Raw genomic sequence first — 212,477 nt, 5'->3', positions numbered from 1 at the left:
TTCCTCATCGCCCAGAGGCGACTTTCTTAATTTACCACATAACCACTTGTGAAATCAAGTGTTTTTTTAAACTTTTTTCTCGGCCGCTCTGCGTTAGCGCAGCAGCAACGTTTGTTAATATAGCATGGATCACAAATTGAAGTCAACACTAATTGAAAAATTTTTATCCCATTAAAATAAAACCTGTTTCTCTGTCGCCATTTCCCCCTTCTTTGCATACGATCTCTTGGATCAACAAGCGCTGAAGCATCTTATCTATCACGAGAGGAATCTCAATCTCTGCCTCTTGAATCATCGGGTGGTTCATCAACTCTTCCAAACGCCAAGGCCCTGATTTCGTCTCCATAAGCTCAACCAGGTATCGAACAGATTCCTTTGTTCTGGATGCGATCCAAAATTCAATTGCCAGTACAAGTAGTTCAATTCGCTTCTCCAATGCTTCTGCATTAAAAGATAGCTCCTCATACAACTTATAAATAGAAGGATCTATCTGTTTGACTTGCGTCCATAATGCTGGCTGAGGATGATCTCCCGCTTCATATACAATGAGACGAGCCAAATAGTGAATCGTTTGAATGGCAGAGTGATGCGCATCCAGCATCATGCCTTGCTGCAAAAACTCTTTTGTCTCGTGGAAAAAACGAAGGATTTGGGAATACTCCTTACAGATATGTTTTTTCTGAAGAGAAGATGACAAACTAGCCAGGCGTAGCTTCATTTGTTTCATATAATGCTCTTTGTCCCAAACGATTTCTGCCCTTCGAAGCATCTCGGCAAGTCGTTCATCCAAACCACAGATGACTCCCTTCTCCAACTGCCACGTGCTGATTTGCTGCTCGATGATTACTTGTTCCTGAAAAAGCATGCGACGGATTTTACCATCAGCTTGGGGCTCATTTACTACGACGAAATAAAAGATTCCCTCGCGAAAGGGGACTAGCATATCCGAATCATTCAAAACAAGCACCGCTTGCACATCCAAACGCTGCTGGAGATTTTTCAGATACGTCTGCCTTACAGTCATGCCTTGTTCCTCCCTGCCCCCTGGGTTGAACTTATGGATTCTACAAGTCTTGTCCGTTTCCTGCTTGTCAACAGACAAATCCTTTGTATGCTATACTATAGGGTAGGAGGAATGATCATGAAAAATACAGAACGCCTGAGCAAGATCAAACGCATGCGCACATGGGGCAACTGGAGCATGGTAATCGGCATTTTGCTGATGTATACAGGGTACGCATTTTTTGCAGGTTATTTGGACTTTATTCCTTTACTTGGAAGCCTCTTAAAAGGCTCTTACATTTTTATGACGCTGCTTTTGATCATCGGGTTCATTCTGACAATGGGCAGTACAGTCTTGTTTATGATTTCCGGGATGGTCTCCACTTCGGCTCCACAGGTGCAATGCCCTTCATGCCAAAAAGTCACGAAGATGTTGGGTAAAGAAGACGCCTGTATGTTTTGTGGACAACCTTTACGCATTGAAGACGGACATCCTCAACAAAACCAGACATAATATGATTCCTTTCATCTATACGTAAAAAGCCACCTGCTATTTCCCGAGCATTCGGGGTGCAGGTGGCTTTCTTTCGTGAAAGCTGTCTGTCTTTTATTTCAGAGTCTCGTCAATTGCTTGCCATATCTCCGGCACCTCAAAACCACGGCGCCAAGAAGCTGCACCCGCCAAGTCGTACTTATTAACGATCTCCATACGCTTCTTCATAGAAGTTACATCTTCTATCCACATTTTATAGACGTTGCCATCCTTCGGGTCTTTGTACTCCACGTAATGTTGACCGGAAGCTTCATCCATAACTGGCGTCAGCTTGCGTTCGTTGATCCATTCCTGGGCTTTCGTCATGGAATAAGCCTTGGAGCTAACCTTCACAGTGCCATCAGCCTGCTTGGCTTCTGTCCACAAGCGTGTGTAAAAAGGTACACCCAGCAGCAGTTTTTCGTTAGGGACCTCTTCCAACACTCCTTGCAAGCCTCGCTCCACCCATGGCAACGATGCGACAGAACCAGCTTTTGGACTCGCTGCCCAATGCTCATCATACGTCATCACCGCAACATAATCGACGACTTCGGCCAAAGCTTTCCGATCCAGGAACATGGACCATTGCTTAGCGTTTGACTTGATCGTCACATCTATGGAAACGGTCAGTCCTTGCTGATGGAGATACGGCGTCAGCTCCCGAACAAACTGAACGAGTTCTTCTTTCTCTTCTAAATACACGTTCTCAAAATCGATGTTGATACCATCGAGATCGTATAGATGAGCGTAGTACAAGAGTTGGGCAATTAACTTATCTCGCTTGTCATAGCTGCTGAGAACGGACTTCGTCCAATCAGGATTAAAGCCGTTTGTAACTAAACCCCAAACCTTGTAGCCCCTCTTATGGGCCCATTTGACGTACGCAGGATCGGCTCTGTTCAACAGATTTCCATCTGCATCCTTCATTTCAAACCAAGTAGGAGAAACTACATTTACCCCTGGTAGTGCACCAATTTTTGAAACATCCGGATTTTTATTGACGACGTGCTCCCATACGAGGTTGATCTTGCCCTCAGGCTTCCAAGTAGCGTGTTGTTGTCCGGTAGCAGTCGAATGCTCCAGCTGGACTTTGCGCACATCCGTCATCTCAATACTTTTCTCTGAAATGAATCCTCCTACTCCCGAGGCGTTTAAAACGCGATACCAGTTTTCCTTTTTGCCAAGAACGTCGACAACCTCACCCGCAGACAGCTCTGCTACAATCGGGGTTCGGTGAGAAGCACCAGTACGGACTGCTTGTTTTTCCTCGGCAGCGATCACTTTCGCTTGCTGGATTTCGTAGCCCTCTTTTTCGACGACCAGGACACCCGTATCTGCTTTTCGCTCAAAAGAATAAGGATACAGCTTTTCCAAAGGATCCAACGGGACATAGCGTGTGCCGTCGACCTCTTTCACCGGAACGAGTAAATCCACAGGTTTTTTGTTCAGATAGGCGACAACTTCTCCGCTCTCCATCCGAAGCACCTTATCCTTCGTCGTGACGATAACGGAACGTGTGGGCTCATCCCAAAAAATCGCTGGATCAATGTTCTCTTTAATGAAATCAAAGGGCAGCAATATTTGCTCTGATTCCAATATATACGAGGACTCTTTCCGCGAGCCTTCGTATACAATCACATTTTTATCTCCATCATACGGCTGCACATGCTCAGTTGAGGCACGGAGCACAAAAAACCAGTAAATGCTGCCGAAGATGGCCAACAAGAGAAAACTTAACAAAAACATCGTGCGAAAAACCCTTCGTTTTCTTCGTCTTGGTCGCAGAGTTCTACCCGACTCCCTGCTCATAATCTCCACCTGCTTCCCGGTACATAAGCCTGTCTTCTGACTTGGGCTGTATGATTTGACTCATTATTTCGATCATAGCGTTGGTTCAATCCATTCACAACCTTTTGTATTCTGGTAATTCACGGACAAGCTTCCTACCAAGAAGAAGACGTATGAGAAGCCAAAAGGTTACAGATATCGACAGAAAGGGTTATGTCCTCCAAAAGCAAACACCCCCTGCATCACCGGGATTATCCGATTCAAGCAGGAGGTGCTCATCCATCCAATACATTCTTAGTGGGGATTCTTTTGACAGGAATCACAAACGCCATAAACTTCCATACGATGCCCGGTTACTTTGAAGCCGATGTCTTTGGAAGCAGCTACTTCTGCATCCCGCAAATACGGAAAGTGGAAGTCTCTGATTGCACCACAGGTGGAACAGATTGCGTGATAATGATCTTCTTCCACATTGGCATCGAATCGGCTGGACGCATCCCCGTAAGTGAGCTCTGTAACCAATCCAGCATCTTTAAAGACTCGCAGATTGTTGTAAATCGTTGCAACGCTCATATTCGGGAATTTGCCTTCAAGGGCTTTATATATTTCGTCAGCCGTCGGGTGAGTCATCGTTTCCAGCAAATAGGTCAAAATTGCATGGCGCTGTGGTGTCATGCGAACCCCGGTATTCTTCAGGATTTCAACAGCTTTCTCCACACGTTGTACCATCTTGTTACACCCCACAGTCTTTCGCAAGACAAAAGAACAAGCTTCTCTAATGTCATTGATTAGAATTACTATAAATAAGTGTACGTCTAGTCGGCGAAAACTGTCAATATCCATTCATCCGATTTGAAAAGAAAGAAGTGGAAAATCAAGTTTTTCACTTTGCTTTTGCGGGCTTTTTGGTTGCAGGTTTTTTGGATTTTTTGGCTTCCGCTTGTGCAAACTTACACATGGATTGGATTGTACAGCTGCCGCACTGTGGATTGCGCGACGAACATACACGTCTGCCGTGCCAGATTAACCAATGATGCGCATCCGTCCACTTCTCTTTTGGAATGCGTTTCATGAGCTGACGCTCCACTTCGTCCACATTGTCGCTATTCGCAAGGCCTAACCGGTTTCCGACGCGGAATACATGCGTATCCACCGCAATCGCAGGAATTCCGAATGCATTAGACAAAACGACATTTGCAGTCTTTCTCCCTACCCCTGGCAATGCTTCGAGCTCTGCATGCGTTTGTGGAACTACGCTATTGTATTTTTCGTACAAGATTCTACAGGTCTCTAAAATGTTTTTACTCTTATTCTTATACAACCCGAGACCTTTTATATGCTCTTCCATTTCTTCCTGTGTCAAATGAAGGTAATGCTCCGGCTGGTTTAGCTGCTGGAACATGGGTGCCGTAATCTCATTCACCCGTTTATCTGTACATTGGGCAGAAAGAATGGTCGCAATGAGAAGTTCAAACGGGGTTGTATAATTCAATTCACAGTGCGCATCCGGATAAAGCTGCTGCAAATTATCCAAAATGTCGGCCACAGGTACTTTGCGTTGTGCCATAAATATATCCCCCTTTTCCCTACATTATACCGCCTTGGTCAACACAGCGATCGATAGCACCGCAAGCTGCACCTGTTGTACAATAAGTCTGGAAGGATTTAACGGGAGGAGGTTTTCCATGAAAGTATTCCTGACTGGTGCCACAGGGTTTGTTGGAAGGGGTATACTCGAGCGCTTGCAGGCAGAAGGATATGAGACGGTTTGCCTCACCAGAGCTGGTTCAACATCTAAGCTTCCCTACAACGGAACCGCCAATGCGCATATAACGGAAGCAACTGGCGATCTATTTAATAAAGAATCACTGATGAGAGCGATGCAAGGCTGCGATGCTGTCATTCACCTCGTCGGAATTATTCGCGAACAACCGGGGAAAGGCATTCTCTTTTCGCGTATCCATGTAGAAGGCACAAAAAATATACTGGAGGCCGCCAAGCAAGCTGGAATCAAACGTTTTGTCCATATGAGTGCTCTGGGTGCACGTGAAAACGCCACGAGTGCCTATCACCGAACCAAATACGAAGCGGAGCAGCTTGTTCAAGCAAGCGGTATTCCGTACGTCATTTTCCGTCCATCTGTCATTTTTGGTCCTGGGGATGAATTCGTGAACATGCTCGCCGACCTGGTTCGGTTACCTGTCACACCGGTCATTGGCGATGGCTCCTACCCTTTGCAACCAGTTGCTCGCAAGACGGTGGCCGATGTATTCGTCCAAGCCTTGAGCAGACCCGAATCAACCAATCAAACCTACGAAACAGGTGGGCCCGAACCACTCTCCTACGGGCAAATCCTCGATACGATTGGCGAGGCCATCGGTAAGCGGAAGGTCAATAAATTTCACATTCCCCTTGCTTTCATGAAGCCTGTGGTAAATATGATGGAGAGATTCCCCTTTTTCCCGATTACCAACACGCAGCTCACCATGCTGCTAGAAGGAAACGCATGTAAGGACGGAAAGCTTCTCTACGATACTTTTCACACAGAGAAAATCGACTTTCTCCCGGGAATCACCACTTACCTGCGGACCAAATAAAAAAGGGAAGCCCCCTGCTTGATCACAGGGGGCTTTTGCCTATTCGTGCAGCGTTTTCTCAACTGCATCTGTTTCTTTATTAATATGACGAGCCACAACGAACAGATAATCAGACAAGCGGTTGAGGTATTTGACCACGGACGGGTTTACCTGCTCCTGCTGTGCCACATGGACTGCTTTGCGCTCTGCACGTCTTACGACCGTACGCGAAACATGGAAGGCTGCCGCAGCCGGATGTCCGCCAGGCAATATAAAATTGGTGAGCGGAGGCAACTTTGCATCTAGCATGTCAATTTGCTCTTCCAGAAAAGTAACGTCCTCTTCTGCAATTGGCCAGCCTACCTTTTTGCCTTCTGGCGTCGCCAGCTCAGCCCCTACATGGAACAGCTTTGTCTGAATGACATGGAAGACATCCTGCAATTCCTTCCATTCTTCTGTCGCAGGCAACAGAGCCAGTGCCAATCCAATCTGCGAGTTGGCTTCATCGCACGTACCGTATGCCTCTACACGGTCCGCAAACTTAGGCACGCGGACACCTGCAACCAGTGACGTCTCGCCCTTATCCCCTGACTTTGTATAAATCTTCATTCCGAATCCCCTCCACAGGTTCCGTTTACAAAGCTTCTGCGACCAGAATCAACTCTGAGCTATTCGCATCAAAAGGTGTCTTTGCAAAAGAACCGTATCGTTGTGTGACCTTCAAGCCGTTTAAACGAAGCAGATGATGGAGCTCCGCGGGGAAAATATAGCGGAGAGTAAATCGGCCCCTCACCCGTTCCGTTATAACTCCCTGTGCATCCGTACGCTCGTATATGCGTGTCACTTCGGACAGTTGCTGAAAATGGTCATAACGAGTGTAATCCCACATCGCAACCTCTTCCCCCGACGGGAGTGGATACGTGCCACGCAAGGACATTTTTTCATTTTCCTCGTAAAAATGATGAATCTTGGGGACAAACACGTTCATGATGAACTTCCCACCTGGAGCCAGATGCTTGCGAATGCACGTCAATGCCTTCATTTGCTCTTGAACATGCAACAGGTGCAAAAACGATCGAAAAGGAATCATAATCAGCGAAAATGACTCCTGCAGATCAAAGGTGCGCATATCCCCCTGCAATAGCTTCAAGCCGGATGTTACACCTTGTTCCTCTGCTTTTACCTGAGCCCTTGCCAGCATATCTTGGGATAGGTCAATTCCGGTAACGTCGATGCCAGCCTGCGCCATCGGAATGCTGATTCTTCCGGTGCCGCAAGCGAGATCTAGTACGTTTCCCCCTGCCAGCTTGGCTTGTTCCAGATAGAACTCAACATCACCCGGAACACCGCGTTGAGTGAGATCATAGTAGTCAGCCCATTGATACATATTGCTCATCTGGCCCTCCTATGCTTGCATTTCTTCTGATTGAAGGTAGGCCATAACGAGCTTTGCCGTGTTATCGAGTGCTTCTTTATGTGTACGTTCATGGGAGTGGGATGCATCTACTCCCGGTCCGATCAAGCCATGGACAACGTCATATCCGGCTCTCAGTGCAGCACTCGCGTCAGAACCATAGTAAGGATAAATGTCCACTTGGTAGTTCAGACCGTTCGCTTGTGCGAGCTTGGTCAGATGGCTGCGCAATCCGTAGTGGTACGGTCCAGTGGAATCCTTCGCACAAATGGACACACAATACTCATCTGTCGTCTGTCCATCCCCAATCGCGCCCATGTCGACAGCCAGATACTCCACCACGTTGGCAGGGATGCTGGAGTTGCCGCCGTAGCCGATCTCTTCATTATTGCTGATAAAAAAGTGCGTAGTGTAAGGCAGCTTCACACCGGATTCACTCAGTTCTTTTAGAACCCCAAGCAGCACAGCTACGCTTGCTTTGTCGTCGATATGGCGGGACTTGATGAAGCCGCTATTCGTTACCGTCACGCGCGGATCAAAGGAGACGAAATCTCCGACGGAAATCCCAAGCGCAAGTACTTGCTCTTTGTTTGTGACCTTTTCATCCAGCCGAACTTCCATGTTCGCCTCATTGCGCTCAGCTTTCCCCGCTTCTGAGCTGTATACATGCACGGAAGCTTTGGTAGACAAAATCGTACCAGTTACAAGACGACCGCTACTAGTCTCTACAACACAGTGCTCCCCTTCAATCGCATTGAATGCAAATCCACCGATCAAGGTCAGCTTCAAACGTCCGTTGCTCTTTATTTCTTTTACCATCGCGCCCAGCGTATCGACGTGAGCGGTCAAGAGTCTTGCTTTGTCGTTATTGGCCCCCGCTACGGTTGCAACGATTGCCCCTTTATTTGTCCGTTTATAGGAAACGCCAAGATCTTCTAACTCTTGTGCAACCCAGGCCATTACTTTTTCCGTATTGCCAGACGGACTTGGGATGTTCGCCAATTGGCAAAAGCTTTGTACAACATATTCTGTGGATACACTCATTTGTATGTTCCTCCATTCGCCCGTTGCGAAATAAACGTTAGGATTGAAGCTCTTCCTTAATAAATTGAAGCACTTCCTGTACATGCCCTTTGACCTTTACTTTTGCCCATACTTTTGCAATGTTGCCTTCTTTGTCGATGACGAACGTCGTGCGTTCTATGCCCATATACTCTCGTCCGTACATTTTTTTCAATACCCACACACCATAAGCCTCTGCCACTTGGTGATCCGGATCTGCCAAAAGTGGAAAAGGCAATTCGTGCTTCGCGATAAATTTGTCATGCGATTTCACAGAATCCGGACTGATTCCGAGAACAACTGAATTCAGCTCAGCAAAGCCCGAATGGAAGTCACGAAAGTCGCATGCTTCTGTGGTACATGTCGGCGTTTGGTCCTTCGGATAAAAATAAAGCACTACATTTTGTCCATAAAATTGGGAAAGTGAGAGGGTCTGATTGTCGCTCGCCTGCAAAGTAAATGCAGGTGCAGCTTGTCCTACTGCCGTCAAACTTTTCCCTCCTCTCGATAATATCCTGTTTTCGCTGGTCCCATTTTACCACAATCTAGTAGTCACTTCATCCGCATACAAGTTGCGCTTTGATTCAGAAAAGGATAGAATAAAAAAAAATAAAATTTGGCCTAGTCAGTTGGATGGTGAATTCGCATGAAAGAGTTTTTTGAAGTAACAGATCCAGAAGCGCTAAAATCGCTTGCTATAGCGGAACGGGTTAAAATTTTGGAACTCTTTGAAGATTTGGAGCCCAGAACGGCCAAACAAATCGCTACAGAACTAGGCGAAAATGCTGCACGGCTACATTACCATGTGAAGGAGCTCGTGCGTGTTGGGCTGCTCGAGCAAGTGGATACCCGGGTAAAAGGCTCTATTGTGGAGAAATATTATGAGCCTGTTGCCAAGGTCATTCAGGTCAAGCTCCAATTGATGATTGAAGAAAACGCTCAACAATTAAGTGATGTCATGTTTACTCCGTTTCGTACTACGGAAAAGGATCTCATGCGAACTCTCAATCGCTTCGTCGCAAGTGACCAAGATGTTCGGAAAGAATACCAAAATACGTTCGCTTTTAATTTGACTGAATTTTATTTGAGTCAAGATGAACGCAATCAATTTGTGGAAGACATCTCTGAGCTGTTGCAAAAGTACAAAGGGTTCAAATCGGAACCTGGCCGTCGAAAATTCAAGTTTTTCGACATCCTGTTCCCATTGACTCCAGCTGACCCAACAGATGATTCAGATGACCCTTTTGATGATTCGGATGAGTAAGTCACCAAGAAAACCATCAGATACGATGGTTTTCTTTCATTTTCTAATCAAAGGAGGACTCCAATGCGGACGATCTTGTTTGATTTCGACGGCACAGTTGCCGATACCCTCCCCTTGATCTTCACCGCTTTTCGCTCTACCTTTCAGCAGTTTTTACAAGAGCATTATACTGACGAGCAGATTGTAGCTCTCTTTGGCCCCACAGAAATAGGCATTTTGCAAAACGAGCTTCCCCCACATGCGCATGACAACGCCCTCGCTCATTTTTATCGTGTATACACAGATGAACACTCCCGCGTACAAAACCCGGAAAATATCCGAAGCATGCTCGACGAACTTCACTCAGCAGGTATCCAAATGGGAATCGTAACAGGAAAAGGACGAAAAAGCGCTGACATCTCCCTTCGAGAATGGGGATTAGATTCGTATTTTTCCGTCGTGATCACAGGGGATGAGGTCACACATCCAAAGCCTCATCCAGAAGGTATTTTTACCGCTATGAAACAGCTAGGCGCTACGCCTGCGGAAACCATTTTCGTAGGCGACAGTGATGCTGACGTGTTGGCTGGTCGAGCCGCTGGTTTGCGAACAGTCGGTGTGGATTGGCTTTTGGTTACACAAAAGTCGGGAAAATTCGATCCCGAGCCTGACTACCACTTTACGGATGTGCACGCTTTTACCGATTGGATACTCAGACGCTAGATGAAAAAAGGGTGTGCCCTGCCGCCGAAGCGTGGACACACCCTTTTTTTGATTAATACGCCCGTCCGAACCAGACGCTATGCTGTGAGTCTTTACCGCAGCAAATGCAGGCTTTCTTTCGTACAGGAGGCTCAAACGGGATGTTGCGAGAGGTGAACTTGGTTTCCTCTTTGATCTTCGATTCACAAGCATCATCCCCACACCAGCCAGCTAACACCCATCCACTCAGCTTGTTTTCGCTCTCGCTTTTGGCAATATGAGCGGACAGCTGCTCCAGTGTATCGATCCCCAAATGTGAGTTCTCATCACGGAAGGCTAGTGCTTTTTGGAACATATTTTGCTGAATCTCTTCCAACAGTTGTACAACTGTTTGCGCGATACCTTCAAGTGAAACCGTCACCTTCTCCCCTGTATCACGTCGAGCCAGAATGACTTGACCATTTTCCACGTCGCGTGGGCCGAGCTCCAGACGCAGAGGAACCCCGCACATTTCCCACTCATTGAACTTCCAGCCGGGTGTTTCTTCACGAAGATCAGCACGGACACGCACTCCTGCGGCCTTGATCTCGTCAAAGAGTGGATCAAACGCCTCCATGACTTTCTCGCGCTGCTTCATCGGACCGACTGGGATCATAATAACCTGTGTCGGAGCCATGCGAGGCGGCAACACTAGACCACGGTCATCGCCATGCACCATGATCATCGAACCAATCAGTCGCGTAGAGGTTCCCCATGATGTGGTGTGAACGTACTTGAACTGATTGTCACGATCCAAAAACTTGATTTCAAAGCCGCGCGCGAATTTATCGCCCAAATAGTGCGAGGTACCCGCTTGCACTGCTTTGCCATCCTTCATCATCGCTTCAATGGAATACGTGTCGACAGCACCAGCAAAGCGTTCACTTGGTGTTTTTTGTCCCTTCCAAACTGGAATGGCCAGCTCCTGCTCGACGACCTCTCGGTAAATCTCCAGCATTTGCATCGTTTCCTGACGAGCTTCCTCCTCTGTCGCATGTGCCGTGTGGCCTTCCTGCCAGAGAAATTCCGATGTCCGCAAGAACGGCATCGTCCGCTTTTCCCAACGAAAAACGTTTGCCCATTGGTTTATTAATACAGGCAGGTCGCGGTAGCTCTGAATCCATTGGCTGTACATATGTCCGATGATCGTTTCGGAGGTTGGACGTAGCGCGAGCTTTTCCTCTAGCGGCTCGCCCCCAGCCTCTGTTACCCAAGGCAACTCTGGATTGAAGCCCTCGATATGCTCTTTTTCTTTTTGAAAGAAGGACTCGGGGATCAGCATCGGGAAATAGGCATTGCGATGTCCTGTCTCTTTGAAGCGCTTATTCATCGCCTCTTGAATTCGCTCCCAGAGCTCAAAGCCATCCGGCTTGAACACGATGCAGCCGCGTACCGGTGTGTAGTCCATCAAATCCGCCTTTTTAATGGCATCGATGTACCAACGCGAAAAATCCTCCGATTGCGGTGTAATTTCTTTTACAAACGCTTTGTCCTCTTTCATCCGTCTACGCTCCTTTTTGATCTTACGTAAAATGCAAAAAATCCCCCATCCCAAAAAGGGACGGAGGATCAACTTCCGCGGTACCACCCTGATTGACTACAGCATAGCCATAGTCCTCTCGATAACCCGATAACGGTGGGCATCCGGCTAAGCTCTTCACCAGCGGCTTCAGGATGGGGTGCAGTTATCCTTTACGTATCAGCCTTCCAGACTAGGGCCGACTCTCTGTCACGGGGAATAGCTGCGGGTCCTTTCATAGCCTTTTGTGACTATCTATTAACTAAACATATTAGCGAGTCACATCGTGGTTGTCAATTGTTGGTACGCGCAGCGATTCTGGAGCCGAGCTTCACATAGATCGGATACGCAACCACTGAAATCATAACACCTTTGAAGAGATTGAATGGTACGATTCCGTACAGAACCAAAGACCAGATACTTGTCGCATTGAACATGGTCAAGAGCTGTTCAATCGGCATTTGATAAAGCACAGCGTACGCAGGCAACAGCACATATGCATTTGCCACAGCCATGACAATCGTCATCAACAGCGTTCCCAGAGCAAGACCAGTCAGGAAGCCTTTTTTGCCTTGGCCGAGACGCTGCATGTAGACAGCCGCAAAAATAAAGCTTGATCCTGCTACGACGTTTGCGAGCTCACCGATCAACAGACCGTCTGTATTTTTGAAGAGCATGTGCAATGTATTTTTTAGTACCTCGATAATAACGCCAGCTACAGGTCCGTACATGAGTCCCCCGATCAATGCTGGGAGTGTACTGAAGTCCAGCTTCAAAAAGCTTGGCATCAGCGGAACAGGAACCTCGAGATACTGCAGAATAAATGCAACGGCCGCCAGCATGGGAATCGTCACCAGCTTTTGGGTTGCACGTGTGCGCGAAGAATGCAGCGCTGTTTCTTTCATGTTTACCATCTCCTCATTTTTCTACTCCTTCTTGAGGAATGGCAACAGTCGTTGTAGGCTCACACGTCTTGTTACACAAACAGAATAAACCCTGTGGCTAAAAGTTCCACAGGGCATTTGCAAGCGTATGACAAAACCGTGCGCAAATAAAAGGTACAAGAAACAAGAGGGCTGGCCTCTACGTTCTCGTCCCGTTTGCACAGGCAAACAAGCACGTGTGATAAACGTACTGTCGTCATCCTTCTCCCATCCAGACTGTACTGTCGGCTCTGGAATCACACCAGATCCTGCACTCCGTCGCTATTTGCAGCTCGGGAGGCTCGCGGGCTTAACATGCACAAAGCATGATCACCGCCGGTCGGGAATTTCACCCTGCCCCGAAGGAATGTGTAGTTGTATACAGCATATTATACTGCTGTTTTTTGATTTGACAATAGAGGAAACTGCCAGCTCGACACTTTTTGTTTATTTTTCCGATGAGTTTAGTGTGAATAACGAATAAAAAAAGACACTTGCTAACTAGAGAGCACTTCATGCTATCATTCGCTTGTACAATAGAATCGGCTCCTCAAGGGTGGTCGCGGCTCATCCCCATTTGAAAGGGGGTAAGACCTGTGGTAACGAATGAAACACTCGGACTGCTTTTCCAGTTTGGGTTGTTCCTGGTCGCTTTAATCGGCTTGGTTGTTACCTTGACCAAAAAGAAATAGACCGCCCTTGAGTTGACAGCTCTGCGGTCTATTTCACAACATAGTATTGAGCCGCACCCCTTTAGGGGAAGCGCCTTTTGTACCGTCCGTTCCGGTTGCCGCCGGGACGGTCTTTTTTTACCTTATGCTTTTCGATCTCGTTACATCCAATATTACCACAACGACTTCAGATTATAAATCATCAAGAACCTGCTCCCCGATACTTCGTGACACCCCAGTTCCAAACGAGTAGCCCAATCCCAAAGAAAATAATAGCCACTACTGGCGTCATTGCCGCATAGGTGTACCAAACTTCCTTGCGCAAAAAGTAAGCCGCCGGATAAACACCCACGAAGGCAAACGGCAGCACGTAGGTAAGCACAAAGCGTATGGCCTTGTTGTACACGTCTACCGGATAGCGCCCATACTGCTGGATGTTGTAAATCATCGGGGCAATCCCTGTCCGCGAGTCAGAAAAGAAGCTAACCGCAGCAATCGCGGTGTACACGCCACCGTAAATCAGTGCCCCGCTGATCGAGAGCCCGATAAAGATGAACACGTCGTACCAGTAAAACGACAAATCGAGTTGAATGGCAGCATACCCCATGATGATGATCCCGGTTATGACTCCAAAAATACGGTCTGGCGCAATCGACTCGAGGCATACCTGTGCCAGATTGTGAATCGGTCTCGTCAGGATGCGATCCATCTCGCCCCGAATGATATACCTTTCGTTAAAGTCCCAAAAGCCGAAGAACATCGAAAACAATGCATATGGAACCAAAAAGAAACCATAGATAAAGATGATCTCATCACGCGTCCAATCCCCCATCAAAGGAACATGCGTGAACACGACAATAATAAAGACGAGATTGATAAGCTCTGAAACCAGATTAGACACAAAATCCCCGAGAAAATCCGTTCGATAGGCAAGTCTCGTCTTGAAGTACTGGCTCAGGTAGTCGGCAAAAATACTGAAAATATGTCTCATGTTTTGCATGCTCTACCCCCCTTGCACAACCAGCTTGTTGCGGGCAAGACGCCACATCACCAAGATGGGAACCAGTATGACAAACATCCAGATGACCTGAAAACCGATCAATTCCCAGGAACGTTCCGTAGTAATCGCACCTGTGAAAATCAAGCTCGGATAGTAGTTAACTGCCTGAAATGGAAGGTAACCCATTACCGTTTGCGCCCAGCCCGGGAAAAAGCTGATCGGAAGCACGAGACCAGACAACAGATCCACTACGACCCGCTTGGCTCGCATCATACCATCGTTTCGGAATAGGAAGAAAGTCAGTAAGCCTGTCACCAGATTGATTTGTGTATTGATCAAAAACGCACACATCAAGCTGATCAAATACAGTCCCCATCCTGTCCCTGTCGCCGGGAAGCTAAACGGAATAATCAGGCTGATAAGGAAGATCCCCGGACCCGCAAAAAAGAGAAAGCGAAAGATCCCTTCCCCAAACGCCTGCGCCGTTTTCACGGACAAATAATTATAAGGGCGTATCATTTCGATCGCGACCTTGCCTTCTCGGACATCCTGGGCTATTTCTGTATCGATGTTGTTAAAATAAAACGCCCGCGACATCCAAGCAATCGCAACGTAGGAAGTCATCTGTTCCACTGTAAGCCCGCCCAGCTGCTGCTGGCCTCCGTAGATCGCTCCCCACAAAAAGTAGTACGCACCGATGTTGATCGCGTAGATAATGATCCCGCTGTAATAGTTCACACGATAGGCAAGCATCGTCAAAAACCTCATGCGGATGAGTTCCATATAAAGCTTACGCATGGCTGGCTACCTCTTGGTCGGAGGAATAAATGTTGCGAACGATATCCTCTGTGCTCGTCTCTTCGATTTTCACGTCGCTGACTTCAAACGATGACATGACTGTCGACAAAACAAAGGGCAGCATTTCCTGACTCCGCGCTACTTTTACACTGAGGGTAAAATCATTGATTTGCTCGATCTCACAAGGCATCTCTCCCAATGCCTGACGGAGTGCGGCTGTTGAAGTGCGCTTTTTCATTTGGAAGGACACCTCTGTGCCATTGCCCCATTTTTCTTTGAGGTCATTCAGCAAGCCATCGAAGATCAGCTTCCCTTTGTCCATGACAAGCACGCGTTTACAGAGTGCTTCGATGTCTGACACATCGTGAGTCGTCAACAAGATCGTCATATTTTCCGTCTCATTCAGATTGCGGAGAAACTCCCGGATTTTTTGCTTAACGAGCACATCGAGTCCAACTGTCGGTTCATCGAGAAATAGCAGGCGTGGCTTATGAATCAAGGAAGCAGCCACTTCACAGCGCATCCGTTGTCCGAGACTTAGCTTGCGTACTGGCTGACTGACGAACGGAGAAATATCCAGCTCCTCAATCAAACGCTCCAGCCACTTTTCTCCTTCTGCCTCGTCTACCTTATAAACACTTTTCAACAGACGGAAGGACTCTAGCGGAGATAAGTCCCACCAAAGCTGAGAGCGCTGCCCGAAAACAACTCCGATGGATCGAACGTAGTCTTCCCGCTGCTTGAAAGGCACATAGCCGTTAATGACGATTTCGCCGTCGCTCGGGGTCAAGATTCCGGTCAGCATCTTGATCGTGGTCGATTTTCCGGCACCATTTTCCCCTATCAGTGCGAACATTTCCCCTTCCTCTACTGTAAAGGAAAGGTCATCCACCGCATTTACCGTCTTGTACTCCCGACTGAACAAATCACGAAAAGCACCACCAAGACCCGGTCTGGATTGATGGATGCGGAAATCCTTTTGTAAATGATTTACCTGAATCATGGAATACCGTCCTTTTTTCTTCGCTTAAATACCATTTGTAGTGTATATGAGCCAATCGAATTGTGCAAAAGGCAAACTGCACCAAACTGTTAATGAAGAGAAAGGATCATTCCCGTTTTGTCGTCTGACTTTTTGAAGCGGATATAGCGGATGCACTCGGGATCGTTGTTTTCCAGAGAGATGAGCTCGTCTGTATAACGTTGCAGCCCTTTATGTACGATCGGCAGCACCGTCTCTTCCCACTTCGGCTGTGCTCCACCTAAAGCTCTCGGCATGAAAAGACCATCGGTTGCCAGCACCAATGCCTTCACGCCAACTCGATTCATGCGGCCATACTCTATAAAATCCCGACAGGCAGTATCACCATTCAACACTCCGTAGCCTCCTGGTCCATTCGCCTGATAGCGGTTATGGATCAGGATGTCCATACATCGTTCGTACAGCTCTGTTCGCGTACACAATCCTTCTTTGATTCCTTCTTCCCACTTCGCCAAGGCTGCCTGTTCCAAATGGCTGACTTGTGTATGCGTCAGGGGTCGTACCGTGTCATCATCATAAACGGCAAATATCATGCAATCTCCCAACTGCGCGTACTCGATATGGGCATCTCCTACACGGACGACTGCACAGGCCGCTCCCCACAATGCTTCCTTTTTCTCAAGATCAATGCCGCTTTGCCGCATCTGCTCCTGAAGGGCTAAGTTTATCGTCTCCAAATAATCGTGCAAAGCTGCATCCTCCGGCATTGCTTCCAGCTGCTTTTTTACGAGCTCAGCCGCGATAGCTCCGCCCGTCTGTCCTGCTGCGTTCTCATACGGAATCAGCGACGTAATGCCGTCGATAACCGCATACACATGCTTGACCTGCTGAATCACATAGGCGTCCTCATTGCTTTTGCCGCTTCCTTTCATGGAGATGCTCTCAAGTTTCATGATGACCCCGCCTTTACCCATGGAGTGATTTGCTTGAAAATTGTATCATTTTTCCTTTCCTTCATCTATAGCTCTCCGTTCATATCCAGTTGTTGAACAGCTGTGGTAAGATAATGAAGGACTTTTTACAAAAGAGGTAGTTTCAAAAGAAAAGAGGGAATATGCATGAAACGTGAACGATCCGCGCAACTGCACGAGGAAGCACTCGACGTCATTCTAGGCGGGGTAAACAGCCCTTCCCGCTCTTTCAAGGCTGTAGGCGGGGGAGCACCCGTAACGATGGAACGTGCCCAGGGCGCGTATTTCTGGGACGTGGACGGCAATCGATATATTGACTACTTAGCAGCATATGGCCCCATCATTACTGGCCATGCACATCCACATGTGACCGAAGCGATTTGCGAAGCAGCTGCCAACGGAACCCTGTACGGTACTCCTACACCATGGGAAATTACCTTCGCAAACATGATCCGCGAAGCAATCCCTTCGATGGAGCGCATTCGTTTTAACAACTCCGGTACAGAAGCAGTCATGACCTGCATTCGTGTAGCACGTGCCTATACCGGACGTGTCAAAATCATCAAATTCGCAGGCTGCTACCACGGTCACTCTGATTTGGTGCTGGTTGCAGCTGGCTCTGGACCATCAACCTTGGGGATTCCAGACAGTGCGGGTATTCCACAAAGCATCGCCAGCGAAGTCATTACGGTACCTTTTAATAATGTCGAAGCATTTGCAGAAGCTATGAACAAATGGGGCAGCGAAACGGCTTGCGTCCTCGTGGAGCCGATTGTCGGCAACTTCGGTATCGTGGCACCTGAGCCTGGCTTCTTGGAAGAGGTTAACCGCATCACGCATGAAGCGGGCGCACTTGTCGTCTACGATGAAGTGATTACGGCCTTCCGCTTCTGCTACGGCGGAGCACAAAACCTCCTCGGAGTCGAGCCTGATCTGACTGCATTGGGCAAAATTATCGGTGGCGGTCTGCCAATCGGTGCTTATGGCGGTCGTCAGGAAATCATGGAACAAGTCGCCCCACTCGGACCTGCGTATCAAGCAGGAACAATGGCTGGTAATCCTGCTTCCATCCGTGCGGGAATCGCCTGCCTGGAAGTATTGAAGCAGCCGGGCGTGTACGATGAATTCGAACGACTGGGCTCCATGCTTGCGAACGGAATCACCGAGGCAGCCAACAAACACGGCGTAACCATCCAGCTCAATCGTGTAAAAGGGGCATTGGCTGTTTACTTTACGGACGAGCCTGTTCATGATTATGATGCAGCTCAGAAAGCGAATGGAGAAATTTTTGCCCGCTTCTTCCAGCTGATGCTGAATGAAGGTGTATGCCTGGCACCATCTAAATATGAAGCTTGGTTCGTGACCACAGCTCATACAGAAGAGGACATTCAATTCACCATCGCAGCTGTAGACCGCGCCTTTTCTCAGCTGTAAACCATTCCCACGTCCTTTCGCATCTGTCCAAGGAAATAATAAGCCTGTTCGCGATTATGTTTTCAAGGGGGATATTTCGGTGTCCAAAGGTGAAAAATCATATCCGCAAGCTCCTGAAAAGACGTTGGATTCCAAAATGAGCAGTAAAATGCTCGAAGTGACCGGCTTTCAAAACCCGCGAAAAACCGAGCATCACAAAACTCAAAATCACGACAGATAATCAAGAAAACAGACACATTCCTAATCATGATGACGAGGAATGTGTCTTGTTTTTTCGCATGTGGCAACATTGTCAATAATGGTCAGAGATTGTACAATAAAATAGTGAAACTGTCATAGGACTTATTCGTATACATGAATATGGGACAGAATGAAGTAGTAAGGTTACATGTATGGCTTAGCAACATTTCGTTTTCATAGATTACAACGAGGAGTGAGTGTGGAATGTTTTTCCATCCTATGGATTTCCTGATTCTGATTGCATTCGGACTGTCGCTCTGGGCACAGTTTCGTGTGAAAGGAACTTTTAACAAATTCGCCGAAGTTCCTACCTCCTCCGGTCTTACCGGTGCAGAGGCCGCCCGCCGCATGCTCGATGCGAACGGCTTGACGAACGTTCCTGTTCAACATATCCCAGGTACATTGACTGACCACTACGACCCGACTGATCGTGTCGTACGCCTGTCTGATCCTGTATACTTCGGCAACTCGATTGCCTCTCTGTCCGTTGCTTGTCACGAGGTCGGCCATGCGATTCAGCACAAGGTCTCGTACCCGATGCTGGTAGCACGCCATCGCATTTTCCCGGTAGTCAACCTGGTGTCCGGTGTAGCGCCATTGCTGCTGTTGGCTGGTTTCTTCTTTAAAATGGCTGGACTTTTGCTCATCGGGATTATCTTCTTCTCCGGAGCGGTTGCCTTCCAGCTCGTCACACTGCCTGTCGAGTTTAACGCAAGTAGCCGTGCGAAAGATCTGATGCTCAAAATGGGCTTCATTCGCAATGAAGAAGAGCGTGGCGCAAGCAAAGTACTGGGCGCAGCCGCTCTGACGTACGTAGCTGCTGCTCTGATCTCTGTTCTGGAGTTAGCGAAATACATCATGATTTTCCGTAGCTCTGACGACTAATCCGTTTAATGAAACGGCAAAGGTACAGCTCTCTCACAGGGGGGCTGTACCTTTTTTCATAAGGCTACGTTACAATTAGGCGGGGGGTTTTGCACATGCGAATTGGAATCATTGGATTAGGCAGTATGGGACAAATGCTGGTGAAATCGCTCTGTAAATGCGGTGTGATCCAGCCCGAGCATATCACCGTCTTCAATCGAACAAGAGAAAAGGCTGAACATCTGCAGGCATCACATGGTATTCTCATAGCCGAAAGTGCGCAAGAGGTGTGCAACCAGACAAATCTGGTCTTTTTCTGCACAAAGCCACTGGATATCCTGCCTGTACTGCGAGAGTTGTCTATCCCTGAAAGTGTACATATCGTTTCTGTTGCAGCAGGTGTTAGCATCGATGATTTGGAAACCGTCCATGCTGGTGCCGTAAGCAAGGTAATTCCTACCGTCACTTCGCAAGAGCTGCATGGTGTATCTCTATTTACATGCAGCAGTCGAACAAGTACAGAGGATCGCGATGAGCTTCTCACTCTCCTGTCTTCCATTAGTCAATCACAGGAAGTATCCGAGGTCGAGATTGAAACAGCGACGATCCTCACCAGCAGCGCACCAGGACTGATCGCAGGGATTCTTGATTCGTTCGCGCAGGCAGCCGTTCGCAAAACACCAGAGCTTGACCTGGATACGGCGCGAAGCATGCTGGTGGAAACGATGCTGGGAACCGCTCTTTTGCTCAAAAACGAACAGCTTAGCTTCGACCAGCTGATCGAACGTGTGGCTACCAAAGGTGGCATTACCGAGGAAGGCTTGCGTGTTCTTGACAAGACGCTTCCTTCTGGGTTTGACGAGTTGTTTGCGATGACAGAATCCAAGCACGCTGCTTTGAAGATACTTGTCCAACAACAAATAAAAGCATAAATCGCGGATAGGAGAACAAGAAAATGATCATCGGTTGGATTGGTTTGGGAAACATGGGCATTCCAATGGCTAGCAATCTGCTGGCTGCTGGCTACGACGTACGTGTCTGGAATCGTACGCCGGGAAAAGCCGCGCCATTAGTGGCTCTGGGAGCGAAGGAGACAGCCGCTCTGTCAGATTTGGTAGCACAATGCGATGTACTGTTCACGATGGTAAGCGATGATGATGCAGTAAAAGCAATCTATACTGGCACAGACGGTCTCTTGAGCCTGTCCATTCAAGGCAAGCTTGCAGTAGATATGAGCACGATTTCACCGGATACATCCCGTTATATCGCGGAGCAAGCCCAGGAAGCTGGACTGCGCTTTCTCGATGCACCTGTGTCCGGTAGCGTAGGGCCTGCCAAAGAAGGCAAGCTCGTCATCATGGTAGGTGGCGAGCAGGCTGATTTTAAGGTAGCCAAGCCTATGCTGGACAAGCTGGGCAAAGCCACGTTTTATTTGGGACCAAACGGAGCGGGTACATCTGCGAAGCTGGCGATCAACCTGCTGCTCGGCATTACAGTACAAGGTGTGTCTGAAACATTACTATTCGCACGATCCCTCGGCATTGGTACGGAGCAAATGCTGGACATCATTTCAGAGAGCGCCGTAGGAACACCACTCATTCGCGGAAAAGCGGCTTCCATCCTCGCTGACAACTATCCGGCTGCCTTTGCCCTAAAGCATATGGCCAAGGACCTTCGCCTTGCGAATGAAGCAGGCGTCTCTACCCCATTGGCTGAATCCGTAAATGCGACCTATCGTCATGCATTAGAAGAAGGCTTGGGCGAGCTGGATTTGATGGCGATCCTGCGTCATCTCGAGGGAAAATGAATACTCCCGCCACTTACCTACCGGTTGGGGTGGGGGGTTCTTATGTGTCGTCGTTACTGGACTCTTCTTGCCTGCCAATTCCTTGATATGGCGTTCTACTGACTTAGAACTATACCCGATGTTTCTAACCATCATTTCAATGGTCGGATAGCACTGACTCTTGTCGCTCAGCTTGATCCCAATTAGTTACGGTGAATATTCCTCTGACCGCCCCTTCACCTTATCTATCGTTCCATGTACGTACATTGTTGCAATTATTTTTGAAATCACCGCAAGAAAGCGAATATAACAAAAAACAGGTCAATCATGGTGGTATCTGACCATAATTGACCTGTAATCCGCAACGCATTGATGGTAATAAGGGTATAAAATTTAAGCTTCATGTGCGTACAACCAAAATGAAATTACATGGGTTAAGTATGTAATTGGTTGGATGATGGGTTCATCCCGCACTGGGAGGGGGGCTATAACATCAATCGCCGCCATCTATCTAGACAAGTGAAAAGACCACAACACGGGCGGGTAGCTCGTATTGTGGTTTGTTGGTTCTATTGAACGATCTTGTTATTGGGGTTGAAACGGGTTTACACAAAATTTTTGACAGATCGAAATGATCGACTACTCAGAGCTAACATAGTTCTAACACATCAGTGAATAAAGCATCGCCTAAAGTTAATCTCCTATTGAAAGGTGTAATACTAGGTAAAGCATCCCACTCATAAACCGTATCATAGAAATCATATAGATGACTAAGCTCAGAATACCCTTTTAAAGTCATGATCCTATTAATTTGATTCATTCCTTGTATCATTTCTAAAGATTCTGCTGTACCAACTATCTCCAAAGGACCATTAATCAAGTTATGCCTTAATGAATAACTAAAATCCAAAATATAAATTGGGACTAACTTTGAAACTTTTATATTTATTTGTTGAGAAAGTAGGAAACCTTCCTTACCTGATATATCCTGCAGATGTATTAAAATATCTGCTGAAGGGCTGATCATATTTCTGCACTCAATTTCCTTCAGATTTCCAATTTCATTAAGTTCAATTGGTACTTCTAGTTTTTCAGCACACTTCTTTTTATACCATTCGTCTAATTCTCTTTTAACCAATAAACGCCCAATTAATTCTCCAACCTCAGGAAATTCTTCAATAAAACGATGTCCATGTTCCATGATATTAACCATCCCATCTTCTTTTAGGTTCACCATCTTTAGTTTGCTTTCCTGTCACAGGATCAAACTCTCCTAGATGTTCTGTCCTTCGTTTATTCCACTTTTCTAACTTGCCATGTTGTGAATCCCACTGCCAATTAAACCCATTATTATCTGACCAAGATTTTCTTTTTAATTTTTCTTTAATCTGAGTCATTCCCATCTGTTCCATCCACTTTGTTGGTTCTATAAGTCTGTAACCATTTGTATCGTCTCCAACAATTTTTTGCTTATCAGCTATATTGGAATTATACTCTTCTGTTCTCTGCTGCTTACGTTTGAAATATCCCCCATAAGCATCATTACCCTTCCCCTCAACAGACTCATTTAGCTTAGGTATTACTCCACTTTCACTTCATTACGAAAAAGGCTTACTCCTCTTCGTTGAAGTTGGAATAAGCCTTTGAAAGTTTTTCAAGTTTGGTTTGTTGATTATATGGTACGATCCTGCTATCAACATAAACTCAATTCATAATTAATGTATGTATTACAGTTATATGATGGTTCATTCCAAATTTGGTATTTACCATAAAACCAACGCTTTCTACAATGTATGCTTCTCCCTTTTAATCCAAGAAACAGATCAAGTCGTTTGATAAGTCACTTAAATTTTCTACACCGGAAGAGTAAAGATTACTTCAAAAGGATCCTTATTTTCGAAGAAATCATCATACAATTTTCTGACTTCCATCGAATCTAAGTTTTCTCCTTGCGTATTGATTAACCTATCCAACTCTTCTAAAATACTTACTTCCTTTGATGACAATACCTTTGATTTAATAAGTGTGTCCTTCATATTAGGAAGTAAGCCTCTTGGCCAGCAATCCTCATATACGCCTCTATAAGATTCATACAAGAAAGTGATTTGGCTTATTCCCGCATATTTCCGAATGTGTGGATTCACTAACAATAAAAATTGGGCAATGATTCCAGAACGCTGACTTAAATAATATGCCTCCTGTGCTTCCTTCAGCAAGCTAGAATTGGATTCTACAGAATTAGCAAGGTAATTTATATACATTTTTGAGAGTACACTTATTACATATTCTTTCTCTAAATTCTCCTCCAACTTCTTAATTACTTCTTTTTCACTAATTCCCGCTTGTATAAACCCCATTAAACATGCTGACATCCCTTTCACATTAACAGCTTTTTCAGCTAAACATAACGCATATTCATCAAAAATTTCTTTGAGAAACTTTTCACTAACTGTATAAATATCTGAGCACTCAATAATAGTTTCTATTAAAGAAGCTCTATCATACTTATCTTCAATATGTGGAAGGAGCTCTATCATATGTTCAACAAATTCTTCTCCGTAGTATTCTAACAAGTTAGAATTATATTTTATTTGTTCAAGTAGAGCAAAAAACGTTTCATACTCTTTTGTATCATTATTTTGCGTTAAATATTTGAAGAACTCATTAATAGATTTAACTTTCTCGTCCACCAGACTTTCTCCCCTTCGCTAGTTAGTGATACTTAATTTTAACTTTTTACATGACTTTAACTCAGAAAAATTTAGTGCCATTGTACTACATTCCACTCAATACCTTCAGGAGTTTGCCTATAAATAATACGCATTACACCATTGTTTCCATATTCATCTCGTATATATACAGAGTTCCAGCCTGCGTAATTCTGCCCATTTCGTCTATTTTCAAGAACATGATCATTTAATGCCTCTAATCGTGCTCTAGCGCTTGTGTCACCACGAGCTTGGGCTGAAATATCATCAAGAATTTGATTAGCTAAATTTCTCTCATGTTTAGTTAAATGACGACTTACAGGTTTTCCTGATACACCGCCTCTTATTTGAATTTTTTGATATAAAGCATCTCTTGGATTTAGTATATTTGCATGTTTAATCCCTAATAATTTTTCAGGTGGTGTAGATTCTGTATTAGCATTACCCGTCCCCTCATTATCTCGCTTATTATTTCTATTATTCCCATGATTATTGTTATGCCCGCCACCGCCATTCCCGTCCACCGAAAAGAACATCGGCCTACCTGTATTAGGAACCAGATTGGAAAATCCTTGCATAGCAGCTAAAAAACTATTAACCATCTCTTGCATTTCTTTCAACGCATCTTCAACAGTCTTCGCCTTCGTTTTGAACTTCCCATCCAGCGTTTCCATATCTTTTTTAATAGAGTCAAAAAGTCCGAATAATGGAGTTTCATTTCCGTCGCTTCTATTGCTTCCGTTGCTTCCGTTGCTTCCATCGCTGCCGTTACCGTCTGGCGTACGATCCCTTTTTGGTCCATCTGGCGTCAGTTTGGCTGCTGTAGTCACTGTCTTCATAGCGGCTCCACCCATTCCACCTGACAGTCCACTCACGATTACCTCAGCACCTATGACATTTACTCTTCCCGTATTCCTACCTCGTTGGTAGCTTTCCTCCAGTGTTCTTTTTAGCTTTGCTTCTTTACCTCCATACTCGTCTTCCCAGTGGTGTAGCCAATTCATCCCGACCGGAATAACGTAGTCCTGCATGACGCTCTCACCGACTTTTGCACCAGCCGCTTGTATATCTTGACCGATTTCAACGAACGACTTCTCGCCCTGAAACACATCTCCTACATATTTTGCCGCACTTGTAGCTTTTTGTTCTGTTTCTTTTGCTAAGTTGTTCCCCTCGGTTAACGACTTAACCTCCGTTCCCCTGATGTTGGTGACCGTCTCACCCTCATCACTCGCTAACAATTGTACTCCCGTGTAGGCAACATCGGCAACATCTACGGCAAAGTTCCATAGCGACGACAGGGTCTCTTCAACGACTTCCCCTTCCCCTTTGGATTCCGCCGCATCGTGATCTGCGAGTCGTTTATCTACCGCGCCCTGCCAGCCTAGACTCTTCATATCTTTTTCAAACGGACTCAAGATAGGTTTAAACGAATGACTCATCTCCGCATCCAGAAGAATCTGATCGCTACTCGTGTCGTTCTCTTCTACTAATGCGATGGTATCCGTAGCTGTATCGAGATACATCCCTTCCGAACCCACCATGTAGACAGCGGCACCATTTACATTCAGTTCTCCTGACGCGTGAATGTTTACATTCGTGGTACTGTTCAGACTCACACCCCAGAGGCTACTCAGCGAGATTTCCAACGCACCTTCTTTGGCGGTCATCCTCAGTTCGGTGTCTCCCATGGTGAATTCTTTTCCTTGTGGGTTGCCAAACGATTTGACTCCCGGGTCCACCATTCGCTTATCGTTCTTCTCGGCAAAGCTTCCCTGTGGTGCATGACGGACGGAGTTGATAACCATCGCATCGTCCTCATCGGCACCTGGGAAATACAGTTTTACTTTAGAGCCGATCTCCGGCATGAGGTATAGGATTTGGTTGCCTTCCGCCCCATACGGGAACCACTGTGCCTTGCTCTTATCTTGCGTTTTATCGATAGTGAGATGGATTTTGACTTGGTTTCGTCCGATTTGAATGATTTTCCCGTCGATAGCGGCACCGATGATGGCTTTGTTATAGATCTTCTTTTGTTTCACACTTTTGCGAGTTGCGCAAACATACGTCCATCTGAATAGACCATCTACCATGCTTGCTATTCGCTTGGTAATAGCGAAGGTCTGCCCCTCTCGCAACACTTCATCCCCAAGCTCTAAAACATCGTCGTGTTCAAACGTGTAGGTTCTATATGGTGCGATGGACTGGTTAACCTCGTATGGCCTGTCTTTCAGCTTGATCTGCTTTCTTCCCTCTGGTAGACCGACCCAGAAGCGCACCTTATTCGCACTCACATCTGGTACGAGGACAGCCCCTACGTGAGAGGCAATTCGTTTTAAAAACACCCAGTCCGTCTCTTCGTACTGCATGATGTATTTGCCCTGTTTGAGATCATCGAAGGCGTTATCGATCATATCTCCACCAGGATACTTCGACACGAGCTCATCTACAATACTTGAGTACAATCGGCTCTCGTCTTGAAATGAACACATCTTCACGCTCATATCCATGGCATAGGTATGCGATACAGCTTCCACCGTCAAATAGTGGACATCACGGACAACCTTGATCTCCACATGATGTAGTCGTCCGATAAATATCGACTTCTTCTGCTTTCCTACCTTCTGACACAGCTCAATTACGTCGTGGCTGCTTGCTCTATGTATAATCTCATCTTCTTTTTCTTCGGGAACAATACCTGTAAAGCGTAATTTTGCGTGTTCGCCAGTTTGATGGACAAATTCCAACCGATCAAGTCGGATCGTTCCATAGGACCAGACAATCTGTATATCCTGGTAGGTCATGACTCCATCAGTTCCTTGCATAAACTTCTCTCCTTCAATCACATCAATCCTGCCCATCCTTTTCAATCGTAATAATCCCTTTGACAGTACAAATCAGCTCCGACTTACTGAGTAATGCTGGCTCGTTTTTTACGAGTACATCGTGCTTTCCATCCGTCCACTTGTTAGCGATCATTGGTTTACATACGTTTCCTGTGTCCCTGCAAATACCAAAACATCCAATATTGGCATCGACAACGTTATCGGCAATATTCATGACCGGTTTACCACGTGCGTATACTCCGTGGCATTGCGGTAAATTTAAAAAGCTGGTGTCTGTTCCCTCACTGCATTTTACGGTTGCCCCACGTACGACATAGGAATACTCACCGTGTGCCTTCGGAGCCAGAAGTTGAAGCAAAGGCAAAAGCATCTCCCTACTCCCCTTTCGTTGCATAACATTGCAATAACTCATACCAGTCGCATCGTTCGAATCAAGGCTCTAGCTAATGGCTGCCATACAATCACTTCGTCAGCTGCGAAATGGAAGCTACCGAGCAGCAATCTACCCTCTAGTGCAGTAACAAACAAGATTTGATAATACTTCCCGGTCTTTAGCGGTATGACAAATTCGCTACTCGCCACCTTCACATCACTGAGCTCAATCACTTCGTTATGTACGACTTGCAAGCCCGCTTGCTTTTTTTTCAACTGAATCGTCATTGTACTCAAAAATTGCTCTACATCGTCCCTCTGTATGAGGTGCGTCATATGTGTCAGACCAAACATGACTGTGCCTTTTTCATTTTTGTAAGTCATCTGATCATGCTGGTGAGTTGTATTTCCTTTTGATTCGATCCCTCTAGGAATCAGCCACATAGACGTTGGGAGATGAATCGCCATCTGCTCGTCGAAAAATAGCTTCTCTTCACAATAAATCGTTTGCCCTTCGTACTCAATGACACCAAGCTGAACTCCTGCCAGCCATTCTTCAGGTGACATTTGTGCCATCTTCTCTTCTACTTCCTTGATTTCACGTCGTTTCTGGATGTCATTCCAGGCATCCAAGATCTTCTCATCCCAGTAGACGGTCATGACTCCCTCCGTTACGCCTGCTCTACTTTTTGTAAAACGAAGCCCGTATAGCTTCTACGCAGTAAGCTTTCTGCTGCATCGAGACTCACCACGATATACGGCTCCAAAATTCCTTCAATGGCAAAAAAATGATGCGACTTTACCTTTTCGTGGTCTAACACAAGTCTCTTTACGGTTCCATTTAGATAAAACTCGCTATCCTGTGAAAGACAATCCAAGGTAGGTATTTGCATGACCCAGTACACGTTTTGTGAGCCAGATCGCTTGTCTATCAAATGGACACATTTCCACTGAATTCTCGGATTGTATTTCTCGATAATCGACTTCATCTGTTGTGACATCATAGGCACAGGCTTTTCCAGCCAGTCTGTGTACTCATTGAAGCTATGTTCAGCGACATCTAAAATCGAGACAGGCGGGAGCTGTGCGAAGCTGTCTTCATTTCGTAGACCCTGCGGTTTCACCTTTTGAGCGATTCGACTGTCATCCATGAGTTGGTAGTAATCTCTCATGTCATCCCGCCCCCTTGATTTGATCTCGTGTGGAACCATCATCGATATGCACATCTTCGCTAAAGTCTTTAAACTCCCCGACTCTGATGCGCAAACATTTCGCCTTATTTATCTCCGAATACTCTGGGAGTTTTATGGCTTCTTGGATCGCTATCCGGATCAGATCCGTCACCATTTGACTAAAACAGTCCAAACGCTTCCATACCATATGCTCCACATCCGCTGTGTGTAGAACACCGATGTACTTTTTACGCTGCTCATCTAGAAGACGAATCAACGATGAAATCTCTTGAAAAGCCCAATTGGCGTCGTATCTGGCATAGCATTCGACAGGTTCCCAATACCACTGATCTGTATAAGCCTCGATGAGGTAGGTATATGTACCTTCCAGAATAGATGTCCTCAGCATGGAGTAATGAATAAATCCAACTGGTGCTAGCTCCTCACGATCCTGCATGACTTTGATCCGACTTGCGATCTGTCGAAACGACTCCACAAACTCATCGACGAGCTGGGCTTGATGTTGATGGAAAAATAGCTGGACTGCCGCCACTCGTTCTGCCAAAGCAGGTAAAAACACCTGGTCGTGCAGATGCTGGAGTGCTTCTTCTTTCATCATGACCGTGTGTTCCTCCCATTAGTTCATTTTTATCTCTGATCCCTTGATCTCGATCTTTTCATTTAATGAAATGGTGTTTCCTTTTCCAATCAGCTCGATCTTATCGGCTTTGACGCGTAGCGTTTGCCCGATCAGATACGCCTCTTTACTAGCACTAATGCTCACATTTTTATCACTCACGATCTCGATTCCGGTATCATCGCTGATTGTGATAGACATACCGCCTGCTGATATCACGATCTTATCTGGCGCCAGCATGATCTCCTTGCCGTATTTCGTGCGGAAGGTCTTCACAGCCGGATCTTTCATCCGATCGGGACCCGCGCCCGCGCTCGGTCTTGAGCTACTTGGAGCGGAGGACTTTTGGGGAGCCGGAGATTTGGCATCTGGGTTATCTCGGAGCACCGAGCTGATGGCAATACCGTCCTCTTCCTTTTTACTCGGGAAGTAGATTCGTATCTGGTCGCCTATTTCCGGCATGACATACCAACCTGTATTGTTCTCGGACGTATAGATCGTCGAATAAGGGAACCAGTAAGCGGTACTCTCATCCTGTTGATCATCCATGTCTAGTTTGGCTCTGATATTATCTTTTTGAATCTGAAGAACGCTCCCTTGGATAGAGGCACCGATGATCGCGTTGTTATACATTTTCTTGCGCGAGAGTCCCTTATGTGGAAAGAGCTTGTAGATATGCGTCAGTATTCCTTCCTTCATTTCAGTGACGGCTTCTCCGACGACAAGCTTCTTGGACTTGAAGCTCACTTCATCACCGACTTCGAGGATCTGCGGGCTTTCCACTTCATATACCGTAAAATCTTGATCATCAATTCCTGGCACTCGGTTTTCCGCAGCGCTCTGATATTCCCCCACCCTCTTTTGTACCGTATAATGCGCGACCTCTAGCTTGCCTTTATCCTTCCCTTTGGGCAGACCGAAATAAAATTTGGGTAGATCAAAAGCCGTTGCAGGCACCAAGCCTGTATAGAATCGCGAAGCCATCCGCTTGAGAAACTGCCAGTCGGTTTCTTCATATTGCATCACAAACGTATTGATTGCCTTGCCGTTCGTGACCGAATCAATAAAATCGGCTTTCCCATATGAGGACAGCACCATTTTGACTAGCGCCGCATAAGTCATCCCTGGATTTTGGAATGAGCGTTTTCTCGGTTTGACATCCAATAAGTAGCTATGTGAAACAGCCTTCACTGTTAGGTAATAAATGCCCCTGACAGATTGGATGTTTACATTCGTCACGATGCCTTGAAACCATGGCTTCGGCTGCCCCTTCTCGTCCGTCAAAGCTATTTTGATATGCGTTTGTTCATTTGTTAGATTCACATAGCTGTCTTTCAGCTCATCTGGAATAATGCCCGTGATCGTTACCTTCGCGTGTTCGTTCATCATTTTAACCACTTTTAGTGATTGCAAATGCGTGAATTTGTAAGGTGTCACTTGAATATTTCCATAGGTTAAAACCCGATTACTCACGTAGACTCATCCCTCCGTAGATATATCCAATGTTCTATCTCCTATACCAAAATAGACCATTCTTGATAGATAAATTAATGGTAGTAGTTGTTTCGATTACCATAAATAAGCATAAAGTCCTTTTTTTATTTTCAACCTAGTGCTTTTTACCCAGTTTTTGGAAATGTCTAATTGCCCTACCTACTTGTTGACCATATCCTGTAACTACTAACACATAGGTAGCTGGGCTACAAGAAGAAGCACAAAACGCACCGACTATATGGACAACCTTTGGGGTGTTTTATAATGGAGAATTCATTACGCACGAAATATTGAGCTCAAACAAATTTGACAAATTACTAACAGAGCTTTTATTAGATGAAAAAAAAGAAAGACCGGAATTCTCTCCGGTCTTTCAGGCTATTGCTTGGCCTTCAGCCACGCATTAAAAATCTTTGCTTCCTCTACTGCCCGTTGATCTGACCATACATCACCGGGTTTGTTGCCTTCCCCGATCATATAGCCTGCAAATGGCATTCCGACGAAAGAAAAAACATAATGAAACTGCTGGATTAGTGGCAGCCCCTTTAATCTGGGCTGGTCTCCACCAGTCGTAATGACATATGCCTGCTTTTGTCCGAGAGATTCTTTGAAGGAATAACGTTTGTCACGCAAGCTCTGCGACCAGCGATCCACATAGTTTTTCATATGCCCTGACATGCCGTACCAATAGATAGGCGTAGAGAAAATCAGAAAATCATGGGCGAGTACCGCTTCTGTCACTTCATCGTAATCATCCGCGACTGCATCGAAGCCTCCCTCGTCATGCCTTTGGTCGTGAATCGGGCGAATGTTTTTTTCTCGCAGACGAATACTGGTGTGCGGTACGCCGTCCAATGCCAAATTAGTCAATTGCTCCGTGTTTCCTGCATCTCTTGAGCTTCCATGCAATACGAGAATGTTCATGTGCTCACCCATCCTTACATCTTTGTTTGCTCCTTTTATTGTATGGGGAAAGAAGGGCTTTCTCAAACCTTAAAGGGCCTAACCGATTCTTTAAACTGTCGGACGACCACCTCCAAACAAAAAAGGCTGCCTTCCCAGTAGAAAAGTCTACGGAAAGACAGCCTGTTCTGTTTTAATTTACGGAAACCCCACTCGAATGCTCCGTCTGCTTTTTTTGCAAGCGCAACGCAAAAAGGAAAGCAACGAGTAACAATCCAGCAGATACATAATAAACAGCCCGGACTCCCTGCCATTCAGCGATAGCCCCCATCACCAAGGCAGAAGCGCCAAAGACAAGTAAATCAATCGTCCCCTTCGCTGACATGACATAGGGCAGTGCTGATTCCTCAGTCTCTTGCTGCAAAAGTGTCTGCTTGCTTACATGCACCATTTCCAAAAATGGGCCCAGTGCAAAGGAAAACAGCAGTGCCACAAGAGCGTTCGTACTGCTGCCAAAACAAAAGGTAAAGAATCCGACGCCAATCGTACCGCAAATGATCCAGCGAAATAAATGGCGACGCATCCGCTCCGCATACATCAATAGCAGCGTCCCACCTGCAATGGCTCCAAGCATGTAACCGGCATTGATGTAGCCCCACCATTCTTCGCCTTGTCCAAGCACATCGAGGACAAATGGCAGCATAATCGCAGCGATCCACACACCCCCGGACAAGCCGATCACGATATCCATTGCGACCAGCAGTCGCAGTACAGGTACATCGCGAATTGTCTTCCATCCAGTGAGCCAATTTATTGTCGCCTTAGCTGCCTGTTCTTCACGCGGCTTTTCGCTTGCGGGTACAATACCTGTCATCGCGATCGTTGCCACAACATAGGCACCAACCGTTCCCCACAGAACAACACCTGCTCCCAGCCAAGAAACGAGTAATCCCCCTGCGGCCCAGCCAGCAAAATGAACGGTTTGATCCGAGGTGGCAAGCAACCCATTCGCTCGCATGAGGTCTTCTCGTCCGACCAACTGCGGTACCATGGCATTACGCGCAGGGTTTGCCCAGCCATCCATAAAGGCGATGGTTGACCCCAATCCGAACAACAGCCAGATCCACTCTCCCTGCTCTCCTACACCGCTGCTGACAGCTAATGAAGCTGCAGCCAAAAGTATCGTCTTCAAGCCTTGCGACAGCACGAGCATGCCCGTCAACGACAATCGCTGAAACACCAACGGAGCCAACAAGCTGCTCACAGACTGCGACGCTACGATGACAACCGGAATAAACGCCGTGTACATGACAGAGCCAGTTGCAGCGTAGATGATCGAAATAAACGCGACAATATAAAATACATCCCCAAGGTTGGCCAATGTCTGACCCGCCCAGAGGCAAATAAAGCGTCGATGCCACATAAAGCACACCCTCCTGTCGGTTCAGGACCAGCCTATACGTCCTGATGGAATATGAAGTTATTCACACCGACTCGCCATCACAATGGAGGTGCACCTCTTTTCGCGAAAATTACCTTTTATTCTATTCCAGAATCAGAATGCTGTACAGATTTGTTTCGGAAAAAGCTGTAGTACACCCAGCCTGCGTTAATAAACAAGAAAGCACTCGTCATGTAAAAGACTCCGCTAATACTCACATAGCCTGCCAAAAAGCCACCAATCATCGGTCCAAGCATGCTGCCGATACTGACGAAGCTGTTGTTATAGCCGTAGACGCGACTGACCATATGTACAGGTGTTGCTCGTCGCAGCAAAGCATTGACGGATGGAAGCAATCCTCCCAGCGATAATCCTAACAAAAACCGGAGCGCGACCAATTGCCATACCGTATGTACCAGACCTTGTGGAATGAAGATGATTGCGGCAGCCAAAAGCGAGAACAAGAGCACCTTTTGCGAACCAAACCGATCTCCTAAACGCCCCAGCTGTGGAGAGGCAAAGACGTTTGCTACCCCCATGCATGCCTGGACAATACCGGCCCACAGTGCTACCTTTGCCCCTTCTGATCCAACCAATTGCGAAATGTAGATCGGCAACACAGGGATAATGCTAAACAACGCAAACTGGATCATTACGGTTACAAAAAAGAGCGCCGGGAGTTCTTTGGAAGAGAAGATCATCTGAAAATCTTCCCGTAGACTCGACCGTTCCTTTTTTTCAGGTGGAACAAAATTCTCTTTCACCATAAACGTAATGACCAAGGTCGCCAGTAATAATACGCAACCAGTAATCACAAAAATCATCCGAAAGCCGATCTTCTCCGCGAGAACACCGCCAAACAGCGGTCCCATAATGGTTCCAGCCGTAATAAACGACTGAAGCAACCCTGTTGCATAGCCAATTCGTTCTTTTGGTACAGAGGATGCTACCAACGCGGTACTGGCAGGGATGATTCCCCCTACAAGTCCATTGAGTAGACGAAGGGCCAAAAGCTGCCACAGACTTCCCGCAAAACCGGTCAGTGCCATGGTAATGGACATGAAAAATCCCGAGCGCAAAATCATGATCTTGCGCCCGTGCTTATCCGCCAAATTTCCCCAAATAGGCGAGACGAGGCCCGCCGTCAAAAAGTTGGCTCCAAAAATAATCCCCGCCCAAGCCGTGACCTGATGAGGGTCTTCAATTCCGAAATCCTGCTGAATGTAAAGCGGTAAAAAAGGCATGATCATGCTCATCGCCACCATGACGAAAAACAAGGATCCGCAGAGTACATATAAATTACGGCGCCATATCTCCATCGGATTTCCTCCAATCCCATCTGCTTATCCCAGTTGCGGGTCGGATGTACTTCCTAGATCTTGCACACTCCACAGGCCATAGTATACTCCCTTTCTCGCAAGCAATTGCTCATGCGTGCCTTCCTCAACGATTTGTCCCTCTTTCATGACAATGATTTTGTCCGCATGCGTAATCGTCGAAAGTCGATGGGCCACGATGAGTGTGGTTCTTCCTTTTGCCAACCTAGACAAAGACTCCTGAATCGTGTGCTCTGATTCCAAGTCGAGTGCAGACGTCGCTTCATCCAGGATCAGAATACCCGGGTCACGCAGGAAAACACGCGCAATCGCGATTCGCTGCTTTTGTCCGCCCGAGAGCTTCACGCCACGCTCTCCCAGCTCCGTATGGTACCCATTCGGTAATTCGCTAATAAAGTCATGGGCATTTGCCGCCTTCGCAGCTTCTTGCACAGCATTGTCATCCGCATCAGGATTGCCCATTAAAATATTCACTTTTGCTGATTCACTAAACAAAATATTATCTTGCTGCACCATCCCGATGTGGTGACGCAAATTTTGCTGCTTCACATCGCGGATATCGATGCCATCAATCGTAATTTTCCCTTCTGTCACGTCCCAAAAACGCGGGAGCAAGCTAATCAGAGAAGATTTTCCGCCGCCTGACATCCCGACAATTGCAACCGTTTCGCCAGAAGAGATGTTCAGATTCACATTGTTCAAGACGAGAGGGCCTTCCTCCCGATAGCGGAAGGACACGTTCTCGAAGCGGATTTCCCCGTGAATGCGTTTGGTTGCAGGGTCGACAGGCAGCTCCCCCGCGTTTGGCTTGTCGACGATATCGTACGATTCATCGATAAACTCGAACATCCGATCCATCGAGGCAATTGCCTGTGTCAGCACCGTACTGGAATTGACCAAGCGTCGCAGCGGCGTGTACAAGCGATCCAAATAAACATAAAACGCAACCAACGTCCCTACGCTCATGCTCCCGCCAATAACTTGATAGCCAGCATAAGCAATGACCAGGAGCGGTGCGATATCCGTCACCGTATTAATTACAGCAAAAGTTCGAGCATTCCAGCGTGTTTGCGCCAGTGCCTTATCCAAAAACTGATTGTTTTCCTTTGCGAATTCCTTGCTTTCCTGCTTCTCCAAGGCAAAGCTGCGGATGAGCGCCATCCCATTGACGCGTTCGTACAAATATCCTTGCAAACGCGCCAGTGCCGCAGAACGATCCTTGGTTAATTGACGCAAGCGCTTGTAGAAAAATTTGACTGAAATACTGTACAAAGGGAAAACGACAATCGCCACAAGTGTCAGTTCCACATCCATGTAGAGCATGATCACCAGTGTCAGGATGATCGTAATCAGGTCCAACCAGAGATTCATCAATCCCGTTTCCACGAAGCTTTTGGTTGATTCCACGTCGTTAATGACGCGAGAGATGACCTCACCCGTTTTTGTATTGTTGTAGTAGCGCATCGACAGTCGTTGTAAATGAGAAAACAATTGATTGCGGATGTCAAACAAGATACGACTGGATACCCACTGTGCATAGTATTGCCGGATGTACTCAACAGGGGCGCGAACGACGGTAAATAACAAAAAGGCCCCGAGCATCAGCCAAAATAACTGTTTCAGCTTTTCCTCTTGAGGAAGCGGACTTGGCAGCAGGTCATCAATGACGTATTTGATAAGAAGCGGCAGAGCAAGTGGGATCGCAAACTTTATAATACCAATGAATATGGTGCCCAATATTTGTTTCCAATAGGGCAGGACATAAGCCAAATAGCGGCGTATGCTCAACCATCATACCTCCTTTGCAAACAAGGAAATCCCTCCCCCGGTCATTCGGGAAAGGGATTATTCCTCATCATCTCGCACTAAAAGATAACGTTCGTACCAACGTTGGACGAAACCGTTTTGAAAAGGGCCACGTCGCGCGCTTACCCAATCCAGCACCTCTCGCAATGCTGTCTGCACTCTTTCCACAACAAATGGAGGATAGTTCATCTGTTTGCTGTGCAAAAGAAACTCCTCTTCGTCGAGAATCGAGTACGTCATATCGGGAAACACTTTTACGTCGAGATCATAGTCTATGTAGCTAAGCAATTGTCCCTTCATGCTGAAGGGCGAACCAATGTTGCAATAATAATAAATACCGTCATCACGAATCATGGCAATGGTATTGAACCACTGGCCTCTACCAAATGTACAAATGGCCGGTTCACGCGTACGCCATTCCCGCCCGTCTGCTTCTGTCACCTTGACCCGATCATTTCCCCCAATCACCACCGCATCACTGGTATGAATCAACGTAGATTTGTCCCATATGCGGTGCAACGAATGGTCATGTTTATAACTTTCTATGCGGATATTGGAGCCCGGAGTTGGTGACATGACTCTCCCCTTTCTTCTCTTCTCTATTTGAATGGGGACAAGCCTCCTTTAAGAAGAGAGCTTTTTGGAAAGTGTAACATATTTTTGTACTTCATAGCCAAGTGAAAGGTAAAACGGAAGGACTTCCGGATTTGATTGATTGACCATGATCAAGACGTTATTGACACCTCGTTGCTTGAAACGCTTTTCAATTGCTTCAACGAGTTCGCGACCAATACCTGAGCCTTGCATCTCTGGAAGTACAGCCAATCGGTAGAAATAGGCACGTGCACCGTCGATCGTGCCAACCACGACCCCTACAACTCTGCCTTCCATTTCTGCAACCATTACCAGATCGCTGTCCCAAGCCAAATGCTGGGCCAAATCGTTCAATGACTCTTTGTCCGATTGGTCCAACCCCGTCTCCTGCCAAATACGTGTGATAGCCGAATAGTCACCGAGTCGAAACGGACGAATCAGCATGTGTTGCCTCCTTCGTAACCTTCTTCCTCTATTGTACAACACATGGACAACTTTGTCTTGTGTCGCAACACCACAAAGTCTCCAACTCCATACTCCAGCTTCAATAAATCATTATGTCAAAAGAGAAATACCGCCGTCTACAATCAATGTTTGTCCGCGAACCATCCACGCTTTGTCAGAGAGCAAGAATATCACCGCATTAGCCAAATCTTCCGGCTCCACAATACGTCCTGCTGGCGTACGCTCTGCTGAGCTACCGAGCAATTCTTCACGATTCGGGAAATGTTTGAGTGCATCCGTATCCACCGCTCCGCCAGAAACAGCGTTTACTACAATATTATGCGGTGCGAGCTCGACTGCCAAATAACGAGTAATCGCTTCTACAGCTGCCTTCGATACGCCAACCGCTGTATAGTTGTCAAGAACGCGAATGGACCCAAGGCTGGACAAGCTCACGATTTTTCCGCCGTTGCCGCCCTTGATCATTAGTTTTGCCGCTTCTTGCGCACAGAACAACAGCGCCTTGCTGTTAATTTCCATGGTCCAGTCCCAATGGCTTTCTTCCAGCTCCATCAGCGGACGCAGTACACCTGATGCCGCATTGTTCACAAATACATCCAAGCGACCGAATTCCTGGTCAATTTCTGCGAATAACTCTTTGATTTTTGCTACATCCCCTACATTGGCTTTGATCAGATGGACACGAGCGCCCTTTGCTTCCAGCTCTGCTGCTGCTTCTCTTGCCGCAGTGCGGTTACGCAAATAGTTCAGCACCAGGTCATAGCCCTGTTCCGCCAATTGAAGCGCAATCGCTTTTCCGATTCCTCGCGTTCCGCCAGTAACCAGTGCTACTTTTTTCGTTGTATTCATAAAAAGATTACCTCCCGATCTGACCAACTATTAATAGCAGGTACTAATAAATAAAAATCACTCATTCATTATACAACTCCACCTGCGCTTTTTCTACCTGCGGAAAAAATCCCGGCATGACTTGATCCTCTCGACTATAGCCATACTAAGCTCGCAGTATCAGGCAAACCACTACCACATAAGGAGGAATGGCAGGGTGTACATAGGTCGGGAATTGTCTGAATTAACCATGGTGCCACTGGCTGATTGGGAAATGAATGAGCTGCTTTATTACCATCACAGCTTTTCACAACTAGCAGCTTACCTCAGTGCAGAAGGAGCCTCTCTTCACGTCAAAGTCATCCATGAGCTTGAATCCCGTGGGCCTGTGAATGGAGACAGCGGGGGATGGGATCATTCCTCGTCACCTATTTACGATTAAGTAAAAAACCCGGCTGCTCGTGTATGTAAACACGGCGCCGGGCTTATTTTTAGATACGGAATTTGCCGAGCTGGTTTTGCAATTCCTCCGCGAGGTGTTCGAGAGAAACGGCTGAGGAAGCGATCTCTTCCATAGAGGCTAGCTGCTCCTGGGCAGCTGCGGATACACTTTGAGTGCCATCAGATGCTTGCAGTGTCACCTCGGAAATATGGCCGATGATCTCAACCACTTGCTGTGCCCTTGTGGAGAAATCACGCGTCGCTTCAGATACCTGACCGATTTTCTCTGCCACTTCATTGACGGCTGATTGAATTTGTTCGAAGGACTGGCCAGCTTCGTTCACTTTTTCAATACCTTCCGTTACTTCATGCTTACTCTGATCCATAACGATCACAGCATGGTTTGTCTCAGCTTGAATCGCGGTAATCAGCTGACTAATTTGTTGTGCCGAGCTTGCGGATTGCTCTGCCAGCTTGCGTACCTCATCAGCCACCACAGCAAAGCCTCGTCCATACTCCCCTGCTCGAGCCGCTTCGATTGCTGCATTAAGTGCGAGCAGGTTGGTTTGATTAGCGATGGCAGTAATCACATCCACGATGTTTCCAATTTCTTGGGAACGCGTCCCCAGATTATCCACGACTTTTGCCAGACCGTGAATCGATTCGCTAGATGCGTTTATTTGCAACACAGCCGATTGAATGGCTTTGTTTCCGGCCACTGCCAAGTCCGACGAATCCTGGGCTGCGGTGAATACATTTTGTGTATGCTCTACAATCTGACCGATTCTTGCTGACATTTGTTCGACTGCTGCGTTCCCCTCCTGCGTATGGGAGACTTGCTGCTCGGTTCCCTCCGCCATTTCTTGCATGGTCTCTGCGATCTGTTCTGTCGCTTTGCTTGTCTGATCCGCACTGGCAGCGAGCTGCTCTGCCGAAGAAGCCAGCTGCTGAACAGAATCATTCACAGAATGGAGCAAGGAACGAAGAGATTCCGCCATATGATTGAAGGCTTTGCCCAACGTACCCAACTCATCGTCACTCCGTATAGCTACTTGTTGTGTCACATCGCCTTGGCTCATTTTTTCCGCTGCTTCTGTCAACATACGCAAAGGACGGAGTAAGGAGCGCAAAATCACGTAAATGGCTCCGCCAGCTACCACCAGCGCAGCAATGATAATCACGAGCATCGTGTAAAAAATCGGACTTGCTGCTTCTGCTGCTTCACTTTCATACATCACGCCTATAAGCTTCCAGCCCGTATTTTCGTTCGTAGTAAACACGGCTTGGACGGGATTTCCTTCGTGCTGAAATTGTAAACGACCTGACTCTTCTGCATATACTGTATCCGTCCAAGACGCTGCAACCTCAACGCCAGACTCTCCATTTGGATTGACCAGCATTTTTCGGTTTTTATCCAAAATCGCCATATATCCTTGGGTACCGATTTTCGCTTGCTTGACCGTCGCGTCCAGCGCTGTCAGTTGAATATCAATTCCAAGTACACCAGATTTATCAGGCAAGGACATCGCGATTCCCAACACAACTTTTCCGGTTATGGCATCAATGTATGGGTCCACAATGACGCTCTTTCCTGGTTGCTTCATGGCGGCTATGTACCAATCCCTCTTTCTTGGGTCGAATCCGTCGGGAAGCTTGGAATCAGTCGCAGTCAACATGCCACCATTCTCATCCCCGATATACGCTTCACTCACTTCTGGGTTCATCGCGAGAAAACGCTGCAATTGCTTTTTCGTTTCCATTTTGGTCTCTTCCAAGATGTCATGGCGTACAATATCAGAAGCAATCCATTCCACATTCCTCGATTGCTCCAGCAGTGTGTGGTTCAAAAGCGCATCTATCAACCGAACGTTTTCAGAGGCAGTCGTAAGCAATTCATCAGACAACTCTGCCTTGGCACTCTGATAAGAGAGCAACCCGAGCAAAAGCATGGGGATCACTAAAATTGTGGAAAATGTAGCGATCAGCTTGGATTTTACAGTGAGTCTGGGGGTTTTCATTCGCTAGCATCACCTTTCTGCGTGTCATGATTGTCCTATATTGATACCCGCTATATGCCTAATGGTAAACCTTCATTTGCCCACTAAACTGCACATTCGTTTATTATTTATTATTTTTTATTATATTCAGAATATACTTTCTTCTAGAAATAGGTAAAAAATCGCTTTACAACAAGAAAAAAATGCCATATTCTAAGAGTACGTTCCACACACTACTACTACCACTACTACTACGGAAAGAAAGGAGGCAGCACCATGATGATGATAGCAATGAATCCAAATCCAGCTCTTATTGATCGTCTTGTGGATGTTTTAACTGAATATAGCAGCGCCTCCTGGGTCGACGAATTCCAGTAGTATTCGTACTCTTCAACATTTCCATTTCGTCTATTACCGACCACAGGCGTTGTTGCTTGTGGTCTTTCTATGCCCTTCAAAACGGCATGTCCGTTTGTTGATGCCAGAAGACCGCAGGCTTTCGCCCGTGGTCTTTTTCTTTCTCTTCAATTAACATTTTCCACCTTGAAAGGGGGTGATTGGTAATGGTACTGAACTTTTTGCTTTTCACAGTCAAGATTGAACGCAATAAGGAACAAGCGGAGACACTTTTCGCAGAATCTGCTCGCTGTCGCTATCTCGAAGAACGCGCCGAAGAACATGCTTTTCAAGCAGCACAATTTGTGAGCCGTATTTAATGGACGAAACACGATTACTTGACTACAGGAGGGATTTTAGTATGAAAAACAAACAACGGCGTCAGATGATGAGGTTTACGGGAGTCAAAGCGATAGATGGTAGCTGACTGCACCAAACTAACGGGATGGGAGGGATACACTCATGTACATTCCAATGATTTTCTTCACAATCATAATTGAGAAACGGAAATTGACACCGAAGCAAATTGAAGCAAAATACATGCAACAGCAAGCGCTGAAACGCATCGAAGAACAAAAGCATCAGATCGTCACACAATTTCCAGAGTTTTTGATTCGATAAAAAGAAACGGTTTTACAAAGATCATGTCTGCGGGGGCATGATCTTTTTATTTTCCACTGCTCTTCCCCTCTCTCGAAGCTTTATAATGGATTCAAAAGAGAAAAGTGGGGAGTGAAATCATGGAGTATCAAATCGTCTTTATAGACATTGATGGAACACTCGTCAATGAAGAGAAAATCATACCACCGGATACATTCGAAGCCATTCAAGAGCTACAAAGAAACAAGATCGAGGTCGTCTTAGCAACAGGCAGAGCTCATTATTATTTTGACGAGCTTGCCCAGCAGTGCGGCATCGATTCGTATATCAGTTGCAATGGCGCATATGTCGTCTATCAAGGAAAAACCATTTATGATCGCCCCATCCCGACCACAACACTCGATCAATTGCAGCAGATCGCAGACCAGCACGACCATCCCATCGTGTTTCAAGGCAGTACGGCGGGCTTTTCTACTCATAAGCAGCATCCTTATTTGGATTGGACCTTTCAGCAATTGAAGCTTGATTCCCCTGATCACAATGCAGACTTCGCCCATTCTGAAAATATTTATCAGGCGCTGTTGTTTACACCAGAAGCGCACGAACAACAGTACAGAGAAGCGATTCCGGCTCTCTCGTTTATACGCTGGCATGAGTATTGTATGGATGTTTTTGCGAAAGGCGGTTCAAAAGCCCTCGGTATTGAAGCCCTCCTCTCGCATATCGGGCTTGCGCCAAGTAAGGCGGTTGCTTTTGGAGACGGTCTGAATGACAAAGAAATGCTGTCTTATGTCGGGATGGGAATCGCGATGGGCAATGCGCATGAAGCTTTGTTGCCGCATGCCAATTACGTAACACGGCACGTCGATGATGGCGGGATATCTCACGGCTTGCGTCACATCGGTCTGATGAAATAAAAGCTGCCGAGAAATGCTCGACAGCTTTGCCTAATCGTTATTTTTGTCCCAACAGCTCGCGAATTTTTTGATGCGCCATCGGGATGGTGTAAGCATCTAATTCCTCCCAAGCTGCGTATCTTGCATGAGCGGGGAGCTCTTCCCCTTCGATCCAGTCACAGGACCATACTTGCATGTTCCACTGCAAATGGGAGAAGACGTGCTGAACCGTACCGAGTGGCTGCATGACTTCTACATCAATTCCGAATCGTTCACGCAAACCAACTGCAAGTGCCTCCTGCTTGGCAGCATCATTTTCCTGTTCGGTTTCAACAGTAGGGAATTCCCACATGCCGGCGAGAAGCCCCTGATCGGGACGCTTGTTCATCAATACTTTGCCGTCGCGAATGATAATGCCTACTTGCAGGTCAACAGGACGTGGAGGTTTGGCTTTGCCTTTGACCGGCAGCTCTTCTGCCACTCCCTCCTGACGGGCCATACAGTAGTCAAACACCGGACAGGTCAAGCATTGCGGAGTGCGCGGCACACAGACCATCGCTCCCAGCTCCATTAAAGCCTGATTGAAATCACCAGCTCTCCCCGCTGGAATGACCTGGCGTACGAGATGCTCGATTTTGATTCTCGTGGCAGGCTTGGCGATGTCGTCCGTTAAATACAGCAGACGTGAAAAGACACGCATAACATTTCCATCCACAGCCGGCTCCGCCTTTTCATAGGCAATGCTAAGAATGGCACCTGCTGTATACGGACCGACACCTTTTAGTGTAGCGATCTCTTCTGGTGTATCCGGCACAACTCCTCCATAGCGAACCGTTACCTCGCGGGCTGCGGCTTGAAGATTGCGCGCGCGGGAATAATAACCGAGCCCTTCCCACGCTTTTAAGACATCATCCTCGGGCGCTTTCGCTAAATCACTCACCGTCGGAAATTTCTCCATGAAATTCGCATAATAAGGTTTAACGGTCTCTACGCGTGTTTGCTGAAGCATGATCTCCGATACCCAGATTCGATATGGGTCTTTGTTGATCCGCCAAGGCAAATCCCGCTTTTGTGAGTCGTACCAGGCCAGCAAATCTTGGGCAAAGCCAAACACATGAAATTGTTCAGGAAGGGTATATTTCAAGCTTTCTTTTTTTCTTGCCATTTGCGTTTATTCTACTCCTTTTCATCCCAGTTCCGCGGGACGAAACGCCCACACATGCAGTTTCGCAGCTCCGCCGGAAATACAGTCGCAAAAGTCTTGGTCTGCCAAACGGTTTGCCTTGATTTCTTCGTATACGTGAACAGTCTCGACCTCAAACGTTTCAACAAACAGACCGGGCTGATCCAAGCCCTCCATTGAGCGATACTGACGTGCACCCATCGCTTCCATTCGCTCAGACATCGAGGAGAGTAATCGCAGAGCGTGACTCCGTTTTTCAGTATCCAACTTGTATTCAATGAAAACCGTTAGCATGCGACATGTTCCTCCTTTAACGATTCAACGCTTTCATCATACCTTTCCCACCTCGTGCGAACAAGCACACAAATATTTTCAGAACGGGCGGGAATTAACCTTAGGCAAACGCTATAATAAACAATAAAAGTGGAAGGAAGGGAGGAAGACAACGATTCCATGGATACAGCCACACATTTTGCCATGGGCTTTGGATTGGCCGGGCTCGCCTATCTTGATCCTGTCGTAGCTTCTACTCCGTCACTTGCAGTGGCCGTCATGATCGGTACGGTCATTGGCTCGCAGGCACCTGATTTGGATGGCTTAGTCCGCCTTCGTGGTACCGCTGCCTACATTCGCAACCACCGAGGTGTTTCTCACTCGGTTCCGGCTTTATTTCTCTGGACGGGAGCCATTTTCGTTCTCATCCAGGCCATGATGCCACAGCCCCATTGGCTGCATTTGCTCGGCTGGATATTCCTAGCCGTCTGTTTACACGTCTTCGTTGACTTGTTCAATTCCTATGGCACAAAGGGCCTGTACCCGTTTCGCGACAAATGGGTGGCTCTCAACGCCATTTTCATTTTCGATCCGTTCATTTTCGCTGCTCATCTCGTCGGCTTTATGCTATGGGCAGCAGGTGCGCATCCAGGACACGTCTTTTTATGGATATACGTGATCATTGCCGGATACTATTACTGGCGTTGTCAGGCGCAAAGACGAACGACCGAGTTGGTTCGTCAGCGAATCGGCAAAGCTGGTACCTTCACCATCATCCCTACGCTTTCCTGGACGTATTGGACCTTCGTCGCCAAGACAGACCAGCATTGGTATGTAGGTGAAGTCATTTCAGGCGACGTCGTCATCCTGGACACCTTCTCCATCAAACCGGAAAATGAGCGGATTGCGGCAGCCAAGAAAAGCTACAAAGTCCAGTCCTTCCTCGCTTTTACCCATCATGTGCATGTAGAAACAAAGGAGCGCTCCTTTGGCTATGAGGTCAAATGGATTGATCTGCGCTACCGCTCCCGTTTTCAAGGGAAAAGTCACTACATGTTCGTCGCCGTGGTCTACCTCAATTTTGATCTGACCATCCGCGATTCCTTCGTCGGTTGGATCCACCACGGAGAAGAACAGCTTACCAAAAAATTGGATTCAAAACGCTCGTAATCGACGAGACTGCCGCCCCTTCCAGTAGAGGGCGGTTATTTTTTTGTCATCTGACCCGTTCATTTTTACCAAAATTGCACCTGTTCTCCTAGTCAAATACCCATTACGATCAAAATAACAACGACAGACTGGGGGACTCGACATGATACCAATTCGTTATTCCAAGCGTACCATTACTGATCAGGAGCAAATTGACCAGTTTTTGCAAGTGGCTAAGGTCGGCCATCTCGGCTTGTCCAATGAAATCGAGCCGTACATCCTCCCTTTGAATTTTGCATGGTGGAATGGCTGTATTTATTTTCACGGCGCAGATTCTGGCAGAAAAATCGAGATGATGAATGGCAACAACCGTGTATGTTTCAGTGTTTGCGAGGAGTACGGCACAATCGCCTCACCTGTGCCTGCCCATATCGATACGGCTTACATGAGTGTGTTTATCGCTGGGACAATTGAGCGTGTTTCTGAACCTGAGGAGATGCGCGATGCGATGCAATCCATGATCGACAAGTACGTACCCGGCTACTATTCAGAAGCGTTGCCTTTGCAGCATGTCCTCAAGTATCGTTCTTCGATGGGCAGTACAACCGCCATCTTCCGGATTACGCCTACCGTGCTGACCGCCAAAGGTAATCCACTTTCCGAAGAGCAGCAGTTCTATCCAGGCAGAAAAGTCGAGATGGATGTATAGCAACGAAAAAAGACACGCTCCCTTTTCCTAAGAGCGTGTCTTTTTCTTGACTGATCTTTAGATATTATACGGAGCACTCATTCCTGTCGAAATCGCGATTCGGTTCCAGCTGTTGATCGTATTGATCGCCATAATCAAGGCAACGTACTGATTCTCGTCAAAATACTCGCGGACCTGCTGATAGAGCTCTTCCGAAACGCCGTTAGCCGTAATGACAGTGACAGCTTCTGTCAGGGCAAGGACGGCCCGCTCTGCCTCTGTGTAAACCGCGGATTCTCTCCATAGGCTGAGTAAATAAATGCGTTGCTCTGTTTCACCGAGTTTGCGTGCATCCTGTGTATGCATATCCATGCAAAAAGCGCAGCCGTTGATTTGGGAAGCACGAATTTTGATCAGCTCAATCAGTTTTTTGTCCAAGCCGCTCTCATTCACGAAATTTTCCAGCTTGAGCATGGTTTGTAACGCCTCAGGATTTGCTGCACGATGATTGAATCTAGCTTGCATCATTCATCTTTCCTCTCCACTCGAATTTGCTTTCAATCTCAAAGACGAGTGAAGCGTCCTTCTTGTGACGAATCATCCATTTTCTTTTTGCAAATGGGCAAGCTTATCTGGATTGACCATCATGTACAAGCGTGCAATGCGATCTTCTTCTTCATTCATTGTGATCTGGATGATCATTTTCAGCTGACCTTCGGAGTAGACGGCAATCCCATCTTGGCCATTGATCGAGCGAATCTGCATCGTAGCATGAGAAGCCCACCTCGGCCATACACCCATCCAGAAGGCAGTAATCCGCTCGTCTGAAAAGATGGGATGAATAGCCGCACGGACTTTCCCACCACCATCGCTGACAAACACAGCATCTTTTGTCAAAAGTCCGATCAACGACTTCGCATCTGATTGGGAAATGGCCTGCATCAGCTGTTCTACCAAGCTCGAAGTCCGATTCGACTGAGGGACGATCGCCTGATATCCTGCTTCAGCCAGCTTTTTTCTCGCAAGTCTAAACTTCTTACGACAGTTTACTTCGGTCATTTCGAGCATCGCTGCAATTTCGCTGTATTCGTAGTCGAGTGCCGTTCGGAGCACAAAAACGGCACGTAGCGTCGACGGTAGATTCTCTAAGAGAACAAGCAAGCCATACGAGACTGTTTCTTCGGCAATCACTGTTTGCAAGGGATCATTGGTTTCCGAAGCGTCCAGCATCGGCTCCGGCAGCCATTCCCCTACATACTGCTCCCGCTTCCAACGGGCTGATTTTAATAAGTCCAGACAACGATTGGTCACAGCTTTGCACAGATAGCTTTTTACATGGTGAATGTCTTGGATGTCGGTACCTGCCAGCGCAAGAAACGTATCCTGTACAATGTCCTCCGCCTCCGTTACCGAGCCAGTCATCCGGTACGCAAGGGAAAACAGTAATGATTTATACTCCCGATAAACATCCCCCATGTGCACTGTCATTATTTCGTATCACCAAACTGCCAAATGGTGTGACTGAGACTTCCATAGCGGATGCTCATATGCAGGCGCTTCGCTGTACGTTCATCGTCGGCAGCTCCCATGACGTACACAAGCGGAACAAAATGCTCGGTTCCATACGCGGGAACAGCTTTTTCGGCATGTGGAGCAAGCTCGCGGTAGTGGGCGAGATCCTCGACATTCCAGTCAGTCAATGTTGTTTGCAGCCAGTCTTCGAATTGCTCCGCCCACTCAAAGGTAGCACTATCGGACTCTCTCAGGTTCATATAGGAAAAATTATGGACGGTTCCGCCACTACCGAGGATCAGAACGTCTTTTTCGCGGAGAGGACTGAGTGCTTTACCGATCTGATATTGCTCTGTCACGGTCAGGTTCGGATTAACCGATAAGGCAACAACAGGAATATCTGCATCCGGATACATATGGCGCAGAATGACCCAATGTCCATGATCAAGTCCGCGTGTCGTGTTGAGAGCAACTGGTACGCCCGCTTCCTGAAGAAGGCGGACTGTTTCCTCCGCTATTTCTCGCTCTCCTTTTGCTGGATACTCAATCTCATACAACTCCTGCGGGAATCCGCCAAAATCGTGAATAGTCGGGAAGATATCCATCGTTCCCACCGTTTGCTCAAAAGCTTCCCAGTGAGCCGAAAACATGACGATTGCTCGCGGCTTGCGTGGGAGCAGGCTAGGCAATTGGTTCAGTGCTTCTGTATAGGCATTGTTTTCTATGGCAAGTAACGGGGCACCATGTGCAATGAAAAAAGACGGCATCATTTGCGTACACTCTCCTCTATACTTTTTAAACTTAGTTACTTTTAGTAAGCATTATATCTCATAATCACTACGGTTACAAGTGTATCCTAAATTGATGCCGTTTCTTTTCTCTGAACAAAAAAAGGCTTGCCGCTCTTAAAGAACGACAAGCCTTATGACAGGTAAAGTTACAATTACTTCGCTGCTGCGAAACGCTTGCTAACTTCATCCCAGTTTACAACATTCCAGAACGCGCCGATGTAGTCAGGGCGTTTGTTTTGGTAGTTCAGGTAGTAAGCATGCTCCCAAACGTCCAGACCAAGGATAGGTGTTTTACCTTCCATGATTGGGCTGTCTTGGTTAGGAGTAGAGCTAATTGCTACTTTTCCGCCTTCTGCAGTCAGCCAAGCCCATCCGGAACCGAAACGAGTAGTAGCTGCTTTTGCGAATTCTGCTTTGAAGTTGTCAAAGCTTCCGAAAGCCGCGTTGATTGCGTCAGCCAGTTCACCAGTTGGTGCGCCGCCGCCATTCGGGCTCATGATTTCCCAGAACAGTGTGTGGTTAGCATGGCCTCCACCGTTGTTGCGAACAGCAGTGCGGATGGACTCAGGCAGAGCATCCAGATTGCTGATCAGCTCTTCAATGCTTTTACCTTGCAGGTCAGCGTGTGCTTCCAGAGCTGCATTCAGGTTGTTAACATAAGTAGCATGGTGACGTCCGTGATGGATCTCCATGGTTTGAGCGTCGATATGTGGTTCCAAAGCGTTGTGTGCATAAGGCAATGCAGGAAGTTGATGTGCCATTGTAACATTCCTCCTCAAATTATGTAGGTCAAGCTTACGCCTTCATTATACTGTAAGCCAAACAGTTTTTCAACAAATCGGTATGCAAAGTATATTAATCTATTTATTATTTCAAAGATTTCTATCTTGAAAACAAAACCGAGCGTGCTAGACTTGGATTATTACAAACGAAGAGAATCAGGTGATATTTAGTGGAAATGGACTTATCAACGATCGTACTTCTCGCTGTCTTTGGATTCATTGCAGCATTCATCGACAGTACTGTTGGTGGTGGGGGACTCATCTCCCTCCCCGCTCTGCTCGGTCTAGGAATGCCACCGTACCTTGCTCTTGGCACGAACAAATTGGCTGGCACGATTTCATCAGCCACCAGTTCTTACACCTTTATCAAGAACGGTAAATTTGACAAGAAGCTCATGCTGATCTTATTTCCCGTCTCCCTGATCGGCGCCTATTTCGGAGCGAAAACAGTTCTGTTCGTTCCCCAGGAGTTTTTGAAGATCCTTGTCGTTATCATGATGGCACTCATTTTCGTTTACACCCTTTTCAACAAACGCTTTGGTCAAGATTCCAACTACAAAGGGCTGACCAAATTTACGCTAGGCATCGGGATTCCTTTTACCTTTTTAATCGGATTTTACGATGGATTTTTCGGGCCTGGAACCGGTTCGTTCTTTGTTTTTCTAATGGTGCTTTTGTTTGGCTATGATTTTGTGATTGCGGCCGGCAATGGCCGAATTTTGAATCTGGCCAGTAACATTTCAGCGCTTTTTGTCTTCACAATGGAGGGCAAGGTTGTCTTCATGACTGGTCTTATCATGGGGATCGCGATGCTGTTGGGCGCTAACCTTGGTGCCAAAATGGCCATCAAAACGGGGGTACGTTATGTTCGTCCATTGTTCTTGGTCGTATCCATTACCTTGATTGTGAAGATGGTATATGAGTTGATTTTTACTGGTTGATATAAAAAGACCTTCTTGCACGTTACTGTAGTGGTGGGGAGGAAACAGGAGAAAACGCTCAGCTTCTAGGGCCACCCGCTGTGGGATTGACTGCCCGACTCCATGCAAAAAGCGAAACCGCGTCCAAAGTAGTCCATTCAGGAAGTTTTTCAGAGGTGGACGCTTGAGAGCGTGTTTCGCTTTTTGCATTCCGTCTCGGTCGGTGTCCCTAAGATCTTCGCTTATTTCTCCTGTTTCCTCTACGAGCTTTCCATGCTTAAACGGGTTTTAGAAGACTTTAAATCTTCAGCAACGACAGAGAAGAATATTTCCAGACGTAGCGACTTGTGGAGTCCTACCGAGCGGAGAAGGGATTCGCGGGCAAAAGAAACGCAACGTGCCCGCGCTACGAAGTGGCTACCACTTTTGCGTTTCCCCGAGAATCCCTTCGGAGCGGGCAGTCTTAACCCCCAGCAGGACGGAGCCTGGAGCCTAGACTGGAAATATTCTTCTCCCCACTACAGCCATAAGCACGTGATGAGTCAGCCTGTAACCATCTACAGGCTGACTTTTTATGTTTGGCTCTTAGTTAGCCCCGGCTGCAACAACTTTGGCCTGATGATCACGCACCGCCTGATTGCTCGCCGCCATAAACGCCTGCGCGACCGCCATCAGTACATCTCGATGCTCGGCAACTCCTTTAAAATGACTTCCGTTAGCGCTTACCGTCACGATCGCTTCGCCTGTCGCATGTTCTCCCGACGACAATGAATACAGCTCCATGTCCGTAAACTCTACGTCGAACGGCAGTGCCTGCTTGATGCCTGCCACCAATGCCTCGACAGGTCCTTCTCCGGTGCCAGAGTATGCTTGTTCTTCTCCTGTCACATTGTTCGTAATGGTGCAGGAAGCCATACGACTTCCGGATGTGCCAGTGAGCACTTGCGCATTGACCAGTGTGAACGGCTCCAGTACCGCGTTCACGGTATGTCCTACCAGCTCAAGCAACTGATGATCCTGGACCACTTTTTGCTTGTCAGCCAGCTCTTTAAATTGGACGTACAGTGTCTCCATCTGTTCGTCGGTCATCTGTATCCCGAATTCGTTTACACGGTGCTTGATGGCATGACGACCGGAGTGCTTTCCGAGAATGATCATATTTCGAGGTACGCCCAAGCTCTCCGGGTCCATGATTTCGTATGTGCTGCGCTCTTTCAAGAGACCGTCCTGATGAATTCCCGCTTCGTGCTGAAAGGCATTGCGACCGACAATTGGTTTGTTGAAAGCAATCGGGAAGCTCATGGCACGGCTCACCTTTTGTGAAGTGGTGTAAATGTGCTCTGGTCTGATGCCAGTCTCAGCATCCAGTGCTTCTTTGCGCGTCTCAATTGCCATTACCAGCTCTTCCAAGGAGCAGTTCCCTGCTCGCTCACCGACCCCGTTGACCGTTACTTCGACTTGGGTGACCCCAGCACGAATTGCAGCCAAACTGTTTGCAACCGCGAGTCCCAGGTCATTGTGGCAGTGTGCACTGAACTCTACCTTGTCGCTGCCACGGACATTTTTCATGACACGAGTGAACATGGCTCCGTACTCTTCCGGTAGCGCATATCCAACTGTATCCGGGATGTTGATAATGGTTGCTCCTTCTTCGATCGCTGCCTCGATCATTTCAAACAGGAACTCATCTCCAGTACGGGTCGCATCCATCGGTGAAAATTCGATCCGGTCTACAAACTGTTTGCCGTACGCAATCATCTCGCGGGCGATTTTAATCACCTGCTCTCTCGACTTACGCAGTTGGAAATCCAGATGAATGCTGGAGGATGACAGGAACATGTGGAGTCTGCGACGCTCTGCCGCTTGTGTAGCTCGAACGGCTGCATCGATGTCCTCTTTCACCGCACGAGCAAAGCCACAGATTTCCACGCCGTGCACCTCTTGCGAAATACGTTGCACCGCCATGAAGTCACCAGGACTGGAGATCGGGAAGCCCGGTTCAATGACATCCACGCCGAGGTCTGCCAAATGCTTCGCTATCACGATTTTTTGCTCAGGAGAAAGAGACGCTCCTGGTGCTTGCTCTCCGTCACGCAGTGTCGTATCGAAAATATGAATTCTTTTTGCCATGGGTATTGCCTCCTCAATTTTTCGTTATTTTCTCAATAAAAAAAGCCCGACGTCTCCATATACAAGAGACGACAGGCTTTTGGCTGCCGCGGTACCACTCTCGTTGATCCCCTCTTTTTTCAAAAGAGAATCCACCTCGCTATCCCGATGACGTGGGACGATCCGTCAAGGTCTACTGTCTATATTCAACCTTGCCGCTCCCGGGTGAGATTCGAGCATTTCCTGACTGCGTCGCACCTACCCGCAGCTCTCTGGACAAGAAATTCGCTTTACTAGCTCCCGTTCTTCGCGTTTGCTCTATGTCGTTGTGAAAATCAAAAAGGCCTGCCGTCTCTATCGAAGAGACGACAGACCTTGTCTATCGCGGTACCACTCTCGTTGACCCCAGCTACTCGCCAGAAGTCCACCTCATGTACTGATCCTAGTCGATCAGCACAACCCGATCACGGAGGTTAACCGTCAGAACTTATTGCTCGATGCAGCGCTACATCTTGTTCAGTCCTGCCGCTCCCGGGCGAGCTTCACTGGCTTCTCTGACTGCGTTGCACCATCCCGCAGCTCTCTAAACAGATCAGACCACTTACTGTTCCCGTTCTTCGCGTTATTGTTATTATTGTTTGAAATTTTATTCGGTTTATTTCTGGTTGTCAATGGAGACTGGCAATAAAAATAATTTTATTAACCCAATCAATGGAGTTCTCTCACCGAGCTGCGTCCGAACTGTCTGTAATAAAGGAAGGCGAGACCCAGTATCACGAGCACTAAAGCGGAGTAAATATTGCTATAGACGGACGCTCCAGGATAGCTATTGAGCAGATTCCAGCTCACAGCAGCTCCTCCATCAATCGATTTGCCGAACAAGGTAGCTGCAAGTGCACCTGCAATAAAGTTCAGCATTGCCAACAGTCCCATACCGACGCCGATCTGTTCTTTTGGTAGAGACTGCGAGATTGCGTTTGACATCGAAATCATCATAAACGATAGTCCGACATTGCCAAAAATCAGAAAAACGGCAATGAGAAACGGAGATACTCCCGCAAAGGAAGAGAAGAGCACAAAGCTGCTCAAAAGCAACCCAGACGCTGTGTAAAATAAATACGAATTCCCTTTCTTATCTGCAAGAATCCCGGCCTTTTTCCCCAAGAACGCGGTCACAATTGCTCCCGGTACCATGACAAAGCCGATGAGTCCTGTTGCCAGGTGATTCACATTGGCCAACAACTGTGGACTAAGGAAAGCGAACGAATAGCCACTCCCTATCATCAAAAAGGCAATGAACAGCCCGAGTGAATAGCGTTTGCTCCGGAATAAGCCAGGGCGAACAAAAGGTTCTGCGGTCGTCCGAATTCTTATCAAGAACAGAACGAATGAGAGGATGCACCCCAGTGCGAGCAGCAAGCTCTGATTCGTAATAGCCAACAGAAGCAACGCAATCGTGATTGCGAGAAGCCCACCGCCGATCCAATCCATTTTGACGGCTTCCTGCTCCCCCTCCTCCAAATACTTACGGAAAAAAGGCACGGCAAAAAGCGTGAACAACGGCATGCAGAACAGCCATCTCCAATCGAGCAGACTGACCAGCAAAGAGGAAAGAACGGGACCTAATGCGCTACCGATTGCCATCCCGGTCATTGAGATCCCTAGAGCTCGCCCCCTACTCTCCGGGGGAAAATAGCGCACCGGAATAATAGAAGACGTCGCCGGAACAACCGCAGCTCCTGCTGCCTGCACAATTCTCCCAAAAAGCACCATGCCATAATTATGAGCGAAAAATCCGATAAGGGAGCCGATCGCAAACAGAATTAATCCGAATGTAAGCAAATGTTTGAGCTTGTAGGAATCGGCTAGCTTTCCATACATCACGGTTCCAACCGCATAGATTAACAAAAAGGCAGACGTCACCCAGCTTACTTGGCTAAAAGATAAATGAAATTCTGTCCTGATTTGCGGTAACACGATATTGAACATCGTAGCACTCATCACTGTAATCATGAGGGTAAACACGAGTACGCGAAGTACTTTTTCAGCAGATTGTTGTTGTGGTTCGCTTTGCATATTGGAAAGACACCTCTCGTTATCACCGATTTCTTCCCGGGAAGGTGATTGTTTGCCTTGCTAGATGTAGTTTATAATGATTTTAAAATAAACGAAAATATATCTTTTGATATGCAGTTGATATACCTGAGTATATGGAGTTGAATCGAATGGAATTGTTGCAATTGCACTATTTCCGGACAGTGGCCAAGTGGCAGCATATGACGAAAGCCGCCCAAGAGCTGCGGATTGCTCAGCCTGCTCTCAGCAAAACCATTGCTCGGTTGGAAGAGGATGTCGGGGTTCCGTTATTCGACCGCGAGCGAGGACGTATTCGGCTGAATACATTTGGGAAGGCGTATCTGGAGCGTGTAGATAAAGCACTGAACTTGTTGGAGGAAGGTCAAAAAGTCGTATCGGATCTCGCCGGAATGGAACATGGTCGTATTCATCTGGCAACGTCAACCTTGGATTTGTTATCAGAACCGTTGGGGAAGTTTCTCGCCCTCCATCCCGATGTACACTTCCAGATCACGCAAGCCAGCATCGAAGAAATGGCAACCCTCCTGGAGTCAGGCGAAGTGGATATTTGCTTCACGCATTTGCCGATCAGAGTGCCGGATGTTTTGACTACGCCCGTATTGAAAGAAGATATTCATGTAGCTGTCCCCCGCACACATCACTTAGCCAAACAAAACAGTATTCGTCTAAGTCAGCTGGCTAAAGAGTCATTTATCGGCTACAGGGAGGACTTTCCCATCCAAATGCTGTACGATCAGTTCTTTCAAAAAGCAGGGATTACCCCCAAATTCGCTTGTCGGGTAGATGATCCAGGCTCTATACAAAAGCTGGTCCGCGCAGGTCTTGGCATCGCCCTCTATGGCTGTATCAGTCGAGAGGAAGACCCTCACCTTGTCATGGTTCCGATCGAACACCCGATCTGCCAGCGACATTTTCAAATGATTCGTCACGAAAAAAGATATCTCTCCCTGGCAGCACGCAAATTCTGTGATTTTATCGTCCAGTATTTTGCTGATTCTCTTGAAAAATAAGCCCCTTCCCAAAAGAAAAAAAGCCTGGCATCATTCGCCAGGCTCTTCCCCTACTCTTGTTTTCTTTTTTTCATACGTAAAATAATGCCGTCAATGAGCAGTCCAATCCCCGCTCCGTAAAAAGGGGCCGCAAACCGAGTTCCTTCAGCAAGCGGCAGGTCTTTCAAATACACGATAAACACCCCGATTATAAAACCGATCATCGTGTAGCGCAGCCGGGTCGCCCCCATCAAACGACACTCCCTTTCACGCTACTTCCCGAATTTATTTGGCATTTTCATGTTTTTCATCGTACGGCTCATTTGTTTAAGCTGCTTTTGGTTGAGATTCATCCCCATTGAACGGGCCATGGCTTGAAGCTGCTTGTCGTCCATTTGCATGTTGGACATTTGTTTTTTCAATAAATAAGTCCCTCCATAAAATCCACCAGCGAGACCGATTAACAATGTAACAATTGGAATTACCCAGTTGTACCAAGCCATCAATACATTACCATCCTCTATACGTAATTATGAACTCTTTTATTGTACCATAGTTGAGCTATCTTCTGTAAATTGTGATTAGAAAACTTGGAAAATGAGAACACTGCCCTCAACAATATCTTTGTCTCAAGCATATTCTAATAGCAAGAGGTGAAGCAACTATGGCTCCAATTGTGATTCTGGACGCTGGACACGGTGGCAGCGATCCAGGTGGAGGAAACAACACGCAGTTTACCGAGAAAGATATGAATTTGCAAATATCGCTCTATCAATATAATCGCTTTTTGGCTCTAAATATTCCTGTCGCTATCACACGGACAACCGATGTGACTCTGACAAGTGAAGCTCGGACTGCTCTGGTTCGCAACAGCGGTGCTCGCTACTGTATAGCGAACCACATTAACTCAGGTGGCGGTCGAGGCTCCGAGGTCATTTACTCGATTTACGGGTCCCCAACCTTTCCCCAATTGATCCAGGATGCCCTGGCAGCGGAAGGGATGCCAAATCGACGCATTTTTACGCGGACACTGCCAGATAATCCTCGGCTCGATTACTACTTCATGCACCGGGAGACTGGCAGCGTAGAGACGGTTATCGTCGAGTATGGCTTTGCTGACAATGCTTTGGACGCAAATAAACTGCAACAGGATTGGCGAGATCTCGCGGAAGGGGTAGTCCGAGCATTTTGCACGTACGCCAAACTTCCCTACCAGCCCCCTACGTCTCCTACTTCTACTCCAAAACCTACTGCAGCACCGACTCTTGCTCCCACCACTTCTCCTGGAAACGGGACGGTCCCTGACTGGAAGCAGGAAGCTGTCAACTGGCTGTATGATCAAGGCTTATTAACCGACGAACAATGGCGTAAGCAGCCTGACCAGCCTCTGCCGCTCTGGGCACAGGCTGTCATCCTAAAACGTTTATTCGAAAAGCTCAAAACGTAACGTAACGTCTCCGTTTAATCGTCGGTCTTAAAACGGGTCAGCGGCGTATCCATTAAGCCCGAATAATTTCTCTTTGCTGGCACACTCACCAATTCGTCCTCTGGGTAGCGGTAGGCGGTTAACATTCCGCCGAACACACATCCTTGGTCGATGTTGATGGTGCCATTTTTTCGTTTTGGTTCTGGATGCGGATCATGTCCCCATACGATGATGGGCGAGGTCACTTTTCTCTCTTTTGCCCATTCTCTGCGGATCGGGCGTCCATCTGGTCCCGTCCCTGCCACATCGCCATATCGGCAAAACGTGTAGACCGCAGGTGAATCCATCCCTATGTAATCATCACGAATCCCCGCATGAACGGCGACTGCTACTATTTTTTCATTCCGTTTGATGATCATGTGCGAAGGAGAAGAAAATAGCAATCTGCGACTCTGCTCTCGTAGCAAAGAGGCCTTCTTCGGCCCGTATTCTTGCTGATACAGCCGAATCTCCTCTTCTACCTTTTCATCTCCATGTGCCAATGTCACTGGTCTGCCATCCAACCAGCGGGCTACTTTCCACCCATGATTACTATCCACCATCTCAGCCAGGCCTGCCGTGACATGATGGTGAAAAAATTGCAGCATTTTGATTGAGTAAGGTCCACGACTCGTGATATCACCGAGGGAAAGGAGCTTTCGGCCGTGGGGATGGCGATAGGTCCCGTCTGGGGTTTGTTCATATCCCAAGCGTTTGAGCAATTCTATAAATTCGTCGTAACAGCCGTGAACATCTCCAACGATATCCACACCATCGTCAGCCGAAAGCACCTTGGAGCGTGTTTGAGGTTTGTGCCTCATAACCCGTCCCTCCTTTCCGTAATCTCTCATTCGTTACTTACTATCTTTACCACATCTACGAAAAAAACTCACGGTTTGTATACAAGAAAACTGTTTAAACAAGTAAACGCGCGAAAGAGCCCCTATTTACCGAGGAGCTTTTTGGCGCGTTTACTTATACATGATGCTATGTGATTAGCCTAAGCTATGCGTATGCACGTAAATGGCCGCTTGCGTGCGATCCTCCACATTAAGCTTGGCAAGAATGTTACTCACATGAGTCTTGACCGTTTTGATCCCGATAATCAGCTCATCTGCAATCTCCTGGTTGGACTTGCCCTGACCGATCAGCTTCAAAACCTCCAACTCGCGGGGTGTCAGTTGCTCATGGGGATGGGACTCTTGACCGTGACGGAAACGGGCCATGATTTTTCCTGCTACCCTCGATTCCAAAACTGGCTCACCCGCCGCAGCAGAGCGGATTGCCTTTGCAATCTCGGCTGCACGCGAAGTCTTCAGCAAGTAGCTGAATGCCCCCGCTTCAATGACCGGATATACCTTTTCGTCATCAATAAAGCTGGTCAAGACGATAACCTTACTGGATGGACAGCTTTCACGAATACGCCGAGTCGCTTCCACACCGCCGATGCCTTCCATAACTAAATCCATCAAAACGACATCCGGGCGCAGTTCTTGCGTCATCCGCACCCCTTCTTCTCCACTGCCTGCCTCTGCTACGACTTCAATATCGTCCTCTGTAGACAAATAAGCAGCCAGACCCATCCGAACCATTTCGTGATCATCTACCAGTAGTACCCGAATCACCTAGCCTTCACCCTTCCCGTTCCGTCTGTGACATTAGAGGAATACGGACCTCAATTTGCGTCCCCTTCCCAATTGCCGAGTAAATCTCCATGGAGCCTCCGACCTCTGCTACGCGCTCTTGCATGCTGCGCAAACCGTAGGACGTCATTTTCTCCCCATCCGGATCAAAACCAACACCGTCATCCGTTACTCGCAGGCGGACCTGCTCTTGCAGCGTAAACAGCTTCACTGTAATCTGGGTAGCTCTGGCATGCCGCAATGTATTGGACAAGGACTCCTGCAAAATACGGAACAAATGATCCTCAATTCCACTCGGCAAGCCTTCGACGTCTTCGATCTCCCAAGAAAGCTGCATGGTATTTTTACGCGTCAGCTCATCTAAAAGTTCCAGAATGGCTTCCTTCAATGACTTGTTTTGTAACGTAGCCGGGCGAAGATGCAAGAGCAATGCCCTCATCTCCGCTTGTGCTGCTGCTGCCATCTCTTCGACCAATTCAATCTGTTGTGCTGCACGTTGCGGATTTTTTTCTACAAGCCGTTTCATCGCCGCAGTCGTCATCGCGATGGCGAACAGCTGCTGACTGACTGCATCATGCAGTTCTCTCGCCAATCTCTGTCGCTCCTCTGTTACCGCTGCATGCTTCAATTGTTCTGCGAGAGCCGCATTGTGGTTCGACAGCCGCTGCAAAGATGCCACTTGCTCTTCCCATTGTGAAGCCAAGCGATTGATCTGCCATCCTAATTCGCCGACTTCATCGACGCCCAATTCTGGAACCCGATACGACAGCATCCCGCGCCCAAGCTTCATGGCAGCTTCCCACAATACACTGAGTCTCTTTTTCAACAAATTGCCAATGATATAGGAAATGATCAATGCCACTAAGACACCTGCAGGCAAAGAGACAACAAAAGCAGCAAGCTGAATCAAGCCCTCTGGATCGGCAGGCAGATTGATGCCTATATATTCTTGAAGCCACCACATGAAGTTGCGGTCGCTAATCATTTCGTTGTACCACCGATGAATCCCGGGGTGATCTCTCCATAAAAAGTATAGCCAAAAGAAACAAATAAACGCGGCAGTAATTGCACTGACGGCCAGTAACATGCCATAGCGCACGTATTGCCACTGAATACTTGCCAATCGCTGTCGACGCATCCGCCAGTACCTCCTAGATGTACTTGACTTTTATATCGCCGACAAGCAGCGAGATATGCAAGTTTACTTTTTGCAATGCTTCATCATACTGATCTGAACGAATCTTAACACTGCGATTGATACCTCCCTGACGGTGGCTTAGCACCTCCAGGTCACCAATACTCAACCCTGCCGTTACCGATACAGGAAGATCCACAGGGACATAAATCGTCACATCGCCTATCCAGCCCTCTACGACAAGAACTGCCTCATCCCGCATCAGCACTGCCCGGGAAAGATCAATCACAACATCCCCGATTCCATGCCAGACATGCAAGTGATTCAGTTCAAAACGCCCCGAGGTCAGGTGATAATCTCCAATCAGAGAACTGCGGGAATCTTTTGGCAACGTGTCGTCAGGTGATGAAGACATTCTTTCGTGATGTGGAATTTTGCCACCAACATGCTTCCATTTGTTCCAGCTGTCTATCCAAGGGCGCTCCTCCGTGGAAACCTTCACGTCACTCGGAATACTCGCATCACTTGTCACAATCGTCTCCGCAGCAGATGAGGTCCCCGTATCACCCAATGGTTGATTCACACGGTGATCTCGTCTGCTGTTCTTACCCCGAATCAACTGAAACCCGAAATAAATAAACACGATTGGCACTGCAATCTGGAACAAATCATCAACCCCGACACCAAACCACATATCCATCGCGATGATGGTCCCCAGAGAGAATAGAATCCCTCCGCCAATCCGATTTTTCTGCCCCCACAAACGAAGGCCGAAATAAATAAGCACCATCGGCCACAAATCAAACAGACCGAACGAAATGATACCCAAACTGTCTAATAAAAGGCCGATTCCCGTAAAAATAATCAGGATACCAGCCAACATTTTGTGCAAACGGGACAGTTTCACAAAAGTCTCCTCTCTCACGCCCCATGCTGATCGTTTTCACTTTGACCATTACGACATGTATAGATGAATGCAGGCGGAATGTTCAACAGGGTAAAGTCGATCTTGACCCAGGGAAAACGACCCTGCAACTCAGCTTGGAGTTGTAGCGAATATTGGAATGTAATAAACAGGCCCCCTGGCTTCAGTACAGATTGAACTTCGTCCAGAATTGCTGCCCGCAGCTCTTGTGGAAAATTGGCGAATGGCAGACCTGAGATAATAACATCTGCACCTGCAAGGTTCTGCTCCTCCAAGTAAGACCTAAGTTTAGTCGCTTCCTCCCTGATAGGAAGATCGGGAAAACGTGATTGAAGCATAGAGCGAAAATGGGGATCTCGTTCCACAAGCACGTAATGTGTGCCGGGACGCAAGCGCTGATAGATCGTTTGGGTAAATGCCCCTGTACCAGGTCCCAGCTCCAGGATCACATCGGTTGAAGCCCAATCGACGTTTTTCAACATTTGCTCACATAAAAAACGAGAGCTGGGGATTATACTACCGACGCGTCCAGGCTCAGCGATAAACCGCCGCAAAAAGACCAAGAAGTCCTGCAAGAATCGTACCTCCTAGGGGAAAAGCAGCCTGATGTACACAGGCTGCCGAATTGACACAATCTATTCTACACCTAGTCCCCCAGTTCCTGTCGAATTAGGATTGTACTGGTTTGGCTACCGGTGTTTTTACTTCATTAATGGATGCTTTGATGCTGGCAAGTTCTGCATCGAGATCATCCTTTTCCAGTTCAGACAAAGCGTTCTCCCAAGCGCGGTTCGTTTGGCTCCATTGTCCACTCATTTGCGCTTCTGCTTCCATGCGCATCACTTTTTCTTCCATGCGGGCGAAGCCACGGCCTGCGGACTGATTGCCGATACCGACAACTGCTTGATTGACTTGCTTTTGTGTACGAGCTACTTGTGCACGTGCCATCAGTGTGAACCTTTTCGCACGCATTTTATAGAACTCTTCCTTCAGCTCAGCCAGCTTCTCACGCATTTGCGAAGCTGCCTCGGATGCTGACAGGTAAAGACCTTCGTATTCAGCTGCACGGCCTTCGTACTGCTTCTTGTCAGCGAGTGCTCGACGAGCCAACTCGTCTTCTCCCTCAGTCAAGGCGAGCTTGACTTGACGATCGCGTTTTTCAATCAGAGCATTGGCTTCATCCAATTGCTGGCGGAATTTCTTTTCCAGTGCAACCTGACGGGCAACCGCTACTTCAACTTGTCCGATTTCTACTTCCATGTCACGCATATATTGATTCAGCATTACTACTGGATCTTCCATCGAATCCAATGCATCATTCACCGAAGCTACTGTCAGGTCACGCAAACGTTTAAAGATACTCATTATTTTTTCCTCCTCATCATATCACATCATATTGTTCATCCAAAAGACTCTTGCGACGTAGCGTTATTGTTGTCTTCGTGTTACATGTTTCTCCCAAGTGTCTAGCGTATCTTCCTTTAATACTTTTTGGGCCCATTCACGCTCCCAAGTAGGTGGAGCTTGCTTTGGTTCTTGACTGGGACGCAGTAAGCGATATCCCAGATAAATTACCCCAATGGCCAGAAGCGCGTGAAACAGTAGGTCAAGCTTGCCAATCAGCATCAGGAACCCGAATAGAAAGACGAGGATTCCCCAAAAGCGTGAACCGGTTTGTCCCATAATCTTTTTGGCACCGTATATCATGATCACACCGGGAATGATGAACCCGAGCAAGTCTCCGATATCGATACCCACCAGATCTAGAAGAACCAACCCACCGACTAGCAGCAGAACCAGCCCGAGTAGAACTTTGCCAGACCGTTCGCTCATTACTCGCTTACCTCCATTCGTTTTGCATGTGGTGCTTGTGGAACGTTATGCCCTTATTGTAGCCCTCGGTATAGGCTTCCCATAACGGGCGTGCGGTTGGTTTTTCCCTCCGCCCTTGGACGGAGACAATTTCCTGCCCTAATCGGACGAGCTGTCGCGCAAGGCAGAACAAGCCTGCGTCGAAAGGCGGCTTGCTCTGTCGAGCGAAAACGTTACAGCATTTGACGGTAATTTTGTGACGAATATGTGAACTAACGGATGAAAAAGAAGGAAAAAAAGGACTGGCGTAGAATCTTCGTAAGAGTGCGTGTAAAAAAACATCGAAAAATAGCCGAATTCCGCTTGGCGGAAACGGGGGAACCACGTTTTTGGGGTGAATGGTTGCTACTCCTAGCAGCCTAGGGCGTCCTTTCGACCGAACCCTTCAGCTAACCTCGTAGGCTCACGAAGGGAGCAGTTTCTTTTGCGCAAGGTGGTTTTATCTTTATTTATGGCTGGAATGCTTGCTATGGGGGCAGGCGCTGCACAGGCTGCTGAGGAGAATTCTCTCAATGAAGTAGTCAGCGACTTGTACGGTACCCCTTACAAATCTTCCGGCTCGTCCAAAAAGGGCTTTGACTGCTCCGGTTTCACGCGCTACGTATTTGATGCGTTAGGTGTAGACCTGCCTCACAATTCTGCTTCCCAGTACGAATTAGGTACAGAGGTAGCCAGAAAAGATTTGCAGCCAGGCGATCTCGTGTTCTTTAATACGAACGGTCGCAGCATTTCTCACGTGGGTATCTACATTGGAGACGGCACATTCGTGCACTCGGAATCTGGTCGTGGAGTCGTCAACACCAAGTTGAACGATCCATACTACTGGAGCAAACGTTATGTAGGCGCTAAGCGTCTCAGTGCTCCTGTTCTAGCGAAAGCAGAAACTCCGAAAAAGGTAAAAGCGGTGCAAGCTGCATCGTTGCCGGAAAAACCAGCTCAAAAATAGTCGTTCGGCAAAATAATAAAAAGCCAGGGACACAATGTCTCTGGCTTTTTCTGACGAAATTTAGTACCTGGTCTAAAGAGGTACCCTTACATATTAGAACAACTTAATAACTTACGGGGTTTCTTCCCCTGATGAGGTCAAAGCATGTTATGATAGACAAGACCCATTCTTTGAATGGTATTCCTTATTAATAGAAGTAACTGGGGGTTGTTCCGGTGAAAGATCACATTTTAATTGTCGATGACAATCTGGAGATTATTGAACTGCTAGAAGACATTTTGGAGAACGAGGGCTTCACCGTTTCCTCCGCAGAGAGTGGAGAAGATGCTCTCTCCCTGCTCAGCCAAGGAGAGCGACCTAACCTGATCCTTTTGGATATTATGATGCCCAACATGAGTGGCTACGAGCTCTGCTCTCAGATTCGCCGTGAGTGGGATTTGCCTATACTGTTTCTCAGTGCAAAAGGAAAAGCGGTAGATAAGGTAGTCGGCTTCGAAATCGGCGCAGACGATTACATCACGAAGCCTTTTGATACAGAAGAACTGCTCGCTCGCATTCGTGCCCACCTGCGTCGCTATGAGCGCATTCGCAAGCATACGGAAGAGCAGCCTGAGAAGGAAACAGCCTCTTCTCCGATTACCGTTTTGAAATTCAAGGACCTAGAAATTCATAAAGAAACGTATTCCGTTTATGTATGTAATCAAAAGATTGAGCTCTCTACAAAAGAATTTCAACTGCTCACATTCCTCGCAGAAAATGCGGGCATCGTCTTTACAAGAGAGCAAATCTATGACCGTGTCTGGGGATATGGTTATGGCTCGCTCAATACAGTGACCGTCCATATCAAAAACCTCCGGGAAAAGCTGGAAACAGAGCGTCAGTTTATTAAAACACAATGGGGGACAGGCTACGTATTTATCGGGGAGAAGCTTTAAATGAGCTTACGTAATAAAATTTTTCTCTCCTTCATTTCCTTGATCACACTCAACATCTTGTTGTTTAAATTTGTTTTTCAAGACATTATTGTCGCTCAACTCAAAAATGATCGGCATAATCAGTATCAGGCTGAGAAGGAAGCCGCAGAGAAGGTCATGCTCAATCAACTGCTTCTCGTCAGTAATTTCAAGGACCCAATCGAACGTTTGGAGCTTGAGAAGCAGTTGCCAGACGACGTGATGTACCGCATGCTCGTGAAGGATGCCAATGGAAACACCATCTACAGCAAAACATCGCGCGCCTATAATTTGAAAATGCCTTCTCCCTCCTCATCAAACCGTGGCGATTCTTCCAAGCAAAATGACCTCAAAGTGGTAGCTGAGTACCACTTTCAGCAGGAGCCACCGCGTACAGGGGAGATCGTTGTTTATTTCTACACAGATGATTACGACATGATGGCTACGACAGGGGTTTCCATGATGCTCTGGTTTATTTACGGAAGCATTAGTCTGGTGGGATTGGTTCTGCTCGCTTTGTTCGTTCGCTGGATACTACGGCCTGTGAACGAATTATCGCGCGTCACCCAAGAAATCCAGGAAGGGAAACGGTTAGTGACATTTACGTATCGCTCGCATGATGAATTTGGGCAACTCTTTCGATATTTCGGGGATATGGTTGATGAGCTTCGCTTAGCGGAAGAAAGACAGGCCGAAATGATTGCGTCGATCGCCCACGACTTCCGCACACCTCTCACCACGATCAAAGGGTATGCGTCATATATCGGCTCCGGTCGTGTGACGGATATGACCAAAATACAGAAACAGATGAGCAAAATCGAGCTAAAAACGACGGACTTGGAAAAGCTGCTCGATGAATTGCAGGACTTCACCGCCCAAAGCTCCGAAGTCCGACTCAACATTAATCGTATTCATGTCAAAAGCTTCTTGAGAGGAATCATTGAGGACTATTTGCCGAGGATTAAAGAGGCAGGCCTCACCTTTCACTGGAAGCTTCGTATCTCTAATGAACTACACATCGAAGCGGATGAGACCAAGCTGCGACGTGTCATGGAAAACCTGTTGAACAACGCCATTCACTACAACAAACCAGATGGCTCCATTTACCTTACATGTGATCAGCGAGAAGGACATGTCCTTTTTACTGTGATCGACAAAGGAGAAGGAATCGCCTCTGAAGACTTGCCGAAGATTTTTACCAAGTTTTATCGGGCGGAAAAATCACGAAATCGCAACAGTGGCGGTACGGGCTTAGGCTTGACGATTTGCAAAAGCATCGTCCGGCTTCACGGCGGAGATTTGATGGTAAACAGTGAACTGGGAATGGGAAGCAGTTTCTCCTTCACCATCCCCTTCTTCCACGGGTAGCTTTCACAAGCTACCCTTACTTTATATAGATTTATTCTCAGTTAATTATTTCTTTATATTTTACTAGTAAAATAATTTTTGTAAGCATGTTGCTTTCAGTGATAAATAACCCCCAGTTCGGTATCTGACACAATCGGCGAAACCGTAGTGACAAGATGCCTCTTTTTTTGCCCTCTATTTCCATTTTTTTCTATCTCTTCTCCAAACGCATCGGCAATCCGTTCTTTGGACGCAAGGTGACCAACGGCTCGGGTTCCACTTCCTGATTTGGTTCAGCCAGTCGTAGTCGATATCGCTGCGCGATGGTTGCCAATAGCAAAGCTGCCTCCATCAAAGCAAAGTTGTTCCCGATACAAACACGCGGCCCACCGCCAAACGGGAAATAAGCATAAGCTGGATTTCTTTTTAAAAGGTCGCTGTCAAAACGCTCTGGAATGAATTGTTCAGGCTGCTCATAATAGCGTGGGTTACGGTGCATGACATATTGGCTCATCATCAGTGTTTCACCTGGCTTGTACGTTTGACCGCCGATCTCCACCTCTTCTACCACTTCCCGGTTGATCGTCCAGGCTGCTGGATAGAGCCTCAGCGTTTCCTGTACAATGAGATTCGTATACTTCAGCTGGGGTAGGTCCTCTACTGTCGGCAGCTTTTCACACAGCACGGTTGACAGCTCGTCATGCAGTTTTTTCTCCACCTCGGGATAGGTAGCCAGCAAATAAAAAATCCACGACATGGTATTCGCAGTCGTCTCATGACCAGCTACAAAAATGGTCATGACCTCGTCGCGCACCTGCTCATCTGTCATTCCTTCCCCATCATCTTCATCACGCGCAGCCAAAAGCATCCCCAACAAGTCCTTGTGCTCTTCTCCTTCGCTATTACGACGAGCTTCGATCAAGGAGTAGATCGTTTTGTCCAGCAGCTCACTCGACTCCAGGAACTCCCGATTGCTTTTAGTAGGTACGGACAAAGGAATGTCGATAAAAGAGGAGCCTTTATTGGCCACGTATTTCAAACCGACATCGATGGCATGCCCAATCTGATCGGCACCTTCCTTGACGGTTTTGCCAAACATAGTCTCCGTAATGATCGCAAGAGTTACTTTCATCATGTCCGAGTGAATATCGCGCAGCTCCCCGGTTTTCCAATCCGACATAAGATCAACTGCTTGCCGGACCATCACCTCTCCGTAGCTGGCGATACGTTCTCGATGAAAAGCTGGCTGCATAAGCCGTCGTTGTCGTAGATGCTTTTTTCCTTCACTGGTGAGAATTCCATCCCCTACGACAGGTCGTGCCGACTGCAATGCTTTTCCTTTTCGAAAATGCGCCTGCTTGCTGACCAAAACCTCTTTGATATGATCCGGATTCGTTAACAGGTAAACATGGCGGGAAGGACCAAAGCGAAAATGGACGACTTCTCCATGCTCTTCTACAGCGTCGCGGATGAACTGAAGCGGCGATCGGCGAAATGCCATCAAGTTCCCTGAGATTGGAAGGCCTTTTGGGCCGGTGATCGTGATATTCATGTGTCTCCTCCTTTTTACATGCAAAATCCTACCGATAGTATCCGGCACGATAAGGAGATTATGCGAAAAAAAGCCACCCGAACTTCGGATGGCTTACGAAATCATTTTGTTTATCGTGTAACAGGTTGATCTGTACGCAACAGACGAGAAGCAATCAGTCGCTCGCGTACCTTGATGCCAATCAGAGAAGCCAGAACTGCTTTGACAACGCCTACAATGAGGAAAGGTGTTGCACCAAATGCGACAGCTTTATCCCATGGAATGTCCATGACGTATTTGAGTTGTACTGTACCAAAAGCGAGTGTGACAAACATGCCAATGATATTGGCGATAATGGCGTTTTTCAGGTTGAATCTTGTTTTCTCCAGGTAGAGTCCGGTCACATAAGCGGTTGCAATAAACCCAAATATGTACCCGCCTGATTTACCGACCAATATTTGCAATCCACCTTTTGCCTCGCTGAATACAGGCAATCCGACTGCACCGAGTAAAACGTAAATAACCAAAGCCAGTGTCCCGTATCGTCTTCCCAAAATGGTCGCCGTCAGCCCTACTGCTAACGTCTGCGCGGTAATCGGAATCAACGGCAAGGGAATAGTCACCTGCGACAATACCGCTGTCATTGCGGCAAAGATGGCAGAGAGCAACAGCCATCTCAAGCGTTCGTTTCTCATGCGTACTAGCCTCCGTTTTGTTAACTGAAAATGTTATAAGGTTAACAAAATAATAATACGCATCTGCCCTTTTGTAAATCCCCGTTCTGTCCGCTTACCTTTTTGCTTGTTGATCCATGTATAGTTGCAGCTTTTGAAGGGACTGAACCGTATAATCGATTAATTCGTTCAGGTCATCGATATTGCCTTCATCAATTTTTCGATGAAAGTCCAGCGTCACCTGGTTGGTTATTTGCTTCGGTGGCCAATCGATTCGATGCTCCTCTAGCTTAGCCGATACTTTCTGTGTAATATACGGACGCTGACCCCAGATGTCATTGAGAATCGATGTGATTTCTCTCGCTTCTGCGGGCACATCTCTGTAATTTTCCATCTGCAAGTAAAAATGGATGCAAATCGTACATCCGATATGATCTGTCAACGGCTGTTCTAGCTGCTCGGCTGCAATATCAGCTAACTGAGTACGAAGCTGCATCTCAGCACGAACAGCTGCGGTATGATCATGTTGATCAGCCAGCTTGAACTGGATCTGAAACTGTCGATGGAATGTAGCCATATCCATGACATCCGAACGGTTCGTAATCGTAATTGCCCCTTCGAAGTCCCGGTCGTATACCGCACCTTCCAACACAACCCTGATATTGTCAAAAACAAGCGGATGAAACATCTCGCGCCCTCCTTATCCCAAGCAATCGGGCCCTTTCTATTTACAGTATATAGCATGCCTGCTTTCTACTTGTTTTGCAAGCAGACCGACTTCCCCATGGCGGTGCCTCCAGGAGAGTGGTACCATGAGAGTGATCCAACCTTTGAGGTGACAGCTATGTTTTTAATCGGAATTCTAATCGTTGTTGCAATCCTTGGTGAAATTATTCATCGTTTGAATCCATGGAAAAAGCCGGAACCTGCCTATGAGGATCTCGTCGCCCAAATCAAACAGACAGACTGGTACCAGGAGTTGTCTCGTGATCAGGCGTGTCGTTACGTTTTGGACAACGATCCGCATGTCCAAGCCTACTATGCGAGTACGTATGAAGCCAAACGTCTCCTTACACAGGAAGGCTTTCAATTGGGGCTGATTGATTACGTCAAGCAGGAAGCTGCAAAGCACGCCGAGAAACCGTGCTGACATGCGAAAAAGCCGTTGTTATGGAACAGCGGCTTTTTCTTTGAATCAAAAAAAAGGTATACCTGCCATGGCTCATGCCCTGTGGTACACCTGTTTTATCCAGTATTCATGTTCGACTTAGCGTTTTTGATGATAGTACTTGTAAGCGTCAAAGGATGCTTGCTCTTGGCATGGTGTGCATTCAGTTGCATACGATTCTGCTTGTTCGTGGATCATCTGACCGCAAGCAGCACAGCATTTTGCTTCGAGATTACGAAAGAAAGTAGTGATCGGCGTCATGATTAAAACCCCCCGTGTGTTATTATCTGTATTGTATTACAACAGCATCTGTTTTATAAAAGTTTGTTATAATACATTACGCCGATTTATCTTTCTCTCTCGCTCATTCTCTCTTCATTGCTCCTTTTTTCGCTGTATTCATACATTTTTGCAAATTCCGCATCTGTTGTAACACAAGGACCTAAATCAACAAATTGAACAAATATGGATCATGCGTAATCTCTACATAGCGGATACCATGCTGCTTCATCCGACTGACTAACGGCTGATAGTCATCTTTGCATTTCATTTCAATGCCAACCAGCGCTGGACCATTTTCTTTGTTGTTCTTTTTCGTATACTCAAAGCGTGTGATATCATCGTGCGGTCCCAGTACTTTTTCCATAAACTCTCGCAAGGCTCCAGCACGCTGTGGGAAATTGATCACAAAATAGTGCTTCAATCCCTCATGCAGCAGGGAGCGTTCCTTGATCTCTTGCATCCGGTCAATGTCGTTGTTTCCACCGCTGATCACACACACTACGTTTTTCCCAGCGATTTGATCCCGGTAGTAATCGAGAGCCGCAATCGAAAGGGCACCTGCAGGTTCTACGACGATGGCATTGCTGTTATACAGCTCCAAAATGGTTGTGCACACCTTGCCTTCTGGCACCAGCACGATGTCATCCAGCAGCTCCTGACAAATACTCATCGTGAGCTGCCCCACTTGCTTGACGGCTGCACCATCGACAAACTTGTCAATTTCATCTAAGGTGACAACGTCGCGTTGTTCCAAAGCGGCTTGCATCGAAGCTGCTCCGGCTGGTTCCACACCAATGATCTGTGTGTTTGGGCTGATGCCTTTTACGTACGTTCCCACACCCGCTGCCAATCCACCTCCACCGATACTCATAAAGACGAAATCAGCTGGTTCTTCCATGTCATTCATAATCTCCAGTCCGACTGTTCCTTGTCCGGCTACCACCAATGGATCGTCAAACGGGTGGACAAAGGTCCGATCTTCCTGAATGCAATACTTCATCGCCTCTGCGAATGAATCATCGAAGGTGTCACCGATCAATACAACTTCTACATAGGAGCCACCAAACAGCTTGACCTGCGATATTTTTTGACGTGGGGTGGTCGCTGGCATAAAGATCGTGCCTTTGATTTGCAAATGGTTACATGAATAGGCTACACCCTGCGCATGATTGCCCGCACTTGCACAAACGACACCACGCTCCCTCTCCATTGTCGAAAGATTCCGCATAAAATGATAAGCACCGCGAATTTTGAAGGAACGAACCACCTGCAAGTCTTCTCTTTTCAAATACACGTTGCAGCCGTAGCGCTCAGACAGTACTTTGTTTTTTTGCAAGGGAGTCTTCTCCACCACGTCTTTCAATGCATGATTGGCTACTACGATGTCTTCCACTCTGACCGTATGCATATATATGTTCCTCCTAAGTACCTTCTCTTTTGTAGTAGGGACCAGACCAAATCAAAAAGCCCCCGCCCCAAACCAGCTACGCACAATTTGCGCACGGCTGGCTGAGGCAAGGGCATCGCGGTACCACTCAGCTTCTCTGTCTTCCTCACGAAAAACAGACTTAGGAAGTTCACTATAAAACTCCCGTCCGATAACGAGGACGAATTCGTTGTCCTATACTCACTGGCTAGACAAGCTGATTTTCCAGGACAATGCTCCAAGGTGATTTTCAAAACAGGCTGGCGACCATTCTTTCAGCACGGGGAACGGCTCTCTGCACGCTGCTTACTGTTTCTACTCTTCCTTTTCAACGCTCATACATACGAACTATTCGAATTAGTTAAACATTCTACGCCGAAACCCACAAGTTGTCAATCTTCTTGTTATTTGGCAGGAAAGCCATGACAAAAAAACGGGTTACCTTTCGAGCTATTACACTCAAAACGGTACCCGTTTTTCTATTCGCTACATCCTATACTGCTTCGTAAATCGCTTCGTAACGCTTGCCGATTTCTTCATCAGTCAAACCAGCTTCACGCAGACGGCCGATCAGTGCATTTGCCCAAATCTCAGTGCGCTGCGCCATTTTTGCGTATTTTTTCGCTTCCTTGGTTTTGCGCTTGGAACGATCTTCACCGTTCGACTTGAGGTTGTCGAGGATGAACAGCATGAGCATAGTATCTTCCTCGTTCAACGTCTCCCAGCTATCGTTTAGAAACGCGGTTACCTTTTTGTAGTAGCCATCAAACTCGTCAAAAGAAATCTCAGTATCCATGTTGAGATATTCTTTCATTTTTTCAAATAGATCTTGCATCTAGCGTCACAACTCCCTCATTATTCTCCGCACTATTATAACAAAAACAAAGCTGGACAGGAAGTTGCCATTATCTGACTGGCACCCCAGAAGCTCTCGCATACATGCAACCTCTCTCGTAATGCTCTATAATAGGGAAATACTGAATTGCTTGAGGAGAACGGAACAGATGACAATGCATAAAAAAGAACAAGACGCCAGCATCCGTGTCGGCCAGCAAATGACGCTCACGATCAAGAGCTTGGGCATTAATGGCGAAGGGATCGGCTATTTTAAAAGAAAAATCGTTTTCGTAGAGGGTGCTCTCCCTGATGAGGTCGTCCATGCCGAGGTAACCGAGGCAAGAGAAAAATACGCGACCGCGCGTCTTTTACGCGTCGTTGAAAAATCAGCATCTCGCACGAAGCCCCCCTGTCCAGTCTATGCGGAGTGTGGCGGATGCAGCTTGCAGCACATGGATTATGGGGCACAGCTCGCGAGCAAGCAGGAAATCGTCATCGAGTCACTGCGCAAGTACGCTCTAATGAATCAGCCACCAGTCTCCCCTACGATTGGTATGGATAATCCGTGGTCGTATCGAAATAAAGCACAGTTTCAGGTGGGCAAGGAAAATGGCAAGCTCATCGCTGGACTGTATCAAACAGGTAGCCACAAGCTCGTCAATTTGGAAGGCTGTCAGGTGCAGCATGAAGCGACAACGAAAATCGTCCAAACCGCGAAACAAATCATCGAAGAGCTCGGGATTCCGATCTACGACGAGAAAAAACGGACGGGCGTCATCCGCACGATCGTCGCTCGTGTCGCTTTTGCCACGGGTGAAACGCAATTAACGCTTGTAACGGCTACCCCAGAAATCCCACGAGTGAAGGAGCTACTTTTGGAGCTCCGTACGAGACTGCCTGAGCTGGTAGGAATCGCGCAAAACGTAAACACGCAAAAAACATCGCTTGTTTTCGGTGACAAGACATTATCCTTATGGGGCAGGGCTTCCATTGCTGAAAAGCTGGGTGAGCTATCCTTCGACTTGTCTGCTCGTGCCTTCTTCCAATTGAATCCCGAGCAGACGCAAAAGCTGTACAATCAGGTGAAAACGGCTGCTGGACTGACCGGAAAAGAGCTCGTGCTCGATTTGTATTGTGGTACAGGGACGATTGGCTTGTGGCTCGCTCCTTATGCCCGTGAGGTTCGCGGGATCGAGCTGATTCCTGAGGCTGTCGAGGATGCCAATCGCAATGCACAGCGTAACCAAGCGGCGAATGCCAGCTTTCACGTGGGTCGTGCGGAGGTCTTGATGCCGAAATGGGCCAAGCAAGGGACTCGACCGGATGTCGTCGTAGTCGACCCGCCGCGGACTGGGCTGGATGATGCGCTGATTCGTTCCTTGTTGGATGTGCAGCCGAAGAAGATTGTGTATGTGTCTTGTAATCCTTCTACGCTGGCGAAGGATGTTGGGAAGCTGATGCAGCGGTATGAGTTGAAGAGCGTGCAGCCGGTGGATATGTTCCCGCATACAGCGCATGTGGAGTCGGTTTCACTACTCGTAAGGAAAGATAAATAAAAAATGTAGCAGTGAGAAAAGCCCCCTTTTCCTAATGAAGGGGGCTAAAATTTAGGGTAATCGAAAAATAGTGTGGAATTATTTTCTGATAACTTTTTTTCAACAATAGCGCCTTTTAACAGAAGATCATATAGCAGAATGAAGAACCTTCTGCAATATCTATGATCAATTACCACCAATTACATTTCAGAAACTTTCTTCATCTATGCGTCCTTTAAGTTAGTATGGAAAGGTATCTTCTATTATTGTTTTGGTATTGTTTTGGTATTGTTCTCCCAGTCTTCTCTTATCATTGCATACCCAACAGAATCAAATAATTGTCCGCTTTGTCTCCATGATCTACGATTATAAGATTCTTTTACAAATCCGCTATTAAAGAACGTTTTTCTCATCGCAAAATTATCATATCTAGTATGACCTTCGATTCTAATAATATGAGTGTATTTATTGAATATATAAGTACTCAACCAATTAAGGACATCCTTTGCTATTCCTTTGCCTCTAAACTTTTCTTTCAATCGCAAATCGAATAAACATATGGGATCTTCTAAATCAAAAACTCTTATTAAACCAATTTTTGTATGATTATCCATGATCCAAAATGTTTGGTTCCCATTTTCGTTATAATTTCCGTTGGCTAAATTTTCTCTTATAGACTCCTCAGTAGGATTCTCCTGTCCATGAAAACTCCATGTTTCTGATGTTAAAAATTCTACTAATTCATCAACCATTTTATTTTCAAACTCTAAATATATGTACATCGTTCTCCCCCTTGAATACCTACCTTCAATTAATGAAATCCACATATATGAAATTCTTTCACCTGTTAATAGTTAACTAGATGTTTTTTTCGATGAACGTAAGACTATAATTAAAAAGCTTAGCTAGTAACATTAACTTTGTCGATTGGGAAAATGGTGATGAAGATAAAGGAAGTGAAGATTACCCAGATTATATAGTCCAAGTTCAATTTATAAAGACATCCAATAGAGCTGATAGCATAGACACATATGAAGACAACATAAACTTTCAAGTGAGCAGCGAGGTTTGCGGTGGTATGTTACTTTGTGCTACTTACGGAACAATCTATGCCAATAATGAGCTAGAAGTTACGCATAATTGTTAATAAAAGAGTAACTGCCGCAAATACTCGTAGAAGGCCTTGAGAACTTAGGAGGATACATGTCCTGGAGCAAAGTGAAGAAACAACTGGAGAGCTTTCTCTGTCCTGCATTAGATGGAAGGGTCGAATACCGTGCAACCGGTTACCGTTATTTACCTGATAAATCCGGAATTTGTTATATTGCCGTAGATAAAAAGAACGTACTTAATATGAGTGATACAACTAGCTCAATCAAATGGTATCAGACGGAGCAGGAAATTAAGAATGATTCAGATATCCAAATTCCTATCAACAATGAAGAAATTGAAGCGGTCAGAAAAGATACCAAGGGAATCGTTCCAGAGGATCGTCTAATAGTAATTGCAAGAAGTAGAAAAATATCAGAATATGCAAAGGAGCTTTTGTTAGCACAGGCATCATTAAGTAAATCAAATTTTATCGTTGTGGCTAATAGGTTTTTATCTATTTCTATAGAGGAAAGCATAGAGAGCAATGATATCTTATTGAATATTCTAGCCTTGGTGGACAGAAGAGTTGGAAAAAAGAGGATTTTAAATATGTCCGAGAAGATGAAGTTAAAGCATCCAATTGTGCAGTATTTTTATGAATTACGGCTTAGTACATTGTGAAAATAAATATCGTGTAAATGAGTATCTGAATAAAATAGGAAAGCACCCAAGCGTGTATGCTTTCGTGCTTTCCTATCAAACCAAACTGTTAGGAGGGAAAGTAGCCCTTTTTAAATAATTCGTACCATTGATTCAATTCATCGCCTTCTAATACACCCAATCTCTCCAAGATATGTCTTGAAAACTCCAATGCACCGCTTCCATTCGCAGTGATGAGATTCTCGTCACGGATTGACTGACCGTCTACATAATGTTGATCTCCTCTGTAGTTCGGAGCTCCTTCCTTCAAATAAGGTAACGTATTGCCTGTATGTCTATGATTGTCCAAAAATCCGTGATTCCCTAAAAAAGTCGTAGCGTCACAGATGGCAGCGACAGGAATATCCTTGCTCACACAATACTCAACCACTACTTTTGCTTGCTGATTCTTTTCTTCTCTCCATCCCGTTCCACCAGGTATGATTAACATGGCGATATCAACATTCCGATCGAATTCGCTTACGCTATAATCTGGAAGGACCGTTACCCCCCCCATCGAAACTTTCGGTTCCTGATCAATGGCGATTGTCTTTACACGATATCCTGTGCCTGGCTTGTTTAGCTCAGAACTGACGTAACTTGCCTCCCAATCAGCAAAGCCATCCGTAATAAAAATGAACACTTCCTTCAAAGTGATTCCCTCCTTGTCATGTTTTTACAAATCAATTATAAAACAACTTCACTGACAGTTATGGTCAGGAAAGAAAACGGAATTACATGAACATCTTGAAGCGATCAAGATGAAAACAAAAAACGTAAAACCATCACGACAATAATGCCTACGAGTACAGTTGCCAATAAACTACGTGTTTTTATCGCAATGAAAAAGGTTGGTATGGCTGCTAAAAGTTCAACGTTATTAGTGGAAAAGGAAATTTTTTCATCATGTTTAAATATCTCTTGAGCTACTAGAGCAGCCATAACAGATATGGGGACATAGCTTAACCATCGTGTTGCCCACTCTGGTAATTGAAAACGACTCAGTACCATAAGAGGAAGGACTCTAGGGATGAATGTAACAATAGCTGTTCCTACAATCACCAAAAAAACATCCCATCTTACTTCCATTTTTCCATCACCATCCCTATCGTTGAAGCAAAAATGGTAGCAACAATAACTCCCATACTGCCAGACAACACTGAACTGGCTCCCACAGCAATAACAACTGCGATTATCGCAACAACCACATCACGTTTCATTTTCCTTCGACTTAACATCGAAAGTACCAAAAGTCCAATAAACATCGCTGTCAAAGCAAAATCCAAACCAAATTTTTCAGGATTTGAAATCCATTGTCCGAAGAATGCTCCGGCTATATTAGCTGCGCACCAGTTTAGATAAGCCGTTATATTTAGACCGTGCATCCATTTTTCACTAATGTAATTCTTTTTTGCAGCTTCGTTGATAGCAACACCAAATGACTCATCGGTAAGTAGAGACCCTACTAGCATGTTCCTAAGCGGAGAAAGATGCCGAAAATATGGTGCTAGGGCTGCACTAAGTAAAAGATGCCGAAGATTAACAAAGAAAATCGTAATAATAATGGTGGTAATCGAACTGCTTGCTGCCATCATACCAGCAGCGATAAATTGGGCTGAACCAGCATAAAGAATTAAACACATCAGAGCTATCTCAGCTATACTAAGACCCGCTGTCCTTTCTATAACACCCGCAGCAAATCCAATACTTAAATACCCCAACAACGTAGGGACACAATCTTTTATACCTTGGCGAAAAGTATCCTTATCTCTTACATCTGTCACCGTTTCGATTCGGTCATTCGCTAAACCCATTTTATCCCTCCTTAGTCTCACTCACATTGCAGGAGTTATCATCATAACTACTATGAAAAAGTGAAAGAAAATACGGTTCAAATTACTTGAACCGTTTTCCTGTGACCACATGGAACAGGTCAGGATGGTTAATCCAGACAGCTTCGGCTTTCTCGGGGCCAATTTCCTTCACTAATTGTGCAAACATGATGTCGTGCCTGATGTACTCCATTGCTACTAATACTAATGCTGGGTCTTGTGTTTTTATAGCCCATGCAGCGGTATTTGGAGCGAAATTGGCTATTAATACTTCTTCATTGTCCCGGGAGACAATGGTTAAACGACCACTCATACGTTCCTCTGCTACTTTAGGAGACATGTAATCATGATGAGTGGTTGCACCTATCTCGGTATTGGGTGCTCCAAACAAAATAGAAAATACAGGGAGCCCCTCTTTTACCCGCTTATCTGCATCCTGTTTAATAAAAGAAACCTGTGGTTGCCAAATCGATAACCATAGTTCTTCTCTGGCTTTATTTATCATGTCAACCATTTCTGTGATAACCAGTTCATCACTACTAATGCGTCGAACCACGTCTACTTGCTGCTCACTTTCTAATGCAGATAGATTTTTTTCAAGATAATCAAATGATTGCTCGAAAGAATTACGCAAACGCGTGATTAATTCTTTAGCTGGCAAAGGCGAGTAGGTCAGAGGTTCAGAAGGTACCGTATAAACTGCTCCTTTATCTAACAATTTCCCTAATACTTCATAAATCATGGAACGAGGTACACCTGATCTTTTACTAATCTCATATCCCGTTATAGGAGACTGCTTTAAAAGTCCGATATATGCTTTGCATTCATATTGTGAGAATCCCAATTTCTGAAGTTCTTTATAAATTTCATCCAAAGAAAACCACCACCTTGCACACTTATCTTTAGTGATTATTGCAATAACCTCTAAGTTCTATGGTGGTTATTATAATAATCACTAATAATATAGTCAATAGGTGACATGAGTCATGGATTGGATGGTTATAATCTTAAGGGAACACCCGCCAATGAAAGAAGTGATATACGATGGATTTAGAAACGATCATGCAAGAGCTGGAAGCTCTCGGCAAGGAACGAACCAAGAAAATTTATCTATCCAATGGTGCTCACGAACCACTTTTTGGCGTGGCTACAGGCGCTATGAAGCCCATGGCGAGAAAAATCAAGATCAATCAACCCTTGGCTGAACAGCTTTACGCTACCGGGAACTACGACGCCATGTACTTTGCCGGAGTGATCGCAGACCCAAAAGCAATGACCAAGGCAGACTTTGATCGGTGGATGGATTCAGCTTATTTTTATATGCTGTCCGATTATGTGGTTGCCGTAACCTTATCTGAAGCAGATATTGCCCAAGAAGTTGCCGATCACTGGATCACAAGCGGCGAAGAGCTCAGAATGTCTGCGGGCTGGAGTTGTTACTGTTGGCTTTTGGGTAATCGCCCAGATCGTGAATTTTCCGAAAGCAAAATTGCCAATATCCTAGAAACTGTGAAAAATACGATCCACGCTTCTCCCGAACGAACAAAATACGCGATGAATAATTTCATTTACACGGTGGGGACTTCCTATTTACCACTCCACGATAAGGCGATCGAAATCGCAAAGGCAGTAGGTCCTGTAGAAGTCCAAAAAGACAAAGCAAAAAGCAAGTTCCTAAACGCTTTCGATAATATTCAAAAGGCAGTAAGTAAAGGTCAGCTTGGCTTCAAACGGAAACATGTGAGGTGTTAATATCGTTGGTTTAGTCATGATTCAAACGGAGTAGCCCTTTAGAGGGTGCTCCGTTTTTTTGCGAGCAAGTCGAAGCGCTCTATTTGTAATAGTAGGCGAATGTAAAGGCGATACTGGTCGTATAGAGGCTTTTTTCTTACAAGCGAGATCAAACTCCTTCTCGAGACCGAGGTCAAAATACATCGACTGTGGGATGTAACTACTTCCTGTAGGGATATTATGGTATATAAGTCTCAAAAATACGGTACGAGGAGATGTAATCAGTGAAGGCATTAATCGAATTCAAAAAAGTAACGAAAGAATACAAAATCGGAGAAGTGCCAATCAAGGCGCTTAATGGTGTTGATTTTTCCATAGCAGAAGGAGAATTCGTCGTTATTTTGGGTGCAAGTGGCGCTGGTAAAAGTACGATTTTGAATTTGCTTGGCGGAATGGATATGGCTACCTCAGGTCAAGTATTTGTTGGCGATCAAGAAATCACCAGATTCAACGAAAAAAAATTAACGCAATACCGCGGTGAAAAAGTCGGCTTTGTCTTTCAATTCTATAACTTAATTCCGAATTTAAACGCTCTCGAAAATGTTGAGTTTGCTACGGAAGTATGTAAAAACCATCTGGATGCGAAAGAGATTTTACATAAAGTTGGATTACAAAATCGTATGAAAAACTTCCCTTCCCAGCTCTCTGGTGGCGAACAACAAAGAGTTGCAATCGCGAGAGCTGTTGCCAAAAATCCATTGCTTCTACTTTGTGACGAGCCAACCGGAGCATTGGATTATGTGACAGGTAAGTCGGTCTTAAAGCTTCTCCAGGATTTGAACAAAGAAACGAAAAAGTGCGTCGTATTGGTCACACATAATTCCGCCATTGCTCCTATGGCTGACAAAATTATTAAGGTAAAAAGCGGAATGATTGAAAGCGTTACCATGAATCGTGAAAAGCAAAGTGTGGAAGGGATTGAGTGGTGATAATGAAATTATTTTTAAAATTAGTAAGGGATATCAAACAATCGATCGGGCAATTTATCGCCTTTGTTTTGGTTATCGCAGTAGGAGCCTTTTTCTATGGAGGGCTAGTAACTTATAGCAATAATCTTAGTACTTATACAGAAGGTTATTTTAAAGAACATAACATAAGCGACCTACATGTATTTTACAAGCAAATTTCCAAAAATGATGTCGCTGCTTTACGTGAAATAGAAGGCATTAAAAAAATTGAAGGACGTTATACCTTTGATGCCACGCAAGCCTTTGAAGGTGATAAAGCTTTTTTGAAAATTCATTCCATCCCTGTCAAAAACGAAATCAACACGCTTGCTATGATTGAGGGCAGAATCCCGTCAAAAAAGAATGAGATAGTAGTCGATTCTCGTTATGCGAAAGAACATCTTTTTCAAGTCGGTGATGAAATCAGTATTCGTGCGAATGAAAGAAATCTTACATTTACCATTAGCGGCTTCGGTGAGAATGTCGAACATGCAAAAAAGAACGAAATACAAGACCATAAAACCTACGGAGTCGCTTATATTGCCGAAGAAACAATCTCTGAAATCTTAGGTGGCACCTCCTATAATGAAATCATGATCGATGCTACAGAAGGTTACGATATGGACAAATTAGGTCAATCCATTGAAGCACAATCCAAAAGCCTTACTTATGTAAACCAAGTAAGTAAAGAACGGACTTTCAGCTATTCAAAAATAAAGGAAACGATCCATAATAATAAATTGATGAGTATGGTTATCCCTTTCGTTCTCTTTTTGATAGTAGCCATTATCCTGTTTCTTACCATGTCGAGAATGATTGACTCTCAAAGAAACCAAGTAGGGATTATGAAGGCTTTAGGTGTCAAAAACAGAACCATCATGCTTCATTATATGGGTTACCCTGTGCTGGCAGGTATCATAGGCTCAATCATTGGGTGTGCTATTGCCGCTCTCGTATTTGTTCCATTCGTAACGGCATCAAGTGCAAGAGCCTACTCTCTGCCTGGCATTACCTACTCCCTTTCTTTTTATTCTTTCATCCCTCCCATTATTTTCTCCAGTGCTTTTGGAATCCTAGCGTGTTACTTAAGTGGTAGAACCCTATTAAAAGAACGTGCGGCTCAAGCTATGCGTCCTAAACCGCCAAAGCAGATGAAAACGCTATTGATTGAAAGAATTCCGGGTATTTGGAGTCATCTTTCCTATAGCTACAAACTCATTTTGAGAAATATTTTCCTAAATAAACCAAAAGCTATAGCGAGCTCAATTGGCGTTGTTGTAAGCACGGTCTTATTGATAACTGCTTTTGGCACTCAATCTGCCTTGCAACAAGTAGCTAGCCAAATCGAAGATGTTTATACGTATGATTTACGAGTAGATTATACGATCGGAACATCTGCGGATACGGTAAAGCTCCCCTCCGGTATGAAAAATCGTTATTCTCTATCCACCTTTCCTGTTGAATTCATAAAAGGTGATGAAAAAGATAATGCCACTCTCGTTGTTACGGAAAGAGAAAACTCTCTCATTCATTTCTTTGACGAAAATGATAATCGGATCACCTTAGAAAATAATGGTGTGCTGGTACCAAAATCCTATGCAGACAAATATCATATTTCAGCAGGAGATATCATCCATATAACGTTCAAGGCACCAGAGCTTACAAATAAATCTGTAGATATGAAGGTTTTACATATATCTACGCAGTATTCGAATCCTTCGTTTTATATCACACCAGACTATTTAAAGAGCTTTGGCATAGACTACAGACCAACCTCGCTTTTAGTTGAAGCAAATAGCTCTGTAGATCTTAATAGCGTTCGTACCTTCTTTGAACAAGATCCTCAAGTAGAAACCATCGCTGATAGAGATGATTTAAAGAAAACCGCTGAATATATTTTGAAACAAAACAGCTTTGTATTTATCATGTTTATCGTATGCGCCGTCATCCTCTCCTTTGGCGCCATCTATACGATCTCTTCCATCAACATTTATGAAAGGAATCGTGAGCTTGCAACCCTTAAAGTATTAGGCTACCAAAAACATAAAATAAACAGACTTATCTTTTTTGAAAACATCCTACTCACTACATTTGCGGTCATTGTCGCTTTACCGATAAGTGGCTATGTTTATGCCATGATTGTCAAAGCACTGTCTAGCACCCATCAACAGATCCCGGATCAGTTACATATTTCTATCCTATTGGTTTCTGTTATTCTTGCCTACTTGCTTACGATTCTCTCTAACTTGCTACTTCGGCGAAAAGTAACCAACATCAATATGATTGAGTCTTTAAAAAGTGTAGAATGAGCTGAGCTGTTTCATCCCCATCCCCCAGCAGAATAGGTCATCATCCGTTTCCATCCTATCCCTGTCTTCATACGATAAACAAAAACAGGGAGGAAACGAGGAATGCCCAAAAAAGTCTCGCTTTGTGAGCAGTTCTCCAGAATTATCAGGGGGCAATCCGGTTTTGCCGGCGGAAAATGCGTCGCGACCATCAATCGAAATCAAATAAAAGCGACCATTTTGGGGAAAAGATTTCGCGTTACGTCTTCTTTTTCATTCGAATCCTTCAATCAAAAAACGGGCAAAGCCCTCTGTTTAGGCAGAGCGGCATTCCTACAGAAAGAGGTCAATCCGTTCATTGCAGCCATTCGGAATCAAGGCATAAAAGTCTCGTCTATCCATAATGAATGGTTATTCGATCGTCCCCGCCTGATATATGTAAATGTGGAAGCGGTTGATAAACCTCTTGCTTTCGCAAGAAAAGTAAGGCGAGCATTAGATGCCATTCCTTCATGAGAATAGAAAGAAGCGAGTCCTCTCTGTCACCGCAGGGAGGATTTTTTCGTCTCTAGAACATAACAACTCGATACGCTATAATGAAAAACAACCAAAAATAGGAATTATAGTGAAAATTAGTTCTTACTCACACCTCTTACTAGAAAGGATTGATTCTCTTGGATACACAGATCATCGATATAGGCGTAAACCTGATGCACCGTTCCTTTCAGCAAGATCGCGATGAGGTCGTTACCAGAGCTGAGAAGCAAGGAATTTACCCATTAATTTTGACAGGGACAAGCTTGAGAAACAGTATGGATGCCTCCCGATATGCAAGTCGCTCCAAAGGAAAGCTGTACACTACGGCAGGTATTCATCCTCACGATGCAAAAAGCTGTGATGAATCGACGATCAAAAAATTAAGAGAACTGGCATCGCTTCCCCATGTGGTAGCGATTGGAGAGTGCGGGTTAGATTATAACCGTGACTTCTCGCCGCGTGATATTCAAAGAAAGTGGTTCATTGAACAAATTTCCCTGGCCACAGAGCTTCAACTGCCGTTGTTTTTGCATGAACGCGATGCTCATCTTGATTTTATCTCGATTCTGAAAGAGCATCGTCAAAATATCAATCGTGCGGTTGTGCACTGTTTTACCGGAACCTCCAAGGAATTGGATACGTATTTAGAAATGGACTTTCATATCGGGATTACGGGATGGATTTGTGACGAAAGACGTGGGAAACATCTTCGGGAGCTTGTCCAAAAGATTCCCTTGAATCGTTTGATGATTGAAACGGACGCGCCATTTTTAACCCCTCGTGATTTGAAAGAAAAGCCTGTGGATGGTCGGAATGAGCCAATGTATTTGAGACATATCTTACACGCGGTCGCACAATGTATGGGGTTGAGCCCTGAGGAAGTGGCCAGCGCTACTACCAAGACTGCGAAAGAATTTTTTAACGTATAGGTCTTCCTTCAGTATTCAACACATGTGAATAATTTACAGTTTGTTGATAACGAAGGACATATAATAGATAGTTATTCGAAAGAGGGACTTGTACCCTCTTGTCGTTTGAGTATGTATGTAATTAATTGGTATACTTGTATAATTAAGTAATTCTCTTAGCGATAAATTGATTTTTGGAATATAATGGAATCACTAAATCATCCTAATAAAATGAGTGAGATACCTATTTTACACAAATATTTAAGAAGGAAGGTGCATCATGAATATTTTTTCATTAATCATAAAATTCTTTGGTGTAGGATTTCTAATTTTAGGATTTTTAAAAATCGGAGGGCTGATAACCATACAATTCAAAAATATTTTCAGCCTCTCGTTAGCAGGTTTTTTGTTTGTACTGTTTGACCTTATTAGTCATTTTGTTGAAAAGTCAAATAAAAAAGCTTTTAGAAGCGCATTATCATATTTAAGGGTAGCAACTCTTTTTTTATCAATAATGACCATAATAGTAGTTCCATTTTTCCCTATAAAATGGAATACTCCTTTTCTAAAAGTTATTACTGATTCGCTAGTTTATTTAAGTTTAGGAATAGTAATTTACCTTATTGGTTCTAAGGATAGAAGTGGAAACAAAATAAATACTTCTTCGGTGGAAAAATGAAATAAGAATATCTGAGTTAATTCCAGTGATTAATATATAAATTCTTCTCTTCTCAAGAAGTGATTTTTAAGAAGGGCATTCCACACAAAAAAAAGCAGATAACATAACTTTGTGACAGAGTATTGAAAATAGATCATGTAACCGAACTATTACTTTACAATTGTTAAAAATATAATTAAATTACAAATAATGGATGAAAATGCAAGGAAGGTGGTTTGTTTATGCTTAAAAAAAGTATGGCGTCAAGTCTAGGTCTTTTATTCGTTGTGATGTCTTTCACACTTCCTACTCTGGCTGCAGAACCAACGCTTTCGAAATCGTCCGAACTAAATATTTCATCCCATGCCTCACTAAAACAATCCCTATCAGCGAGCTCTTCTTATGGAGCGAAAATGTGGATCAAGAACAATCAACTGGTCCCACAAGGCTGGGTGATTACCGACAGTACTAGTACTCAATTCGAAATTACATGCGTGATTGGTGCTACGTACAGATCGACACTCTGGATCAAGTACAACCAACGGATTCCCGATGGATGGGCTGTTATAGATGGCAGTGGTACTTCTCTTCAAATTATTTATACACAAGGCGCAGGTTACGGAGATAAACTGTGGATGCGGAACAATCAAATCGTGCCGCAAGGATGGGTCATTACAGATAGTACGACGGATAAATTTGAAATTACGAGTATTCAACGAGCTCCAAAGGGAGCGAAGCTATGGATCAGGTATAATCAACAGATTCCAGCAGGCTGGGTTGTTACCGATCGCTTTAACACGCAAATTCAAATCACTTTTATGGGCTAAAGACCGCTACTAGAGTGGGACGCGACTAATCTGCGTCCCGCTTTTTCATTGCGGCTGTTTTTTGACTCATCTATTTTTTTACAACTCGATTACATCCCCATGCTATGCTTTACGGGAGGTGATCCAAAGTGGCAACCATCCTAATTGTCGAGGATGAGATTCCAATCAATGAGCTCATCAAAAGAAACCTACAAGCAGTGGGACATAGATGTATTTCGGTAATGGACGGAAAAGCGGCACTGGAGGAAATAGACAAGCACGAGGTGGATCTCGTTGTGCTGGACATTATGCTGCCGGAGTTTGATGGATATGAGGTTTTCCGTCAAATTCGTGGGACGCCCACTATTTTTTTGACAGCGAAAAGCAGCCTGTCGGACAAGGTAAAGGGACTGACTCTCGGCGCAGATGACTACTTGGTGAAGCCTTTCGAGATGCTGGAACTGCTGGCGCGCGTAGATGCGGTGTTGCGACGAACGAAGAAAACGAGCAAGACGTTTGAACTCGATGGGGTCCGAATCGAATTTGAGAGCAGACAACTATTTCTCCATGATCATCCGGTAGATTTCACCCCCAAGGAATTCGAATTGCTGGAAGTCCTGGTGAACAATCGGAATATTGCCCTTTCCCGTGAAAAGCTGCTGGAGCTCGCATGGGGCTATGACTATGTTGGGGATACAAGAACAGTGGACGTTCATATTCAAAAGCTGCGAAAGAAGCTGGACATGGAATCCCGAATTAAGACGGTCTATAAAATGGGGTATCGTCTTGAGGTCTAGATTAACGAAAAACTATTACAACTCCCTAACAACTCCATGACGATTCGATAATTCCTCCCTCTTATACTTCTAACTGTGATCACAACCAAATGATGAAGGAGAGGTTCATATGAAAGTCAAACAAACCATTTTGGCAGCCACCGCAATTATTGGCACCAGCACATTGCTGTTTCAAGGATTCGTACAGGTCGTAACGGCTTCGGATTTCAACAAAACGAATACGATCCCTACCAGCTATGCGAATTATGCAGTTGCTTCCTCCCAAACGCCACAAAACAGTTTGCCGCCCGGATACAAAAAAACGAATTATACCGTGAAAGCCATGAACAACCAAATGCCAACGAGTAAAGACCTTACAAAAGAAGCGGCGGCGGAAATCGGAGCGAAAGCTATTTGGCGGATGTATGACCAGAGCCTGGAAGGAAAGGTGGTAGAAATGACATACCAACCCCCACGTGAAGACCTTCCTCGCGCACACTGGTGGGGTGAAGTAAAATTCAATGACAAGCTCAATTATTATTTCTCGATCGACGCTGTTACCGGAGAATATTTCAGCATGTTCCGTGAGAGAACGTTCACAGAAAAAGCGACCTACGATGAGGAGCTTGCGAAAAATCCGCAGGAGTATGTGGACCTAGCCAAAAAGGCAGCAGAAAAGTTCAATATTGTCAACGGTCCAGTCAAGTCCGCTGTATACGAATTCCAAAGCATGGTCGAGAACAATGACCCCCTCCTATCGGCGAAGATCACAGGCGAGAACGGTGAAATCGCCACTGTGTATATAGCGCGCAAAGATAAAGAGTTCATCGGCGCCACCTATCATGCTAAAGAAAAGTACAAGGACCACCCCAACCAAATAATATCCTATCCTGAGATCGCCGAGCCAAAAAAATAAGGAAGCCTTTTCAGCCGCCACACCGTGCTGGCGGCTTTTTCCCATGAGTTGCGAGCTCTCTCATGAAACCAGAGGTGAAACGAAAGGAAATCTATGAAATACCGGACCTTTTTAACAACCCTTGCCCTTTTTTTATTTACATTCAACCTAGGGATCGTCATTATATCGATCACGACCTTCAAAGACACAATCCATCGTGCACAAGAAAGAAGCTTGGATGAGCATTATTTCATCACCTCTGCGCTCCTCCAAGATTTTTATGCGGTAGGAGGCCGCGGAACGGATATCGACAACTCCATCCCGTCTCTGCTCCAGCCTTACAGCTATCTTGCCGGGGATCAAAACGTGACATTGGTACTTTTTAAAGACAAGGAACTGGTCTATTCAAATTCGTCTGTCTTATCGGTCCCAAACGGGTTTCCTGATCTGCCAGGTGACGGCAGCAGACTCGTTTCTGTGCAAGAATCAGACGGGAACACCTCAGTCCTCGTTTCAGGAAAGCTGCCTGCTCCCTATGATGTATATACAATGGTGTACCTATACGACATAACAGATGAGATTGCTGCCTGGAGGCAAATGAAAAACATGCTGTTTTTCGCAGGCTTGATGGTTTCTGCTTTGTTTGCTTTTGGTCTTCATATATTGCTGTCTAAACTATTTAGACCACTCTCGCAAATTTCACAAACGTCCCGTCAAATCGCGGCTGGTGCGTATGATACCCGTCTTCCCGTGTCTGGACAAGACGAGCTGACTGAAATGGCGCAAAGCTTTAATCACATGGCAAAGGAAATTCAGAGTCAAATCCAGCAGTTAGCGACAGCCGCTCAGCAGAAGCAGCAGTTTATCGACAACTTTGCACATGAGCTTCGCACACCGCTCACGACTATTTACGGCTATGCAGAATACATACAAAAGGTGGCTCGCACAGAAGACGACAAGCTGTTTGCCACAACCTATATCATGTCTGAGAGCCGCAGACTTCAACAGATTGCGTATCGTTTGCTTGAATTGGCAACCCTTCGTGAAAACAAGATCGAGCCAACGACTGTACAAATAAAGCAGCTGTTTCTTGGCGTCGAGCAAGCTCTGTCTCTTATGGCAGCAGATCAAAGCGTTCGGATTACTTCGGAATGTCACTTTGATTCGTTGGAGTGTGATCCTGATTTCATGCATATATTGCTCGTCAATTTCGTAGATAACGCGTTGAAGGCTTGTGGTACTGGTGGACAAATCAAGATGGCTGCTTTTCTAGATCATGGACAAAAAGGAATAATGGTCGAAGATAATGGAAAAGGAATGTCAGCAGAACATCTCCTCCACATAACAGAGGCATTCTATCGCGTAGATCCCTCCCGCACTCGCAATGGCGGCGGGGCGGGATTAGGCTTGACGCTTTGCAAACAGATTGCTGATTGCCATGGGGCAGAACTGAGCTTTTCCTCTGAACCGGGGAAAGGGACAATAGCCAAACTGATCTTCCCCGCCAACTAGATCTATGCGAGAGAACAAAGACACCTGACTGATCATCTGAGGTGTCTCATTTTTTTATTTTGAAAGTGAAAGATTGTCAGCAGCTTTTCCGTCTATACAGTGACAAGGAGGTGTAACACCAGTGGAGGATCATACTGGCGCACGAATCGAGCAATGGTTTCACTCATACAGCCAGGATGTCTATCGATTTCTCGTCTATTACACGGGACGAACCGATATCGACGATCTTGTTCAAGAGACCTTTATTCGTGCCCTGAAAGCCATACACGACACAGAGGTTGAGAATCCCAAAACGTGGCTGTTTGCCATAGCACGAAACGTAGCCATCGATGAAAGGCGCAAGACAAAACTGATTAGCTGGTTGCCAGATATCTTCTTGCAGCATCTCGTTTCGCACGACAAAACACCGGAAGAGTCGCTGGAGTTAAGTGAAAACAAGCGTCTGCTTTATGAAATGATCAATCAGTTAAAGTCTTCTTATCGGGACGTGTTGATACTCAGAGGGATCAAGGGATTATCGAGCAAGGAGACTGCGGAGGTTTTGGGATGGACGGAAGCCAAGGTCAATCTCACAATGCATCGAGCGATAAAGTCGATTCAAAACAAACGAAATGTTTCGATTGCGGAGGTGATGAACGATGCCATCATGTGATGAGCAGATCATTCTAAAAGAATTGAATCAATTCCCGGAGCAAATCCTTTCCCGAGAACGAAGCCAAGCAATATTAGAGGGTGTGCGAGAAGAAGGAGGTAGACTTCAAAAAGTGAACAAACGAAGAATGTACTATGGATGGATGGCAAAAGGGCTGATCACCTGCGGCCTGTTGCTCGGTTTTTTCTGGATGAAACCATTTTCTGCACCCGCAGAATCAACGAGCAGTGCAGCTTTGACTCCCGAAGAGCAAAAGTATTTTACGGCTGCCCAGCAGGCAATCACTACGGCGAGCGGCATTGAGAAGAATTTTACTTTTGCAGAGATCGAGAAAAACGAGGAGTCCTTTGTTGTACTGACAAAGGATGAAGAAGCCTGGGTATATTTTAAGGCCGATACGACAGAGGTGATTGCCGTCAAAGCAACTTTTGCCATCCAAGAATTGACGGAACCTTATCAAAAATATGTAGAGACTGCACGTGAAGCCTATAGGGTTACGAAACAACCGGTTAACTTCGAAACAACAGAATTTTATAAAAGAAAAGACATAGCTATTCTAAGCTTTGACTTGGATCAAGATCAGGATGTTGATGTTGATTTATCTACAAACAAAGTCATTGATTATACCTTGAATTACAACCCTAAGGATGCAGATCAAAAGTCTCTGGACATCGCGCAAAAAGCTTTGACGCGCTTCACCAATAAAAATGATCTCTCCTTCACCCTAGCCGTAAAATCATCAGATGAGAAAGAGGATAGGTGGACGTTTCACAACGAGCAAGAAAGATATGAGGTGGAAGTCGGAGCAAAAACAGGCCAAGTATATGATGTGCAGCATGTAACGGAACACAAGCATATTATCATCAAATCAATCGATGAAGCGATTCCCGTCACGAAGCCGCTTATTCAAGATATTTTTGGCATAGACACTACTGGGTACAAGGCTTATGGCGGCAAGGATTGGGGCGGCTATATATTGAGAAGTGACACTCCTGGGAAACCACGTTTATCCATAAAGCTTTTTGATAGGGATGTTGGAACGATTTATGGGATCGGTATAGAAAGAGACTGACTTTGAGTTCGGAGGTCACAGCAAAGGAGCAACGGGTTCTATATCGTATATGGAACCCGTTTTGTTACACGCTCATGCTTTCATATATTTTTACTTGCACGTATTTCTTCGATTCGGATTCAAAATTAGCGCATCATCTTCCAGCTCAAACAATTTATCCAACAGCGCATCCAAGCCATGCTCCAATTTATATTCCATCTCTTCTTTATACAAAGGAATCAAGAAATAGGCATGAACCTTGTTCCCATCCTTGGTGGGAATGACGCTGATCTCTTCGGATAGCTGAAACAGAACGACTCCATTTAAGCCAGTGCCATCCGCATACGGTACATAGTCCTCATAATTTGGTATCGTATGTCCGTATCCCAACCACGTATTGTACTGGTGAGGAAAACGAGCCATTTGCTTCATCAGCCTGATCGGCCAGTAGTTGTTTTCATCCTGTAGTGATTCTTGTGTCAGCTCCCAGGAAGCCGGCAAAAATATCATCACTTCTGCTCGATCGAAATTCTCTTCCATCTGCTCCTGTATTTCATCCGGGATCGTCATCGGTAAATCACTCATCCCAGTCGTATACAGAACCCAAAATGGTTCTTCTTCTGTAGGACTCATTACATTCACATCAATATGTATCATATCGGAAATAATTTCGTGAAAAACACTGCTTTCTCTTCCCGCAAATACCGTCTCAAAGTGGGCAACAATTTCTTCTACATATTCCATGGGAGCTGGAGGTTCATAATCAGCTTGTTCGTTATATGTGTAAATCGCAGTGCCGTCCCCTGACTTTTCTCCGTTGTTCGTACCGCCGAATAGCTTCTTGAAAAAATTCATCGCAAATCCTCACCTTCTCATATTTAGACGCTAGGTCCTCTCTATTGTATCGGCATGAGATACACCCAACATTTACCTTATCTTTGTAATTCTTGCAAGGGAATTTCGAATCAACTTGCACAAAAAAGAGGGGCGCCACTCTAGCGCTCCTCCCATTTCCTTCTTATTTCAGCACCATATAGTACCTGATCTCCTCTTTATCTACCTCGAATCCAACCGATTTGTATAGAGACAAAGCAGTTTCATTCGTCGTTTCCACCATGAGATACGCGGATTTCAGTTCATGCGATTTTAGATATCCCAATGCTTGTGTCAGTAAAAACTTCGCAAGCCCACGCTTTCTCCAAGGTTCCTGTACGAAAACATCCTCGACTACTCCTTCTTTTTCCTCCTGCCATGCCATCAAGCTGGCAGCAATCGTGTCGTTTTGACGAATCACCATGGATGTCCAGAGCGCCTTGTTCTTGTATTCAGAAAGTCTTTCAAACCCTAAAGGAGCGTCCGGCCAAATCGTGGCTTCCAGATCCAAGTAATCTTTTTCTTCCTGTGCGCTCTCCATTTTCCAATACGAAAAGTGAAAGTTTTCATTCAGCGTTAACGCGGGGATAGGTTCTAGTAAATCACGCTTCATCTGAAACAAGCTATTCCAATGGGTATAGCCCTTTTGGATAAAAAAGCGGTTGTTTTCTAGTTCGGATGAATCGTTACCGACACACAGCATCGTTTGGTATTCACTTGGCAACGTTTCTTTTACTTGCAAGGCTCTTAGAAATAGGTGCTGATACACGTTTTCTAGCAAATCGAAGTCATTGTCTCTTTCCGGTAGCGTCTTCAGATTCAGGTAGATCGAATGCTTATTTGCTGCTGAACGTCCAGGAGGGATAATCGTAATAATACTGACTTGACCCTTCGCCACCATCTTTCCATTTTCAAATGCACAATAGACATTACTCCAGTTTGCTTCTTCACCGACCCACCAAAACGTGGCGTTCTCTTTTGAGGTAACGGCTTGATATAGCTCGCCAAGTAACGAGAAGTCTTCCTTTTGAAAATTACGAATATTCATGTCGGTTGATAATTGACTCACAATAATACCCCTTTCATCCTCGGGGAATATCGCGGGTTTGCGGGCTACTTACGCGAGTTCCCCATCAAAAATTTGCCCTTTGTTAGCATGTACCCAATCACAATAAACGCCTCCTTTAACAATTGTTACCATCTGAATTATCATACCGTGTCCCTTCTTGGCTATCAAACCATTTTTCTATCAGGTTAGAATTCATCTTGCGAGAAAATTAAAAACCAAGTAAACTTTATCTCATTTACTGGTGGTATGAAAATTATGGAAGTGATCAATTTCACAGGCGACTTCGAAAAAATTGGGGAGAAGGAGTTTCCTTATGGACACGAGAATCCCAGAAAGTGTTAGACCATTCTTACACGACTATACGCAGCGACTCATGGCAGAACTGCCTGATGTCATCTACGGTGTGTATTTGTATGGCTCTATTGCACTGTCAGGCTTCGAGGAAGATAACAGCGATATTGATTTTGTAACGATTTTGCATAGTGGGTTAACGAATGCAGAATTAAAAACGCTCAAGAACATTCATTATGCTCTCCAAAACGCTAACCCACTCGCTAAAAGAATGGACGGCATGTATATCAAGCTGGATGACATCGGAAAAACCAATCCATCCTTGGAGCCTTATCCTTACGTTGACAATGGGACATTCAAATCATCCGGCCACTATGATGTTAATCATGTGACGTGGTGGATCCTCAAGCAACAGGGCATTACCGTTATGGGGAAAAGTATTGAAGCATTACACATCCCGACCCAGTGGTTTGATGTCGGGGAAACGATGAAATACAATGTCCATGATTATTGGTCACCGAAAGGAAAAAGCATGCGGAAATTCTTGCTCGATGGTTGGGTAGACTTCGCCGTTTTCACCTTATGCCGAATCTATTACGCGCTCATCCATGAGGACATTATTCCGAAGAGAAAAGCGGTAGAACAGGCTCTGCAAGAACTCCCAAATGAATGGCATCTTTTACTGAAAGAATCCTTGCGAATACGCTACCAACCAAACGAACCATCTTTATTTTCGAACAGATTCAAGCGGGCAAAGGAAACCCAGCGCTTTATACACTATATCTGCGAGCTGTCGCCTAGTAAGAGGGAATAACACCCCACAAAGCATGGCGCACAGATCATCCCAAGACTCCACCTTGGACCAAAGAAAGCGTACAGCGAGCTGAAGCTCTCCGGAAAAGCCGCTTTACATAAGGAAGGAGATTTGCTTGTGAAGATCATGGAGCATTTGCACCTTGAGCATTTTAGACAGATGGAACAACTCGAGCTTCAATACTATGATGCTGAATTTATTACACCGTACCAAGAGAGCTACAATTGGTATTTGTTTCGTCCCGATTCGGTCGTTGCGATCGAAGAGAATGGGCGCATCATCGCTTTTATGAACCTACTTCCCGTCAAGCCGCATATCTACCTGCAAATTGCACAAGGGACGTTTAAAGACAGCCTGATGACGACAGCGGATATCGAAGATTTAACTACTTCTCCCGAGCAAGTCTATTATTTTCTGTCCTGTGTCGTTGTCGATCAATCTTATCGGAAAAGCCCTGCCTTGCGCATGATGCTGCATCATTATCTCGATGTACTGGCTCATGTCGAACAGAGTGGCTGCCGCATCCAATCGATCATCATGGACAATATCACAGAAGCTGGCAATCGGTTCGCTCAGCGCCTTTGCATGAAGCATGTCTGTATAAGCGACCACGACTCTCATATACATGCCTCGGACTATGAAGGCTTCAAACAGCATGTGCATGCGAGTTATCCCATGCTTTCTCGCTAAAGGCTTCGCATCGACTTGGTGCGAAGCCTTTTGGCGTATGCTACTTATAGAGTGCCATCCTTTCTCGCAGCCTCTCTTTTGCAAAAGTTCTTAATTCCGCTGGCTCCACTACCTCCATATGTCCGATCATATCCAAAATATCGCGACATGCTCTTTCATAACTGTACAAATTAACCGTCAATTGCTCGTAATCTCCCTGCTGCACAGCGAAAATCACCTCCAGCCTCTCTCGCACGGCCAGCTTTTCAGCATGCAATCTGATCACTACAGGAAAATATTCGACTTCACGACAAGCCTGCTTGAACGCCGCCTCCTGATTCGTCCAATAACCTGCCAACGAAAAGCTTTCCGGAATCTCGCATGCCTCCTCCAGTATATGAACAGAAGGAATCCGCTCGCACTTGAATGTTCGAATCTCCTGGGCGTTTTCACAGTAAGCAACGAGATACCACTCCGTTTTTTTCACGACGAGACCGTAGGGACATACGGTACGTGACGAGCTGCTCCCATCCATTTTGCGGTAGGCAATGACGAGTTTGCTTGATCGCCAAACCGCTGCCCGCAAAACCTCCAGATGCGGTATGACTACTCTCTCTTCCCACCACGGCGTCTCATCGAAATAGAAACGCTTCTTCGCTTTCTCGATATCCGGCCGATAAGTCTGCGGCAATTTCTTTTCCAATTTGAGCAAAGCAGACGTTAATTTGTGTCCAGTCTCGGTATCCTGTCCAACATGAATCCCCATCCCGGTCAAATACAAGTGCACGACATCATCGACGTACAGCTGTTTCAGATTGACCGTATATCCTTCCATCAAATAAATTCCACCGCTAGGTCCCGAAGTTGCCGCGATCGGAATCCCTGCCTGGGACAGTGCGTCAATATCCCGATAAATCGAGCGAACAGACGTCTCCAGTGCTATAGCGAGTTCTTTTGCTTTCATTTTTCCTCTTGATTCAATCAGCAGCAAGATCGCAATCAATCGATGCAGTCTCATCCCCAGCCTCCATGACAAAACGACCACTCTATTTTTCAACCCGGTCAAATTGATGACACAATGCTGTCAACAATACAAAGATATCATAGAGCTATCATTATGGGAGGGATGCAAGATGAACATTGCGGTATTAGGAACTGGCTTTGGTGCGTATCATGCGCATCTACTGAAAAAAATGAATGGTGTAGATAGATTAGTAGTTTTCGGTCGGAATGAATCGAAGCTGCAAAAGTTGAAGGAAGAGCTGCATGTGGAAATTACGAAGCATATGGACGAGATCATGTGCGATCCTACGATCGATGTCGTGGATATATGCTTGCCTTCGCAGCTGCATCGGCAATTCGCAGTAGAAGCACTCGAAAACGGAAAGCATGTATTCTGTGAAACACCGGTTTGCTATACGCTAGACGATGCATTAGCCATGAAGCATGCAAGGGACCGGTCGGGGAAAAAGCTGTTGGTAAATCAGTTTATCAAATTTGATCCGGCGTACGCCTACCTTCGCAGCGCTCAGACAGAAAACAAGTACGGACAGCTCCTCTCCCTCTCGCTCAAAAGAGAAACAGCTCCTTTATGGGGGGATCTAGGCTTGTCCTCCATTACAACCAATCTGATGATCCACGAGCTGGACTTCGTAACATGGCTGTTCGGTCGCAATGCCAATATGAGCGCATGGGGGACAGAGTCATCGGATAAAAAACAGTCCATCGTCCACTCGCACTTTCATTACCCTGATGCGCATGCTGAAATAGTCGCCTCCTCGCAGATGCCGACCTCGTACCCATTCACTGTCGGTTACGAGGCGTACTTTGAGAAGGCAAAGCTCGTCTTACAGGAAGCTGACAGCCATGGTCAGACCGAAACTTTTTTATGGGAATACACGTCCTCAGGCAAGAATGAGCTCGTTCTAGAACCTGTCAATCCGTATGAAGAGAGCTTGCGTCATGCCATTCAATGCTTTGCGGACCATACACAATCGATCATCGATGTTGATCATGCAGTCGAGTCTTTGGAGCTCGCGCTTGCACTACAGAAACAGCTTGCGCGCCAGTAAAGAATCAAAACCTCCATGAAGCGTCTTTTCATAATTGATGACCTTGCCTGTCGTGGCTTCTATTGCCCATGGCTGTTCTGAATCCCGTCGGATTTGAAAAGCAAGTGCTGGCTCCGCCCCTTTTTCCGCTGGTAAGTATACGAGTTCCAGTGGAGCATGCTGTACAAATAGAACAAGTGCCTCTTCCTTGGAGAGCGTTTTTGCTGTCTGATCCGTATGTATCCAAGATAAATCCGAAAAGTTGCCCGTAAGCTCGGTATTAAAATCCATATAATACCAGATAATGAATCACATGGAAATAGGCGTGTTATGCCGACAACTTTGGGCAGCCAGGGCATATGATGACCAGTAGAAACAAGGCACAAGGCTACTACGGGAGGTAACTAACTTGAATCTGACATTAAATCGACTCAGTCTGACGAATGTGGATGACGCTGCTGGTGTGTGGCAATATGAAGGTGGTAAAGTGTATGATGGAAATAACCATGTAGCCTATTACGCGAGTACGAAGCGCACCGTGCATCAGGGAACTGAAGCGCAGAATACGGCAATGCTCACATTGACAATATTCTTTTATGGTCTCGAGAATATTACGCTCCAAGGAAGTCATGACTACAGCTCTGGCAGGCAAATTGGAAGCGTTAGCGCTGCTTCATCTCAATTTGCTTCTTCTATTGGTAAACAGTTCACAGTATCAGGAACTAATCTCGTTATTCAGTGATTTTAGGCGATCTCAAAACAACTTTTCATGAGAAAAGCCGATTCCCCATCATTTCAGGAGGATCGGCTTTTGAGATTTTACTGGTCAGGGGTAGCACCAACAAAATGCGCAATTTACAACATTAAGGCTCTAACATTGAGTTATTCGTTTTGTGTCGCTTATATTTTGCAGGAGCCATCCGCGCAATTGTCGCCGGATTGCTCGTCTTTTTTCTCGTCGTTCTGTACGAATTTCAGAGCAGGAGCGGCGCTTTCTTCTTCCCATACCTGGTTCAATGCACCTAAAAAGACTTCTCCTGGCTGCGCGCCAGAGACTGCATATTTGTTATTAATGACAAAGAACGGTACACCTGTGACACCCAAATCGTTGCCTCTTTGTTTGTCCTCTTGTACTTGCTCTCTGTATTCGTCTCCTGCCAGCATGGCGAGCGTCGCTTCCTTGTCCAAGCCTACCTCAGAAGCAAGCTGTGCCAACACCTCATGGTCACCGAGATGGAGCGATTCCGTAAAGTACGCCTTCAGCATTCGCTCCTTCATTTCCTTCATTTTTCCATGGGCATGAGCATAGTGCGTCAAGCGATGCGCATCGAATGTATTGGTCGGAATCATCGTGTCAAAATGATAGTCGAGACCGACGCCTTTTGCCATTTGGGTTACTTGGTCATTCATGCCCTTCGCCTGTGCGAGCGGAATGCTATACTTGGCTGCCAGTACTTCATGCATGTCCATATCAGTATCGCGTTCCATCTGCGGGTCGAGCTGGAAGCTGCGATATACCACCTCTACTTGATCCTTATGCGGAAATTGAGACAGCGCTCCTTCCAGACGGCGCTTTCCGATATAGCAAAACGGGCAGGCAAAATCAGACCAGATTTCAATTTTCATGTTCCATCCTCCTCTATTTGAACGGTGCTGACCAAAAGACAGCAGACCGCACACTACAAAATTCGTCGTATGCACATTATACAACAACGTACGGTACGACTATGCACTTTGGAGGCTGAAAGCTGCACTTTGCCCTTAGCGAGTCATTCGAATGATGCGATCACATATTGTTTCCGCATCTGCTTTGTCATGCGTGACCAGGATCGACGTCATCTTGGCAGCTCGGAGCATTCGCTTCAAGTCATCGCGTATTTTCGTTTTCAGCTCGGCATCCAGATTACTGAACGGCTCATCCATCAATAAGATAGCCGGTCTAGGTGCCAGTGCACGCGCAAATGCGACACGCTGCTGCTGTCCCCCGCTCAGTTCATGTGGATATCGCTTGCCATATCCTTCGAGCTGTACGAGCGCCAACATCTCTTTCAAACGAACCAGACGCTCTGCTTTGGATAAGCGATGCAGACCGAACAAGATGTTTTGCTCGACAGTTAAATGGGGGAACAGCGCATAATCCTGAAAAATCATACCGATCCCTCGTTGCTCTGGCTCCACAAACTGCCCCTGATCGACCAACACTTTCCCATCGATCTGGATGCGACCGCTCTTGGGTGACTCCAGTCCGGCTATCAATCGAAGCAATGTACTTTTTCCGCAACCGCTATTCCCGAGCAGCCCGACAACTTCCCCCTGCTCCATCTGCAAAGAAAAATCCCGGATGACGCTGCCGTTCCCGCTTGCATAGCCAAACGTCAGGTTTTTCACTTCAAAAAAAGTCATTTTGCCTGTCTCTCTCCTAACCAGTGATAGAAAATAACGGAGACGATCCCCACCGCAATAATACAGAGCGACGGAATCGCGGCCTGATGAATTTGTTCATCGCTTGCATATTGATACGCCTTTGTTGCCAGCGTCTCGAAGTTATAGGGACGAAGGAGCAAGGTAAGCGGCAATTCCTTCACAATTTCCATGAACACCAAGATAAAACCAGTGAGCACAGCCCCTTTGATTAATGGTAAATCCACCTTAAAAAAAGTCCGTGTCATGCTCATCCCGAGCATACGTGCCGCTTCTGAATAGCGGTTTCCCGTCTTCTCAAACCCTGCCTCGACTGCATTGAATCCAACTGCAAGAAAGCGGATGATGTAGGCAAACGTCAGCATGAACAAGGACATGCTGAGTACCAGCTTGTTGGCGCCCAAACCCAGCCAGCTATAGAAGGAACTCAGTTCTTTATCTACGGACATCACCACCGCCATCACACCGATGGACAAGACTGCGCCCGGAATAGAATAGCCCATGGAAATCAAGCGCGTCAGTGCCACTGCGAATATCGAGCCTCGGGAGAATCGGATGACATTCGCTACGATTACCGCAAGCAGCATCAAGATGGTGATGGAGATACAGGAAATGAATAGCGTATTGCTCAAGAGCTTCCAGAAGGTCTCGTTCAACACTTCCCCATACGTCCACGTCGCCCAGACACTCAACTGCGCAACAGGGATTACAAACGAAAACGAAACAATAACCAATCCGAAGATGACGGCAGCGTACATCGGGATTCCGCGCAATTTTCTGCGTGTGAGCGGCGTGCTCCTGTTCGTAGGCGAGCTGTATTTTTTCCGTTTACGCACGAGACGTTCGACGATAAAGATCCCGATGATCAACGTCATGAGCCAGGCGGACAAACGGATGGCCGATTCTACGTCATACATGCCAAACCACGTCTTGAAAATCGCCGCTGTAAAAGACTGAATCCCAAAATGCTTCGTCACTCCAAAATCATTGAGCACTTCAAAGGCCACAAGACTAGCCCCACCGACGATGGCTGCCTGCGACATAGGCAGGACGATGCGAAAAAAGATATGCGTTTGGTTTTTTCCGAGCAATCTGGCATTTTCAATGAACACAGCACTCTGCTTTTCGAGAAAGGTTTTCGTAATCAAATAAATGTACGGGAACAAAAACAGAGTAAAAATAAAAATAGCGCCCTTCATCGACATAATGTCAAAGTAGCGTTGATCGAGCGTCAGCCCGAATGTATCACGCAAAATCGTCTGAATGCTCCCCGTGTAGCTGAGCATGGAGCCGTATGTGTATGCCGCGATATACGGAGGAATCGCCAACGGCAGTACAAAAGCAAATGAAAAAAAGCGACGCAATGGAAAATCGTAGGCAGCGACCAGCCAGGCTAGCGTCACACCTACGATGATCGTACAGGCTCCAGTACCGAGCACGAGCCATAACGATTGCAACGCGTAATCCAGCAGCATGTACTCTTGGATATGCTGCCAGTTTTCATTCTGTTTTTGAAAGAGTCCGAAAAAAATATAAAGAGACGGGAGAAGGGCCAAAAAGGCCCCTATCACGCTCAGCGTTACCCACCCGTTCAATTTTCGTCTCAGGCTTCTACGCAAAAGTGCTCCCGTCATGCTTATTTCCAACCTGCTTGATTCAGCAGTTCTACCGCTTTTTTGTTATACTCGCCGAGCTTAGCAAAGTCGAGCTTTTGCGTTTTAAATTCTCCCCACTCTTTCAAAAGAGCAGGCTTGTCAGCCTCCGCATTGACAGGGAACTCGTAGCTTCCGCTTGTCAGCATCGTTTGAGCCTCTTTCCCTGTAACGAACTCAATCAATTTCACGGCATTGTCCTTGTTTTTCGCGTGCTTGGTCAAACCAATACCGCTGATGTTCAAGTGTGTGCCTGTCGTTTCTTGGTTCGGGAAGAAAACGCCGATGTTTTGCGCGACTTTTACTTCCTCTGCATCTTTTGAGTTCAGCATTTGTCCAACATAGTAGGTGTTCATGATCGCAACGTCACCGACTTTGGCAACGACAGCTTTTGCCTGATCACGGTCTCCACCTTCAGGCTTGCGCGCGAAATTGTTTACAAGACCCTTTGCCCAATCCAATGCAGCCTGCTCGCCATTCAGCTCAATAAAAGAAGCCACGAGTGACTGGTTGTACAGGTTGGAAGAAGAGCGTACCAATACTTTGCCTTTCCATTTATCTGTAGCCAAATCTTCATACGTAGACAGCTGCTCTGGCTTCACGCGATCCTTCGCATACACGATTACACGTGCACGGGTAGCCATACCGATCCATTGGTTGTCAGGATCACGCAGTTCTTTCGGTACGTTTTTCTCTACTTCGGCAGATTGAATCGGTTGCAGAACGCCATTTTGCTTCGCGTAGTTCAGAACACCACCGTCAACCGTGATGAACAAATCTGCTTCGGAGCTCTCTCCTTCACGCTTCAAGCGCTCAACCAGCTCTTCTGCTGTACCCTTCACTTCATTTACCTTGATGCCTGTTTGCTTCGTGAATTCTGCGAACAGTTTGCTATCAATATCGTAATGACGCGCAGTAAATACGTTAACGACTTGCTCTGTGGCAGCCGGCTCCTGTGCCTTTGGTGCTTCTGTTTGTGGCTGGGCAGTATTCGCACCGTTTCCGCATGCAGCAAGCAAAGGCAGTGTCAGCATCGTACTCAGCATGACCGCCAGCATCGATTTTTTTCTCATTTTGATTCTCCCTCTCTATCGCACTGATTATTGATAATGAATATCATTGCCAATTGACAAGGCTTATTGTAACGAACAAAAATGAGAAAATGCTGTGAAAATAAAAAAACACCCCTAATTATTTTTCGTGATAGGTGGATCGGGTGAAACTCACTGACGAAGCGGTACAAAAACAGTCACTGTCGTCCCTTTCTGTTCCACACTTTGAATCGTTATGCTGCCGTTGTAACGCGCAAGCAATCGTTTGGCAATCGCCAGTCCGAGTCCGTGCCCGCTTTCCCCGCTATTTCTCGCTTTGTCTACCCGATACAATCGGTCCAAGACATACGGCAAATCCTGCTCGGGTATGCCGATTCCTTCATCTATGATTTCCATACAGACTACATTTTCTTGCACCTTGGCCCTCACGCAGATTCTTCTGCTCTCCCCGGAATACTTGACCGCATTATCCAAAAGGATCAGTAACACTTGCTCCAGGTGTTCTTCTGATATGGCAAGGATTTCTCCAGCCAAAGGTGCAAGTTCTTGCTCAATCGTAAATGTCGGCTGAATCATGGCGAATTTCTTGATCATGTGACAGACAGCCCGATCCGGATCACGGAGCGCGACATCCTCTTCTATCTCCACATGCTCCGCTCTCGTCAAAGCGAGCAGTTCCTGCACCAGTCCTTTTAGTCTGGCGAGCTCTTGAATCGATGTCTGCAAGGATTCCTCCAAAACAGCTGGATCATTTTTGCCCCAACGCCGTAGCATTCCCAGATGCCCTTCGATAATCGCAATCGGCGTGCGCAGCTCATGTGAGGCATCTTCGACGAATTGTCTCTGCTGCAAAAAGGACCGCTCCACCTGATCCATCATTTTATTGAACATTTTCATCAAGGTCGCAATCTCATCCTGATTATCGTGAAACTGCACACGTTCATGGAATCCTTTTTGCCGGACGTTGCTCATCGTTTCATTCATCGATTGCAGGGGCCTAAGCAACTGTCGCGCGAGCAATCTGCCCCCCAAACCACTTATGATCACAGCGGTCAAGCACCCAATTGCCATGACCTGAAAAAGCGCACCACTCAACTGCTCAAACTCTTTCATATTCTTCAAAATCATGACTGTCCCGTTAAATTGAAAGATCGTAAGCGGACTGCTCATGATCAACAGGTCATCACGTACTTCTTGGGTCTGGGTGCGAATCGACTGAACAGGCGGAAGCGCTGGCAGTGGGATATCTTGAAAGTTTTCCGAGACCACGACAATCGGATTACCCTCTTCGTCCAGAATGCGAATCATCTGGTTTCGTTGATTGATTTTCTCCAGGAAGCTGCGCAACTCTGCGAGGTCCTCTCCCTCAAAAGATTGCTCTTTTTCCAGAGCGTAGTTCAGGAACTCTCGCATCGTCTGTTGCACAACCTGCTGCTCATTATTAAACATCCACTTCTCTACAAAAAAATATTGGAAGCTATTATAGCCAATGAATACGAGAAAAAGCAGAAGTGACGACCAAAGTGTCAGCTTCCATTTAATCGGGAGCTTTAAGAATCTCGATGGTCCTCTCATTTTCTCATTACGTAGCCAATCCCGCGTACAGTCGAGATATAGCTGTCCTCTTTGGGAGAATCGATTTTATTGCGCAAATACCGAACGTACACATCGACAACATTGGTCTCGACAGCCGCCTCGAATCCCCATACGGTATCGAGTAGCACCTCGCGAGGCAGGACTCGATTGATGTTTTTCATGAACGTCACGAGCAAATCGTATTCTCTTTTGGTCAACTCAACAGGTTGATTATTTTTGGTGACGATACGCCCCTCCATTTGGACCACCAGCCCTCGGTGCGCAAGCAAGGTTTGGGGGACATTCTCCTTCTCTTCCTGACGGCGAAACACAACGCGTATGCGTGCCAACAACTCCTCGATCGCGAATGGCTTCGGAATATAATCATCGGCACCACTATCCAAGCCTGAGACGCGGTCCGTAATGCTGTCTCTGGCTGTCAGCATAATAATCGGCGTTTTTTTCACGCTGCGTATTTTTTGACAAACTGCTATACCATCGAGCCCCGGAAGCATGACGTCCAATAAGATGACATCCCATTCTTCCTGTAAAGCGAGCTCGAGTCCTTTATGTCCATCATGCGCGACTGTAATCGCAAACGATTCATAGCGCAGCTCCAGTTCAATAAATCGGGCCATATTGATCTCATCTTCTATCAGCAGCACTCTTTTCACGTTTTGCCCACCCTTTTGCCCATGCCGGGGAATTCCACCTGATTGTAGATGAAAATAATTATCAGCGTCAATGTTCTCCTACGCAGCCCAGTAACCATGTGCCCATCCCTTACATAAGATATGGCAAACTGGATAAATGTAAGGTGGTGTGTAACATGTACGGATATCAGCCTTATGAATACCCATATGAGCATGACTTACGAGCCGTATCCTCACAACATGGACGGAGAACAGGACAATCTTTTGCCGAAATTCAGGGTGGTCCACTGGCACCGAACCTGCACGGCTACGTTGTGTTTACCGATGTCCCCTACGGCACCGAAGTGTTCGTGGAAGTCAGCGGTCTTCCCAATTTCCAGCCTGCTTCCGGCAATCACCTGCAAATCGGGCCATTTGGTTTTCATTTACATGAGCATGGCGTCTGTACGGTAGGAAATCCGGAAGATCCCTTTACCGCAGCAGGCAGTCACTGGAACCCCACGCATCAGCCACATGGCAACCACGTAGGCGACTTCCCTGTGCTGTTTTCCAATGACGGCTATGCACGAATGACTTTTTTCACAAACAAAATCAGTGCAGCAGATGTGGTCGGCAGAAGCGTGATCATTCATCAAAGTCCCGATGACTTCCATTCGCAGCCGGCAGGTAATAGCGGAAAACGACTGGCATGTGGATTGATCTACGCTGGATAACGCTTTACTCGAACAGGAAAAGGGGGCAACTCTGCAAGCTGCCCCCTCCGATTATTGAATCAGTTATCGCCGTAATGTCGACAAATCAAATGCTGGTACAAGCCCTTCCTCGGCTGCACGACCGAGCAAAGCCTCGACTGCTGCATAACCATCGTTACCCAAATTTCTCGTAAACTCATTCACGTACAAGTTAATATGTGCTTGCGCTACCTCCAGGGACAGCTCTTGGGCATGGGACATGACATATTGTTGTGATGCGGTCGGATTCGCCCAAGCATATTCCACAGAGGAGCGCGTCCAATTGGTCAGAGCCTCGATGTCCATTGATTTTTTCGCGATGATGGCCCCCAACGGAATCGGCAAATTCGTATCAGACTCCCACCAGTTGCCCAAGTCAGTCATAAGAGACAGCCCGTAGTTTTGATACGTGAAACGCGCCTCGTGGATCACGAGTCCCGCATCGATCTTGCCGTCACGTACAGCAGGCATAATCTCATGAAACGGCATGACGACGATCTCCCCTACACCACCCGAGACATTTTGTGCAGCCCAGAGCCGGAACAGTAAATAAGCTGTGGAGCGCTCACTCGGAACTGCTACACGTTTGTTGGACAGGCGTGCTGGATCGTTCGCACTCTCGCCAGAATTTCCTTGGGTCAAAACGAGTGGCCCGCATCCTCTGCCCAGTGCACCGCCGCAAGGGAGCAACGAGTAGTTGTCCATCACCCAAGGCAATGCCGCATAGGAGATTTTCATTACTTCTGGGCCTTCCCCCTGTGCAGCAAGCGTATTCGTAATATCGATATCTGCGTACATAATATCGAGCTTTGGCGCTCCCGGAATTAAATCATGTGCCCAGGCATGAAAAACAAAAGTGTCATTCGGACATGGTGAAAACGCAATTTTCATGATAGTACCTCCCGTAGTACAGAGCTTCCCTTTTCCAGTGATTCCAACGCATCTTTTATCCGCCAAGCGGATTTATCCCGCGGTCCAATTGCATTCGATACCGTGCGAATTTCCAGAACAGGTCGTTTGGCAGCCTGGGCAGCAGTCGCAACCCCATACCCCTCCATCGCTTCAGCTAGCGCGTCTGGCATCCGCTGTGCCAAAGCCGCCGCTGTTTCCGCTGTTCCCGTCACGGTTGATAGTGTGAGTACAATGCCTTTTTTGGCGACCAAGCCTGCCACCTTCATTGCTTCCGTGACCCGTTCGACCATCTCTTGATCGACACTTACCCGAGCTGATCCAAATCCCAGCTCGTCCACACTGCAAAAACCCTCAGGCGTTTCTGCCCCCAAATCCGCACAAATAATCTCTGTCGCGACAACCAGCGACCCAATCTCTGCTTCTCCCACGAATCCACCGCATATTCCTGCACAAATGACCAGATCGTAGTCCGCGCAAGCAAGCGCTCTGGCTGTACTCGCTGCGGCTGCCGCTGGCCCTACTCCCCCAGCGATGACTGTGAAACGCTCATCCCCTTGAATGCCGCGCATTACTGCATCCCGTTCTGCGTCAACGGAGGTCACGATCAGAATGCTTCTATATTGTTGTGACAAAATCATTTGCCCTGGCTCCTTTCAACCGCTTTCCATCTTCCACGTTATCGCTACTTTTCGTTCGTGTAAAGCCGTTTAAAGAGTTTGTCAAAAGACAGGGAAATTATTACAATGATACCTGTTGTGCATTTTCGTTAGATGAGAGGTGACCGATCATGCTTCATCCACCGAATCCAAACACCCATCCCGACTGGCTCGCCCCCCACTCTTTGGCCTGGTACACTCAGCTGGGCGAAATGACTGGTGAATACGTATACCCGTGGCGCTCTACCATTACGGAACCGAATGGCGAGTCGCTTTTTATGGAAGAAATTAGTCGCATGGTTCCGAATCAATCCGTTCTCGACATCGGCTGCGGACATGGTGCATTCACACTGCACTGGACCCGTTCTGTCAAAGAAATTGTCGGCTTAGATGTGACAGAAAACTTTGTGCAAAAGGCCCGCACGCAAACACCCGAAAATGTCTCCTTCGTTGTCACCAATACGAAATATACTCTCCCCTTCCATGACGATACGTTCGATTGCGCCTACAATCGCAAGGGACCTACCTCCGCCTATCCAGATATAGCACGCGTCGTTAAAAGAGGAGGCTCCTTCATCGGATTACATCCGGGCGATCAGTTGTCCGCCGAATTATTCGAATGGTTTCCTCATTTATTTGGTTCACGTCCAGTGGACACTCCGATCCTGCAAAATTTGCAGGAGAGACTCAGACAAGCTGCTTTTCACCGAGTGGATATTCAGACGGTGATCGCCACCGAGTATCTTCAGACCCCGCTCGATGTCATTCGCATGCGTTGCTTCGGACAAAGTCCCACTATTCTCTCGTCCGCCATCGAACAGCACATGGAGAGTGTTATGCCGATTTTTGACCACTATGCGACGTCTGATGGTCTACCAACTACGCACATGTATTACCTCGTTCGCGCGATTGTTTGATTCGTCCTAAAAAAAACCTCCAGCCGCATTTGGCCAGAGGTCTTCACTCCGCTTATCCTTTTAGCAAATAGCTGTTGCCATCTTCATCCTGAAAAGTCGCATAGGTCCCCCACTGCATCTTGTTCAGTTCGCCTTGAAAAACAACACCGTTTGTGCGCATCGTTTCGTACGTCTTTTCAATTTCTGTACATTCAAAAACGATCGAGGCTTTTTGTTCCTGCCAGTTGCTCATCATACTTTTCGGATAGAGTACCAAAGCAGTCTGTGCACCTGCTGGTCCTACCTCCAGCCAACTGCTGTTTGGTCCCATCGGGTGCTCTTGCTTGACTTCAAATCCAACCTTTTCTGTCCAGAACACTTTTGCGCGTTGTTGATCTTCTACGTAAACAGCTACCGTTGCCATTTTGGTAATCATCATTTCCTCCTTACTAACTCGAGCCTTATCATCCCATTCTAACCGAAAAAAAGTTTACTTATCGCTATCAGCACACCCAAATGTTGACAGCAGTTTCACAAGAATTTATATTTAATTACGAAATGTAAGGAACCATGCATTGAATAAGCTTCTCCCTTTCAATGCATCATGTTAGTGTAAAAACAAGTTGCAGGAGGAATGCAGAGTGGGTAAGGATTTTATTGCAGCCGTAAAAGACAGAAGAACGTACTATGGGATCAGCAAGGAAAATGTTGTATCTGACGAGCGTATTAAAGAAATCGTGCAGGAAGCAGTAAAGTACACACCATCCTCATTCAACTCCCAAAGCGCTCGCGTTGTTGTCCTCTTGGGTGCGGAGCACGATAAGCTGTGGAACATTACCAAAGAAACACTGCGTAAAATCGTTCCCGCCGAAAATTTCGGGGCCACGGAAGAAAAAATGAACGCTTTCGGTAGCGGCTACGGCACTGTTCTTTTCTTTGAAGACCAGAGCGTCGTCGAAAACCTCATGCAACAATTCGCAGCGTACAAAGATAATTTCCCGATTTGGTCCGAGCAATCTTCCGGCATGCTTCAATATGTTGTGTGGACTGCGCTGGAAATCGAGGGCTTCGGTGCTTCCTTGCAGCATTACAATCCACTCATCGATGAAGAAATCCAACAAACGTGGAACCTCCCGAGCGAATGGAAGCTGCGAGCACAAATGCCTTTTGGCAAACCAACCGCTCAACCAGGTGAAAAACAATTCCAGCCTTTGGATGAGAGAGTGAAGTTCTTTTCCTAAGTAACATTTTGTTCAATGTTGTAATGGACGGCTCTGATCATTTCGTATTCGGGCCGTCCTTTCATGTATTGAGCGATTGCTTTCCTCTTTCTTCTGTGATAGTATTAGCTTAAACAAAAGATTCTTATTTAAAGCGTTCACATATTGTAAAGGGTTTACACTTATGTTTGAACCTTTTACAATGTGTGAATTTTATTTTATCCATAAATAAAAGTTACATATTCATTTTATTTTGTTGGAGGTAACACCCATGCAAACAGGTACAGTTAAATGGTTCAATGCAGAAAAAGGTTATGGCTTCATCGCAGTTGAAGGCGGAAACGATGTATTCGTTCACTTCAGCGCAATCCAAGGCGACGGTTTCAAAACCCTCGAAGAAGGCCAACGCGTTGAATTCAACGTGGTTGAAGGCAACCGTGGTCCACAAGCTGAGAACGTAACAAAACTGTAAATTACACATAAAGCTGCCCTTGCGAATAACAAGGGCGGCTTTTTTTTTCAGCTTTTTTTTAGCTTTTTTTCTTCGCAAAATTCGTTCTTTGTTCCTAAAGAGCAGTTGACATTAGCCATGCCTCCCCATATAATCACTTTATAATGCAGAGTAAAGCAACGGCGCTTTCTAGCATAAGTTTCTAAAATGACACAATAAAATAAACGTGATTTGTATTTTTTGTTTATTTTTAGCGAGCTATGAAAGCGGTTCCAGCTGGTTGTTATTGCCATTACCTGTAAACAAGTTCATACAAAGTAAGCAAAGGCGCTTAGGGTCTATCTCATTCATTGATGAGGTCCTAAGTGCTTTTATTGTTTACATCCGCAAAAAGGTGGGATATCCATGGAGCACATTGGAAGCGTCATTATTTACATCATCATGTTATGTGCAGTGATTGGTGCCATTGCCGCGATTCGCAACGCCGATGAGGGTCTCGGTAAGGAGTTCATGGAAGGGATTCACTCAACAGGTTACATCTTCGTTCCTGCTGCCGGTATTATGGCGTCCCTACCGTACATCTCTTGGTTCGTAGAAAAAGCGGTATCACCCATCTTCAACAAAATTGGAGCAGATCCTGCGATTGCGGCAACTGCGATTCTCGCATCTGACATGGGTGGCTATCAGTTGGCAAACCTCCTGAAGACCTCCACAGAAGGATGGGTTATGGCGATGATCGTCGGTCTGATGGCCGGTGCTACGATCGTGTTCTCCATCCCAATGGGACTTGCTATGTTGGACAAGCGCGACCATAAATACATGGCGCTTGGCGTAATGTCCGGTATTTTGACTGTTCCGATTGGTGCTTTTATCTCTAGTGCCATTCTTGTTTTGACAAATGCAGAGGTTCGTGCTGAAATCTCGACGAACGCTGAATCGACTTATGCTTTTGCCATTGGCTTCGGACAGGTACTTCTGAACCTTTCACCGATTTTGTTCTTCGTACTAGCGATTGCTGCTGGTCTGCGTTTCCTGCCAGACTTGATGATTAAAGGCTTCATGATTTTCGGGAAGACAATGGATGCAGCTATCAAGCTCGTTCTCGTATTCTCGATCGTGCAACACTTTACTGGCATCTTTACAAAGATTTTCGGAGCTTGGGGCTTCGATCCAATCATCGCCGATCCAACCGATCAATACCGTGCGTTGGAGACCGCTGGTTACATCGGTATCATGCTCGCAGGTGCGTTCCCAATGGTTTACATGCTGCGTAAATATGCAGCGAAGCCACTCGAAGCATTGGGTAATAAGCTGGGCATGAGCCCTTCTGGTAGTGCAGGCTTGCTCGCAACTAGCGCGAACATCCTGGCTATGTTCCGTCTCATTCGTTCCATGCCGCCAAAAGACAAAGTTATCAACATTTCCTTCGGGGTTTGTTCCGCTTTCTTGCTGGGTGACCACTTGTCCTTCTCGGCAAACTTCCAACCGAACATTATCTTGCCGGTTATGATTGGTAAATTGGGTGCAGGTATTATCGGGATTGCTTTTGCTTACTGGCTCTCCGTTCCGAAAGCACTTGAACTAGAAAAACAAGATCGTGCTGCGGGAATTATCGGTCCAGATGAGTACTTGGATCATCATAATAGCGCTCAAGCTGAAGTTGCAGCAACCAAACAATAAAAGCAAAAGAGCGGTCCTTCGTGGGCCGCTCTTTTTTCCTTTACACAACCTTCTGGTTCATCTCCCAAATTTCCCATGCAGGTACCGGCTTTTTTGAGCACCCCTCCATCGTTAATTCACGCGCTTCTTTTGACCACAAAAAAGGATAGATCGCGAACATTTCATCCCCTTTTAGCTTGGAAACGTCCTTCTCCCAATCCTTCCAGAAAAATGTCGCATAAAACGTGTGGATATCCCCCGTCATTGCCCAGTGCAAAAAGTCGGTATAGCCAATCTCAAGATCCTCCCACGCGAGACTGTCCGGAGCAAAATACCATATACCGCCTACCGAATCTGGAAACATTCCACCATTAATCGCAAAGAATCCCCCTATGACATCGTCTGCTACCAACAGCATCTGATTCATGGCACATTGCTGATTCCAAGAAGTGATGGAACGGGGTAAATTCGGATGGCCGGACCCTAGAATCCGGAGCCAGCCTTGATGAATCAGAATCCCGCCTGTTTCAAAAGCAACAGCCCCTAGAGTTGACCTCGTCGTTACTTGTAAATCAACAAGCTGTTTTTCCCCTTTCTCCTGTTCAGATGGAAGAAGGGTAATCTTTCGGTCTGATGCTGACTGCCATTTTTTTATCTCTTCGATCGCTGAATCCTTTTCGCAGTACAATTCCTCGAAGCTTTTCATTTCAGCCTCCACTCCAAAGTTATTGGCGCGGCGCCCATAAGATGACGCTCACTCCGATCAGGCAGATAATAGCGCCTACCCAGTCATACAAATCAGGTGTCTTTTTATCCACCAGCCATCCCCAAAAAACAGCAAGAATGATAAAGACCCCTCCATAGGCGGCATATACCCGCCCGAAGGAAGGGAAGCTTTGAAGCGTAGGAATGATTCCGTACAACACCAGGATCAGCGCCCCGACGATACCGTACCAGTATGGCTTGGACTCCTTTAGCCAAAGCCATACCAAATATCCCCCGCCGATTTCGGCCAATCCCGCTAAAATAAACAATAGTATCGATACCGTCATCCATGTTTCCTCTTTTCCTATCAAAACGAGTAAGTGCAAAGATCACGTCTATTATCTGATTGTCCCTCATAGTCTGTATATGTAATCATCACATTGGCTCGCCATGACGGACGAATCTTCAAAATCTACCCTTGATGGGCAGCCTGTGGAGAGCAGCACAGATCTCCTTTGCCCGATTCAAGTGCAGATTTCAGGCTCCCCAAAACATGAGACCAAGCCATTTCGTGCCATCCCCGAGCCTTTTCCCACTCCTCTCCCTCTTTCCAACCGAAATGCTCGACCAATACTTGCGTTTTCCCCTCTGCTTCAGACAAGGTGACAAGCACGTAAGTCAAGGCATCCTCGTGATTCATGGTATATGCGAATTCATCCGGTCCCTTCCATGTAAAGCCCAAACGCTCCTTCGGTTCAAAATGGGTAATGATGCACCCTTTCGTCCCCATCTGGTCGCGATTGGCTGGATGGAAGTACAATTCGTACGTTCCGCCCAGATACGGCTCAATCGTTGCATCAGGCGCAAACCACTGAACAAGCCGTTCCTTTCGTGTCCATGCCCACCAAACCAGCTCTATGGATGATGATACTTCTATCTCCGTTTTGAAGAAACCCATTAAACTTCCCCCCAACTATTTTCCTAACAGTTTGAAAATAGCAATTTCTGTATAACCAGTCAATATAAACACTCGCTATCTCCACTTTCATGCTGAACGAGATTTTAAGCGTATAAATGAGTCTGAACAAGTCTGAATGGAATATTTTTTACTAAAAAGTGTAATTGTGCAGTAATCGCATAAGAATGAATGCTATAATAACTAAGTAAGTAAAAAATTTCACAATGGGGAGAGGAACGATGGAACAACCACTTGCAAAATCGACTCATCAGAAATTACCCATTGGAAAATTGCTCAAGAGGGTCTTCGGTATCCTGATTGGTGCTTCCCTGTTCTCGGTAGCACTCGAGATTTTTCTCGTACCGAACAATATTATCGACGGTGGAATCGTAGGTATCTCGATTATTACCTCGCATCTGTCTGGATTGCCTCTTGGCGTTTTCCTTTTCGTGCTTAACTTGCCCTTCTTAATCATAGGGTACAAGCAAATCGGAAAAACGTTTGCACTCTCGACCCTCTTTGGGGTTACGATCATGTCAATTGGAACGACACTCCTTCACCCTGTCCCAGGGCTAACGGATGATCCCCTGCTTGCAGCTGTATTTGGCGGCATACTTCTCGGGATTGGTGTAGGACTTGTTCTTCGCTATGGAGGCTCTCTGGATGGTACAGAGATCGTCGCTGTACTACTTAACAAGAAATCTCCGTTCTCCGTTGGTGAGATCGTTATGTTCATGAACTTATTCATTTTGAGCAGTGCCGGATTTGTATTCGGTTGGGATCGCGCGATGTACTCGCTGATTGCCTACTACATTGCATTCAAAATGATCGATCTGACCATCGAAGGCTTCCAGGAGTCGAAAGCGGTATGGATCATTAGCGACAATCACAAGGATTTGGGAGATGCGATTGTTGCTCGTCTGGGCCGTGGTGTGACCTATTTGAATGGGGAAGGCGGCTATACTGGAGACGACAAGAAAGTAATTTTCTGCATTATTACACGATTAGAAGAAGCCAAGCTGAAGCTGATCGTGGAAGAAGTTGACGAGAATGCCTTCTTGGCTGTCGGCAATATTCACGATGTGCGCGGTGGGCAGTTTAAGAAGAAAGCGATTCATTAGAGGGAAAAAAGTGTACCCTATAGAGCAGACTTTTGAAAAAGTCTTTCTATAGGGTATTTTTGTAATTACGTTCTGTAAAGAAGTGTCTACCATATGTTTCCACAAGCTGATAAATAGAGTACGATATTCGTATCACTCATGGATGAAGGAGGTTTTCTCAGTGAATCACGCATTCTCGATAGAACGAGTTCCTTTTGAACAGAAGCACGCTCTCAAGCAACTGTTGGAGCTGTATACGTACGATTTCACTGAGTTTGAGCCTTTCGAAGTAGATGACAACGGCTTGTTTGGCTATGACTACTTTGAGAAGTATTGGGTAGAACCAGAACGCCATCCCTTTTTTATCAAGGTAAATGGTAAGCTGGCCGGGTTTGTCCTTGTCCGCATGCTCACAACCTCTGATCCAGATTTGCCATCCATCCACTCCATTGCTGAGTTTTTTATCATGAAACGCTACCGTCAGCAGGGGATCGGAAAAGCGGTCTCCCATCAAATCTTCAAAATGTTCCCGGGTGCCTGGGAAGTCTTTCAATTGGAAAACAACATGCCTGCCATCAGCTTTTGGCGTACCAGCATCCGCGATTACACAGCCCATCACTATCAAGAGCGTCAAGAGGATGGCAAGGTCATTCAAACGTTTATTTCGAAACCGTAATACTAGAAAAAGCCAAGGGACAATGCGAATCCCTTGGCTTTCCTTATAGAAACCAGCTAGCTGGTGACCGCAGGAAACGTCATTATGACAACAGTTCCGCTACCCAGCTTGCTGTCCACCGTAATCTCTCCTCCGTGAGCCAAGACGAGCTGCTTGGCTATCGCCATGCCCAGCCCCGTTCCACTGGTATTCTCTCCTGTATGCCCACCTCGGTAGTATCTTTCGAACAGATTGGCCAGTGTCGTCTCATCCATTCCCGGACCATCGTCGGCAATTTTGACGACAAATTGATCTGCTGCAATCGACTGTACCTCTACGAGCACGTGTGTACCTGTCGGGGTATACTTGATCGCGTTTGTCAAAATGTTGACGATGATGCGGCGAAACCAGATTGGATCGACCTCGGCTGTTATCGATTGGACATTCGCCGAAAATTCGATGTCATGCAAAGAAGAGCTCGGATCGTTCACCATATCCACCACAATCCTGCGAATGGTTTCTACGATCGCGACAGGTTGTTTGACCATCGGCAAAGCTTGGTTCTTAAGTCGATAGGTCAAATTCAAATCCTCAATCAGCCCGTTCATGTAGTCTGACTTTTCCCGTATCGTTTTCCCAAATTCGCTGACTTCTTTTCTCTCCCACTCGTACTGTTCGGACTCCAAAAAGGTAGCATAACCGTAAATCGAGCTCAGAGGTGTCTTGAGATCATGGGAGAGCCCGGTAATCCATTCCTCTCGCGTCTGCTCGATCTCTCGTTGAAGCTTTTCATTGGAACGCAAGGTTTCACTCAGATGCCGGAGAGCGTCAAACACATCCTTGAACACACGAAATGATTTCTTTTCTTTCCCTCGCCAATTCCTTCCGATTGGTTTTCCTTTTTTCCCGATGGGCTCCTCATAGCGACCTTGGGCCAGTCTTTCCAGCCAATTCACCATATGCAAGAGCGGCTTACCTACCCGCCACGCATACCAGCTACCTGCGAATAAAACGACCAGGATCAAAACAATACCGATCTGAAGGAACGTTTCCTTGACCATGGCATCCTCAGACGTCTCTTGGACACCAGACTGATAGGTTGAATTCGGAATGCCCACTACGTATGTCAAATCGCTATTTTTGTCATATCTGCTAGTGATATGAACAGGAACATTTTTGGCTGTCTCACCATTCTGAAGAACTTCCGTCATGTCTAACTGGGCGGAAGCGTTCGGGTGATTCCATTGATGGATGAGTTTCCCCGCACGATCGTATACCAAGTACCATGCCTTTTCTTGGGAAAAGCTTTCGTTCAACTCGTTCCATGTCTCCTTGCTCTTTCCCGTTTTTGCTGCGATCAGGCGCTTCATCATTTCTTTTTCGGGAGCGGGTGTTCCATAAAGGATGATCATGTTCTCGTCAAATTGGTTAATGACCCAATGTGTGATGTGATAACGAGAAGCATCACGATTTTCTACATAAGCGATCCACTCCCCTGGCCCAAATTGACTGGGAACATCAGCAGGTGTCCGATAGTTGTACAGAATTTTGCCGTGCTTGTCGATGATCTGCAACCAGCCTTGATGTCTCGCCACGCTCTTCTCGATTTCCGGCTCGACGTGAATACGCTCCCCCTCATAATCAATCTTCAACGTCAAATCAGACGCATCCAGCCTCGACAAATCGATGGACAATTGCTCGTTCATGATCCGCCAGCCTAACCCCAGCATCGCGATAATCAGAAATAGCAGTAAAACGAGGAGAAATCCGAACAGCTGCCGGACATATTGAAAGATCAGCTTGTTCCGCAAATTCATGACTGTCTTGCCGGGCTAACCAGCTTGTAGCCCAGCCCTCTCACCGTGACCAAGAGCTTTGGCTGTCCCGGATTTTCTTCTATGCGCTGGCGCAGCTTGTGAATGTGCACCATGACTGTATTTTCATCAAACATTCCGTACTCGTCTTTCCATACATGATCGTATATTTGTTCTTTCGTAAATACTCGGTTTGGATTCTGGCAGAAGAAGACGAGCAAGGAAAATACTTGCGCCGGGCAGTCTACTCGCTCTCCGTTCACGAACAGCTCGGCTGCCTCCACATTTACGTGAAAACGTCCAAAATCAAAGCGTTTTTCTTCCGTCGATGGAGCAGATCCCCCCAAGGTTCTGCGCAGATGAGCCTTCATCCGGGCAACGACCTCTAACGGATGAAACGGCTTCGTAATATAATCGTCCGCTCCATAAGCGAATCCGCTTAATTTATCAAAATCCGTGCCCTTTGCTGTCAGAAAAAAGATTGGTGCCTTTGTTCGCTGGCGCACTGCTCCGCACAGCTCAAATCCATTTTTATCAGGCAGCATCACATCCAGAATCAACAAGTCGTATGTCTTCTCCTCCACGAGACGAATCGCCTCTGCTGCTGTCCTACATGTATCGATCTGGACAAAGCCTTCCTTTTTCAGCACTGTTTGGAGCATCTGCAAAATCGCTTCTTCATCATCTACCAGCAAGATTCTTGCTTCTTTCTCCATATCCGTTCCCTCCCCTGCTGTCATTCATTCTACCATGAGAAACGACACCAACAAAAAAGATAAGGAAATGGTAAGGTAGCGTTTTAGTAGGGGAAAGGTCTGGCCATTATGATGAAGGAGAAAGGAGCGGATTCACCTATGTGGGCTATTTGCCAACACGAATTTTTTCGGTTGTTTAAAAGTATCAAATCGTTAATTACCGTTGCCTTTATCGTAGGCATCTCGTACTTGGTTTCTGACCTCGTCAATCAGGCAGCAAGCTTTCTGCCACAACAGGAGCTGGCGCAGGGACATGCGCTTGGTATCTTTGTACTTATCATGCTGTTTGGGCCGTTGTTTGTATTCAGCCTGTCCCATGATGTCATAAATCGTGAGCTAGCGGGCAGGACGATTCGCTTTCTCGTCACCCGGACCTCACGTAATCAGATCATTTTAGGGAAATTTCTCGGAGTGGCGTTCTTCTGGCTAACCTGCATGCTTATTACGTTTGGCGTAGTATTCGCCACCGTGCAAACGTTTGACGCCAAGACCTTTTACCTCTGCGTATCCCTGCTTATCTATTGCATCTCGCTGGCACTGCTGCTCTCGCTCGTGATACCTCGCCCCAGCTACACGATGTTTTTGGGAATTGTGATCGCACTGATTATGCCAGGTCTCGGTCTGTGGAGCACCTTCTCCAGTCACCCAGCAGCACCATGGATTAAATATTTGACACCCTTTTCATTTATGGAAAAAGGCGGCGCCTGGACCGGCTTCATATGGCTCTATGCAGCAGCTTTCCTAATCGCTTCTATGTACTTATTCCGACGGAGGGATTGTTAATGGCAATGATCGAGACCATACAGTTGAACAAGCGCTTTGGCAATCGCACGGTCGTGAATGACGTCAGTCTTACTGTGCACAGCGGGGAGATTTTCGGATTCCTCGGTCGAAACGGCGCAGGAAAATCGACCTTTATCAATATGCTGACAGGTATTCTGATTCCGACAGCAGGCACCATTCGCATGTTTGGAGAAGATGCCCATACAGAGGGATGGAAAAAACGAATTGGCGTACTGCCTGATTACTCCACCTTCTACGACCATCTCTCACCTGCGGAGCACCTGCACTATTTCGCTCAGGTAAAAGGCGTCACACTGACAAAGGAAGAATGCATGCGCCTTCTGACAGCTGTTGAGCTTGAGGAGCATGCATCCCGCAAAGCCAAAACCTTTTCCTTCGGGATGAAAAAGAAGCTGGGGATTGCCCAAGCATTAGTCGGAGACCCAGAGCTCATCTTCCTTGATGAACCTACTTCTGGCGTAGACGTCGAATCAGCCCTGCATATTCAAAATTTGCTGCGCAAGCTCCATCAACAAGGAAAAACGATCTTCATGACCTCGCACAATTTGAATGAAGTCGAGAAAATCTGTACTCGCATCGCCATCATGAAAAGCGGAAATATCAGTTCTCTCGGCACTCTCGATGAGTTGCAAGCTGCCCATCAGGCATGGCGATCTGTGCATGTGCGCCACTCGGCTTTTGCTACAGAGGATTCTGGAAACCTGCGCACCTTTATTGAGTCACTCGGGCGCAATACAATTTGGGAAGACGGGCGTCTCTCGATCCAGGTCGATGATGATCAAAAAGTGGCAACCCTCGTTCGTGCTCTTGTTCAGGGACGCGTGGATATTTATGGCGTGAACGTTGAAGTACCTTCGCTCGAACGAATCTTTATGGGGGAAGAAGCTCATGATGCTTAATCTCGTTTTTGCCCTGCTTCTATCCGGGATGCTGCTTTTCAACATCTCGATAGGAAAAAGCGTGACCACCGGAAGTATGTCAATCACGATTGGCCTGATTGTCCTCAATCTCATCTTTTTCATCACAAAGTACAGGAAGAGTCATCATGAAAAAATGAAAGATCAGGTTAGTAGAAACCATCGATAATCAGGCTCATGTAAATGGGGGGAGATTCGCATGGCCAGTAGATATCTGGAGTTTGCCGTTATCCTGACAGGGATGTTACTGTATAAAATCTTTTGGGGAAATCTTTCATCGGGAGCTATTGGGATTTTAATTGGGCTGATTATTGTTACTCTCATCCTTTTCATGAGAAAGCAGTACGCAAAACGTGAGGAACAAAAGAAGCAAGAAAATACTTAGAAAAAAGCAGCTCGATTGCCACCGAAAACAGCTATGGGGCAACGGGCTGCTTTTTTCTACAAGATTGCGAGAAGTTGATCCAGTCGTTCAATGACAGCGAGTGGCTGATGCTCGGAAGTAGGTTTCTTCCCACCTGGATTGATCCAGACAGCTGAGAAGCCTGCGTCCATCGCGCCTGCTACATCTGCCTCCCACGTATCTCCAACGAACAGCACCTGTTTGCTCTCAACACCGAGTTTTTCACGAACATGTTCATATATGCGTAGATCAGGCTTATGATGTCCGATGATTTCGGAGATAAACACCCGCTCCCGAGGAAAATACGCAGACAAACCCAACCGCTCCACTTTGATAAAAGCCATATCGACAGGGCCATTGGTGACAATCCCTAGCGTATGCTCTTCTGCCAACTTCGCAATGGTAGACTGAACAGTGACATCTGGCTGAACTGCATCCATACATGCCGCCTGATAGGCGCGTTGAAAATCGTCGACCTGCTCCACTTCAATCTGTCGGTTACAATCAGCCATGGCTCGCTGAAAACGTAACCTTCTGTATTGCGTAAAATCGTAGCGTTTGGCAATCACATCTCCCCACAAATCATCTCCGTGGCGCCGCAGACCCTCAAGGAATTTCTCTTGGTCTAGTTCTGCTGTAAGTGCATGTGCCGCGATTGTCTGCTGCATCCCTTTCTCCCAGCAAGCTAAAAAATCGAAGAGAGTGTCGTCGAGATCAAATAGGATTGTTGTAAATTTGGACATGGCTGAGTTGCGTCCCCTTCCCTTTTTCTTGCTGTTTCATTGTGCATATGACTCTGTCTTTTGTTATGATCATTGTAACGGAAAAAGGAGGTGGAAACATGTCTAACGAAAAACTGGATATTTTGATAGAGGGTATGAATGAGTTGCGTTTGGTTTCTCATGCTCTTATGGATCGGCAGGACGAATTGGATGCCAAGATGGAAGCTTTGACTATGGACGTTCACCAGTTAAAAAACGATGTTGCCGAACTAAAGCAGGATGTTGCTGAGTTAAAGGAAGGTCAAGATCGCCATGAGCGTATCTTGGAGACATTGGCGCTGCGCGCTCTCGAATGGAATAATTTCCGCCGAGATTTCATTCGCAAGTCATCCTGATGCCTTTAGCTTTTAGGCAATTCCACAAGCAGTGTCTCTTTCAACTCAACTGGCAAAGAAATAGACTGGCGTGTATTCGCATCGATCATGACCATTGTCACATCGGCGTCCGCCACTAATACCTCTGCAGCGTTGTACAGCTCCTGGCGGATGACGAAGCTTTTTTCACCCACCTTGATCACCGTAGTAAGCGCCGTTACCTCTTCACGCATCTTCAACTCTTTGCGGTAGTTAATATTTATATTGACCACTACCGGCATGATGGCCCGTCGCCTCAATTCATCCAGTGTAAATCCTTGCTCCCATATCCACTCAAAACGCGCCCACTCCATGTACTCTAAATACTTAGCATTGTTTACATGTCCGATTACATCAATATCAGTAGAACGCACAGTTAAATTATAGCGATGAGCCATCGTTCTCACTCCTTGTTTTTCTTCAGTATAACGAATTCAGCTAGCTGAGTGAACATTCATTCAAAATATTCCGAATGATCATGCTGTTCTTTCCTGATCTTTTTCCTATAATAAAAATAAACCACTAGAAAGGAAGATTGGATGTTCGAACAAGAACTATTGCCGACCTTGCAAACAGCTCGCTCTCGGTATCAGGATGCACTCGTCGATTTGAATGAAGCCGAGCTTGGCTGGAAGCTGGCTCCGGGCTCCAATTCTATCGGATTTTTGATTCATCACACCGCGGAAGTTGAATATCGATTCTGTATGATGTTTTTCGGCAGAGCAATCCCGTCCGAAATCACCCTCACTACAATTGGACCTGTAAAGGATGAAGGAAATTTTACCGACTTGTCTGCCTTGCTTGCTTTCAAAGAGGCTGCCTACCACCACTTGCTGGATTCTCTGGCTACCCTGCCAAAAGACGCGTGGGACATCCCCTGTGAAGCACCGATTGCCACGTTGACTCCCCGTCAGGCACTTGGTCGTCTGATCTATCATATGGGCTACCACGGCGGGCAGATTGGACTTATCCGCAAGTACGGAGGACCTCAATGAGTCTCATTCTGACAGGTGAGCGGCTCATCATTCGCGAATTGCTGCGCGAGGACTTACCCGACTTACTCGCCACCTACAACAGTAATCCAAAGTACAATCAGCTTCGAAACGGCATGAGTACAGTATGTCTTGCTGAACTGGAAGCCGAATATGACGCCACCATACGCATACCTTCCGGACATTGGCTCGCCATTACTCGTGAAGGTACGATCATCGGAGTCATCCATATCGTCCTCTCCAGTGAAAACGATCCAAAAAGCTGGATTAGTCTCTTGCTACTGCATGCCGACTATCAGCAGCAGGGCTTTGGAAAAGAGGCAGTGGCGCTCATAGAAGACTACTGCATCCAACATGGCAGTCAGCATGTTCATCACGGTGTCATTGCGCATAATGAACCCACTCTTCTTTTCTGGGGGCGGCTTGGCTATGAGCAGTATCGTCAGGTGGAGGCACCAGTCGGTCGTCTGACACAACCGGTGCTGCTGGTAGCCAAGTGGCTAACCCCTACAAAGTAAGGAGGTGAAATATATGAACCGTCGCCTTTTTGAAAATGATGTGCCCACCCTCCTCTCCTAGTCGGTGAGGAAGCGGTTCTCTTACTGCCTCCCGGCTACGGAATAACGCTCGAATGATTGATTCATTATTCCGGGAGGGACCTGTTATGTCACAATCACAATGGAAGCAAATGTTTTTGGGTGCTGTCTGCCTAACGCTCGCCGCAGCGATCTGGGGCGGTGTTTATGTAGTCAGCAAGGTCGTGTTGGAAGTGATTCCACCGTTCACGCTATTGATTTTGCGCTTTTGCATTGCTTTAGTCGTGTTGGGGGCATTTACCGTTGCTCACAAGGAGCGTGTCGCGAAAAAGGATTATCCTCTACTGATGGCCATCGCATTCGTCGGGGTCACGATCTCAATCGCCGCGCAATTTCTTGGTACCAAGCTGTCTACTGCCCACATGGGTGCATTGATTACCTCCGCATCGCCTGCCTTTATTGCCATTTTTGCGGTCTGGCTACTAAAGGAGCGCATCCATTTGAAGCAGGCAGCGGGTATTTTGTTAGCGACGATTGGTGTGATCATCGTCATCGGTGTTCCAGATCAAGCTGACGCCCAGTCTTCCCTGACAGGCAACCTGATTTTGCTCGTAGCAGCGATTAGCTGGGGATTGTATACCGTTCTCAGCAAAAAGGCAACGCAACGCTATTCGTCCCTGTTAGTCACTACCTACGTAGCATTGTTTGGCATCATCTTTACGAGTCCGCTCATGTTTTGGGAGCTGTCTGTCACGCCTGTCTCCTGGCAATTTGGTTGGGACATCTGGGCAGGCGTTCTCTATATCGGGATGATTTCTACCGCAGGTGCTTTTTATTTGTGGAACAAAGGCTTCGAGCTGATGCCCGCAGGGAGTGGGGCTGGGTTCTTTTTTGTTCAGCCCATTGTCGGTGCATGTTTAGGCTGGCTGTTGCTACATGAACATTTGGGTGTTGGCTTTTTCGCTGGCGGCGCATTTATTTTCCTTGGTGTCGCCTTGTCCACTCTGCGAACACGTGAATCGACGAAGGAACATCCTCTCCCCCATTACAACGAGAAGCAAGGCTAAAAATTATGTATGCTTACATGCTACGAGGACTTCCCATTCGTTGGGAAGCCCTCGTTTTCTTATGCTTATGGACGAAAATATTGCCGGACGCTTCCTTTATCGAAAGATAGCTCCACTTCAGCAAATGCTCCATTAATAAACGTGATTTGTGGCGGTATATGCCCGCAATCTACATCGTAGAGGACAGGAACTTGCAGCTCAGCAGCCAACTCCTGATAGACGTCTTCCACGGTATAGCCGTCGACCGCCTGATTCGCTGGACTGCGCCCAAACATGATCCCCGCACAATGATCGAACCATCCGGCCAGCTTCATCTGTACCAATGATCTGCGCAGATCAGTCGTAGAAAGCTCACAGTTTTCCAAATACCAGATGATCGCTTCATTCCCGATCTGTTCTTTTTGAAACGTTTGCACGTCCCCATACGGTGTGCCGATCACATGCCGAATGGTATCGATACAGCCGCCAAGTAGCCGGCCCTGCATGTTTACGTGGGGAGTAGTCTCTGTGGTTTTCCATACAGTCGGTTCTGTCAGGTGAAAGATATGCGGCGAAAGATTCGTATGCTGCCATTCCTTTTGATACATCGGGGAAGAGTACTGCAACACAGATTCGCCCTCTTTCGTTGACAGAACCGTTTCCCACATGGCGGTCGTCTCATCCATATCTGCTCCACGCAAATCCACCAGATTCGTCCCATGGGCCGTAGCCATCCCCGTTTTTAATGTAATCGCGAGCAACAGCACACTCACATCTGAATAGCCTAACACCCATTTTGATTGCATGGACTGAAAATCAAGCTTGTCTAAAATCTCAATCAGCAGCTCGCCACCCCAGGGAGGGATGATGATATCGACGTCTTCCTCTTGCATCAGGGAGTTCAATTCGGCTGCGCGTTTTGTGGCAGGAGCTGACTTGGCTTTTTCCTGTGTCCAGACTGTATCTTTGCAAACGATGGAATACCCCCTGCTCTCCATACGACTGCATGCCAGCCTGATTAGTTCATGCAAATACACTGGTACACCAGATGATGGCGCAGTTACCCCTATAGTAGCGCCCTTTTTTAACGATGGATACGTGATCATGCTTCTCCCTCCCGCTCGCTCTGTATGATTTTGGATAATCATACCACATACCACCAAAGTATCTTCCAGGCTCTCATCAATACGACTACTTTTCTTAGACAAAAAAAAGACGACCTATGGCCGTCATCAAGTTATATAAAACGGGAGGGAAGTAGAGGAGTTCAAACGAACGTGTTTCGAGTTCGTGAATGGATTACTTCTTGCTGGCGTCAGTCGTTGCAGCCTGTCCAGTGGAACCGCTGTTGTCAGTTCCCGCAGCACCAGGCGATCCAGTGCTGGTACCTGCATCAGAATTGGCATCTGTCGCAGGTGCTTCTGTAGACGAACCTTTGTCCGCAGAGGCATCCGTTGTAGACTGATCTTGCGAAACCGAGCTATCGGTCGATTGTCCGCTATCAGTAGTGGAGGACCCCGGAGCGGTTTCGCTTGTCGTGCCCTCTGGTTGTGTCGCCGGTTCAGGTGTTCCTGTTGTGTCAGAGCAGGCAACCAAGCTGCCAGACAGGAGTAATGCGACAGTGGCAATGGAGAACCATTTTTTGTTCATGTTCATTCCCCTTTCATTCCTTGGCTTCGTGACCTTCTCGCTGTCACACCTATATCGTAACGGGCAAAGATAACCATTCTGTAAGGAAAGTGGGAAAAAACGATGATCAAAATATGAAAAAAGTATGACCATGATCATTTGGAGTGGATCATGCTTTAGTTCTCCGGCTTAATCCTTGGAAGCCATATCGTAAAAGTACTGCCTTTCCCAGGCGTGCTCTCTACTCCACATTTGCCATCATGCAGTTCTACCAGCTCTTTTACAATGGCGAGTCCAAGTCCTGTCCCTTTATTGTTCTTGGAACGTCCCCGATCCACTTTGAAAAAACGTTCCCAGATGCGATCCAGATCATCTGCGGCAATCCCCATCCCTGTATCGATCACTTGAATCTGTACGTATTCCTCTTCCAGCGAAGCACGCATGCGAATTTCACCTGTAGTCGTAAACTTAAGCGCATTCTTCACCAGATTTTTCAGAATTTGCGCGATCCGGTCCTTGTCAGCATAAATTCGCGGAAGCTCGTCCTCTACCTCTACTCCCATGCGAAGCCCTTTTTCCTCTGCTTCTTGATGGAAGGAAAAAGCAACCCGATTCATGACATCTGCCACATCGACAGGGAATTTGGCCAGATTTACTTCGTTGTTCTCCAGCTTCATCAAGTCCATCAGGTCATCCACCAAGCGATTCACTTGCATCGTTTCGGTGTACATCACAGCGTAATACTTCTGTCGGGCCTCTTCTTCTTCTACCAAGCCGTCTTGCAACGCCTCGAGAAAACCTTGGATCGCGGTGAGAGGCGTCCGCAATTCATGGGAGACATTCGCCAAAAAATCATTGCGCACTTGCTCCAGATGATGACGCTCCTGCTCTACCTTTTCCAGCTTCTGTGCCATTGTATTGATCGTTTGCGCCAAGTCGCTGATCTCGTCAGACGTATCGACCTGAACGCGCTCTGCATAATTCCCGCGACCGATTTCAGCCGCTGTTCTCTCAATGGTTCGCAATGGGCGGGAGATTGACCATGACAAATACGAAACCATGATCGTAGAAAGAAGCACCCCAAACAATGTCGCCCACAGAATCGACTCGCGCATTTGACCAAAGGTTTTCTCAATTCCTTCAATCGGCGCATGCAAAATAATTCCGCCATAAACGTTTTCGCCCTCGCCCCACGGGACGGAGACCGACAGCATCGGGTCATCCAGACCTTCGATTTGCAGCTCGGTTACCGCGCTTTTTCCGTGAAGCACGTTACCCGCGATGGAAACTGCCACGGACTTGCCCGTAAGCATCTCATCCTTCATCGAAGTCGCGACGATTTTTCCTTTCGAATCAAATAACCAGATGCGGGTATCAAATGACTCGTCCAGCATCGCCAGCTTGTCCAAGAGCTGTTTGTTTACTTCATTACTGTTATGGATAGCGGCATTCACTTTTTTCGCCATCCGCAAAAGCTCTTCTTCCTTGGCATTGTAGATGTACTCCTTCGTAAAAAAGGAGAGAACGATACCGGTAATCCCCAGCCCCACCAAAACGGTAGCCAAAAAGCTGACCAGCAGTCTGCGATAGATACTTTTCGACATGCCTAGCATCAGTTATCCACCCCAAACTTATAGCCGATCCCCCAAACTGTTTGAATGCATTCATAAGGGAGCTTATCTAAACGCTGTCTGATCTTTTTAATATGAACATCGATCGTTCGAACATCGCCAAAATAATCGAAGCCCCACACTTGTTCCAGCAATTGCTCCCGTGACCATACACTTCCCGGAGATTTGACAAGTTGAACTAGCAGATCAAACTCCTTCGGGCGAAAGCTCACTTTTTCCCCGGCAACGATTACTTCTCGTTTATCCAGGTCAATCGTCAATTGATCAAAAGTAAAGGTCCGAAGCACTGCCTCATCTTCTACTCTTGGCTTTGGCTGCAATCTGCGCATAATCGCGCGGATACGAGCAACGATCTCACGTGGACTAAACGGCTTCGTTACGTAATCATCCGCTCCGAGCTCCAAGCCGAGTACACGATCAAACTCCTCATCCTTTGCCGTCAGCATAATAATCGGCGTATCCCACTTCTTGCGGATTTCCCGACATGCTTCAAAGCCGTCCACCTGTGGCATCATGACATCGAGAATGACCACATCCGGCTGTTCCTTTACCATCATCTCAAGAGCTTCTCTTCCATCTGTTGCTGAGATGAGCTCGATTTGTTGTTTTTCAAAATAAAGGCGAATAATTTCGCGTACGTTTGGATCGTCATCGGCAACCAAGACTTTCATCGTGGACATAGCCAATAACCTCCCTTCTTTCAAAACGACATAAAATGAAACATGTCGTTCAGACAATTTACGTTTTTCCATGGTAACATAGATCACCCGTATTGTGGACGGATAGAAGTCCTATGCAGCTGGTAAAAGCAGGACAAGAATTGTTTGCGACATGAAAAAAGCGAGTAGACCTAAAGCCCACTCGCTCTTTATTCTTTACTTCGTTTCTCTTACAATCGGAACACTGCGTGTGAGGCTAGCCCACAACAACCCTAACAGTGCGCCTGCAAAAGCTGGCACCAGCCAACCAATTCCTACTTTGTACAGTGGCAATTGTTCCAAGATTGGCGTCAGAGAGTCGATAGACAATCCAAGCTGAGATGCTCCATCCAACAGACTGATGACAGCCGTTGCCGTGATCGCGCCTACGTATACAGCACGATGTCCATTGAACATCCGATCACAAAACGTCAGCAGCATCAGCACAATCGCCAGCGGATAAATCGCCATCAAGACAGGCACTGAGAAGGTAATCAGCTGCGTCAAGCCTACGTTTGCTACCGCAGCACTGAACGCACACAGGATCACAGCCATTTTCTTGTAGGAAATGCTAGGAATACGACTCGAGAAAAATTGACTGCACGCTGTGACGAGCCCAACAGAAGTGGTGAGGCAAGCAAGCGTAACAGCTGCTCCCAGCAGGAGTGAGCCTAATGGACCGAACAGTTGCAGCACAACCCCAGTTAAGATCTGACCGCCGTTTGCCGATTTCGCAATCGAAACACTCGTCGCTCCCAGATAGCTGAGGGCAAGGTATACGAGTCCGAGACCCGTAGCGGCGAGGATTCCGGCTTTGATCGTGGACCACATCACTTTTTTGCGATCGATGATACCTCTATCCTGAACAGCCGATGTTACTACCAGACCAAATACCATCGCAGCCAACGCATCGAGCGTCAGATAGCCTTCGATAAATCCTTTGAAAAATGCTGTATCCTGATAGGCGCCTGTCGGCTGTCCTACCTCACCCAAAGGCGAAATGAGTGATTTGACAAACATCAGACCAATGATGATCAAAAGAGCAGGTGTTAAGATTTTACCGATTCGATCCACCAGCTTGCTCGGGTTCAGACTCAACCAGAAGGTGATGGCAAAATAGACGATCGTGGTCACAAAAAGCGGTACCCAACTGCCTTTCATGGATTCAGGCAAGTACGGCAACACGCCCATCTCAAAGGTTACTGTACCTGTCCGCGGAATCGCCATGAATGGACCAATCGACAGATACACAATAAAGGTGAACACAACTGCAAACATTGGATGGACTCTTGACGCCATCGTCTGCAAATTACCACCAGCCAAGCCTACCGCAATGATTCCCAGTAAAGGCAGACCTACACCAGTAATCAAAAAGCCAGCCATCGCGACCCAAACATTATCTCCTGCAGCTTGTCCTAGAGCTGGCGGAAAAATCATGTTCCCTGCTCCAAAGAATAGGGCAAACAGCATCAAACCAATTGTAATTGTTTCTTTCGTTGAAAGTTCTTTCATATGAATCCTCTCAATATTGTTTAATAAAATAAAATTTTCATTAGTATAACTTAAAATTAACTCACTATTCAACCTTTAATTTTTTAAAATTATTGAACTTTTGTTAAAAATGAAAGTTTTTACAGGTCAAATACCTCTTTTCTCTTGATCGCCCCCACTGCTTCCCATACGTAGAGACAATAGATACTACGCCATGGAGCCCACTTTTCTCCTATCTTGCGAATATCGTTTTCATTTGGCTTCGAATTCATTCCATAGAGGTGAACAATTCCATTTCGCAAACCGATGTCAGCAGCCGGCAACAAGTCTGGACGCCCCATCCCAAACATGAGAAGGCACTCTACTGTCCACCGTCCAATTCCTCGCAGAGAAGTGAGGTACGTAATGATTTCCTCGTCACCCATTGTCCATAGTCTTTCCAAATCTACCGTTTCATTCACAATGGCACGGGCGAAATCGATAATATACTCTGCTTTTCGCTGACTAAATTGCAGTGTACGCAAATCCTCTACAGTCAATCTCGCTACCGCGTCAGGAGTCGGAAAAGCGATGAGGCCCTCGCCGTTTGGGTTTTCTACTGGGTCACCTGCCAGTGTCACCAGCCTTTCGGTCAAATTGGCTGCAAAGGTCAGATTGATCTGCTGCCCGATAATGGTCTTGACCATACACTGAAATAAATCTGCATCCAGCATAAGACGAAGACCACGAAACCGCTCGGTCAGAATGGCGAGTTCCTTTTCCGCCCTCATTTGCTCGTAAATAACGGATAGATCCAAATCGGCACTAAAAGTACGGCGGATCATTTTTTCTAGCAGCTGCTGGTCTGTCGTGGACAAAATCGCCTGTGTCTCGTAGTGCAATACGGGTTCTTCCAAGCTACCCACAAATTGCATATGGACCAGAACAGGCCGTAAGCCAATACGAAAGACGCGCTCTAGGCTATTTTTTTCTTTATTCACACGTATCTGCGTATCTGGATGTGTCTCAAGACGCCGAAGCAACCGGTCAAAAGAATACGGGGGAGTAAGCGGAATAATCGAACAATTCACAAGACTCTCACCTTTCCAGATAAAATAAAAACCTCCGGAGAATCCTCCGAAGGTGTCAAGTATACTTTGCAAAACTTATTTCGTAAACATCCCTTTGAGAACAAATTTTACGTTTGCCGGACTTTCTGCCAAACGGCGCATGAAATATCCGTACCAGTCGTTTCCATACGGTACATAAACACGCATTTTATAGCCTTCGCGAGCCAAGTCAATTTGGGACTGCGTACGAATGCCATACAGCATTTGGAATTCAAACTGTGTGCGCGGGATGTTGTGTTCCTTTTCCAGCTTTTTCACAAAATCAATAATGTTGTCATCATGGGTTGCCACAGCAGCATACCCGCCGTTCAACAGATGCTGCTTGATGATTTTCTTGTAGTTCTCATCTACATCTGGCTTGTTCGGGTAAGCGACTTCAGGAGACTCCTTGTAAGCTCCTTTTACGAGACGGAAGTTCACTTTTTTGTCCTTCAGGCTGTCGATATCATCCGCTGCTTTGTAGAGATACGCCTGAATAACGGTTCCTACGTTGTCGTACTCTTGCAGTAATTCGTTCAGAATCTCCATGGTCACGTGATTGTGTGCATAGTCCTCCATGTCGATACGAACGAAAATGTTTCCGTTTTTCTTAGCCGAATCCAAAATGCGTCTCATGTTGTTCATGCAGAGCTCACGACTGATGTCCAGACCAAGCGAAGTCATTTTCAACGAGAGATTGCAATCGACACCGGATTGGTGGATCGCTTCCAGCGTTTTGATGCAATAGTCAGCAGACTCGTTTGCTTCCTCTACACTGAACACGAATTCGCCCAGATGATCCAGCGTGCACACGAGACCTTGCTGATTCAGCTTACGTACGGCGCTAATTGCCTCCGCAATGGTTTGACCGGATACAAAGCGACTCGCTCCAAAGCGCAGACCCCACTTTTTCGCGGCAGAATTTAAGGTTTTGTTTTTAGATAAAAATAGAAAGAAATCCTTCATAGCTTGTTCCATCGTTGACTGTCTCCTCCTCAACGTACTCTGTCCACTTCTACTAGCATGAATCATGCCAACTTATTCTCGTAAGCGCTATCGTGATGTCTCTACGACACTTTCAACACATATGTACATTGCGTGTTTATTCTTGTACACTTTTGATTAGATGTACAACAGGGACGATCCCTTTTCCTGTTAGTTTGGATAAGAGGTGACAATTTGAAACCGTTATTTTCGTTGGACAGTACACTCTCTTTCTTTGCGATTCCGATTCCACCTGATATGGTCAAAATACGCGCAGGTGAAACCCTAGGTGAATGGGTTGATAAAGAACAAAAAGGCAGAGTCGTCATCGTTTCTCCTACAACTACGCTCGAACAATCCATCAGCCACATTCTCGCTGGCCCAGGCGTTTCCGATCTGCCTACACTCGTCATCGTGGATGAACAAGGGACTCCGACGGGAATGGTTGAGCCATACCAGCTCATGACTGCCTTTGTCGTGTTGACCCAAAACCAGTCTGCCCTGCTCAGTACCTTGATGGGTACGATGAGTGAGGCCGTCACTATCGTGGACTCCCGCAACGTTGTCCAACACTGGAATCGGGCAGCAGAAACCATTTATGAAATCGATCGCGAGCAAGTCGTCGGAACTTCTCTCGATGAGCACTTCGCCAGTGAATCGATCCGCCTGCTCGATGCCCTGCGTCAAGGGACATCTGTTCAACGTGTCTATCACATTCCTCGTCCTGATAGTCATGTACTCATTAATGCGGCACCGATTCGCCGCGAGGGTGAAATTATCGGCGCGATTTCCATTGAACAGGATATTACTGAGCTGGTTCGTCTCAATGAAGAATTAGCACATACGACGGCCCATCTCCACAATTTACAGCAAGAGATGAGTCGGTTTCAGGCAGCAGACGATCCTTTTTATGCAATCAAAGGGCATTCCGCCTCGATACAATCCGCTATTGGTTCCGCAAAAAAAGTGGCGCAGACGGATGCGACTGTACTGATTTATGGAGAAAGCGGCGTCGGGAAGGAACTGTTTGCCAAAGCGATTCATCAGGCAAGTCGCCGACATGAGAAGCCTTTTATCGCGATCAACTGCGGTGCCATTCCTGCTGCGCTGTTCGAAAGTGAGCTGTTTGGCTATCAGGGCGGTGCTTTTACTGGAGCCGAGAAAAAAGGCAAGCCTGGCAAGCTGGAGCTGGCGCATGGCGGGACGCTTTTCCTCGATGAAATTGGGGAGCTGCCGCTAGAGTTGCAGGTCAAGCTGCTTCGTGCCTTACAGGAACGGCAGTTTTACCGCGTAGGCGGAACAGAGCCGATCACCGTTAACACACGGATCGTAGCAGCGACAAACAGACAGCTGGAGCAAATGGTTGCAGACGGTCGTTTTCGCGAGGATTTGTATTATCGGCTGAACGTCTTTTCTCTGGAAATCCCGCCGCTGCGTGAACGACGCGAAGATTTGCCAGAGCTCGTGCAAATTTTCATTCATGAGTATTCCGTGGCCCATGACCACTCCGTACCACGCATCTCTCCCGAGGTCATGCAAGCGTTGTTCGAGTACAATTGGCCTGGGAACATCCGACAGCTTCGCAACGTCATCGAACGTCTGTCGATCCTGCAAGAAAACGGTGTTATATTGCCTGAGCATCTGCCGACTGTCATTCGCAGCCACGCAGAACCCACCCAAGTTTCTGTGCACACACCGATTGGGGGAACGTATGCGCCGCCGACTCCGACGCCGCCGTCAATCCTACGTCCATCGATTGCGTACACTGCTCCACCTGTGAACGAAAAAGAGCGCATTCTGGCAGCATTGGAGCGCACGTATGGCAACAAAAAGGCAGCAGCCGAGCTGCTCGGCGTATCTCGCGGAACCCTTTACAATAAAATGAAGAAGTTCAATATAAACGAGGAGTCTTTCAAATGGGATTGATCACATGGTCGGATGATAATACGTATCAAATCCATTATGCCGGGGAAACGATTGTCCTTTTGCCGAAGGAATACGCCTTGTTTCAATTTCTGTACACGTGGAAAAATCGGTCCTTTTCAAGGAGTGATTTGCTGGATCGCGTCTGGCCGCTGGAAGAGCCTACTGACCGTACTGTCGACGATCACATTTACCGCTTGCGGAAAAAATTACAAAAGTGGTCGCATCTGCTCACGATTGATACGGTCCGAGGAGTCGGCTATCGGCTTACGCTAAAAGAGCAGCAATCACCTAGTCCAACGATATTGAACAGCAATTTCTCAGAAACCATCAATAAAATGCTGAGCACCTATCACGGTATGGGAATGGGGGCCGCGTTGCAGACCCTTTATACTCATCAGAAGGTACTGGGCATTCAGATGGACCCATTTTACGCTACCTTTTTGCGATTTGTTGTCGGTGACTTCAACTGGTTTGTAGAGGATAAAGCTACACCCATTTCCGACAAGCTGTTTTATATGTTCCATTTGTACCATATGACGGAACTTGACTCGCAAAAAACAGTAGAAATTTTACAATGGGCTCTGGAAAACGCGAAAAGTATGCCTGAAAATTATCAGGATGAGCTACAAATCACCGCAATCAGTGTCTACGCCCAAGCCAAAGAGTGGGAGCGAGCCAAAAAACAGCTGATACCTGCTAGAGAGGTTGTCGACCGAGTCAATTCACCCGGCTTTCGACTCTTTTTTCAAGCAGTAGAGGCCCTCCTGTATCTACTCATGGGTGAGAGTGACGAAGCTGAGAAAGTCATTCAACGCTCTGAGGAAATCTTGCAAGAACTCCCTATGCAGCGTGAGCTCGGCAGCTTTACCATTGCGCGCGGCCTTTGTCTGTACCATCGACAGGAGATTGCCAAGGCGCGCCGATTGGTCGATGAAGGTCTGGAAGTAGTACGAAGTACTAAGTTTGTCCCCCATCTGATTTATGGCGTACAAATGATCTTGTTGTTCTTAAAAAACTTCGGCTATGATGCAGAATGGGAGCGCAAATACCAGAAAATGTGGGCGGAATTATCCGAAGAGTACCAGTTTGACTACTTGCAGAAAAAGATTCGTGCCATCATCCCATCGACTATCTGATATTCCTCTGACAAATCCCTTTTATCATCGAGTTAACAGATCGATGGAGGGATTTTTTTGTTAAAGGAAAATAGAACGTTTCGCACACTGTTCATCTCTTACGGACTGTCTACGCTTGGCGATTGGTTTGATTTTATTGCGGTATCCATCCTATTAGGATTTGTGTGGAAGGTTGATCCGATGACCATGGCTCTCCTGCCGGTTGCCTATGCGGCTCCAAGCATTTTGCTCGGGCAGTTTGCCGGGGTGCTTGCAGACCGCGTGAACAAGGTACGTATGATCATGACCATGAATATCATTCAGGCTGCTCTCACTCTGCTCCTGCTTGCCATGCCTACTCCACTCTGGTTCCTGGTGGTCATTGCCCTGCGTTCAGGTGCCTCTGTCTTCAATGATCCAGCGCAACAGACCTTGACGCGTCAAATCGTACCTGAGAATCAATTGTTACAAGCCTCTGCTTTGAATGGAGCCGTATATCAGATGGGGAAATTGATTGGTCCACTTGCCGGAGGATTGGTAGCGGCCGTTTTTGCACCTGCCATTTGTCTGATGATTAATGCTTCGACCTTCCTTCTCTCTACTGGATTTCTGTTCACGATTCGGAAAGTGGAGAATACGTTGTCTCGTACATCCGTAGAAGAGCAGCCTCTCCCTTACCGTCAAGCATGGCAAGAGGGATGGCGGATCTTTTTGCAAAACCGTGTCCTGTTGTTCAGCACGATCTTCGCAACCGTTACCTCGTTGGCGATTCAATTGGCGGATACACAGTTTCCCGTGATCTTCCGCGAGAAGCTGCCCGGCAATCCGGAAATGCTCGGGTTTACAGTCAGTGTCATTGGATTAGGCGCACTTGTTACTGTCACCTGGCTACATCGTTTAAAAGAGATGCGTTCCTACGGGTGGGTGCTGGGCGGTGGCGTATTGCTCATCGGAATTAGCTTTTCGTGGATTGGATTTTTCCAGGCTGGTGCTGGCATGTATTGGCTGCTGATTCCCGCTTTATTGGCAGGAATCGGAACAGGTCTGACTTCGGTCGGCGCCAATTATCTGGTACAAAAAGAAAGCCCCCCGCAAGCACTGGGCCGTGTGAGGGGAATTATCGATTCATTGACGAGCGCTACTTTCATTATTGCTCCGTTGCTCGGTGGCGTCATTATGACCATCTGGGGTCCAAACACTGCTTTTTTATGGGTCGGAATGTTAATCGCTACGATTGGTGGAGGCGCTGTTCTCTTACAACAATGGATTTGGGGGAAACGAACAAAAGACGTGGCTGTTGCTACCGCTACGGCTGGATCGGAACGAGTCGGATAATTTTATCGTCCCCTTCTCTCGGATTTCCACGACCATCGCGGTTGTTGGTCAACAAATAGAGTGCGCCGTCTTTTCCTTCGACCACATCGCGCAATCGTCCGAACTCGTCTTGGAACAAAGTAGCAGCCTCCAATACCGTATCAGGTCGAGTAGCGTCTAAGCTAATTTTCTGAAGCTGCGTACCCCTGAGGTTCGCTACGAGCAGTTGTCCTTTCCACGGCCCTTTGGATACAAACGTCATGCCAGAAGGAGCCCATGTCGTATCACCGCTTTGCAGGAGGGGGGTTTTCATCCCCTCTTTTTGCTGTTCACCAGAAATGACCGGCCAGCCGTAATTTGCGCCTGGCTCGATCCGATTAATCTCATCATGTGCAGTCTGGCCGTGCTCCGAGCTGTAGAGTATTCCTGTATCCGGATGCCATGCGATGCCTTGCGGATTACGATGTCCATAGCTGTATACAGGTGAGCCAGAAAAAGGATTGTCGGCAGGAATGGTTCCATCCAGATTGATGCGCAAAATTTTTCCGGCGAGACTTGCCCGATCTTGCGCAAGCATCGGCTCATGCGCATCGCCTGTCGTAATATAAAGACGCTGATCCGGGCCGATTTTGATCCGTCCTCCGTTGTGGATCGAGCTTCCCGGGATTTTATCGAGGAGTACCTTGTCAATCTGTGCTGCATGGTTTGCTTCTCGTAGTCGCAGAACACGATTGAAAGTAGCCTCTCCCTCTTTGTATGTATGGTAAACGTACAAGTAGTGGTTATTCGCAAAATCAGGATCGAGCACAAGGCCCAACAGCCCGCCCTCTCCCTCGCTGATGAACGGGGCAGGGAATGAGATGAGCGGATCCGGCAACAGCTTGCCTGACTGGATCACTCGCACTCTTCCTGGTCGCTCTGTGAAAAAGATTCGACCATCCGAGGCTATATCCATCGCCCACGGCACAGCCAATTGATCAGCCACTACCTCCATCCGATATGGAAGAGTCTGTTGAGCTGGCTGCGACTCAGGAGCGGGATTCGCCTCACAGGCCACAACCGGCATACTCAAGATCAAGGTAAGAACACACACCATCCATTTTTTCCACATCTCACGTTTTCCTCCCTGTGCGATTTTCCAGTAGGAACCAGGCAGCATTTTAGACAAAGCTTCGCGAATGTACGCTTATGATCCTTTTTTCACTGCGAAAAAATCTGTTTTGGATGCCCTCCAGCAGTTGTGCCGGGACCGAAGCCCGGTGACATGTTTTCCAGTCGCCTGTATCCTCTCTCCGTTCGGGCGGTCTCCTTCCAAACATATCACCGTGCTTCCACAGCTGAGGTTGGGCGTCCAACTTTTTAGAACATTTGTGTAGTTAATCAGAGAAGTCTTTCCGTTTTTCTTTATCTTTTTTCTCTTTTATGCCTTTTCAAATGTTGACTGAAGCCGCGTAGGAAGAAGCGGATTTCCAGTCCAAGCGCCTCTGGAGCCCAGCCCAGCGAAGGAATGAATGTCGGGGGTTTTCAGCTTCACTTATGATATACTCCCTTGAAACTTCAACGTTTGAAGCGCTCCCGACATTCATTCCGTAGCGAACAGCCCCCGCCTCCCGGCAGGGCGTAGGTTGAAGCGTAGACTGGAAATCCGCTTCTTCCCCCCACTACAGCCCCTCCTAATCTACCCCGGAAAAAAGACAAAAAAAAAATTGGTCCCCATTGAACCAATTCACGAAAAGACCTACTCGATATTCACTTGTCTTCGTTCCTCGATTTGTCGATGCAAAATGTACTTTCGCAAATTGTGAAAGTGACGTGCATTGATTCCTTTGATCGTACAGCCGTAAAAATAGTTCGGCCCCTCTATTCGTTCATGAATGATAACCAGGTCAGTTTTCACTACCCCATCCGGGCGATTGCGACCATGCAATTCAAAGGAAAAAACAATTTGCTGATCCGCAGGAATATGTTTGTCTGAGCGGAATGCCAAGCCTCCCAGGCTCAAATTCACCAAGTACACCATTTGACTATAAACGGAAAAAAATGAGTCTGGCTCCTGCGTCGGATACTGAATCCACCCCTTAACCTCCATGTCGAAACGGGGATAGCGTCTGCGCTGTTCCCGAAATTCAGTAGCTGTTGGAGAGTGGAACAAAAACAAGCGATTTTTGTCTTTAGCCACGACTACGGCTTCAAACGTATTGATCGTTTCATAATCAGCCGTCAATAGACAAGGGATCTGATCCCCTACAGTGACATCCAATGGGCTGGGAAATACGGCTTCGATCAAGTCTCCTTCTTCATAGGTAACATGACCTTCTATCACTCGATTCCCTTTTCTAATTTGTATTATGCTTTCCATCTGCGTTCTCCACCACTTCGCACAATTATATTACCGGGATTTCCGAAATCTTTACCTGGATGCTTTTCGCGGAAAATAAGGTATAATGGGAACATTGACAGATAGGAGGTTACAGACCGATGAATCGTTATCAATTGGTAACACTGGCTTTGGCATTTTTGGTAACCGCCTGTCTCATCGGAGTTGGCATTGCCATTGGGGAAAAAAGCCCCCTCGGTATCCTTGGCTGTATCGTTGTTGCCTTCTCGTTGATGGGATTTGGCTTTTCGTACAAGCGCAAGCATATGCGCTAACCTCTTCTCCGTTATCGCCGTACAAGTAAACTGTTCACATAAAACAGGACAGAGGGCAAGCCCTTTGCCTGCTTCAGTAGTTGTCTAGCGATAGTATAAATGTGTGGCTGGCTCCGATTCACCTTGCGGTCCGCGAGATAAAACGCGACTAGCCCGTCCACGATCATACGGTGAAATGCAGGATTTGGCAAGCGTTTAACGCTTGCCTTTGCTTGTTCTATGAAAAGCTTCAAGCGTTCAGTCGCTATCCGTTCTGAATCGTAATAGCTCACAAAGTTTAAATCTCCACCCATTTTATCTTCTTCCAGGTCAATTAAATAGTCTAATAAAATATGTAACCCGCACAGCCATGGAAAGTAAGCTTCACTTACCATTTGAATTTGCTCTTCCCCTACATCTGGATCAGTCGACAAGCAAAAAAGAGCGAATATCCCGATGGTCGAGCCTGTGACAGCCGCAAATTCTTGCCAGTACAAATCATGATAGCGTTCCTTATACTGATCCCACCACGTCAACAAGTGATCCTCGCGCAAATGGGGAGCAATGTGCTTGTATACTTGCAAATCACTATACAAACAAGAAAACTCGAGTATCTTTGCCTGGATTTTTTCATAGGCTGGCAATTGTGCGACATGTTGTTGACAGGTCTGAACCAGCCCAGCCAAAAAGCCGCCGTCATCCTTTTCCTCGCGGTACAAATAATAGTCGCGTAATGGCGCGCCTGGTGTCAGTGCATCCTGCATCGACACGTGAAGCTGACGGAAGTCTTGCGGGTCTAATGACGTGCTGCGATCACACAGATTATCCAAGTAGTCACTGATCGTTTGGTAGGCGACAATCAGCGGGACAATTGTCTCTACATGCGGGATGACCTGTGCAGCATAAACACATCCCCCTTGGCAGTGAAACTTTTTGGAGTTCATGCTGTCTTGTGCCTGTTTTCTCAGCTCGGGATTGGGAATCGCCTGTGCTCTTTTGTACCAGGCCGCAAACTCTCGCTCCAGAACAGGTTGCACATGACGATAGACTCGGTAAAGTAGCTGCCATGGATTACGTAGTTCGCTCACTTACTTCCCTCCCAAAACAAATGTAAAACGGAGGCATTCCCAAGCTTTTATCAGCTTACATCGAAGCCCTCGCTCATGACCAATAGAAATATCTTATCACATTTGGATGCCCACTCCAAAAATCAGCCCTGAAATACACCAATTCGTCTTTTTGACTCCATATAGAGTACAAAAATAAACTTTTTGGTATTGATACGAGTAGAAGAGATCGTCATTTCCATCTGATTCTCCAGCTCCAACATGCGTTTTCGCACCTCGGTAAAATCAAAGAATGTGGTCGCGTAGCTCTCGAATTTGGGATTACTGTAATCAGTCAGCCCAAGGGAAGCCAGATGGGTTAATGCCTGATAAATGGCTCTGCGAACCCGTTGCTCAGCGGCCTTCGTTTCCTTTTGGATCAGGACAGTCACTCCCTTACCCAGCTTGCGGGCAGCAATCGCCCAAAAAATATCGCGTAAAGGTGGGAGATTCACTCCCCCATCCCTTTCCTTCTCCCAGTGATACAGCCACTCCATCATGTCGAGTAAATCTTTGCTGCCTTTTTCGCTAATCATCCCCAGTTCGGTTAAGAGAAACCGTGCGGAAGACAAGATCCCCTTTTCAGGATACGTTGTTTCTTTTGAAAGAGCTGCCGTCACGTTCATACTGCCGGACAAAACGGAAAGCGACCGCTGAATACCCTCGATGGATTGCTGCAGCAATATGCGTTCCCGTACCTTTTGCAGAACACTGATGACCTCCAGTCGATTCACCGGTTTGGTCACGTAGTATTCGATCCCTGTCGCATACGCCTCTGCGATTATCTCCTTCGTTTCGATTTGCGAGATCATGACAATCTTGCCTGTAAAACGCCTCAGTTGGCGCACGGTTTCAATGCCATCTCGATTCGGCATCAAAAGATCAATCAACAAGATGTCTACTTGCTTCCAATTCAAAAAATCGTGGTCAATCTGTAAACCATCCTCTGCTTCCCCACATACCTCTCCCAAATCAGCATCCTCTATGATCTGAGCGAGCATGAATCGAATCGCCGGATCGTCGTCCACGATGAAGTAGCGCATTAGGTCACCCTTTCTGAATCAGAGTTGCGATTGGCAGGCGAATGCAAAATTGTGTGGTTTGTCCGCACGAGGCCTCGGCTATATCAATCCTTCCTTGGAGATTGTCTGTCACTTCCTTTACGTATGAAAGTCCTATCCCCGTGGAAGGCCTGCCCGATACGTCGTATTTGGTCGTGAATCCAGGCATGAACAAGAGCTCCTTGTCCTCCACCACAATGCCTGGCCCATCATCGGTCACATCAAAATGAATCCACTCCTGACTCTCGTCAATGGAGGCAACGATCGAGACCATCCCCTGGTCACGGATTGCTTCAACACTGTTGCCGACCAGATTGTTGATGAGTGAGAGTGTCGTGTAAATGTGGCAAGCGAGATAGGGCACCTCCACATTCGTTTCAAACTGAATGTCCTTCTCCAACAGTCTCGCGTACTTTCGTTGCACCTGAACAATAATAGCAATCAATTCGCCCAGTGGCATATAATCTCGTTCGTTCTCGTCAGTAATCAGCTTGGAAAGGCCTGCATATATGCGTTGATTGTCCTTTTTCACTTCATGCACTTGTCCGGCAAGGGACAGTAGCCGCTTTGCATATCGCTTGCTCGTCCCATCCTTGTGCTCCACCTCGTTCATCTCGCGATACAACTCATAGCAGCTGCGCGTGATTTCCTCGACCTGATGCAATGTCTTTTTTAGATGAACAGATTCCTCGTACAAGTTGGAAATGAGCATCAACATCTGCTCGTTTCGATTGCGCTGTTGCTTTTCCATCCATTTCGCCTGACGCAGCTGAATCATATTGAAAAAACTAAGGACAAAAAAACTGCGTATCAAAGCAATGACGGCAATCGGCCCTACGACCTCCAGCTGAAAGACTCCCTCCCAGGACACAGCACGAAAGGACAGCTCTACCAAATTGGCAGCTATTTCTGAGACTGTCCCCAACAGTCCCACCCAAAGCGGTCGATGATGTAGTGTATTAACGCGCAAGAGCGAGAATAGACAAGCAAAGGTAGCGTAATAGCAAAAGGCGGGGAAATGCATCTGAAGAGAAGGCAGAAACGAAAAGACATCTGCATACAAGAAATCTAAGATTATTCTAAATAGAACAACAATTAATCCAGTTACTATCCCTGCCAAGAAAGAAGGACGCAGCCACAATAAAAAAAAGAAAAAAGCCGTTGTACCAAAGCTAATGCGGAAATCATCTTGAAACGGGTGGAATTTGAGCTCCCCGGCAATCGGGACAGCAATGAGCATAAGCAGCAGGATCGAAAGGGTCTCTCTCATACAATGTTGCCCGCACTTCCTGTTTATTTCTTAGTTTACTATATTTTTCTATAGATTTTTGTAGTTTTTTATAGACCTCCCCTTACAATGCGAAGGAAAGTTATATAAACAGAACATTTAGACTAGGGGGAATTATCTTGAAGAATCGTCATTTTCTTCTCTCGCTCACACTACTTCTGTCCATGTCGCTCATCACGGCATGTGGTGGTGGCAACTCTTCACAAGGAGGTGCAGGTGGAGGCGCCGATCCCTCCCAATTAATTATTGCAACAGGCGGTACAGGCGGCACTTATTTCCCACTCGGTGGCGGCATGGCTGACCATATAACGAAAAATGCTGGCATCACTGCTACAGCACAAGCCACAGGCGCTTCAGCAGAAAACATTCGCCTCCTTCGTGATAAAAAGGCGGACATCGCCTTCACGCAAAATGACATTGCCGAGTATGCATCAAAAGGAACGAACATGTTCCAGCAAGACGGTAAAATTGATTCCTTCCAAGCATTGGGCGCTCTCTACGATGAGACCATCCAAGTCGTCGTCTCTGCTGACAGCAATATTAAAAGCGTTGCCGATTTGAAAGATAAGCGCGTATCTGTAGGCGCTCCAGGAAGCGGCACAGAAGTGAACGCTCAGCAAATTTTAGAAGCATATGGCATGACCTTTGAAGACACCAAGCTCCAGCGCCTCTCCTTCGCTGACTCGGCCAAAGCCATTCAGGACGGCCAATTGGATGCTGCCTTCCAAACTGCTGGTACGCCTACCGCAGCAATCACGGAGCTGGCAGCAACAACTGGCGTAAAAATCATTCCCATTGATGCGGACAAAATCGATGCGATCATCGCCAAATACCCTTACTACGTGAAAACAACCGTCCCAGCCAATACGTACCAAACCGTTCCGGAAGAAGTGACCACCGTCTCCGTCAAATCAATGCTTTTGATTCGCTCCGATCTCAGTGAAGGCCTCGTGTACAAAGTAACAAAGGCGATCTTTGAGAACAGCGACAAGCTCGGTCACGCCAAAGCCAAAGAAATCAAGCTGGAGAACGTGAAGAACGGCGTCAGCATCCCTGTTCACCCGGGCGCCCAAAAGTACTTTGACGAAAAAGGCGTGAAGTAAAGCCAGATGATTTTTATCCAGGAAGTATCAAAGCAAAGAGGGCGGACGTTGTTCCGCCTTTTCTCCTTCTTTCTTCTCGTCATTGTCATTTATGTGGGCATCGCCACTCCGCTGATTCCCGCTCTGGTTATCCGGGATACACAATCGAATCAGGTAGTTTGGCGTGCAAACATATACAATGAAGCAGCCTTTGGCATCCGCTGGACTCATTCCATTCATCGGTCGACAATCGAGGAGCAATACCGGATTGTAGATGGTCAAATTATTTTGTCAGAGATGAGCTTTCACGACTACGGTATCGGCATGGAAAATGAATTGGCTCCTGGCGAGGAGCTGATTCTGGCCGATGGACGATTCCACATTCGCAATATGCAGCGCTCTTTTCCTGCCCTGCGGCTTTTTATCGGGCAAGTACGGGCTAATCATACGTTGCTTTTCGCTGGACAGGATATTCCGTTGAGCTTGATCGACAAGCCAGGAGAAGCCATCACGATTCAGGCAGAAAAGCGATCCATTCTGAGCGAGTTAGGAGGTTACTAGATGAGTACAACAACGAATATGAACCAACAAGAGATGGATAAGCTGATCGCGCAATATGACAAGGAATCAGCCACACGCCAGCTCGCGGGTCCTATGAAGTGGATTTCTTTTGGTCTACTTGTCCTCTTCTCCCTGTACCAGTTATCCAGCACGCTTTTCTTCACGCTGCCTCCCCAGATTCATCGTCCGATCCACTTGGCCTTCGGACTGGCACTTGTCTATCTGTTATATGCAGGAACATCCAAAGGCAACCGTAACAAAATCGGAATCGTGAACATGATTCTCGCCTTGTTGGGTGTCTTCGTATCGCTGTATTGGGTCATTGACTACGAAGGACTCGTGACCCGAACAGGTAACTATACGACGATGGATATGGTGGTCGGCGGTATTGCCATCGCGCTCGTCCTAGAGGCTGCACGACGAGTCGTCGGAATTCCAATCGCTCTCATCGCCACTATTTTTCTTTTATACACCTACTTCGGACCTTACATGCCAGGCTTTTTGGAGCATCGCGGCAGTGATGTCGAGCGGATTATTGGGCACAGCTACTACACACTAGAGGGTATTCTCGGTACTCCGCTCGCCGTTTCCTCTACCTTCATCTTTTTGTTTGTGCTATTTGGCGCGTTTCTCGAAAAAACAGGGGTCGGTGAGTATTTTAACGATTTGTCGCTGGTCATTGCAGGCAGACGAATCGGTGGCCCTGCGAAGGTGGCCGTATTTTCCAGCGCCTTGCAAGGGACGATTAGCGGCAGCTCCGTTGCCAATGTCGTTACCTCCGGCGCCTTTACCATCCCGATGATGAAACGGCTCGGCTATCGTTCCGAATTTGCCGCGGCGGTGGAGGCCTCGTCCTCTACTGGTGGACAAATCATGCCGCCTGTCATGGGGGCTGCTGCCTTTTTGATGGCGGAATTCATCGGCGTTCCTTACTTGGAAATCGCCAAATCTGCAATCCTTCCTGCGATTTTATTTTTCGTGGGCATCTGGATTATGACGCACTTCGAAGCAAAGCGCCTCGGGTTACGCGGACTCTCCAAGGAAGAACTACCGAACAAAAAAGAAGTTTTGAAAAAAATGTACTTGCTCCTCCCCATCGTGATCATTATTACCGCTCTGATGATGAACATATCAGCCGAGCGCTCCGCGATTATCGGCATCATCTCCACCATTATCGTGGGCGCCTTCCGAAAAGAAACCCGCATGTCTATTGCTGATATTTTAGAAGCACTTGCCTCAGGTGCCAGAATGGCTCTCGGTGTCGTGGCCGCAACTGCGTGTGCCGGAATTATCGTCGGTACGATTACGTTGACTGGGATCGGATTGAAGCTGGCAAATGGCTTGATTGATTTGGCTGGCGGTCAGCTTTTCCTTACGCTGTTTTTCACGATGATCGCATCGCTTATCTTGGGCATGGGAACACCTACGACTGCGAACTACATCATCACTTCTACCATCGCTGCCCCGGCACTCATTCAATTGGGTGTACCAGCTATCGCTGCTCACATGTTTACATTCTACTTCGGAATCGTTGCAGACATCACGCCGCCAGTTGCGCTTGCTGCCTTTGCCGCATCAGGCATCGCCAAGTCAAAGCCGATCCGGACAGGTGTAGAATCCACGCGGCTATCAATCGCTGCTTTTATGGCTCCCTATATTTTCGTCATCTCACCAGCCTTGCTGCTGATTAATACCACCTTGCTCGAATCGATTTGGGTTATGCTGACTTCAACGCTTGGGATGATCGGGGTGGGAGCAGGGTTGATCGGCTATTGGATGTCCAAGCTAAACGTCTTGGAACGTATCCTCGCAGTTGCAGGTGGCGTGCTCGCGGTCATCCCTGGGATCGAAACGGATATCGCCGGTTTTATTTTGCTAGGGCTCGTTTTTTCCTTATCGTATTACAAAGCCCGTAAGCAAAAACAATCTGTGCAAACGACAATATAAGAAAACAAACAAAAACCCTCCCAAGCATTCGTTTCCTGTTGCCAGGAAGCTCTCTTGCCTAGGAGGGTTTTCTTCTTTTATTCTTCTTGTTCGCTTCGAATCATTTTGGTCCAGCCGTCTACTTGCTCCACGCGGCGTTCCTTCATCAACTTGCCAAGTGCCCGCTTGAAGCTGGACTTGCTCATTTGGAATTTTTCTCGGATGACATCCGCTTCTGTCGAATCGGTGTAAGGCATCGCCCCGTCACGATTGATCAAATAGCGCAACAGCTTGTCCGCATCTTCGCCATACTGTACTTCCTTGCGTTCTTTCATAGAACCGTTCAGACGGCCATCCTCACGTACAAAGCTAATACGGCAGCGCACAGTTTGTCCGAGGCGCAGACGTCCTACCATTTCATCACGATGAATGAAAAGGATATGCTCGTCTTCCGTCAACAGGAATGCACCTGCTTGAATCACTTTGTAGACCGTACCCTCGACAGACTTGTTCTTCATACTCTGATCTGCCATTGCTGCGATCTTGACGATTTCGTTTTCAGTGACCGGCTTTGCCAAGAGTCTGCCGAGCTTGTCTTGCTTCAGCGCTACTAGCATTTGATCCTTGGGACGCGGCCATTCATCGCTATGCTTGGGCAGGTCATCGATGAACAAGAGCAGATCCTTGTTAATGCCGTTGTCAAGGAATACACCCATGCGCGGAGAGATGTCCACTACTTCCAGCCAGCCGTATTCACCCATGCCGACATGAGGCATGTCCATGGTCGCAGCCAGTCGGTTTTCGTGATCATGGTACAAAAATACTTCGACCTCATCATCGATATGTAAACGCTCGTGCGCTTCATTGGCATGGAGAAACACTTCATCTTTGCCATCGCGCAAAAAATAGCCGATTTCCGTTTTTCGCGCTACCGTCATGGTAAGCGTCATCCCTGCCTCCAAATTGCCGTTCTGAATGATTTGGGGCTCACGCTTTTCACGCATTTGTCTTTTGTACATATTTATTTTTTCCTCGCTCTCTACCATTGTGCACACTAACTATACCCATCCCCCGCAAGAAAATACCACAACTTTTTTCTAACAAAATAACGATGCGAAACGAAATAGGCAAGTCTTCCATTCACGGACATACATATGACAGTAAGACTGGCTTGGCCCTACTTTTCCAAGACTGGAGTGACTCTTGCCTATGCTGTTGTTGCTTGAACATATTTTTCTCGGCATTGTACAAGGCTTGACTGAATTTTTACCGATATCAAGCACGGGTCATCTCGTCCTATTTCGCAAAATGTTTGGCATGCAGGAGGTAGGCCTTTTATTTGACACGATGCTTCATTTCGGTACGCTAATCGCTGTCGTTATTGTCTTTTGGCCACAGGTTCGTTTTATCATCATGAATCCGATGAGCAAGCTGACAAAGCTATTGGTCGTAGGCACGATCCCTACCGCAGTGATCGGACTCGCCTTTGAAGATTATTTTGAAGAAATCTCCCAGACAGGCATTACGATCGGCTGGGAATTTCTTGCGACAGGCGCGATCCTCTGGGCAGTGGAGTCCATGCGCCGTGGAAATCGGAGATTCGAGGAAATCAACTACACGGACGCCCTCATCATCGGAACACTGCAAGGTGCAGCGATCCTACCTGCTATTTCCCGCTCAGGGCTGACGATTGCCGGTGCTCTCCTGCGCGGAATCGACCGTTCTGATGCTGCGCGCTTTTCGTTTTTAATATCCTTGCCTGCGATTCTGGGTGCTTGTGTCTTACAAACAGCCAAGCTCGTAGAAACACCGCTTGAAACAGCTTTATGGATCCCGATGCTCGTGGGCACCATGTTTGCCGGACTAGCTGGATATGTAGCCATTCGCTGGATGCTTACCATCATCAGTACAGGCTCGATGAAAGGCTTCGCTATCTACGTCTGGGTATTGGGTGGGTTAATTTTACTCATGCAGCTCTTGGGCTGGTAATGCGAAAAAAGCCGGCTGCTTGCTCGCCGGCTTTCATCTACTTTCTTCCTTGTCTGGATAACGGCTGGCAATTAATTTGCCTACCAATAAAATAATGCCATAAAACGCTGTTGCCAAAAGCGAAGTAGCCAGCCACGTCGCCGTCCCCAGCACCAGATAGAGTGCGGCATGAGCAACAAAGATACCTACCAGCCACACCATAATGTTCATTCGATTAAAAAACGTCATCAAACTACGCAATTGCCTCGCACCTCCACCATTCCATTTACTACTGTTATAGCCGATGAAACGGTGTTTTATCCCCTTACCGCTCTCCAAGATCAGGATGAGGCACAATTACCGCAAAGCCTGCTTGCTCCAGAATTTCTGCCAGTACGAAAAGAGGCGTGTCGGCAACCTCTCTGTACATTTTCGGTGTATGCAGATGGATCGCATCAGGAAAGTCTTCACTTAAATGGGTTCGCAATTTTTTCCCGCTGTCATCTTCATCGGTAAATAGGTATACCTCATCTGCATCTGCTGCTTCTGTTTGGGCGAGCAACTTTTCCCCTTTTTCCAAGCTGTAGGAACCGTATGTACAAAGAATAGTGACAGGCTCAGCCAGCACCCGAAGCAAGCGTTCTTTGTCTGTCTTCCCCTCCACGATCATGACACACCCTGCCATCCGTTCCCATCCTCCTGACGCACGCACGTTTTTTTATAGTATACCTCAACTCTCACCTAGGAAAATGAGGATGACTACTCCCTTTCGAAACAAGACATCTTAAGAAAGCATCCATTATCGAACAGGGGGTTGTACCATGTCCAAATTCAAAAGTGCCAAAAACTTGAATCAAAAAGGCTTGGCTGTTGCAGGGCTTACCAGCAGTACAGTTGCGGATGATACGCATACTGAAGACAACCAAGGATCATCCTATCAGCATCAACACAACAACGAAAATAGGAAGAATCAAAAATAAAAGGAATGAAATGGTTGCCTGGATAGAGTTTCCTTAGTAAGATGGTTTTATGAATATTGAACAACTTGAACTAACCGAAAAGCGAATCAAGATTTTTAAAGCGTTGGCAGATGAGACAAGGCTAGCCATTTTAAAGACCTTGTATCATTCCGGCAACGAGCTAAATTGTACAGAAGTAGGCTTTACCTGCGACACCTCCAAGTCCAATGCCTCTTATCATTTCAAGACACTTCGAGAGGCAGGACTGATCAAAGTCAGAAAGGATGGACAAGCACGGTACATGAGCATATATAAAGAAACCTTCGATCAAATATTGCCTGGCTTTTTAGATACCTTGTGATTGGTATCCTTTTTTTGCTCATCAGTTCAAAAGTTATTTAACTATAGAATTATAAAACAACGAGGAGAGATTTTTTATGGAACGCCTATTTTTGATGATCTTTTTCTTCACCATGTTTTTGATAGGTACGAATACATTTATCATTAGCCCACTGCTGCCAACCTTGCGAGAGTTATATCACGTATCCACTAACCAGGCAGCCTGGCTGATCGGAACGTATGCTTTCGGATTTGCTTTGACCGCTTTAGTCGCCGGTCCGCTATCCGATAATCGAAACAGGAAACATGTGATGGCATTCGGTATGCTCGGATTTGCACTTTCCACACTTGCATGCGCCTTTGCACCTAGTTTCGCCGCGATGCTCTTCTTTCGCTTTCTTGCCGGGACCTTCTCTGCCTTTATCGGTCCTCAAGTGTGGGCTGCCATTCCTGTTTTGTTTCCCCCTGCTCGTATCGGAAAAGCTATGGGGATTGTCATGGCAGGTCTTTCGGTTTCCCAAGTGATCGGTGTACCTATAGGCAGTTTTTTGTCCGCTTATCATTGGTCGTTTCCTTTTTTGGCTGTAGGAATTGCTTCTCTCGGAGCTTTTGTACTCATCATCCGAAAACTTCCCGATTTATTGCCTCCTACCGCCATAGCCGGACTTGGAACAAACAACGCCCGGGTGGCTATTTTTGCACGTTACATGGATCTGTTGCGACTGCCTCAAGCTTCACGCAGCTTTATCGGCTATTTCGTTTTCATGACGGGTGTCTATGCAGTCTTTTCATTCTATGGCGTATGGCTTTCCGATCAATATCAGCAATCCGTTACCCAAATTGGCTTGATCACTTTCGTTATCGGGCTTGGCAACACCGTTGGCAGCTTACTCAGCGGTTGGTTACTCGAGCGTTGGAAGACAAATACGATTTTGACCGTTGGGTTTCTGGGTAGCGCCCTGCTCTATCTTGTTTTGCCTTACATACCGGGAGTCGGCTTTTTGCAGGTTGTCCTCTTCTTCATGTACTGCTTCGGCGGTGTACTCGTGCCTGTCCTGATGGGGTACTTGCAATCATTGTCCGACACCTCGCGCGGTACCATATCGAGCTTGGCCAACGCCTGTATGTACATCGGAACTTTCATTGCCTCTTCTTTCGCAGGCAATTTGTATTCTATTTTTGGATTCGCGGGGGTCAGCACCTTCGCCACCTTCACTTTTCTTATCGCCTATCTTCTCTTTGTTTTGAGGACGGGTAAATTAAATGTAACCTCTCAAGCTTGAGTTCTTTACTTTCCCTCTTCGCCTTGCTACGCTATGGTCACATTCATTTTACCGCAGTCAGCAGGACGGAGAGGGTCAACGTGGATTCATCCCCATCTTTATGGAAAAACAGTTCGTTCCTCAAGCTTTGGCTTGCGCAAATGACAGCAAGCATCGGTGATCATTGCTACAGCTTCGCATTACTCTGGTATTTGCTCCAAGCAACCAAATCGGGTACGGTGCTCAGCCTGCTCGCAATCCCGGAAATGGTGGCGGGTCTCATGTTTTACCTCGTCGGCGGAGTCATGGCTGATCGGTACAGCCCGCGCATGCTCATGGTGGGTGCGGATGTTGCTCGAATTCTTGTCGCGATCACGGTTGGCATCCTGGTCTACATGGGTGTGGAAGAGTTTGCTTTTTTTCTGGCAGCCCAATTCTTGTTGGGGTTGTTCTCCAGTCTGTTTCAGCCAGCGCGAACCGTTGCACTCAAATCAGTGGTTCCCCAAGAGCAGCTAGGGCGAGCAAATGCCATCTTGGATACGACTTTCCGAACGATTCGGATTATTGCGCCAATGTCAATTGGACTGGTCGCTTCGATTATGCCGCTGTCTACTTTGTTTTTTGTGAACGCAGGCAGCTATTTGATTTCCGTCTTGTTCCTTTATGCCATCCGTATTTCGTTGACCGATCAACGAGGGGTATCTCCTACGAAAATGACACCCAGGCAGTACGCCCGGGATATTGCCGCAGGTTTACAGGAGCTAAAACAAAATCGTGCTCTGTTCTTGATTCTTCTCTTTAGCAATATGGGCTTTCTCGTCTGGCAGGTCACTTACACGGTGGGCTTCCCATTCATGGCCGAACGCATGCAGCAAGGAAACGGAAGTACATTAGCTGTCTTGTTGGGCTTTTACGGGATCGGGAACTTGCTAGGAAGCCTGTACATGGCGCGATCGTTCTACACTCGCTATTTGTTTGTGATTATGATTGGTTGGGTGTTTCAGGCAGTCGGGTTCCTGTTGCTTACGGCAGGAGGTACCGCTCACTGGATTGCCTTCCTCGGAGCAGCCGTGGCAGGGATCGGAGGACCGCTCATTGGTATCCCGACCGTGACTGCCATTCAAATCAAAGCATCCAGCAACAGTACAGGCAAAATTTTTGCGATCAACATGCTCATGTTCACTTTCTTTTGCACATTGTCCAGCAGCCTCGGTGCAATCTGGATGGGCAAATGGCCCGTCGAGCAGCTTTTTTTCGTTAGTGGACTATTCCTCGCTGTCATGAGCTTCGCAGGCTTTCTGATTGAAAAACAAAAACCAACGGAACAACACCAATCCTCATCTGCATAAGTAGCTTTTTTCATACCAAAAAGCCGTTTTTTCCTCCTTCAAGGAATCAACGGCTTTTTGTTTTCCTACATTTCAACTGGCTGTTGTTGTGTCACACAATGAATCATCCCACCATGTTTATAAAGCTCTCTGACATCAATGCCAATCACTTCACGGTCAGGGTATAGCTTTTGGATGATCTCGTTTGCGATTTTGTCATTCGGATCATGATAATTCGGCACTAGGACAACGGTATTCCCAATATAGAAATTCACATAGGAGCCTTTGTATCCCAAGTCCTTTCCATTCTCTAAAATGACATTGTGCTTACTGATTGGTAAATTCACGTACTTATACGGCTTACCCAAGGCATTCTTCGCCTTCAGCAATGTTTGGATATCCTTATTCGAGACACCCCATTCCTCTAAATCCTCTTCCTTCATCGTAATAATCGTTGACTGATCATAAAATTTGGCAAAACCATCAATATGAAAATCTGTAATATCGAGGCCTGGTACACCATCTAGCCAAATAAAATTCGTCGCACCAAGATATTCTTTCATATACTTCTCAACATTTGCTTCTGAAAATTTGGGATTTCTATTTTTATTCGTAACAGCACTGCGTGTCGATAAAAATGTACCATTCCCGTCCAATTCAAACGCTCCACCTTCAAGAACAAGCTCATTCAAATCAATTCGTTCCATTCCTGTTTGCTTGCTTAGCTTGCTTGAAAGTAATGCATCTTTTTTATACGGCGTTTTCTTGCCCCATCCGTTAAATCCCCAGTCCATCATTTTCAAGTTCTTATCCTTGTCGTATACAAAAATCGGCGCAGTGTCCCTTGACCATACATCGTCCGTAGGAGCAATGTAGAAGTCGATTTTGTCCATATGGATACCTTCCTCATACAGAAGATCATAAATATAGTCCTTTTCGTATTCATCATAAGCGACAATATGGACATTTTCCCCTTCACTTAAGGCAGCTGTCATCTCGATCCAAATGGACTCAACCTCTTCTTGATAACCTTTCCCATACGTAAAGTTATGCGGCCATACTAACCACGTACCTTCATGCTTGCTTTTTTCATCCGGCATTGTGTATTTGCCTACGTATTGTTTTTTCATGTTTTGACTCTCCTCGGCCTTACTTGGCATACACCCCATTAAGATCCCAGCTGTTAAGACAACCCCTGAGCACAGTACCATTATCTTCTTCATTTCATAATCCCCTCTTGTTCTGGTAGCTTTCCCGCAAAAGTAGAGTAAGCCTTGACATAGTGTCAAGGTCAAGCAGTTATTGTCTCGCTTTTTTCATGATAGGAAAACTGATCTGTGTCACATACTCACAGGCAGGGCTGTCACATTCTGGGCCTTTCAAGTAGGTTTCGTAAGGCAGACCATCCAGACGGTAGCCGTTGCTATCTGCCCACTCTTCAAGTGCCATATGCGCGTATCCGATATCGTCATAACTTCCGAAATGCAAAGTAGTAGCAATAAACTGCTCGGGGAGCTGTTTGATTTGCCATTCGCTTGATGTATTGCAGCCGTTCTCATGAATGATCGGGATCATCAACTCAATATTACTGTTGTCAGGGGTGAATTCTTCATCTAAAAACAAAACAGACGGAGCACCAAGTAACTGAATATGATTTTCTTCCGCTTGCGCGTATATAGAATCAATGTACTTGTCCATGTCCGCAATATGAATTTGCAAGCTTTGACTGATGATACTTACTTCCTTTCTCATTCCGAGCAATATATCGTACGTTCTTCTCTTTCCTCGAATGATATCTTCCTTTTTTTCAATCATCTCCTGCATTTCTGCAATGATCTGTCTATAACGATTCACCTCATTGGACAGTTCATTTATTTTCGAGTGGATGAATTCGATAAAAAATTTCCTGTCGGATGTCTGAAGGATCGTTTTAATCTCTGGCAGAGAAAATCTGTATTCTTTCAACTTATTGATAAGTAATGCCGTTTCTAATTGACTCTTTTCATAGTATCTGTATCCATTTGTTTCATCGACATGCAAGGGCTTCAAAAGTTCTTCCTTGTCATAGTGTCGCAACATGCGCGGACTCATTTTGCAAAGCTGAGAAAATCTGCTGATTGTGTACATATGTCTCCCTTACCCTTTGTGATGATTTCAAGAAGCTATTATATCATTCAGTATCGAAGCTCTGGTGATACCTACCATCGTTATTTTCTTATTATTTGCAAAAAAACAATTGCAACCGAAATTTCAATGTCATATAATCTGACATAAATAAAAATAGTGTCAGGTTATCTGACACAGATAAGAGGTGGATGGATGGAACCTACTGTCGCAAGTCTCTCGTCTGCCATTGACGCCACATGGGTCATGGTCTCGGCCATTCTGGTCATTCTCATGCAGGTTGGATTCGCCCTGCTGGAAGCTGGCTCTACTCGCATGAAAAACGCTGGTCACGTCGCAGGCAAAACGGTCCTTACCTTCGGCATCTGCTCGATTGCCTTTTGGGCGTTTGGCTTTGGTCTGACATTTGGAGACGGCAACTCTTTCGTCGGACTTTCCGGATTCTTTTTTGACGGCTTGCAAAAAGACGCTTTCTCCGCTTTTTCCGCTGCAACTGTGCCTATCTCGATTCTCTTCCTCTTTCAGCTCGCTTTTGCAGCCGTTTCACTCGCGATCGCCTGGGGTGGTTTCGCCGAACGTGCCAAGCTGTCCATTTATTTTATTTTCAGCGTACTGTTTACTGTCCTCATCTATCCTGTCGTCGGTCACTGGGTATGGGGCGGCGGTTGGTTGGCACAACTCGGGATGCAAGACTTCGCTGGTTCTACAGTTGTCCATCTCCAAGGTGCCATCGTCGCACTTGTCGCCACTATCCTTTTGAAGCCTCGCATTGGAAAATACAATCGCGACGGCAGCTCCAATCTGATTCCTGGTCACAACCAAGTCTACTCTGTCTTAGGTGTCCTGTTTCTTTGGATCGGCTGGTTCGGCTTTAACGCCGGCTCCACGCTCGGCAGTACATCTGGATTTTTCGGCTATATCGCCGTCACAACCAATCTCGCTACCGCAGCAGGCGCTGTCGCCGCTCTCACTATCTCCTGGATCGTCATGGGGAAAGCAGATATTCCAAGTATGCTCAACGGCGTCCTCGCTGCTCTCGTCGCAATTACAGCATCCTGCGCCTTCGTCGATCCGTGGGCAGCTGTTGTGATCGGTGCTGTGTCAGGTATTCTTACATTTTATACATCCATTTGGTTTGATCGCATGGGGATTGATGATCCCGTCTTCGCTTTTTCCGTGCATGGGGTGGCTGGTATTTGGGGAACGTTGTCCACGGGTTTATTCGCTACTCCAGAGCTTGCCGAAAAGGTCGGCGTAGGCGGTCCTGGGCTGTTTTATGGCGGCGGCCTGCATCAGTTAGGGGTTCAAGCGTTGGGCTTGGCTGGCTCCGCGCTCTACGTTTTCGTCGTAGCCATCATCATTTTGTATGTGTTAAAAGTAACCATTGGCCTGCGAGTCACTGAAGAGGAAGAGGTGGTTGGTCTTGACCTTAGCGAACATGGGGGATACGGCTATCCCGAACTACTCCAGCCTGAACGCGTACGACCGGCTACATCTACCCAAACCAGCACCTCTCACTCTCTCACCTGAACAAGTGGAAAAAATACGGAATGTTGACTCCTTTGGCGAGCTGGCCTTATTGCGACGAGAATTGTTGGACCCTTCTCCGTTGCGTTCATTGAATCGCGCAGGGGAACTGGCTCCCTTTTCCATTGTCGTCAATCTGATTCACGACAATCTTATCCGACAAGGGGTACTCCTCGCAGTGAACGACCTTGCCAAAAGGGGCTTGGGTACCCCTCCCGTCCCCTTTGCCTTTCTGCAATTCGGCAGTGGAGGTCGGTCAGAGCAAGCACTCATCAGCGATCAGGATAACGGCCTCGTCTATCAACTGCCAGATCATCTAGGCGAACAGGAAACAGAAAAGATACATGGTTACTTTCAATTACTGGGGGCGACAATCGTTGCTGGTCTGGAGGTAGCCGGTTATCCTCCCTGCCAAGGGAATGTCACTTGCCTCTCCCCAAAATGGCGAGGTAGCACCGAACAATGGCTGGACCAAATAGACAGATGGGTCTCTCACCCCATCTGGGAGAACGCTCGTTATTTACTGCTCGCAAGTGATGTGCGTGTCTTATGGGGCGAATCGGCCATTTTTACTCCTGTCCATGACCGCTTCCGCCAATTGCTTGCAGGGAACGCCTTTTTGCTGAATCGACTGGTAAGCAATACGTTGCATTATCGGGTACCACTCGGAATATTCGGCAGAGTTTTACCTGAAGTCCATGGACGCTTCCGCGGCGCCATCAATGTGAAGTACGGCATTTATTTGCCACTAGTGAATTGCGTACGGCATTTCGCCTTGGCGCACGGCATCTTTGCCAGCTCTACCTTGGAACGATTGGATCTACTCGGTGAAAAAGGAGTCTGGAGCAAAAGCTTTTGTGACGAGGTAGCCGCGTACTTCCGGCAAATTCAAGGTTTGCGCCTGATTGCTCCTCTCCATTGGGAAGATGGACAATACACCAGTAATAGCTATATCAAACTAGGGGAGCTTTCTCCTGACACCCAAGTGATGGTACGACAATCCATGAAGCTGGCGATCCGCCTGCAAAAAATGACAGAAAAGCTCCCGTCCGTTTTTGGGGGATAGGAGGAGATTGCGTGGCAAAATGGGACTTATTCGGTCGCATTTGGCATATGAGCCGGGCTATGCCAGATATAGCAGATGACAAACAGCACATCGCCTATTTGCGCTCCATCTCCAAAACGAATAAACCAGTCGATTCCAGTGCCGATATTCCTTTGCACGATCTGGAGGTTGTCGTCGTCGATCTGGAAACGACCGGTTTTTATCCCGATCACGGAGACGCGATTATATCGATGGGAGCCGTCGCCATGAGAGGAGAGCACCTCCTCCTCGGCGATTCTTTTTATACGTTGGTCAATCCCGGTCGGGCGATTCCTCCACACATCCGCTCTCTCACCGGGATTACCGATGATATGGTTGCCGATGCTCCCGAGCTGCTAGAGGCTTTGTCCCGTTTTTTTCAATTTGTTGGAGATCGTCCACTCGTTGCCCATCACTCTCGCCATGAGCGTGAATTTTTACGATCTGGACTTTGGAAAACGAGCCGGCGTTCGTTTACCCACCGCATGCTGGATACGATGCTACTCATCCGATTGTTGAGCAATCCGATTGGCAACGGTTCGCTGGACGCCCTCTGTGCAGCACACGACATCCCGATCTCACGCAGGCATCACGCTTACTGTGACGCTGTTGCCGCTGGTACGCTCTGGGCGAAGTATTTGGTGAAAGCAAAATCACATGGATTTACAAACCTGCGGCAGGTTTACGAGGCCGTACGCTAGAAGAAGTTCGAACAAGTTCAACAAGTCCTACCAACCAACATGAGGAGAGAATATCATGCTACAGATCAGAGACGCAGTTCTGAGTGACCTACCTGCAATGCTCGCTATTTACAACTACGCGGTAGAAAATCTGGTTGCGACATTTGACTTGGAGCCACAGACCTTGGCCCAGCGCGAAGTGTGGTTTCACAAGCACGGTGACAGACATCCGATCATCGTCGCCGAATACGAAGGGAACGTGATCGGCTATTGCAGCCTGTCCGTTTTCCGTGAGAAACCCGCCTATCAAAAATCGACCGAGCTGTCTATTTATATCGCCCCCGATCAAAGCGGGAAAGGTGTCGGCACGACCTTGATGAGTGCGATTTTGGAGCGTGCCAGACAACTCGAATACCATACGATCGTGAGCGGAATCGTAGGGGGCAATGACGCCAGCGTGAAGCTGCATGAGAAGTTCGGGTTTTCATTGGCTGGGAGGTTTCAAGAGGTGGGATTTAAATTCGGAGAGTGGCACGACGTTCATTTCTATCAATGGATGGTCAAGTAACAGCATACGAAAAGCCGACACCCTTTTCACAAGGAAGTGTCGGCTTATTTGTTATGTAGGAAGCGAATATCGAAAAGTGGCACATCTTAAGCCAGGGTCTAATCCCTTAGCCCTTATGATATTAGTGTAACTGACGGATGATTATAAGTCTATATCTTTTTGAAAATTTGCACTAAAGTAGGTGTACCTGGCCAGGGAATCAAAAACAGGAGGTAACCCTGCTGTGCAATGGCTGTCATGGGATCTGAACCTGAAGACCAGATTGATCGGTGAGACGCTTTTCAACCTATTGTTTTGGATGTACTTTCCCTTTCTTACTCTCCACTTTAGTGATACCTTTGGCAAAAATGTTGCCGGGTTACTCATGACAGTGCCACCGATTATGAGTATGATCGGCAATCTTTTTGGCGGCTATTTGGCTGACCGATTTGGTCGTCGATATGTCATGCTGTCAGGAGCGTTTTTGCAGGCAGGCATGTTTGTCCTGTTTGCCTTCTCCCTCTCTTCTTGGATCGATTATCTTGCGTTTATTGGAATCGGGCTTGGCAAAGCGGTATACAGCCCGGCGAGTTCTGCGATGGTCGCTGATCTCACCTCCGAAAAAGACAGACGCAGAATATTCGCTACCTTCGTTACAGCCATGAACATTGGCGCCGTATTGGGACCCGCGTTGGGGGCCATCTTTTTCTTTCAATACCGCAGTGAGCTGCTATGGACTTGTGCGCTTGTCACTTTTTTGTATTCGATTGCGATCTGGCTCCATGTGAGAGAGACACTGCCACAGTCTGTAAAAAGCTCTGTCGCCTCCATCCATTTCCCTTCTGTTATGAAGGAGCAATGGCAGAGCTACACCGTCATTCTACGCGACAAAGCCTTTGCTATCTATATTTTCGCAGGCATGCTGATTACCATCGCAATCGTGCAGCTCGATTTATTTTTGGCCGTCTATGTAAAAGAATTCGTCCCAGCGCAGACACTGCTCTCGTGGAAAGCATGGTCGCTCTCGCTTAGCAGTACAGAAATTTTCGGATGGATGCTGGGAATAAGCGGCCTTCTGTTTGTTCTGTGCGCCCTGCCTGTTACCAAATGGTTTGAGAACTGGAGCGACCGGAATGTCTTCCTCTTGTCCTCCCTGCTGTTTGGCATGGGCATGTTTTTGGTGGGATTCACGACGAATGCATGGCTGTTGTTCGGATGCGTGGTCATTTTTACAGTAGGGGAAGTAATGCGAACGCCGGTCGAGCAGAGCTTCGTCAGCAAATACGCACCAGAACATGCACGAGGACAGTACATGGGCGCCTCTAACCTGCAGTACTCGCTCGGCCGCTTCCTCGCTCCCGTAACCGTCATTCTTTCGGAGTGGATCATGCCTATTGGTGTTTTCGCGTTCATCTTGCTATGCTCTCTGTTGAGTGCCGTTTTTTATATGAAGCTATTCCAAATCGTTCAGAAACGCGAGTCAGTTCATTACGGATAAGCTATAGCCGAAAACAAGAAGTGGTTGAGCAGCGATAACCTCCTGCCAACCACTTTTTTCGTTCAAGATTATAATTTTTTCGGAGCTTCTAATTTCACGGGGTCAACCATTACTTTTATTTGTGCTGGCGTTCCTTCGATCGTTACTTTCACACCGGAAACAACCATTTCTTTTGGTGTTTTTGCAACGTTGGTATTTGCAATGAACTGATCCAACTCCGGCGTCCAGGTAAGTCCAGTCGCTTGAATCATCGCCTTCACTGTATGAACGTCAGGAACCCCTTCATACATGATACCGTCTATTGTTTTTTGATCACCGCTCAGCATAACGCTTACCCATATCGCTTTTTCGTTTGCCGAATTTTCTTGCTTTGGATAATAAAAGCGATAGAAGTTTGTTTTCTTCTCTAGTTCAAGCGCAAATGGCAACGCGTGAATACCCTTTTCAGCTAATTCGTCTCTTATGCTGTTGTAATTACTCAGGTACGTTTTGGTTGTCATATTTTTAAACGCAGAATCAGAATGGTTCATTTTTTGTTCTTTCTCATGTGAAATGCTGTTTTCAATTGCAGTCGTTTGGTTAGAACCTCCGAATACGGTAAGACCCGCGACTACGACTATTGCTGCTACTGAGATAGAGACTGCATATTTTTTCATTCTGGATTCCCTTCTGGCGAAGCCGCATCGATTTCCTTCGCCCCTGTCATTTTTAGCAATGCCTCATAAGAGACTGGTAAAAGTGATTCTGCGATACCTGCCGCCGTATAAACCACAGAAAAGCGCTTTAAGGAGCGATCCACATAGACAGGCACTTCCTCCTGCAAAGCAAACGGACAAACTGCTCCGACACGGAAGCCCGTCATTTTTTCTACCTCTTCCGGCTTAGCCATCTTTGGCTTTCCTTGACCAAACGCCGCCTTCACTTGCTTGGGATGGACTCGTACATCTCCTGCTGCCACGAACAAGGCGAACTGCTCATCCACCCGAAACAAGATCGACTTTGCGATTTGGCCGATCTCGACACCTAATGCCTGTGCAGCCACTTCGGACGTAGGCAACGGCTGTTCAAACAATATCGGCTCGATGCTCGAGTCATAGCGTTGTACGTAGCTACGAACCTTTTCCAGAGGGCTTGCGATCATTCTCCTTCACTCCCAATCTCAACTAAAAAAACGTCATCTCCTTGCGACACACTGCCTGTCTTGACAACTGAAGCATACACGCCGAAGTGATTATTGTGACGCTTGACGCATGCCTTCAATACGGCAGGAGTCATCGTCAGCGTATCTGGGTCGATATTGACATAAACACAGCGCTCGCAGTGCTTATTGACTTGCAAGGTCACATCATTGATTTTGATCTGTTTGCCCAACCATTTATCTTCCGCGAACGGCTCATCATCCTCCAGGACAACGACCAAATTCCCCCGAAAGCGTCGTGGATCTACCTGCTCTGAGCCAATCTGCCGCGCGATCTCTCTAAGAGAAGCATCCGTAACCAGGAGAATGTGGTCTTCCCAGTTCACACCGCCTTCTTGCGGACTACTAATCATAGGTGTAATGGAGCGATTCGCCGTCTCCGCGACATGAGCAAATAAAGCATCATCCCACTTATGTACACTGCCATCCCGGGCTTCGATCCGAATCGGCGGATACGCTTCTTTTCCTGTCCCTTCGCTCATGCTGGCATGATACCCTATGAGAGCGGGCACGACATCCGCACTGAGATACTTACCTTGCCGGGCATTGTCCCAAAAATAATAGGCACGGTCTCCATACAAGCCAAATTCATCGACCGTACTTGATGCTAGCTCTTCCCCTCGCATTGCTTTGACAGGATGACGGAAAATGGTTTGCAGTGCTCCTACTTTTTTCATTTGGTTTCCCTCCCCAACGCTTTCTCTATCCGGAAATAAACGAATTGCGAACCCGCCCCCAAAACGTCAATCGTTTGTAGCGAGCGAATTTTACTTTGTCTGGTCCCACTCGGCACCGAATGGAACGCACATCTCTCCATACCGCCTGCTCGCGGTCCAATCCAATCATAATCTCGGGATTCATGACAATCAGCTCTACTTCATGATGCTTCGGCAATACGAGCGAGCTGTTGATGGTCCGATACGCTTGGTTATTGATCGAAGCGATCTCGGACAATTGAATCGCCTCAATGGACGGATGAACAATCGCTCCATCCACGGCTTTGTTATAAGCTGTACTTCCGGACGGTGACGATACAATCAAGCCATCACCACGAAATGTCTCCAGCTCATCGCCGTTTATATAGACACATGTCACCAATGTAGACAAATTCGCGTTGCGCAAAACCATTTCATTCAGCGCCCACTTTTCGTACTGCTTACCTTCCCTTGTGCTGATCCTGCATTGGACCGTTGGATATTCCGCGATCAGAGGCTCTTCGTTTAACAGTCGCTCGACGAATTCGTCCAGCTCCTCGGGACGCCAGTCCGCATAAAAGCCAAGGTGTCCCGTGTGAATCCCTACATAGGACGGCTCGATTCCGTATTGATGTACAGCCTCCAAAAGCGTCCCATCTCCCCCGATGGACAACACCATATCCGGTTGTTCAGCCGGCCCCTTGACGAAGGTAAACGGGCTATTGGCTGCTTGCAGCTTTTCTTTTAAGGCATGTTCCACTTCTCGTGTGTAATCATCATTTCGCAGTACAGTCGCAATCTTCATGCTGGTCTGCCCTCACTTTTATCCTTACAAGCGGTCTTGCACGCTCTGTTGTTTGTCTTCACTATACCATAGGAAAAATCGACTTGCATAAAATCCCACTTGTCACCAGCGGTCACTCTGAAAAGACTGCTTGCGAAATTGAGATAAACGCCTCTCTGTAGCTGGTGATATTTCCTCAGGAAGCTCATCCCAAGCAAAAAAGCGCATTTCCGCTACTTCTTTGTCATCCTTACTCAATTCTTGACCGGACGTGAGGTCAAAATGATACAAGGCAATGTGGTCTCGTTTCCCTTCCCGCTCACTGTAAAAAAGATGGCAGAGGGTAAGTCCGTCCGCTCGTATTCCGCACTCCTCCCACAACTCCCTGCGAGCAGCATCCCCAAACGACTCTCCTCGCTCTACTCCTCCTCCCGGCAAATACCAGCCATGGACATACGTATGCCGAATTAACAAGACTCCCTTTTCTACATCCGTTACAATGACACGGACACCTAAGGTGAGAGGCTTGCGGATTTTCCAATACCATTTCGCCACTGCATGGTACCAGGCCATATTTCCACCTCGCTTTTCCATGTGCTACCATTCTTTGGCCACCCATATTTTCCCTGCCATGGTCAAGAAAAAAACAGGCCTTTCGACGGCCTGTCTCACGCGAGGCGATTCTCCAGCTCTTTGACAATTGCCTCTGCTTTTCGAATCCATCTCGAATCAATCTCTGCGTCCTTGTCTACCGGCTCCTGAAACTGATTCATCAAACCCGAAGCGAGCGGCTCCATGTAGCCGATATCTTCCTCTACCCCAGTCTGGTACACATGCCTGATCACAAACGGCCGTCCGAGTTCCAGCCATGCATCCGGGCTGTCGAGCTCACCTTGCAATACTTTGACAGGCAAGCGCAAAAAGACCGTGTTCTTGTCATCCAACGCCCGGTCGAAGTACCCTTGCTCATAATCCCAGTTGGATAATGTAAAGTGCGGCTGAAGCGCTTCACGAAAATAGCCAAATGTCGCCCGCGTGCCTGGCAAGCTGCTGTTTATTTGTTTCATCGTCAATCCCTGCCTTTATTTATTCTGTGAGAAACGTTCACCGTTTTGTTCGTAGTGTATGACAAAAGGCGAGGTTGTACTCTCACATCTACAAAAAGCAGCAAGCCTCCTAAGCCGTGATGGCCTTGAGAGGCTTGTAAATTCCCCACCATTAAATCAAGACAATTGTCAGGAGCGTAAAGAGCGCCAATGGAATGATTTTACGTCCGTTCCGGCATCTTTTCCGTCTTCTCCCTTGAACTTTTGGCAAAACATAGGGCGGTGGAGGTGGCGGCGGCGGACAAAAAAAGGGCGGATACGGCGGGAATGGTGGAAATGGCGAAATATTTTGCTCCCAAGGACTCACCTGTGGCTTCTGCTCGCTATACGGACTGACTTGGGGTGGACGATTGCTGGTGCTATACGGGCTGACTTGGGGGGCGGGACGATTACTGCTGCTATACGGACTGACCCGCGAGTTGTTGGAACTGCCGAAAGGACTGACCTGACTGTATGGATTATACTCATCGCCGTAGGGACTTGCCTGCGAAAAATATGGATTACCTCCATATGGACTGAGATCGCCATAGGGAGGATAACCTGCATACGGGTTATAGCTCACATACTGAAAGTAATAATCAGGATAGTGCCCCCATCCTCCATACGGCTGCCGATTGGCCACTTCCATTACTTGATAAGGATTGTAGTCCTCATAGTCCTCATAATTCTCATAATCATACTCTTCGAAAACTTCTTCTTCCTCCGCATCCTGATCTACAACTTCTACGTATACGTTTTGATCATCATAATCGACAATGACGCCTTCAAACACTTGCCCGTCAATTGCTTCGATGCGCACTTTTTTCTCCACGTGCTCCTTGCAGATGTTGTGCACATTCTCTCGCATATCCTTTAACAGGCTGACAAACTGAATGTCAGCCTGATACAGGTTTTTATCAGAATCAGACTGCATGGTAACTCCTCCCCTTCTGGTGTTTCTTTATTACCATATACAAGTGCCCATGGGGAGGTTACCGGAATCTAGGCGAGACTAGCCCAATTTACAGAAAGCGGGCAGGTAAAAATGGCAAAAGGTGCTCCGTCTCCCCTTTTTCCACAAAGTCCGCCATCGATTTAGCCGTGACGGGGGAAAGCAGGATACCATTGCGAAAATGTCCACCTGCGATCGACAGACCTTCCCAACCAGGAACGGGGCCCAAGAGCGGCTTGCCATCTTGTGTCGCAGGTCGAAGTCCTCCCCAAGCCTCCAAAAAGGTAGCGGAGTGTAACGCAGGAACATACGGCATGGTCCCTTGCAGGATACTAGCTAACCCCGCCATTGTGACGTCACGCTGGAAGCCACTCTCATCCTCAGTCGCACCAATGACAATTTTTCCATCCTTTTTCGGAGTGATGTAGCCTGTCGTTCCGAAAATCACCGTTCGCAATGGGATGCCCACGGACGAAACGGCCGCAATCTGTCCGCGCACAGGGCGAATCGGCACGGAAATGCCCAGCATCGCAAGCATCATTCCAACCCACGCTCCCGAGGAAATCACCGTCTGTGCGGCACGCAGTGACCCTGTAGAGGTCTCGATTCCGATCACTTTTCCACCTTTTACCGCAATGCCGCTCACCACGCAGCCAGATAACAGCTTCACTCCTTGCAATTGGCAAGCAGTAGCCAAGGCGCGAAGAAGCATTCGATTGTTAATGTGTCCTTCGTACGGCGAATAGATGGCCGCTTGCACTTGATCGGTCAGAAGTGGCTCTACCTCTTTCACTTGCGCTGTATTCGAGAGCCAATGCACAGCATGTCCCGCTTCTTTTTGCCAACGGTATTTGTCTGCGAGCTGTTGGACTTCCTCCTCATTTAACGCGACGGTCAGCAACCCCTCCAGGCTTAGCTGTACGTCTCCACCAGTCAATTCCTCCAGCTCCGCTGCCCATTCCGGGTATAGCGCAAGTGACTCCATGCCCAAATCTAGCATCGGTCCAGGTGCCGTGAATTCCTTCAAAGGAGCAAGCATTCCGGCCGCAGCGGAAGACGCCTGACCTCCCCATTCTCCCTGCTCGACCAAGGTAACGCTCACCCCGCGCCGTGACAGCTCGTATGCCAAGCTCAATCCGATAATTCCTCCACCCACTACCAGACAATCACTCATCTTTTTTCTCTCCTCACTAAGTTGCGATTACGTCTTTTTTAAAAAACTCTTTGTACGTTGCTGTTGTGGTGTGGAGGAAACAGGAGAAAACGCTCAGCTTCTAGGGCCACCCCCTGCGGGATTGACGGCACGACTCCAGCAAAAAGCGAAACCGCGTCCAAAGTGGTCTCTTCAGGATGCATTTTCAGAGGTGGACGCTTAAGAGCGTGTTTCGCTTTTTGCATTCCGTCTCCGGTCGGTGTCCCTAAGATCTTCGCTTATTTCTCCTGTTTCCTCTACGAGCTTTTCGTGTTATCCGATTTTTTAAAGATTTTTAATTAATGAAGAACGCAATCAGTTACGCCAGAGAAGAATATTTCCAGACGTAGCGACTTGTGGAGTCCTACTGAGCGGAGAAGGGATGAGCGGGCAAAAGAAACGCAACGTGCCCGGACTACGAAGCGGCTACCACTTTTGCGTTTCCCCGCGAATCCCTTCGGAGCGGGCAGTCCCAGCCCCCCAGCAGGACGGAGCCTGGAGCCTAGACTGGAAATATTCTTCTCTCCACTACAGCCACGCATAACTCCATAACAAAAAGCCCACCCGTTCCTGAGCAGGAAAAGGTGGGCTACATACGCATAGGTAACAATAAGCAAAAAGCGCAGTCTGCCGGCAACCGTATCCCTGCGCCGGCATGATCCGGATCAGGTGCAATGGGTCGATGGTCGATTGCTTCCATCCTCTCAGCCCCGCATGAAGGACTCCCCAAGTTGCTTGTTTATTATGATATTCCTTTGTAAGTATAGTCCTCTTTACAACCATCTGACAAGCACGTCCGCTGGTTAATCCTCATCCTTCACATCGTAGCTCTCTGGAATCGGGTCATGACGCGCGGCATCCTCGAACTCCCGGAGCTTGCGAATTTCCTCCAGATGATGATTGAATTGCTCTTTGTTGATGATGTACTCATTGCCGTCATGGACAGCACGGATGCGACCCTGCTTGATTTTTTCCATAATAAACGTCTCGGGAAGCTCCAAATAAGCAGCTGTCTCCTCGACGGTCAAATACGTCTTATTCTCGCGCAATCTAGCCTCCAGTTCCGCTTTCTGCCGCTCGTAGCCTGGCTTGCCCAGCAAGGCAAACATATTGGCTTTGTACGCCTCCACCCCTGGCTGATCAAACGGATTGACGCCCAGCAAATAGCCGCTGATTCCGCATGCCTTTTCAAAAAAGTAAATCAGTCCACCGAGATAGTAAGCTGTCGCCTCCGGTATTTCCACAAGCAGATTCGGTACACCGCCGTCCACATGGGCCAGCACCGTTCCCTCGAAAGCTTTTTTATTGACATACCCCATTCGTTTGCCAGTCAAAAAATTCAACCCATCGACGTCAGCGGGGTCCTCCTGGACTGTCAAATCCACAGCGGGCTTCGTCACAGACACAACGGTCTCAAACAAATGCCTCATGCCGTCCTGTATGTATTGGCCCAACGAATGCAAGTCTGTTGAAAACTCGGCAGAAGCCGGAAAAATCCCTTTGCCATCCTTACCTTCCGATTCCCCGAAGAGCTGCTTCCACCACTCCGCAAAGTAGCGAAACTGCGGCTCATAGCTAACCAACAGCTCCACAGTCTTGCCTTTTCGATAGAGTGCATTGCGAATCGCCGCATACTGATAGCACGGATTATCGCGCAAATCCATGACCATGTAACGTTCGCGTGCATCCTTTGCCCCTTGCATGAGTGCATCCATGTTCGCCCCGCTTACAGCGATCGGCAACAATCCAACCGCGGTCAGGACTGAATATCGCCCTCCGATATCATCTGGAATGACAAAGCACTCATAGCCTTCGTCATCCGCCAGCTTTTTCAGGGCTCCCCGCTGTTTATCGGTCGTAATGTAAATTCGTTTTTTGGCCTCTTCACGTCCATACTTCTTTTCCAGCCATTCCCGAAAAAGTCGAAATGCGATAGCTGGCTCTGTCGTCGTGCCCGATTTTGAGATGACGTTGATGGACACATTTTTTCCTTCTAATACGTCCATCAGATGAGAGATATAAATCGGACTAATATTGTTGCCCACAAAATAAATCTCCGGAGAACGTCGCTTTGACTTCGGCAGCAAATTGTAGAAGCTGTGGCCCAAAATGTCAAGCACCGCTTTTGCGCCTAGATACGAGCCTCCGATGCCAATCACCAAAAGCACATCCGAATGCGATTGAATCCGGTTTGACGCTTGGCGAATTCGTTCATACTCGTCCCGGTCGTATTGTTCCGGCCAATCGACCCACCCAAGATAATCTTTTCCAGGTCCAGTCCTTGCATGAAGCATTTGATGCGCAATTTCGATCGCTGGAGAAAGCTGCTCCCACTCATGCTGTTTGACAAAGGCTCGAGCGTTGGCGTAATCAAAACGAATCGTTTTGTTCATAGCTCCCCTCCGAGGAACGTCATCTCATCTTTATCTATGATATCACGGCAAATGGCGGCAAAGAACTTTCCGACAAAACGTATCAAACTGCGCTTAATTATGTCCAAAATGTGAACATTCGGCATTTCATGTTACCTTTTTCCAGTACTACCGTAAAAACCTTTCGAGCAATGAAATAATATGGTTCTTACCAAAGCAAGGAGAATGAACATGAAAAAACGATGGTGGATCATCGGTTCCGTCGTAGTCCTCCTGGGCATCGGGGGCGTTGCGTTTTCCATGATGGGATCGCAACAAGCTATGGGAATACCTGTCAACATCGGCGCACCAACGAAATCAGCTTTGGAAAGCAAGGTTTTGACATCAGGGCTCGTCACCGTAGAAGACAAGCTCAAACAGTACGCCAACGTCACCGGAACCTTACGCGAGTTTGTCGTCAAAGAAGGTGACAAGGTGAAAAAGGGACAAGTGATCGCGAAAATCGACACGTCCGATGTCGATAGCCGAATCCTCGAGATGGACGCGCAAATGGAATTGGCCAAAGCCAACCTCGCCAAGGCACAAATCGGCAACGAGCCGGAAGAAGTCGCACAGGACCAAGAACGTGTCTCCCAAGCCCAGCGTGAATACGATGCGGCAAAGCGAGAATATGATCGGATGAATCAATTATTCGCTTCTGGTGCTTCCACCCAGCAAGAGCTGGACAAGTTGAAATCACAAATGGATAGCGCTCTATCTACGCTGAATGTCGCCAAGCAACAGCTCGCTCTCAAGCAAAAGGGACCACGTAAGGAAGACATTGCCGCTCAGCAAGCCCAAATCAACAAGCTGAATGTAGAAAAAGCACAGCTGAATAAAGAACGAGTCCAAAGTGTCGTCGTGGCACCTATGGATGGAACCGTCATTGGCGTTGCAGCTGATAACGGTCAATACGTCAACAAGGGAACGGAAATCTTGACCCTTGCCAATCTAAACAATCTGTTGATTGAAGCAGACATCAACGAATCCGATGTCAACAAGCTCAAAATCGGTCAATCTGCCACGATTGAAGGCGTGACACTCGGAAAGAAAAAGCTGAATGCGGAAGTAGCTCGCATCTCTCCAACCGCGACCACTACTGCCACCAAGTCGGGGCAAGGTGAAAAAACACGCGTCAAAGTCACCCTTAAGCCATCTGGAGATCTATCTGCTTTGAAGCCGGGCTTCCATGTAGACATCAACATCTCCGTGGAAAAAATCGATAATGCCATGCAAGTGCCAATCGAAGCGATACAGCAAGATGCTGACGGCAGTACCTTTGTCTGGGTATCTGCTAATGGTGTTGCGAAAAAGCAAAAGGTCGAAACCGGTATGGAAAATGAGTTGTTCACTCACGTCAAGTCTGGACTTAACGGTGATGAGCAAGTGATTTTAGGCCCTGTCGAATCCCTGACTGAAGGAGCTCCTATCATGCCAATGAGTGGTGGCGACGCACCAATGGGTATGTAACACGTAAAGAAGGAGGTCAGCCGACGATGCTTCATGTAGAAGGCTTGACGAAAGCATACAAGACGGGTGATACCGTACTGCCCATCTTAAAAGGTGTCTCCCTGCTGGTGGAACAAGGCGAATTCGTTGCCATCATGGGGCCATCAGGATCAGGGAAATCGACGTTTATGAACATGCTGGGCTGCCTGGATCGTCCAGATTCGGGTTCGTACATGCTAGACGGCATTGAGGTTAGCAGTCTGAAGGATACGGAGCTCGCCGTTGTTCGCAACCAAAAGATCGGCTTTGTGTTCCAATCGTTTAATCTACTCGCCCGCTCTAGCTCCTTGCACAATGTAGAGCTGCCGATGATGTACGCGAATGTCAGCCGCTCAGAACGGCGCAAACGGGCTACAGAAGCACTCAAACGGGTGGGGTTGGCTGAACGCATGGACCATAAACCAACCCAGCTATCCGGTGGTCAAAAACAGCGTGTAGCGATTGCCAGAGCACTAGTCAATAAACCAGCCATCCTGCTGGCAGACGAACCGACGGGAAATCTGGACAGCCGCTCCGGGGTCGAAATCATGGCCATGTTTCAGGAACTGCATGCGCAGGGCGTTACGATCATTCTCGTTACCCACGAATTGGATATCGCCCAGCACGCTGAGCGGATTGTGACTTTCAAGGATGGCGTGATCATTCGCGATGAAAAGGTTACGGAGCGGATATTCTCCAAGCCGTCTGACGAGGTGATTGTCACATGAATTTTATGGAAAGCTTTAACACCGCCGTGGAGGGTATCTGGGCGAATAAAATGCGCTCGATCTTGACCATGCTCGGGATCATCATCGGGATTACCTCCGTCATTGTCGTAACGGCACTCGGTGAAGGTGGACAGAGAGCCATCAACGAAGAGATGGAAAAGTTCGGGCAGAACACGTTTAACGTCTTCATCAATTGGGAGACAAAAGAAGAGATAGCCTCAGAAGATATGACCGTAGAAGATACCGAGGTGCTCGGCAGGATTAGTCCCGCCATCGAATACATCGTGCCTTCCAACTCCAGTACGATTGATTTGAAGGGTCCGAAAAAAGAAGAGCGCGTCAACCTCACTGCCTCCACTGCTGATTATTTTTCGATGCAATCAACATTGAAGGTGGCAAAAGGGCGACTTTTCACCGAGGTCGATGACAAAGAGCAACGCGCCGTCATCGTCCTAGAGGAGGCTCTTGCCCAAAAGCTGTTCGGTCAAATGAGCCCGATTGGTCAGCGTGTTCGCTGGGGGAATCAATCTCTCGTCGTAATTGGAACGTACACGGAAGAGAAGTTCAAGTTCGATATGGCAACGAGCTATGGCGCGATTATTCCCATCCGTTACGAAATGAGCCTGCAGGAAGAGCCTTCTGTCCAAATGATCATGGGAAAAGCAATCGACAAAGCCTCTGTCGAACCAGCCATGCAGCAGGTCAAACAGTACTTGAGCCGCAAGCATCAAAAGGAAGACCATTACAGAGTTCGCAGCATGCAAGAATCCATGGATCAGTTTAATCAAATGACGGGCACCTTGACGCTGATCTTCAGTATCATCGCAGGAATCTCCCTCGTGGTTGGTGGCGTCGGCGTTATGAACATCATGCTCGTATCCGTGACAGAGCGTACTCGCGAAATCGGGATTCGCAAAGCATTAGGGGCACGCCGACGAGATATTTTGATTCAGTTTTTGATTGAATCGGTCATCGTCTGCTTGATCGGTGGATTAATCGGGGTGTTGTTTGGCCTTGGTATTGCTTCGATCATCGCCTATTTTGCACAGTTGCCGCCGCTTATGTCCTGGAACAGCGTGTTTATCGCATTCGGCTTCTCCAGTGCCATCGGTATATTCTTCGGCCTTTATCCGGCCAATAAGGCAGCCAAGCTCGATCCAATCGAAGCACTGCGTTACGAATAAGGAAAAAACAAGCACCTGTAAGCTCTCTGGCTACAGGTGCTTGTTTATGTTGGCAACGTATCTGTTACCAGCTTCAAAAGAAAAAAAAGCGCAATCCCCACGCTCGCGACTGTCCACCAGAGCGGCTTGCTGTCAGCCTTTTCTGCCTTGTAGATCCCGATTAACTTCCAGGTACCCACCGCCACGCACAAGAGGCTAAACAGGAGCAGGATTGTCCCCATGACCTCCCTCCCCTCACTCCTAGCTATATGGGGATGAGAGGGAAAAAATCACTTCTTCGGGTCCTTTTTGCCCAATCGACCGAGGACCATTCGGCCCCGTTCCTTGATGGACTCGTCCTTGATATCTTGTTGACGCTTTTTCATCAAACCGTTTTTGGAAGTATCCGGTCGGTCCGTTTGCCGTCCATCTCGCATTAGCTGTACTTGCCTCCGCTTTTTTTCTCGTAATCGTCCAAAAGCTCAGCAAAGCCCTTGTTGCGCTCGCGTTCTTCCTGCTCCCGGCGCTTTTGTTCGGCTGCTTCCATCGCTTTGCGCTCGCCTTCTGTCTTCATGTCTTTTTCAAGCTGCTTGAGTGCTCCGAGCGCATCTGCATTCAGCATATCCTTCAAACTGTTCAATCCACTTTTCGCGTCTACCGTAGTTATTGTCTCTGCTTGACGCTGTGGTTTTCGTTGTTTTTTCGCCATTGAAATTGCCACCCTTTCCCTATCCTCATTCTGTCCTCATTCTCTGGCCCCATCCGGGTCATACTATCTTCATCTTTCACAAAGAGGAGGACATCACATGGTTCGCAACAAAGAAAAAGATTTTGGAAAAACTGCTGAAATCCGAGGACCCAAAGCCCAATCCGAGGCTGTCCGCTCTGACGGCTCCATTAATAGTGAACCACAAGAAAGGCTAAAAGAAAACCGCTAACAAAAAAACCGCCGGGCAGCCATTATGCTCGGCGATTTTTATTCTTTCTAAAGTTTGATGAGTCTAGGGTGAGTGTATTCTCATGAGAATGAAACTAAATCAATTTGGAAAAGCGGAAACCGTTCATTGGAGAGCTACGCGAAGAAATTATACAGCAGGAGAGAATCATCAAATTAATCGCGTCCTATAAGCCTACAAATTGAGGATTCGGGCGTTTGTTTGCATAATATTGTGACAGACGAAGATGAGGGTTTGCCACTCACTGGCTGGCTGCGTTACTGTATACAAAAAGCCGATTGCAAAAAGAATCGGCTGCTGCGCGTGTCGTGAAGACTAAAAACTCATAGGTGGTGGATTGTACCATGACACAAGTGATTGTAGTTCTGATTATATTTACTTTTGTTGCCCTGATTGCCCGAATTGTTTTCCGATCAATCAAGGAGAAAAGACTTCCAAATCCGCCTAACTATACCCCTTACGATGATGTAATGTCTGGAAAAGTACGCTCGGATGAAACCCAATATTCCTCTTCAGAGATTCCCAGACCATGAATCAGACCATCAGTTCAGGCTAAACAAGGTATACAGTAGCTGATGAGCTGCATCTCTCACGGGAATGATCACACTCGTTACCATCAGATCTTCCCCCTTTTTTAGCATATGCGGCTGGGTCTCATTTGAGCTGAGCGCGATCTCCCCTCCAAAACCGAATAAGGGGTTAGTGACTGATGCATGCTATGGGAAAAAAGGAGGTCCAGATGATGGATAACGATAAGCAAAAGAACGACAAGACGAAGGATATTTCCCTCGATGGGACGCTGCCGCACCAAATCAGTGCTCCTGACTTCAAAAACTCGTCCCGTACGATTCAAAAGCCATTCGTCAATGAGTTCGGAGTCGTCATCGGTGACAGCTTGTACGAGTCCCAGGAATCTCCCTTACACAACTGGAGCACGGAAACCGATCCCTCCATCATGGCAGGGGACCAGTGGGTACATCCGACCAACGACATTGGCTGGAACTCGATAGAAAATCGTGAGCTTCTTGAGGATCAAGAAGAACAAGATGGAGCACGTTTTATGCACCCGACCTTTGATGTGAGCAAAGGCAAGGACTAATGCCAGCTTTTTCATGCAGCCCGTTCGGCAGAAGCACTTCTGACCGGACGGGTGTTTTTGGATTGCGCTTGACCTGGAGCTTCGGGACACTACTCTGACTTGTGTTACAATGGAAGACAAGTAGCAGAAAGGAGCTAGTCCATGAGTATCACACTTGCGATAGAGCCAGCGTTTTCCCTTGCCTATCAACGTTATGCCGGCTTTGTACCGGGGGATACACTTCGATTGTATGTACGAACAAGCGGCCCCGGAACCGGTGGTATGTTTTATGCGATTGAAAAAGATGAGGTCCTCACCGATGATGCTGTATTTGAAGTAGAGGGGTTGCGATTTGTCATTCGTCCAACGGATTTCTGGTATTTCGACGGGGGACATCTGAGCTACAATCCGCTCTATGGCGAGTACGGCTTTCACTTCACCAACACTCGTCTGGATTAGCACTAGACAGAAACTTCTTTTGGCTTGATTCGTAAGAAGGAATATCTGCCTATATCTTCTGGGAGGAAAAACGATGAAAAAAAGCCGTTCAGTCCTTTTGGCGATCGGTGCTTTCTTACTTGCCAATTTAAAATGGATACTTAGCATACTGAAGTTTTCAAAATTCGGGACCACCATTATATCCATGGGGATTACTTTGTGGGCGTATGCCGTTTTTTACGGATGGAAATTCGCCGTGGCTCTCGTCTATCTGATCTTCGTCCACGAAATGGGGCATGTGATTGCCGCCAAACGAAAAGGAATCGCGACCTCACCCGCTGTCTTTATTCCTTTTGCCGGAGCCTTCATCGCCATGAAAGACATGCCGCGTGATGCAAAAACCGAGGCATACTTAGCCTACGGCGGACCCTTGGCAGGAATGATTGCTTTCTTGCCTGCCCTTCCGTTGTATTGGTATACGCAGGACCCTTTCTGGGGGTTGGTTATCTACTTGGGTGCCATGCTTAATTTATTTAACCTACTGCCCATCTCCCCGCTAGATGGGGGCCGCATCGTTTCGGTATTGTCGACGAAAATTTGGTTTATCGGGTTAGTCGGTCTGGGCGTTATGCTGTTCGCCAACCCAGGACCGATTACCGTGTTTATTTTCATCATCGGCTTGATCACGTGGTACAACCGCCTACGTGGTGGCTATCAACAAAAGCTCCTGCAATATGAGCGCGAAAGAATTGCAGACTTCCAGCAAAACATAGCCAAATGGCCCGCGTTGGAATCGACATGGGATATCCGCACGCAAATGAATGCCGAGGTAAATGCAATCAATCAGGAAGATTTGAAGAAATTTTATGTTCCGTTTTTGCAGGACAAACAACGCCTTCAGCGTGACTTCAAGCGACTCGATAAAGTGTATGTGAACAGAAAATGGGAACTGTTCAGACTGTGGGAACGAGAGCCTGTTTTGTTTTACGATTCGGACCCGAACCGACCGATCCCATCGGATGCGCTTCGGGATGGGGAACGTGCGGCGCAAGAGAGATTAGCCGAACTGGATGAGCAAATGCACCAGCTCACTACGTATTACGATGCGCCTGCCTCTACGAAGTGGAAAGTGTTAGTTGCCTATCTCGGCCTAGCTGCTGTACTGTCAGCGTTTTTCGTCTACGCCCAACAAATTCTGCACAGGTAACCGCTTGCACTTTTCGTTGCTTGACAGAAATGGATGCCTATCTGCGGCCTTCTCCGAGCGCAAAAACGTGCGCTACGGTTATCTGAGGGTCGCTCTTCCCGACCCAAAGGGCGTAAAACGCCCCCTACGGTGGTATATCGCTTTTGTGCGTTCCACCCAATCAGAGTAAAATAGAAAATAGTACTTTCATAAAATTCCAGAGAGGATGACTTTTTACTTGGACACCGTCCCGATAGTGCTCAACCTACTGCTTGTTATATTTCTTGTTTTTCTTAACGGCTTTTTCGTAGCCGCAGAGTTCTCACTCGTGAAGGTGCGGCAAACGCGCCTGACACAGATGGTGAATGAGGGTAACAGACGTGCAGTCTATGCCCAAAAAGTAACGCATAAGCTAGACGCCTACCTATCTGCCTGCCAGGTCGGGATTACTCTCGCCTCGCTGGGACTGGGTTGGGTCGGGGAACCGGCCATTGCCCATATGATTGTGGAGCCTTTGCTTGGATCTTCAGGATTGCCTGAATATGCAATCTCCGCGATTTCTTTTGGTGTAGCCTTTGCGATTATTACGTTCCTCCACATTGTCTTGGGTGAGTTGGCTCCGAAATCATTGGCCATTCAAAAAGCAGAAATGACCTCGTTGTGGGTTGCCGCGCCATTGATGTTTTTCTATAAATTGCTTTACCCGGCTATCTGGTTCTTGAACGGAACAGCCAACGCTCTCATGAGACGACTCGGACTCGAAGCCATCTCGGAACATGAAGCGGCACATACCGAAGAAGAAATTCGCCTGTTGGTCAACCAAAGTCACCAAAGTGGCCATATCGACCAAACCGAATTGGCTCTTGTGGAACAAGTTTTTGACTTCTCCGAAACCGTTGCTCGGGAAACGATGATCCCGCGCATTGATATGGTTTGCTTATATACGACGAATACCTTTGAAGAAAACCTGGAGATTATCCGCTCGCAACGCCACACGCGTTTTCCAGTTGCAGCTGAAGACAAGGACAACATCATCGGTTTTGTCCATGCGACAGACTTCTACCTTTCTGCGTTACAAGACGGAAGCGTGGAGCTGGATTCGTTGCTCCGCCCTGTCCTGACCGTACCGGAAACCATGGAAATCAGCACGGTATTGCGCCTGATGCAGAAAAACCGTTCACAGCTCGCGATTGTCATCGACGAATACGGCGGAACAGCCGGTCTCGTGACGATGGAGGATATTCTGGAAGAAATCGTTGGGGATATCCAAGACGAGTTTGACGAGGAAAGACCAGAGATTGAGAAGCTGGACAATGGCCTCTCCGTATCCGGTATGCTCGTGTTGGCTGACCTGAATGACCATCTTCCGTTCGAACTCGAATCCGAAGATGTAGACACAATCGGCGGTTGGTTGTACAGCCAGCTCGAAGAAGACATCGCTGTTGGCGCGATAGTAGAATGGGAAAACCACCTGTTCACCGTCAAGCAGATGGATCATCACCGTGTCACACGCGTCCTGATTACGCGTTTGGAAAAAGATGAATCGGAGCAACAAGAACTGTTGACCGTCTCCTAATCATCACACCTCAGTACAAACCAAAGCCCCACACCTGCTTACATGGCTGGTGCGGGGCTTTTTTATTTCGCAGGTGAGTTTCGTCGTTCTCGTTCGTCTACGTGGTCTCCTGGCCCATGAGTGGCTTCCAGTCGTCCACGCCGTTGTCCTCCAAAATTCCCATCGTCACATCGCTAATATCCGGGTCGGTGAGCAAGCTGTCACGAATGCGGTATTTAATATCGTCTGCCACAGCAAGACTCAGTCCTGTCCGCAACTCTACATAGCACTCCACATGGTAAAAACGCCCTTCCTGTACAATCCGCATCCGGTTGATGTCCGTCACATCCGGGTCAGCAAAAATGACTTTGGCTACCCGATCCTCGATTTCTTTGGGAGCTGCAATACCAATCAAACCGACCATGTTGTCGTACCCTACCTTGAATGCCACACCCACCATGAGAATCCCAATCAGAATGGTGGCAATCCCGTCCAGCAAGGCAAAGGAAGTAAATGTAGTGACGATAACGGCAATCAGCGCCAATAACGCACCGAGGGTTGCCACGATGTCTTCGTAAAAGACAAGTCGTGTCGGTGGAGCCGCACGTCCTACATTCCGAAAGGCTGCCGGGATGACAGCAAAGCCTTTCGCTTCCACCCTAGCTTCATGAACGATTTCAAACATCACTTTTACCAGCACATATCCATCCACGATGACTGCCAGAGACAAAATGATGAAATTCAACCAAAAATGACTGGATTCTGCTGGCTCGGAAATGAGATGGAAGCCTTTGATAATGGTTTCGTAGGCCATGATGGTTACGACGATCACCGCGACCATACAGAAAATGTTAATGACACGACCAAAGCCTGTAGGGAACCTCGGTGTCGGTTTTTTCTCTGCGAGTACGCTGCCAAAGAAAACGAAGAACTGGTTGACCGCATCGGCTACCGAATGCATCGCCGACGCAAACATGGCTCCACTCCCACTATAGACAGCCGCAAAGCCTTTTGCGATAGCAAGCCCCGTGTTCCCCAAAGCCGCTGTCGCCGAGGACATATTTCCCTTTTTTAGCGTTGCCCAAAAAGAGCCCATGGTGTTGCCATTCCCTCCTTGAACGAGACGATTTCCTTTACTATTCCCTATTCGTAAGGAGTGTTTCTTATGAGAAATGGAACATATACACAAAGAAAAGACAGACATCCGAAGTGGAGTATCTGCCTTTCCTTGTTACCGCTACCTTATGCTACTAATTTCAATCCTGCTACTGCTATAATCACCACGGCGATGCACAAGATCCGCAGCTTGTCTTTTGCTTCTCCATAAAACATCATCCCGACAAGAGCGCTACCTACCGTACCAATCCCTGTCCAAACCGCATAGGCCGTTCCCATAGGAATTTCTCTCATCGCAAGAGACAGAAGAAGAAAGCTAATCGAAAAACCGCCGATTAGTACCGTAAAAGAACGGAAAGAAGGCTTCGTGTTGACCTGTGTAATCCCCATCACGCCTACGACCTCAAACAACCCTGCAAAAATTAAGGCTACCCATGTCATGCCACTTCACCTTCCTTTCGCGGCTTTTCTTCATGATCCGGTGTAACCAGCTTCAAACCAAGGATTCCCCCCAGAAGAAGCGCGATCAAGCCTACTTTTGTCCAGCTGAACGGTTCTCCAAACAGGACCATTTCGCTAATAACCGTACCGGCCGTACCCAAACCGACGAAGATCGCATAAACCGTACTCGTTGGCAGCTTTTTCCCTGAATAGATCAAAACACCAAAGCTGATAATAATCGCTAAGACGGTCAATGCCCACGACCAAAAGCTATCAGCGTGCTTCAAGCCCGCTACCCACATGACTTCAAATACTGCTGCGACGACAACCATCAACCAATATTTCCCCATGCTCTGGCTCCCTCCTCTTTCTTTTACGCTCATGGTAACGGACGTATCCGTTTTTATCGTTCCCCAAAATACATACTCATCCAAGATGGCTCAGGCTTTTTCCGAATGCAAAAAAAGCCTCGGGTGAATACCATCACAGATATTCCTCCCGGGCTTTTATCCCTCCGTGTACACGACCGTGGTCGTGGGTTTTCTCTCGGTCCTGACCGGCCAGATGACTGACCGCGGAACCCTAGAAAACTCAGTACATATGCAGTTCTTTTCTTGGGGTAACTGTCCTTATCATATCAAAAAACGCCGCGTTTGGCAATGAATGTGCGACACTTCGGCAAAGGACCACCTTATGGTATTCTACAAAGAGAAGCATGATACAAGGGAAGAGAGGAACGTACGTATGACGAAAGTGTTGTTTGTTTGTCTGGGCAATATTTGTCGCTCGCCCATGGCCGAAGCCGTATTTCGACATCTCGTAGAGGCGGAGGGATTGGCAGGGGAAATCTCCATCGATTCAGCGGGGATCGGTGGTTGGCACGCTGGTGAACCTCCACACAAAGGTACACAAAAGGTGTTGACCGAGAATGGGATTGCGCATGATACACTGCGTGCTCGCCAAATTATCACACAGGACTTCTCGGCGTACGACTATATCGTCTGCATGGATGAGGAAAATTTGTCCGCACTCAAGCAGATGGCGCCGTCAGGGAAAAAGGTGTACCGCCTGCTCGACTTTGCCGATTCTGCCCAGGAACAAAATGTGGAGGACCCTTATTATACAGGACGATTCACCTATGTATATGACCTGGTGAATGCGGGTTGCCGTGGGCTGCTGAACGAAATCAAAGCCAATATCGCCAAAAAGGGATAGCCCGTCATCTGGGTCATCCCTTTTTCTTATACGGCAACCGTCTCCTTCTCCTGCAATCTTACCAGCCAGCCCTTCGTACTCGCAATCAAGCGTTTGTAGCTGTCTGTCGAGGAAAAGGTATGGTCTCCGCCGACTACTACTTCTGTTTCGCAGCTCCCCCGTCTCCGCAGGTGTAGCTCTCGCTCATAGTGGAACATGGCATCCACCGCAATGACGTCATCCCGATTACCGTGCAGGATTAACACATCTCCCTCAAACTGCTTGGCTTGACGCAGCGGAAGAGCCGTGCCCAGCGACTGGAAAAAACGCTTCTCCAATCCGTAGCCCAAATGATCCGTTTTGCCATACGAAAGTGCTTCCTTGTATTCCTTCTCCCCCACGATCCGAACGATATCATCGAAAGGTCGTGCTACCGGTGCCCATAGGATGAGCGAGTGTATGCGTTTATCCTGGCTCGCTGTCAGTACACTGACCGCACCACCCAAACTATGCCCTAACAGGCACACGCGCTCCTGATCTACCTGTTCCAGCGTGAAAACATGGTCGAGGACATCACGTGTTTGCGCAAGCAGGACATCCAAACCACCTGCACCATAAACGCCGTCACTTTCCCCGCAGCCTCCGTAATCGAAACGCAATACGCCAAAACCGTGTGAAGCCAGTTCTCTGGCAGCTTTTACAAACAAGCGGTTCACTCCAATCCGACTGCCGATAAAGCCATGGCAAATGACAACCAACGGGTATTTCACTCTGGTCTTGCCTGTGGTGCATGTAGGGTAGCCGTCAACGAAATCGTTTCGCTAGGTATTTGCAAAATCCGTTCCAAAGAACTCACCTCTTTTATTTTTAGTATTCCGAGTTGTTTACTAAGATATAATCCTATTATCACTGATTCATTTTACTGTGTCAAGAAGGTCATGCCTGATTGTCACTAGGCCAGGCTAAACAAGTTCTGCAATAACTGCAAAATAGATATTGCCCTCGTACTTGTCATCCCATGAGTCAGACCAGTCGCGAACTCCTAGTGTTGCCGTCACTGTTACTATATTAGAATTATCAGGTGTGGTCGCATCAACCTTGATGTTAACCATTCCCAGATGCCGATCTTTTTTTGGAGAAAATCCAAAATCAGTACCGGTTAATATAGCAGTTGCTTTCAAAACGTTACTGCCAAATACGATATGTTTTGAAGCAGTTCGTGGACCATCACCAGAATAACTACCAAAGCTAATGAAATCTGTTTTCATTTCCATAATATAAAACACCTCTTACCGCTCATATATAATTGGATTTTTCACTACGATATGGATTGAAGCAGCACACTCTTGGTTATCCCTATCTAGAACCTTTAAAGAAATCGTGTGTGATCCTGGTTGTAATGATCTAACATAAATCTCTTGTCCTACTCCAAGCAGTCCACCAATATCGGAGTACCAATGAAGTTTGGAGGGGTGTACGGATCCAATATCAGGTGAGAACGCATCCCCCATGAAGTGGATCACTTGACCAAGCCAAACGATCGCTCCAGGAACTGGATTGTTAATATATACCTTGCATGGTCGTTCAGGTACTTGAAATGGTTCGCTTACTGCCATACCCGTTCGAATGCCTTCAGTAGCCAGTACCTGAAACTGGCAAGAACCTCCGCTAGGTAAACGATCAAGATCCACTTCGTATTCGGTTACTTCCATCGAAGGTGCCACAGCCCTCCAGCTCCTTCCCCCGTCGTTACTGTAACGGAGCAGGTAAGAAGCTGCTTTGTTACCGGCTTCCGTTTTCCAAGCTACACGTACTTTTCCGGAAAGTTGTTTCCCCCCTTGTGGCGAAAGAATATGTACTTTAGGTGGATCACTTGGAACGTTCACTACGAGCAATTCTTTCTGCTCACAACTTCCACTTGCACCACATGTAAATACAATCTGCACTGTATGTCGGTGAAATGGGACAGGCACGTAAAAATCCAATCGGGCACTGTCAAGATCCTTGTGTGGATCCGTCAAATATATTCTTTTTGCATGCAAGACTTTGTTATGACAGTCGCGTAGCTCAATTGCGTATGGAGTCCATTCTCCCGATTCAATCGCGGGTTGGGACAGATAGTGGAAGCTCGGAAAAACTTCTACTTTTCCTCCGCGGTAAACATGAAACTTTAAAAATAAATGTTCACTCGATGCACCCTTTTTTTCTGGCAGATCCAGTCTATTTTCGGTATGAGAAATGGGCGGAAACTTTTGTTGCAATGCCTTATACGTATAGGGTGACACCCAACGTGGGTCGCAATAGCCCATGAAATCAAATGTGTATGCCGGATCTTGTACATTCCCCAGTTCATCAATGCCAATTTCACCGATGCTCCCTGAAGGAAGTGCATCATATACTGGATAATTTGGATCAATATTCAGGGGCTTGCCGCAGGGAGAGTGCATTCTTCCAAAAGCGTGGCCTATTTCGTGAGCAGCAATTTCACCATTGTAAATAAAACCAGCTCCTACTCCACTGCGCCCACACCCAATGTATTGAGTGGTTGGAACGCCTATAGGTAACAACCCATAGTAAACATCCCCGGTATCTCCCCTCATTTCACTAAGTTTCCCAAGTAGGTCATTCCAACCGTCACCACACCCATCACCAGATTTCTCTGTTAGGTCACCATCGAAATCAATGATGTCAAAGCCTGTAATAAAGACTCGGCATGGATATACTTTCCGAACATAACTGAGCGTACTGCTTAACGCAATTTCATTGGGTGCAGCAAGGTTAGGTTGCTTACCAGTGTACCGAATACCAACCCCTCTTACCCGTAATGGCGACACCTCAGTAAACGTTAGTGTGTTTTGAAATCTCCCGCTAAAATAGCCCGGTTGATTCGGTTGTAACACGTCAAATACCCGAATGCGATAATCAACATTCCCTACGCAGAGAGCACCCGGAATCAAAAAATTCAACGTGTCATCAGGATTTCGGCGGTTGATGGAAGAGTCTGTTTTAGGTACAATAGGTCCATTTATTGGACTTATGGGAGTCCAGTTTCCACTACCTGGGAGACGAACTTCCAATAAACCCGAAATCCTTCCAATCACCGGACGTGTTGGATCTGACTGTGTATCTATATAAACACGTAAAACTGTATTCTTCCCAGCAACTAAGCCAATGGAGTTGTCGGGTTGTGCTGTAGCAGGATCAAGATGTAACTGAGAGCGGAAAAATTGAATGGCTTGGTTGTGTTCCACTCCTGTTATAGAAAGATTCGAAGGAACAACTCCCGTTTCTAATTCCGTCAGTAACACAAATTGTATGCTTCCCTCATATAGATCGTCCCAATTATCGCTCCAATCGCGCACACCAAATGTACCTTCGACGATAACAACGTCATCATCTATCCGTGTATCCAGACGAATATTTACGTTCCCTAGATGATGGTCACCTATACGCAAACAAGTAAAACCAGTACATATCTCAATAGGTGAGAATCCAAAATTAGTCCCTATTAATCCGGCAACAGCCTGACTTACAGTTTGGTTAAAGTTAAAAACTACCTCTGCTTTTCGTGGCCCTATTCCTTTTATACTAGGAAAACTCAAAGATCCAGTACGAATTTCCATACTTGCTTCCTCCTTTTTTAGAGTATGTCTTACAGTTAATGGAATTTATTCGTTTGTTTTAAAAATAGCTTTCTTTTGCCCATGTGAAGGGACGACATTTCAGGTTGCCTGTACCTACTCGCAACCTGAAATGTCCATAAATCATTTGAAAACACTCCTATTTCAATGCAATGCGGTATAATTGAATGGCTTCAACAAGGCTTATTATGGATGCAATCGTGGAGCAACATAAAAATGTACTTTTTTGCTTAAGCCAGTGCACCGAAGATAGAATTGTGAGGAGAAAACTATGTCCGACTTGCGAAAAGAAACCTTGGAAAAAATAAAAAACGGTGATTTCACCTGTTCCAAGGAGCTGACCTTGTCTATGTTCAGCGGAAAATGGAAAGTCGTGATCCTGTGGCATTTAGGGGTAGAAGGCCCGCATCGCTTTAGCGAGCTGCAACGGCTGTTTCCAAAAATCACACATAAAATGCTGACGAATCAGTTAAAAGAGTTAATCGAAGACGGGATTGTTCACCGGGAAGTATACCCTGAGGTTCCACCGCGCGTGGAGTATTCTATGACGGAGCTGGGGATGACTTTGTTGCCCATTGTGGAAATGATGTATGAGTGGGGCGAAATGCGGATGGGGCAATTGAAGCTGGCGTTAGGGGAGGCGTCTTCTGACTAGCTGCTGTGGTGGGGAGGAAACAGGAGAAAACGCTCAGATTCTTGGAACACCTGCGGGGAAGCTGGGGGCCCGGCTCCGTGAAAAAAAGAGAAACCGCGTCCAAAGTCGACTGTTCAGGAGGCTTCTCAGAGGTGGACGCTAAAGGCAGTTTCTCTTTTTTTCACTGCGCCTCGGTAGGTGTGTCCAAAGATCTTCGCTGTTTTCTCCTGTTTCCTCTGCGAGCTGTTCGGGATTCCACCTTCGTTTTATAAAAAAGAAAAAGACCACATGAATGCTACTTTCAAGATGAAGACAATAGCCACGTGGGAAGAAGCACATTTCCAGTCCTAGCGCCTCTGGAGCCCGACCAAGCGGAGAAATGAATGGCGGGGGTTTTCAGCTTCAACCTCTGCGAATACATCCTCGAAACTCTACTTTTGAAGCGCTCCCGACATTCATTTCGGAGCGGACAGTCCCTACCCTCAGTAGGGCGTAGGCCGAAGCGTAGACTGGAAATGGGCTTCTTCCCCTCCACTACAGCTACTATTAACAAAAACAAAGGATAGCACCCAAGGCGCCATCCTTTTTCTTTGTTACGGATTCACACTATTTTTCGGAGGAGAAGCCAGATCACGCAGGATCGCTACCTCTACCCGTCTGTTTTTCGCTCTGCCTTCTGCCGTTGTATTCGGCGCTACCGGATGGTATTCTCCCAAGCCAGTTGCGCTGAACTTCGTCGGGTCTAGGTTCTTGTTTTCCAGAAGCACCTTCAAGAAGTTCACCGAACGTTTGGCACTGAGATCCCAGTTGGATGGGAACTCTGCACGGCGAATCGGCACATTGTCCGTATGACCAGTTACGGTCACTTTTTTCGGGTGAGGCACCAGCATCGCTGCCATTTCAGAGGCAAGCTTTCTCGCTTCCGGTTTCAGATCAGCTTTACCGGAGTCAAACAGCGCATTGTCCAAAATGGTGATCAGCAGTCCTTCTTCGGTCAGCTTGGTCTGGAGCTTGTCCTGCAGCTTGTTTTGCTGAATGTATCCGTCCAGCTTTGTCTGCAGCTTTTTCAAGTCCTCTGTTTCTTTGCGGACCGCTTCTTCCAGACGCTTCTCTTCTTCTGTCTTCTGTTTTTCTGCTTCCTGTGCGCCTTTGTGCAAGGTCTGCTGCTGAAGTTCCGGGTCTAGCGGCACCGGACTCGGGTAGTTCATGACACCCACACCGCCGTTGATTGCAACGTTGAAGGACCGAACCATTTGGTCGAACTTCTTCGCATCCATCTCGCTAGAGGCGAACAACACGATAAACAAAGCGAGCAGAAGGGTGAGCAAGTCCGCGTATGGAATTAGCCAAGACTCGTCCATATGCTCTTCATGATGAGCATGTCTCTTTGGTCGCTTAGCCATTTACCGCAGCTCCTTCCTCCCTCTTCTCTTCCTTCATTTCTTCTTTCATTTCTGCACGCTCTTGGTATGGGATGTATACCAGCAGCTTTTGTTCAATCGCAGTCGGAGATACACCCGCTTGAATGGAAAGCAATCCTTCGACCATGATTTTTTTGATTTCGATTTCTGCCTTTGATTTCCGTTTGAGCTTGGTTGCGAACGGGTGCCATAATACGTAACCCGTGAAAATACCGAGCAAGGTAGCTACGAACGCCGCCGCAATCGATATACCCAATGCATCGATGTCACTCAAGTTACCCAAGGCGGCAATCAGACCGACAACGGCACCCAATACCCCGAGAGTCGGAGCGTAGCTTCCCGCTTGGCTAAAGACGAGTGCCCCTGCCTGATGGCGCTCTTCAATGGCGTGAATTTCTTCATTCAGAACATCGCGAACAAAATCCGGTTCCCCACCATCAATGATCATCTTCATGCCGTTACGCAGAAATGGATCTTCAATCTCATCAGAAGTGTTTTCCAGTGCAAGCAATCCTTCGCGACGAGCGATGGAAGCCCAGTTCATAAACTGACCGATCAATTCTTTTTTTTCAGGGAGCTTTTCTTCTTTAAAAATTATCTTGAAAAGAGCAGGAATACGTTTGATTTCCGACATAGGAAATGCGTTACAGATAGCAGCAACTGTACCTACGATGATGATCATAAACGCTGCTGGATTCAGTAATGCCATCGGACTCGCATGCTTCAAGATCATTCCGACCACTACTGCGATAATACCTAAAACTATACCTATCAAGGTAGACTTTTCCATCGTGACACTCCCTACTTCCATAATCGAAATCTATCTATATATGGTTTCGGAATTTTTGCTCTCACTTGTGAGGCTTTTTGAAAAAAACCGCTCATCCAAACGACTGAACTAGTCCAATCATGACCAAAAGTCCTAGAATGAACGAAAAAGTCGCGGAACGAGCATGACCATCTCCATGGCTTTCGGGGATGAGCTCCTTGTAAACGATAAATAACATCGCGCCTGCGGCAAAGGAAAGCCCATATGGCACCAGCCCTTGTACCACAGAGGTCAGGTAATAGCCACAGATCCCAGAGACGATTTCGACTGCTCCGGTCATCGTAGCCAAAATAAACGCCTTGAGACGACTAACCCTTTGATTGATCAGGAAGAGAGCGACCAGGAAGCCTTCTGGTGCATTTTGCAGACCGATTGCAAAAGAAATCAGGCCACCCAAGCCCGACTGTTCACTCGAATAACTCACGCCAACGGACAAGCCCTCCGGAATATTGTGCAAGGTAATCGCGGACAAAATCAGCAGCGATTGCGAATCCATCGAAATGTTGATTCTCGTATGTTCCAGATCGATATGCGGGACAATGCTTTCCAACACCGTTAGCAGCAATGTTCCGGTAAGTACTCCCAAACAAACGATAATAAATGGCGCGCTATGAAGTGCCTGTGGGATCAGACTGAATGTCGAGGCAGCCACCATAATTCCAGCCGTAAACGCCAGCAATATATCCCGCCATCGATGGGATACCGACTTGAAAAAAAGGATAGGCAAGGCGCCCACTCCAGTAGCCATGGCAGAAAGAAAGCTACCTATCAGTAGTTGTTCCATGTGTGTTCCTCCACGTAATAATGCCGCTCTTCAGATGATACCATTTAGGTTCACGTAAAAAGATATCCGGAACAAACGGCCTTCTACTATTCATATTTCCCGAATGGAGACGGTACGCCTTTTTGTTAGGCCTTTTTTGTTAAGCGGATCACATCCAGCAAATCGATTTTTTGTCTTGTTTTTTCATGATACAGCCATTTTTCCTGAACATGATCCACAAATAAAATACCGTCTAAATGGTCGATTTCATGCTGCATACAAACAGCAAGGAATCCATCTGCTGCAAGGATCATTTCCTCACCTTGTCTGTTCAACGTCTTTACCTTTACATGCTCGGCTCTCTTTACGTTGCCATAGTAACCCGGAAAAGATAAGCAAGCTTCCATTCCGATTTGTTCGCCACTTTTTTCTATGATTTCCGGATTAATGAGCTCCATTAATCCATCTCCACAATCCATGACAATCACTCTGCGAAGAATTCCTACTTGAGGTGCGGCAAGGCCAGCACGGCCGTCCGTGGCATATAAGGTTTCAGCCATCTCATCCAGTAGCTTGAATGTTCTTGCATTCAGGTCATCCACTGGCTTGGCTACTTTGCGCAAGATCGGGTCTCCAAAAGGCAAAATCTGTTTCACTGCCATCTTCTTATGCTCCCTTCACTCTATTAGGCGGTGTATATGCCCACAAGTCATTTGGTGTACACTCCAGAGCTGTACAGAGTGCATCAAGTGTCTCGGCTTTCATTTGTTTGGGTTGACTGGTTAGTAAAGCACTGATGGAGGCTGGAGACAGACTGTAATTTGCTTTCTCTTTCAACAACCTCGCTAAAGCGGCTCCCGTCCAAACTCCTCTTTCTGCCATTACTTTTCGCAACATCCAGACAAGCATCTTTTCACCCCTCGACTTTTAGGTGTTAGCTAACTTTATTAGGCAACACCTAATATACCATATTTTCCTACAGAAATAAAAAAAACGCCAAATGCTTGGCGTTTTTGACGTTCTACGTTTCCGAACGATATGTTTTTCCCAACTGATCACTCAGACCAAAATAATGGCGGAAGTTGTAGATCAGCGGATTCCATGCTTGAGGGTTCACGTGATGAGCACTTTGGACAATCTGTTTGTCTGCATGGACGTGACGTACTTCTGTCTCCACAATCGCAAACATGTCGGCATATTCCGGAAAACGGATTGTGCGGACAATTGCTTCGAGTTGAAGCGGGCATTCTCCCACTCGCTTTGGACGAACGATATCAGAGTCAACAGGAGTCAGCTTGGCTGCCTGAAACTTATCTGCTTCATAGCGGAAGCCCAGTTCTTTTTTATAAGCGGGTACGGGATTGCGGCCTGTTAGCGGAGCCAGCGCTTCCACTTGCTGCCACATGGAGGCATCTGGCAAATTGATAACACACTCGGGCCGCTGACGCAAATTTTCCAATCCATGCGAACCAAACCCGAGTCCCAGAATAACATAATTCCCCAACGCCCATGACGATGAAATGGGGCTGATATTCGTTGTTCCATCTTCATTTTCAGTCGTCAACAGGACGACGGGAGTTCCGTAATACAAAATCTTCGGTTGGATGGTCGTATGGCTAGTCATGAACATAGCCTCCTTTGACTAGAATCACTCTTGCTACGACTTATTCTAGTCGAGGATTATTTCCATCACGCTCGAAGTATGAATGTATGCTTACTTCCGCAAATTAGCGTGCTCCAGCTTTTTGCAGGATTTGTACAATCTCGTCATAGCCACGTTCTTTTGCACGATACAGTGGCGTTTTTCCTTCGCTATCCGGGATGTTCACATCAGCACCGTGGTCGATTAACAGTTGGACCATCTCTTGTTGTTTTTCTCCACCATCATTCAATACGATTGCTTCCATCAATGCTGTCCATCCTGGATTGTTCACATGGTTGACGTCTACATCCGTCCGGGTAAGAAGTTCCTTTGCTACTTCTACATACCCATGTTCTGCCGCTGGAATCAAAGGAGTACCTCCAAAGCGGTTGTAAATCTTCGTATCTGGACCTGCATCGATAACCAGCTTCAAGATTTCTAGGTATCCTTCTGCTCCCGCATACAAGAACGGATTATCCTGCCGGTCATCCTGAATGTTGATGTCAGCTCCTGCTTCAATGAGGACCTTCACGGTTTCCACATGGTTGCCGTGTGTAGCCGCCATCGCCGCTGTTCTTCCACGATCATCCTGTGCGTTTATCTCAGCCCCTGCTGCCAAGCTAGCCTTGACTTCATCGGTTTTGCCCTCAGCTGCGGCTGCAAGCATTTTATTGTTCCATGCTTTTATTTCCTCTTTAGACAGAGACGGCTTTTTACTTGTTTGGGACTGTTGCGGCGGCGGTGGTGTAGGTGTTTGTGTTGATTGCTGCTGTTGTTGCTGTGCTGTCGTGACTGTCGGGGCTGTTGTTGTCGGTTCATCCATGCAGCCAGTCAACAGCATGCCGAATGGGATCGCAGTGAGAATGAGTCGATACATCTGGTACATTCCTCCTCGGTTCGTCATTGTGATAAAGGTCTAAGCCCGGTTAAACACCGAGCTTAGATTGCCTGTTAGAGGTTTTGTTCGTTGTTACTTTGTCGTGAAGGTAAGACCTGCCCATTGCCCTACAGGCGTAACGGAATACATGGTATTTGGTTCTAGCTTGCCGCCATTCATCATTTCGAAGATTCCGGTAGAGCCTTTGCGTGTTGTTACTTTGTATTGAGCAACCAGCTCAGTTCCATCCGGTGCTGTTAATTTGATTTGACGGGAAGCAAACAGTTCATCACGCGGATCACTGCTCAATCTTACTTCTAGCGTAGTTGGGTTTACTTCATTTACGGAGCGAATCGTCAGTGGGTTGATCGCTTTCGCTGTAAACTTGGAATCTTTGATATCAGCCCAATCCGTTGTAACGGTATACTCTACGCCTGGAATCAGTGTCTCACCTGCTGGCAAACGAAATTTTGGTTCCTGACGACCATCTGTCGCTTGTGTAAATGGAACGTACGTCGCAACGATTGGCTCGCCACCTTCTGGCGTGATGTACACTTGTGCCGTTCTCAGCGATGGAATGATTTCATAGTTCTTTCCCCGATATTGATTGTTTTGATCTAACACAAAGTCTAGACCATTGCGCTTGCCGACATAAGACGCAATCACATTTTCATAGTCTGTTACGCCAGCGCGCAGGCTTGATTCAATCTCAATCGTATCGTACGCTACCTGACGTGCTTCAACCATATCAATCAAGTCACTGTTCGTTTCAAAAGTACCAGCCATTTCGTCCTTATATGTCAACGTGTACGTCATGTTAGAAGTTTGAGGCGTCGTTGGAACATAGTAAGTAGCTATTGTGCCTGTCTTTAACTGCGGGATATTGCGAATCGTCAAACCGTTATCGAATTGGAAATTTTCCTGAGCTTTTGCCAATACCAAATCTTCCGCCACGAGTGGAGCGGACAAGGTGACTTCCAATGTGATCGGATTGAGCGACTTGATGCTCTGTACTTCTGCGTTTTCATCTGGTTGGGCATCCGTTGTAACAGACACGTTTCGCGCTGTAGCCCATTCTCCTACTGGCTCCACCTGATAGGTGACATTCGACTCCAGCTCTTTTCCATCCATAATTTCAAACGTTCCGTTGCCCCATTGCGCGTCGTAAATTTATATTGGGCAACCAGTTCTGTTCCATCTGGAGCTGTCAATGTGATGCGGCGGAGTGGAAAAATCTCTTCGCGCGGATCGCGTCGCAGTGTTACGTCGAGTGTGGTTTCATTCTTTGCTTTTACAGACTGGATGGTAAGTGGATCAACATCTCTCGCTGTGAAGGTAGCGTCACGGAAATCAGCCCAATCCGAAGAGACTGTGTAAGTTACACCTGGCTCCAATTCTTCTCCCGCTGGTAGGCGGAATTTCGGTTCTTGAACTCCATCTGTATTTTGGGTAAACGGAACGTATGTGGCAACGATCGGCTCACCGTTTCGTGGTGTCAAGGTTACTTGTGTACCGCGCAAGGATGAGATGATTTGGTATTCTCTCCCTCTGTAACGGTTGTCCTCATCCAATTCAAAATCAAGGCCGCCTCGTTTGCCTGCATATGCTTCGATCACATTTCCGTAATCGGTTACGCGGTCACCTAGACGAGACTCGAGCTCAATCGTATCATTGGACACTTGACGCGCTTCTCGCATGTTAATTTTTTCATCGCTTGCCTCAAAGGTGCCCATTTCCTCGCCTTTGTAAGTGAAGGTATACGTTGTGCCTTCCTCTTGCGGAGTAGTAGGTACGATGTAGGTAGATTCGAATCCTGTTTTTCGTTGTGGAACATTTCGAATGGTCAGGTCGTTATCGAATTCGAAGTTTTTTAGCGCGTTGTTTAGTTCGACTTCTGTTGAGCTAAGTGGCTCTGCAAAGGTGATTTCTAGTGTAATCGAGTTCAGAGACTTGATGCTCGTCACCTCGACAGCTTCTCTGTCATCCTGCTTATCATGAGAGGCTGCTCTCGCTACTGTATCCATGTTCAGAACGTTGAAAGGAACCGCTACCCCTGTTCCAAGCATCGACGCGAGTAAAAGTAGTGAGAGGTGCTTTTTCGTTTTCTTCATACGATCATCTCCTTGTCTACGATGGGGGATCAACCCTCTGAATCTATCGTAGTCGGAAGAAATAAACTCCTACTAAACCTGTTCTTAATGAACTATTTCCTAAAGATTAACTTTTTCTAAAAAAATGGCAGAGGAAAGAAGAAAAAACAAAAACGCCAGTCACTTTGGCGTTTTTGCGTTCGTTTATTCGATTATGTCTACACCTTAAATCGGCGAATCATGTGTTGTAGCTCTTCTGCCATATTGGAAAGAGCTGTCGCTGACGAAGCGATTTCCTCCATGGAAGCGAGCTGCTGCTGTGTAGCAGCGGAAACGTTCTGCGTGCCATCCGCAGTCAAGTCAGAAACTTCGCTGACCAGCTCCATCGCCTGTACGACCTGTTCGGAATGGGCAGACACTTCCTGGGCAGATGCAGACACGTCGTGAATCTGATCGGCTACTGTGCCAATCGAGTTCTGAATATGACCGAACGTTTCGCCCGCACGATGAACGACGCGAATTCCTTCTTGTACTTCCCGGGTGCCTGTTTCCATCGATTCGACGGCGACTTTTGTATCTGTCTGAATCGTACTGATCAACTGCGCGATTTTTTGGGCGGACTGTGCCGATTGCTCTGCCAGCTTCCGCACTTCATCTGCTACCACCGCGAATCCACGGCCGTGCTCTCCTGCGCGTGCTGCTTCAATCGCTGCATTGAGGGCGAGCAGATTGGTCTGATCCGCAATGCCTGTAATGACTTCGATGATTTCTCCGATTGCTTGAGAATGATTGCCCAGACCATCTACCACGGCTGAGAGCTCACGCATGGAGTCGTGGATCGCATTCATTTGTTTAACAGCATCCTGAATGGACTGGTTCCCTTCTCCCGCCATGTTGGCGACTTCGCTCACCATATTGGAGGTTTGCTGTGCGTTGCTTGCGATTTGACGAATTCCTCGTGACATATCATCAATGGATTTCGCCCCATTCTCTACACTCGCTACCTGACGATCAACTCCTGCTGCCACTTCTTGAACAGTAACAGCAATCTGTTCGGTTGCCCGGCTCGTCTGATCTGCGCTTGCCGTCAGTTGCTCTGCCGATGCGGCTACCTGCTCCGATGTCCCACCTACCTGACGAATGACAGAAGTTAGACTGGTCGCCATTTCATTAAACGAATTCGTCAGATCCAAAATCTCGTCACGAGTTTTGACAACCAATGGCTCTGCTCTCAAATCTCCATCAGCGACTTTCTTCATCTCTTCCATCAAACGCACGATCGGTTGACGGATATTTACGGTCAGCCAGATAGCCAATGATATACCTGCTATCACAGAGACAACCATGACGATGAGCATATCGCGTTTTACGGATTCGTACATTTCTGCGCTTTCCGTGCCAACGCGTTGGGCTCCTTCGCTGTTATACGTAATCAGTGCATCCAAGTATTTTTTGCGTTCAAGAAACAGTTCACTGCTTTTTTTCTTGATGAGCTCCAGCTCAGCCATGTCTGCATCGCTAGCAGCCTTTCTGATATCCACTCTTTTGCCGATTTCGACGAACTGAGGGTTGAATTCTTCGTATTTTTTCAGAGCCTGCTTCAATCCCTCATAATTTTGGCGGTCTTCTTCACCGACAATCGTTTTTTCATAGCTGGCTAATAACCCGTCAATATAGGCAAATTGATCATCCACTGTTTTTGCATACTTGTTCTTGTCATCCATGTTCTCTGTTGTGAGCATGGTTTGAGTAACTCCGTAAATGGTTTCCAGCGTCATGTTTATCTTCAGAATGTCTTCTAATCCCGGGCGCCAGCTTGTATTCATTTCCACCATCTTCTGGTTCATTTCCTGCATCTTTACAATACTTGTTATTCCCGTAAAAATAATGATGACCAGGACAAATGCGAATGCACCGCCCAGTTTTTTTCCGATCGTCCATTTCATTTCGTAAACACCACTTTTCTTAACGTAATGATGATAGCGTAATCTCCTTTTCCCGCCCAACTGATGGAATAAACCTTAATGCGCACAAAAAAATTGATCTTTACACAAAAATTTAAATCCACAATTCAGAAAACTCCTGTAAGATAGATGAAAATAAAGCGGAATGGAGGACGGTTGATGCAAAACTACGATGTCATTATTGTTGGAGCAGGATCGATGGGAATGGCAGCTGGCTACTATCTGGCGAAACAGGGTGTGCGTACACTCATGATCGATGCCTTTGATCCCCCACACACGATGGGCAGCCATCATGGGGATACCCGTATCATTCGCCATGCGTATGGAGAAGGAAAACAGTACGTCCCGCTTGCGTTGCGAGCGCAACAGTTGTGGTCAGAATTGGAACAAGCATCCAGCATACCGATCTTCGCCAAAACAGGTGTTTTGAACGCAGGACCCTTGCATTGTCCTTTCCTGAATGAAATTCGGGAGAGCGCTGAGCAGTACTCCCTTCCCTTGGAAGTACTTAGTGCCAATGAGGTCATGCAACGCTGGCCAGGAATCAATCTGCCTGCTGATTACTACGGCTGCCTGGAGCCTACTTCAGGTGTGCTTTATTCTGAAAACGGCATCCGCGCCTATCGAGAGCTCGCCCTTGCCGCAGGAGCTACGCTGTTGACGAACACGCCAGTCATGCAGTTGGAGCCAGCAGGTAATGGGTTCATCGTGCATACGGAATCTGCCAGCTACCACGGCGATAAAGTCCTTCTATCCGCCGGTGCTTGGAATGGTTCTCTCCTTGACTCGTTGGGCTTGTCCATCCCGCTCACCCCTACACGCAAAACGGTTGCCTGGTTTGGTGCAGATGAGAGCCAGTACAGTGCGGATGGATTTCCCGCTTTCATCTTTCGCCTTCATGACTCTATGTTCTACGGATTTCCCAGCTTTGATGGCATTGGTGTAAAAATCGGACGCCATGACGGAGGACTAGCCATCGATCCTGATAAACTGGAACGTACCTTTGGCACCTATTTGTCGGACGAAGGGGATGTTCGTTCCTTTTTGGAAGCGTATATGCCTGGGGCCGCCGGACCATTGCGACAAGGCAAGGTATGCATCTACACCATGACGCCTGATGAGCATTTCGTCATTGACCGTCATCCTGAACACCCACAGCTTGTATTTGCAGCAGGCTTTTCCGGGCATGGTTTTAAATTCGCCAGTGCGATCGGGGAAGCGACCAGCCAACTGCTGGTAGAGGGAGCATCTTCCCTCGACTTGTCTATGTTTTCTTGGAAGCGATTCTCCTGAACACACACGAATGAGCGAAAAAAGCCTCTCGCCGCATTTTATGGCAGGAGGCTTTTGTTCGTTTTACCACTCCCAAGACAAAGATCCGATCTGCGCTGAAATTCGACTGCTCACTTGTATGGGAAGTCCAGAAGCTCGCATGGTGGAACGACCGTTGTCGTAGGGAAACAGGTAGGCGAAACCAGGCCGAGTCGCCTGATTGACCAGATAGGCAGACCTCATTGCTCCCGCTCTTCGTTGTTCATTCAAAAATGCTACCATCTCACTCGCTCGTTTGATCCCCGCACCATGCCCGTAATACAAGCCATTGCCGAGCACGACTGCATTTTCTCCTTGCCACTGAGGTGTCGCGCGATCGTAATCAGGATTGGCAAAATAAATCACATCACCAGGCAAGAAGGTATTTGTCCGCAATGTTTGCAAGTCTAGATCCTGATCGTACCGCCAGTCATATAGTAAGATGTCCGCAAACATTCTCTCAAAATCGGGTAAACGAATGGACTGTAGGACTGCATGATAAATAATAACGACCATCGCGGTTGCGCACTCTGTAGCGTATTTCTGGCCCTCACGAAAAATATTGATAATCCCGCTGGATGGCGACACTCCCGGTCGCAAGCGGAATCCGCCCTGGTCTGTTCGAATCCAGTAAGCTGGATTGGCACGAGATTCTTCAAAAGTAGAAAAGGCCAGGCCGCTTTCGTTCAGTGCCAAGGCAGACCTCACCAGATGATCGCGCATTTTCAGTTCAAATTGCAGGAGCTCAGGAGTCGGATATTCAAATACTTCATCACTTCGTGCCATAATCGCTACCGTTTCACGCTGTACCGGATTTAATCCCCATTCCGCTGCCAACGAGGCGGGATTAGCTGGTCTCCCCGCTATGACGATCATATACAACCTCCCCTTCACACACTGTCCTTCTTATTTGTATGCGAATGCCCATGTCCAAGTGATCGACTAAGAAAAACCATCAGATAAGCACGGAACACAGTGAGGAGAAGAAAAAGCACAGTTCTCTTCGACTCTGACACGCCAGCAGGGGGGATTCACTGGACGTCTCCATTACAAAAAGGGGACCGTCGAGCCAAAGCCACCCTACGGGCGGAAGATTCTCAGGGGAGAAGTGTTCGACAAGCGTGGTCTCCTTTTTGTAGTTCCGACTGGGTAGGCGTTGTCAAGGTCTACGAGCCCTGTGCTTTTTCTTCTCACTAGCCTAGTCCGTTGATCGGTACCTTCTAATAAAAATCCCCCGCCTGTTTGACCAGACGAGGGATTTCCTTTTTAGCCTTGTGCTTGCTTGACTGTATGTGGTGTCGGGGTCGAGACGTGCTTTAAGCGTGAGAACATATAGCAGCCGACAATGACGATCATACTGCCGAGCAATTGGATGATGGTCATACGCTCCCCGAGTAAAAGAAATGCGAGAATGGCCGTAAAAATAGGATTGAAATTGAGGAACATACCTGCTGAGGTTGCGCCAACCTTTTGTACACCAATATTCCACAACACCATGCTGACGACAGTCGCCATTACACCAACGTAGAACAACGACAGCCAGAACGTCCAGTCTGTGTTGCTAATCGTAAATGTGGTGACATTAAAGGGCAGCATCAGCGCGACACCGAAAATCCCCGAGTACAGTGTGGACATCATCGGCGAGACCGTCTTCATCGCCCAACGCCCGCATACGGAGTAAATCCCCCACATGGCGACAGCGGCGAGCATCCACAAATCACCCGTGTTAAAGTGCAATTGGGACAAGTGCGCGAAGTCTCCTTTTGTCATCACCACAAGGACGCCTGCAAACGAGACAAGCATCGCGACAATCTGCAACGGTCGAATCTTTTCACCCACCAGCAAAAAGGAGAAAATCGCGATCGAAACCGGATTCAGCGTGGACAATAGACCAACATTGGTCGCGTCTGTCCGCTCAAGTGCCCAGAACATGAATAAATTAAAAAGTGCTACGCCGGTCACTCCCATCACGATCAAAGGAAGAAGTGCCTCTCGCGTTGGGAAAATCCGTTTTTCGCGTATCCAAACAACCGGCAACAAGCAAACAACAGCAATGAGCCAGCGCAAATTGGTCAGCGTCAAGGAAGACGCGTGCCCGACAAGGAATTTACCAACAACAAAATTTCCTCCCCAAAGGAAGCTGGTACAGAGTAATAGGACGATATATAGCGGTCTCATGTTGCCTCCTGCCAAGATGAAAGAGTTATGGAGCTTTTATTTGTCCTCTATCATACACCTTTCGCCAGCATTTGGGCGGTCACGTTGCACTTTCCATTTTTATCCTTTTAAAATCCAAATCCATGAGTGAAATAAAAAAAGGGCTATCTAACAGCCCCTTCCTTCACACAGCCAGCCACGACATGATCACCGGCAGCAAGGTAAACGCCCACACCACCGTAATCATCGCTCCGGCGATCACAGCCAAAGTCGCACTGCTTCCTTCTGTTTCCCCACGCTCAAAAGCTTTGACCATCCCCAACGCATGTGCGCCCATTCCGTACATCAAGCCGATGGACACAGGATGACGGAGCCTCATTCTCTTGATGATTTTAGGAGCCAAAAAAACGCCTGCAAAGCTGGTCAGCATGCCGAAAACGGCTGTCATCGTAGGCATTCCGCCAATCGCCTCCGTTACGCTCACCGCAATTGGCAAGGTAATCGAGCGAGGAATGACGCTAAGCGCCGCTTCTTTTCCCAATCCGACTAACATCGTCGTGGAGACACCTGCAATGATAGCGATGAGGGAACCCGTAGCAAGACTCGTCAAAATCATCCGGCGATGCGCCATTAACACCGACCAATTTCGGTACAGCGGAATCGCAAACGCCACTGTGACTACGCTCATCATCTCACTAATGAGCGAGGTCGCTTCACTGTACACCTGATAAGGAATGCCTGCGAAAAGCAAAAACAGAATCAAACCGATCGGCGCCAATATGGCCGGAGAAAACAGCAGAGACGGTCTTTTCTTGTTGAACCTTTTTGCTGCATAGAAGAAAACGAGTGTCAGGAGCACGCTAGACGTTTTCCACAGGATCATGCTGTTTCACCTCTCCACGATTGAACATACGCTCAGCAATAACACCTGTCGAAATCATCACAAGCGCACAACCGCTTACGACTACCACAAGGACCAGTAATCCTTTTATTCCTAATAACCATGGATATTGCATCATCCCGACCAGCGATGGTACGAAAAACAGGATCATCTGCGAGAATAACAGAGTCGCCCCTGCTTCCACCCACTGTAGACGAATCAAGTCGGTATATAGACAAATGAACAAAAGCGCGAGTCCGATCAGACTGCCGGGAACAGGAAGGTGAAAAAACGAGCTCACCCATTTCCCGAGCCAGGTGAAACCGAACAATAGCAAAACTTGTGCAATGATGGAGAACCATCTTTTCATCGAGACCACCCCAGTTGCTCTACAAAGGTTGTTCAAAAAGTCACCTTTTGAACGAGTTACCTTCATTCTAAGCCGTCTCGATTCCATTCGTACAATACATAAAAATCATCATTTCTATTCCATTTGGTTATGGCTGTACATTTTCTCTACAAACGATATGAAAGCCTTTGTCGCATGCGATAAATACCCTTCTTTTCGATAAATCAAAGCATACTGCCAGTCAATCACTGGGTAGGAAATGTTGACGGTGTGCAAATTCCCGTTATTCAAGCGTCTCACGATGGAGCGTGGAATGAGTGATATCCCTAGTTGAGTAGCCACCATCTCTCCGACAAAATCCCATAAAGAGCTCATGTAAGCGACTTTCGGTTCAAAGCCGGACAGCTTGCACGCTTGGCGCACTACATCGTGCATCGCGTATTCTTCGGTAAACAAAATGAAAGCCTCGTCCTTAAGCTGTTCCAAGCTCACCTCATCGGCTCCCGCCAGCCAATGATCCCGATGAACGATCGCGACGAGGTCCTCTGCGAGCAAGGGAACCGCCACAAATTTCTCCTGATCCGTTGGAAGAACGGTTAATGCCACCTCAATGCTTCCTTGCTCCATTTGGATTTCAAGCAGCTTGGCGCTGTATTCCTTCATCTCGATATCGATGCCTGGATACTGCTTTTTAAACAAGGCAATCACATTCGGCAAGAGAAAAGAACCCACGGTCGGCATCATACCCAGTTTGACCCGACCACGCTCGACATTTCGCAATTCTGCAATCGATGACGACATACCTTCCATCAGCTGCAACACTTTGGTCGCATAGCTGTAGACCATTTCCCCTGCGTCTGTCAGATCCATTTTCCGCTCCGTCCGATCCAGCAGAACTACCTCTAGCTCTTCTTCCAATGCCTTGATCATTTTGCTGATAGAAGGCTGGGAGACGTGGAGGGATTGCGCGGCCTTCGTAAAGTTTTTATGTTTGACTACTTCCACAAAGTAATGCAGCTGTCGAATATCCATGGTGCCCTCCGTCTTCGTCCAATCAAAAGCGTTAGCTACAGATTACCACAGGCGAGAGTATGCAAAAAAGCCAGGAACGCAGTCGCGCCCTGGCTTTTCCTCCAGCTTGAGTTACTTCACGGTTACCTGTATTTTTACGACTTTTCCATTATACGTAGCGGCAATCGTTGCGCGACCTGCTTTCACAGCCGTGAGCTTGCCATCCGCTACAGTCACAACGGAGCTGTTCGTGGAGATCCAGTCTGCATCGACTGTGACATCGACCTTGGTTTTGTCGGTATAGATAGCAGATACCTTCAAGTCTTTTGATTCGCCGACTTTGAGATCTGCCTTTTTCGTGTCAAATTCTAGCTTGGAGATAATAGCAGACTCTACAGGGATCGAGATTGTCTTTCCACCGTAAGTTGCTTTGATTCTCGCTTTGCCAGAACCTACAGTTGTCACGACTCCGTTTTCAACTGTGGCGACTTTTTCATCGTCGGATGTCCACTTGGCTTTGCTTGTTACATCGACCTTTTCTTTGCTAGACAAGATAGCCAGCAGTGTAACCGACTGGGTAGTGCCTGGACGCAGATACAGCTTTTTCTTATCGCTGTCCAGCTTGGAGACGACATCCACCTCTACTGGAATGGTTACGTTTTTTCCACCGTACTTCACTTTGAGTTTCGCTGTGCCCGAACTTACTGCTGTAACCAAACCATTCGTGACCGTTACGATTTCCGTATCATCGCTTTCCCACTCTGCATTGGCGGTTACATCAGAGGTAGACTTGTCTGAGAAGGTTGCTGTTGCGTTTACCTGCTTCGTGCCTCCCACGTTGAGAACCAGTTTCTTCTGGTCAGCAGTGAGCTTGGAAATCACATCGATCTCAACAGGGACACTCACACTTTTGCCCCCGAAGCTTGCTTTCACTCTTGTTTTACCGGAACTAACAGCGGTTACCAAGCCTTTTTCAACGCGTGCGATGTCACTGTCAGAGGAAGTCCACTCTGCTTGCTGTGTGACGTCTTCTGTTGTTTTATCCGTGTATTGCACGCGGACGTTCAACTGCTGCGTCCCCGCTTTTTTCAATTTTATTGTCTTTGTATCAACCACAAGCTTGGAAATCTTCTTCTGCGTACTTGTCGTCGCAGAATTTGCCAATGCCGGTACTTGGCCGACACTGGAAAAGATCAGCCCAACGGTAACAGCCGTAGCGAGCATACCTTTTTGCCAGTTTCTCATGCTCACATCCCACTCCTTTTCCTTTCTACTTTTCCACCATTTTCTATATCGGCTAAACTGCCGTACTTGTTGAATACAAAATGGCAAAGAAAGTCATGATTCTTCTGCCCATGTCCCTGCCAAGGGAGCAAAGTGCTGCATCGCCAAAGCTCCTGCCCCCATCACGATTGCCTCCCCCTTCAATTCGGAAGGAATGACGCGAAATTTCCCCTTAAATGGCTCCCAGATCACTTGATCGCTATGCTCCTCGACCAAATCAATGATTTCGCGATAATTCTCCACCAAATCACCACTTACAATCACGGTATCTGGATTGTACATGCATACAATATTGTTAATCGTGATTCCGAGGTACAACGCGGTACGGGAGACGATTTCCTTCGCCCAGCGCTCTTCGTTTCTCGCTGCCGCGAACACCTGACGGACATCACTGACATCCTTCACCCGACGCGCTTCCATGATCAAAGAATTTTCGTCTATGTATGTTTGCAAGCATCCGCGCTTTCCGCATTCACACAGATTCCCATTCGGATCGAGCGTCGTATGCCCCAGCTCTCCTGCGCTATTGGAGCCTCCGCGAAACACTTCGCCATTGATAATTAACGCAGAGCCGATACCCGTGCCAATGCCGATCAAGGCTGTCTTGTTCGAGCCTTTGGCAGAACCGTACAAGTACTCCGATAGGATTTTCACCTTCAAATCGTTGTCGATAACAGTTTTGATTTTCAGCCTTTTTTCAATCAGGCTGGCAAACGCTACGTCCTTCCAGTCCAGCGTAGTGGATAGCTGAACAATCCCTCGCTCATAATTAATCACCCCTGGCATCCCAATGCCGATCCCGACCACTTTTTCTAACGGAATGCCTGTCTGTTTGAGTATCCCTTCAATCTCGTTACAAATCAGTTCAGCCGTCTCTTCCGGTGTAGAATCCTGTGTTTTATGATCCATCCGATGCTGTGCAATAATTGCTTCGCTAAAGTCCATGATCCCAAAGCTGATGCGCTTTTTTGCCATGTCCACGCCGATTGTATAAATGGCCCCCGGCTCGATGTCGAGCATAATTGCCTTCCTGCCCACACCTGATGAGGTTAGCTCTGTCTCTCGAATCAGTCCTTCTTCGCACAGCTCATTTACAAATCTGCCAATCGAGGTGGCACTCATCCGCGTAATTTTGGCGATTTCTGCACGCGATATCGGTCTCTGCTTTTTGATAATGTCGAGGATCATTTGCTTGTTATGCTGCTTGGTCACGTCCTGATCTTGCTTCATGATTTTTTTCATCTTACAAAACTCCCATCTTGCTTGAATTCCCGGTAGTATTCCTGCGCGATTATTCTCACACTACCTGTCGCCATTTATTACGTCAACTGGGCCAAACAAAAACCATCCGAATCACCTCGGATGGTTTCTACGTTGCTATCGCTTGTTGTTGTTCAAATCATACGGTGTCTCTTGGTAAACGTAATAGTTTAACCAGTTGGAAAACATCAAATTCGCATGTGCGCGCCAAGTGACAATAGGCTCGCGATTTGGGTCGTCCTTTGGATAGTAATTACGCGGAACAGCAATGTCCAAGCCTTTGTTCACATCCCGCTGGTACTCATCTTGCAGGGTGGTCGGATCATACTCGGAATGTCCTGTCACAAAAATTTGTCGACCATCCCTCGTCGCTACGATGTAAACCCCTGATTCATCAGACTCGGACAATATCTCCAATTCTGGCACTTGCTCGATGTCTTCCCTGCGATTTTCGGTATGCCTGGAATGCGGAATGTAGAAGTAGTTATCAAATCCGCGGAACAACTTCACCTTTTGCTTATTGAGTGTATGAGGGAAGATTCCGAACATTTTTTCTGGCAACGGATGCTTCGGAACGCCAAAGTGGTGGTAAAGACCCGCTTGTGCTCCCCAACAAATATGCAGGGTCGAAGTGACGTTCTCCATTTTCCAATCGAGGATTTTTGTCAGCTCCTGCCAATACGTGACGTCTGTAAACTCGAGCTGTTCCACTGGTGCTCCGGTGATGATCATGCCATCAAATCGCTGGTCACAGATCTCCTCAAACGTTTTATAAAACATCGATAAATGTTCTTCCGACGTATTTTTGGACGTATGACTGGACATGTGCAAAAGCACGATTTCCACCTGTAGCGGTGTATTCCCCAGGAGGCGGAGCAACTGTGTTTCCGTTGTTTCCTTCACGGGCATGAGGTTGAGAATGACGATCCTGAGCGGTCGTATGTCCTGTGTGAAGGCACGGCTATCCTTCATCACAAAAATATTTTCTTGGGCGAGTATTTCCGTTGCAGGCAATTCGTCGGGCAATTTGATTGGCATAAAGATCCCCCTTTCCATCCTTTGAACACAGGTAGAAAAACAATAATCCGACAAATTCGACAAAAATACTAGACTTCCTGCCAATCCCACAGGGGAAAACGAAAAGATCCCCTTGCAAGCAAGTTGCAAGAGGTCTCTTTCCTTAAATCCAGCCGCGCGCTTCCATCGCCTCCGTAATTCGCAATAGCGAGATCATATAGGCTCCCGTGCGCAAGTCTACCTTGTATTGATCAGAGAGTTCTTTCACAGCACGATAGGCGTTAATCATGGTCGTTTGCAGCTTTTCGTTTACCTCAACCTCGGACCAGTAGTAATTCATCAGGTTTTGCACCCATTCAAAATAAGAAACCGTTACGCCACCTGCGTTGGCGAGAATATCTGGGATCACGGTAATCCCTTTTTCCCGCAAAATGGCATCCGCATCCGGTGTAGTAGGTCCATTTGCTGCTTCTGCAATCCACTTGGCCTGAATGCTGTGGGCATTCGCTGCTGTGATGACATTTTCCAATGCGGCCGGGATCAGAATATCCACTTCCAGCTCTAATAGTTGTTCATTGGAGATGACCGTACCACCTGCATACTCCAAAATGGTGGCGTTGTCTTTTAACTGCCCTACCTGTTCGATGTCCAAGCCAGCAGCATCATAAATACCTCCACGTGAGTCACTGACCGCCACGATTTTGAAGCCCAGCTCTGTCAAAAGTCTGGCAGCAATTCTTCCCGCGTTGCCGAATCCTTGAATCGCGACGGTTGTTTGTTCTGGCTTGCGTCCAGAATCTTTAAGCGCCTCTAGTATGGTAAAGACACATCCGCGGGCAGTCGCTTCGTTTCTTCCTTTGGAACCGCCGACACTCAGCGGTTTTCCCGTGATCACTCCCGGAGAATAGGTGCCTTTTAATCGACTGTACGTATCCATCATCCACCCCATGATTTGTGGGGTCGTATACACATCGGGTGCAGGTATGTCTGTCTCCGGTCCGACAATATCAGCGATAGCTTCCATGAAGCCGCGGCTGACTCGTTCCAGCTCACTTTTGCTGAATTCGTGGGGATCACATATGACGCCACCTTTTCCACCGCCATAAGGAAGACCAACCACGCCACATTTGAATGACATCCACATGGAGAGCGCCTTGACTTCATCCATCGTCACATCCGGATGAAAGCGAATCCCTCCTTTGGTCGGCCCTACCGCATCATTATGCTGAGATCGGTAGCCTTCAAAGACACGCACGCTACCATCGTCCATCTTGACAGGAAAACTGACAGCCAATACTCGTTTGGGTCGCTTTAAAATTTCTACAGCATCGCTTCGCAATCCCAACAGTGCCGCTGCAGCATCAATCTGTTTCTGCACAATCTCGTATGGATTCAGGTTTTCTTTCTCTACAGTATTTAGCATCTCTCTTCCTCCCCAATACTTTTCACACGCATTTTCCACATCACCTTGGCGCAGAGCTAAAGGATGAATGGAGTAATTATATACGATGCAAGTAAATTCAGACAATTTATTTTCTTTGTTTTCACATTATTGTGTTATTTTTGGGAAACAAATAAAAAACGCCCGATGCATCCTCTCGACACATCAGACGTTTTTCTCTTATTTTTTCAAATACGTCTTCATCAGCTTTGTTTTCGTCTCCCACATCTCTTCGCTGATGTGCAGACGGTAATGCTCCGGATTCAGCATGCGCAAGTATTCAGGCCAGAACAGCTTGAGTTGCTCACGATGGTAGTTGCGAATCTCTTGAAGGTTCGGCAGTTCATAGACCAGTTCCCCATCCACAAATACCGGAATTAGCAAAGACTCTGCCTGGTAGTTCTCCAAATGCTTGCTCAAATACGTATGGCTCGGATGGAACAAATGGAGAGGTCCTCCATCATCGACTGTTGTTTCATGTGGGAAGCACATATAGTCAGCAATCGCTTTGCCTGTTTCCGGATCAATCAATCGGTACATATCTTTGATACCTGGCGTTGTGACTTTTTCCGGATTCCCGGAGATTTTGATGGTCGGCTGATATTCTCCGTCCGCTCCTTCACGCGCCACCAGCTTGTATACGCCTCCGAGTGTCGGCTGATCCGCTGCCGTGATGAGCTGCGTTCCTACTCCCCAGCTATTTACGCGTGCACCTTGTACCTTCAGGTTCATAATCGTGTGCTCATCGAGATCGTTGGAAGCGACAATTTGCACATCGGTCATGCCTGCCTTATCAAGCATTTCACGAGTCTTGCAAGACAAGTACGTCAAGTCGCCACTGTCCAAGCGCACCGCCGTCAGCTTTTTACCTTGTTTCTCCAGGCGTTTTCCGACCTTAATTGCATTAGGCACGCCGCTTTTGAGCGTATCATACGTATCAACCAGCAAGGTTACCTGTCCTGGTAGAGCTGCTGCGAAGCGCTCAAATGCTTCTTCCTCACTCTCAAAGCTCTGTACCCATGAGTGAGCGTGCGTCCCTTTTGTCGGAATGCCAAACATTTTCCCTGCCAGCATATTCGAGGTCGCATCGAAACCCGCCAAATACGCTGCCCGCGTCCCCCACAACGCAGCATCTGCCTCCTGCGCCCTTCTTGTTCCGAACTCCATAAGAACATCATTGCCCGCCACGTTTTTAATCCGCGAAGCTTTGGTCGCAATCAGCGTCTGGTAGTTCATGTAGTTCAACAGGGCCGTCTCAACCAGCTGTGCCTCCATGACACGCCCCTCTACGCGAATCAGCGGCTCGTTCGGGAAAACCACGGTACCTTCCTTCACGGAATAGAGCGAGCCCTTAAAACGAAGCTGGCGCAGCTCTTCCAAAAACTTCGGATCGTAGTTCTCCTCCTGCTCACTCAAATACTTGAGATCGCTTTCTTCAAAGCTCAAATTTTTTATATAAGAAACAATGCGTTCCAATCCGGCAGATACGGCGTATCCGTTTCCAAAAGGTAGCTTGCGGAAAAATGCTTCGAAAACGACCTTTTGATTGTGCGTTCCGTTCACCCAATGGGCGTACATCATGTTGATCTGATATTTATCTGTGTGTAGTGCCACACCAAATGATTGCATGTCACTGAGGCCTCCTGTGTATTCCTTTCTATCATCATACCAGAAGCGTCCGCTGGTGCCCATCCGCTGTGGAGGATATGAGGGAATGTGGTATAGTATGGGGATAAAAAGAGAAGCAATCGTGCAGGCTGGGAGTGAGTATTAGTTGAACAGAAAAGTCGTTACGATTAGTAAAGGTTTGCCTAAAAGTAATATGTACAACGGTAAGGAATATCTCTCCGGCATTTGGAAGGAAGAAGCCGATGAGCTCGTTGTCCGTTCCGAGAAAATTGATGACGACGATATCGCGAATCCAGAGTACCATGGCGGCCCAGACCGCGTCGTCTGTGCGTATCCTTTTGAACATTATGCCCATTGGGAGAAGTTATTCGGCCAACCACTGACCAATGCGGCATTCGGAGAAAATCTCACGCTTGCTGGCATGACCGAAGAGCAGGTCTGCATCGGGGATGTGTATCAATTCGGTGATACCATCCTGCAAGTGACGCAAGGCAGATTTCCTTGCGCGACCATCAACAAGCGCAACAACAATAACCAGCTGCTCAAAGCGGTGGTGGAAATGGGCTATACGGGTTATTTCTTCCGCGTCTTGCAGGAAGGGACGATCAAGCCAGACTCCAAGATTACCCTCATCACTGCACATCCAAAACAAGTAACGGTAGCGTCGATTCACCACTTATACTTCCACGACAAGTCACCATCCCAAGAGACGATTCAGCGTATGCTTGAGGTGGAGGAATTGGCGCAACCTTGGCGAAAAAAACTACTGGAAAAACTGGATAAGTAGCAGTAATAGCGAAAGGAACGTCTCATGCGAATTAATAAGTTCATCAGTGAAACCGGCATTTGCTCACGAAGAGAAGCCGATAAATTAATCGAGGCCAAGCGTGTGACGATCAATGGCCAAGTCGCGGAGCTGGGAAGTACGGTTGCGTCAGGAGATGATGTGCGCATCGATGGACAGCCGCTCGGTTCCAAAAAGAAAGATGTCTATATCGCCTTGAACAAGCCTGTCGGAATTACGTGTACCACTGAACTGCATGTCAAAGGCAACATCATCGATTTCGTGAATCACCCGGAGCGGATTTTTCCTATCGGACGTCTGGATAAGGATTCGCAAGGCCTCATCCTGTTAACTAATGACGGGGATATCGTAAACAAAGTTTTGCGTGCTGAAAACAATCATGACAAAGAGTACATCGTCACCGTAGACAAGCCCATCACGGCGAATTTCTTACACGGAATGGCAAACGGCGTACGTATTCTCGGAACAACTACAAAGCCTTGCAAAGTAACCAAAGTCAGCGACCGCGTCTTCAATATCGTGCTGACGCAAGGGCTGAATCGGCAAATCAGACGGATGTGCCAGGCTTTTGGTTATCAGGTGCGAAAGCTAGAGCGGGTACGTATCATGAACATTATGCTGGGGAATTTGAAATTGGGGCAATGGCGCAATCTGACGGCCAAGGAATTAACTGATCTGAATAAAAGCTTGTGAAATAGGGACGGGTTGGAGTCTGTATAGTGGCTCCTTCCCGTCTTTCGTATCTGCATATGAATATTTTGTTTTTACTGAAAACTGTCATTTACACACTCCCCTTCTCCGTTTACCATATAGAAAACCATACGAGAGAAAAGAGGTGGAGAGATTCTCCCGCACACTTTTTGGGGTGAATCTTGCGATGATGAAACTGGTTTGTGTCGAGTGCAGCAAGGAAGTGCCTGCCCATTTATTTGACTATCAATGCACATGCGGCGGCTTGTTTGACATCATTCACGATACGTCAGCCATCGATGCCGAACAGTTGAAGCGCGTCTTTCATGAGCGACTGTCCGAACGCATTACCCCTTATGCGAGCGGAGTATGGCGCTACAAAGAGCTGATTTTCCCCGAGCTTCCTGATGCGTACATCACGACCAAGTACGAAGGAAATACAGGGCTATACGCATCTGCACTCATCCAATCCTATGTAGGAAGCAACAGCAAGGTATGGCTGAAGGCACAAAGCGAGAATCCGAGTGGTTCATTCAAAGACAACGGGATGACTGTCGCCGTATCACACGGGCGTTCACTAGGCTATCAACGCTTCACCTGCACATCGACTGGCAATACCTCTTCTTCTCTCGCCATGTATGCTGCACTCGCCCATCACGAATCTTACGTGTTTGTCCCGAACAAAAACATTTCTTTGAATAAAGTCATGCAAACACTGGCCTACGGAGCAAAGGTCATCAGCTTTGATGGTACCTACGATGATGGCATCCGTTTTTATGAGCAATACAGCAAAGAGCTCGGCCTCTACATCTGCAATTCGATCAATCCATTCCGCATTGAAGGGCAGAAGAGTATCGTGTACGAAATTGCGCAGTACCTCAATTGGAACCTTCCCGATTGGGTGGTCATCCCTGGAGGAGCATTGAGCAATGTGACTGCTCTCGGAAAGGGCTTGCAGGATTTGAAAAACCTCGGCTTTATCGAAAAAGTTCCTCGGGTGGCGCTCGTACAAGCGGAAGGTGCTAGTCCATTCCATCGCATGGTCGCAGGCGGACACACCGAGCTGACACCTGAACCAAATCCATATACACGTGCCTCTGCGCTCAACATCGGCAATCCACCCAGCTGGAAAAAGGCACTACGTACTTTAGAAGAAACAAATGGTGTTACCTGCTCCGTGACTGATCAAGAGATTCTCGACGCCAAAGCATGGGTGGATAAGAGCGGGATCGGCTGCGAGCCTGCCTCTGCTGCTACGGTCGCCGGATTACGCAAGCTCATCGCAGGACAAGTAATCGACAAGGACGAAACATCCGTGTGTATTTTGACAGGAAACATGCTGAAGGACACTGATGCACTGCAAGAGTATCATGTGGGGGAATCGACACAAGCGAGCTATCCAAATAAAATTGTCTCGTCACAGCTTACGTTGAAAGAGATTGGCGCCATGCTTTCGTAACAGCTCATCTATATTTTCTTTCGTCAACATACGCGAATTATTTGCTATCCTTTCAATATCCTGTTATGCTAGTAAAGAATTATTTTTGTTCGAAGCAACGGATAGCGTAGATAACAAATTTTCGTCTAGATGATCCTGCGAGCAAGGATAGTAATACATGTGTGTTACACACTAGGAGGCAATAACAATGGAACAAGGTACAGTAAAATGGTTTAACGCAGAAAAAGGTTTTGGTTTTATTGAGCGCGAAGGTAAAGAAGACGTATTTGTACACTTCTCTGCTATCCAAGGCGACGGTTTCAAATCCCTTGACGAAGGTCAAAAAGTTACTTTTGACGTAGAACAAGGCCAACGCGGACCACAAGCTACTAACGTTCAAAAAGTTTAATATAGCCATACACAAAAAACAGACTCCTGTAAGGGGGTCTGTTTTTTGGTTGTTTGAAACACAAATAAAAAACCCTACTCACGTAAACGGAGTAGGGAATGCTACAGAACAGTAAATGGTAGACTCAGTATAACACAGTACCTATCGCTTCCTAAAATTTTTATATTTTCAAATATAGATTATTGAACCGCAGACAGTCTAGAACGTTGAATTTCTGTAATTTGCCCCCGTGCTACACGCAACAGCCCTTCTTTTTCCATTTTCTTTAGTGTCCGGCTAATCACCTCACGAGCAGTCCCCAGCTCAATTGCCAACTGATCATGTGTAATGGCGAGCGAATCATCCTCCGCACTTGTATGCTCGATCAAATATTCGGAAATCCGAACCCGAATGGATTTAAAATGAATGTCGTCAATCAAGTTCGACATGATAATCAATCGCCGCGCAAATGATTGAAAAATATACTGGCGAAAGCCTTGATGCTTCTCGATCCATTTCTTATAAATCTTCGTCGGGACGTTCAAGACCATACTCGGCATCTCCACGCAAGCCGAAGCTTCATACACCGTTTCTCCCAATATACTAGACGCGATGAGTGGGCAGCACTCGCCAGCCGATAGCCTGTACAGCGTAACCTCTCTTCCATCGCTGCTCAGTTTGAAAATGCGAACAAGCCCATCCAAGATTAATGGCGCATTCTCCAAAAACTCGCCTTCATCAATGGTAAAGTTGGCTGGAACCGTAGTGATGGAGATTCCCTCCTCTTGCCACTCTTCTAGAGTAAGTGCCGCCAGACTTGGAAAACGTGCAAGGACTTCCGCAATCTGCTCCTTTTGCATATGGACGAAGAACCTCCTTGTGAAAAAAATAACTTTGGTGACAAAGTCACAGATTACCGATACAGATTTTTATTATTATTGCACTCAAGTGGCACGAACACAAGAACACCCTGTTTAATAAGAAATCGCTTCGTTAACACTAACGAACGATCATCATGAAACGAAGGAGATGTATGTAAATGAGTACTTTTGTATTGGTTCATGGAGCTTGCCAAGGTGAATGGGTATGGGAAAAAGTAAAACCTTCGCTGGAAGCATTGGGACACAAGGTCGCGACGTTGGACTTGCCTGGAAGTGGACAAGACATGACACCTCCTCAGCAGGTAACACTGGATCTCTACGTCGAGAAAGTATCTGACCTGATCAAGCAACAAAACGATAAAGTAATCCTTGTCGGACACAGCATGGGTGGCGTCGTCATTACGCAAACAGCTGAAAAAGTACATGACAAAATTGATAAGCTCGTCTACCTTTGCGCATTCTTGCCGAAAAACGGGGAAAGTCTCATAAGCAAGTCTGAAGGAGAAAAAGGCCCAGAATTCGAATTGAATGAAGCCGATATGACGCTGGCTCCGAAGCTCGAGACTGTGGAAGGGACATTTTTCAACGCGGTTGAGGATGAGGCACTGAGGCTGGCGTCGATGAAGCGTTGCCGTCCGCAAGCGCTGGCTCCGTTTACACAGCCAGTGCAAATTACTGAAGAGAAATTCGGCAGTGTCGATCGCGTCTATATTGAGACCACATTAGACAATGCGATCCCAATCGATTTCCAACGCAGAATGAACACAGAAACACCTTGCAGCAAAGTCATTACACTGGAAGCCGATCATGCGCCTTTCTTGTCGAAACCAGAAGAGCTGGTTAATCATCTCGATCAAGTAAGCAAATCATAAAATAACCAAAAACAAGGCTGTCGACCATCATGTCGGCAGCCTTGCTTCATTCCTATTCCTCTATGTTCAACTGGCGAACCGTACGTACGAGCCTTTGCAATCCATCCCGCAGCTGTTGTTCATTCAAATAAGAATAACTGATGCGTATCCAAGATTTTAACTCTCGCTGTGGGTCACAGATCGCGCCGGGCACAAACGTAATCGATTGCTCTATGCATTTGGCCAGAAGACTTTCCATCGGGACGGAATCAGGCAGCTTCACCCATAAGTTAAAGCCTCCTGGTGGGCTGGACCACTCCCAGTCGGTCACAGACAGCTCTTCCTCCATGATATCCCGGCGAATGGCCAATGCAATCCGCAGCTTTGCCAAATGCTGCTGCATTCTTTCGGAGAAGAAATAGTGCAAAAAAATCTTTTGATTCAATAGGGGCGCTCCACTGTCGGACAATGATTTCGCTTGAATCAAATACTTCATAATAGATGGACGGCATGCCACAGTCGCAATACTTAGCCCCGGCGCAATGTACTTGCTAAAGCTGCGCAGATAGATGACATAGCCCTCCGTGTCGTAAGAAAAAAACGGCAGTGGAGGCTTATCGCCGAAGTAAAGATCGCGGCACGGATCATCCTCTACGATCAGGCACTGATACTTCGCAGCCAGCTCCACCAGTCTCTTCCGTTGTTCAGCGGGAACCGTATAGCCCGTCGGATTGTGAAAGGTCGGATTGAGATAAAACAGGCGTGGTTTTTCTTTTTGCATCAACCGTTCAACCTGCTCCAAATCATATCCATGCGGCGTAATCTCGATGGGAATCATATTGGCGCCCTGTCTTCTGAATACATCAATGGCAGGACTGTAAGTGGGTCTCTCCAGCAACACGACATCACGCGGCTTTACAAGGACTCTGGCAACCAAATCAATCGCTTCCTGCGAACCAGATGTAATCATCAGCTCATCAGGTGACAGGTGAAAATGATAACGGCTGATATAATAGCTGCACAGTGCTTCCCGCAGCTCTTGATCTCCCTGTGTGGTTGAGTAGGTACCCAGTACCTTTGGATACAGATCAAACACTTTCTTCACGTACTCAGAAAAGTAATGATTTGGTAATAAATTCGGTTCGATCAATGCTTTGGAAAATTGATAGGTCGCCTGCACTTGATGAATTTCAGAAAGGTGGCTCTTGTGCACATAGGCAGAAACGATTGGATCATCCATCGATTCCACTGGCAACAGGCTGCTCGGTTGTACGTAATACCCCGACTTATCCTTCACATACACGTGGCGGTTTTGTTTTAATAATTGAAATGCTTTAAAAACCGTCAGGCGATGCACATTCAATTCCAGCGCCAATGTTCGAACAGAAGGAAGCTTCTGATGTGCCCGCCACTCTTCGCGTCTGATCCGGTCCAGAAGATATTCATATACTTGCTCGAACAGCTTATCAGAATGGCTGTTTGAAAGAGCCTCCCTTTTCATGCAAGCTTCCCCCCTTTCCCCCATGATAATGGATTGATCTTTGTATCTGTTCTATTCCATTTCATCTGTTCTGTTCCCTTCCCTTTATGATGAGGAAAAGGGAGGAATCATAATGGTACTACTCAACTATGTGGTCATGTGCTTGATATTCGGAACGACTTTTCTGGCAATCAAAGTCGGTATTGATGCGGGGGCCCCGCCGTTTTTCTCAGGAGGACTTCGGTTCTTACTGGCAGGTGTCATTTTGTTTTCATTTATGCTCTGGAAAAAACAGGCGCGACTGTCGCTGCTGCTTCATAAAGAAATGTTCCTTACTGGAGTCGGTTTGACGTTTGGGACGTTTGCCCCCTTGTATTGGGCGGAGCAGCATGTAAGTTCAGGAATTGCAGCCATATTATCTGCAACAGCCCCTCTCATGGTGATGCTGCTTCAGACAGGTATTACTCGGCAAAAGCTCCCCGGTATTTCGTGGGCGGGTTGCTTGATTGCCTTTGTCGGTGTCTTTATGCTAATTTTACCCGGTGTGACCATCTCATTTAGTCTCCTTTGGCTTACAGGGTGCATGGTAATCATATTCGGGCAAATCTTTTATTCTGCTGGTGCAGTTTACTCCCGTAGCGTCATTCAACGGTTTCAAGACACCTCCCCCATTGCTTTGAATGCAGCACAGATGATGTATGGAGGAGCCATGCTGCTTGTATTATCTCTGTTCACCGAGCAAGTGCATATCGAATCGATGCTCACGGCTAATGCGATCCTCTCGCTCCTGTACTTGATCGTCGTTGGTTCCATGATGGGGCACACCATTTTCTATTGGCTCGTGGCCAAGACCAACCCTGTGTTTCCATCCACGTGGCTCTATATCTCTCCGTTGATTGCCTTAAGCCTGGGCGTCATCCTGTACAATGAGCCGCTTTATCTCCTGTCGTTGGCAGGGGGAATTACGATTATTGTCGGCATTATCCTGATTAATAGGGATGGCTTGAAGCAGTTGATGGGTAAAAAGGCAAACAAGCTACGAGACGTTAGCCATTGATGAAAAAGAAGGAGTGCCACAAGCTGGTGCTTTGTGGTACTCCTCTATTTGGAAAATGGTTATTTCGTATCGTTGATTTGTTCCGCCATTTTCAGCAGCTCTACTTTCGTGCTCACACTCATATTGGCTCTCAGGCTATAGTCCACCTTTGTCCCATTTTTCACCCATTGCAAAGAGTGCACAGTTTTCCCATTTTCAGGTGCGAAAGTGGAGTACACGGCTTCATTGTCGCCAATCATGATCTTCTCCAGATTCTCCGCAAATGTACCTCCACTTTTATTCTTGTCATCCAGAATGGACACTTCTAAGAAAGCACTCCCTTTTTGGCCCTTGTACTCAATCTCTGCATTACGAAGCTTGTCCGATAACGGAACTGGTTGTACCACGTATTCTTTTTTCGTTCTTTCTTGTTCCTCTTTCATCGCTCTCTCATCATACTTGTCACTTGGGAGATAGATCGCTTCGCCTGCTGCAAATTTGAAGTCCGTCCCCATCTCTGCCGGGACCTTGAACAGATGGCCAAGCTTTTGTTCCATGTCCTTCCACGTTGTATAGGTAAAAGGCTTGGAGCGTACATCTACAAAAGGCTTGCTGTTTGGATTTGATTCCAACTGAAGCTTTGTCAGCGGCCAATAAATGGCAACCGCTTCTCCTGGTTTTAATCCATTGACGATTTGTTCTCCGGTATCCAACTGTTTATAAATCTCTGCACTACTTTTTTTGATCTGATCCTTTGTGTCAGGGGGTAGCTGCTGCATCATTTGTTGCTGTTCTTGCATACTCATTTGTTCAAGCTCTAACACTACTTCTCCCTTCTCATTTTTCAACTGGATCATTTCCATCCCCGCCCATACGGAAGACGCTCCTACCAGCATACCTACAGTGACTAACAAGCCAATTTTCTTTTTCACGACTTTCTCCTCCTTGTTCTCCTTGGCACGAATTGCGGCCATGACTTTATGTTTGACATTGACTTTCGGGACGGGCTTCGCTGCAAGCATGTCTCGCATATGCTTAAACGGATTTTTGTCCATCATTTCGCACCCCTCCCGTCGTTGGCAAATAACGTTTGCACTTTTTCAAAACACGTTCAAATTGCTTGCGCAGGGCTGCAGGACTTTTGTCCATCAGCTCTGCAATTTCCTCGTACTCTCTTTCCTCTAGCACCCGCAGGAACATGAGTGTTCGTTCTTCGGCGGACAGTCGTTTCCAGATGCGTTCAAGCGGCTCCCCAAAATGGTTATTGTCAATGCTCTCCTCGACATAATTGCGTCCATCCTGATCCCGGTTGTACAAAAAGGGCAACACGCGGCTTAATTTCCTGCGCTTTAGCACATTCGCACAATGGTTGTAAGCGATCCGGTACAGCCATGCGGAAAATGACAGCGAGTACGTATACTGTCCAAGATGCTCGTAGGCACGAAACAGGACTTCCTGAACAGCGTCTTCTGCATCTTGACGGTGACCGAGCATGTGGTAGCAGTATGTAAAGATCGGTTGTTGATAGTGATCGATAATGATTTCGTATTGCTCAAGAGAGCCTGCTTTTATTTCGCTCAACAGGCGCTCTATCTCTGTTTTTTCCACGGTTTGCCCTCCTCTCACTATGAATAACAATTGGCATCTTTTGTTTGTGACACCTATTTTAGAAATTTTTGGTTACACGAGTAAAAATTCGCTGCAATAAAAAGGGTGCTCCACCCGTCGCGTACGAAAAATCTCGCGCTTACGGAAAGGAACACCCTTATTCCATGCTTATATTCATTTATTTGTCCGTACTCTTGTCGAATGTCTTGATTCTTTCCCGGGAAATCGACAGCACCTGTCGGCTTCCCTTTAGAAATGCTCTCCGTTGGCATAGTAGCTTTCTTTTTGATAAGCGACAAATGCCATCTCTACTTCTGGAATGCCAAGAGATAAGACATGCTTGGTCACGATCTGGGCAAACTGGTCACGAACTTCTTGCCCCCGCTCGAACCATGCTACTTCGATAAAAGGAAACGACTCCACAATCTTCCCACCAAAAACGCCTGTTGTATGCAAGCATTCGATCGTGAAATTGTCCGTGCCGCATTGGCAGAGTGCAGCAAGCTCCACTGCAAGCGGTTCGCTAATCGTGGCCATTTGTTCAGCTTGGATACCTCGAACGATAAGATGTGGCATGATGATCCCTCCTGAAAAGTACATACTTCTATGCTCTATCTTACCGTTCAAGAGGCAAAAAGAGTAGAAAAAACTAGGTCAGAGCCGCGGCGCTTCCGTGCTTTCCTACTGCCTCTTGCACCCGCGCTTCTTTGTTCCCTTGCTGCAATTGATACATCTGATAGTACCTGCCTTGCTTCTCCATCAAGTCTTCATGCTTTCCTCGCTCTACGATTCTGCCTCGATCCAGTACGAGAATTTGATCTGCATTTTTGATCGTAGACAGGCGGTGAGCAATAATGAAGGTCGTTCTCCCTTTTTTCAACACCTCAAGTGCATTTTGAATAATGCCCTCTGTTTCCGTGTCGATGCTGGCAGTCGCTTCATCCAAAATGAGGATAGCCGGGTCAAAAGCGAGAGCACGCGCAAACGAAATCAATTGACGCTGCCCGAGTGAAAGCGTACTGCCCTTCTCAATAACAGGTTCATCGAATCCTTGCGGAAGACTGCGGAACAGTTGGTCTGCCCCTACATCACACAGAGCTTTCTCTACTTTTTCAGGCGAAATCGACGGATCATCCAGACTCACATTGGAACGAATCGTTCCTGTAAACAAAAACGGGTCCTGCAAAACAATCGCCATATGCTGACGAAGCTGCTGTTTGGAAAACGACTGCACATTGCGCCCATCAATCATAATCGCTCCACTGTTTACATCATAGAAGCGGAGTAACAGATTGATAATCGAGCTTTTTCCCGATCCCGTGTGACCAACCAGTGCCACTGTCTCTCCGGGCCATGCTTCGAATGAGATGTTTTTCAGCACGTATTGGTCGTCTTTGTAGGCAAAAGAAACATCGTCAAAGCGGACATTCCCCTGATAGCAAGGAACTTTTGCCGGATCAACGTCAATGCCCTCTTCATCGAGCAGTTCAAACACGCGCGACGCCGCGACGAGAGATTGCTCCAGGTTCGCCAGTTGGTTGACGATCTGTGTCATCGGCTGGAACAAGCGATTGAGATAATCGACGAATGCATAGAGGACACCAAGCGATAGCAGTGTACCTATCCCGAGGGAGGCACCGCCGAAATACCAGATGAATAAAACAAACGCGATATTGCGGATAAACTGAACCAGGTTAAACGAAGCGGTCGCATTGAGCCGTAGCATTTTATTTTGATAGGTGAATAGCTCTTCGTTCAGTTCGCCGAATTCCCGCATTGTTTCCTTTTCCCTGCGAAATGCCTGAATAATCGGCATCCCTTGGATCGACTCGTTAATCATCCCGTTGATGTCGCTGATGCGTGCCCGAATGACATGGTTAAATGCAGAAGCGTACTTGCGGTACAAGTAAATCCACACGACCATGATTGGCAGAATGACCAGACAAACGAGCGCGAGTCGTACATCAAGCAAG

Annotated in this window: 232 protein-coding genes, 2 pseudogenes, 4 riboswitches and 3 other annotated features (1 of these 241 cut by a window edge); of the genes and pseudogenes, 92 read left to right on the top strand and 142 right to left on the bottom strand. The window is 46.9% G+C overall.

Annotated features, from left to right (window positions below):
* Positions 1–163: 163 nt before the first annotated feature.
* Positions 164–1,024, bottom strand: a complete 861-nt coding sequence (locus HP398_RS13350; RefSeq protein WP_173622806.1) for a nucleotidyltransferase-like protein — start codon at positions 1,022–1,024, stop codon at positions 164–166.
* Between the two features lie 117 nt (positions 1,025–1,141).
* Here HP398_RS13350 and HP398_RS13345 point away from each other — a divergent pair, with 117 nt between their 5' ends.
* A complete protein-coding gene (locus HP398_RS13345) occupies positions 1,142–1,516 on the top strand; it encodes a YgzB family protein (RefSeq protein WP_007728760.1) in 375 nt (124 codons plus the stop codon).
* A gap of 93 nt (positions 1,517–1,609) precedes the next feature.
* On the opposite strand, the gene HP398_RS13340 is transcribed toward HP398_RS13345, so the two are convergent.
* The 3 genes from HP398_RS13340 to nth all read right to left on the bottom strand — a co-directional run bounded on the left by HP398_RS13340 (position 1,610) and on the right by nth (position 4,889).
* Positions 1,610–3,343, bottom strand: coding sequence for a glycosyl hydrolase family 18 protein (locus tag HP398_RS13340; RefSeq protein ID WP_173622805.1), 1,734 nt, complete (start codon positions 3,341–3,343; stop codon positions 1,610–1,612).
* A 273-nt stretch (positions 3,344–3,616) separates the two neighbouring features.
* Positions 3,617–4,051 (bottom strand): peroxide-responsive transcriptional repressor PerR, encoded by a 435-nt coding sequence (gene perR / locus HP398_RS13335; protein WP_017250178.1) that lies wholly within the window; start codon positions 4,049–4,051, stop codon positions 3,617–3,619.
* A 154-nt stretch (positions 4,052–4,205) separates the two neighbouring features.
* A complete protein-coding gene (nth, locus tag HP398_RS13330; RefSeq protein ID WP_017250177.1) occupies positions 4,206–4,889 on the bottom strand; it encodes an endonuclease III in 684 nt (227 codons plus the stop codon).
* 118 nt (positions 4,890–5,007) lie between these two features.
* Between nth and HP398_RS13325 the strand changes: the two genes are divergently transcribed.
* Positions 5,008–5,919 carry a complex I NDUFA9 subunit family protein gene (locus HP398_RS13325; RefSeq protein WP_173622804.1) on the top strand — a complete coding sequence of 304 codons (912 nt, stop codon included), beginning with the start codon at positions 5,008–5,010 and terminating at the stop codon, positions 5,917–5,919.
* Positions 5,920–5,958: 39 nt separating this feature from the next.
* Here HP398_RS13325 and HP398_RS13320 read toward each other — a convergent pair whose 3' ends face one another.
* From HP398_RS13320 to bcp, 4 genes are read right to left on the bottom strand one after another with little or no spacing between them, the layout of a single operon-like run.
* Positions 5,959–6,507, bottom strand: coding sequence for a cob(I)yrinic acid a,c-diamide adenosyltransferase (locus tag HP398_RS13320; protein ID WP_017250175.1), 549 nt, complete (start codon positions 6,505–6,507; stop codon positions 5,959–5,961).
* 25 nt (positions 6,508–6,532) lie between these two features.
* Complete coding sequence (locus HP398_RS13315) at positions 6,533–7,294, bottom strand: class I SAM-dependent methyltransferase (RefSeq protein WP_069846627.1); 762 nt, start codon at positions 7,292–7,294, stop codon at positions 6,533–6,535.
* Positions 7,295–7,303: 9 nt separating this feature from the next.
* Positions 7,304–8,356 carry a M42 family metallopeptidase gene (locus tag HP398_RS13310; RefSeq protein ID WP_173622803.1) on the bottom strand — a complete coding sequence of 351 codons (1,053 nt, stop codon included), beginning with the start codon at positions 8,354–8,356 and terminating at the stop codon, positions 7,304–7,306.
* A 37-nt stretch (positions 8,357–8,393) separates the two neighbouring features.
* On the bottom strand, positions 8,394–8,864 hold the full coding sequence (bcp, locus tag HP398_RS13305) for a thioredoxin-dependent thiol peroxidase (protein ID WP_017250172.1): 471 nt from the start codon (positions 8,862–8,864) through the stop codon (positions 8,394–8,396).
* Positions 8,865–9,020: 156 nt separating this feature from the next.
* Here bcp and HP398_RS13300 point away from each other — a divergent pair, with 156 nt between their 5' ends.
* On the top strand, positions 9,021–9,638 hold the full coding sequence (locus HP398_RS13300) for a winged helix-turn-helix domain-containing protein (protein WP_017250171.1): 618 nt from the start codon (positions 9,021–9,023) through the stop codon (positions 9,636–9,638).
* Between the two features lie 63 nt (positions 9,639–9,701).
* On the top strand, positions 9,702–10,340 hold the full coding sequence (locus HP398_RS13295; RefSeq protein WP_173622802.1) for an HAD family hydrolase: 639 nt from the start codon (positions 9,702–9,704) through the stop codon (positions 10,338–10,340).
* Positions 10,341–10,392: 52 nt separating this feature from the next.
* On the opposite strand, the gene proS is transcribed toward HP398_RS13295, so the two are convergent.
* Both proS and HP398_RS13285 read right to left on the bottom strand, forming a co-directional pair.
* Entirely contained in the window at positions 10,393–11,859 is a 1,467-nt protein-coding gene (gene proS, locus HP398_RS13290) for a proline--tRNA ligase (protein ID WP_173622801.1), read from the bottom strand.
* A gap of 311 nt (positions 11,860–12,170) precedes the next feature.
* Positions 12,171–12,782: an ECF transporter S component gene (locus tag HP398_RS13285; protein WP_017250168.1), complete on the bottom strand. Its 612-nt coding sequence runs from the start codon at positions 12,780–12,782 to the stop codon at positions 12,171–12,173.
* A gap of 234 nt (positions 12,783–13,016) precedes the next feature.
* Positions 13,017–13,171, bottom strand: a riboswitch (FMN riboswitch).
* A gap of 225 nt (positions 13,172–13,396) precedes the next feature.
* On the opposite strand from HP398_RS13285, the gene HP398_RS30945 reads away from it, so the two are divergent.
* Positions 13,397–13,492, top strand: coding sequence for a putative holin-like toxin (locus HP398_RS30945; protein WP_012684786.1), 96 nt, complete (start codon positions 13,397–13,399; stop codon positions 13,490–13,492).
* Positions 13,493–13,673: 181 nt separating this feature from the next.
* Here the strand turns inward: HP398_RS30945 and HP398_RS13280 are convergent, their stop codons facing one another.
* The 4 genes from HP398_RS13280 to HP398_RS13265 all read right to left on the bottom strand — a co-directional run bounded on the left by HP398_RS13280 (position 13,674) and on the right by HP398_RS13265 (position 17,204).
* Positions 13,674–14,471: an ABC transporter permease gene (locus tag HP398_RS13280; protein ID WP_017250167.1), complete on the bottom strand. Its 798-nt coding sequence runs from the start codon at positions 14,469–14,471 to the stop codon at positions 13,674–13,676.
* Between the two features lie 3 nt (positions 14,472–14,474).
* Positions 14,475–15,269 (bottom strand): ABC transporter permease, encoded by a 795-nt coding sequence (locus tag HP398_RS13275; protein WP_173622800.1) that lies wholly within the window; start codon positions 15,267–15,269, stop codon positions 14,475–14,477.
* On the bottom strand, positions 15,262–16,272 hold the full coding sequence (locus HP398_RS13270; RefSeq protein WP_017250165.1) for an ABC transporter ATP-binding protein: 1,011 nt from the start codon (positions 16,270–16,272) through the stop codon (positions 15,262–15,264). The genes HP398_RS13275 and HP398_RS13270 overlap by 8 nt, the downstream gene beginning before the upstream one ends.
* Positions 16,273–16,361: 89 nt before the next feature.
* Entirely contained in the window at positions 16,362–17,204 is an 843-nt protein-coding gene (locus HP398_RS13265) for a protein phosphatase 2C domain-containing protein (RefSeq protein WP_254476072.1), read from the bottom strand.
* 165 nt (positions 17,205–17,369) lie between these two features.
* On the opposite strand from HP398_RS13265, the gene HP398_RS13260 reads away from it, so the two are divergent.
* The 5 genes from HP398_RS13260 to HP398_RS13240 all read left to right on the top strand — a co-directional run bounded on the left by HP398_RS13260 (position 17,370) and on the right by HP398_RS13240 (position 21,567).
* Positions 17,370–18,656 carry a glutamate-1-semialdehyde 2,1-aminomutase gene (locus tag HP398_RS13260; protein ID WP_217368655.1) on the top strand — a complete coding sequence of 429 codons (1,287 nt, stop codon included), beginning with the start codon at positions 17,370–17,372 and terminating at the stop codon, positions 18,654–18,656.
* Positions 18,657–18,735: 79 nt separating this feature from the next.
* Positions 18,736–18,876 carry a hypothetical protein gene (locus tag HP398_RS13255; protein WP_007729817.1) on the top strand — a complete coding sequence of 47 codons (141 nt, stop codon included), beginning with the start codon at positions 18,736–18,738 and terminating at the stop codon, positions 18,874–18,876.
* A 224-nt stretch (positions 18,877–19,100) separates the two neighbouring features.
* Positions 19,101–19,781 (top strand): zinc metallopeptidase, encoded by a 681-nt coding sequence (locus HP398_RS13250; protein WP_047073720.1) that lies wholly within the window; start codon positions 19,101–19,103, stop codon positions 19,779–19,781.
* A 95-nt stretch (positions 19,782–19,876) separates the two neighbouring features.
* Positions 19,877–20,692: a pyrroline-5-carboxylate reductase family protein gene (locus HP398_RS13245; RefSeq protein ID WP_173622798.1), complete on the top strand. Its 816-nt coding sequence runs from the start codon at positions 19,877–19,879 to the stop codon at positions 20,690–20,692.
* A gap of 23 nt (positions 20,693–20,715) precedes the next feature.
* Complete coding sequence (locus tag HP398_RS13240) at positions 20,716–21,567, top strand: NAD(P)-dependent oxidoreductase (protein WP_173622797.1); 852 nt, start codon at positions 20,716–20,718, stop codon at positions 21,565–21,567.
* Here HP398_RS13240 and HP398_RS31380 read toward each other — a convergent pair.
* The 10 genes from HP398_RS31380 to HP398_RS13195 form a co-directional block, all read right to left on the bottom strand.
* Positions 21,505–21,738, bottom strand: a complete 234-nt coding sequence (locus HP398_RS31380) for a helix-turn-helix domain-containing protein (protein WP_371736743.1) — start codon at positions 21,736–21,738, stop codon at positions 21,505–21,507. The genes HP398_RS13240 and HP398_RS31380 overlap by 63 nt on opposite strands.
* 457 nt (positions 21,739–22,195) lie before the next feature.
* Positions 22,196–22,747 (bottom strand): hypothetical protein, encoded by a 552-nt coding sequence (locus tag HP398_RS13235; RefSeq protein ID WP_026043219.1) that lies wholly within the window; start codon positions 22,745–22,747, stop codon positions 22,196–22,198.
* Between the two features lie 4 nt (positions 22,748–22,751).
* Positions 22,752–22,958: a colicin E3/pyocin S6 family cytotoxin gene (locus HP398_RS13230; RefSeq protein WP_254476070.1), complete on the bottom strand. Its 207-nt coding sequence runs from the start codon at positions 22,956–22,958 to the stop codon at positions 22,752–22,754.
* A 441-nt stretch (positions 22,959–23,399) separates the two neighbouring features.
* A complete protein-coding gene (locus tag HP398_RS13225) occupies positions 23,400–24,236 on the bottom strand; it encodes a hypothetical protein (protein ID WP_017250158.1) in 837 nt (278 codons plus the stop codon).
* A gap of 71 nt (positions 24,237–24,307) precedes the next feature.
* On the bottom strand, positions 24,308–27,079 hold the full coding sequence (locus HP398_RS13220) for a late control protein (protein ID WP_173622796.1): 2,772 nt from the start codon (positions 27,077–27,079) through the stop codon (positions 24,308–24,310).
* A 22-nt stretch (positions 27,080–27,101) separates the two neighbouring features.
* A complete protein-coding gene (locus tag HP398_RS13215; protein WP_173622795.1) occupies positions 27,102–27,470 on the bottom strand; it encodes a DUF4280 domain-containing protein in 369 nt (122 codons plus the stop codon).
* A 38-nt stretch (positions 27,471–27,508) separates the two neighbouring features.
* Positions 27,509–28,132: a hypothetical protein gene (locus HP398_RS13210; protein ID WP_173622794.1), complete on the bottom strand. Its 624-nt coding sequence runs from the start codon at positions 28,130–28,132 to the stop codon at positions 27,509–27,511.
* Positions 28,133–28,143: 11 nt separating this feature from the next.
* Entirely contained in the window at positions 28,144–28,644 is a 501-nt protein-coding gene (locus HP398_RS13205; protein ID WP_173622793.1) for an imm11 family protein, read from the bottom strand.
* 1 nt (position 28,645) lies between these two features.
* A complete protein-coding gene (locus HP398_RS13200) occupies positions 28,646–29,263 on the bottom strand; it encodes a hypothetical protein (RefSeq protein ID WP_173622792.1) in 618 nt (205 codons plus the stop codon).
* Positions 29,264–29,281: 18 nt separating this feature from the next.
* On the bottom strand, positions 29,282–30,754 hold the full coding sequence (locus tag HP398_RS13195) for a contractile injection system protein, VgrG/Pvc8 family (RefSeq protein WP_173622791.1): 1,473 nt from the start codon (positions 30,752–30,754) through the stop codon (positions 29,282–29,284).
* A 230-nt stretch (positions 30,755–30,984) separates the two neighbouring features.
* Between HP398_RS13195 and HP398_RS13190 the strand changes: the two are divergent.
* A pseudogene (locus HP398_RS13190) lies at positions 30,985–31,182 on the top strand (YoaP domain-containing protein); the annotation flags it as partial.
* Here HP398_RS13190 and HP398_RS13185 read toward each other — a convergent pair.
* The 7 genes from HP398_RS13185 to fabL form a co-directional block, all read right to left on the bottom strand.
* The gene (locus HP398_RS13185) at positions 31,154–31,699 is read right to left on the bottom strand and encodes a flavodoxin family protein (protein WP_173622790.1); all 546 of its coding nucleotides are present in this window, start codon (positions 31,697–31,699) and stop codon (positions 31,154–31,156) included. The pseudogene HP398_RS13190 and the gene HP398_RS13185 overlap by 29 nt on opposite strands.
* Before the next feature lie 172 nt (positions 31,700–31,871).
* Complete coding sequence (locus tag HP398_RS13180) at positions 31,872–33,101, bottom strand: MFS transporter (protein ID WP_173622789.1); 1,230 nt, start codon at positions 33,099–33,101, stop codon at positions 31,872–31,874.
* A gap of 116 nt (positions 33,102–33,217) precedes the next feature.
* Complete coding sequence (locus tag HP398_RS13175) at positions 33,218–34,438, bottom strand: MFS transporter (RefSeq protein WP_017250150.1); 1,221 nt, start codon at positions 34,436–34,438, stop codon at positions 33,218–33,220.
* A gap of 24 nt (positions 34,439–34,462) precedes the next feature.
* Positions 34,463–36,244 carry an ABC transporter ATP-binding protein gene (locus tag HP398_RS13170; protein WP_173622788.1) on the bottom strand — a complete coding sequence of 594 codons (1,782 nt, stop codon included), beginning with the start codon at positions 36,242–36,244 and terminating at the stop codon, positions 34,463–34,465.
* A gap of 57 nt (positions 36,245–36,301) precedes the next feature.
* Complete coding sequence (locus tag HP398_RS13165) at positions 36,302–36,838, bottom strand: DUF402 domain-containing protein (RefSeq protein WP_007729805.1); 537 nt, start codon at positions 36,836–36,838, stop codon at positions 36,302–36,304.
* A 48-nt stretch (positions 36,839–36,886) separates the two neighbouring features.
* Positions 36,887–37,300 carry a GNAT family N-acetyltransferase gene (locus HP398_RS13160; protein ID WP_017250148.1) on the bottom strand — a complete coding sequence of 138 codons (414 nt, stop codon included), beginning with the start codon at positions 37,298–37,300 and terminating at the stop codon, positions 36,887–36,889.
* Positions 37,301–37,411: 111 nt separating this feature from the next.
* Positions 37,412–38,170, bottom strand: a complete 759-nt coding sequence (gene fabL, locus HP398_RS13155; protein ID WP_017250147.1) for an enoyl-[acyl-carrier-protein] reductase FabL — start codon at positions 38,168–38,170, stop codon at positions 37,412–37,414.
* A gap of 196 nt (positions 38,171–38,366) precedes the next feature.
* On the opposite strand from fabL, the gene HP398_RS13150 reads away from it, so the two are divergent.
* Positions 38,367–38,591 carry a hypothetical protein gene (locus HP398_RS13150; RefSeq protein WP_007729801.1) on the top strand — a complete coding sequence of 75 codons (225 nt, stop codon included), beginning with the start codon at positions 38,367–38,369 and terminating at the stop codon, positions 38,589–38,591.
* A 49-nt stretch (positions 38,592–38,640) separates the two neighbouring features.
* Here the strand turns inward: HP398_RS13150 and HP398_RS13145 are convergent, their stop codons facing one another.
* The gene (locus tag HP398_RS13145; protein ID WP_173622787.1) at positions 38,641–40,608 is read right to left on the bottom strand and encodes a methyl-accepting chemotaxis protein; all 1,968 of its coding nucleotides are present in this window, start codon (positions 40,606–40,608) and stop codon (positions 38,641–38,643) included.
* Between the two features lie 542 nt (positions 40,609–41,150).
* Between HP398_RS13145 and HP398_RS13140 the strand changes: the two genes are divergently transcribed.
* The 3 genes from HP398_RS13140 (at position 41,151) to HP398_RS13130 (ending at position 42,500) form a co-directional block, all read left to right on the top strand.
* Positions 41,151–41,303, top strand: a complete 153-nt coding sequence (locus HP398_RS13140; protein WP_017250143.1) for a hypothetical protein — start codon at positions 41,151–41,153, stop codon at positions 41,301–41,303.
* Between the two features lie 142 nt (positions 41,304–41,445).
* Entirely contained in the window at positions 41,446–41,604 is a 159-nt protein-coding gene (locus HP398_RS13135; protein ID WP_007729792.1) for a hypothetical protein, read from the top strand.
* A gap of 119 nt (positions 41,605–41,723) precedes the next feature.
* Entirely contained in the window at positions 41,724–42,500 is a 777-nt protein-coding gene (locus HP398_RS13130) for a Cof-type HAD-IIB family hydrolase (protein WP_173622786.1), read from the top strand.
* 37 nt (positions 42,501–42,537) lie between these two features.
* Here the strand turns inward: HP398_RS13130 and mutY are convergent, their stop codons facing one another.
* Together mutY and HP398_RS13120 are read right to left on the bottom strand one after the other, a co-directional pair.
* On the bottom strand, positions 42,538–43,644 hold the full coding sequence (mutY, locus tag HP398_RS13125) for an A/G-specific adenine glycosylase (protein WP_173622785.1): 1,107 nt from the start codon (positions 43,642–43,644) through the stop codon (positions 42,538–42,540).
* Positions 43,645–43,665: 21 nt separating this feature from the next.
* Entirely contained in the window at positions 43,666–43,956 is a 291-nt protein-coding gene (locus tag HP398_RS13120) for an MFS transporter (protein ID WP_017250140.1), read from the bottom strand.
* 159 nt (positions 43,957–44,115) lie between these two features.
* On the opposite strand from HP398_RS13120, the gene HP398_RS13115 reads away from it, so the two are divergent.
* Positions 44,116–45,105: a metal-dependent hydrolase gene (locus HP398_RS13115; RefSeq protein WP_017250139.1), complete on the top strand. Its 990-nt coding sequence runs from the start codon at positions 44,116–44,118 to the stop codon at positions 45,103–45,105.
* Between the two features lie 142 nt (positions 45,106–45,247).
* Positions 45,248–45,793: a pyridoxamine 5'-phosphate oxidase family protein gene (locus HP398_RS13110; protein WP_173622784.1), complete on the top strand. Its 546-nt coding sequence runs from the start codon at positions 45,248–45,250 to the stop codon at positions 45,791–45,793.
* Between the two features lie 57 nt (positions 45,794–45,850).
* Here the strand turns inward: HP398_RS13110 and HP398_RS13105 are convergent, their stop codons facing one another.
* The 4 genes from HP398_RS13105 to HP398_RS13090 all read right to left on the bottom strand — a co-directional run bounded on the left by HP398_RS13105 (position 45,851) and on the right by HP398_RS13090 (position 48,836).
* Positions 45,851–46,297, bottom strand: a complete 447-nt coding sequence (locus HP398_RS13105; RefSeq protein ID WP_173622820.1) for a carboxymuconolactone decarboxylase family protein — start codon at positions 46,295–46,297, stop codon at positions 45,851–45,853.
* Positions 46,298–46,369: 72 nt separating this feature from the next.
* Entirely contained in the window at positions 46,370–47,260 is an 891-nt protein-coding gene (gene sigJ, locus HP398_RS13100; protein ID WP_173622783.1) for an RNA polymerase sigma factor SigJ, read from the bottom strand.
* Positions 47,260–48,054, bottom strand: a complete 795-nt coding sequence (locus tag HP398_RS13095) for a dioxygenase family protein (protein ID WP_017250135.1) — start codon at positions 48,052–48,054, stop codon at positions 47,260–47,262. The genes sigJ and HP398_RS13095 overlap by 1 nt, the downstream gene beginning before the upstream one ends.
* A 173-nt stretch (positions 48,055–48,227) precedes the next feature.
* A complete protein-coding gene (locus HP398_RS13090; protein ID WP_012684750.1) occupies positions 48,228–48,836 on the bottom strand; it encodes a superoxide dismutase in 609 nt (202 codons plus the stop codon).
* Positions 48,837–49,027: 191 nt separating this feature from the next.
* Here HP398_RS13090 and HP398_RS13085 point away from each other — a divergent pair, with 191 nt between their 5' ends.
* The gene (locus HP398_RS13085) at positions 49,028–49,798 is read left to right on the top strand and encodes a sulfite exporter TauE/SafE family protein (RefSeq protein ID WP_017250134.1); all 771 of its coding nucleotides are present in this window, start codon (positions 49,028–49,030) and stop codon (positions 49,796–49,798) included.
* A 564-nt stretch (positions 49,799–50,362) separates the two neighbouring features.
* On the opposite strand, the gene HP398_RS13080 is transcribed toward HP398_RS13085, so the two are convergent.
* Together HP398_RS13080 and HP398_RS13075 are read right to left on the bottom strand one after the other, a co-directional pair.
* Positions 50,363–51,907 carry a 2-isopropylmalate synthase gene (locus HP398_RS13080; RefSeq protein WP_017250133.1) on the bottom strand — a complete coding sequence of 515 codons (1,545 nt, stop codon included), beginning with the start codon at positions 51,905–51,907 and terminating at the stop codon, positions 50,363–50,365.
* 61 nt (positions 51,908–51,968) lie between these two features.
* Positions 51,969–52,203 (bottom strand) — a binding site (T-box leader).
* A 41-nt stretch (positions 52,204–52,244) separates the two neighbouring features.
* Positions 52,245–52,513: a binding site (T-box leader), on the bottom strand.
* A gap of 81 nt (positions 52,514–52,594) precedes the next feature.
* The gene (locus HP398_RS13075) at positions 52,595–53,962 is read right to left on the bottom strand and encodes an MFS transporter (protein ID WP_173622782.1); all 1,368 of its coding nucleotides are present in this window, start codon (positions 53,960–53,962) and stop codon (positions 52,595–52,597) included.
* A gap of 149 nt (positions 53,963–54,111) precedes the next feature.
* On the opposite strand from HP398_RS13075, the gene HP398_RS13070 reads away from it, so the two are divergent.
* Positions 54,112–54,993, top strand: a complete 882-nt coding sequence (locus tag HP398_RS13070) for a LysR family transcriptional regulator (protein WP_173622781.1) — start codon at positions 54,112–54,114, stop codon at positions 54,991–54,993.
* Between the two features lie 50 nt (positions 54,994–55,043).
* On the opposite strand, the gene HP398_RS13065 is transcribed toward HP398_RS13070, so the two are convergent.
* Together HP398_RS13065 and HP398_RS13060 are read right to left on the bottom strand one after the other, a co-directional pair.
* On the bottom strand, positions 55,044–55,223 hold the full coding sequence (locus HP398_RS13065; RefSeq protein ID WP_017250129.1) for a hypothetical protein: 180 nt from the start codon (positions 55,221–55,223) through the stop codon (positions 55,044–55,046).
* A 21-nt stretch (positions 55,224–55,244) separates the two neighbouring features.
* Positions 55,245–55,475 (bottom strand): YneF family protein, encoded by a 231-nt coding sequence (locus HP398_RS13060; RefSeq protein WP_012684742.1) that lies wholly within the window; start codon positions 55,473–55,475, stop codon positions 55,245–55,247.
* A gap of 161 nt (positions 55,476–55,636) precedes the next feature.
* Here HP398_RS13060 and HP398_RS13055 point away from each other — a divergent pair, with 161 nt between their 5' ends.
* Entirely contained in the window at positions 55,637–56,419 is a 783-nt protein-coding gene (locus HP398_RS13055) for an N-acetylmuramoyl-L-alanine amidase family protein (RefSeq protein WP_173622780.1), read from the top strand.
* Positions 56,420–56,433: 14 nt separating this feature from the next.
* Here HP398_RS13055 and prpE read toward each other — a convergent pair whose 3' ends face one another.
* The 7 genes from prpE to HP398_RS13020 all read right to left on the bottom strand — a co-directional run bounded on the left by prpE (position 56,434) and on the right by HP398_RS13020 (position 61,973).
* A complete protein-coding gene (prpE, locus tag HP398_RS13050) occupies positions 56,434–57,258 on the bottom strand; it encodes a bis(5'-nucleosyl)-tetraphosphatase PrpE (RefSeq protein ID WP_173622779.1) in 825 nt (274 codons plus the stop codon).
* A gap of 174 nt (positions 57,259–57,432) precedes the next feature.
* A complete protein-coding gene (locus HP398_RS13045) occupies positions 57,433–58,062 on the bottom strand; it encodes a response regulator (RefSeq protein WP_007721557.1) in 630 nt (209 codons plus the stop codon).
* Positions 58,063–58,069: 7 nt separating this feature from the next.
* Positions 58,070–59,218 carry a HAMP domain-containing sensor histidine kinase gene (locus tag HP398_RS13040; protein WP_017250125.1) on the bottom strand — a complete coding sequence of 383 codons (1,149 nt, stop codon included), beginning with the start codon at positions 59,216–59,218 and terminating at the stop codon, positions 58,070–58,072.
* Positions 59,219–59,231: 13 nt separating this feature from the next.
* A complete protein-coding gene (gene liaF, locus HP398_RS13035; protein ID WP_173622778.1) occupies positions 59,232–60,122 on the bottom strand; it encodes a cell wall-active antibiotics response protein LiaF in 891 nt (296 codons plus the stop codon).
* Positions 60,123–60,136: 14 nt separating this feature from the next.
* Positions 60,137–60,715, bottom strand: coding sequence for a class I SAM-dependent methyltransferase (locus tag HP398_RS13030; RefSeq protein WP_017250123.1), 579 nt, complete (start codon positions 60,713–60,715; stop codon positions 60,137–60,139).
* Positions 60,716–60,809: 94 nt separating this feature from the next.
* Positions 60,810–61,505: a PspA/IM30 family protein gene (locus tag HP398_RS13025; RefSeq protein WP_017250122.1), complete on the bottom strand. Its 696-nt coding sequence runs from the start codon at positions 61,503–61,505 to the stop codon at positions 60,810–60,812.
* 63 nt (positions 61,506–61,568) lie between these two features.
* Positions 61,569–61,973, bottom strand: a complete 405-nt coding sequence (locus HP398_RS13020; RefSeq protein WP_017250121.1) for a LiaF transmembrane domain-containing protein — start codon at positions 61,971–61,973, stop codon at positions 61,569–61,571.
* A 319-nt stretch (positions 61,974–62,292) separates the two neighbouring features.
* Positions 62,293–62,432: riboswitch (cyclic di-AMP (ydaO/yuaA leader) on the top strand.
* Positions 62,433–62,436: 4 nt separating this feature from the next.
* Between HP398_RS13020 and HP398_RS13015 the strand changes: the two genes are divergently transcribed.
* The 3 genes from HP398_RS13015 to HP398_RS13005 all read left to right on the top strand — a co-directional run bounded on the left by HP398_RS13015 (position 62,437) and on the right by HP398_RS13005 (position 65,279).
* On the top strand, positions 62,437–62,958 hold the full coding sequence (locus HP398_RS13015) for a C40 family peptidase (protein WP_017250119.1): 522 nt from the start codon (positions 62,437–62,439) through the stop codon (positions 62,956–62,958).
* A 215-nt stretch (positions 62,959–63,173) separates the two neighbouring features.
* On the top strand, positions 63,174–63,893 hold the full coding sequence (locus HP398_RS13010; RefSeq protein WP_007721564.1) for a response regulator transcription factor: 720 nt from the start codon (positions 63,174–63,176) through the stop codon (positions 63,891–63,893).
* Positions 63,894–65,279, top strand: coding sequence for a sensor histidine kinase (locus tag HP398_RS13005; protein ID WP_173622777.1), 1,386 nt, complete (start codon positions 63,894–63,896; stop codon positions 65,277–65,279).
* 190 nt (positions 65,280–65,469) lie between these two features.
* Here the strand turns inward: HP398_RS13005 and HP398_RS13000 are convergent, their stop codons facing one another.
* The 3 genes from HP398_RS13000 to HP398_RS12990 form a co-directional block, all read right to left on the bottom strand.
* Positions 65,470–66,810: a cytochrome P450 gene (locus HP398_RS13000; RefSeq protein ID WP_017250116.1), complete on the bottom strand. Its 1,341-nt coding sequence runs from the start codon at positions 66,808–66,810 to the stop codon at positions 65,470–65,472.
* A gap of 110 nt (positions 66,811–66,920) precedes the next feature.
* A complete protein-coding gene (locus HP398_RS12995; RefSeq protein WP_017250115.1) occupies positions 66,921–67,484 on the bottom strand; it encodes a biotin transporter BioY in 564 nt (187 codons plus the stop codon).
* A 94-nt stretch (positions 67,485–67,578) separates the two neighbouring features.
* The gene (locus HP398_RS12990) at positions 67,579–68,151 is read right to left on the bottom strand and encodes a hypothetical protein (protein ID WP_017250114.1); all 573 of its coding nucleotides are present in this window, start codon (positions 68,149–68,151) and stop codon (positions 67,579–67,581) included.
* Here HP398_RS12990 and HP398_RS12985 point away from each other — a divergent pair.
* Positions 68,143–68,613: a hypothetical protein gene (locus HP398_RS12985; protein WP_254476068.1), complete on the top strand. Its 471-nt coding sequence runs from the start codon at positions 68,143–68,145 to the stop codon at positions 68,611–68,613. The two genes, HP398_RS12990 and HP398_RS12985, sit on opposite strands and share 9 nt — an antisense overlap.
* Before the next feature lie 117 nt (positions 68,614–68,730).
* Here the strand turns inward: HP398_RS12985 and yhfH are convergent, their stop codons facing one another.
* From yhfH to HP398_RS12970, 3 genes are all read right to left on the bottom strand, one after another.
* Positions 68,731–68,892: a protein YhfH gene (yhfH, locus tag HP398_RS12980; RefSeq protein ID WP_017250112.1), complete on the bottom strand. Its 162-nt coding sequence runs from the start codon at positions 68,890–68,892 to the stop codon at positions 68,731–68,733.
* A 181-nt stretch (positions 68,893–69,073) separates the two neighbouring features.
* Positions 69,074–70,321 (bottom strand): threonine ammonia-lyase IlvA, encoded by a 1,248-nt coding sequence (gene ilvA, locus HP398_RS12975; RefSeq protein ID WP_173622776.1) that lies wholly within the window; start codon positions 70,319–70,321, stop codon positions 69,074–69,076.
* A gap of 99 nt (positions 70,322–70,420) precedes the next feature.
* Positions 70,421–70,680 (bottom strand) — a binding site (T-box leader).
* Between the two features lie 152 nt (positions 70,681–70,832).
* Positions 70,833–71,174 (bottom strand): hypothetical protein, encoded by a 342-nt coding sequence (locus HP398_RS12970; protein WP_017250110.1) that lies wholly within the window; start codon positions 71,172–71,174, stop codon positions 70,833–70,835.
* 169 nt (positions 71,175–71,343) lie between these two features.
* Here HP398_RS12970 and rlmD point away from each other — a divergent pair, with 169 nt between their 5' ends.
* A complete protein-coding gene (rlmD, locus tag HP398_RS12965) occupies positions 71,344–72,732 on the top strand; it encodes a 23S rRNA (uracil(1939)-C(5))-methyltransferase RlmD (RefSeq protein WP_173622775.1) in 1,389 nt (462 codons plus the stop codon).
* A 242-nt stretch (positions 72,733–72,974) separates the two neighbouring features.
* Here the strand turns inward: rlmD and HP398_RS12960 are convergent, their stop codons facing one another.
* A complete protein-coding gene (locus tag HP398_RS12960; protein WP_173622774.1) occupies positions 72,975–73,493 on the bottom strand; it encodes a GNAT family N-acetyltransferase in 519 nt (172 codons plus the stop codon).
* Positions 73,494–73,914: 421 nt separating this feature from the next.
* Here HP398_RS12960 and HP398_RS12955 point away from each other — a divergent pair, with 421 nt between their 5' ends.
* The gene (locus tag HP398_RS12955; RefSeq protein ID WP_173622773.1) at positions 73,915–74,484 is read left to right on the top strand and encodes an SF0329 family protein; all 570 of its coding nucleotides are present in this window, start codon (positions 73,915–73,917) and stop codon (positions 74,482–74,484) included.
* 88 nt (positions 74,485–74,572) lie between these two features.
* On the opposite strand, the gene HP398_RS12950 is transcribed toward HP398_RS12955, so the two are convergent.
* From HP398_RS12950 to HP398_RS12935, 4 genes are all read right to left on the bottom strand, one after another.
* The gene (locus tag HP398_RS12950) at positions 74,573–75,154 is read right to left on the bottom strand and encodes a type 1 glutamine amidotransferase family protein (RefSeq protein ID WP_173622772.1); all 582 of its coding nucleotides are present in this window, start codon (positions 75,152–75,154) and stop codon (positions 74,573–74,575) included.
* Positions 75,155–75,258: 104 nt separating this feature from the next.
* The gene (locus tag HP398_RS12945; RefSeq protein ID WP_106835213.1) at positions 75,259–75,591 is read right to left on the bottom strand and encodes an AzlD domain-containing protein; all 333 of its coding nucleotides are present in this window, start codon (positions 75,589–75,591) and stop codon (positions 75,259–75,261) included.
* Entirely contained in the window at positions 75,582–76,316 is a 735-nt protein-coding gene (locus HP398_RS12940; RefSeq protein ID WP_173622771.1) for an AzlC family ABC transporter permease, read from the bottom strand. The genes HP398_RS12945 and HP398_RS12940 overlap by 10 nt, the downstream gene beginning before the upstream one ends.
* A gap of 82 nt (positions 76,317–76,398) precedes the next feature.
* A complete protein-coding gene (locus HP398_RS12935; RefSeq protein WP_173622770.1) occupies positions 76,399–77,208 on the bottom strand; it encodes a TrmB family transcriptional regulator in 810 nt (269 codons plus the stop codon).
* A gap of 170 nt (positions 77,209–77,378) precedes the next feature.
* Here HP398_RS12935 and HP398_RS12930 point away from each other — a divergent pair, with 170 nt between their 5' ends.
* From HP398_RS12930 to HP398_RS12875, 12 genes are all read left to right on the top strand, one after another.
* Positions 77,379–78,086 (top strand): DNA alkylation repair protein, encoded by a 708-nt coding sequence (locus HP398_RS12930; RefSeq protein WP_173622769.1) that lies wholly within the window; start codon positions 77,379–77,381, stop codon positions 78,084–78,086.
* Between the two features lie 263 nt (positions 78,087–78,349).
* Positions 78,350–79,054 (top strand): ABC transporter ATP-binding protein, encoded by a 705-nt coding sequence (locus HP398_RS12925; protein WP_173622768.1) that lies wholly within the window; start codon positions 78,350–78,352, stop codon positions 79,052–79,054.
* Positions 79,055–79,056: 2 nt separating this feature from the next.
* Positions 79,057–81,381, top strand: a complete 2,325-nt coding sequence (locus HP398_RS12920; RefSeq protein WP_173622767.1) for an ABC transporter permease — start codon at positions 79,057–79,059, stop codon at positions 81,379–81,381.
* Between the two features lie 102 nt (positions 81,382–81,483).
* Positions 81,484–81,876, top strand: coding sequence for a DUF1259 domain-containing protein (locus HP398_RS12915; protein WP_173622766.1), 393 nt, complete (start codon positions 81,484–81,486; stop codon positions 81,874–81,876).
* Between the two features lie 149 nt (positions 81,877–82,025).
* On the top strand, positions 82,026–82,826 hold the full coding sequence (locus HP398_RS12910) for a TatD family hydrolase (RefSeq protein ID WP_371736739.1): 801 nt from the start codon (positions 82,026–82,028) through the stop codon (positions 82,824–82,826).
* 259 nt (positions 82,827–83,085) lie between these two features.
* Positions 83,086–83,484, top strand: coding sequence for a hypothetical protein (locus HP398_RS12905; RefSeq protein WP_173622764.1), 399 nt, complete (start codon positions 83,086–83,088; stop codon positions 83,482–83,484).
* Positions 83,485–83,720: 236 nt separating this feature from the next.
* A complete protein-coding gene (locus tag HP398_RS12900; protein ID WP_173622763.1) occupies positions 83,721–84,290 on the top strand; it encodes a hypothetical protein in 570 nt (189 codons plus the stop codon).
* A 128-nt stretch (positions 84,291–84,418) separates the two neighbouring features.
* Entirely contained in the window at positions 84,419–85,066 is a 648-nt protein-coding gene (locus tag HP398_RS12895; protein ID WP_173622762.1) for a response regulator transcription factor, read from the top strand.
* Between the two features lie 109 nt (positions 85,067–85,175).
* On the top strand, positions 85,176–85,961 hold the full coding sequence (locus HP398_RS12890) for a hypothetical protein (RefSeq protein WP_173622761.1): 786 nt from the start codon (positions 85,176–85,178) through the stop codon (positions 85,959–85,961).
* A 93-nt stretch (positions 85,962–86,054) separates the two neighbouring features.
* Positions 86,055–87,452 (top strand): sensor histidine kinase, encoded by a 1,398-nt coding sequence (locus HP398_RS12885; protein ID WP_173622760.1) that lies wholly within the window; start codon positions 86,055–86,057, stop codon positions 87,450–87,452.
* A 121-nt stretch (positions 87,453–87,573) separates the two neighbouring features.
* The gene (locus HP398_RS12880) at positions 87,574–88,104 is read left to right on the top strand and encodes an RNA polymerase sigma factor (protein ID WP_017250086.1); all 531 of its coding nucleotides are present in this window, start codon (positions 87,574–87,576) and stop codon (positions 88,102–88,104) included.
* Positions 88,091–89,176, top strand: coding sequence for a hypothetical protein (locus HP398_RS12875; protein WP_173622759.1), 1,086 nt, complete (start codon positions 88,091–88,093; stop codon positions 89,174–89,176). The genes HP398_RS12880 and HP398_RS12875 overlap by 14 nt, the downstream gene beginning before the upstream one ends.
* 90 nt (positions 89,177–89,266) lie before the next feature.
* Here the strand turns inward: HP398_RS12875 and HP398_RS12870 are convergent, their stop codons facing one another.
* Together HP398_RS12870 and HP398_RS12865 are read right to left on the bottom strand one after the other, a co-directional pair.
* A complete protein-coding gene (locus tag HP398_RS12870; protein ID WP_017250084.1) occupies positions 89,267–90,010 on the bottom strand; it encodes a suppressor of fused domain protein in 744 nt (247 codons plus the stop codon).
* Between the two features lie 163 nt (positions 90,011–90,173).
* Positions 90,174–91,076 carry a GNAT family N-acetyltransferase gene (locus HP398_RS12865; RefSeq protein ID WP_173622818.1) on the bottom strand — a complete coding sequence of 301 codons (903 nt, stop codon included), beginning with the start codon at positions 91,074–91,076 and terminating at the stop codon, positions 90,174–90,176.
* 334 nt (positions 91,077–91,410) lie between these two features.
* Between HP398_RS12865 and HP398_RS12860 the strand changes: the two genes are divergently transcribed.
* Together HP398_RS12860 and HP398_RS12855 are read left to right on the top strand one after the other, a co-directional pair.
* Positions 91,411–92,202, top strand: a complete 792-nt coding sequence (locus HP398_RS12860) for a nucleotidyltransferase domain-containing protein (protein WP_017250081.1) — start codon at positions 91,411–91,413, stop codon at positions 92,200–92,202.
* Positions 92,203–92,328: 126 nt separating this feature from the next.
* A complete protein-coding gene (locus HP398_RS12855; protein WP_217368676.1) occupies positions 92,329–92,892 on the top strand; it encodes a GNAT family N-acetyltransferase in 564 nt (187 codons plus the stop codon).
* A gap of 40 nt (positions 92,893–92,932) precedes the next feature.
* Here the strand turns inward: HP398_RS12855 and HP398_RS12850 are convergent, their stop codons facing one another.
* Positions 92,933–93,889 carry a helix-turn-helix transcriptional regulator gene (locus HP398_RS12850; RefSeq protein WP_173622758.1) on the bottom strand — a complete coding sequence of 319 codons (957 nt, stop codon included), beginning with the start codon at positions 93,887–93,889 and terminating at the stop codon, positions 92,933–92,935.
* 115 nt (positions 93,890–94,004) lie between these two features.
* Between HP398_RS12850 and HP398_RS12845 the strand changes: the two genes are divergently transcribed.
* Positions 94,005–94,943 carry a Gfo/Idh/MocA family protein gene (locus tag HP398_RS12845; RefSeq protein WP_173622757.1) on the top strand — a complete coding sequence of 313 codons (939 nt, stop codon included), beginning with the start codon at positions 94,005–94,007 and terminating at the stop codon, positions 94,941–94,943.
* On the opposite strand, the gene HP398_RS12840 is transcribed toward HP398_RS12845, so the two are convergent.
* On the bottom strand, positions 94,917–95,213 hold the full coding sequence (locus HP398_RS12840; protein ID WP_254476064.1) for a hypothetical protein: 297 nt from the start codon (positions 95,211–95,213) through the stop codon (positions 94,917–94,919). The genes HP398_RS12845 and HP398_RS12840 overlap by 27 nt on opposite strands.
* Before the next feature lie 118 nt (positions 95,214–95,331).
* Between HP398_RS12840 and HP398_RS12835 the strand changes: the two genes are divergently transcribed.
* Complete coding sequence (locus HP398_RS12835; RefSeq protein WP_017250076.1) at positions 95,332–95,664, top strand: hypothetical protein; 333 nt, start codon at positions 95,332–95,334, stop codon at positions 95,662–95,664.
* 158 nt (positions 95,665–95,822) lie between these two features.
* On the opposite strand, the gene HP398_RS12830 is transcribed toward HP398_RS12835, so the two are convergent.
* The 6 genes from HP398_RS12830 to HP398_RS12805 all read right to left on the bottom strand — a co-directional run bounded on the left by HP398_RS12830 (position 95,823) and on the right by HP398_RS12805 (position 102,296).
* Positions 95,823–96,548: a DsbA family oxidoreductase gene (locus HP398_RS12830; protein ID WP_173622756.1), complete on the bottom strand. Its 726-nt coding sequence runs from the start codon at positions 96,546–96,548 to the stop codon at positions 95,823–95,825.
* A 135-nt stretch (positions 96,549–96,683) separates the two neighbouring features.
* On the bottom strand, positions 96,684–97,325 hold the full coding sequence (locus HP398_RS12825) for an ABC transporter ATP-binding protein (protein WP_017250075.1): 642 nt from the start codon (positions 97,323–97,325) through the stop codon (positions 96,684–96,686).
* Positions 97,322–98,977 carry an ABC transporter permease gene (locus HP398_RS12820; RefSeq protein ID WP_173622755.1) on the bottom strand — a complete coding sequence of 552 codons (1,656 nt, stop codon included), beginning with the start codon at positions 98,975–98,977 and terminating at the stop codon, positions 97,322–97,324. The genes HP398_RS12825 and HP398_RS12820 overlap by 4 nt, the downstream gene beginning before the upstream one ends.
* Positions 98,978–98,979: 2 nt before the next feature.
* Positions 98,980–100,068, bottom strand: a complete 1,089-nt coding sequence (locus HP398_RS12815) for a Fe(3+) ABC transporter substrate-binding protein (protein ID WP_017250073.1) — start codon at positions 100,066–100,068, stop codon at positions 98,980–98,982.
* Positions 100,069–100,218: 150 nt separating this feature from the next.
* A complete protein-coding gene (locus tag HP398_RS12810; RefSeq protein WP_017250072.1) occupies positions 100,219–101,622 on the bottom strand; it encodes a sensor histidine kinase in 1,404 nt (467 codons plus the stop codon).
* Positions 101,619–102,296, bottom strand: a complete 678-nt coding sequence (locus HP398_RS12805; RefSeq protein ID WP_017250071.1) for a response regulator transcription factor — start codon at positions 102,294–102,296, stop codon at positions 101,619–101,621. The genes HP398_RS12810 and HP398_RS12805 overlap by 4 nt, the downstream gene beginning before the upstream one ends.
* Positions 102,297–102,451: 155 nt before the next feature.
* Between HP398_RS12805 and HP398_RS12800 the strand changes: the two genes are divergently transcribed.
* On the top strand, positions 102,452–102,988 hold the full coding sequence (locus tag HP398_RS12800) for a superoxide dismutase family protein (protein WP_017250070.1): 537 nt from the start codon (positions 102,452–102,454) through the stop codon (positions 102,986–102,988).
* A 63-nt stretch (positions 102,989–103,051) separates the two neighbouring features.
* Here the strand turns inward: HP398_RS12800 and HP398_RS12795 are convergent, their stop codons facing one another.
* Positions 103,052–103,897 carry a 1,4-dihydroxy-6-naphtoate synthase gene (locus tag HP398_RS12795; RefSeq protein WP_173622754.1) on the bottom strand — a complete coding sequence of 282 codons (846 nt, stop codon included), beginning with the start codon at positions 103,895–103,897 and terminating at the stop codon, positions 103,052–103,054.
* Complete coding sequence (locus tag HP398_RS12790) at positions 103,894–104,556, bottom strand: futalosine hydrolase (RefSeq protein WP_017250068.1); 663 nt, start codon at positions 104,554–104,556, stop codon at positions 103,894–103,896. Before HP398_RS12790 ends, HP398_RS12795 begins: the two co-directional genes overlap by 4 nt.
* A 149-nt stretch (positions 104,557–104,705) precedes the next feature.
* Here HP398_RS12790 and HP398_RS12785 point away from each other — a divergent pair, with 149 nt between their 5' ends.
* Positions 104,706–105,491 carry a class I SAM-dependent methyltransferase gene (locus tag HP398_RS12785; protein WP_017250067.1) on the top strand — a complete coding sequence of 262 codons (786 nt, stop codon included), beginning with the start codon at positions 104,706–104,708 and terminating at the stop codon, positions 105,489–105,491.
* A 52-nt stretch (positions 105,492–105,543) separates the two neighbouring features.
* On the opposite strand, the gene HP398_RS12780 is transcribed toward HP398_RS12785, so the two are convergent.
* A complete protein-coding gene (locus HP398_RS12780) occupies positions 105,544–105,906 on the bottom strand; it encodes a VOC family protein (protein WP_017250066.1) in 363 nt (120 codons plus the stop codon).
* A 205-nt stretch (positions 105,907–106,111) separates the two neighbouring features.
* Between HP398_RS12780 and HP398_RS12775 the strand changes: the two genes are divergently transcribed.
* The 3 genes from HP398_RS12775 to eutH all read left to right on the top strand — a co-directional run bounded on the left by HP398_RS12775 (position 106,112) and on the right by eutH (position 108,821).
* Positions 106,112–106,711, top strand: coding sequence for a nitroreductase family protein (locus HP398_RS12775; protein ID WP_017250065.1), 600 nt, complete (start codon positions 106,112–106,114; stop codon positions 106,709–106,711).
* A gap of 250 nt (positions 106,712–106,961) precedes the next feature.
* Positions 106,962–107,162, top strand: a complete 201-nt coding sequence (locus HP398_RS12770) for a cold-shock protein (protein ID WP_007725380.1) — start codon at positions 106,962–106,964, stop codon at positions 107,160–107,162.
* 384 nt (positions 107,163–107,546) lie between these two features.
* Entirely contained in the window at positions 107,547–108,821 is a 1,275-nt protein-coding gene (gene eutH, locus HP398_RS12765; protein ID WP_017250064.1) for an ethanolamine utilization protein EutH, read from the top strand.
* Positions 108,822–108,861: 40 nt separating this feature from the next.
* On the opposite strand, the gene HP398_RS12760 is transcribed toward eutH, so the two are convergent.
* The 3 genes from HP398_RS12760 to HP398_RS12750 form a co-directional block, all read right to left on the bottom strand.
* On the bottom strand, positions 108,862–109,506 hold the full coding sequence (locus HP398_RS12760; protein WP_173622753.1) for a DUF2625 domain-containing protein: 645 nt from the start codon (positions 109,504–109,506) through the stop codon (positions 108,862–108,864).
* 19 nt (positions 109,507–109,525) lie between these two features.
* Positions 109,526–109,852, bottom strand: coding sequence for a YnfA family protein (locus HP398_RS12755; protein ID WP_106833682.1), 327 nt, complete (start codon positions 109,850–109,852; stop codon positions 109,526–109,528).
* A 125-nt stretch (positions 109,853–109,977) separates the two neighbouring features.
* A complete protein-coding gene (locus HP398_RS12750; protein ID WP_173622752.1) occupies positions 109,978–110,463 on the bottom strand; it encodes an SRPBCC family protein in 486 nt (161 codons plus the stop codon).
* 239 nt (positions 110,464–110,702) lie between these two features.
* Here HP398_RS12750 and HP398_RS12745 point away from each other — a divergent pair, with 239 nt between their 5' ends.
* On the top strand, positions 110,703–111,584 hold the full coding sequence (locus HP398_RS12745) for a YitT family protein (protein ID WP_017250060.1): 882 nt from the start codon (positions 110,703–110,705) through the stop codon (positions 111,582–111,584).
* A gap of 160 nt (positions 111,585–111,744) precedes the next feature.
* A complete protein-coding gene (locus HP398_RS12740) occupies positions 111,745–112,239 on the top strand; it encodes a GNAT family N-acetyltransferase (RefSeq protein ID WP_173622751.1) in 495 nt (164 codons plus the stop codon).
* Between the two features lie 56 nt (positions 112,240–112,295).
* Here HP398_RS12740 and HP398_RS12735 read toward each other — a convergent pair whose 3' ends face one another.
* The gene (locus HP398_RS12735; RefSeq protein ID WP_173622750.1) at positions 112,296–114,035 is read right to left on the bottom strand and encodes a sensor histidine kinase; all 1,740 of its coding nucleotides are present in this window, start codon (positions 114,033–114,035) and stop codon (positions 112,296–112,298) included.
* The gene (locus tag HP398_RS12730; protein ID WP_173622749.1) at positions 114,032–114,748 is read right to left on the bottom strand and encodes a response regulator transcription factor; all 717 of its coding nucleotides are present in this window, start codon (positions 114,746–114,748) and stop codon (positions 114,032–114,034) included. Before HP398_RS12730 ends, HP398_RS12735 begins: the two co-directional genes overlap by 4 nt.
* A 108-nt stretch (positions 114,749–114,856) precedes the next feature.
* Between HP398_RS12730 and HP398_RS12725 the strand changes: the two genes are divergently transcribed.
* From HP398_RS12725 to HP398_RS12710, 4 genes are read left to right on the top strand one after another with little or no spacing between them, the layout of a single operon-like run.
* The gene (locus tag HP398_RS12725) at positions 114,857–115,570 is read left to right on the top strand and encodes an ABC transporter permease (protein WP_017250056.1); all 714 of its coding nucleotides are present in this window, start codon (positions 114,857–114,859) and stop codon (positions 115,568–115,570) included.
* Positions 115,570–116,490 carry an ABC transporter ATP-binding protein gene (locus HP398_RS12720; RefSeq protein ID WP_173622748.1) on the top strand — a complete coding sequence of 307 codons (921 nt, stop codon included), beginning with the start codon at positions 115,570–115,572 and terminating at the stop codon, positions 116,488–116,490. Before HP398_RS12725 ends, HP398_RS12720 begins: the two co-directional genes overlap by 1 nt.
* A complete protein-coding gene (locus tag HP398_RS12715) occupies positions 116,480–116,677 on the top strand; it encodes a hypothetical protein (protein ID WP_017250054.1) in 198 nt (65 codons plus the stop codon). The genes HP398_RS12720 and HP398_RS12715 overlap by 11 nt, the downstream gene beginning before the upstream one ends.
* Positions 116,678–116,707: 30 nt before the next feature.
* Positions 116,708–116,893: a hypothetical protein gene (locus HP398_RS12710; RefSeq protein ID WP_017250053.1), complete on the top strand. Its 186-nt coding sequence runs from the start codon at positions 116,708–116,710 to the stop codon at positions 116,891–116,893.
* A gap of 56 nt (positions 116,894–116,949) precedes the next feature.
* On the opposite strand, the gene HP398_RS12705 is transcribed toward HP398_RS12710, so the two are convergent.
* Positions 116,950–117,654: an HAD family hydrolase gene (locus tag HP398_RS12705; RefSeq protein ID WP_173622747.1), complete on the bottom strand. Its 705-nt coding sequence runs from the start codon at positions 117,652–117,654 to the stop codon at positions 116,950–116,952.
* A 98-nt stretch (positions 117,655–117,752) separates the two neighbouring features.
* On the opposite strand from HP398_RS12705, the gene HP398_RS12700 reads away from it, so the two are divergent.
* A complete protein-coding gene (locus HP398_RS12700) occupies positions 117,753–118,028 on the top strand; it encodes a hypothetical protein (RefSeq protein ID WP_026043211.1) in 276 nt (91 codons plus the stop codon).
* A gap of 5 nt (positions 118,029–118,033) precedes the next feature.
* On the opposite strand, the gene HP398_RS12695 is transcribed toward HP398_RS12700, so the two are convergent.
* Positions 118,034–118,444 carry an acyl-CoA thioesterase gene (locus HP398_RS12695; RefSeq protein WP_017250051.1) on the bottom strand — a complete coding sequence of 137 codons (411 nt, stop codon included), beginning with the start codon at positions 118,442–118,444 and terminating at the stop codon, positions 118,034–118,036.
* Between the two features lie 141 nt (positions 118,445–118,585).
* Between HP398_RS12695 and HP398_RS12690 the strand changes: the two genes are divergently transcribed.
* The 3 genes from HP398_RS12690 (at position 118,586) to HP398_RS12680 (ending at position 120,641) form a co-directional block, all read left to right on the top strand.
* The gene (locus HP398_RS12690; RefSeq protein ID WP_173622746.1) at positions 118,586–119,041 is read left to right on the top strand and encodes a DinB family protein; all 456 of its coding nucleotides are present in this window, start codon (positions 118,586–118,588) and stop codon (positions 119,039–119,041) included.
* Positions 119,038–119,556 carry a GNAT family N-acetyltransferase gene (locus HP398_RS12685; protein WP_173622745.1) on the top strand — a complete coding sequence of 173 codons (519 nt, stop codon included), beginning with the start codon at positions 119,038–119,040 and terminating at the stop codon, positions 119,554–119,556. Before HP398_RS12690 ends, HP398_RS12685 begins: the two co-directional genes overlap by 4 nt.
* Before the next feature lie 146 nt (positions 119,557–119,702).
* A complete protein-coding gene (locus tag HP398_RS12680) occupies positions 119,703–120,641 on the top strand; it encodes a DMT family transporter (protein WP_173622744.1) in 939 nt (312 codons plus the stop codon).
* A gap of 65 nt (positions 120,642–120,706) precedes the next feature.
* Here the strand turns inward: HP398_RS12680 and HP398_RS12675 are convergent, their stop codons facing one another.
* The 7 genes from HP398_RS12675 to HP398_RS12645 all read right to left on the bottom strand — a co-directional run bounded on the left by HP398_RS12675 (position 120,707) and on the right by HP398_RS12645 (position 128,135).
* Positions 120,707–121,726 (bottom strand): S66 family peptidase, encoded by a 1,020-nt coding sequence (locus HP398_RS12675; RefSeq protein WP_173622743.1) that lies wholly within the window; start codon positions 121,724–121,726, stop codon positions 120,707–120,709.
* Between the two features lie 193 nt (positions 121,727–121,919).
* Positions 121,920–122,270, bottom strand: a complete 351-nt coding sequence (locus HP398_RS12670; RefSeq protein WP_017250046.1) for a hypothetical protein — start codon at positions 122,268–122,270, stop codon at positions 121,920–121,922.
* A 155-nt stretch (positions 122,271–122,425) separates the two neighbouring features.
* On the bottom strand, positions 122,426–123,862 hold the full coding sequence (locus tag HP398_RS12665) for a sensor histidine kinase (protein WP_173622742.1): 1,437 nt from the start codon (positions 123,860–123,862) through the stop codon (positions 122,426–122,428).
* Positions 123,862–124,560, bottom strand: coding sequence for a response regulator transcription factor (locus HP398_RS12660; RefSeq protein ID WP_173622741.1), 699 nt, complete (start codon positions 124,558–124,560; stop codon positions 123,862–123,864). Before HP398_RS12660 ends, HP398_RS12665 begins: the two co-directional genes overlap by 1 nt.
* A gap of 195 nt (positions 124,561–124,755) precedes the next feature.
* A complete protein-coding gene (gene brnQ / locus HP398_RS12655) occupies positions 124,756–126,090 on the bottom strand; it encodes a branched-chain amino acid transport system II carrier protein (RefSeq protein WP_069846816.1) in 1,335 nt (444 codons plus the stop codon).
* Between the two features lie 119 nt (positions 126,091–126,209).
* Positions 126,210–127,139, bottom strand: a complete 930-nt coding sequence (locus HP398_RS12650; RefSeq protein WP_173622740.1) for a DNA-3-methyladenine glycosylase family protein — start codon at positions 127,137–127,139, stop codon at positions 126,210–126,212.
* A gap of 75 nt (positions 127,140–127,214) precedes the next feature.
* Positions 127,215–128,135 (bottom strand): proline dehydrogenase family protein, encoded by a 921-nt coding sequence (locus tag HP398_RS12645; protein ID WP_017250041.1) that lies wholly within the window; start codon positions 128,133–128,135, stop codon positions 127,215–127,217.
* A 201-nt stretch (positions 128,136–128,336) separates the two neighbouring features.
* Between HP398_RS12645 and HP398_RS12640 the strand changes: the two genes are divergently transcribed.
* The 3 genes from HP398_RS12640 to HP398_RS12630 are packed head-to-tail and all read left to right on the top strand — an operon-like array spanning position 128,337 to position 132,517.
* Positions 128,337–130,067, top strand: coding sequence for a sigma-54 interaction domain-containing protein (locus HP398_RS12640; RefSeq protein WP_017250040.1), 1,731 nt, complete (start codon positions 128,337–128,339; stop codon positions 130,065–130,067).
* Positions 130,058–131,203, top strand: a complete 1,146-nt coding sequence (locus tag HP398_RS12635) for a winged helix-turn-helix domain-containing protein (RefSeq protein WP_173622739.1) — start codon at positions 130,058–130,060, stop codon at positions 131,201–131,203. The genes HP398_RS12640 and HP398_RS12635 overlap by 10 nt, the downstream gene beginning before the upstream one ends.
* Positions 131,204–131,260: 57 nt before the next feature.
* On the top strand, positions 131,261–132,517 hold the full coding sequence (locus tag HP398_RS12630) for an MFS transporter (protein WP_173622738.1): 1,257 nt from the start codon (positions 131,261–131,263) through the stop codon (positions 132,515–132,517).
* On the opposite strand, the gene HP398_RS12625 is transcribed toward HP398_RS12630, so the two are convergent.
* Positions 132,489–133,655 (bottom strand): PQQ-dependent sugar dehydrogenase, encoded by a 1,167-nt coding sequence (locus HP398_RS12625; protein ID WP_173622817.1) that lies wholly within the window; start codon positions 133,653–133,655, stop codon positions 132,489–132,491. The two genes, HP398_RS12630 and HP398_RS12625, sit on opposite strands and share 29 nt — an antisense overlap.
* Before the next feature lie 579 nt (positions 133,656–134,234).
* Positions 134,235–134,855: a PilZ domain-containing protein gene (locus HP398_RS12620; RefSeq protein ID WP_017250036.1), complete on the bottom strand. Its 621-nt coding sequence runs from the start codon at positions 134,853–134,855 to the stop codon at positions 134,235–134,237.
* Positions 134,856–134,974: 119 nt separating this feature from the next.
* Here HP398_RS12620 and HP398_RS12615 point away from each other — a divergent pair, with 119 nt between their 5' ends.
* Complete coding sequence (locus tag HP398_RS12615; protein ID WP_007722723.1) at positions 134,975–135,148, top strand: YlaF family protein; 174 nt, start codon at positions 134,975–134,977, stop codon at positions 135,146–135,148.
* Positions 135,149–135,159: 11 nt separating this feature from the next.
* Here HP398_RS12615 and HP398_RS12610 read toward each other — a convergent pair whose 3' ends face one another.
* The 3 genes from HP398_RS12610 to HP398_RS12600 all read right to left on the bottom strand — a co-directional run bounded on the left by HP398_RS12610 (position 135,160) and on the right by HP398_RS12600 (position 138,564).
* Positions 135,160–136,215: a tetraprenyl-beta-curcumene synthase family protein gene (locus HP398_RS12610; protein WP_173622737.1), complete on the bottom strand. Its 1,056-nt coding sequence runs from the start codon at positions 136,213–136,215 to the stop codon at positions 135,160–135,162.
* Between the two features lie 122 nt (positions 136,216–136,337).
* The gene (locus HP398_RS12605; RefSeq protein ID WP_173622736.1) at positions 136,338–137,276 is read right to left on the bottom strand and encodes a response regulator; all 939 of its coding nucleotides are present in this window, start codon (positions 137,274–137,276) and stop codon (positions 136,338–136,340) included.
* Between the two features lie 4 nt (positions 137,277–137,280).
* A complete protein-coding gene (locus HP398_RS12600; protein WP_173622735.1) occupies positions 137,281–138,564 on the bottom strand; it encodes a sensor histidine kinase in 1,284 nt (427 codons plus the stop codon).
* A gap of 137 nt (positions 138,565–138,701) precedes the next feature.
* Between HP398_RS12600 and HP398_RS12595 the strand changes: the two genes are divergently transcribed.
* From HP398_RS12595 to HP398_RS12585, 3 genes are read left to right on the top strand one after another with little or no spacing between them, the layout of a single operon-like run.
* Complete coding sequence (locus tag HP398_RS12595) at positions 138,702–139,685, top strand: TAXI family TRAP transporter solute-binding subunit (RefSeq protein WP_017250032.1); 984 nt, start codon at positions 138,702–138,704, stop codon at positions 139,683–139,685.
* 6 nt (positions 139,686–139,691) lie between these two features.
* Positions 139,692–140,225, top strand: a complete 534-nt coding sequence (locus HP398_RS12590) for a DUF1850 domain-containing protein (protein WP_017250031.1) — start codon at positions 139,692–139,694, stop codon at positions 140,223–140,225.
* The gene (locus HP398_RS12585) at positions 140,226–142,172 is read left to right on the top strand and encodes a TRAP transporter permease (protein WP_173622734.1); all 1,947 of its coding nucleotides are present in this window, start codon (positions 140,226–140,228) and stop codon (positions 142,170–142,172) included. It begins immediately after the preceding gene.
* A 77-nt stretch (positions 142,173–142,249) separates the two neighbouring features.
* Here HP398_RS12585 and HP398_RS12580 read toward each other — a convergent pair whose 3' ends face one another.
* The gene (locus tag HP398_RS12580) at positions 142,250–143,170 is read right to left on the bottom strand and encodes a CvfB family protein (RefSeq protein WP_017250029.1); all 921 of its coding nucleotides are present in this window, start codon (positions 143,168–143,170) and stop codon (positions 142,250–142,252) included.
* Positions 143,171–143,360: 190 nt separating this feature from the next.
* On the opposite strand from HP398_RS12580, the gene HP398_RS12575 reads away from it, so the two are divergent.
* Positions 143,361–144,140 (top strand): undecaprenyl-diphosphate phosphatase, encoded by a 780-nt coding sequence (locus HP398_RS12575; protein WP_173622733.1) that lies wholly within the window; start codon positions 143,361–143,363, stop codon positions 144,138–144,140.
* Positions 144,141–144,173: 33 nt separating this feature from the next.
* Here HP398_RS12575 and HP398_RS12570 read toward each other — a convergent pair whose 3' ends face one another.
* Positions 144,174–144,368: a hypothetical protein gene (locus HP398_RS12570; protein WP_254476062.1), complete on the bottom strand. Its 195-nt coding sequence runs from the start codon at positions 144,366–144,368 to the stop codon at positions 144,174–144,176.
* A gap of 76 nt (positions 144,369–144,444) precedes the next feature.
* Positions 144,445–144,804: a toprim domain-containing protein gene (locus HP398_RS12565; protein WP_017250026.1), complete on the bottom strand. Its 360-nt coding sequence runs from the start codon at positions 144,802–144,804 to the stop codon at positions 144,445–144,447.
* Between the two features lie 136 nt (positions 144,805–144,940).
* Between HP398_RS12565 and HP398_RS12560 the strand changes: the two genes are divergently transcribed.
* The 4 genes from HP398_RS12560 (at position 144,941) to HP398_RS12545 (ending at position 148,028) form a co-directional block, all read left to right on the top strand.
* Complete coding sequence (locus HP398_RS12560; protein ID WP_017250025.1) at positions 144,941–145,099, top strand: hypothetical protein; 159 nt, start codon at positions 144,941–144,943, stop codon at positions 145,097–145,099.
* Positions 145,100–145,148: 49 nt separating this feature from the next.
* Positions 145,149–145,439, top strand: coding sequence for an ArsR/SmtB family transcription factor (locus HP398_RS12555; protein ID WP_017250024.1), 291 nt, complete (start codon positions 145,149–145,151; stop codon positions 145,437–145,439).
* 76 nt (positions 145,440–145,515) lie between these two features.
* The gene (locus HP398_RS12550) at positions 145,516–146,700 is read left to right on the top strand and encodes an MFS transporter (protein WP_173622732.1); all 1,185 of its coding nucleotides are present in this window, start codon (positions 145,516–145,518) and stop codon (positions 146,698–146,700) included.
* 80 nt (positions 146,701–146,780) lie between these two features.
* Positions 146,781–148,028: an MFS transporter gene (locus tag HP398_RS12545; RefSeq protein WP_173622731.1), complete on the top strand. Its 1,248-nt coding sequence runs from the start codon at positions 146,781–146,783 to the stop codon at positions 148,026–148,028.
* Between the two features lie 65 nt (positions 148,029–148,093).
* Here the strand turns inward: HP398_RS12545 and HP398_RS12540 are convergent, their stop codons facing one another.
* Complete coding sequence (locus HP398_RS12540; protein WP_371736742.1) at positions 148,094–149,176, bottom strand: agmatine deiminase family protein; 1,083 nt, start codon at positions 149,174–149,176, stop codon at positions 148,094–148,096.
* 130 nt (positions 149,177–149,306) lie between these two features.
* Positions 149,307–150,134 (bottom strand): MerR family transcriptional regulator, encoded by an 828-nt coding sequence (locus tag HP398_RS12535; protein ID WP_173622729.1) that lies wholly within the window; start codon positions 150,132–150,134, stop codon positions 149,307–149,309.
* Between the two features lie 192 nt (positions 150,135–150,326).
* Between HP398_RS12535 and HP398_RS12530 the strand changes: the two genes are divergently transcribed.
* From HP398_RS12530 to HP398_RS12510, 5 genes are all read left to right on the top strand, one after another.
* Positions 150,327–151,661 carry an ammonium transporter gene (locus HP398_RS12530; protein WP_173622728.1) on the top strand — a complete coding sequence of 445 codons (1,335 nt, stop codon included), beginning with the start codon at positions 150,327–150,329 and terminating at the stop codon, positions 151,659–151,661.
* Entirely contained in the window at positions 151,570–152,724 is a 1,155-nt protein-coding gene (locus HP398_RS12525) for a DUF294 nucleotidyltransferase-like domain-containing protein (RefSeq protein WP_254476058.1), read from the top strand. The genes HP398_RS12530 and HP398_RS12525 overlap by 92 nt, the downstream gene beginning before the upstream one ends.
* Before the next feature lie 11 nt (positions 152,725–152,735).
* Complete coding sequence (locus HP398_RS12520) at positions 152,736–153,443, top strand: exonuclease domain-containing protein (RefSeq protein ID WP_017250017.1); 708 nt, start codon at positions 152,736–152,738, stop codon at positions 153,441–153,443.
* A gap of 55 nt (positions 153,444–153,498) precedes the next feature.
* Positions 153,499–153,990, top strand: a complete 492-nt coding sequence (locus HP398_RS12515) for a GNAT family N-acetyltransferase (protein WP_106833713.1) — start codon at positions 153,499–153,501, stop codon at positions 153,988–153,990.
* A 223-nt stretch (positions 153,991–154,213) separates the two neighbouring features.
* Complete coding sequence (locus HP398_RS12510; protein WP_017250015.1) at positions 154,214–155,467, top strand: MDR family MFS transporter; 1,254 nt, start codon at positions 154,214–154,216, stop codon at positions 155,465–155,467.
* A gap of 68 nt (positions 155,468–155,535) precedes the next feature.
* On the opposite strand, the gene HP398_RS12505 is transcribed toward HP398_RS12510, so the two are convergent.
* The 10 genes and pseudogenes from HP398_RS12505 to HP398_RS12465 all read right to left on the bottom strand — a co-directional run.
* Positions 155,536–156,123, bottom strand: a complete 588-nt coding sequence (locus HP398_RS12505) for a hypothetical protein (RefSeq protein ID WP_017250014.1) — start codon at positions 156,121–156,123, stop codon at positions 155,536–155,538.
* Positions 156,120–156,608, bottom strand: coding sequence for a YbaK/EbsC family protein (locus HP398_RS12500; RefSeq protein WP_173622727.1), 489 nt, complete (start codon positions 156,606–156,608; stop codon positions 156,120–156,122). The genes HP398_RS12505 and HP398_RS12500 overlap by 4 nt, the downstream gene beginning before the upstream one ends.
* Complete coding sequence (locus HP398_RS12495; RefSeq protein WP_173622726.1) at positions 156,605–157,342, bottom strand: MOSC domain-containing protein; 738 nt, start codon at positions 157,340–157,342, stop codon at positions 156,605–156,607. Before HP398_RS12495 ends, HP398_RS12500 begins: the two co-directional genes overlap by 4 nt.
* Positions 157,343–157,367: 25 nt before the next feature.
* Positions 157,368–158,165, bottom strand: coding sequence for an NAD kinase (locus HP398_RS12490; RefSeq protein ID WP_017250011.1), 798 nt, complete (start codon positions 158,163–158,165; stop codon positions 157,368–157,370).
* A 102-nt stretch (positions 158,166–158,267) separates the two neighbouring features.
* Positions 158,268–158,738, bottom strand: a complete 471-nt coding sequence (locus HP398_RS12485; RefSeq protein WP_238144642.1) for an NUDIX domain-containing protein — start codon at positions 158,736–158,738, stop codon at positions 158,268–158,270.
* Between the two features lie 74 nt (positions 158,739–158,812).
* Positions 158,813–159,211, bottom strand: coding sequence for a YugN-like family protein (locus HP398_RS12480; RefSeq protein WP_017250009.1), 399 nt, complete (start codon positions 159,209–159,211; stop codon positions 158,813–158,815).
* A 151-nt stretch (positions 159,212–159,362) separates the two neighbouring features.
* Entirely contained in the window at positions 159,363–160,163 is an 801-nt protein-coding gene (locus tag HP398_RS12475) for an LSm family protein (protein WP_017250008.1), read from the bottom strand.
* 88 nt (positions 160,164–160,251) lie between these two features.
* Entirely contained in the window at positions 160,252–161,355 is a 1,104-nt protein-coding gene (thiO, locus tag HP398_RS12470; RefSeq protein ID WP_173622725.1) for a glycine oxidase ThiO, read from the bottom strand.
* 640 nt (positions 161,356–161,995) lie between these two features.
* A riboswitch (TPP riboswitch) is annotated at positions 161,996–162,112 on the bottom strand.
* Between the two features lie 64 nt (positions 162,113–162,176).
* Positions 162,177–162,401, bottom strand: coding sequence for an excisionase family DNA-binding protein (locus HP398_RS31375; protein ID WP_328141112.1), 225 nt, complete (start codon positions 162,399–162,401; stop codon positions 162,177–162,179).
* A gap of 15 nt (positions 162,402–162,416) precedes the next feature.
* Positions 162,417–163,766, bottom strand: a pseudogene (locus tag HP398_RS12465) (glucose-6-phosphate isomerase); the annotation flags it as partial.
* Between the two features lie 210 nt (positions 163,767–163,976).
* Between HP398_RS12465 and HP398_RS12460 the strand changes: the two are divergent.
* Genes HP398_RS12460 through HP398_RS12450 form a run of 3 tightly spaced genes read left to right on the top strand, consistent with a single transcriptional unit; the run spans position 163,977 to position 167,184 of the window.
* On the top strand, positions 163,977–165,254 hold the full coding sequence (locus HP398_RS12460) for an efflux RND transporter periplasmic adaptor subunit (protein ID WP_173622723.1): 1,278 nt from the start codon (positions 163,977–163,979) through the stop codon (positions 165,252–165,254).
* A 26-nt stretch (positions 165,255–165,280) separates the two neighbouring features.
* Complete coding sequence (locus tag HP398_RS12455; RefSeq protein WP_007724719.1) at positions 165,281–166,000, top strand: ABC transporter ATP-binding protein; 720 nt, start codon at positions 165,281–165,283, stop codon at positions 165,998–166,000.
* On the top strand, positions 165,997–167,184 hold the full coding sequence (locus HP398_RS12450; protein WP_017250003.1) for an ABC transporter permease: 1,188 nt from the start codon (positions 165,997–165,999) through the stop codon (positions 167,182–167,184). Before HP398_RS12455 ends, HP398_RS12450 begins: the two co-directional genes overlap by 4 nt.
* 44 nt (positions 167,185–167,228) lie before the next feature.
* On the opposite strand, the gene HP398_RS12445 is transcribed toward HP398_RS12450, so the two are convergent.
* From HP398_RS12445 to HP398_RS12435, 3 genes are read right to left on the bottom strand one after another with little or no spacing between them, the layout of a single operon-like run.
* Complete coding sequence (locus HP398_RS12445; RefSeq protein WP_007724726.1) at positions 167,229–167,405, bottom strand: hypothetical protein; 177 nt, start codon at positions 167,403–167,405, stop codon at positions 167,229–167,231.
* Positions 167,406–167,453: 48 nt separating this feature from the next.
* Positions 167,454–167,600 (bottom strand): hypothetical protein, encoded by a 147-nt coding sequence (locus tag HP398_RS12440; protein WP_007724729.1) that lies wholly within the window; start codon positions 167,598–167,600, stop codon positions 167,454–167,456.
* Entirely contained in the window at positions 167,600–167,872 is a 273-nt protein-coding gene (locus tag HP398_RS12435; protein WP_173622722.1) for a DUF3886 domain-containing protein, read from the bottom strand. Before HP398_RS12435 ends, HP398_RS12440 begins: the two co-directional genes overlap by 1 nt.
* 97 nt (positions 167,873–167,969) lie before the next feature.
* Between HP398_RS12435 and sspK the strand changes: the two genes are divergently transcribed.
* The 6 genes from sspK to HP398_RS12405 all read left to right on the top strand — a co-directional run bounded on the left by sspK (position 167,970) and on the right by HP398_RS12405 (position 172,397).
* Positions 167,970–168,101 (top strand): small acid-soluble spore protein K, encoded by a 132-nt coding sequence (gene sspK / locus HP398_RS12430; RefSeq protein ID WP_007724732.1) that lies wholly within the window; start codon positions 167,970–167,972, stop codon positions 168,099–168,101.
* Between the two features lie 362 nt (positions 168,102–168,463).
* Positions 168,464–168,652 (top strand): hypothetical protein, encoded by a 189-nt coding sequence (locus tag HP398_RS12425; protein ID WP_173622721.1) that lies wholly within the window; start codon positions 168,464–168,466, stop codon positions 168,650–168,652.
* A gap of 209 nt (positions 168,653–168,861) precedes the next feature.
* Positions 168,862–169,218 (top strand): DUF3905 domain-containing protein, encoded by a 357-nt coding sequence (locus HP398_RS12420; protein ID WP_069847490.1) that lies wholly within the window; start codon positions 168,862–168,864, stop codon positions 169,216–169,218.
* 141 nt (positions 169,219–169,359) lie between these two features.
* On the top strand, positions 169,360–169,656 hold the full coding sequence (locus HP398_RS12415; protein ID WP_017250000.1) for an iron-sulfur cluster assembly accessory protein: 297 nt from the start codon (positions 169,360–169,362) through the stop codon (positions 169,654–169,656).
* A 73-nt stretch (positions 169,657–169,729) separates the two neighbouring features.
* Positions 169,730–170,842, top strand: a complete 1,113-nt coding sequence (locus tag HP398_RS12410; RefSeq protein ID WP_017249999.1) for a site-2 protease family protein — start codon at positions 169,730–169,732, stop codon at positions 170,840–170,842.
* Between the two features lie 217 nt (positions 170,843–171,059).
* Positions 171,060–172,397 (top strand): hemolysin family protein, encoded by a 1,338-nt coding sequence (locus HP398_RS12405; RefSeq protein WP_017249998.1) that lies wholly within the window; start codon positions 171,060–171,062, stop codon positions 172,395–172,397.
* A 97-nt stretch (positions 172,398–172,494) separates the two neighbouring features.
* Here the strand turns inward: HP398_RS12405 and HP398_RS12400 are convergent, their stop codons facing one another.
* The 3 genes from HP398_RS12400 to HP398_RS12390 all read right to left on the bottom strand — a co-directional run bounded on the left by HP398_RS12400 (position 172,495) and on the right by HP398_RS12390 (position 174,283).
* On the bottom strand, positions 172,495–173,472 hold the full coding sequence (locus HP398_RS12400) for a cation diffusion facilitator family transporter (protein ID WP_017249997.1): 978 nt from the start codon (positions 173,470–173,472) through the stop codon (positions 172,495–172,497).
* A gap of 146 nt (positions 173,473–173,618) precedes the next feature.
* Complete coding sequence (locus HP398_RS12395; protein WP_017249996.1) at positions 173,619–173,933, bottom strand: DMT family transporter; 315 nt, start codon at positions 173,931–173,933, stop codon at positions 173,619–173,621.
* Positions 173,930–174,283, bottom strand: coding sequence for a DMT family transporter (locus tag HP398_RS12390; protein ID WP_017249995.1), 354 nt, complete (start codon positions 174,281–174,283; stop codon positions 173,930–173,932). The genes HP398_RS12395 and HP398_RS12390 overlap by 4 nt, the downstream gene beginning before the upstream one ends.
* Positions 174,284–174,426: 143 nt before the next feature.
* Positions 174,427–174,530, bottom strand: a riboswitch (guanidine-I (ykkC/yxkD leader).
* Between the two features lie 147 nt (positions 174,531–174,677).
* On the opposite strand from HP398_RS12390, the gene HP398_RS12385 reads away from it, so the two are divergent.
* Positions 174,678–175,148 carry a low molecular weight protein-tyrosine-phosphatase gene (locus HP398_RS12385; protein ID WP_173622720.1) on the top strand — a complete coding sequence of 157 codons (471 nt, stop codon included), beginning with the start codon at positions 174,678–174,680 and terminating at the stop codon, positions 175,146–175,148.
* Positions 175,149–175,174: 26 nt separating this feature from the next.
* Here the strand turns inward: HP398_RS12385 and HP398_RS12380 are convergent, their stop codons facing one another.
* From HP398_RS12380 to HP398_RS12370, 3 genes are all read right to left on the bottom strand, one after another.
* Positions 175,175–175,897 carry an alpha/beta hydrolase family protein gene (locus HP398_RS12380; protein ID WP_371736737.1) on the bottom strand — a complete coding sequence of 241 codons (723 nt, stop codon included), beginning with the start codon at positions 175,895–175,897 and terminating at the stop codon, positions 175,175–175,177.
* 192 nt (positions 175,898–176,089) lie between these two features.
* On the bottom strand, positions 176,090–176,401 hold the full coding sequence (locus tag HP398_RS12375; protein WP_173622719.1) for a hypothetical protein: 312 nt from the start codon (positions 176,399–176,401) through the stop codon (positions 176,090–176,092).
* 15 nt (positions 176,402–176,416) lie between these two features.
* Positions 176,417–178,750 carry a hypothetical protein gene (locus HP398_RS12370; RefSeq protein ID WP_173622718.1) on the bottom strand — a complete coding sequence of 778 codons (2,334 nt, stop codon included), beginning with the start codon at positions 178,748–178,750 and terminating at the stop codon, positions 176,417–176,419.
* A gap of 289 nt (positions 178,751–179,039) precedes the next feature.
* On the opposite strand from HP398_RS12370, the gene HP398_RS12365 reads away from it, so the two are divergent.
* Positions 179,040–179,423 carry a winged helix-turn-helix transcriptional regulator gene (locus tag HP398_RS12365; protein ID WP_017249992.1) on the top strand — a complete coding sequence of 128 codons (384 nt, stop codon included), beginning with the start codon at positions 179,040–179,042 and terminating at the stop codon, positions 179,421–179,423.
* A gap of 572 nt (positions 179,424–179,995) precedes the next feature.
* Here HP398_RS12365 and motB read toward each other — a convergent pair.
* From motB to HP398_RS12320, 10 genes are all read right to left on the bottom strand, one after another.
* Positions 179,996–180,805 carry a flagellar motor protein MotB gene (motB, locus tag HP398_RS12360; RefSeq protein ID WP_017249990.1) on the bottom strand — a complete coding sequence of 270 codons (810 nt, stop codon included), beginning with the start codon at positions 180,803–180,805 and terminating at the stop codon, positions 179,996–179,998.
* Complete coding sequence (gene motA / locus HP398_RS12355; RefSeq protein ID WP_017249989.1) at positions 180,798–181,613, bottom strand: flagellar motor stator protein MotA; 816 nt, start codon at positions 181,611–181,613, stop codon at positions 180,798–180,800. The genes motB and motA overlap by 8 nt, the downstream gene beginning before the upstream one ends.
* A 91-nt stretch (positions 181,614–181,704) precedes the next feature.
* Positions 181,705–182,436 carry a ZIP family metal transporter gene (locus HP398_RS12350; RefSeq protein ID WP_017249988.1) on the bottom strand — a complete coding sequence of 244 codons (732 nt, stop codon included), beginning with the start codon at positions 182,434–182,436 and terminating at the stop codon, positions 181,705–181,707.
* A gap of 125 nt (positions 182,437–182,561) precedes the next feature.
* On the bottom strand, positions 182,562–183,077 hold the full coding sequence (def, locus tag HP398_RS12345; protein ID WP_017249987.1) for a peptide deformylase: 516 nt from the start codon (positions 183,075–183,077) through the stop codon (positions 182,562–182,564).
* A 4-nt stretch (positions 183,078–183,081) separates the two neighbouring features.
* Positions 183,082–183,324 carry a helix-turn-helix domain-containing protein gene (locus tag HP398_RS12340; protein WP_007722000.1) on the bottom strand — a complete coding sequence of 81 codons (243 nt, stop codon included), beginning with the start codon at positions 183,322–183,324 and terminating at the stop codon, positions 183,082–183,084.
* Between the two features lie 112 nt (positions 183,325–183,436).
* The gene (locus HP398_RS12335; RefSeq protein WP_017249986.1) at positions 183,437–184,039 is read right to left on the bottom strand and encodes a flavin reductase family protein; all 603 of its coding nucleotides are present in this window, start codon (positions 184,037–184,039) and stop codon (positions 183,437–183,439) included.
* 103 nt (positions 184,040–184,142) lie between these two features.
* Entirely contained in the window at positions 184,143–184,934 is a 792-nt protein-coding gene (locus HP398_RS12330) for an ankyrin repeat domain-containing protein (RefSeq protein ID WP_173622717.1), read from the bottom strand.
* Positions 184,935–185,027: 93 nt separating this feature from the next.
* Entirely contained in the window at positions 185,028–186,065 is a 1,038-nt protein-coding gene (locus HP398_RS30935) for a hypothetical protein (protein ID WP_254476056.1), read from the bottom strand.
* Positions 186,014–187,045 (bottom strand): hypothetical protein, encoded by a 1,032-nt coding sequence (locus HP398_RS30930; RefSeq protein ID WP_254476055.1) that lies wholly within the window; start codon positions 187,043–187,045, stop codon positions 186,014–186,016. Before HP398_RS30930 ends, HP398_RS30935 begins: the two co-directional genes overlap by 52 nt.
* Before the next feature lie 197 nt (positions 187,046–187,242).
* Positions 187,243–188,970, bottom strand: a complete 1,728-nt coding sequence (locus HP398_RS12320; RefSeq protein ID WP_017249983.1) for a methyl-accepting chemotaxis protein — start codon at positions 188,968–188,970, stop codon at positions 187,243–187,245.
* 177 nt (positions 188,971–189,147) lie between these two features.
* On the opposite strand from HP398_RS12320, the gene solA reads away from it, so the two are divergent.
* Positions 189,148–190,281 carry an N-methyl-L-tryptophan oxidase gene (solA, locus tag HP398_RS12315; RefSeq protein ID WP_173622716.1) on the top strand — a complete coding sequence of 378 codons (1,134 nt, stop codon included), beginning with the start codon at positions 189,148–189,150 and terminating at the stop codon, positions 190,279–190,281.
* 63 nt (positions 190,282–190,344) lie between these two features.
* Here solA and HP398_RS12310 read toward each other — a convergent pair whose 3' ends face one another.
* The 10 genes from HP398_RS12310 to HP398_RS12265 form a co-directional block, all read right to left on the bottom strand.
* Entirely contained in the window at positions 190,345–191,175 is an 831-nt protein-coding gene (locus HP398_RS12310) for a protein-glutamine gamma-glutamyltransferase (RefSeq protein ID WP_173622715.1), read from the bottom strand.
* Between the two features lie 390 nt (positions 191,176–191,565).
* Complete coding sequence (locus HP398_RS12305; protein WP_026043204.1) at positions 191,566–192,477, bottom strand: DMT family transporter; 912 nt, start codon at positions 192,475–192,477, stop codon at positions 191,566–191,568.
* Between the two features lie 163 nt (positions 192,478–192,640).
* Positions 192,641–193,339, bottom strand: coding sequence for an LrgB family protein (locus HP398_RS12300; protein ID WP_017249978.1), 699 nt, complete (start codon positions 193,337–193,339; stop codon positions 192,641–192,643).
* Positions 193,317–193,706, bottom strand: coding sequence for a CidA/LrgA family protein (locus HP398_RS12295; RefSeq protein ID WP_173622714.1), 390 nt, complete (start codon positions 193,704–193,706; stop codon positions 193,317–193,319). Before HP398_RS12295 ends, HP398_RS12300 begins: the two co-directional genes overlap by 23 nt.
* A gap of 114 nt (positions 193,707–193,820) precedes the next feature.
* Positions 193,821–194,717, bottom strand: a complete 897-nt coding sequence (locus tag HP398_RS12290; RefSeq protein WP_017249976.1) for a LysR family transcriptional regulator — start codon at positions 194,715–194,717, stop codon at positions 193,821–193,823.
* A 111-nt stretch (positions 194,718–194,828) separates the two neighbouring features.
* Positions 194,829–195,941: an Ig-like domain-containing protein gene (locus HP398_RS12285; protein WP_173622713.1), complete on the bottom strand. Its 1,113-nt coding sequence runs from the start codon at positions 195,939–195,941 to the stop codon at positions 194,829–194,831.
* Between the two features lie 93 nt (positions 195,942–196,034).
* Complete coding sequence (locus HP398_RS12280; protein ID WP_017249974.1) at positions 196,035–197,222, bottom strand: ROK family transcriptional regulator; 1,188 nt, start codon at positions 197,220–197,222, stop codon at positions 196,035–196,037.
* Between the two features lie 135 nt (positions 197,223–197,357).
* Positions 197,358–198,278 carry a homoserine O-acetyltransferase MetA gene (metA, locus tag HP398_RS12275; protein ID WP_017249973.1) on the bottom strand — a complete coding sequence of 307 codons (921 nt, stop codon included), beginning with the start codon at positions 198,276–198,278 and terminating at the stop codon, positions 197,358–197,360.
* A 142-nt stretch (positions 198,279–198,420) separates the two neighbouring features.
* Positions 198,421–199,680 (bottom strand): Glu/Leu/Phe/Val family dehydrogenase, encoded by a 1,260-nt coding sequence (locus tag HP398_RS12270; protein WP_017249972.1) that lies wholly within the window; start codon positions 199,678–199,680, stop codon positions 198,421–198,423.
* Positions 199,681–199,878: 198 nt separating this feature from the next.
* Positions 199,879–201,327: a nicotinate phosphoribosyltransferase gene (locus HP398_RS12265; RefSeq protein ID WP_017249971.1), complete on the bottom strand. Its 1,449-nt coding sequence runs from the start codon at positions 201,325–201,327 to the stop codon at positions 199,879–199,881.
* 145 nt (positions 201,328–201,472) lie between these two features.
* On the opposite strand from HP398_RS12265, the gene HP398_RS12260 reads away from it, so the two are divergent.
* The 4 genes from HP398_RS12260 to HP398_RS12245 all read left to right on the top strand — a co-directional run bounded on the left by HP398_RS12260 (position 201,473) and on the right by HP398_RS12245 (position 204,669).
* Complete coding sequence (locus tag HP398_RS12260; RefSeq protein ID WP_017249970.1) at positions 201,473–202,114, top strand: MOSC domain-containing protein; 642 nt, start codon at positions 201,473–201,475, stop codon at positions 202,112–202,114.
* Between the two features lie 24 nt (positions 202,115–202,138).
* Positions 202,139–202,825: a 23S rRNA pseudouridine(2604) synthase RluF gene (gene rluF / locus HP398_RS12255; RefSeq protein WP_017249969.1), complete on the top strand. Its 687-nt coding sequence runs from the start codon at positions 202,139–202,141 to the stop codon at positions 202,823–202,825.
* Between the two features lie 187 nt (positions 202,826–203,012).
* The gene (gene thrC / locus HP398_RS12250) at positions 203,013–204,281 is read left to right on the top strand and encodes a threonine synthase (protein ID WP_017249968.1); all 1,269 of its coding nucleotides are present in this window, start codon (positions 203,013–203,015) and stop codon (positions 204,279–204,281) included.
* 187 nt (positions 204,282–204,468) lie between these two features.
* Complete coding sequence (locus tag HP398_RS12245; RefSeq protein ID WP_007721941.1) at positions 204,469–204,669, top strand: cold-shock protein; 201 nt, start codon at positions 204,469–204,471, stop codon at positions 204,667–204,669.
* A 179-nt stretch (positions 204,670–204,848) separates the two neighbouring features.
* Here the strand turns inward: HP398_RS12245 and HP398_RS12240 are convergent, their stop codons facing one another.
* Entirely contained in the window at positions 204,849–205,508 is a 660-nt protein-coding gene (locus tag HP398_RS12240) for a Crp/Fnr family transcriptional regulator (protein ID WP_173622712.1), read from the bottom strand.
* Between the two features lie 179 nt (positions 205,509–205,687).
* Here HP398_RS12240 and HP398_RS12235 point away from each other — a divergent pair, with 179 nt between their 5' ends.
* Positions 205,688–206,401 carry an alpha/beta fold hydrolase gene (locus HP398_RS12235; protein ID WP_017249966.1) on the top strand — a complete coding sequence of 238 codons (714 nt, stop codon included), beginning with the start codon at positions 205,688–205,690 and terminating at the stop codon, positions 206,399–206,401.
* A 52-nt stretch (positions 206,402–206,453) separates the two neighbouring features.
* On the opposite strand, the gene HP398_RS12230 is transcribed toward HP398_RS12235, so the two are convergent.
* A complete protein-coding gene (locus HP398_RS12230; protein ID WP_026043203.1) occupies positions 206,454–207,881 on the bottom strand; it encodes an aminotransferase-like domain-containing protein in 1,428 nt (475 codons plus the stop codon).
* Positions 207,882–207,993: 112 nt separating this feature from the next.
* Here HP398_RS12230 and HP398_RS12225 point away from each other — a divergent pair, with 112 nt between their 5' ends.
* Positions 207,994–208,917, top strand: a complete 924-nt coding sequence (locus tag HP398_RS12225; RefSeq protein ID WP_173622711.1) for a DMT family transporter — start codon at positions 207,994–207,996, stop codon at positions 208,915–208,917.
* 59 nt (positions 208,918–208,976) lie between these two features.
* Here HP398_RS12225 and HP398_RS12220 read toward each other — a convergent pair whose 3' ends face one another.
* The 4 genes from HP398_RS12220 to HP398_RS12205 all read right to left on the bottom strand — a co-directional run.
* Positions 208,977–209,954 carry a DUF4367 domain-containing protein gene (locus HP398_RS12220; protein ID WP_017249963.1) on the bottom strand — a complete coding sequence of 326 codons (978 nt, stop codon included), beginning with the start codon at positions 209,952–209,954 and terminating at the stop codon, positions 208,977–208,979.
* Positions 209,932–210,504, bottom strand: a complete 573-nt coding sequence (locus HP398_RS12215; RefSeq protein ID WP_017249962.1) for an RNA polymerase sigma factor — start codon at positions 210,502–210,504, stop codon at positions 209,932–209,934. Before HP398_RS12215 ends, HP398_RS12220 begins: the two co-directional genes overlap by 23 nt.
* Before the next feature lie 249 nt (positions 210,505–210,753).
* Positions 210,754–211,080, bottom strand: coding sequence for a DUF1904 family protein (locus tag HP398_RS12210; protein ID WP_012684582.1), 327 nt, complete (start codon positions 211,078–211,080; stop codon positions 210,754–210,756).
* Positions 211,081–211,153: 73 nt separating this feature from the next.
* Positions 211,154–212,477 carry the 3' portion of an ABC transporter ATP-binding protein gene (locus HP398_RS12205; RefSeq protein WP_173622710.1) on the bottom strand. The gene runs 734 nt beyond the window's last position, so only the last 1,324 of its 2,058 coding nucleotides appear in the window; the start codon falls outside the window, past its right edge; the stop codon is at positions 211,154–211,156.

Source organism: Brevibacillus sp. HB1.4B, assembly GCF_013284285.1.
GTDB lineage: Bacteria > Bacillota > Bacilli > Brevibacillales > Brevibacillaceae > Brevibacillus > Brevibacillus porteri.
This window is presented reverse-complemented; position numbering and strand designations above follow the sequence as displayed.

Bases quoted from the DNA above. Each gene is read 5' to 3' on its own strand.
- HP398_RS13130 (WP_173622786.1), top strand. From the start codon at position 41,724: ATGGAGTATCAAATCGTCTTTATAGACATTGATGGAACACTCGTCAAT.
- HP398_RS30935 (WP_254476056.1), bottom strand. From the start codon at position 186,065: ATGGATGGAAAAGAGCTGGAGTCGAATGTCACCTATCAGGTGGAGCCA.
- motB (WP_017249990.1), bottom strand. From the start codon at position 180,805: ATGGCTAAGCGACCAAAGAGACATGCTCATCATGAAGAGCATATGGAC.
- HP398_RS12900 (WP_173622763.1), top strand. From the start codon at position 83,721: ATGGCGTCAAGTCTAGGTCTTTTATTCGTTGTGATGTCTTTCACACTT.
- HP398_RS12440 (WP_007724729.1), bottom strand. From the start codon at position 167,600: ATGCGAGATGGACGGCAAACGGACCGACCGGATACTTCCAAAAACGGT.
- HP398_RS13285 (WP_017250168.1), bottom strand. From the start codon at position 12,782: ATGAAAGAAACAGCGCTGCATTCTTCGCGCACACGTGCAACCCAAAAG.
- HP398_RS12285 (WP_173622713.1), bottom strand. From the start codon at position 195,941: ATGAGAAACTGGCAAAAAGGTATGCTCGCTACGGCTGTTACCGTTGGG.
- HP398_RS12305 (WP_026043204.1), bottom strand. From the start codon at position 192,477: ATGAGACCGCTATATATCGTCCTATTACTCTGTACCAGCTTCCTTTGG.
- HP398_RS12395 (WP_017249996.1), bottom strand. From the start codon at position 173,933: ATGACATGGGTAGCCTTAATTTTTGCAGGGTTGTTTGAGGTCGTAGGC.
- def (WP_017249987.1), bottom strand. From the start codon at position 183,077: ATGGCAGTGAAACAGATTTTGCCTTTTGGAGACCCGATCTTGCGCAAA.
- HP398_RS12820 (WP_173622755.1), bottom strand. From the start codon at position 98,977: ATGACGGGAGCACTTTTGCGTAGAAGCCTGAGACGAAAATTGAACGGG.
- HP398_RS12790 (WP_017250068.1), bottom strand. From the start codon at position 104,556: ATGATTTTGTCACAACAATATAGAAGCATTCTGATCGTGACCTCCGTT.
- HP398_RS12565 (WP_017250026.1), bottom strand. From the start codon at position 144,804: ATGGCAGGGTGTGTCATGATCGTGGAGGGGAAGACAGACAAAGAACGC.
- HP398_RS12460 (WP_173622723.1), top strand. From the start codon at position 163,977: ATGAAAAAACGATGGTGGATCATCGGTTCCGTCGTAGTCCTCCTGGGC.
- HP398_RS12870 (WP_017250084.1), bottom strand. From the start codon at position 90,010: ATGAATTTTTTCAAGAAGCTATTCGGCGGTACGAACAACGGAGAAAAG.
- HP398_RS12670 (WP_017250046.1), bottom strand. From the start codon at position 122,270: ATGAACAAAAAATGGTTCTCCATTGCCACTGTCGCATTACTCCTGTCT.
- HP398_RS13120 (WP_017250140.1), bottom strand. From the start codon at position 43,956: ATGCTAACGGTTTTCATTGAATACAAGTTGGATACTGAAAAACGGAGT.
- HP398_RS12730 (WP_173622749.1), bottom strand. From the start codon at position 114,748: ATGGAGAAAGAAGCAAGAATCTTGCTGGTAGATGATGAAGAAGCGATT.
- HP398_RS13080 (WP_017250133.1), bottom strand. From the start codon at position 51,907: ATGGCAAAAAGAATTCATATTTTCGATACGACACTGCGTGACGGAGAG.
- HP398_RS13090 (WP_012684750.1), bottom strand. From the start codon at position 48,836: ATGGCACATCAACTTCCTGCATTGCCTTATGCACACAACGCTTTGGAA.
- HP398_RS12970 (WP_017250110.1), bottom strand. From the start codon at position 71,174: ATGCAAGATCTATTTGAAAAAATGAAAGAATATCTCAACATGGATACT.
- HP398_RS12350 (WP_017249988.1), bottom strand. From the start codon at position 182,436: ATGGAACAACTACTGATAGGTAGCTTTCTTTCTGCCATGGCTACTGGA.
- HP398_RS13040 (WP_017250125.1), bottom strand. From the start codon at position 59,218: ATGCGTCGACAGCGATTGGCAAGTATTCAGTGGCAATACGTGCGCTAT.
- HP398_RS13070 (WP_173622781.1), top strand. From the start codon at position 54,112: ATGGAATTGTTGCAATTGCACTATTTCCGGACAGTGGCCAAGTGGCAG.
- HP398_RS12810 (WP_017250072.1), bottom strand. From the start codon at position 101,622: ATGAGAGGACCATCGAGATTCTTAAAGCTCCCGATTAAATGGAAGCTG.
- HP398_RS13185 (WP_173622790.1), bottom strand. From the start codon at position 31,699: ATGAACATTCTCGTATTGCATGGAAGCTCAAGAGATGCAGGAAACACG.
- HP398_RS12750 (WP_173622752.1), bottom strand. From the start codon at position 110,463: ATGGGTTTCTTCAAAACGGAGATAGAAGTATCATCATCCATAGAGCTG.
- HP398_RS12825 (WP_017250075.1), bottom strand. From the start codon at position 97,325: ATGACTTTTTTTGAAGTGAAAAACCTGACGTTTGGCTATGCAAGCGGG.
- HP398_RS13095 (WP_017250135.1), bottom strand. From the start codon at position 48,054: ATGATGCCGTCTTTTTTCATTGCACATGGTGCCCCGTTACTTGCCATA.
- HP398_RS13135 (WP_007729792.1), top strand. From the start codon at position 41,446: ATGTACATTCCAATGATTTTCTTCACAATCATAATTGAGAAACGGAAA.
- proS (WP_173622801.1), bottom strand. From the start codon at position 11,859: ATGAAAGAGGACAAAGCGTTTGTAAAAGAAATTACACCGCAATCGGAG.
- HP398_RS12850 (WP_173622758.1), bottom strand. From the start codon at position 93,889: ATGAGACTGCATCGATTGATTGCGATCTTGCTGCTGATTGAATCAAGA.
- HP398_RS12710 (WP_017250053.1), top strand. From the start codon at position 116,708: ATGGCCAGTAGATATCTGGAGTTTGCCGTTATCCTGACAGGGATGTTA.
- HP398_RS13350 (WP_173622806.1), bottom strand. From the start codon at position 1,024: ATGACTGTAAGGCAGACGTATCTGAAAAATCTCCAGCAGCGTTTGGAT.
- HP398_RS12830 (WP_173622756.1), bottom strand. From the start codon at position 96,548: ATGAAAATTGAAATCTGGTCTGATTTTGCCTGCCCGTTTTGCTATATC.
- HP398_RS13145 (WP_173622787.1), bottom strand. From the start codon at position 40,608: ATGAAAACCCCCAGACTCACTGTAAAATCCAAGCTGATCGCTACATTT.
- HP398_RS12240 (WP_173622712.1), bottom strand. From the start codon at position 205,508: ATGCAAAAGGAGCAGATTGCGGAAGTCCTTGCACGTTTTCCAAGTCTG.
- HP398_RS12695 (WP_017250051.1), bottom strand. From the start codon at position 118,444: ATGGCTCATCGCTATAATTTAACTGTGCGTTCTACTGATATTGATGTA.
- HP398_RS13200 (WP_173622792.1), bottom strand. From the start codon at position 29,263: ATGATGAAAGAAGAAGCACTCCAGCATCTGCACGACCAGGTGTTTTTA.
- HP398_RS12615 (WP_007722723.1), top strand. From the start codon at position 134,975: ATGAATCGTTATCAATTGGTAACACTGGCTTTGGCATTTTTGGTAACC.
- HP398_RS12760 (WP_173622753.1), bottom strand. From the start codon at position 109,506: ATGAAAAGCTTCGAGGAATTGTACTGCGAAAAGGATTCAGCGATCGAA.
- HP398_RS13235 (WP_026043219.1), bottom strand. From the start codon at position 22,747: ATGGAACATGGACATCGTTTTATTGAAGAATTTCCTGAGGTTGGAGAA.
- HP398_RS12890 (WP_173622761.1), top strand. From the start codon at position 85,176: ATGAAAGTCAAACAAACCATTTTGGCAGCCACCGCAATTATTGGCACC.
- HP398_RS12770 (WP_007725380.1), top strand. From the start codon at position 106,962: ATGCAAACAGGTACAGTTAAATGGTTCAATGCAGAAAAAGGTTATGGC.
- HP398_RS12955 (WP_173622773.1), top strand. From the start codon at position 73,915: ATGTCCTGGAGCAAAGTGAAGAAACAACTGGAGAGCTTTCTCTGTCCT.
- HP398_RS13115 (WP_017250139.1), top strand. From the start codon at position 44,116: ATGGATACAGCCACACATTTTGCCATGGGCTTTGGATTGGCCGGGCTC.
- HP398_RS12445 (WP_007724726.1), bottom strand. From the start codon at position 167,405: ATGGGGACAATCCTGCTCCTGTTTAGCCTCTTGTGCGTGGCGGTGGGT.
- HP398_RS13025 (WP_017250122.1), bottom strand. From the start codon at position 61,505: ATGAGTATCTTTAAACGTTTGCGTGACCTGACAGTAGCTTCGGTGAAT.
- HP398_RS12690 (WP_173622746.1), top strand. From the start codon at position 118,586: ATGTTCGAACAAGAACTATTGCCGACCTTGCAAACAGCTCGCTCTCGG.
- HP398_RS12735 (WP_173622750.1), bottom strand. From the start codon at position 114,035: ATGAATTTGCGGAACAAGCTGATCTTTCAATATGTCCGGCAGCTGTTC.
- HP398_RS12400 (WP_017249997.1), bottom strand. From the start codon at position 173,472: ATGGGCTCTTTTTGGGCAACGCTAAAAAAGGGAAATATGTCCTCGGCG.
- HP398_RS13055 (WP_173622780.1), top strand. From the start codon at position 55,637: ATGGCTCCAATTGTGATTCTGGACGCTGGACACGGTGGCAGCGATCCA.
- HP398_RS13310 (WP_173622803.1), bottom strand. From the start codon at position 8,356: ATGAGTGTATCCACAGAATATGTTGTACAAAGCTTTTGCCAATTGGCG.
- HP398_RS12585 (WP_173622734.1), top strand. From the start codon at position 140,226: ATGAGTACAACAACGAATATGAACCAACAAGAGATGGATAAGCTGATC.
- brnQ (WP_069846816.1), bottom strand. From the start codon at position 126,090: ATGAAAGAACTTTCAACGAAAGAAACAATTACAATTGGTTTGATGCTG.
- fabL (WP_017250147.1), bottom strand. From the start codon at position 38,170: ATGAATACAACGAAAAAAGTAGCACTGGTTACTGGCGGAACGCGAGGA.
- HP398_RS12235 (WP_017249966.1), top strand. From the start codon at position 205,688: ATGAGTACTTTTGTATTGGTTCATGGAGCTTGCCAAGGTGAATGGGTA.
- HP398_RS12875 (WP_173622759.1), top strand. From the start codon at position 88,091: ATGCCATCATGTGATGAGCAGATCATTCTAAAAGAATTGAATCAATTC.
- HP398_RS12245 (WP_007721941.1), top strand. From the start codon at position 204,469: ATGGAACAAGGTACAGTAAAATGGTTTAACGCAGAAAAAGGTTTTGGT.
- HP398_RS12675 (WP_173622743.1), bottom strand. From the start codon at position 121,726: ATGATCACGTATCCATCGTTAAAAAAGGGCGCTACTATAGGGGTAACT.
- HP398_RS12885 (WP_173622760.1), top strand. From the start codon at position 86,055: ATGAAATACCGGACCTTTTTAACAACCCTTGCCCTTTTTTTATTTACA.
- HP398_RS12385 (WP_173622720.1), top strand. From the start codon at position 174,678: ATGACGAAAGTGTTGTTTGTTTGTCTGGGCAATATTTGTCGCTCGCCC.
- HP398_RS12290 (WP_017249976.1), bottom strand. From the start codon at position 194,717: ATGGATATTCGACAGCTGCATTACTTTGTGGAAGTAGTCAAACATAAA.
- HP398_RS12800 (WP_017250070.1), top strand. From the start codon at position 102,452: ATGTACGGATATCAGCCTTATGAATACCCATATGAGCATGACTTACGA.
- HP398_RS12220 (WP_017249963.1), bottom strand. From the start codon at position 209,954: ATGATGGACAAAAATCCGTTTAAGCATATGCGAGACATGCTTGCAGCG.
- HP398_RS12990 (WP_017250114.1), bottom strand. From the start codon at position 68,151: ATGTTTCATCCGCTTGTTTTTGACAATATCAGGGTTGTGTTGGAAGGT.
- HP398_RS13020 (WP_017250121.1), bottom strand. From the start codon at position 61,973: ATGAGCGAACGGTCTGGCAAAGTTCTACTCGGGCTGGTTCTGCTGCTA.
- eutH (WP_017250064.1), top strand. From the start codon at position 107,547: ATGGAGCACATTGGAAGCGTCATTATTTACATCATCATGTTATGTGCA.
- HP398_RS13215 (WP_173622795.1), bottom strand. From the start codon at position 27,470: ATGCTTTTGCCTTTGCTTCAACTTCTGGCTCCGAAGGCACACGGTGAG.
- HP398_RS12920 (WP_173622767.1), top strand. From the start codon at position 79,057: ATGAAATTATTTTTAAAATTAGTAAGGGATATCAAACAATCGATCGGG.
- HP398_RS12635 (WP_173622739.1), top strand. From the start codon at position 130,058: ATGGGATTGATCACATGGTCGGATGATAATACGTATCAAATCCATTAT.
- HP398_RS12580 (WP_017250029.1), bottom strand. From the start codon at position 143,170: ATGTACAAAAGACAAATGCGTGAAAAGCGTGAGCCCCAAATCATTCAG.
- HP398_RS12310 (WP_173622715.1), bottom strand. From the start codon at position 191,175: ATGATCGTCATAGCGGGGAGACCAGCTAATCCCGCCTCGTTGGCAGCG.
- HP398_RS12365 (WP_017249992.1), top strand. From the start codon at position 179,040: ATGTCCGACTTGCGAAAAGAAACCTTGGAAAAAATAAAAAACGGTGAT.
- HP398_RS12320 (WP_017249983.1), bottom strand. From the start codon at position 188,970: ATGAAATGGACGATCGGAAAAAAACTGGGCGGTGCATTCGCATTTGTC.
- HP398_RS12945 (WP_106835213.1), bottom strand. From the start codon at position 75,591: ATGGAAGTAAGATGGGATGTTTTTTTGGTGATTGTAGGAACAGCTATT.
- HP398_RS30930 (WP_254476055.1), bottom strand. From the start codon at position 187,045: ATGAAGAAAACGAAAAAGCACCTCTCACTACTTTTACTCGCGTCGATG.
- HP398_RS13075 (WP_173622782.1), bottom strand. From the start codon at position 53,962: ATGCAAAGCGAACCACAACAACAATCTGCTGAAAAAGTACTTCGCGTA.
- HP398_RS13260 (WP_217368655.1), top strand. From the start codon at position 17,370: ATGAAACGTGAACGATCCGCGCAACTGCACGAGGAAGCACTCGACGTC.
- HP398_RS13325 (WP_173622804.1), top strand. From the start codon at position 5,008: ATGAAAGTATTCCTGACTGGTGCCACAGGGTTTGTTGGAAGGGGTATA.
- HP398_RS12600 (WP_173622735.1), bottom strand. From the start codon at position 138,564: ATGAGAGAGACCCTTTCGATCCTGCTGCTTATGCTCATTGCTGTCCCG.
- HP398_RS12475 (WP_017250008.1), bottom strand. From the start codon at position 160,163: ATGCAGTCTGATTCTGATAAAAACCTGTATCAGGCTGACATTCAGTTT.
- HP398_RS13160 (WP_017250148.1), bottom strand. From the start codon at position 37,300: ATGCTGATTCGTCCGTTTCGACTCGGTGACTATTCGGCTATCACACGT.
- HP398_RS13300 (WP_017250171.1), top strand. From the start codon at position 9,021: ATGAAAGAGTTTTTTGAAGTAACAGATCCAGAAGCGCTAAAATCGCTT.
- HP398_RS12435 (WP_173622722.1), bottom strand. From the start codon at position 167,872: ATGGCGAAAAAACAACGAAAACCACAGCGTCAAGCAGAGACAATAACT.
- HP398_RS12865 (WP_173622818.1), bottom strand. From the start codon at position 91,076: ATGAATATTCGTAATTTTCAAAAGGAAGACTTCTCGTTACTTGGCGAG.
- HP398_RS12270 (WP_017249972.1), bottom strand. From the start codon at position 199,680: ATGCTAAATACTGTAGAGAAAGAAAACCTGAATCCATACGAGATTGTG.
- HP398_RS12555 (WP_017250024.1), top strand. From the start codon at position 145,149: ATGAATATTGAACAACTTGAACTAACCGAAAAGCGAATCAAGATTTTT.
- HP398_RS12725 (WP_017250056.1), top strand. From the start codon at position 114,857: ATGATGAAGGAGAAAGGAGCGGATTCACCTATGTGGGCTATTTGCCAA.
- HP398_RS13270 (WP_017250165.1), bottom strand. From the start codon at position 16,272: ATGATTCAGGTAAATCATTTACAAAAGGATTTCCGCATCCATCAATCC.
- HP398_RS12860 (WP_017250081.1), top strand. From the start codon at position 91,411: ATGGACACGAGAATCCCAGAAAGTGTTAGACCATTCTTACACGACTAT.
- HP398_RS12570 (WP_254476062.1), bottom strand. From the start codon at position 144,368: ATGACGTTTTTTAATCGAATGAACATTATGGTGTGGCTGGTAGGTATC.
- HP398_RS12590 (WP_017250031.1), top strand. From the start codon at position 139,692: ATGATTTTTATCCAGGAAGTATCAAAGCAAAGAGGGCGGACGTTGTTC.
- HP398_RS13250 (WP_047073720.1), top strand. From the start codon at position 19,101: ATGTTTTTCCATCCTATGGATTTCCTGATTCTGATTGCATTCGGACTG.
- HP398_RS12645 (WP_017250041.1), bottom strand. From the start codon at position 128,135: ATGGAACAAGCTATGAAGGATTTCTTTCTATTTTTATCTAAAAACAAA.
- HP398_RS12500 (WP_173622727.1), bottom strand. From the start codon at position 156,608: ATGATCGCAAGCCCTCTGGAAAAGGTTCGTAGCTACGTACAACGCTAT.
- HP398_RS12985 (WP_254476068.1), top strand. From the start codon at position 68,143: ATGAAACATCTCGCGCCCTCCTTATCCCAAGCAATCGGGCCCTTTCTA.
- HP398_RS12795 (WP_173622754.1), bottom strand. From the start codon at position 103,897: ATGAAAATTGCGTTTTCACCATGTCCGAATGACACTTTTGTTTTTCAT.
- HP398_RS12530 (WP_173622728.1), top strand. From the start codon at position 150,327: ATGGAACCTACTGTCGCAAGTCTCTCGTCTGCCATTGACGCCACATGG.
- HP398_RS12785 (WP_017250067.1), top strand. From the start codon at position 104,706: ATGCTTCATCCACCGAATCCAAACACCCATCCCGACTGGCTCGCCCCC.
- HP398_RS12745 (WP_017250060.1), top strand. From the start codon at position 110,703: ATGGAACAACCACTTGCAAAATCGACTCATCAGAAATTACCCATTGGA.
- HP398_RS13180 (WP_173622789.1), bottom strand. From the start codon at position 33,101: ATGTGGCATCGACGCTTTATTTGCCTCTGGGCGGGTCAGACATTGGCC.
- HP398_RS12480 (WP_017250009.1), bottom strand. From the start codon at position 159,211: ATGAAACAAATAAACAGCAGCTTGCCAGGCACGCGGGCGACATTTGGC.
- HP398_RS13060 (WP_012684742.1), bottom strand. From the start codon at position 55,475: ATGGCTTGGTACAACTGGGTAATTCCAATTGTTACATTGTTAATCGGT.
- thrC (WP_017249968.1), top strand. From the start codon at position 203,013: ATGAAACTGGTTTGTGTCGAGTGCAGCAAGGAAGTGCCTGCCCATTTA.
- HP398_RS13065 (WP_017250129.1), bottom strand. From the start codon at position 55,223: ATGGGGGCGACCCGGCTGCGCTACACGATGATCGGTTTTATAATCGGG.
- rluF (WP_017249969.1), top strand. From the start codon at position 202,139: ATGCGAATTAATAAGTTCATCAGTGAAACCGGCATTTGCTCACGAAGA.
- HP398_RS12815 (WP_017250073.1), bottom strand. From the start codon at position 100,068: ATGAGAAAAAAATCGATGCTGGCGGTCATGCTGAGTACGATGCTGACA.
- HP398_RS13280 (WP_017250167.1), bottom strand. From the start codon at position 14,471: ATGCAAAACATGAGACATATTTTCAGTATTTTTGCCGACTACCTGAGC.
- HP398_RS12540 (WP_371736742.1), bottom strand. From the start codon at position 149,176: ATGGGGTGTATGCCAAGTAAGGCCGAGGAGAGTCAAAACATGAAAAAA.
- HP398_RS12490 (WP_017250011.1), bottom strand. From the start codon at position 158,165: ATGAAGATTGCGACTGTACTGCGAAATGATGATTACACACGAGAAGTG.
- HP398_RS12330 (WP_173622717.1), bottom strand. From the start codon at position 184,934: ATGTATCGACTCATTCTCACTGCGATCCCATTCGGCATGCTGTTGACT.
- HP398_RS12700 (WP_026043211.1), top strand. From the start codon at position 117,753: ATGTCTAACGAAAAACTGGATATTTTGATAGAGGGTATGAATGAGTTG.
- HP398_RS12370 (WP_173622718.1), bottom strand. From the start codon at position 178,750: ATGGAAATTCGTACTGGATCTTTGAGTTTTCCTAGTATAAAAGGAATA.
- HP398_RS13295 (WP_173622802.1), top strand. From the start codon at position 9,702: ATGCGGACGATCTTGTTTGATTTCGACGGCACAGTTGCCGATACCCTC.
- prpE (WP_173622779.1), bottom strand. From the start codon at position 57,258: ATGAGGCACAAACCTCAAACACGCTCCAAGGTGCTTTCGGCTGACGAT.
- HP398_RS13320 (WP_017250175.1), bottom strand. From the start codon at position 6,507: ATGAAGATTTATACAAAGTCAGGGGATAAGGGCGAGACGTCACTGGTT.
- rlmD (WP_173622775.1), top strand. From the start codon at position 71,344: ATGACAATGCATAAAAAAGAACAAGACGCCAGCATCCGTGTCGGCCAG.
- HP398_RS12855 (WP_217368676.1), top strand. From the start codon at position 92,329: ATGGAGCATTTGCACCTTGAGCATTTTAGACAGATGGAACAACTCGAG.
- HP398_RS13240 (WP_173622797.1), top strand. From the start codon at position 20,716: ATGATCATCGGTTGGATTGGTTTGGGAAACATGGGCATTCCAATGGCT.
- HP398_RS13340 (WP_173622805.1), bottom strand. From the start codon at position 3,343: ATGAGCAGGGAGTCGGGTAGAACTCTGCGACCAAGACGAAGAAAACGA.
- nth (WP_017250177.1), bottom strand. From the start codon at position 4,889: ATGGCACAACGCAAAGTACCTGTGGCCGACATTTTGGATAATTTGCAG.
- HP398_RS12575 (WP_173622733.1), top strand. From the start codon at position 143,361: ATGCTGTTGTTGCTTGAACATATTTTTCTCGGCATTGTACAAGGCTTG.
- HP398_RS13210 (WP_173622794.1), bottom strand. From the start codon at position 28,132: ATGACCGTCTACTGGGATGAGAAGATCTTGGATGCCTGGAATGACATC.
- HP398_RS12515 (WP_106833713.1), top strand. From the start codon at position 153,499: ATGCTACAGATCAGAGACGCAGTTCTGAGTGACCTACCTGCAATGCTC.
- HP398_RS12280 (WP_017249974.1), bottom strand. From the start codon at position 197,222: ATGAAAAAAATCATGAAGCAAGATCAGGACGTGACCAAGCAGCATAAC.
- HP398_RS12525 (WP_254476058.1), top strand. From the start codon at position 151,570: ATGGGGGATACGGCTATCCCGAACTACTCCAGCCTGAACGCGTACGAC.
- HP398_RS13220 (WP_173622796.1), bottom strand. From the start codon at position 27,079: ATGCAAGGAACTGATGGAGTCATGACCTACCAGGATATACAGATTGTC.
- HP398_RS12620 (WP_017250036.1), bottom strand. From the start codon at position 134,855: ATGGAAAGCATAATACAAATTAGAAAAGGGAATCGAGTGATAGAAGGT.
- HP398_RS12415 (WP_017250000.1), top strand. From the start codon at position 169,360: ATGAGTATCACACTTGCGATAGAGCCAGCGTTTTCCCTTGCCTATCAA.
- HP398_RS12420 (WP_069847490.1), top strand. From the start codon at position 168,862: ATGGATAACGATAAGCAAAAGAACGACAAGACGAAGGATATTTCCCTC.
- HP398_RS13230 (WP_254476070.1), bottom strand. From the start codon at position 22,958: ATGGAACAGATGGGAATGACTCAGATTAAAGAAAAATTAAAAAGAAAA.
- HP398_RS12295 (WP_173622714.1), bottom strand. From the start codon at position 193,706: ATGAAAAGATGGTTCTCCATCATTGCACAAGTTTTGCTATTGTTCGGT.
- HP398_RS13165 (WP_007729805.1), bottom strand. From the start codon at position 36,838: ATGTCACCAACTCCGGGCTCCAATATCCGCATAGAAAGTTATAAACAT.
- HP398_RS12905 (WP_173622764.1), top strand. From the start codon at position 83,086: ATGAATATTTTTTCATTAATCATAAAATTCTTTGGTGTAGGATTTCTA.
- HP398_RS13000 (WP_017250116.1), bottom strand. From the start codon at position 66,810: ATGAATATCACGATCACCGGCCCAAAAGGCCTTCCAATCTCAGGGAAC.
- HP398_RS13315 (WP_069846627.1), bottom strand. From the start codon at position 7,294: ATGAGCAATATGTATCAATGGGCTGACTACTATGATCTCACTCAACGC.
- HP398_RS13110 (WP_173622784.1), top strand. From the start codon at position 45,248: ATGATACCAATTCGTTATTCCAAGCGTACCATTACTGATCAGGAGCAA.
- HP398_RS12455 (WP_007724719.1), top strand. From the start codon at position 165,281: ATGCTTCATGTAGAAGGCTTGACGAAAGCATACAAGACGGGTGATACC.
- HP398_RS12930 (WP_173622769.1), top strand. From the start codon at position 77,379: ATGGATTTAGAAACGATCATGCAAGAGCTGGAAGCTCTCGGCAAGGAA.
- HP398_RS13105 (WP_173622820.1), bottom strand. From the start codon at position 46,297: ATGCAAGCTAGATTCAATCATCGTGCAGCAAATCCTGAGGCGTTACAA.
- HP398_RS12665 (WP_173622742.1), bottom strand. From the start codon at position 123,862: ATGCTAGGCATGTCGAAAAGTATCTATCGCAGACTGCTGGTCAGCTTT.
- HP398_RS12225 (WP_173622711.1), top strand. From the start codon at position 207,994: ATGGTACTACTCAACTATGTGGTCATGTGCTTGATATTCGGAACGACT.
- HP398_RS12485 (WP_238144642.1), bottom strand. From the start codon at position 158,738: ATGGAAAAGCGAGGTGGAAATATGGCCTGGTACCATGCAGTGGCGAAA.
- HP398_RS12625 (WP_173622817.1), bottom strand. From the start codon at position 133,655: ATGCTGCCTGGTTCCTACTGGAAAATCGCACAGGGAGGAAAACGTGAG.
- perR (WP_017250178.1), bottom strand. From the start codon at position 4,051: ATGGTACAACGTGTGGAGAAAGCTGTTGAAATCCTGAAGAATACCGGG.
- HP398_RS13205 (WP_173622793.1), bottom strand. From the start codon at position 28,644: ATGAGAGATTACTACCAACTCATGGATGACAGTCGAATCGCTCAAAAG.
- HP398_RS12720 (WP_173622748.1), top strand. From the start codon at position 115,570: ATGGCAATGATCGAGACCATACAGTTGAACAAGCGCTTTGGCAATCGC.
- solA (WP_173622716.1), top strand. From the start codon at position 189,148: ATGCAAAACTACGATGTCATTATTGTTGGAGCAGGATCGATGGGAATG.
- HP398_RS12780 (WP_017250066.1), bottom strand. From the start codon at position 105,906: ATGATTACCAAAATGGCAACGGTAGCTGTTTACGTAGAAGATCAACAA.
- HP398_RS12495 (WP_173622726.1), bottom strand. From the start codon at position 157,342: ATGAAAAAAGTAGGAGCACTGCAAACCATTTTCCGTCATCCTGTCAAA.
- HP398_RS12560 (WP_017250025.1), top strand. From the start codon at position 144,941: ATGTCCAAATTCAAAAGTGCCAAAAACTTGAATCAAAAAGGCTTGGCT.
- HP398_RS12505 (WP_017250014.1), bottom strand. From the start codon at position 156,123: ATGAAAAAATATGCAGTCTCTATCTCAGTAGCAGCAATAGTCGTAGTC.
- HP398_RS12300 (WP_017249978.1), bottom strand. From the start codon at position 193,339: ATGATCCTGTGGAAAACGTCTAGCGTGCTCCTGACACTCGTTTTCTTC.
- HP398_RS12995 (WP_017250115.1), bottom strand. From the start codon at position 67,484: ATGAGAAACGAACGCTTGAGATGGCTGTTGCTCTCTGCCATCTTTGCC.
- HP398_RS13265 (WP_254476072.1), bottom strand. From the start codon at position 17,204: ATGAAACTTGAGAGCATCTCCATGAAAGGAAGCGGCAAAAGCAATGAG.
- HP398_RS12265 (WP_017249971.1), bottom strand. From the start codon at position 201,327: ATGCAATCATTTGGTGTGGCACTACACACAGATAAATATCAGATCAAC.
- sigJ (WP_173622783.1), bottom strand. From the start codon at position 47,260: ATGACAGTGCACATGGGGGATGTTTATCGGGAGTATAAATCATTACTG.
- thiO (WP_173622725.1), bottom strand. From the start codon at position 161,355: ATGAGTGATTGTCTGGTAGTGGGTGGAGGAATTATCGGATTGAGCTTG.
- HP398_RS12840 (WP_254476064.1), bottom strand. From the start codon at position 95,213: ATGGATTTTAATACCGAGCTTACGGGCAACTTTTCGGATTTATCTTGG.
- HP398_RS12715 (WP_017250054.1), top strand. From the start codon at position 116,480: ATGATGCTTAATCTCGTTTTTGCCCTGCTTCTATCCGGGATGCTGCTT.
- HP398_RS12410 (WP_017249999.1), top strand. From the start codon at position 169,730: ATGAAAAAAAGCCGTTCAGTCCTTTTGGCGATCGGTGCTTTCTTACTT.
- HP398_RS12535 (WP_173622729.1), bottom strand. From the start codon at position 150,134: ATGTACACAATCAGCAGATTTTCTCAGCTTTGCAAAATGAGTCCGCGC.
- HP398_RS13140 (WP_017250143.1), top strand. From the start codon at position 41,151: ATGGTACTGAACTTTTTGCTTTTCACAGTCAAGATTGAACGCAATAAG.
- yhfH (WP_017250112.1), bottom strand. From the start codon at position 68,892: ATGACGCCGATCACTACTTTCTTTCGTAATCTCGAAGCAAAATGCTGT.
- HP398_RS12685 (WP_173622745.1), top strand. From the start codon at position 119,038: ATGAGTCTCATTCTGACAGGTGAGCGGCTCATCATTCGCGAATTGCTG.
- HP398_RS12705 (WP_173622747.1), bottom strand. From the start codon at position 117,654: ATGTCCAAATTTACAACAATCCTATTTGATCTCGACGACACTCTCTTC.
- HP398_RS12425 (WP_173622721.1), top strand. From the start codon at position 168,464: ATGACACAAGTGATTGTAGTTCTGATTATATTTACTTTTGTTGCCCTG.
- HP398_RS12390 (WP_017249995.1), bottom strand. From the start codon at position 174,283: ATGGGGAAATATTGGTTGATGGTTGTCGTCGCAGCAGTATTTGAAGTC.
- HP398_RS13005 (WP_173622777.1), top strand. From the start codon at position 63,894: ATGAGCTTACGTAATAAAATTTTTCTCTCCTTCATTTCCTTGATCACA.
- HP398_RS12335 (WP_017249986.1), bottom strand. From the start codon at position 184,039: ATGACTAGCCATACGACCATCCAACCGAAGATTTTGTATTACGGAACT.
- HP398_RS12230 (WP_026043203.1), bottom strand. From the start codon at position 207,881: ATGAAAAGGGAGGCTCTTTCAAACAGCCATTCTGATAAGCTGTTCGAG.
- HP398_RS12755 (WP_106833682.1), bottom strand. From the start codon at position 109,852: ATGACGGTATCGATACTATTGTTTATTTTAGCGGGATTGGCCGAAATC.
- HP398_RS13245 (WP_173622798.1), top strand. From the start codon at position 19,877: ATGCGAATTGGAATCATTGGATTAGGCAGTATGGGACAAATGCTGGTG.
- HP398_RS12915 (WP_173622766.1), top strand. From the start codon at position 81,484: ATGCCCAAAAAAGTCTCGCTTTGTGAGCAGTTCTCCAGAATTATCAGG.
- HP398_RS12450 (WP_017250003.1), top strand. From the start codon at position 165,997: ATGAATTTTATGGAAAGCTTTAACACCGCCGTGGAGGGTATCTGGGCG.
- sspK (WP_007724732.1), top strand. From the start codon at position 167,970: ATGGTTCGCAACAAAGAAAAAGATTTTGGAAAAACTGCTGAAATCCGA.
- HP398_RS12680 (WP_173622744.1), top strand. From the start codon at position 119,703: ATGTCACAATCACAATGGAAGCAAATGTTTTTGGGTGCTGTCTGCCTA.
- HP398_RS12375 (WP_173622719.1), bottom strand. From the start codon at position 176,401: ATGGAAATGAAAACAGATTTCATTAGCTTTGGTAGTTATTCTGGTGAT.
- HP398_RS12660 (WP_173622741.1), bottom strand. From the start codon at position 124,560: ATGTCCACGATGAAAGTCTTGGTTGCCGATGACGATCCAAACGTACGC.
- mutY (WP_173622785.1), bottom strand. From the start codon at position 43,644: ATGGCAAGAAAAAAAGAAAGCTTGAAATATACCCTTCCTGAACAATTT.
- HP398_RS13175 (WP_017250150.1), bottom strand. From the start codon at position 34,438: ATGGAGATATGGCGCCGTAATTTATATGTACTCTGCGGATCCTTGTTT.
- HP398_RS12960 (WP_173622774.1), bottom strand. From the start codon at position 73,493: ATGTACATATATTTAGAGTTTGAAAATAAAATGGTTGATGAATTAGTA.
- motA (WP_017249989.1), bottom strand. From the start codon at position 181,613: ATGGAAAAGTCTACCTTGATAGGTATAGTTTTAGGTATTATCGCAGTA.
- HP398_RS13345 (WP_007728760.1), top strand. From the start codon at position 1,142: ATGAAAAATACAGAACGCCTGAGCAAGATCAAACGCATGCGCACATGG.
- HP398_RS12550 (WP_173622732.1), top strand. From the start codon at position 145,516: ATGGAACGCCTATTTTTGATGATCTTTTTCTTCACCATGTTTTTGATA.
- metA (WP_017249973.1), bottom strand. From the start codon at position 198,278: ATGCCAATCAAATTGCCCGACGAATTGCCTGCAACGGAAATACTCGCC.
- HP398_RS12340 (WP_007722000.1), bottom strand. From the start codon at position 183,324: ATGCTTGTCTGGATGTTGCGAAAAGTAATGGCAGAAAGAGGAGTTTGG.
- HP398_RS12210 (WP_012684582.1), bottom strand. From the start codon at position 211,080: ATGCCACATCTTATCGTTCGAGGTATCCAAGCTGAACAAATGGCCACG.
- HP398_RS12940 (WP_173622771.1), bottom strand. From the start codon at position 76,316: ATGGGTTTAGCGAATGACCGAATCGAAACGGTGACAGATGTAAGAGAT.
- ilvA (WP_173622776.1), bottom strand. From the start codon at position 70,321: ATGCATACGGTCAGAGTGGAAGACATCGTAGTAGCCAATCATGCATTG.
- HP398_RS12605 (WP_173622736.1), bottom strand. From the start codon at position 137,276: ATGCGCTACTTCATCGTGGACGACGATCCGGCGATTCGATTCATGCTC.
- HP398_RS13275 (WP_173622800.1), bottom strand. From the start codon at position 15,269: ATGCGTAAGCTTTATATGGAACTCATCCGCATGAGGTTTTTGACGATG.
- HP398_RS12845 (WP_173622757.1), top strand. From the start codon at position 94,005: ATGAACATTGCGGTATTAGGAACTGGCTTTGGTGCGTATCATGCGCAT.